Here is a 170,509-nt window from a genome sequence, read left to right on the forward strand (position 1 = left end):
TTTATTTTAATAAAGCATGCTTTCGTACATACTAATTGGATATAACAGCCACCTTCCAAATTAGGAAACGAAGGAGTTAAACATATTGATGGATCTAAAAAAGGAAGAGTATATTAGCAGTTACATAAGCAAGTTGTTAAGAAAAAAATTCGGCAGGGGTCCTCGAAGCTGTCAAACTACCGTATCCCAAAATTATCTTGTCACTTATATAGGTGGATTTTTATCACCGATGGAGGATGTTTTATTACAGCAAGGGCAGAACAAGTACGTCGATTATGCAAGAAATGTAATTATTACCCACCTGCTGGATGAAATAAAAGGAGTAATACAAATAACTTTTGATCTTGAAGTGGAGGAATACTACCATGATTGGAATTTGCCAAATAACTCAGGCATTCTTACTTTTGTTTTAGATAGTGAAGCAGGTCAGAGAATCAAAACCGATATTGATATCCAAAGATTAGAATTGGAAGTGGGAAGGATAAGCTTACTGGTGGAAAAAGTACCAGATAAAATTAATACCTGCCCAATTTCGCCCTCCATCTTCGTCATTGAAAGAAGAGGTATTCTTATTCAAATAGAAAAAGCATTAATTGATAAAGGTTTTGAAAACGAACTTAGATTCACAAAAGATGAATTGGAGAAAAGTTACTTTCACCGATATGGCAGGTTTGAAGAGATTTTTCATAGATCTGTCAGAGATATTTTTATAGACTGGAACTTTAAGGAAGATAAATCGTTAATGGTTTTCATCTTAAATCCTTAGGCAGCCTCCTGTCCGTTAATGATCATATAAAAGGGAGTCTTTCATTAAGAAAGACTCCCTAAGATTTAAAATGGACATTTACCGATTATTAAAGTAGACAGACAAGGCATTTGATACTTCATCGTCTTGATGATCGACGGTAATCGTATAATGGTCACCGTCAACGGAAGAGGTGAAATCACTGAATCCTTGATTTCGCAAAAAGTCGTCAATATCTGATAGATCTTCTCCTTGGGTTTTAAGTGTTTTGCGCCCAACAAAACTCCCATTCACATATACCTCGTATTGATCTTCATTTAATTTCACATCACTGTTTGAATCAAAATCTACACTAATAAAGGGTAACATATTATTACCATTATTATTTCTATCAATCATTTAAGAGCCTCCTTCTGTTTAATAATGTTACTATTTCCTTAAACTGGTTGGGGTATGAGCATTTCTGTTTAATAAATGAAAGCTGTCCAAATTTAATGGACAGCTTTTTTGTGCGAAAAAATAAGTTATAATCTTCTTTCTTTAATTTTATTCTGTAAAGTATTCAGCTGCTTCATCAACTGCTCATAGTCTTCAAGCTCTATCTGACAGGATTGAATAACCTTTGCTACCTTACTGGTGATGGTTAACTTTTCTGTACGAGCTTTCTCTTCTAAATAGATAAATACCTTTCTTTCATCTGCTTTAGAACGTTCTTTCCTAAGCCAGCCATTTACTTCCATTCGTGCAGCCATAGGAGTTAATGTACCAGTGCCTAAATTCAATTTCTCTCCTAGTTCCTTTACCGTTACTCCGTCCTCTTCCCATAAAGCCAATAAGACTAAATATTGCGGATAGGTTAAACCAAAGGGCTGAAGAACACTAGAATATAACTTATTAAATTCTCCAGCGGTTTCATAGATTGCGAAGCATAGTTGTTTCTTTAACGTCATAAAGTCTTCCATATAGACCGCCTAACTAAGAAAGTAACTTTTCTAAGTCATCTTCCATTTTCAGTGGTTCAGTGGTTGGTGCATAGCGTTCTACAACCTGTCCGTTCTGGTCGACGAGAAATTTAGTGAAGTTCCATTTAATATTTTTGGAAAGAATCCCTTTTTTCTGCTCCTTTAAAAAAGAAAATAAAGGGTCACTGTTTTCGCCATTTACATCGATCTTCGCGAAAATCGGAAAGGTAACACCGTAATTTAATTGGCAAAACTGGGTGGTTTCATCAATATTATCAAATTCTTGATTATTGAACTGATCACAGGGGAATCCTAAAATTTCTAAACCTTGGTCTTTGTATTTTTCATATAACTCTTGTAGACCTTTAAATTGAGGAGTCAATCCACATTTGCTGGCGGTATTAACGATTAGTAAGGGTTTGCCTTCGTATTCCTTTAGTGATTTTTCCTGGCCATTCGTCATTTTTACAGTAAAATCATATACAGTAGTCATTGTAATTTCCTCCTAAAATAGGGTGGTAGAAATAATGTTTTTAACTAAATCGTGTACGATTAAATCTTACACGATTTAGTTAAAATTAGCAATAAAACAAAAAACAGTATCCCATTTATGCTGGGATACTGCTTTAGTATCATTTAGCGAATACCTTTCATTAGGCCCTGAATTTTCGGAGCTAATGCAAATAGAATCATACTTAGTACGATAGCTGCACCGCCGATAAAGCCAAAGTACGCCATTTCATTCTCAGGTGAGTAGAATTTAACGACTTGTGCATTAAGGGCTTGAGCTGCAGCGCTTGCTAAGAACCATAAACTCATAGTTTGTGCTGAGAATGCAGCAGGAGCTAATTTTGTTGTTGCGGATAAACCAACTGGCGATATACATAATTCACCAAATACAACAATTAAATAGCTAAGAACAAGCCACATTGGGCTAACCAATGTATCAGTACCGCCAAGGTAAGCTGGCAAAAGGATAACAAGGAATGATAATCCAGCAAATAATAGCGCTAATGAGAACTTTTGAGGTATTGTTGGCTGACGTTTTCCTAATTTAACCCATAGGCCGGCAAAAATTGGTGCAAAGATGATTATGAATAAAGGATTTAAAGATTGGAACCATGCTGGAGAAATGTCAATCCCCATCCAATCTAATTGAGTGCGTTTGTCTGCATAACTCGCAAGAATTGTTGAGCCTTGTTCTTGAATCGACCAGAACATAACAGCTGCAATAAATAATGGAATGTAAGCAATAATTCTTGAACGTTCCACAGTTGTTGTTTTAGGGCTGCGGTACATAACAAAAAAGTAAAGAGTAGGAATTAAGATACCTAAGAATGTAACGATATTAATAAAACTTGAGAACGTTAATATTCCTATTGGAATTAAAACAGCACATAATACAGCAAGAACCACTACACCTAATCCGATGAAAGTAAAAGTCTTTTTCTTTTCAGCTTTTGAAAGCGGGTTTGGAACAGTTGTACCTGCGAGACCAAGATTTTTCTTTTTAGTCAAAACAAACATTACAAGACCAAGGAACATACCAACGGCTGCAATACCAAAGCCTAAATGGAAGCTATAATCCATAACACTTCCGACGATAAGTGGTGCTAAGAATGCACCGGCGTTAATTCCCATATAGAAGATTGTGAAACCAGCGTCACGACGATCGTCTGTTTCGCTGTACATTTCACCAACTACAGTAGAAACATTCGGTTTTAACATACCTGTACCCAGAACGATCAACACCATGGAAACAAAGAACATGGTAACGCTGCCAGGAACCGCGAGAACAATATGGCCGAGCATAATCAATACTCCACCGTAGAATACCGCTTTAGATGTTCCAAAGATCCGGTCAGCTAACCAGCCGCCAATGATACCAGACATATAAACCAGTGATCCGTAAATGGACATAATGGAAAGAGCTAAGTTTTCATCGAGTCCTAATCCGCCTTTTGAAACCTCGTAGTACATATAGTAGACTAGGATAGCTCTCATACCGTAGTAAGAAAAGCGCTCCCAGAATTCTGTGAAGAACAAAGTGAATAATCCTTTTGGGTGTCCGAAGAAACCTTTCTGAGGGACACTATCCACAATTTTCTGCCTATTATAATTCGACATATTTCTACCTCCCTTTATTATATTATAATACTTTCGATTGTTTTCAATTGTCAAAAACTATTTTTAGAGAATAAAATACGAATTGATATAAACGTTGTTATAACAGGGATTGTAGCGGTAATTAAGGAAGTAAAAAGTTTTTTTAAAATAGTATTTATATTTGGATAAAACAAATTATTATGAAAACGCTTTACTGATGATTGAGATAAATATTTTAAAAAGATGTTATCGCTTTCACTTGTATTTTACCGGTTTAATGGTATGATAGTATTAATAGCAAATATTGATCACATGTTACTGATACTGTTCAGGCATGGTGGTAAATAAAAAGGCGTTTCTGCCCTTTTATTGTACCCCCATGCCTTTTTTTATTTATTCTTTCTGTAACGGGGGTATTTCGATGGTATTTAATATTTTTAAAAAGGAAAGGTTATTAATATATGCACCAGTGAATGGAGCCATTGTTCCACTTGAGGAAGTACCGGATCCTGTATTTGGTGAAAAGATGATGGGGGAAGGGATTGCGGTAAATCCTAGTGAAGGAAATATTCATTCACCAGTCAGCGGAACGATTATACTCACTGCAGCTACAAAGCACGCTGTTGGCATTCGAGCAAAGGATGGAACAGAAATTCTTATCCATGTTGGGTTAGAAACTGTTGCTTTAAATGGAAAAGGTTTTACATTAGCAGTTAATGAAGGGGAAAAGGTTTCAGTTGGGCAGCTGCTAATGGAGGTGGACTGGGAATATATTAAGGCCCATGCAAAAAGCATCGTAACACCCATTGTCATTACAAATAGCCAGGATGGGAAAAAACATTATTCTCTCACAGACGAAAAGAGTGCTGTTCAGGGGAAAACAGTTATCATCTCTGGTACCTAAAATTAATCTTCTATAAAGGGGGTGGTTGACTTCCAACAGTGAATGATTAGCATTAATAAGAGTTTTGGCCACTGAAGTACTCAATTTTGCTTGAAAAGGTCCAATTATTAAAAATTCCATGCTAAAGAACTTATTATTCATTTTTTTCATCAATCTAAGATGGAATGAAAATCATTGAAACTTGTTAAAGTTTGTTGAGTTAACCGGGGCAGTAAAGCTTTGTTCACTTTTTATAAAAAAGATAGGGGGAATAAAAAGATGATGAAATATCTTCAAAGACTAGGCCGTTCCTTAATGCTTCCAGTAGCAGTATTACCTGCAGCAGCAATACTGATGGGTATCGGGTACTGGATTGACCCTACAGGCTGGGGTGCTGGAAATCCAGTAGCGGCTTTCTTAATTAAAGCAGGCGGTTCGATTATTGATAACATGGCAATCCTCTTTGCTGTTGGTGTAGCACTGGGAATGTCAAAAGACAAAGATGGTTCAGCGGCACTAAGCGGTCTAGTGGCTTATCTCGTTATTACAACTGTGTTATCCACAAATTCAGTGGCTTTGCTGCAAGGGGTCGACCCAGAAGCGGTAAACGCGGCCTTTGGAAAAATTGGAACACAATTTACAGGGATTCTTTCAGGTATTATTGCCGCTATTATGTATAATCGTTTCAGTCATGTAAAGCTTCCAGATGCGTTGTCCTTCTTTAGTGGAAAACGACTCGTTCCGATTATGACATCGGTAGCGATGTTAGCTGTATCATTAGTGATGTTTTTTGTTTGGCCAGTCGTTTTCTCCGGACTAGTTTCTTTTGGTAAAGGAATTAGTGATTTAGGTGCGATTGGTGCGGGTATATACGGTTTCTTCAACAGACTATTGATTCCAATCGGACTACACCATGCCTTAAACTCTGTATTCTGGTTTGATGTTGCAGGAATTAACGATATCGGTAATTTCTGGTCAAGTAAGGGTGAACAGGGCGTCACTGGTATGTATCAGGCTGGTTTCTTCCCAGTTATGATGTTTGGTTTACCGGCAGCAGCTTTAGCAATGTACCACACAGCTAAATCTTCAAAGAAAAAAACAGTTGCGGCCTTAATGATGGCAGCTGGTGTAGCTTCATTCTTCACAGGTGTTACGGAACCTCTTGAATTTGCATTTATGTTTGTTGCACCCGTATTATATTTTGTTCATGCTATTTTGACTGGTATTTCATTAGCTGTTGCTGCTGCATTCCATTGGACAGCAGGATTTGGCTTTAGTGCAGGATTAGTTGACTTTGTGTTAAGTTTAAAAATTCCAATCGCCAATCAACCATATATGTTACTCGTACAAGGTCTTGTGTTTGCGGTGATCTACTATTTCTTATTCCGTTTTATCATTACAAAATTCAACTTAATGACTCCTGGTCGTGAAGATGATATTGATGAAAGTTCGGATGAAGGTGTTGCAGCAGGAAATAAATTTGCTGTAATGGCTGCTAATATTTATGAAGGTTTAGGCGGGGACGCCAATGTAACATCTGTGGACAATTGTGTAACACGTTTACGCTTAGAAGTTAAGGATATGGAAGCCGTTGACCAAAAGAAAATTAAATCGACGGGTGTTCCGGGTATTAATGTTGTTGGTAAAAACAGCATTCAAGTCATTGTAGGAACAAATGTACAATTCGTAGCTGATGAGATCGCGAAAATCCGTAAGCAAAAATAATTTGTTAATGAAAAACCGCCTGGATACCAATGGTCCAAGCGGTTTTTATCGTTTAACGGTTTCTGATTCTTTCAATGTGAATGGTTATATAACCGAGTTCTTGTTCAGGAAGTTTGATACCATGGTTTTTCGCGAGAAGCTTGGCTACCTTCTGTGAAATTTTGTAGGAAGCAGTGAATTTTTTCTTAAGCATGTTCAGCATTTCATCATCCATGATTGGCTGCGATTCATCTTGGAGTCTGGATAGAGTAAACCGAAGATGGGTCATTAACCGCTGGTAAGAAAGATCATCTTCCTCTATCGATATTTGAAGTGAATCTTTAATGGTTTGAATCATTTCACCAATGATGGCGGTTTGCCTTAATGTTTGTTTCATGTCGCCGCTTTGAGGCTTTGAGGTATGGATATGCAAAGCAATATAGGCAGCTTCATCTACAGGCATTCTAACCTGCGACTTTTTTTCAATATGTCTGATTGCCCACATACCGATATCAAATTCTTTTTTGTATAGGATTTTTATTTCATCAAAAAGCTTATTTTTAAGGTGAATTCCTTGTGTAGCTCTTTCGATGGCAAAAGACAAGTGATCGGTAAGACCAATATGGATATGCTCATTTAATTTTAAACCCAGACATTCTTCTGCATAAGAGATGATTTCTTCTGAGATGGAAAAGTGTTCTACGGGTATTTGCTGCAAGAGCTGCTGGAATTTTTCATTTTCTTTCATAACAAATAGCTTTTCAATTTTACCTGGATTAATAACGTCATTCTTCCGTTTTTGAAAGGCAATGCCAGCGCCAATTGCTATTTTTTCTTCATTGTTGTCTGAAACCACAACAGCATTGTTATTGAGGATTTTTTTGATTTTCACAAAACGCCAACTCCTTGTAAAAGCCCTTACTTCCATCTTACATTTTAAAACAAATTGGGTCTACCTTTTAAAAAACAAAGCTATACAAAACGGCATAAAGAAGGTAAACTGAAATAATAACCAATAACTCCGATAAGAAAGGTGGGTTTTATTTGTCTGATAAAGTACGTTCTGTACCAAGACCACTTGTGAAAACAAACCAATGGGTGATTGTCATTAGTGCCGTATTAACCCTGGTTTTCGCTGAAGGATGGTTTTTAATAGTCCCATTACTTGCAGGAATATCAGGAATTGTCTTTAAATATAATCCCGTAATGAATATTGCAAGGCTTTTTCTAAAGAAAAAGCCAGAAGAGTATATCCCGGAGGACTGGGAACAGCAGCAATTCAATCAAAAAATAGCTGTATTTTGTTTGGCAGCTGGGTTCATAGGTTTTCTGCTTGGCTGGAACACGGTGGGGTATGTTTTCACAATTATGGTTGCGACCGCGGCATTTGTAGCAATCCTCGGATTTTGCATTGGCTGTTTTATTCATTATCAGTGGAAAATGTTTCAATATAAAAGAGCAAATTAAACATAAGAAAGGACTGATGCGATCATGCCGCATCAGTCCTTTCTTTACTATACAACTGCTTTAGTTTTAAGTGAACGTTTTTGCCAAGTAAAGGTAATAAATAAGGTAATGATTAATAAAACAAATCCTAAGATAAATGGATAGGTAATTTTGACATCATATAGCAATCCTGCAAGTGTTGGCCCAAGTACGTTGCCAATACTCATATAAGCATTATTCATCCCCATCGCAAAGCCCTGTTCGTTTCCTGCAAGTTTAGAAATCAACGTATTCAACACCGGGCGGAGAATAGAGGTTGATAGGAAAATGAAAAGTGAGATGACAAAGAATAGAGAGTAGCTGGAAGCGAATAGCGAAAATAAAAATCCAGCTGCAGCTACAGCAATAAATACATTCAACACAGATCTTTCACCGTACCGATTTACAATTTTATCAACAACAAAGAGCTGAACAATAACACTGACAACTCCAGTTGCCGTAACCATTATCGCGATATCTTTCGCAGATGATTGAAATTGATTATCAAGATATAAACCAATAACCGATTCGTAGGCAATTAATCCAAAACTCATTACGAGTGTAATAATAAGCGGAATAAAATAAGGCATATTTACTGAGCGAGCTATTTTGCGTACCATGGACTCATCGGGGACCATTTCTGCCGAATCTCCAGCAGGAGCTGTTTGACTCTCTTTTAAAAGAAAAATGGAAAACAATACAGAGACTAGAGATACAAGTGCTGAAACTAAAATAGGGAATTTCAAGCCGAACCCTGCTAAGAATCCACCAATTCCAGGTCCTACAACAATACCAAGAGACATCGCTGCCGATACTAAGCTATTCCCTTTCGCCCGTTGATCCATCGTCGTAATGTCTGCGATATAAGCGAAAATGGCTGGTACCAGCATAGCACAGCCAATGCCGCCAACCGCACGAGAGGCGTAAAGTAGCCAGATTGAATTAGAAAAGTAAAAAATGAACATCGACAGAGTAAGACCTGCTAGTCCGTATATAATCATCTTTCGGCGGCCATATTGATCGGTCCATTTACCTGCAATCGGAGAAAAGATGAACTGTGCTCCAGCAAAGATAGCAATGAACAGTCCTGCGGCAGTTCCGCCTTGATTAATCGACTCTAAATAGGCTGGTAATATGGGAATGATGATACCAAAACTCCCTATTGCTATAAACATGTTGATCATCAACATGATGATTTTTTTTCGTTGATCTCCGGTCATATAAAGCCACCTTTCTCATAAAGATTACACACTCAAATATAGTGTTAACCTTTTGCACTGCTTACTATCATATATAGGCATACAGGCTTTTGTCAAAGAGAAAGTTTATTTTGAAAAGATATGGATTGTGACTTGTTAGGAAATTGTTATAGATTAGTGATTTTTAGGGTGAGATTCTGTGATATGTTCTAAGTAGAAACACATTTGGGGAGTAGATCTATCTTGTTAAAGGGGGTTTACGTTCAATGATTAGGCAATTAAATACGGGTCTAAACATTCAGAAGGAAAAAGAAATGGTTACCAAGATGATTGAGTTGTATTGTCGGAGAAAGCATCAACATCGGGATGAACTATGTAAGGAATGTCAGAATTTAAAAACCTATGCACATATGAGACTTTCACTATGTAGATTTGGAGAAGAAAAAAGTGCCTGCTCTAATTGTTCTGTGCACTGTTACAAACCAAAATATCGGCTAAAAATGAAATCGGTCATGCGTTATTCAGGACCATGGATGCTGTTGTACCATCCGGTTTACTCCGTAAAGCATTTGCTCAATAAATCCAAGAAACAAATGAAAAGTGTGGAATAGCATGTTCCACGCTTTTACTTTTTGACAAATCTGTACAAAATAATGTTAGGATTTGGTATTATTTTACTAAGGGTTTCTTAATAAGGGAGGGAGTAAAATGACGGGGACAATCGCAGTTATTATGGTATTCTCGATTCCGATCATTGCTATTTTAACGACCCATTTTCAAAAGCAGAATAAATTAAAATACAAAATGATTCAAGGGGAACTTGAACTAGAAAAACTAAAACATCAGAATTATTTAATTGAAACAGAAAGAATGAGACTCGAACTTGAGCAGATGAAGCTAGAAGAGCCGAAGGATAAAATAAATATTAGCTAAAAAAATAGTGTGGAATCATCGGTATACGGTGATAACACACTATTTTAAGTTAAACACGATTGAGGCTAAATGAGACTTTTGCATTCAAGGCCTAACCTCCAATCTTTGTTCTATTGGGCTTTAAATGGGTGATCAAACCGTCATAGTCGGTGAAATACAAGTCAATATCAGGCTTTTCGTCAAGATAATGCCCTTGCAAAAGCTGATAGTAGTTTACCCGATGAAGGGAATCATATGGTTTAATCGGAAAACGATTGTTGACTTTATAGTATAAATGAACAGCTTTTTGGACTTTGTCGATGAGAGGAGCCAGCGTTTTTTCTTTTTCTTCAAATAACTCGTACGTTTCTTTAGACATATAGTAGGGCTTATCAGGGATACCGCCGATATAAGGAGCCAGCTGTTCAAAATCGATACTGTAGTCCTCCTTAATAAGGATGGTTCTATTAATGCCATTTGGCAAATCCTTTGCAAAGCAGGTGATGGCTTCGTGAACATCATTGATAGTTACCTTAATTGCAGGCCACTCGACGGAATCGCCTTGTTTTTTCACTTTTGAGATCAATTTTGGTTTATCCAGTGACTTCTTAGCATGGCTTCCAAAGAAGTTATAAATCATGACGTATCCGATTAACCCGCCAATGGCAATCCCAAAAAGGACGCCAATCACAGTAAAGGCGGGAGCAATGTTAGTAACGGAGTCTAACCATTCCCCCAGCTTAACGCCGCCAAAAATGGACATACCAAGGGCAACCCCAATCATTAGGTGTAGAGACAAGGTTGTGACTAAGAAGCTAAGAAACTCCTGGAAATGTGATTGGGCAGTACGTGTTTCCTGGCTAAGATGCTTTCTTACTTCTTCCTGCATTTCTGCTGAAACATTGTATTCATTAAAGAACTTTTCAATAAATTCATTCGTAGAGTCAGGGGTATTTATTAAAATGTAACTGGATTTTTCAAAATTCCCCCTGTGATAATGGATGTAAATCCATTTTTCTTCATTGTCCAAAATAAACCTTTCCACCATTTTTCCATGCTCTTTAATAAATTCTTTCTTCATGATGCACCACGCTCCCTCATTCTCCTAATATCTTCATAGGCCTGAGAACGAATGACCAAGGCATCTTTTCTAGCTTCTTTCACAATAGACGAGGCTTCTTGCCGGGCCTGTAAAATAAGTTCCTTTGCCTCACGTTTTGCCTTTTCAGTCATTTCGCGCTGCTCCATTAAAAGCCGATCACATTCTTGTTTTTGGGCTTCTGCGAGCTTAAGCTTATGATCAATCGAATCCCTCCGATTCTCCAATGCACAAAGAACCTTACCGAGAAGTTTTCGCTTTAGGATGAAAATAAGAACCGTAAATAAAATAGCTTGATAGATCATGGTGCCGAGTGAAATTTGCATCCCAAAGATTTCAATATCCCCCATTTTTTACACCTCATTCTACGCCTTTAAGCGGCTTCTTTTACTCTTATGCCGATATAGACCATAAAAAGTGTCACAAAAATGTATGCCTGGATACCACCGATGAATAAGCAAAATGCCTGCCAAATTATGACTGGCGCTGCTGCGAGCAATCCGGCCCCAATACCAGTGAATAGACCAAAATCAAACCCTTTTAAGACGGCTCCCATAAGAATAACGAGCATTACCTCTCCCGCATAAATATTACCGAACAACCGGAGACCAAGGGTAAGGGTTGTTGCAATCTGCTCTAGAATGTTAATAACGACAAGTGGTTTAAAGGGCTTAAAGAAACTTAAAATAAACTTTTTAAATCCATGGGTGCGGATGGCAATAAAATGTGTGTAAACAATTAACATAATCGCCATTGTCATCGTAACATGGGCATCAGCAGTCGGCGATTTCCACCAAACGGCATGGTTTTCACCGGCGATAATGGAAAAAGGAATCCCCATTATATTAGCGATGAATAAATAAAGCATAAGCCCTATGCCTGCTGAGAGAATGAAGAAGTTTTTTTGGCTTCCCATTGAATTATCCATGATAGCTTGTACGAATTCCATGAGCCATTCGATCATATTTTGAAGTTTACCCGGCTTTTTTTCGGTAATGTTTCTGGTACATACAAACACGATGAGAAGGACAGCAATTGCTGCAATTGTGCTGGTTAGGATAATAGATAGATCAAATGTCAATCCAAATAACTGTACGAGAGGACGGGTGGAGTGCATATGGTTTAACCTCCTTTCTGTTATAGGATATGTACAGAAAGCGGCGGGGAAGAAGTGGATGAATATGTAACTTACACTTCTATTATACAATAATATTTTTAAAAAATGGGACTATTTGACTAAAAACGCAAAAAATTCAGAAATTATTTAATAAATCCCTAAAAAAAGGTTCTATCCATTAGATAGGACCTATTCTTATTTAGAGGGCTTGGATTCAGGATCTATCTTCAAAAGAGTCTCTTTATCGCATATAACAAAAAGCTGGGCATCCTCCGGAATTGGTTCATCGAGTTTTTGATTGATATGCAGGTTCCCGCGGTCAGCTACGAGTGTTGCTCCCTTATTGAGCAAATCCCTAAAGGCATCTCGGTACGTTTTCCATTCGGATTGTTTCGATATTTCATACATGGATTCTTCATACTGACTGCTCATTAGCTCCGAATACATATTTGTGACTCCATGAGAAAACAGTGACCGAACGGCTGCGTGAGAAATCATTTCCTGTGTCGGAATAAATTCATCCACCTTTACCTGTTGGAATAACCGGATATGCTTTTGGTATACAACCTCTGCTGTTACATGAATAGGGGTATTTAGTTTTCCTTCAATCGATGTAATGGCTGTTGCAATTAGTAAGGTTTTTCCATCAACGAGAAGAGGGTCTTTTGCGCCAATGTTGTCTTGAGTTTTCTGATCAGCAAAGATAATAACACCTTTGGCTTCAGGTAAATTTGCTTTGTATAGTGTTTCTTCATCGGTTGCATCACCACGAACATAATACAATTGTTTCTCGACCATTGGTGCTTTCTCTAATTCGTCAATGATGACGATATCAATGGATTTATCTGATTTTAGGATTTCTTGGATGGCAAGCTGTGATTTGTCGCTCCAGCCAATCAGAATGATATGATTTTTGCCTGTATATTTCATTTCCCCACCAACTTTAAGTTTATCGAACAGATAGACTATTTTTAACACTTTTCCAATAAAGACACTGACAAGTCCAATACCCGTAATATACATAACAATTGTAAATGCCTGACCTAGCTGCGTGACGGGAGCATAGTCTCCAAATCCAACCGTGGCAAGGGTGGTCAGCACCCAGTAGATAGCAGTGAGGTAGGTTCCAAATGTCTCAGGCTCAATATATAGAACAATATAGGCTGCAAATAAAACGTACAAAATGAATAGTGGGAAAAAGATTCTGTTACGCAGCTTTGTTAGGTAGTACAGTAATTTTTTAAAAGGCATTCCCATAGTATCTCCTAGCTTTCGTGTCATTGAATAAACTTATTTTCCCAATTAACCCTAAAAAATAACCATGATTGGTTTTATGGATTAGAAAGCTTATAATGGTATCAATATTATTTGCCTGTGGGAGATGAAAACCGTTGTCATTAAGAGAAAAGAATATTGTCTTTATTGGGTTTATGGGTGCTGGGAAAACGACGATTGGGAAGCTGGTTGCAAAAAAACTTTATCGAGATTTTATTGATATTGATGAAGAAATTGAAAAAGAGTATAACATGCCAATTCCGAAAATTTTTGCTGAAATTGGTGAGAAAGCCTTTAGAGAAAAGGAAAAAGAATTCATTCAGAATCTATGTCACTATAAACTAAAGATTATTTCTGTGGGCGGCGGAGCATTCCTTCAGGAAGAAATTCGAAAGGTATGCCTTAATTCTAGTATCGTATTTTATTTAGATATTACCTGGGATGCTTGGAAGAATCGATTAAGTTTGATTATTGACAGCCGTCCAGTCCTGCAAGGCAAGTCTATGGATGAAATAGAAGAGTTATTTTATAAAAGAAAAGAAATCTATGAAAATAACTATCACTCAACGATTGAAATAAGCAATCAAAATATGGATGAATTAGCTGATAGCATTGTAAAAACCCTGAAATTATCTTGGGAGCTGCATGAAACCAGGTAAAAAAGGTTTGAGCGGAGTGGAGGAGAAGATGAAAAGAAGTGTTACCGTTAAGGGGATAAGTATTGGAGAAGGAGCACCTAAAATTTGCGTTCCTATGGTGGGAAGAACGATTGAGGAATTAACAGGGGAAGCAGAGTTTCTTACTACAGTAGATTTGGACATAGTAGAATGGCGTGTCGATTTTTTTGAGCATGTAGAGGATTTGGAGAAGGTTAGAGAAGCACTGAGTGAAATTCGTTCCATCCTAAATGATACACCACTAGTTTTCACATTCCGCAGTGCAAAAGAAGGCGGAGAAAAGGAAGTTAGCACGGAGTACTACTTTGAATTAAATAAGGTTATGGCCGAAAGTGGTCAGATTGATATCGTTGATGTCGAGTTGTTTAATGATGCCGAAGAGGTCAAAAGGCTCGTTGCCACTGCACATGGATACAATGTGTTTGTTATTATTTCTAATCATGATTTTGATAAAACACCGGAAAAGGAAGAAATTGTGTCTCGATTATGTAAAGCACAAGAATTAGGCGGCGACTTACCTAAAATTGCCGTCATGCCAAAAAGTGCAGCGGATGTTTTAACCCTTTTAGATGCCACCAATACTATGAATGAGCAATACGCGGACAGACCGATTATTACAATGTCAATGGCAGGTAATGGGGTTATCAGCCGGATAGCAGGTGAAATATTTGGTTCTGCTCTGACATTCGGTGCTGCCAAAAAAGCTTCTGCACCTGGCCAGGTGCCTGTCACCGAATTAAGAAGAATTCTTTCGCTGATAAATTCTAGTTTATCATTGTAGTTTTTAGGAAAGTACCTGCTATCGGTATTTTCCTTTTTTAGGTAAAGTAGAATTAGAAGAGGATACAGATTCATTATTAGAACAACAGCATCCTAAAAAAAGGAGGAAAAATGTTTGCCTCATAGACTCTGGATTGCAGTAAATAGTATTTTAATTGTATTTTCGTTTATTTATATCTGGTTTTTCCGACCGCATGACAGTAATTTGGTGATACTAGCTCAGTTTCTGGCACAAATAGCGATGATTCTGTTTTTAGTTAATATCAATATGTATTTCATCTTTTTAGTCATACGAAAATCTTCGGTAAGGCAGATAAAGATACGTCTTGCGAAATTTTCAAGAGCCATGATGAAGTGGCATATTAAGATAGCGATTACCGCTACAACGATTATTGTCGGTCATGCTGCTATCAATTTATATGAAATTGCACCTGCAGTCGGCTATGGAAACTTAAAACTAGTCAGCGGCTATCTAGCTCTTGCTGTACTATCAATTACATTATCTGCAGGCTATCTGCGTCATAAAAAGTCTTCTGGGTTTAGACGCAAATTCCATCTATTTACTGCAATGGCCTTTTTCCTCGCTTTCCTCATACATATGATCTTACCAATCTAGGAGATGGAAGGTATAAACTAAATCAACATAAATGGGACCAAACTTTCCATTAGGGTAATGAAAAGCTGGTCCCATTTAATGTATGTTATGATAATTCATCCTTTTGCTTCCATATATAGAGCTTGGATGAATTTTTTTATATTGATGCGGCTGTGATAATTGTCGTCGCGTTTTTTACCTTCTAGTTCTAGCATTTTGATTCGGATTTGGCTGTAATCAAAGAAACGCGATGAGTAGTTTTCAAACTTTGGGTTGGTATAATCTGTAAGTCCAAGGGAGGCAACATGTTCTATTGCTTGATGGATCGCTCGGCGGATACGCTGCTCAGCTGCTTTTATTTCCTTTTTGATAACTTCTGGAGAAGCAGACGCTCCATACCTTTTTTCGATAACCTTTTCATACAATTCCTTTAATGGAGGGATTTCACGGATCCCATCTTTTTCAAACTGATCCAAAATCGTTAAAATATCAAGTAAGTCTTTATTTCCACTCTCGCCAATAATTCCAAGCTCAAAGAGGGTATTTTTTCCGGAACTGACAATTACATTTTGGTGAGTGGAAAAAAGCTTTTTAGGTTCTTGCATTTGCCTTTGATTACTTAAAAAGTTTAATGATCTTTGAATGTCATTAAGCGATTTCTCCATTCTTAGATGATTGGAAACTTTTTTAAGGATACTTACCACTTCAAGACGATTTATTGGCTTTGTTATATAATGGTCAACTCCAAGTGCATAAGCTTCACCAATCATATCCTTTGTTTCCACCTGAGAAATCATAATAATCTTCCCCTGGAAGGAGGGGGAGATTTCCCTGACAGTTTCAATTCCATCACGATTTGGCATGAGTAGGTCAATAAGTAGAATATCGATACCCTGATTGGCTAGAATATCAGAGTAGACCTCGGAACCATCCCCCACCTCTCCAACGATTGTACCTAGACCTTCTTCTTCAATGATATTTGAAAGCATCACTCTAATTGTAGCGGAATCATCGACTATTAAAAATTTCAAAGCCCTCATCCTCTTTCTGTTAAGCATGCTTCTGGCAGTTGAATGCCAAAAGTGGTTTCCCCAGTTGTGTCTAGCAACTCCATTTCACCACCAATGGTTTCAATCACATTTTTTATATGTGAAAGACCAATTCCGTTGGATGGGTTACCGGTTTCATCAAATTTTGTGGTAAAACCAGGTTCAAATATAAATTGTTTATTTTTATTGGAGATTCCCGAACCGTTATCACTAACAATAATTTCGATTGTATCTCCAGTTTTTGTGACGGAAAGCTTAATCTGTCCTTGTTTAAGGATAGCTTCAACTGAATTTGCTATAAGATTATTGACTAGCGAAAAAAGTATAAAGGTGTTGTAATGTTGGTGATTACCCGATATATGTACCTGATATTCAATCGACTTTTCCAACATTTCTCCATAGCTTTTATTGGCTGAAATGATAATAGAAACAATATCATCTATATGCATAAATTCATTCAAGTTCTCTTTAACCATTAACTTTGAGAGACCGGCATAAATACGCTGATGGTCCTTTTTAATTTCATGCATTTGCCCAGCAACCTTAAGGACCGCTTTTGCTTCTTTATTAATCTGGGCCGCCTTTAAATCCCGATAAAGTCCGTAACAAGTACTAGTCAATTCTTCTGCATTCTTCGCTGATTTCTTAAGCTGAATCATTTCTACATATAAATTTGAAATCAATAATAATATTTCTTCATTTCTTTGTCTCTGTTGCCCTTTAGCAAGTATTGTTTCCCTTAAGATAAGAATATTGAAAAAGCCGAGGACGAAGAAACTACGGATAAATGCAATTCCACCAATCATTAAAAAGGTAGTTACAGTAATAGGAACATGAGAAGTAAAGGTGCGAATGGTGATTTCAACCATACTTGCAATTACTTCCGTCACTACACCCATCAAACCTATAAAGAAGGGCTTTTCATAAAATGTATAGATTTTAAAAAAATAGAATAATGATGCGTATACAAAATAATAGAAGAAAACTGGGATATTGAGGAAAAACCCATCTGCCAGCTGGAGGAAATCAGTTTGAATGCAATACAGCAACATACGAAAAAAGACAACGGCTAATCCTGCTGCAAATCCCGCAGGTATAGGATGAATCTTTCGTAACCATAATAAGGTAAAGAAAAAAAGTGGCGTACCTAAACTAACTCTAATATCACCATCAATTGGATAGAACTTTAATTCTCCTGCAATTGGTACAGCGATAATTATGAATAAATAGGCCAATAGTTTTTCACGCAAGGTATCACTTCCAATAAGTCTATTTGGTCACATACATCTTAAACGTTTTTTAAGAGATATTACTCTGTTAAAAGTGTCAATTTTATTAAGGTTTTTCCTGCATGTGTAGTCTTTAGTAGTTTTTAGTAGGCCTGACATTATGCTCAATTTAAGCAGAGGAAGTAAGGATGATATTACTTTTCCAGCTAGCTTGGCAATTATATTCTATTTTAGAACACGCACCTTAGACGGGTTTCACAAGAAGAAGGATGTATGTGAAGTATTTCACAATTACTCTGGTATAAAGGCGGGTGAGAGATTTCATAGTTAAATTTTAAAAATTTTTGAGAAAAATCAATTTACCGTATGGAGGTAATCACGAATGTTTTGGATTCAATTTGCGATAGTACTAGCATGTATTTTCATTGGGGCCCGGTTGGGCGGGGTTGGACTTGGTGTAATGGGAGGAGTGGGTTTAGCCATTCTCGTTTTCGTATTTGGATTACAGCCAACATCCGCTCCTATTGATGTTATGTTAATGATTTTAGCGGTTGTAACTGCAGCAGGTGCATTGCAGGCTTCTGGTGGTATGGAGTATCTTGTCTTTCTTGCTGAAAAGGCGTTAAGAAAAAATCCGAAGTGGATCACATTTATTGCCCCAATGGTAACATATGTCTTCACATTTTGTGCAGGTACTGGACACGTTGCATATTCCGTTTTGCCAGTAATTGCCGAGGTATCACGTGAGTCAGGTATTCGGCCTGAAAGGCCAATGTCAATTGCGGTTATTGCTTCACAGCAGGCGATTACAGCAAGCCCTATTTCGGCAGCAACGGTAGCCCTTCTTGCCTTGTTGGCAGACTTTAAGATAGATTTACTTGATATTTTAATGATTTGTATTCCGTCTACTTTTATTGCCTGTATGATTGCAGCATTCGTATCAAGCAAAATGGGTAAGGAACTTAATAATGACCCTGAATACTTGAAGCGTTTGGAAGCAGGATTAGCACCAATTAGAAAGGACAAAAAGGAATACCAAGCTAATACAGGTTCAAAGCTTTCAGTAGTGTTCTTCTTATTAGCAGCTGTTCTCGTTGTATTATTGGGATCCTTTGAGGAATTACGTCCAGCATGGACGATTGATGGAGTGCTTACCCGGATGACTATGCCGGCAGCCATTGAAATAGTAATGCTCACGATTGCAGCCTTGATTATCATTTTCTGTAAGCCAAATGTTGATGAAATCGTATCTGGCAGTGTGTTTAAAGCAGGTGCCGCAGCGGTTGTTGCCATTTTTGGTATTGCTTGGATGGGAGATACGTTCTTCCAAGGAAACATGGCATTAATATCAGGTTCAATCTCAGATTTAGTTACGGCAGCTCCTTGGTTGTTTGCTGTTGCTCTTTTCGCACTTTCTATCCTGCTTTATAGCCAGGCAGCAACAGTTCGTACCTTAATGCCTCTTGGTATAACACTAGGAATTAACCCGGTATTACTTATCGCAATGTTTCCGGCGGTTAACGGATACTTCTTCATTCCGAACTATCCTACAGTGGTCGCAGCAATAAACTTTGACCGCACTGGTACTACTAGAATAGGTAAGTATATTTTAAACCATAGTTTTATGGTTCCAGGTTTAGTTGCTACAGTTGGTGCAGTTGCAATTGGTATCCTGCTTAGCACAATTATTCTTTAATTGATATCAAAAAATGAATTTTGGAGATGACAAGAATGAGTTGTTCAGATAATTTCCGTATTGAAAAAGACTTCCTTGGTGAAAAAAGGGTTCCAATTAATGCATATTATGGTGTCCAGACGATGAGAGCGGTCGAGAACTTTCCAATCACTGGATATCAAATTGATGAGGCCTTGGTCCGAGCTATGGCAATGGTCAAGAAAGCATCAGCATATGCGAATGCGGAAATAGGGCAATTGGACAAAAATGTAGCAAATGCAATTATGGCTGCAGCCGATGAAGTAATGGAAGGAAAGCTGCATGACCAATTTATTGTTGATCCTATTCAAGGTGGTGCAGGTACCTCTATTAACATGAACACAAATGAAGTTCTAGCGAATCGTGCTCTTGAGATAATTGGGGAGATAAAAGGAAATTATAAAGTGATTAGCCCCAATTCTCATGTAAATATGGCGCAATCAACTAATGACGCCTTTCCAACTGCTATTCATTTGTCAACTTTAATGACATTGGAAACATTAATCAAGGTCATGGAAGAGCTTCACAACGAATTTATGAAAAAGGCAAATGAATTTGATGGCATTATCAAAATGGGCAGAACACACTTACAGGATGCTGTTCCAATTCTATTGAGCCAGGAATTTGAAGCTTACGCAAGGGTATTAAGAAGAGATATCAAAAGGATTAAAGCAACACGTGATAATTTATATGAAGTAAATATGGGAGCAACAGCTGTTGGTACCGGTTTAAATGCAGAACCTGATTATATTGAAAAAACAGTTAAGTTCTTAGCGGAATTAACCGGTTATCCAATAAAAGGATCAGAAGACCTTGTGGACGGAACTCAGAATACAGATGCTTACATTGAGGTATCAGGTGCACTTAAAATCTGTATGCTAAATATGTCTAAGATAGCGAACGACTTGCGAATGATGACCTCTGGTCCTCGTTGTGGATTAGGCGAAATCAATCTTCCTGCTCGTCAGCCTGGATCCTCTATAATGCCAGGAAAGGTAAATCCTGTAATGGCAGAAGTATTAAATCAAAGTGCCTTCCAAGTAGTCGGAAACGACTTGACAATTAGTATGGCATCTGAGGCAGGACAATTTGAATTAAACGTAATGGAACCAGTAATTGTTTTTAACCTCTTGCAATCTATTAAGATTATGAAAAATGTTTTTACGGTATTCCGTGAACATTGTATAAGCGGAATTACAGCTAATAAAGAAAGAATGGAAGCTTACGTAAATAATAGTGTTGGAGTCATAACAGCAATTAATCCGCATGTTGGCTATGAAACAGCCGCTAGTATTGCAAAAGAAGCCATTGATTCTAACCGGCCAGTCAGAGAAATTGTTCTAGAAAGAGAAGTTTTAACAGCAAGTGAATTGGATATTATATTACATCCATTTGAAATGACCAATCCAGGTATAGCTGGTAAGGAGTTACTTAATAAAAAGCGTAATCAAACAGAAGCCAAGGAACTTGTTTTAGTATAGTTATCATTTGCTGGGTGCCAAGCATACCTGCTAGGCACCCAATCTAAAAAAAGCATCACTGGGAGGTTTACAAAAATATGGAGCGTGGAAATCATCAGCATTTTTACCGAAAGCTGCATTCTCTTTCTGGGATTATTCCTGTTGGGGTGTTTATGACAGTTCATTTATTCGTCAACTATACCGCTACATGGGGAATCGATTCCTATAACAAAGCAGCTGGATTTATGGTGAATTTGCCTTTTAAATATTTTCTTGAGCTATTTATCATCTTTATTCCTCTATTATTCCATGGGGTATATGGTCTCTTTATTGCCCGTCAATCCAAAAACAACGTAAACAGATATGGGAATTTACGAAATTGGAAGTTTTTCTTACAAAGAATCACCGGTTTAATCGCATTTGTTTTTATCATTTGGCATGTTTGGGAAACAAAGGTACAAGTCGAGTTTAGCGGAGTAGAAGCAGATTATCATTTAATGGCTGGAATTGTTGATAATGGCATCTCGTTATCACTTTATATCATAGGAATTCTATCCTGTATCTATCACTTCGTAAATGGTATTTGGACCTTCTTGATTACATGGGGAATCACGGTATCTCCGCAATCACAAAAAGTTACACAATACATTTCTTTTGGATTATTTATAGCATTATCATTTATCGGGATCCGTGCAATCCTTGCATTTGCTTAAGTACTAGATAGGGAGGACAGACAGATGGGCAAAGGTAATATTGTAATTGTAGGAGGCGGCTTAGCCGGATTAATGGCTGCTATTAAAATAGCAGAAAATGGTACAAAGGTAGATTTATTTTCAGTTGTACCTGTTAAACGATCCCATTCAGTTTGTGCACAAGGCGGCATTAATGGAGCGGTTAATACAAAAGGAGAAAACGATTCTCCTTGGGAACACTTTGATGATTCGGTATATGGCGGGGATTTCCTGGCTAACCAGCCTCAAGTAAAAGCTATGTGTGAAACAGCACCGAAAATTATCCATATGTTTGACCGTATGGGGGTTATGTTTAACCGAACCCCGGAAGGATTATTAGACTTCCGCCGTTTTGGGGGAACACAGTACCATCGGACAGCATATGCCGGGGCAACAACTGGACAGCAGCTCCTTTATGCACTTGATGAACAAGTCCGCAGCTTTGAAGTACAAGGGTTAGTGACAAAGTATGAAGGCTGGGAATTCGTTTCTTCAATCATAGATGATGAAGGTGTTTGCCGTGGAATTACTTCTCAAAATTTGCGGACGATGGAAATAAAGGCATTTTCAGCTGATGCGGTGATTATGGCGAGCGGCGGGTTAGGAATTATTTTTGGAAAATCGACAAATTCGACAATAAATACTGGTTACGCAGCGGCTAGACTCTATCAACAAGGTGCTTTATATGCAAACGGTGAATTCATTCAAATTCACCCTACTGCGATTCCAGGAGATGATAAGAACCGCCTTATGAGTGAGTCAGCTCGCGGGGAAGGAGGCAGGGTTTGGACATATAGGGATGGGAAACCATGGTATTTTTTGGAGGAAAAGTATCCCGCATATGGAAACCTCGTTCCGCGTGACATTGCAACCCGTGAGATATTCGATGTATGTGTGAATCAGAAGCTTGGTATTGATGGGGAAAACAAGGTATATCTTGATCTCTCCCATATTGACGCAAAACAATTGGATATAAAACTCGGCGGAATAATGGAAATCTATGAGAAATTCATGGGTGATGACCCACGGAAGGTGCCGATGAAAATTTTCCCTGGGGTGCACTATTCGATGGGTGGTTTATGGGTTGATATTGACCAGAAAACCAATATTCCTGGACTATTTGCTGCCGGTGAATGTGATTACTCCCAGCATGGTGCAAACCGGCTTGGGGCAAATTCATTATTATCTGCAGTATATGGCGGGATGGTAGCGGGTCCCAAGGCTCTAGAATATATAAACGGACTCCAAAAATCTACTGATCAAGTTTCTAGCTCAATTTTTGAAAAACAAGTTAGAGAAGACGGTGGAAAATACGAATCTATTTTATCGATGAATGGAACGGAAAACGCATACCTGCTCCATAAGGAGTTAGGTGAGTTAATGACAGCGAACGTTACCGTTGTGCGAGAAAATAAGAAACTAAAATATACGTATGAAAAACTTCAGGAATTTACTGAGCGTTATAAAAATATTAACATTGAAGACACTGCAAAATGGAGCAACACAAGTACGTCGTTTGTCCGCCAGCTAGAAGGAATGATTAATTTAGCACATGTCATCACAAAAGGAGCATATAACCGGAATGAAAGCCGTGGTGCTCACTACAAACCGGAATTTACAGACCGTAATGATGAGGAATGGTTAAAAACAACAATGGCTAAATATAATCCGGTATCAAATTTACCAGAGCTTTATTATGAGGATGTTGATATTTCCCTAATTAAACCACGGAAGCGAGATTATACTAAAGCAAAGAAAGGAGCTAAATAAGATGGCCGGAACAGATAAGAAAATTCATATCATCATTACTAGACAAGTAGATTCTCAGTCCGCTCCCTATACTGAAGAATTTATGGTTCCCTATCGTGCGAATATGAATGTCATCTCAGCCTTAATGGAAATTCAGAAAAATCCAGTGAATGCCAAAGGAGAACAAACCACTCCGGTCATCTGGGAATCGGTATGTTTAGAGGAGGTCTGTGGTGCCTGTTCTATGGTTATTAATGGAAAACCTCGCCAAGCTTGTTCGTCATTGATTGCTCAGCTTGAACATCCTATTCGGTTATCACCACTTTCAACGTTTCCAATCATCCGTGACTTAGCGGTTGACCGCTCACGGATGTTTGACGCCCTAAAAAAAGTAAAGGCATGGGTTCCAATTGATGGTACGTATGATTTAGGACCAGGGCCTCGAATGCCAGAAAAAACCCGGCAATGGGCCTATGAATTATCGAAATGTATGACATGTGGGTGCTGCCTTGACGCTTGTCCAAATGTAAATGAAAATTCACGATTCATCGGACCGGCGCCATTGTCACAGGTTCGCTTATTTAACGCTCATCCAACAGGCGAAATGCATAAGGAAGAGAGGCTGGCAGCACTGATGGGAGAAGGGGGAATCACCTCCTGTGGGAACTCGCAAAACTGCGTAGTGGTATGTCCCAAGGGAATTCCACTCACCACATCAATTGCAGCCTTAAACCGTCAAGTCACTCTTCAATCATTCAAAAACTTCTTTGGATAATTGCGTGTCCTGTCACAGAAAGACTATGTACGAATAATTATCTAAAATAAGATGAAACAATAAAGAGCAGCCCGGAAAAATTATTCCCGGCTGCCTTTTTATTTTGGTAAGATTAGGTAGAGGTGATCCTTATGAAGCCAACTGAAAGTAATATACGTATTGATATACTCGATTATTTACGAGGCTTTGCGCTCCTGGGAATAATCCTTGTAAATATCCTGCCTCTCTTGGCGGTTAAAGTACCTGACCCTGGCACGGCGGATGCTTCCTACCAGCAGTTTCTATTTTTATTTGTTGAGGGCAGGTTTTATACACTATTCTCGTTTTTGTTCGGTGTTGGCTTTTATCTATTTATTTCAAGAGCGAACTCGAAGGGGAAAAATGGCTATGTTTTGTTTTTAAGAAGAATCGCAGCGTTATTTATCTTAGGCTGGTTCCATGTAAAATTCCATCCTGGTGAAGCGTTAACGGTTTATGCGGTTACTGGGCTCCTATTACTACCATTTTATAAAGTGAAAAAAGAAATTAACCTTGGTATTGCTCTTATTCTGCTGATTGCCTTGAGTTTAATGGCATTTAAACTGTTTATGGTGGTACCGTTAATGCTGCTTGGGATTACGGCTGGTCAATATCGAGTGTTTGAAGGAATCGCAGAGAATATAAAAAAGGTATCAATATTTACCGCTATTTTTCTACTAGTGGGCATAGCTGGGCTAATTTATCAGTATCAATATGCCCCTTCAAATCCATTTGGTTTTTATACAGGGGTAGATGAAGCGACTTACACGTTCTTAAGTATCGGAATTATGATTGGTCCGCTTATTTCAGCTTTATACGTTGGAGTACTGATCCTGCTTTTGCAACACCCGTTTGTTCAAAAGCTGTTATCCCCCTTGAAAAGCTATGGGCGGATGGCGTTAACAAACTATATATTTCAAACTGTCTTTATCTACTTGGCTGGTTATCTATTCAACTTGTTTGAGTCATTAACCTATCTCCAATCTCTAATTCTTTGTCTAACGATTTATGTTATCCAGCTTTTCTTTAGTGTTATCTGGCTTCGTTTTTTCCAATATGGTCCTCTAGAATGGATTTGGCGTATTGTCACGTACTTAGAGGTACCGCCAATGAGGAAAATAGTAAAAGAAGTACATTAAATGAGAAGGACCTGCATGACACTCATGCAGGTCCTATACTCATTCTTCTGTTTGTTCTTTGCGGATATAATCCGAGTACTGCATGATGGATAAGGTATTATCAATACTTTTTTGAAGGCCATTCGTATTCTTTGTTTTCTTCATTGTTTTTCGATCATAGATTGATGCAGGAAGTTTTGCACTTGGTGCTGTGTAAAAGGTTTTATCGCTGATAAACGAACCCCCAGGCAGGTAATAACGCATTCCTAACAGATTCTTTTTATAGTGAAAAAGATTGTGCCCAATCATTTGTGAATCATATTCAATGCCCAGCAAGTTTAATAGAGTCGGCATCAGGTCAATTTGACCCCCAAGATGGGAATAGGTTTCACCTGTAAAGAGACCAGGTACCGTGAATAAAACCGGTACAACAAAGCGATCCTGCATATTGTACTCATGTCCTAGTACTTCTTTTAACAGAACTTTATCGTTATCGGTAACGGGTGCACCGTGCAGGCCAGAGTGATCACCGTAAATCAGAATAACCGACTCTTCGTAAATACCAAGCTTCTTTAACTGTTTAATGAATAACCCGATTTGTTCATCACTATAGCGAACAGATTGGAAGTAGTTGCCGACGTAGGTATCCTTATAGTTGTCAGGCAAGTCTAGAAACTCATATTCCTCTGGCATATCAAACGGTGTATGACTTGTGAGCGTAATGATATTGGAATACATCCTGTCGTGTGACTTCAACTGTTTTGGCAGCTGTTCCTCTACATAGTTAAACAACACTTCATCTGCTGGACCAAAGCCAATTTCCTTTTCGGCAGGAATCTCATTACTCGTGTAGATATAGTCAAATCCCAGTGCTGGATATAATTTATCGCGGCTCCAATAGGTAATATCATCAGCATGGTAGGTTGCAGCACCATAGCCGTTCTTCTTTAGCGTCCAAGCAAGTGATGGAATCTCTGTACTTTCAAGGGTATTAACCGTTGGATCCATGCCTTCTGGATATAAGGAAGTATGCATAAGCCATTCTGCATCTGATGTGTTACCAGCTCCAATTTGCTGATACACGTTATCGAAATAAGCACTTTCCTTTAAAAGAGCATTTAAATTTGGCGTGATTTCCTGTCCATTAATCCTTTGATTGATGGTGAATTCCTGCAAGGACTCCACTTGGATAATAAAAACATGACGATTTTTTGCAAGTCCAAAGCTGTCGTGTTTATCGGCAGGAACAAAGGTATTGCCTTTTAGCTTTTCGAGCTCCCTTTCAGACAGGTGCTCTTGACTGGCAAAAGCTGTTCCAAGGCTGTTTTCATAGGCTTGAACGAATTGTGATTGGATATAGCCATGCTTCTTTGCAAAATAAGAAACATCAATCAATGGATAGCGAAAAGCGATAATCGTCATAATGAGTCCAATACAGCCAAAGCCAATGGCAAATCTTTTTGCAGAATCAAAGGATGATGCGTTTTTCTTGAAGTACCAAATTAGTGGAAGTACTAAGACAACATCTAAGAAGAATAAAAAGTCATATGGACTTCCGAGCAGGGCAAGTGTTCCCCCAACGGAGTTTGATTGATAGATTTGTTTGACGTCGTAATAAGAAGGAACGGTTGAGAAATAGCGAGTATAATAAACGACGACAATAAACAGAACCGATAAGAAAAAGTTATAAAGCCAAATAGCGAACCAGGTCCGTTTTTTAAAAAAGATCATAAGGGCTGATAATATAAGAGCCCACATGGGAAACTCAACAAGTAAAACATGGAAAAACGATGTGTTTTCAAAAACCACAACCTGAAAGGCATAAATTTTTATAAACAAAACAACCAATAGAAATACAATTGGATGATGAAAATTAGCAACAGAAATCTTATTCATAAAAAACACCTCTAAATGATACTCTTCTCTTTTAAACTTATCAAAACAACTACCATTCTATCAACTAATAAAGGGGAAAATATTAATTTCCAGTAAACTTGGTTTTGAAGCTGAAAAAATTTTTTCGATATGATATGATTATGCAACATTTTGGCAAAAATAACTTTATAACGTTCGAAAGGGGAAATAGAATGGAAGTTTACAATAATGAGGGAGCAGCGTCTGTTCCAGCAGGGAAGCCTTCAAGAAATATATTTGCAAATCGAATTGTATTGGCGATTATGTCTTCGAATTTTTTACTTCAGTTAGGTATTTGGATTAGGAATTTTGCGATTTTACTGTACGTGACAGATATTACGAATAACAATCCGGTCTATGTTTCCTTAATTTCTGTAGTTGAATTTGCACCAATTTTTATCTTTTCTTTTATTGGCGGGACATTTGCAGACCGTTGGAAGCCTAAACTAACGATGGTTTGGTGCGATATGTTATCTGCGGTATCCATTGGGCTGGTGTTGTTAGCCCTTCTATACGGATCGTGGCAGGCAATCTTCTTAGCTACACTCGTTTCAGCCATTCTATCACAGTTTTCCATGCCTTCGGCAATGAAGCTATTAAAGCAGCATGTTCCTGGTGAGCAATTACAATCTGTTATGGCCATGTTCCAATCGTTGATGGCTATATTTATGGTTATTGGACCTGTTATTGGAACACTTGTTTATCAAAACTATGGAATTTACGTATCTATCGGCGTCATGGGAGCAATGTTTTTACTTTCTGGGCTTGTATTAATGTTCCTTCCCCGTGATATAGAGAAGGAAACATCAGCGGTCGAGAATAATTTTAAGAAAGAATTGGCAGACGGATTTCGTTATGTGATGTCAAAGAAAATACTGAAATCAATGGGTGGTATTTTTGCGGTATGTGGTCTTGCCGTTGGGCTTATTTCGCCGTTGGCGATCTTTGTAGCCATTGAAAAACTTGAGGTGCCAAAAGAATTTATCCAGTGGTTATTAATGGCAAATGGTGTTGGAATGTTAATTGGCGGCGGAATCGTTATGGCTTTTTCAAAGAAAATTTCACCACAAAAGCTGCTTGCCCTCGGGATTTTCGCTAGTATGGTTTTTACAGTTGGTGTAGGTTGGTCTACAAGTGTTGTGCTAACTCTTGTATTCCAGGTATTAAACGGAATTTTCTTCCCGTGCATCCATATTGGGATAAATACGATTATTCTTAAGTACTCAGAGGAAGCATTTATCGGACGTGTAAATGGTGTGCTAAGTCCTCTGTTTATGGGAATGATGGTTATTGGAATGTCAGTTTCAGGTGTTGTGAAAATTCCGCTGACGTTATCTGGTGTTTATACCGTCTCAGGTATATTATTTCTGATTGGATCGTTACTGGTAGTACCGCTTTTCAAAGTAAAAGAGGAGGGGGCAAATCTCTCAATGACAGAGAAGCAGCCTCAGGTTTAGGATAAGAAAGGTGCATTAAGCTCAGCTTAATGCACCTTTCTTAGTATTTTCTTGACTCGTTAATTGTTGTTCTGCGAATTCACGGTATAAATCATGGGATTGTGTTAATTCGTGATGGGTGCCGATTCCAGTTACACGTCCTTTTTCGATAAAAATGATCTTATCTGCATCCACTATGGTTGATAAGCGATGAGCAATGACAAAGGTAGTACGGCCTTCCATTAATCGGGATAAAGCCTGCTGAACAATTCCTTCTGATTGGCTGTCTAAGCTTGCCGTTGCTTCGTCCATCATTAAAATCTTAGGGTCGCGTAAAAAGGCCCGTGCGATGGCAATGCGCTGTCTCTGTCCTCCAGAAAGTTTTACCCCGCGTTCACCAACCTCTGTGTCTAAGGCTTCCGAAAAGGATTTAATAAATTCACTTGCATACGCCATCTCTGCAACTTCCCAGAGCCGGTCGTCAGAAATAGATTCATCATCAGGCAGCCCGTAACATAAATTTTCGCGGATGGTTCCCGCCATCATAGCGCTTTCCTGTGAAACATAACCAATTTGATTGCGCCAGCTTGCAGCCGATAAATCAGTGATTGGAGTATCGCCCACCATAATTTTGCCGGAGGTCGGCTCGTAAAAGCGCTCAAGTAAGCCGAACATGGTGGTTTTTCCGCCGCCGCTTGGGCCAGCAAATGCAATCATTTCCCCAGGCTGTGCCTCAAAGGACACATCTTCAAGGACAGGTTCATCTTCACTATAGGAAAAAGAAACATTCCTGACCTGTATAGGTTTATTACCGATGTCTAATTCCATTCCTTTTTGGCCTTCTTCTAAAGGGAGGTTTAAAATATCAATAATTCGCTCGGTAGCTCCTTTTGCTTTTTGTAACTGTGTAAAGAACATGGCGAAACTTGTAATGGGGAAAATAATTTGAAATAGATATAGTAAGAAAGCAACAAGTGAACCGGTGGACATCGTTCCATTTGCCACCCGCATGCCCCCGTATCCAATGATCATCACGATTACAATCATGACAACAAGGTACATGATGGGAGCGATTAAAGCGGTAATTCGTGCTTCTTTTAAACCAAACCCCAGTAATTTATCGATTCCAGATAAACCCTTTGTCTCTTCATGCTTTTCTGCCGTTGATGCTTTCATTAATCGAATTTCGCTCAATGTTTGTTGGATGTTACCGGTAAAGGCTGCCGTTTCATCCTGTAAACCACGAGAGATCTTTGCCATCCTCCTGCCAAGCGGCATCATAATAATGAAGGTGAGGGGAACAGATATTAACATTAATAAGGTCATTTTCCAATCCATAATAAGGAGGATAACAATGGCGCCGATGATGGAAATAATACCTGTAATGAATTGTGGAAAGTGGTTTGAAATTAAATCACGGACAATACTTGTATCGCTGATGACACGGCTGACGGTTTCACCACTCGATTGTTTATCAAAATAACTTACAGGTAACCGGATTAATTTGACCCACATCCGTTCACGGAGCCGGGCGACAATCTTTTGACCAACAAAACTTAGCAGGTAAATGGAAACGCCGCTGATGATTGCTTGAATAATAAAAGCCGCCCCAATTCCAATCATAAGCGGAACACTTAGGGAGGACACGGAGAAGCCATCTACTAAGTTTTTCGTTAGGACAGGAACAAGGAGACCGGCAAGTGTTGTGATAAGACTTGCTGTCAATCCAATACCTAATGCAAGCTTTGGGATTTTGGCAGATAAAATAAGTGAAATAAATGGTTTTAAACCATCTCGTTTAGGGTTCATTTGTACGACTCCATTCCAAAAAATCACTTCAATAAGCATGATACTTTCATATGAAGTGATATGCAAATGATATTTTGATAAGATGGAGCAAGGAAAAGAAAGAGAGGAATTATAGGTACGATGAATGAAACAAAAGTGATAACAAATTCAAATCCAGCGAGTGAATCCAAAGCATGGTTGTATGTTATTCTTGCGGGATTTCTTGAAGTGGTCTGGGCAAGCGGGTTTAAATATGAAGAAGTTCCTTCCCTCGTTGTTCTTATAGCCATTTTAGTAAGTTTTGATTTAATTATTAGAGCTACAAAGGTTATTCCGGTTGGGACGGTATACGCTGTATTTGCCGGGATTGGTACCATTGGAACTGTCATTGTCGAGGTTATCTTTGAAAATGGCTCTGTCAGTCCATTTAGAATACTCCTTATTTTATTACTGTTGGCTTGTATTATTGGCTTGAAATTAACAAATAAGGATGGTGAGGTTTAATGGATTGGCTGATGCTTATTTTTGGAGGATGTTTTGAAGTTGTTGGGGTTATCGGTTTAAAAAGAACGGCCGATAAAGGTAACATTGTGAATTATCTCATTCTAATTGGAGGATTTATTATGAGTTTCCAGCTGCTCGTTCAGGCAATGGAAACGATACCTTTATCAACTGCCTATGCCGTTTGGACAGGGATTGGTACGGTAGGAGCAGCAATTGTTGGAATGGTGTTCTTTAAAGAATCGAAGAGCTGGCTTCGGATTGCATGTATTCTAGGTATTATTTTTTCAGTCGTTGGTTTAAAGCTCGTTCATTAGTTATATCCAAGGAGGACAAAAGGGGGTTCTGAAAAAAGTATTTGATAGGATGGTTGTAATTGGGCCAAGGTTAAATGGCTGGTCATATGCACATTTCCAGATAGTAGCACACTTAAAAGACAATCCTTCATAATATAAACATATAGAGAAAAAGACAAAAATAAAAGGAGGATTGTGGGTAATTGCTGACTAGCATGCAAGATATACGTAAAATTCCTCGGGGGATTCCGGTCTTACTTTTTCTAAAAAGTAATGGCCGCGGTGTAAACGGAATTTTTAGTACTAAGTTTTTATTGCTAAACCAATTTGATGATGATAAAAAATGTGTTACGGCAAGAGAATTAAAAAAATGTAAGGTTTGTCGGGACGAATTTGTTCTTGTACCTACTGATGTATGCATTACATTTGAAATTGGTTGTATTTTTGGCTTCCAGGTATTCCCTGATACCTGTGTTAGAAACTGCAAACATCCCCCGATTGAGTTTGAAGATAGTATCTGTGGGAATTTTGCAATAACGCGGGGGTTTCAAGAAGCGGTCATTTGGCAATCCAACATTAGAGGTCATCAAATTAGTCGAATTTGTATAACAGTTGAAAAAGGGGAAATGATTGGTTTGGAATTAAGAGCGTACAATAAATTCACAGATATGTTCGAATCATATCCTTTATTTGAAGCACCTTCCAACCCATTTGATTTAACCAATTGTTCTTCCTTAGCGATCTTTAAATCAAATTTAGACACTGAAGTCAGTGGTCAATACAAAATTGATATAATTAGTGAAATTGAAATAAATTAGGACTTGGTTATTACTGTATGTATGGTAGAAAATTACCAATATAGTAATATCTAAGTTTTTTTAATAGAGCCATACTTTAAAAAAACATGATTCACTGCCGTATAAAAACGATTAAATCCAGCAATGAAACTACTCCATAAAACAGGTTCTAAAGGAAATAAATCCTCCTTTGGACCTGTTTTTTTTATTTATCCCTCATTAATTTAATGACAAATTGAATTTGAGTCATTAAAAGCCTGACCAATATGAGCAAAATGCCGTTTCACAACATGTCCCTTATTAATATTCTAAAACATAACTTTAATTTTTTTTAAAATAGGAGATGAAAGATTTGAAAAAATGTCGAAAGAAAAACTGGCATGATGATGATTCTTGTTCTCACAAAAAGAAAAAAAAGGACAAAGGTCTAGAGCTAATCAAGGATTGCATATGTGTTGAATGGACTGTGCCGAATGGGGAAACACAAACTGTGTTTCAGACAGCAAATTTTGATCCATTTTTCGCATCTGGTTTCGTCAGTTTTGACTGTGGTAGTCCTGATTTTGTCAGAGTAAGATTCTTCTTAGGAAATGATCTGGTTGGAGAGGTAGTCAGAGTTTTTGAAGATAGCAGTGTAGCATTTACCCTTACTGAATTTGACCGTATCACAGTGGAAAGCCCTTCATTTACCGGAACACCTGACCCAGATTGCCCAACTGCATCTGAAGGTGAAATTTGTATTACAGCAAGATTCCCTGTCAATAGAAATGATTAATTAACACTAGTTTATTAGACCGTTTTTTTTAGGTCACCCGATTTAATAAAAATTTTTTGATTTGAAATTGATGTAAACGCCGTTGCCAAGTATCTAAAGTTTAATATTTTGTAGGTATATAAGAAATGAGGTGGAAGTTCTTGTCTTGTAAGAAATGTAATGGGCATGACGATGGTTGTGAATGTCATGATCATCATTGTGATTGTAAAGGTGACGATTGTTTAAGAAGAAAGAGAAACAATAAAGTTAAGCGAGGAGCAACAGGAGCAACAGGAGCGACAGGAGCGACAGGAGCGACAGGAGCAACAGGAGCGACGGGAGCAACGGGAGCAACGGGAGCAACAGGAGCGACGGGAGCAACGGGAGCAACAGGAGCAACGGGAGCCACAGGAGCAACGGGAGCGACGGGAGCAACGGGAGCAACGGGAGCCACAGGAGCAAGGGGAGCAACGGGAGCAACGGGAGCAACGGGAGCAACGGGAGCAACAGGAGCAACGGGAGCAACAGGAGCAACAGGAGCAAGGGGAGCGACAGGAGCGACAGGAGCAACGGGAGCGACAGGAGCAACGGGAGCAACAGGAGCAACAGGAGCAAGGGGAGCAACGGGAGCAACAGGAGCAACAGGAGCAACGGGAGCGACAGGAGCAACGGGAGCAACGGGAGCGACAGGAGCAACAGGAGCAACAGGAGCGACAGGAGCGACAGGAGCAACGGGAGCAACAGGAGCAACGGGGGCAACAGGAGCAACAGGAGCAACAGGGGCAACGGGAGCGACAGGAGCATCATCCAATTCGCCATTTGCATATGTTCGACGTAACTCAGATCAAGTTATACCAGACGAAGGTTATGTAAGTTGGGAATCTATCACAACTCCTGGAGGCATATCCATTGGTGTAGATACAACAGTAATTACCATTACAACTCCTGGTTTCTATTTAATTCATGCTTTTACAAATTATAATGGTACAGGTGCGTTTGTTTTGGAAGTTAACGGTGTTGAGATTACACCATCAACACTTTATTCACAAAATGATGGTACAACGATGACGCTTATTATCAGTATTCCGCAAAATGCAAGCTTGAGATTGAAAGCAAAGGATTCAGAAACAATTCTTTCGGACCCAATCGATGGTAACAATTCAATTTCAGCGGCAATAACCATCTTCAGAATAGGAGATAATTAAGCAGCTGTTATTTGTTAGTAAGGGGGATGTGTACATGAGTATACATCTCTTTTTTTATGAATGCTTATCCTTTTTAGTCATTATAATGCTATTACTATTTTGGGATGACAAAATACTCACACCCTCTCTTTCGAAACATAAGATGTGAATAAATCAAAAACCTTATTGAATTTGTTAGTCACCTATTAGACATGCTTTTTTCTACCTAAAGTGAAATCAAAGGTAATCAATGAAAATAAATCCTTCAACCCGGAACTAAAAGAACTAAAGCATCAAGGAGTGGTCTTTTTGCATCTCATCTTATTATCTGGTGGATCAGGCAAACGTCTTTGGCCGTTATCAAATGATTCACGTTCTAAACAATTTCTAAAATTATTGCCATCTAATCAAAAGTTGAATAAACCAATCTCCATGCTTCAACGGATTTGGCAGCAACTTCAAAAAGCCAATCTTGCGGATTGTGCAATAATATCTACAAGAAAATCACAGATTGACATGATTCATAGCCAATTAGGTCCTAATATACCATTAGTTATAGAGCCTAGTAGGCGTGATACCTATCCAGCTATTACATTATCATCTATTTATTTATATTCAGTTAAAGCTATTCAGCAGGATGAAGTAGTCGTGGTTATGCCAGTTGATTCATATGTTGAGGACGAATTCTTTCATAATGTAAAGATTTTGGAAAAGGTTATACAATCATCAGATGCTGACCTTGCGTTAATTGGAATAAATCCTACATTTCCTTCAGAGAAATACGGATATATTGTTCCTGATATTTCACCAAAAACGATTTCTGATGAAGCCTATTGGCCAGTCTGTTATTTCAAAGAAAAGCCTAATACTGAAATTGCAAATCAATTACTTAGTGAAGGTGGGCTTTGGAATAGTGGCATTTTTGCGTTTAAATTGGATTTTTTACTAAAGAATCTGAAGTTGAGGGACCTTCCCTTAAACTATGATGAAATGGTGAAAAAGTATAACGAACTGCCAAAGAACAGTTTTGATTATGAAGTGGTTGAAAAAACAAATAGTATCGTTGTCGTACCCTATAACGGGGAATGGAAAGACCTTGGTACATGGAATACACTTACGGAAGAAATGGTAACTCCTTTAACTGGCAAGGGTAGTATGAGTGCTGATTGTAAAAACGTCCATATCATCAATGAACTGGATATTCCTGTTTCTGTTCTAGGTTTATCTGATTTAATTGTAGCCGTTAGTCCAGATGGCATCCTTGTTTCGGACAAAAAGGAAAGTCCGCGAGTAAAGGAAATTGCTACTCAGTTTGAAAATAGACCGATGTACGAAGAACGTCGTTGGGGAAGGTATCGTGTATTAGATTACGTCAAAATAAATGACGAAAATGAAGTCCTTACAAAACGAATTAGTGTAACAGCCGGAAAAAATCTCAGCTATCAAAAACATCTTCAACGGCGAGAGGTTTGGGCCATTATTAGTGGAACGGGTTTATTTGTACTTAACGATAAAATGTGGGCAGTCAAGCCAGGTGATGTACTCAAAATTCCTCTCGGTGCCTTACATGGTGTTAAAGCCATTACGGACTTAGAATTTATCGAGGTACAGTCTGGTACTGAACTTATTGAGGAAGATATTGTCCGGATTTTTTTGACATGGGATGAAGTTGAAGCCCATTGTGAACAGGTTACAAATGATGAATACTAATTTTTTTCCTTTAAATAATTAACAGAAATTCTTATTCTATCAGTCAGTTACAATTAAAGAACAATTTACTGAGACCAAAGTAGTGAACGAACATAGAATAAAATGATGTTTAAACAGAAGGGATGTAAATTGATGAAACAAACTGACATGGTTACCATTGCCATTCTGGCAAAAGATAAAGCCCATGTTCTGCCTTTATATCTTCAACTAATTGAAAATCAAACGTACCCTGCTTCCAAAATCAAGCTTTATATACGGACGAATAATAATAATGATAATACCGCAGAGATACTCGAACAGTGGATAGAAAAAGTCAAGGATTGGTATTCGGAGATCTATTATGATTCAAGTGATGTGGCGGAGCGCGTACAAGAATATAGTCCACACGAGTGGAATTTTATCAGGTTTAAAGTGGTAGGCCGTTTACGTCAAGAATCAGTAGATTGGGCGAAAGAAAAAGGTACACACTATTTTGTCGTTGATTGTGATAACTTTGTCGTGCCTGAAACCATTGAAACGCTTGTAAAAACTGGATTACCTGTAGTAGCTCCTCTGTTGCGGAATGGTGATCTGCCATGGCATCCCTATTCCAATTACCATTTTATTGCGGATGAAAATGGTTATTACAAAGAAGTAAGCCTCTATCACGATATTTTGCACCACAAAGTTAAGGGTTTGATTGAGGTGGAGGTAGTCCATTGTACGTATTTTATCAGACAAGAAGTGTTGGAATATGTCAACTATGATGATGGCAGCGGAAGATTTGAATATGTCATTTTTAGCGACGTTTTGAGAAAGTGGGGGATTCCCCAATATCTCGATAATCGTCGCATTTATGGAAAACTCACTTTTGCTGATACGGAAGAAGACTTTAAAGCTAAAAATATTAACGTAGATAACCTGGCTTATTAGTGGAGGGAGAATATGTGCAAACTATAAGTCTTTGTATGATCGTAAAAAATGAAGAGGAAGTTTTAGAGCAATGTTTGAGCAGTGTAAAAGAAGCCTGTGATGAAATTATCATTGTCGATACAGGCTCAACCGATAAAACGAAAGAAATAGCTTCTAAATTTACAGATCGGATTATTGATTTCAAATGGGTTGATGATTTTTCTGCCGCTCGGAATTTTGCATTTAGTCATGCAACAATGGATTTTATTTTGTGGTTAGATGCAGATGATACCTTAAAAAAAGAGGATCTTGACAAATTAAAAGCTTTGAAGAGTAACCTTGATCCAGCTATTGATGCGGTTTCCATGTTCTATCATTATGGATTTGATGAAAAGGGAAATCCCAATTTCATCTTTAGAAGAAATCGACTGGTTAAACGTTTAAATCAATTTAAATGGCATGGACCTATACATGAATATTTGGAGGTATCGGGAAATATCGTTCAATCAGATATAGCGGTCACCCATAATCGGGATATGAAACAAAATATCCCTTCACACAGGAACATTACCATTTATGAGAATCGATTGAAAAAAGGAGAAGTGTTCACACCAAGAGATTTGTATTATTACTCAAATGAATTGAGGGATCATCAAAAATATAGGAAAGCAATTAGATATTATGATAAATTTCTTGGCACCAAGAAAGGCTGGGTCGAAGACGAAATAAAAGCCTGTTATAGTAAAGCGGAATGCTATCAAGCACTAGGAGAGAAGGATAATGAATTGAATTCATTACTTCAAAGCTTAAAATTTGATTGGCCTAGACCTGAATTTTGTTGCAAAATGGGTGATTTTTTCATGGAGAAGAGGGAGTTTGAAACCGCAGCTAAGTGGTTTCACTCTGCCTTGGAGAATCAAAAAACAGACACAGGGGGATTTCAAAATCCTGATTACACAACCTGGTATCCTCATTTGCAATTATGCGTTTGTTATTGGGAAATAAGGGATCTTGAAAAGTCTTGTGAACATAATGAGAAGGCAGGAGAATTTCGTCCAGATCATCCAAGTGTATTATCTAATCGTACTTTATTTCATTAATTCTTCTACAAATTCCCCATAGATAAAAAATATTTACTTATTTGAAATAAAGTATAAAGGATGATTTCAATGTTAGACTATCAAATTGTCTGGAGAGGACCGGTAATGGATGCTACCGGTTATGGTGGAGCTAGCAGGGGATATGCTTTGGCATTAGACCGCTTAGGTTTCGATGTAAAAATAGAGACGTATACATGGAATGTGCCGTATAAAGATATGGATAGCAATGAAAAAATAAGGCTAGAGCAGTTAATAGAGAAAAATTATGATGATTCAAAAAAGAAAATATTAATTTATCATGCACCTCCTAGTATTGTTCGGTTAGAGGAAGAGGTAAAATTCGAACGACGCATTTTGAATACGGTTTGGGAGACTGAAACATTACCTTCATATTGGACGTCCATTATCAATAATTTTGACGCTGTGTGTGTTCCATGCTCTTTAAATGTCAGGGCAATGGAAAATAGTGGTGTAGAGATTCCAATCTTTCTAGCTGCACACGGGGTAAATACAGAAAAATTCAATCCGGAAAACAAAAAATTTTCAATAAGGGGAACCGAAGGTAAATTTGTGTTCATCTCGGTATTTGATTTCCAGCATCGGAAAAATCCTGAAACTTTATTAGAGGCTTATTGGAAGGAATTTAATAAATCAGATCAAGTAGCTTTAGTCATTAAAACCTATTCAGATAGTCAAAGTCTGGTATTGGAAAAAATTTCTGGATTAAAAAGGAAATTAGGAATTGGAGATGAAACAGCACCACTATACGTTATGACAGGAACTCTCGAGGAAATGCACTATCTAGGCCTTTATACTCTTAGTAATGCATACGTTCTCCCTACGAGAGCAGAAGGAGTCGGAATGCCATTCATGGAAGCTCTTTCAAGCGGAATTCCCGTAATTACTACGGGTTGGGGAGGACAAATGGATTATCTAAACGAAAACAATTCATTTTTTGTCGATTATGAATTAACACATCCTAGGAATAGTACTGTTAGCCATAAAATGATTGCACACTTTTATTACAACTTATTTCTAGAGGATACACAAATATGGGCTGATGCAGATGTAAAGGATTTAATGAAAAAGATGAGATATGCATTTGAAAATCCAGATATTTGTAAACAAAAAGGACATCAGGGAAGAGAGGATATGTTTCAATTTTCTTGGGACCATGCAGGTTTGGCACTATTACAAGCAATTGAGAAGACTATTGGATAAAGCTGCGTGCATTAACGGTATAATTGTTTTAAACCACGGATAAACTCTGTGGTTTATTTTTAAATAATGAAAGGATGAGCAAAAAATGCATAAGGTAAAAAAAGCAATTATCCCGGCAGCTGGACTCGGAACAAGATTTTTACCAGCTACAAAAGCTATGCCAAAAGAAATGTTGCCGATTGTAGATAAACCAATGATTCAATATATAGTTGAAGAAGCAATCGAATCTGGAATCGAAGACATTCTTATCGTTACCGGAAAAGGGAAACGTGCCATTGAAGACCATTTTGATTCTGCCTTCGAATTAGAACAAACCCTATTAAAGAAAGAGAAGTTCGACCTATTAGAAAAAGTTAAGGAACCATCAAGAATGGTTGATATACATTATATAAGACAAAAGGAACCAAAAGGGCTGGGGCATGCAGTGTGGTGTGCACGAAAATTTATCGGTAATGAACCATTTGCCGTTTTGCTAGGTGATGATATTGTTCAAGCAGAAACCCCTTGTTTAAAACAATTAATCAATGAATATAATCGTACACATTCCTCTGTTATTGGTGTGAAAAAAGTTCCGGCCAACCTGACACATAGGTATGGGATTATAGAGCCCTTTGAACAGATAGGCCAATCTTTTCAAGTAAACAATTTTGTTGAAAAACCAAAATTAGGTACCGCTCCATCAAATTTAGCGATTATTGGCAGGTATGTTTTTACACCAGAAATTTTTATGTTTTTGGAAAACCAAGAAATTGGTGCCGGTGGGGAAATTCAACTTACAGATGCGATTCAAAAATTGAATAAAATACAACGGGTATTTGCTTATGAATTTGAAGGGGAAAGATTTGACGTCGGAGAAAAACTTGGGTACATTCAAACAATTATTGAATTTGCACTTAGGAAAGAAGAATTAATGGAAGATTTATTAAAATTTATGAAGGATAAAATAAATAGTAAATAATAGAAAACATCTCTCGAATTCAAATCGGGAGATGTTTCGCTTAAGTTAATTAGTTAATTTTTCAAGTTCAGAGAAAACAGCTTCATAATCTTCTTTCTTGTCTGCTTTAAAGGAGGTGTTTATATAGGTAATGATACCATCTTTATCGACAACAAAGACCGAGCGGATGGCGACTTCACCTTTTTCATTAAACACCTTATAGTCTTTGATGGTCTGCCTGCGCCAATCGGATGCTAAAGGATAAGGCAATGTCCCCATACTGGCGGCAAAAACTCGGTGCGAGTGAATATGATCGGCACTGATTCCAATTACTTCTGCACCTAACTGTTCAAATCTTTTGTAGTCCTCTTTCCAAGAGGCGATTTCTTTAATTCAGCCTGGAGTAAAATCCATTCCATAAAAAGCAACGACCAGATTCTGTTTTCCTCTATAATCTGAGAGTGCAAGCGGGTCCTTTGTTGTTGCAGGCAGTGAAAAATCAGGGGCTGTATCCCCAACCTTTAAGGTTGCTTCCAAGAAAACTCCTCCTCTTTTTGAAACATTACATCTTCGGTAGGGTTTCCATTTTTAGCATGAATTAGACAAAAAAAGATGTCTTTTTATGACATCTTTCATATAGGATATAGCCTGGCTTCCAAATTGGGCCCAGCTAGTTACAAAGTCTTGAAAATCCGCTTACTTTGTAATCACAAAACTTCATCCCATTGAGATTTACGAGGTTAACACCATATTTATGTCACAAATTATTCAGAAATCAGTGAAAATAGTTCTCACTAACCTGTTGACTTGAAAATTTTAACTGTTTATAATCAAAACATTGATAATGATTTTCAGTCTCATTTATTTTTGTTTTCGAGTGATAATTATTCTCAATTAGAATGAGAATGAGAGAATAATAGAAATGTTGGGGACTGCCATGATGAAGAAAAGATATTTACTACTAGGATTAATACTCTTATCTGCTGTTTCCTTGTTTGTTGGGGTTAGCAGTATATCACCATTGGACTTGTTAGATGTCCAATCTGAGGAGACCCAGATTTTCCTTATCAGCCGATTGCCAAGGCTAGTAGCAATCCTGCTTGCAGGAGCTGGAATGAGTATTGCAGGTTTGATCATGCAGCAGCTTAGCCGAAACAAATTTGTCTCACCGACGACAGCGGGAACGCTAGACGCAACTCGTCTTGGTATCCTTGTTTCCATGCTGTTGTTTGCAAATGCAACCATGCTGGAAAAAATGGCAGTAGCCTTTGCTTTCGCACTTGTTGGTACATTTTTGTTTATGCAGATTCTTGACCGAATTAAGTTTAAGGATGCTATTTTCATCCCGCTTGTTGGGTTGATGTTTGGGAATATTTTGTCCTCTGTAACAACCTTTTTCGCGTATCGTGCTGACGTCATTCAAAATATGTCTGCTTGGCTTCAGGGGGATTTTTCGATGATTATGAAGGGCAGATATGAACTCCTTTACATAAGTCTTCCAATCTTAATCATTGCTTATTTCTATGCTAATCGCTTCACTGTTGCTGGTATGGGTGAGGATTTTTCAAAAAATCTTGGGCTTGCCTATCGCCGGATTGTAAATATCGGTCTGATACTGGTTGCACTGGTGACCACTACGGTTGTTTTGACAGTGGGGATTATTCCGTTTTTAGGCTTGATTATTCCGAATATCATATCGATTTTTAAAGGCGACCATTTGCAAAAAACATTGCCGCATACGGCACTCCTAGGAGCTATTTTCCTTCTGATTTGCGATATATTGGGCCGGGTGCTCATTTATCCATATGAGATTTCGATCAGTCTCATGGTTGGTGTAATCGGAAGCGCAATTTTCTTATACTTACTGTTCCGGAGGAAGGCCTATGCGTAACTCAATAAAATTGGCTATACTCGCATTGATCGCTGCGGGAGCTTGTGCCATCTATTTATTTCATGATTTAAATGGCAGCTTTGGATACGCCCTGCCAAAACGAACGATAAAAGTGCTGGCAATGGTTTTAACAGGTGTCACGATTGCCTATGCAACAGTTGTTTTTCAAACCATTACCCATAATAAAATCTTAACACCGAGCATAATGGGGCTAGATTCACTTTATATGCTGTTACAAACATTGATTATCTTCTTTTTAGGCTCCGGCCACATGATGATTGTTAATAAGCAAGTGAATTTTTTACTCTCTGTTGCTGTAATGATTGTATTTGCACTCATTTTATATAAGTTTCTATTTAAAAAGGGCAATCAGCCAATCTACTTTTTATTACTAGTGGGAATCATTGTCGGGACATTTTTCTCAAGTATTTCTACCTTTTTTCAGGTATTAATCGACCCAAATGAATTTCAGATTGTTCAAGACAAAATGTTTGCGAGTTTTAATAATATCAATTCAGACTTAGTCTGGCTGGCCATTGCAATTGTCTGTCTTGTAATGATCTATGCATGGCGCTTTTTAACGTATTTAGACGTATTATCCTTAGGTCGTGATACTGCCATTAATTTAGGAGTTCCTTATGATTCAATTGTCAAAAAAATGCTAGTGATTGTGTCAGTTTTTATATCAATCTCGACTGGATTAGTAGGACCGATTACTTTTTTTGGCTTAATTGTTGCCAATTTGTCCTATCAATTTTTCAAAACCTACAAACACACGGTACTAATAACGGGTGCGATTCTCATGAGCATCATCGCCCTTGTTGGCGGGCAATGGGTGGTTGAAAGAGTCTTTACTTTTTCGACAACGTTAAGTGTCATTATTAACTTTATCGGTGGAGTGTACTTCATCTATTTACTGTTAAAGGAGAGGAAAGCTGCATGATACAAGTCCGAGCTTTGTCAAAGTTATATGGTAAAAAGTCGGTTGTTGAGGATGTAACCGTTGATATTCAGCCGCGAAAAATTACGAGTTTTATTGGTCCCAATGGAGCAGGTAAATCGACGTTACTATCAATGGTAAGCCGTCTTCTTGATTCAGATACAGGTGAAGTGCTTATCGACAAAGCTGATGTGAAAAAGATGAAATCTAATGATTTTGCTAAGAAGGTATCCATTTTAAAACAGTCAAATTACATGAATGTTCGCTTGACGATTCGTGAACTAGTATCCTTCGGACGCTTTCCTTATTCGAAGGGTCGGTTGACGGATGAAGACGAACGGATGGTTGATCAATCGCTTGAATATATGCACCTAACCGAAATGCAGGACAGTTTTTTAGATGAATTATCTGGAGGTCAAAGGCAGCGCGCGTTTATCGCGATGGTTATTGCACAGGATACGGAGTACATTCTGCTTGATGAACCATTGAACAATTTAGATATGAAGCATTCCGTTCAAATTATGAAAATACTGCGCCGTCTGGTTGATGAGCTTGGTAAAACCGTTGTCATCGTGCTTCATGATATCAACTTTGCGTCTGTTTACTCCGATCGTATTGTCGCGATGAAGGATGGTAAGGTTGTGAAAGATGGACCTACAGAAGAAATTATTGACTCAGCCGCATTAAAAGAGATTTACGATATGGATATTCCCATTCAGAAAATGGATGGCTGCAGAATTTGTGTTTATTTTAGCGCTTAATTAAAGGAGAGATTTAGGAATGAAAAAGTGGAGTTTTTTAGCATTAATGGTTTCAATGATATTATTATTAGCAGCATGTGGGTCTAAGGAAGAAAGCAAAACAGAAACAGCCGATGCAAAACAAGCTGCGACTGAGAAAATGACGATTGAACATAAGTATGGTGAAGTAGAAATTGACAAAAATCCAGAAAAAGTAGTTGTATTTGACTTTGGAATTTTAGACACTTTGGATGAATTAGGTGTCGAAGTAACTGGAGTTCCACAAGCATCTGTCCCTGCATACTTAGAAAAATACGCTGGTGAAGGATATACGAACGTTGGCAGCTTAAAAGAGCCTGATTTTGAAGCAATTCATACGATTCAGCCGGATGTTATTTTCATCACTACTCGCCAAGCTGAGTTATACGAACAGTTCGCAGAAATTGCTCCAACTGTTTATGTGGAATTAGATTATACAAAATACTTGGAGTCATTTGAGAAAAACATGAACCTTGTCGGTGAAATTTTTGACAAGAAGGATGAAGTAGCAAACTCTGTAGAAGAGATCAAAGCAAGCGTTAAAGAGGTAAATAAAAAAGCTTCTGCACTTGATAAAAAAGGATTAATTGTTTTAGCAAATGAAGGAAAAGTTAGTGCTTATGGACCAAGCTCACGTTTTGGTGTCATTCATGACGTGTTTGGTTTTGGAGCAGCAGATGAGAAAATTGAAGTATCCACCCATGGCCAAAGCATTACAATGGAATACATTATGGAGACAAATCCAGACGTATTGTTTGTCATCGACCGTAACACAGCAGTAGGCGGCGAAGCTGGTGCCGAAAAAGTAATCGAAAATGAACTTGTTAAAAAGACAACAGCCTTCCAAGAAGATAAAATCATTTACCTAGATCCAGACGCTTGGTATTTAAGCGGCGGCGGATTACAATCTGTAAAACTTATGGCTGAAGAAATCGAAGCTGCATTATAAGATTACAAGCCAGGTTTCCTGCCTGGCTTTATTTATAGGGAGGGATCGTTTATGTTTTATCAAGTTAGAAGAATTGTTGTAAAAGAAGGATTTAGTGAGCAGGTAGTCGAGAACTTTGCAAATCGGGGCGGTCTGATGGCTCAGCGACCTGGATACATTGGAAAACAGATTTTAGTGAAAAAGGTTCGCCGCGGCGAAGAGGAAGTTATGGTTATGGTTCAATGGGAATCTGAAGAGGATTGGAAAAATTGGGAGAAGAGTCCAGAGCATATCGCCGCTCATAAGTCGAAGCCAAAGGCAGAGAAGCCTGAGTATCTTGTTGAATCCAGTCATGATCTTTATTATGTAAAAGGATAAGTTTAATAGAGAGAGGCTGACGCGAATGATCACTTGGTGTGATCTCAACGTGTCAGCCTCTATTATTTATTCCTTTTCAATTTCTACGTTATGCTCTATTGCCAGTTCATCTAGCTGATCATTGTAGTCTTCGATTTGCAGGCGTCCTTCTTCTAGAAGTTGATTGGCTTCATCAATCAAATTTGAATCTTGTTTCTCGAGTGCTTCAATAATTTTCTCAAAGGCACTTAATTGAAGCTTAGCTCCGGAAAGGTAAAGGTCATGAATCTCTTTAAGTTCATCTGTTTCAATTGGTACATCCTCAAGTTCAGTAATTAATTTAGTATAGTTGGGAATGACCACGTTTACTACGGCATCATACATGGTTTGATCATCCTTATAATTGACCCCGGCAACACCCTCATAAGCAGAAACAGCCTTATCCTCCAGTTCCTGTGCCGTCTTCATCTCCTCATTTATATAATTCAAAATGTCATCCTGAACAGGACCGCCGCAACCAGCCAAAACAAGAAAGAAACTAAATACCAACACAGCCAACACTCGCTTTTTTAGCATAACCCCACCCCCATCGACCATTATATGAACAAATGGAAGTCCACTATGTATGAACAAAATCGGAATAATTTTTAAAAACAATTGAATGCCTAACAATCTTTATGCAAGTCCATCATTAGATAAAGAAACAAGAATAATTATGGAGTGGGATGAATGAAATGGCAAAGAGAAACAGAGGAAAGACAATAAACTACCTGCCATCGAGAGGCCGAGGGACATGTCCTTTGTGTGGAAGGACAAGAATAAAGCTGTTATATCCACATAAAACAGAAACAAACCAAACCATCAAAGTATGCAAAAACTGCCTTATTAAATAACTAGAGTCAATGATGGTGATACAATAATGGTGACAGGCACCGCCCGTGGACACTGTCCACCTCAGGCGGACACCTAACTCAAAAAAAGGATTGGGTCCAAATCTGGCGCCCAATCCTTTTTATTATTGAGAGTTTTTAGCTGCTTTTCTTGATACTCTTACTACGTTAAAGAGGCTGGCTGCTAAACCGCCCCAGAGTATGACCATACCGACAATCATCATTGTGAGTGCACTTGCTGACATGTTAAGCACCCTCCTTTTCAAGTTCTGACTTTGTAGTGGTTTTCCAGCCTTTTAGTGAGAGGAGGATTCCTCCAACAATACTAATCACTACTACTAGTAACCCTGCATACATGATTAGGTCTGTAGGATAGCCTTCATAATTTTCCTTAAGGTTCTGACGGATGTTGTCAAACATCATATACCCAAGAACGATTGGTGTTACGACGCTTAAGCAAATCTTCCACCATGCTCCTACGCGTAAGTCAGAAATGGCATTTGCATGAGATTGCAAGCCGCCAAGCCCTTTGAAGAACCAAGCAATTAAAACTACCTCTACCAATCCTGCAGTAACAACCCCGAAGTTATTGATGAAATAATCTACAACATCTAGGAAGTATAATCCGCCGTTTGTTGCAAATAGTAAAGAAATTATTGTTGCTGCTAGGCCGCTTGTTAAAACTGCTTTTGTACGAGAAACATTGAATTTCTCTTGAATACCCGCCACAAACGTTTCTACAATTGAAATCAACGATGTCATTCCAGCAAATACAAGAGATAAGAAGAACAATACTCCAAAGAATCCATTCATTCCTGGGAATTCGTTAATGATACTTGGGAAGACAACAAACGCCAGTCCAATTCCACTGCTTACTACTTCGTCGACTGCCACTCCTTGTTGATTAGCCATAAAGCCAAGAGCAGCGAATACCCCAATACCAGCAAGTAATTCAAATCCTGAATTGGCAAAAGCGGTAATGAATGCATTATTATTAATATCTGATTTTTTTGGCAGGTAACTAGAATAGGTAATCATGATGGCAAATCCAATGGATAATGAGAAGAAGATTTGTCCGTAAGCTGCAATCCATACCTTACCATTAAAAATCATATCCCAGTTTGGTTTAAAAAAGGCGTCTAAACCTTGAACTGCGCCTTCTAGTGTTAAAGCGCGAACAACGATGATTAAAAACATAACGATTAAAGTAGGAAGGAATATTTTATTAAGCTTTTCAATTCCTTTTGAAACCCCACGATATAGGACAAAAATTGTAACTGCCCAAATGAATAGCAATGGAATCACTACGCCTGGAACTAAACCACCGATTTGACCAGGTTTTTCAGCAAGTTTCAATACATCACCGAATAAGAAACTGCCAGGGTCGGAGCCCCATTGAGTACCAAAGGAAAAAATTGTATATTTAACTGCCCAAGCAACGATGACAGCATAATACGTACAGATTACAAAAGAGATTAACAGCTGCCACCATCCAAGCCATTCTGCTTTTTTATTTAAGCGGAAGAGTGAGAGAGGTGCTGAACCTCTATATTTATGACCAAGAGTGAATTCGAGTATTAAGATGGGAATTCCGGCTGTTAAGATTGCGAATAAATATGGTAGAAAAAATGCTCCCCCGCCATTTTCATATGCTACTGCTGGAAACCTCCAGATATTCCCTAAACCAACTGCGGAACCTACTGCTGCCATAATAAAACCGTATCTTGAACCCCATTGCTGACGTTTTTCCATTTTATAAACCCCCAAGGTTAAATCTATCTATTCTATGTTTTGTAAAAATTCAGATAACTATTTTGTTATATTAATATACCTATTATTTTTCGGAATGTCAAATAATTTATTAAAAATTTTGTCGAAAAGAGTATTTAAAGGATAATTTTAATAGCATCTAACCATAATAAATACATTTCATTTATTTGGAGGGAATTGACTTATGAAACTGTTGGCTAAGGGGATTTTTACATTGGCAATCAGTTTATCTATTATGTTGACAAGTACTAGAGGAAACTGTGAAGCCACTGTGAATGATGGGAATGGGAATATTAAAAATATTATTTTTCTAATTGGTGATGGCATGGGGGTTTCCTTCACTTCAGGGTATCGTTACTTAAAGGATAATCCGGCCACCATAGAACTTGAATCAACAGAGTTTGGCCAGTACCTTGTTGGTCAACAGACGACCTTTCCAAATGACCCAAGGCATAATGTGACGGATTCTGCTGCTTCGGCAACAGCGATGGCAACTGGTATAAAGACCTATAACGGGGCAATTGGAATTGGAAATGATCACTCGAAATTAAAATCAGTTCTTGAAGCAGCTAAGGAAAAAGGGAAAGGAACAGGACTCGTTGCCACTGCCCAAATTACCCACGGCACGCCTGCAGCTTTTGGGGCACATGTTACTCAGCGGAAAAACATGAGTGCGATAGCTGATGATTATTTTCAAGATCGAGTAAACGGTGATCATAAAATAGATGTTTTATTGGGCGGAGGGGCTGATTGGTTTATCCGCAGCGATAGAAACTTAGTTGATGAGTTTGTTAAAGACGGCTACAGCTATGTATCTAACCTTAATGAGATGAAAGAGGACCATAGTACTCAGGTGTTAGGGTTGTTTGCCAAAGGCGGGCTTCCAAAAATGATAGATCGACCTAACGACGTTCCTTCCCTAGCAAATATGACTGCCTCGGCACTCGAACGGCTAAATAAAATCGATAACGGCTTTTTTCTGATGGTGGAAGGAAGTCAGATTGATTGGGCTGCACATGACAATGATATCGTGGGAGTAATGAGTGAGATGGAAGACTTCGAGAAGGCGTTTAGGGTTGCCATTGACTTTGCGAAAAAGGATGGACATACATTGGTGATTGCAACAGCAGACCATTCAACAGGGGGATACACGATAGGTGCCGGGGGACAATATAATTGGTTTAGTTCAGTGGTAAAAGCAGTGAAGCGGACACCAGATTATATAGCTATGAAAATAGCTAAGGGTGCAAATGTGAAAGATACGTTAACGAAATATATCGACTTTCCTTTAACAACTAAAGAAATTAATTCAATTCAGACTGCGGCCAGAACCCACAAAATTAGAACCATCGACAATGCAATAGAAGAAATTATCAATACCCGTTCCAACACAGGCTGGACAACGAAAGGACACACAGGCGAAGACGTAAACGTCTATGCCTACGGACCAGGAAGTGAACGCTTCAAAGGGCAAATCGACAACACCGACCACGCCAAAATCATCTTTGACATTCTTAAATGAAGTATTTTTGGTGCCTGTCACCGAGCGATTTTACTCGGTGACAGGCACCGTCCGTGGACAGTGTCTACCCTAGGTGAACACTTCCCGCCTAGGAGGACAAAAGGGGATAATTCGTTATGCTTTTGTGTGTTTGATTGAATAGGCTGCGAGTTGTACACGGTTTTCTAGTTCTAGTTTTTCTAGTAGTTTTTTTATATGGTTTTTTACTGTGTTTTCTGCAATAAAAAGGTGTTGCCCGATTTGTTTGTTGGTCAAGCCTTCCGAAATTAAAAGCAGGATTTCCTTTTCTCTAGGTGTTAATGCTTTTAAAGTTTGAGAATGCTGCAGGTCTTTTTCTCTAAACTGATAGAGCAGTTTTCCTGCCATTCCCCGAGTTGTTTCGATGGAACCGTCGACTACCGAGTGAAGATATTGGAGCCATTCATCTGGATCCATATTTTTGAGCAGATACCCTTGTGCGCCATATTGAATAGCGGTAAATAAATCAGCAACATTATCTGAGACACTTAACATAATGACTTTTATGAAAGGGGAGGTCTCTTTAATAATTTTTGTAGCCTCTAACCCATTTAAAATCGGCATTTCAATATCCATTAAAATAATATCAGGAATCAATCGCTGACTTAGTTCGATTACTTCTCTTCCATTTTTTGCCTGACCGACGATTTTGAAATAGGGGTCATCCTCAAGCATTTCACTAATGGCTAGACGTGCGTGGGGATGGTCATCCGCAATTAAGATACGAAATGGATTTGTCACCTTACTTTTCTCCTTTCAAAATTATTTTTGTTCCAAGTTTCTCTTCTGAAGTGATTTCTAAAGAAGCCTCTAATCGCTCTGACCGTTCCTTTACCATGGAAATTCCATATTTATTTGACTGTAGTTCGGTAATATTGAATCCCTTCCCATTATCTTCTATTATCATTTCCCAATGTGAATCACTTGTTTGCAAAGTGAAATTCACCCTAAATGCCTCTGAATGCTTTCGAATGTTTGTAAATGCCTCTTGGATAATTCCAAATAATTGCACTTCGTCAGCAGGAGTGAAGAGAGAATCCTTAATAGAAATATCAGTGAGTATATCAATCCCTGACACAATACTCCAATCTTCAAGCCAATTCTGAATCCGCTTTGAAAAAGAAACATGTTCGCTTGGACTGATACGTAAATTGAAAATTGCTTGACGTAAATGCGTGTCAATCGAATTAACAAGTGCTCCAGCTTCGTCTATTTTTCCTTTTTTTAAATGTACCTTAAGTAAAAAAAGGGTTTGGGCAATGCTATCATGTAATTCCTTTGCCAGTCTTTCTCTCTCTTCATAAATAGCGTGCATTTCTCGTTCCTTTGTAATCCGTTGGTTTTTCAAGTCAATCGTGCGAAACATCCAAGTGGAAAAGATATAAGAAATGATAAGGGTTAGGATGGTAATCACAAAGTTACCTGCCGTCATTGAAAGATTATGAAGCAGTACACTATGCCGAAAAAACTCAAATCCACCAATTAATACAGTTGGAATAAAAATGCTAAAAAACTTTAATGTACGATAGGACATGATTATTGCTCCCTTTTCACTTGTTCAGTCTTTACAATAGGCTGTTTTCGTAAAGAGTCTTACAAAAAATCCAAGATTGCTCTTGGATTTTTGACAGTAGTTCGTTCTTATTGCTGTTTACGATACAAGTGTAACAAATCAACCATGAATTTATTAGTGTTAATATGGTCATTTTTTAGCATTGTGACCAATTTCCCGTCTTCCATAAATAAAACACGGTCCGCCACCTCTGAGGCAACATCCATCATATGAGTTGAAAAAATAATGGTTGAGCCGCTATTTTTAATATCTTTTAGAAGCGTAATAAAAACATCAATCCAATAAGGGTCTAGACCATTAGTTGGTTCATCGAGAATCAAAACAGCGGGTGTCGCTGCCCATGCCTGTCCAAACAGCAGCCTCTGCCGCATCCCTTTGGATAAGTGCTTGACCATTTCGTGTTTTTTTTCTTCCAGCCCAAGAATTCGAATCACTTCCATTATACGGGTTTGCGGAATATTTCTGAAAGACCCATAAAAACATAAAAACTCCTGTACGGTCAGGGTCTCTTGGGCATAAAATTCATCTGGCATATACCCAATTAGGGATACATATCTTTTTCTATTTTTAAGCAAATCTACATCTTCGATGATGACTGTGCCCTCACCTGGAGAAGAAATGCCGGCAAGGATATGGAGTAATGTGCTTTTCCCAGCGCCATTTCCTCCACAAAGGGCAATGCATTCCCCGGCTGCTACTTTCAATGAGAAGGGGTGAAGGGCAATTTTCTTTTTAAAAACCTTTGAAGCACTTTTAATTTCTAGGCGATTAGTCATTGCACCAGTCTCCTTCTCAAAATGAAGAATGATAGTGTTAATAATAAGATAAGGTAACAAAGTAGATAAACCAAAAGAATGAACCAGCTGGCATTAGATTGAATGAGTTGAACAATAGAATCATAGGATTGACCAAATATCGCCCCGCTGTCCCACTTAATGATTAGAAAAATACGTAGAAACTCAGAAGGATTTAAGACCATCGCAGGCTTCATTAACGCATCAATCATCGTGTAAGGGACCAAACCTAACACCGCAATAAGTGCTGTGGGCCAAATCATTATTAGAAAAAACCAGATGGCTACCGTTAACGTTAATGCTTTCCATCTTGTTCGAGCTAAGGTACCGAGAAAGATGCCTAGAAGGAGAAAAGTAAAGATGAGAAGCAGTGAAAATAGATGGATGCCAAGCAGCCACTTTATTGATAGCTCGATTCCTGCCGCCAAACCAATTGCCATACTGATTCCATAACTAAGTGTGAACACAACTGTTTGTGCAGTAAACAAGCCAATAAATTTTCCGAATAAATAAGTAGGAATACTAATAGGATAGGTACATAATAAAGCCCATTGTCCGTTTTCAAATTCATTTGTAATGGAAAAAGAGCTGATAATCATCATAAATAGGGGGAGTAAATATAAAATAATATTTACAATGGTCCCTGTAATATTGGTAAAGCCAGAAATACTATCATTTGTCCCTTCTAGCAAAAAGAGGAGTGAAAATACTGAACACCAAAGGAGTAAAAAAGAATAATAAGAGCGTTGCCGTGTCATTGTTTTCCATTCAGAGAACCATAAATTTCGCATAGGTTGACTTCCTTTCAAGTAAAAAGACAATCTTGATTGACTGCCTTTTTGACTTCATCTTCTTGATGCCTTTGGGTAGACTCTTAGTGAGCACTAGCTTTCGTATCTTCCTTTTCACTATGGCCATCCATTTTCATTTTTTTCATTTCTTCCATCATTTCTTTATTTTTTTCCCATGAATGCTTCTCTAAGTCGGTATAGGTTAATAGGCTGCCTTCATTTTCAACAATGAAATTTTGCGCATCATCTTTGGTTGTAAAAGAGATTATATTGTAGGCCATTGGGGTTTTGATGGCTTTACCATACACATAAGTGGCATTTTCCATTTCAATCCACTCACTTGTGGAATAATCTCTTACAAACTTGGCATCAACTTTTTCATTCTCGTTTTCCTTCATCCATTGATTCATACAACCAATATCATCAAAGACGATTGCTTTCCCGTTTTTAAGGATAATTTCAGTAGCAAATTGGTTATCTTTTACCTGCATATTGCAAATTTCACATTTAGCCGTTTCTTCATGAATAGCCACAGGGTTTATTTCTTTTTTTCCACAGCCGGTGATCATCAATAATGCAAGGATTGTAATTAGAATTATTTTTAAGATATAGCGGTTCATATTTTTTTCCTCCCTAAATAGATAAATAGTAGACTACTAATAATCATGAACATACTGATCATCCATGCGATAGAACGGCTAGTTTCCTGTTTGATATCAAAATGGATATTGTTCTTCATTAAAGGGCTATTATCCTCTACAAGGACACTTTCCGGACTCTTTAACATTTTTTGCAGCAATAACATTCCAGGGTGTTGAAAAAATAGTTGATAAGCCGGAACATCCTTTGATAGATTAAGAAAATATGGATCGGCCCGGTATGGAAGGTTACTTAACCTATCCCCATCAGTATCAAGCTTCAAAGCTGCATCCCAGTAGTTATTTTCGATGATATTATGGGTCTCTTCTTTTGCTTGTATCTCATTTACATTGCTAGAAAAGGAATTGTTTGTGATTCGATTATTTTCAATTTTGGTTATTTGGGCTCCGACAAAGTTGGCAGTAAAATTGTTGCTGACGATTTCATTGTTGTTTGAATCCTCCATATACATTCCAACTCGATTCGTTGATATGGAATTTTTGCGAATGGCAGATTCATGAATATCATAGAGTAGAAGTCCCTGTGCATTCACATTCTGGTTATTATCCGTTAATTTATTTGCCTCAATGAGGGAACCTTTGGTGCCCATAATCATTGCACCTGTAAAATTTTTCCTAGAAATGTTATCTCTAATAGTTATATAATTTGAAAACATAATGTGAAATCCGTATCTTGAATTCTGAACCGTATTTTCTATAAAGGTGTTGTGGTGGCTATTTTCCATATAGAATCCGTCTTCGACATGTTTCATTTGAATACGTTCAAATCTATTAGAATTTGATTGCCACAAGTCAACCCCATTTTCACTGCCTTGCCCCGAGATCGTTATATTTCGCACCATCGATTTTTTTGTATTATCGAACTGGATTCCTCGTATTGGAGTTACGATTGTTAAATCCTCAAGTAAATGATTTTGACCGCTGACTAAGATAGCTGCGGGGCTTTCGTCTTTAGGACAGCTCACTATTGCAATCCCTATAAGGCTTACGTCTTGACCAGTTACAGTAATCATTGGCTTGGTGGAACAGGATTGGAAAGTGGCTCCCTTTTCGCCAACTAGTACAATGGGCTTATCTAGAACGATCGGTTCGTGGTAAACTCCCTTTTTCAAATAAAGAGTACCGCCTTCCATAGTTGAATCAATTCTTGATTGAAGTGTCTGATCAGCAAAAACCTCCCTGCTATTTAGTAAAGACATCAAACCAAAAATAATAAAAAACGACATAATAACCTTCATAATAAAAAAATTCCTTCCTGAGAAAGACCTTTATACTACTAAATTAGTTAAAATCACCATTATTTCATATGACCCTTTGGGGCTATAATTCCTATGAATATGAACTTTTTTTGAACAAAAAAATATCAGAAATTGTTTGCTAATTTCTTCACATTCGGGTGCTCTTTTTTATTAAAACCAATTTTATAATGGTGATAAGATAAATAAACCAGAGGAGCACTCTAATATGAAAAGAAGGATAGTGAAGGGCGCAGTTTTTACTTTATTAATATGTATTGGATTGTCGGCATGTGGAGAGAAGGAGAAGGTAAAGGCTCCGACAAATCTTCAATCAGAGAACCAGGAGGCAGCACAAAACAGTGAGGTTACTCCAAGGGAGCTTCTAGACAGCCTTCGTAATCATACGACACTTGTACCTATAGGAGATATACCGATTCCTGAGGAAAATCCAATGAAGCCGGAAGTGCTTGAACTTGGTCGAGCGTTATTTTTTGATCCGAGACTTTCAGGGAATAATCAGGTTAGCTGTGCTACTTGTCATGACCCAAATTTGGGTTATGGCGACGCAAAACCGACTTTTGATAAATATACAGGTGGTAATGGTGAAAGGAACAGCCCAACTGTCATTAATTCCGGTTATTACACGTCCAACTTTTGGGATGGCCGAGCGGCTTCTCTAGAGGAGCAAGCACTGGGACCGATTCAAAATCCTGATGAAATGAACCAGCCGATTGATGAACTTATTAAAGAATTATCAGCCATAAAAGGCTATCGAGAACGTTTCCAAGCGGCATTTAATGAAGGAGTAACAGAACAAAATATTGCAAAAGCCCTTGCTGCTTTCCAAAGGCAAATTGTTGTAAACGATACTCCTTACGACAGGTTCCTGGAAGGGGAAACAGAGGCATTAACGAAACAAGAGATCAGAGGACTCCGATTGTTCACAGGAAAAGCCTTTTGTGTGACCTGCCACAATGGCCCCAACCTATCTGATAACAATTTTTACAATATCGGACTCAATACTGAAGACGAAGGCCGAAAAGCGGTTACAGAGCAGGAAGGGGATTTAGGCCGAATTCGTACGCCTGGATTATATGGAATAACTCATACTGCTCCATACATGCGGGATGGCAGTCTTACTACACTTGAAGAAGTAATTGATTACTATGACCGTGGCGGCGATGACCACCCTAATAAGAGCTTTTTTATCCAAAAATTTATGAGTCCTATTGGCTTAACAGACCAAGAGAAAGCAGATTTATTGGCTTTTCTAAAAACCTTAGGTGGAGAGCCGCCGATATATGCAAAACCAGAGCTTCCGTAAAGTAATAAATGCCTGAGCCCCTATAAGCTAGGGGCTCAGGCATTTATTTTATGGATGTTTCCAACTTTTTAATGACCTTTTTATAGTGTTTAATAGAGGTTAGTTTGCCAGTATAGGAAACTTGGTTTTTATCATCTAAAGATATGAACGTGATTGCAAGCTTCGGAAAAAATTTCTTGGACCGAAAACGAAGGTCTTTCCAGTAAATAAAATAGCCGTTTTTTCTTTTTTGAACAAAAGGGTAGGCAAAATGGGTGCTCCTAAGGAAGCTGTCAACCTGCTGATCCATGCTGCTGTTTAAAACCAAACCAGGGTAGTCTATTTTCTTTAAAAAGGTATGCTCTATCCATAAGCCTCCCTTCGAGTAAGACCCGAATAAAAAGTCTTGACTGGTTTCAATCATAATATTCCAGTGGAAAGCAGCTGTTTTAGGAATCATTTTTATCTGAAGTGCATTTTGAAAATGCTGTTTAAGCTTCCATTTCGTATAGTGAGTAGATATCATCCGAATGAAAAGGTAAAGGACAATTCCTAAATAAACGAAAGAAAAGACTCTCCCTGTATCAAAAAAAGGAAGCAAACTAAATCCAAGGACATGGAGCATAATGATATATGGATCAACTAATGGGAGGAAATCTAAGGATAGCCATTTTGTAGAAAATGGGCGTAATGCCTGTGTACCATTTACATTAAACAAATCTAAAAGAACATGTAAAATAACGGCAAGCAGGACCCATAAGAATAAGTGTGAAATAGAGCTGACTTGGAGGAATGGCAAAATGGCTGAAGTAGTAAGCATGCTCCATATAGGGATGGCTGGCAGTGAGTGTGACCACCCCCGATGATTTTTTAAATAACTGCTTTTCCCCTTCAATCGATACATAAAGTCAAAATCAGGTGCGTTAGAACCGACTACAGTTCCGATGAGGACGGCGGTCGATAAGGCACTATTGTTTGAAACCACAGGGTCAATTTGAGCAAGAGCGCCAAGGCCGAAGCCAATAATAATGTGAGAAAATGTATCCATTACCCTTCCTCCTTAGCTTCAAGCATATATTTTTTTTGCGGTTTCATTGATAACACTAGAATATTGGTGTATAACGTCTTCAAAAATCTGATCCCATTTTTGTGTAAGTGCATACTTCCTAGCATTGCCCGCCATTTGAACACGTAAAGATTCATTGTCTAACAAGTGAATGATATTAATGATAAAATCCTCTGCATTCCCCGGTTCGCACAAGTATCCAGTAACGCCTGTCGAAATAATATTTTTCACTCCGCCCGCATTCGCCCCAATTACAGGTGTCCCGCTTGCAAGAGCTTCAAGAACAACATTTCCAAAGGTTTCAGTGGGAGAGGGGAAAACAAATAAGTCTGTTGCTGAATAGGCCTCGGCTAATTCAACGCCTTTCAAATAGCCGGTAAAGGTCATATTTGGAACATCAGACATTTTGAGCTCGTCGAGAAGCGGGCCATCCCCTGCAATGAGCCAATGTACTTGATCATTTATTTCAGGAGGTAAAGAACCAGCGACTTTCATGAGCGTTTTTAAATCCTTTTCTGGCGCCAGTCTGCCAACATAAGTAAGGATGAATTTTTCAGAAATGGCATATCGATTGCGAATAATCTCTTTCTCATAAAATGGATGGTAGAATTGGCAATCTACACCTCTTGGCCAGATTTCTAGATTCCTGAAACCTCGGTTATTTAGTTTTTCAAAACTATCCATTGAAGGTACAAAGAGTTTTTCAAAAGAACGATGAAACCATTTCATATATTTCCAAAGAGGTTTAGCTAGGAATTGCAGGTCATAAAAGTGTAAATAGTCATTGAAGTCGGTATGATAGGAGCCGACAAGGGGAATATTTAATTTCTTAGCAAAATATACACCGGAAAGACCAACAGTGAAAGGAGTTGCGACATGAATCAGATCTGGAGAAAATTGCTCAATCTCTGCCTTAAGCTGCAGGATGTTAGGAAAAGCTAATCTACATTCAGGATAAAGGAAAAAGGGCAGGCTTTTTAATCGGTGAATATGGTCTGAAATATATTCATTTGAAACGGAAATAGGAGCAAAAACCTTATAGGAAATATCTTGAGTTTCAAGATAGTCAGTAAATTTTTTGAGTGTATTTGCAACCCCGTTTACTTCCGGATAAAAGGTATCTGTGAAAATAGCAATTTTCATATTAGCCCCTCCTGTTGTTAAATCGAATCATTTCTAATATATGAAATAAAAACAGAGACTTCCGAAGCACGCTCCTAGAATCCCCCCTGCAATAACGTCCGAAGGATAATGAAGCCCTAAATAGATTCTCGAAATCCCTACAGATAGCCCTAAAGGAAAGAGAATAGCAGCTAATGAGGGTATTTGAATCATAAAGGGAACAATAACCGAGAAAACAGCTGTTGTATGACCTGATGGAAAAGAATGATCTTTCAAAGGATTAGGTAAGATTTTTGTTGTTTCGATTTGTAGATAGGGCCTTTTTCGCGGGAAAAGCTTTTTAACCAGTTGAACAGGTATATGACTTAGAGCTAAGGCGGCAGCACTTGAAATGGCTGTAAGTCTAGTTTGATTTGATGAAAAGATGACGAGTAACAATGTTGTTACACTGATAAAGAGAGCACCGCCAATTTGAGTTATCGTACGGAAAAAGAGATTCATGATCCTTTTATCAAAATGGCTATTAATCTGTTGAAAAACTTTGCATTCAAATTGATATAAGGTTTGAATTTTTCTCATCATGACTGTGTCTCCCTTTAATTAATGTAGTGGGGTAGAATTTACATTTACAATAGTTGGTCTGCCAATCGAGACGTAGGTAATCGGGTACCGCTCTATATCTTTAAGGGAATAGCAATTTCGGCCATCGAAAACAATCGGTTCCTTCATATAGGAAGCGTAAGCATCCAATGGAAGGTGCTTTATTTGGTCCCATTCTGTTGCAATGACAGCAAAGTCGGCATCTTTAAGTGCTTGCCGAATATTCGTAGTGTATTTAATTGAATCTCCTATAAGCTTATGTGCTTTGGGAATTGCCATCGGGTCATAAGCAGTAATCATTGTGCCTTCATCGAGTAATTCCTTAATAATTGTTAAGGAAACAGCTTCTCGGATATCGTCAGTTTCTGGTTTAAAAGCAAGACCAAGCAAGGCTGCCTTTTTCCCTTTTAGTGATCCGACTATTTCTTTTGCCTTCGACACTAGAAGGGAGTGCTGATACTGATTGACCTTAATGACGGACTGCAGCAATTCAAAGGGATGATGGACATTGCCTGCCAGCTGAACGAGCGCTTTCGTGTCCTTTGGAAAACATGAACCACCATAGCCAATTCCGGCCTGAAGATTGGAATTCCCAATTCGTTTATCCATTCCCATTCCGTAAGAAACTTCCTCAATATTTGCCCCCACTTTTTCGCAAAGATTGGCAATTTCATTAATAAAGCTTATCTTTGTTGCAAGAAAGGCATTGGAAGCATATTTAATCATCTCTGCACTCCGAATATCTGTGAAAAGTATCGGAATCTTTGATGGAAGGTAGAGCTGTTCCATGATTGATGCTGCTTCAGGATTATCAGCGCCAATTACGATTCGATCCCCTAAAAAGAAATCCATTACCGCTGAACCCTCGCGAAGAAATTCAGGATTGGATACAACATCAACCATGAGGTGACGAGGCTTGCGCTGTTTAAAAATTTGCTTGATCATATCGTTTGTTCCAACGGGGACGGTGCTTTTAGTACATACAATTACGTCTTTCTTTATTGAGTTAGCAATGGTATAAACAGCCCCGTAAATATAAGATAAATCAACTGCACCATCTCTCTTTTCAGGAGTACCAACTGCAATAAAAATGATATCGGCCTCTGCGTATGCTTGGTTTTGGTTCGTAGTAAAACAGAGTTGACCGTTCGAGAGGTTCTTTTCTAATAAAGGTTCCAGTCCAGGTTCAAAGAAAGGGATGTGTCCTTTTTCGAGCATTTCTATTTTCTCTTTTTGAGTGTCTAAACAGGTTACTTGATGTCCAGATTCAGCAAAACAAACTGCTGTAACTAACCCGACATTTCCTGCTCCTGCAACTGTAATCTTCATCATATCCCTCCAAATAGTAGTGGTTTGTTCTATTTTATCTGAAAAATTTGAATTCTTTCTTAACCTAGTGTTAAGAGAGTGTAAAGACTTTGTATAGTATGAAGGGACCTAGCGCTTGTTTGCGTGAATAAAGTAAAGACCTGAGCCCTGGTGCGTTTTTTAGTGAACGCAACATGGCTCAGGTCCCTATTTTGTGTACCGATTGGCGTAACTTGAGGCTACGAAGGCATTGGGTTTAATTTTCGGTTCAACCCCCATAGATTCCATCCGTGCTACCATTTCTTTCACAAATTCCCTTGTTTTATTGCGTTTTCCGGCGCCAATATCAATATGGCCTTCCATGGTAAAGGTTGCTCCCTGGTAGACAAAGGGAAGGACGATATTGATTAATCGAGTTTTTCTTTCGTCGGTAAACAATGCGACAATGTCCTCAGTTAAGGAGAGCTCAAAAGAAATTCTTTCATGCAGCTGCGTCATCTTTCTTGGGATTATAATCTTTCTAATACAAGCCCAAGCACCTTTACCCTGATTTTGAATAACAATTCCCGTAATAAAAATGGTATGTCTTTTATGGACCTGTGAATCCGTTCCGACCATTAACCGATAATTCCCGCTTGGCGCTATGTTCATGAACTTTACAATGTTTTCGAATACCTCTTCAAACGACATACTTTTCTCACGAAGATTCTGAAACGAATAATCAAAAACCTGATAATTTTTCATTTAAAACACCACATCTTTCCTTTCTGGAAGTAATTACACTTACAATTCTTAATATTATTTTATGGAATAAGAATTATTCTTGTGCAACAGGAAATGGACAGACAGCAAACAAAGTTGTCCAAACACAAAATCACTATATCCAACAGGTTTTGAAACCAATATGGAAGGACGTTAAATTTTTGTAAATGAGAGAAAACTGTAATTAATAATCCAGCAAACTATTAAACAACTGTCCGCCTGGGGTGGACAATGTCTTTCTGTGGTGCCTGTCACCGAGCAGTGTCACCGAGCAGGTGAGAGGTGTCACCCTAGATGGAAGGATAATACATTGCCTGGATTTTGAGTTTTTGTTAAATTAGAGCTTTAAGTATAGAAAGAAGTACGTTATGAGGAGGGATTTTAGGATGAAGTTAATAGAGAGTTTTATGAATGGAGCTAATACGCTGCTTTGGTCTTATGTGCTTATTGTTATGTTGGTAGGATTAGGGCTTTATTTTACTTTCCGAACTAAATTTGTTCAGTTCCGGATGATTGGGGAAATGTTTCGGTTAATGGGTGAAGGCAAGACGAAGGGCCAAAAGGGTATATCGTCATTCCAAGCCTTTTGCATTAGTACAGCTTCACGTGTCGGTACTGGGAACCTTGCGGGGGTAGCAATTGCGATTACTACCGGTGGTCCGGGTGCGGTTTTCTGGATGTGGCTCATTGCCCTTATTGGTTCAGCATCGGCTTTTGTAGAAAGTACACTGGCACAAATTTATAAAGTAAAAGATGGTGACACCTTCCGGGGCGGACCTGCTTACTATATGGAAAAAGCGTTAAAAGCACGTTGGATGGGGATTACGTTTGCAGTCTTAATCTCAATTACTTTTGGACTAGCATTTAATTCTGTTCAAGCAAACACCATTACTAGTTCTTTAAACAATTCTTTTGGAATGGATAAATCCGTTATTGCTTTAGTTTTAACACTTATTACAGCCGTGATTATTTTTGGCGGGCTAAAAAGGATTGCTAAGGTTGCTGAGTGGATGGTTCCAATCATGGCAGGGGCTTATATTTTAATTGCCTTATATATTATGGTTACGAATTTTTCAGAAATTCCTGCTGTTTTTGCATTGATATTTAAGAGTGCTTTCGGGCTTGAAGAAGTGGCAGGCGGAGCGATTGGCGCTGCGATGATGAACGGAATTAAGCGCGGATTGTTCTCAAACGAAGCGGGTATGGGGAGTGCACCGAATGCAGCTGCGACAGCTGATGTCAGCCATCCCGTTAAACAAGGTCTAATTCAGTCCCTTGGTGTATTTGTAGACACACTTGTTATCTGCAGCTCTACGGCATTCATCATTCTATTATCTGGTCTATATACGTCTAATGAGGCAGATGGAATCATCTTAACTCAAAATGCTCTCGAGGGCTCATTAGGATCTTGGGCAGGTATTTTCCTTGCCATCATCGTATTTTTATTTGCCTTTAGTTCGATTGTTGGGAATTACTATTATGCACAATCGAACATTGAGTTTATTAAGAATAACAAACTGTTGCTAAATGGATTCCGTCTGCTTGTAGTTTTCATGGTTGCGTTTGGTTCATTAGCTGATTTAAAGTTTGTATGGAGCTTAGCTGATTTATTTATGGCACTCATGGCAATCATCAATTTAATCGCCATTACTCTCCTTGGAAAAATTGCTTTTGCGGCATTAGCTGACTATAAAAAGCAAAAAGCAAGCGGAAAAGATCCAGTCTTCTATGCATCTAATATTGAAGGACTAAAAGATTTAGATGCTTGGGAAGATGCGCCGCTGAATATCAAATCCAAGAAAAAAATAGGTTAATCATTTGGGTGACAGGCACCACTGCGGTGCCTGTCACCTTTTTAAAAACCTTGTAAGAACAAGTTCTTTTGATGTAATATGACTTTATTAGTTTTTTGTGGATAGGAGTGCGTAAAGTTGGCGGAAAATTTCGAAAGACAGATTTTGACATGGTTTGAACATTTCCATGCTCACCCCGAGGTTAGCTGGAAAGAGGTTAAAACAACACAAACGATTGCTGATATTTTAGATAATCTTGGCATAGAATACCGTCGTTTTTCCGATGTAACCGGACTTATAGCGGAAATCGGCGAGGGAGAAGAAGTGATAGCTGTCCGTGCGGAAATAGACGCTTTATGGCAAGAGGTGGACGGAGTTTGGCAGGGGAATCACTCCTGTGGTCACGACGCCATTATCTCAATGGTGCTTGGTGCACTTCTTTACTTGAAGGATCAGCGTCTCACTAAAAAGCTGCGTTTTATTTTTCAGCCGGCAGAGGAAAAAGGAAATGGTTCACTTGCGATGATTGAAAGGGGAGCTATCGAAAACGTCAGCCACTTATTCGGTATCCACCTTCGTCCAATAGAAGAGCTTCCTATCGGACGAGTTTCAGCCTCTATTCATCATGGAGCGGCTATCTTTCTAGAAGGTAAAGTCCTCGGTGAAGACGCACATGGTGCCAGGCCGCACCAAGGTAAAAACGCTCTTGACGTAATTGTTGGACTGCATCAGTGCGTCAAATCTATTTATCTATCACCGTTCGAAGCCTATTCTGCGAAACTTACAAAAGTTATCGCTGGCGGAGAAAGCTTAAACATTATCCCAGGTTCAGCGGAATTTGCCATTGATGTCCGAGCGCAAAAAAATGAAGTTTTAGAAAAACTGAAAGACCAAATAGACCACGGAATGAACAGCCTAAAAGACCTTTATGGGGTCGAAATCGAATGGAAATGGAGCGATTTTACGCCTGGTGCTGAGGTTTCTCCTGAAGCCGCAGCGATCGCCGAAGAAGCTATTCTGAGTGTTGCGGGCCATGAGGCGCTTTCACCGCCAGTAATCACTTCCGGCAGTGACGATTTCCACTTTTATACCATTAAAAATCCGGAATTAAAAGCTACGATGATTGGTGTTGGAGCTGACCTTCAACCAGGTTTACATCATCCCAAAATGAACTTTAATACCTCGGAACTAGACCTTGGTGCACGGATACTTGCTGAAACACTGCTTAGGGCATAAAAATAGGATTGCGATGCATATCATGCATCGCAATTTTTTTGTCTAAATTATGAAAAATTTTGATTGACGAAAAATTAACCTATGTATAAAATGTAATTACCGACTATTTAACGACAATTACCAATTTTCTAACAAGTAAGCGCTAACAATATTTACTATCTAATTTGGGCGGGGGAATGTGTATGAAAAAAGAGATGAGTTTTAAAATGGCTATGCTACCACTTTTAGTCATGATCGTGGTAATGGGGATTACGATTATCGTCCTTGAACAAGGACCACATATTCCATTAATAATCGGAACATCAATTGCGGCCATCGTTGCTTGGCGCTGCGGTTATAAATGGTCAGAAATTGAGGAAATGATGTATAAGGGGATTCGCTTGGCGCTGCCTGCAATCGTTATCATCATTCTCGTTGGCTTAACAATCGGTGCCTGGATTGGCGGCGGAATTGTAGCAACCATGATTTATTATGGATTAAAGATCATTACCCCTTCACTATTTCTTGTTTCCATTACAGTCATCTGTATGATTGTATCCTTGGCAATTGGCAGCTCATGGTCAACAATGGGAACAATCGGTGTAGCGGGTATGGGAATTGGCTTAAGTATGGGAATTCCAGCACCAATGATTGCGGGTGCTATTATTTCTGGATCTTATTTTGGCGATAAAATGTCCCCATTATCTGATACTACTAATCTTGCATCCGGTTTAACGGGAACAGATTTATTTGTGCATATACGTCATATGCTTTATACTACCATTCCTGGTATCGTCATCACTTTGGTGATATATGGATTTATGGGCAGGAAGTTTGGTAATGAAGGAATGGATTCTGCTAGTATTGATAAAACATTAGGCGTTCTCCAAGACAGCTTTGTCATTTCACCATTTTTATTAATCGTTCCATTATTGGTTATTATTTTAGTCGCGAAGAAGGTTCCGGCCATTCCAGCACTGATTATAGGTATTACACTTGGATTTCTCTCGCAGGTAGTTATTCAGGGCGGAAACGTTTCATCTGCAGTCGCAGCTCTGCAAAGCGGCTTTGTCATTGATACCGGAAATGAAATGGTGGACAACCTCTTTAACCGTGGCGGCCTTGATTCGATGATGTACACGGTCTCTATGACAATCGTTGCGATGACCTTTGGGGGGATTTTAGAGAATTCTGGTATGCTGCAAGCAATAGTGAATCAGATATTAAAATTAGCAAAGTCAGCTAGAGGTGTTGTTGCTTCAACAGTCGTTTCCTGTTTCGCAACAAATGCAACATGCTCTGAACAATATATTTCGATTGTTATTCCTTCACGGATGTATGCAAAGGCTTATCGTGATAAAGGCCTTCATTCAAAAAATTTATCGCGGGCACTTGAAGATGGCGGGACACTTACCTCTGTGTTTATCCCTTGGAATACCTGTGGTGTGTTTATCTTTGGTACCTTGGGTGTTCATGCGTTAGACTACGGTCCATATGCGATTTTTAATTTCATCGTGCCAATCATATCGGTGATTTATGCTCTGACTGGAATTACGATTACAAAATTGACTGATGAAGAAATGCTTCAGATTAAAAAAGAAGACGAAACCGTCTCCGCTTAAAAAAATAAGGAAAGTTCACCATAAAGGGAACTTTCCTTATTTTTTATTAATAGGCTGGCATGTTAAGTTCATAAATTGCCCTTGGGCGCCCTTGGTGGTACACCATTTCTTCGCCGACAACCTTTACATAACCGTTATCAGCGAGCTTTTTTACAATTCTTTCGGTGGAACGGCGGGTCACCTGAAGATAGTCGGCCAGGTCAGCAGTTGTAAATTGTAAGGATTGCCTTGATTTACTGAACTCAATAATTTTAGAAAGATTGCCAGGACTTAGTTTTGTTTCCTTTGCAATGTTTAAAAGCTCGGGATGGTCATTTTTTAAACTATGTTGTTTATGCTCATATGGGAAGGGTCCAACTAATTCCTTGTCTTCGGTTAGAATATAACCACATTTTGAGGACAATTCTTTTTCTGCAAAACGCAGGGCAATTTTAGCATGTTGATCTGCTTCTTTCAACGTTAATCCGTAACCAAAACCGACTAGAAGAGGACCTTTCCATTTTTCTAAAAAATCAATGACGCGATTTCTATCTATTTCCCCCCGAGTACTATATAGGGCAAATAGGGTTCCGTTTAATGGTTGAACATATGCGTTAAGCAGGTGAGCAAGGGTATTAATTTGGTCCTGCTGATGGTTTTGGAGTGAAAGGTAACCAACAGCGACTTGAGCAGCTTTACTCTTAATAAGCTCCCCTTGAGCTTTTGCTGATTGCAAACCGCGAATCAAGGAAACCTGCGGATCAGCCATTCGAATAGCAGGAACACCAAGAGAGTGGAGTCGATCATAAACCGCATGTACACTTGTTAATGCAATTTTCGTTATGCCTTGCTCCCAAAGATTGTAGTGAAATTGGACAATACTATCTAAATTGAAACAGTCTTCAAGCATTTGTTGTTTAAAATCCATAATCTTTAGGGATTCCATCCTAATTTCACTTTCAGAAAGAACATTATTAATAATAGAAGCATCATACAAATCAATAGATATTCTCTCAAGTGGTACATTCCTGTTTTGTGTGATAGCTAATAAAGAAGCAGCAATTGTTATTTCATCCTGAGTTAGAATAAGGGTTGGATAGGGCAGGTTGTCGAGGTGCTTTTTTGAAAAGTAGTAAGGGAGAGCCCCTGAGAAAAAAACAACATCACAAGCCTTTAATTTTCTAATAAGCTCGGCGGCTTCCTGTGGATGTTGATATATATAAGGATCAATTATAATATCAGTCATTTGACTGGAGGCGCTTACAATTTTATGTAAAAATTCACTCGAGCCGAAGACCGCAATTTTCGTAGCCATGTTTGAACACATCCTAATTAACGTCTGTATAACGACAACTATATCATATTATTGTTTGGAAAGGAATGATTATTATGAAAATTACGTCAATTCAACTTTTTGCTATCCACTTACCGTTAAAAGAACCGTTTATCGTTAGTTATCAAACCTATAACTATATGCCTTCCATTATCGTAAAAGTAACTACCGATGATGGATTTGTAGGCTATGGAGAAGGGGTACCGGACGAACATGTGACAGGAGAGACTTTTGAAGGGACATTTGAAATAATAAAGAATACTCTGGGTCCTGCTATAATTGGGAAAAATCCAATGGAGATTGAAAGGATTCACGAAGTGATGAACAAGACAATATATGGAGCACCAACGGCAAAGGCAGCTATTGATATTGCTTGTTTTGATATAATGGGGAAAAAGCTGCAACAGCCAGTTTATCAGCTTATTGGCGGGCGTTATCACGAAGAATTTCCGATTACCCATGTCCTTAGTATCGCCGAACCTGAAGAAATGGCTGCTGAAGCTGCTTTAATGATGGAAAAAGGCTATCAATCTTTTAAAATGAAGGTAGGAACAAAAGTCAGCAAGGATGTTGAACGTATTAAAGCGGTTCGTTCGCAAGTAGGTGAGGACATTGCCATCCGTGTTGATGTGAATCAAGGCTGGGTAAATAGCGCCACCACCATTACTGCAGTGGAGCAGTTGAAGAGCCTTGGGCTTGATTGGCTGGAACAGCCGGTTGCAGCAGATGACATCGATGGAATGGTCGAAGTAAAGTCAAAGACGACTATTCCCCTTATGATTGATGAGGGTATAAAGGGAAAACGAGACATGAGGGAGATTATACAAAAGCGTGCCGCGGATAAAGTGAACATTAAACTGATGAAATGCGGGGGGATTTATCCGGCTGTAAAGCTTGCACACCAGGCGGAGTTAGCGGGAATGGAATGCCAGATTGGTTCGATGGTCGAATCCTCAGTCGGTTCGGCGGCAGGGTTCCATGTTGCTTTTTCAAAAAAAATCATTACAAGCGTCGAGCTGACCGGGCCATTAAAATTTTCTAGAGATGTTGGCAATTTGGAATATGATGTACCGTTTATCCGGTTAACGGAGAAGCCAGGGTTAGGGGTAGAAGTTAACGAGGAAACGCTGAAAGAGCTAACCGTTTTTCAAGGTTTTGTTCAATGAAGGAGGGACCGTTCTTGATGTGGATATATGAAGGAAAACTTAGAAATGGGAATTTGCCCTTTAAGGTCCGAAAATTGGGTGTTGAAGACTTGGAAGAGATTTTAGAGGTGCAGAAGCAAGTTGTACAAGCAATGCAGGGTCCAGGAATACTTCAGCCCCTGACGAATGATGAGTATCAGTATATCTTAGAGGGGAAGGGCTTGATGATTGGTGCATTTACAGGGAATGAAATGATTGCCTTTCGAGCTCTCCTCATTCCGCCAATCGATGAAGGACACTTAGGATGGGATATTGGTTTGCAAGAAAATGAGCTGCCAAAGGTTCTCTATCAGGAGATTTCAAATGTAATGCCTGCATTCCGTGGAAATCATCTGCAAAAAATACTGGCCGGTGTAATTATGGAAGAGCTAAGTAAGGAGAATTACCGCTGCCGCTACATTTGCTGCACTGTTGCACCATTTAATATTCCAAGTTTAAAGGATAAGTTTTCTCAAGGAATGGAAATCGCAGCACTTAAAGAAAAATACGGCGGCAGCTTACGCTATATTTTTGTAAAAGACCTAGAAGAAAACAAAGAGAAAGCAACTTTAATCCAGGAAAGCACCCGAATAAAAATGGGGGATACAGAAGGTCAAAAAAGGTTAATCCTTCACGGCTGGCGCGGTGTAAGGATGGAGGAAGAAGAAGGAGAACATTGGGTGGTTTATGTGCATGATGGTGACAGACAATAATGGTGACAGGCACCACTAATGTACAATTGTCCGCCTGAGGTGGACAGTGAAAAAGAGCTGACAATCGTCAGCTCTTTTCGTTTTATAATTGGGATTTAATCTCTTTGATTTGTTCGATATGCCGTTTTTCGTGGAGGTAGATTAATTCGACCCATTGGTCTAGCGGCGTGTAACCAAAGAGTGGGTGCTTGGCAGACTTTTCTGCTAGCAGGGACTTATTTTCTAGTTGATTATAGAATTCCAAAAATTGGTTTCTTGAATGATTTAAGAGTTCTTTAATCTGCCCGGAATCCAACGGATCATCGTCAGGTGCTACTATATCTGGTGCTTGAGCCTTCTGGGTGCGGTCAACTGCCAGCTGAACAGGCTTCGTCTCTGCCTTTTTTCCATTGACTTTATTAAGTCCGTAAATTATTGCTTGTGTAGAGGCACTTTCTGTTAAGTACAAATGATGGCATACCTGGGCAACACTCCATGTAACCTCATCAGGCTTTTTATTCAGCCTTTCATAGCTTAAACCAGAAATCTCATTTAACAACCTATTCCTTGTTGCAATTAGTTCCTCCACTACATCGATACTCATGGCATATCCCTCCTCAAATAGACATTCAATATTGTTTATATTCACCTTTATAAAAAATATTCCTTCTATCTAACAATAGAAAAATATTACTGATTTTTAATTGTTGTGTGAACAACAATAATGTATGATACATAGTATAAAGTATAGTGTATGACGTACAGCATGATCAAAGGAGTTGGGATGGATGAGTACCTTATTAAATTCATTAACTACAGAGCTAAGGAGAGGGACATTGACATTGGCGGTGTTAAGTCAGCTGCGTACACCTCAATATGGATATTCCCTTGTCCAATTATTAGAACAATGCGGGATTTCAATCGAACAGAGTACACTATATCCATTGCTGCGCAGACTGGAAAAACAAGAGTTAGTCACAAGCAGCTGGGATACAACTGAAAACAGACCACGAAGGTATTATGTGTTAACACCATTTGGAATCGATATCTATCAACAATTAAAGCAAGAATGGGAAAAGACCGCGCAAGAACTTTCCCTACTATTAAAAGGAGAGGATAACGGATGAGAATAATTGACCTTTATATTCAAGAGGTTACTCGCAGGCTCCCAGAAAAAAGTCGAGAGGATATTGCACTTGAACTTCGCTCAACGATTGAGGATATGCTTCCAGTTGATTACACGGAGGAAGATGTTAAGACTGTTCTTGAAAAAATGGGAAATCCGTCAATCCTGGCGAGCGGATACCTAGATCGTCCCATGCATTTAATAGGGCCGCGTTACTTTGATGTCTATATCAATTTATTAAAAATCATTCTGCCGATAGCTGCAGTGATTTCCCTTATTTCATTGATCGCTACGACGATTGTTTCCTATTCTGGTGAAAAAGCGGTACTAAACGTTATTTTAGACTTGGCAGGTCACGGAATTTTGGGGATACTGAGCACTGGAATTCAATTGTTTTTCTGGTTAACCGTGGTGTTCGCCATCATAGAACGAACAGATCATAGGCAGGGTCAGACGCCATTAACAGCATCTTTTAAAGAGTGGACGCCAGATGATTTATATAATATTCCTTACATTCCAAAGGAAAAATCCATTTCAAAGGTGGAAGTGTTTCTAGGCTTGCTATGGACGGCTATCTGGGCAAGTGTCTATTTCAATGCAGCCAGCCTTTTAGGAATCTATGAAAAAGGAAGTAATGGTCTCGAATTTGTAACGCCGACATTCAATCAAGAAGTCCTGTTTTCCTATTGGCCACTGGTGATTATTGTAATTGGGCTTGAGATTGCTGTAGCAGCATATAAGTTGCTCAAAGGACAATGGACTAGGAAGATTGCTGCTCTCAACACTGTCATGCACGGTGTTTCCTCGATTGTATTTATCATCATCATCAGTAACCATCAGCTAATTAATCCAGCCTTTATCTCGTATTTGACAGACTTATTTAGTATCAATGGTGATATTGATAACGAGTTATTCTGGGGAGCGGTATTTACATTCCTTTTATTCGCATCAATAGATATTTACCAAGGCTTTCGAAAAGCTAGTATAAAGAAATAACAAAAGGCATCATCCATTTTGGATGGTGCCTTCACCTTTAATTCTCCTGTTGTACCGTACGGAGTTGATTGTTTTTTAAATAGAATATGATAGTGATAAGAATAGTTAGCCCGCCATATAAGACGCACATTAGCTGTAAACCGATAAAATCCAGAAAGAATCCAGTTAAAAGCAGCACGATTTGGAAGCCAATCCGGTCAAGCATATTACGGAACGAGAAAAATCTTCCGTGGAAATCCTTTGGTACTTTTGTTTGAAATACGGTGGATGCTGTGGGATAGAAGCAGCCAACTGAAAAACCAAAAACTAGAAATGCTGCAATCGTTACAACCGTAACATCTGCAAAATAGAGCAGAAGCTGGGACAGACCGACGAGGATTGAGCTGGTAAATAAAATGGTGTAAGAAGATAGTTTGTCACTTATTTTTTTAATGAAGAAAGCTCCAATCATAAAGGAAACTCCTTCGGCAGTATAAATCCAGCCTTTGATCGCAGAACTATCCTGCAGTTCACTAATGTTAATGACCAAAAGGTTGAATCCGCCTAGAAATAAAAGTGGAACCAGTGTCATCAATAGGGTCATGAAGACAATCGGCAGACCCTTTATCACAGGTAATACATCTTTAAAATTAGTTTTTTCATTGGTATTCTTCGTTGTTGAAGAACTATTATTATTTTCCTCAAAGTTAAGGAACCAAGTTAGGATGAGTAATCCAAGGTAGGCTACTAGTGAACCGATATAGAGCATGGATAAGGGAAGAAGTACCAAGAGAATCCCTGCAACTGCCGTACCGATGATCCGTGAAAGGGTGGCTACGTTCATATGAACTCCATTGAGCTGGAGTAAATCCTTATCGTTAACAATAAGAGGAATCGCTGCTTGTAGTGCTGGAAAATAGAAGGCAGCAGAAATTTGAATCGTAACGAAAAAGACAAGCATCCACCAAACAGATCCTGTAGCTATCGCAATCAGCATAAAGACGACACTTATCGTACGCAATAACCCTGACCATAGCATCACTGTTTTTTTACTTTTTTGGTCCGTAATTTTGCCTGCATAAGGGCCAACGACTATACCTGCTACCAGCCCGGCAGCCATAAGAAGTGATTTTAAGAAATCTGAGGGTATTTTTTCTTGCATGAACTCTAAATTTCCAATAATCCCAAGCCATAACCCAAGACCAGCGATAAATTCCCCTGTTAAAATAATCCAAACATTTCTGTTGTTCCACATAAGCTGGCCTCTCAATCATTTAAATTATTTTTTATCCAAACACTATCATAATCTAATTGTTAATAGATTAGTATAACTACTTTTACATTTGTAGAAAGGAAAATTCTATCAAAAAAAATATATTAACTGTCCTCCTTTCACCAAGTTTTCACCATTGTCCTCTAAACTTCAAACTATCAAGAACGAAAGGAGGAAAAATAGCAATGAATACTAGAGTTAAACTAGCCATTTTCTGGGGTGTGATGATTACTGCTGCACTGGTTGTAATTAATTTCTTCCTGCATCTTTTAGGAGGACATCAAACCAATGTGGTGTTCCGAAATGGGTTTCGACCTGAAGAGCGGGGGCACCATGGCGGAAGGGGACCCCGCCAGTTTATGAATGGTCCTCATCATGGAGAAGAATTTTCTTGGCTTGGACTTTTATTCTTTCTTATTATTGGACTAGCCATTCTGATTCTAATCGTGAGATGGGTTAGAAGGAAAGCAAGAAATTCTGCTATGCAGCAGTTCATTGATACACCCGTAGTAGGTTCACATAGTCCAATTATCAATCAAAATGCAAGCATGTTAGACAAGTGGGAAAAAAATATAACAAAAAAAGGAGAATAGCGAAAATGGGTATTTTTAAAAGAGTAAAAACGATTACGAAAGCTGAAATTAATGGATTATTAGATGGGATGGAAGACCCAATTGCGATGTTGAATGAATATTCCCGCGAATTGGAGCAGGAAATACTGAAAGGTCAAAAAGCATTATCACAGCAATACCTGGTTGAGAAAAAACAAGCTGCTTTACTGCTAGAAACAGAAGAATTGATCGCAAAAAGAACGCGTCAGGCTAAGCTGGCAATTGAACAAGAAGAGGATACAATTGCAAAATTAGCCGTTCAGGAAAAGCTGCTTCATGAAAAACAGTTTACCCTTTATCAGCAGCAATTGGAGGCAATCAAAGAGCAGACCCAAATCTTAGTAGAAAAATTGAATCAGTTGAAGGAAACCTATAATGAATTGCAGCATAAGAAAATTTTATTAGCTTCCCGGGCAAATGTGGCTCAAACTATTAAACAAATTCAAAAAGCGACAGTCTCCTTCCAAACAGATAACATTGCAAGAGGTGTTGCACGTGCGGAGGAACGAATTATGTTGATGGAGGCACAGGTACAAGCTGGCAGTCAGTTTTCCAGTCCTTTAGCGCAGCATGATGCTGTTTTCCAAAACTATGTAAGAGAAGAAGAACTTGAAAAGGAACTTGAAAAACTAAAACGTGAAAAAGTGGCGTTATTAGGATAAAGAGAGGAAGGAAGCACACTTTGCAGGATTGGTGCTTCTTTTTCTTTATGGCTATGTTAATGACAGATGTTGACTTTTCTCACGGAAATCCTTATGAAGGACTAATCTCACTGAGTAATCTTCTGATTTGTCTTTCATCATGCTTATGAAGGACTAATCTCACTGGAAACTCACCTGATTTGTCTTTCATCACGCTTATGAAGGACTAATCTCATTGGGAATTCTTCAGATTTGTCTTTCATCGACCTTTTATCGTTGTACTAATAATCAAAAATGAAATTTAACAAAGCTTTCTTTATAAAAATGAAAAGGAGAATTCATCGTGAGTACTACAAGCCTCATACTGATCTATTTGGCCGCAGCACTGGCTATTAGCAGGCTTCCTATGTTTAGAGTTTATTTTTCCCTATGTAATACATTAATTGAGAAGATCATTCATGTTTTAGCAGTTGTGGTTACGAGAGAAGGAAAATCAAATAAGATTAAATTGTACAAAAACGGCTCAGGCGAGACAACAAGCATTGTCAATTCGAAAATTCAAAAGGTAATGATCGTTTATATTGGATATACGGGTACATTGTTACTAGCAATGGGTTTATTTTATTTACTATCATTTAATCAGTTTCATTTCGTTATTTATTTCTTTATCGGTCTAATGGTAATCTCTATTTTACTTTGGATTCGCAACCTTTTTGGGGTTTTGTGGGCACTATCATTTGTCGTGATATTAGCTTTACCACTGTATTTCAGAAATGATTTAGCAATCATGCATATTAGTATCTTTTTATCCTCATTTATTCTCATTCAAGCTATCATAAATGCCTTCCAAGTAATAAGACAAAGTTTTAGGACTGGAGGAAAACTGGGCGCTCTAGCAAAAATCTCAAGGGCACCAGCTATTATTTGTGGAATCGCTTTACTTGGCCAGTCGCTCTATGCAGCTTATTTTATTTTCAATGAAGTTCTAAATTACAAGGCAGCTATGATAAGATTTGAATTGTTAGAGATCATCCAGATAATGGAGAAGTTAATCACCTGATTAAAGGGGTTCTAAATCATGAAAATCTTATTAGCAGAAGATGATTCACAGCTAGGTGAATTAATTGTATATATGCTAACGAAAACCGGATACAAGGTAGAGTGGGTGATGGAAGGGGAGGATGCGTATTATTACGCTTCCAATGCACACAATGATGTCTTAATCCTGGATTGGATGATGCCAAACGGTGATGGAGTCGATGTCTGCCGCCGGTTACGGAAGCAAGGATATTCAGGTGCCATCCTGATGTTGACGGCAAAGGACACTGTAGAAGACCGGATTGAGGGATTAGATTCTGGGGCGGATGATTACCTTGTAAAGCCTTTTGAAATAGGAGAATTGCAGGCGCGGCTGCGAGCTCTCTCACGGCGTAATTATGCACCAATTTTAGAAGAGGAAATTATGGTACAAGGTTTGGTTCTGAATCGGAATAGTCATGTGGTACGTATGGGGATTGTGGAAATCCAGTTAAGCCCACGGGAATACCAGCTATTAGATTTATTAGTCCAAAATAGGGGACAAGTTATCCCTCGTGAGGTCATTTTGGAGCGGATTTGGGGTCTTGATTCGGATGTAGCCCTTAAGACAATAGATGCAACCGTTAAACTTATTAGGAAAAAGTTGGACATAGTCGGAAAACAGGAGTTGATCCAAAGTATAAGAGGGGTAGGGTATAAGCTTGAAAACTAACATTCTTTCTTTCTTCAGCTTATTAACAAACCTTGGTGAGAAGGATGTTTTTAAAAGTACCCAGGGTCGCCTTACTCGTATTTATAGCGGATTGCTGATTTTATTTCTCATCCTCTTTATTATGATTGTTTATTCAGTACTTTATTTTAGTATTTTAAAGAATCAGGAGACCGAACTTGAAACATTAGTGAATCAGGAAGCGGGATTTTTAGAGGATTATTTAACGACAAATGAAAAAAGTGATTTCCGCGGGATTCAGAATCAAGAGGTAGTGTTTGCTGGAGTCAATCAACTATTTTATTATGTTGTGAATTCAAATGGAGAATTGATTATGGGAAATGAAGCAGATCAGCGAACCAGATCTGCTATATTAGGGATTTTGAATAGGAAGGTTTTGGACAATGGAGAAATTATTAAGGAAACCCTACATCTAGAAGGAAGCGAGAAAGGCAGAGGAAAACCTGGCGGATTTTTTCAGCGTGAGCCCGAGAGAGATATCCGCCTAATGATTGCCAGCCAGTCGATATACGATAAAGGTCGTTTTGTAGGTAAATTGTTTATTGGTAAGGATATTACCTTTGCCTATCAACTTTTCCATTGGTTATTAATTATCCTTTTAGTAATTGGAATTGTGTTTGTAGGTCTGGCTCTGCTAATTAGTACTGCCATGTCTAAAAAAGCAATGATTCCGATTAGCAAGGCTTTTGCTAGACAGCGGGAGTTTGTGGCAGATGCATCCCACGAGCTGCGAACGCCCTTAAGTGTGTTGTTATCTTCTTTAGACGCAATAGACATGACGATTGATACGAAGGATGAGGAATTCGCCGGTAAGCTGCTATCCAATATGAGGCAGGAAGTGAAACGGATGACAAGCTTGGTGAGTGATTTATTGACACTAGCGCGTTCCGATTCAACTATCATCGAACGGAGAACAGAGACGTTTGACTTTCTTCCTCATACTGAAAAAGCAATTGAATCTGTCCAGCCACTAGCAGACTCAAAGCAAATAAGGCTCCATTTTGAGGCTCCGGATTCACTGATGGCAACGGGAGATTCGGAGAGATTATCTCAACTGCTATATATACTTTTAGACAACTCTATTAAATACACACCAAATAATGGTGAGGTATGGCTCTTCCTTTCAAGGGAAGGGAATGAATTGTGTATGAGAGTAAAGGATACGGGGATCGGAATCAAAAAAGAGGATTACCATCGCATTTTTGAACGATTTTATCGAGCTGACAAATCTCGTTCGCGACAAATGGGAGGGCATGGATTGGGATTGTCCATAGCAAAATGGATTGTAGAAACACATAAAGGAACAATTAACATTTCAAGTGAATTAGGAAAAGGAACTATATTTACAATTCGAATCCCACTTAATCAGTAATAAAATTGGTTCCCAAATTGGTGCCTGTCACCGCTCGTGGACACTTTCCACCTGAGGCGGACAGTACCCAGCCCCAAAATGCCTGATCCTTCATCGAGGGTCAGGTATTTTTGGATAGACCACTTGAAAGGTGTTTCCCCATGGAGACGGTTAATTTCAATAAGATAACTGATAAAATTACATAATACCAAGGATCCCACCAGACCTGGCTGTGAAGGATTCCTGCTTTTTGCAAGAGAACGTTCACTGTATACATCAAAAGGGGAGTTAACACATATTTCAACCATTTTAACTTCCAATGTTGTTTGGCTATCCATACGTAGAAAAGACAGGCGCCTACATAGAAGATGGCACTGAAGGCAGTGGTATCTTGGGAGTGACTTTCATACCAGCCGAGCTCATAATATCTATTGGACAAAAACATAATAGGCATAATGTGCAAAGAACCAGAGAAGGGACCAACAATTAAAAAAAGGAATATTGTATGCAAAAATCCTTTTAACGGATTCGATAACAGTTGATGGAACACTTTTGCTAATGGAAAGTAAACAAGTAATCCCAGAGATGTGTAACCAATCTTCCACCAATTGTGGGAATAGATATTTAGCTTTAGAAATGTCCATTCAATCCCTGCAATCAGGATAACTAAAACGATAATCCATATCCAATTTTTTCTGAGAATAGCAATGAAAGTTGCTATAGCTGGTAAGGTTAGAGCATTCGAGGCAATGGCACCCAAATTACTATCATAGAACGAATCGTGCTTAATAAGTTTGGGATAATACTGATAGCTATGAGCAAAGTTATAAATCACTGCTTCTATGAGATACCCTAGACCGACCATGGTGACAAAAAGCAATAAACTCCTGCTGTTTCTTGTTTTTATATATACATAAATTAACAGAAGAATACTTAAGATACCTAATCCCAGATACATGTAGGAATTAAACTCCATTTTTATATCTCCTTCTGTTTTTATTGTTAGCAGGTAGTTTTTATCAAAGTGGAGAATTTATGCAAATTGTTTGAAAAAAAAATATACTATTCCGACTTGACTGATAGGAATATGTATATTAGTATTTTCATAGACTAATTTACGCAAGACAAAATATATATTAATAAAAGGGGGAATTAAGATGAATGCAATTCTTATCATTGTGAATGTTGCAGTATTGCTGTTACTCATGGTTGGTTTGCGCATCATGGCAAAGAAACATGTATCATTCTCAAAACGTGTATTCGCTGGTTTAGGTTTAGGACTTATCTTTGGTTTTATTATTCATTTAATTTACGGTACAGAATCTGAGGTTACAACGGAATCAATCGCATGGTTTAATATTGTAGGATCAGGTTACGTTAAGTTACTACAAATGGTGGTTATGCCGCTTGTATTCATTTCAATCGTAGGAGCTTTTACAAAATTAAAATTAACGAAGAATATCGGAAAAATCAGCATCCTTGTAATTGGAATTTTACTTGGAACAACTGCTATTTCTGCAGCAATTGGAATTGGTACATCATTAGGATTTGGTCTTGATGGTATCGAACTGACTGAAGGTGAAGCAGAAGCGGCTCGAAATGCTGCGTTAGAGGAAAGAGTTGTTACGGTTGAAGCAATGACCATTCCTCAACAAATCCTTGAGTTATTCCCAGCAAATCCGTTTGCAGATTTAACAGGTGCACGTGCAACTTCAACGATTGCTGTGGTTATCTTTGCGGCTTTTATCGGGATAGCTTACCTTGGAGTAAAACGTAAAGAGCCAGAACATGCTGAACTTTTTGCGAAAATTATTGATTCTCTATATTCAGTAACGATGAGAGTTGTTACGTTAATCCTTCGTTTAACGCCATATGGTATTTTGGCAATTATTACAAAGGTTGCAGCAACAAGTAACTATGACGCAATTGTAAAATTAGGGAAGTTTGTCATCGCATCATATGTAGCACTTATTCTTGTGTTTATCGTTCATTTATTATTATTGTCAATCGCAAAAATCAACCCAGTTAATTATGTGAAAAAGGCATTACCAACCTTAACATTTGCCTTCACTTCACGTTCAAGTGCAGGAACATTACCTTTAACGATTAAAACGCAAACGAAAGACTTAGGTGTTTCTGAAGGGATTGCAAACTTTGCAGGTTCATTTGGACTAACAATCGGTCAAAACGGATGTGCAGGTGTGTATCCAGCGATGTTAGCGGTTATGGTTGCACCAGCAGCCGGTATTGACCCGCTTAGCCCAGGATTTATTATCTCACTAATTCTTGTCGTTGCCATTAGCTCATTCGGTGTAGCAGGAGTTGGCGGCGGTGCGACATTCGCAGCACTAATCGTATTATCTGTTATGAACCTTCCAATTGCAATTGTGGGTCTCCTAATCTCAGTAGAACCACTAATTGACATGGGACGTACAGCCCTAAACGTAAGTGGAGCCATGACATCCGGAGTACTAACAAGCAAAGCAACAGGTGAATTCGAACAAGAAGTATACCAACAGCCCAATATTGTAGAAGCATAGGGTGAACACCTTTTAGGTGTCACCTTGGTGACAGGCACCACTCGTGGACATTGTCCGTGTGGTATGGACACTTTGGGATTTACTGGATAGTCGTGAGGACTATCCAGTTTTTTTGTGGATAAAAAACTAATTAAACGTTTGATTAAAACGGATGGTAAACTAATCAAACGATTGATTAAAAGGCTATAAACCGTTGGTACTATTGGGTTTGTAAATTGTCGTAATATAGGTTATTAATGTAATTGTTTACCATTAATTTTGCTGTTATGATTGAAGTAGTTATAGAGAAATGGAGGTTTTCCACATGAAGTATCGCAGATTAAGATTCCAAATTTTGAACCGTTAACTAAATAACGTTCAAGCTCTGCCATGCGTGCGGAGTAAATGGGATGGGTCTGCCTTATTTTTAAGGAAACCTTTATTTTACGGTAGGTAAAAAAAGATTGCTGTCTTTAAAAATAATAATGAATACGAATAATACCAATATTTAAACAGTGCAGGTATTTTCAAGCAGGAGTCCATACAAAACCAGATAAGCAATTATCGGGTATTTTTTGTATTGTCTTTTCCATTTACGAAAGCACAGGCAGCAGTCTGTGTTTTTTACTTTTCCAAAAGGAATGGAGGAAGAAAAGATGAGAGAAAAGGCTATTTTAATAGGAGTGAATGTAAATCATCAACCTGACTTTCATTATTCAATGCAAGAATTGAAGAACTTAGCCGCTGCCTGTCATATAGAAGTTGTTGGGGAACTGACTCAAAGTTTAAGTCGATTCAATAAGACTCATTATATCGGTACAGGGAAAATAACCGAAGCCATTCAGCTCCTTGAGAAGCTGGATGCAGATGCTGTCATCTTTAACGATGAATTAACAGGTTCGCAAATTCGTAATTTGGAGAAAGAACTCAACAGAAAAGTAATCGATCGGACAATGTTGATTTTGGATATATTTGCGCAGCGTGCCAAAACAAGAGAGGCACAGCTTCAGGTCGAAATGGCAAATCTTCAATACATGCTTCCTCGTATCGCTGGTCAACGTGAATCCCTAGGCCGGCAAGGTGGTGGAGTTGGCTTAATAAATAGAGGATCTGGTGAAACAAAATTAGAGCTCGACCGGAGGAAAATCGAAGAAAAGATTACTGCTTTAAAGAAGGAATTAGAAGGAATTGTTACAAAAAGGGAAACGTTGCGAAATCAGCGTAAGAAAAGTGGTATCCCGCTCGTTTCCTTAGTTGGCTACACAAATGCAGGCAAGTCAACCATCTTAAATGCTTTGTTAAAAAAATCTAATCATTCCTTTCATAAACAGGTATTTGAGAAAGACATGTTATTTGCAACCCTTGATACATCAGTGAGAAAAATAAAACTATCTAATCATCAGCCCTTCTTACTATCTGATACTGTAGGGTTTGTAGATAAGCTTCCACATCATCTTGTTAAAGCCTTTCGTTCAACCTTGGAAGAAGCAGCAACTGCCGACGTACTGATACATGTTGTCGATTGTTCGAGTCCGAATCATCAAAAACAGATAGAGGTAACCAATCAAACGCTAAGAGAAATGGGAATTGAGAATATCCCAACCATCTATGCATTTAATAAGGCTGATTTGGCAGGAGAGGAATTTCCATCAGTCAAGGGGAATAGGGTCTATCTTTCTGCCAAACAAAACATTGGATTGGATGAATTAGTTGAAAGGATTAACCAGCAGATTTTTAAAAATCCGATTCATTGTGAAATGCTTATTCCTTTTGATGATGGGCGATTAATCTCCTATCTTAATGAGAATGCCAATGTGCTCTCCACAAAATATGAATATAACGGCACTTTATTATCGCTAGAATGTAACAGCAATGATTTTGAAAAATACCACCAATATGTCATCTAAAAAGGAAACCCCTTCAATGACGGATTCATTGAAGGGGTTTTAGAAATCTTAAAAAGCTATTCCTTTTTTCCAAGACCATGCATGATAAATTGGATGGTCCGTTCAATTTCAAGCTCATCATCCCAGTCCAAATGAGGAAATAGGATATAACGGGAAAACAAGAAGCCGAGAATATTGGTGATCGTTAACCTCGCTATACTTTCTGGAGGCATATCAATGAGCTGCCCTTTTTCTTGATAGCCGACGATTACTTTTTCAACCCGGACGAATATATTTTCTACAACGAGATGAAAAAATTGTTCACGCAATTCCGGTTGAAAAGGAATTTCTTGCAACATGATTTTCACGACTGGGAGCATTCGGATAAGGAGATCTCTTCTATTTTCAATGGTTGCTCTCAAAAAATCCTCGACTGTTTCAAATTCCCGTTCAAGCACTTTATTAAAGTCCTTTACCACTAAAGGGGCAATGAATTTTGTCATCAAGGGGGCAACAATGGAAACCAACAATTCCTTTTTGGTTTTATAATGCCGAAAGATGGTTCCTTCGGCTACACCCGCCTTTTTGGCAATCTCACTCGTCGAGGAAGCAGCATATCCTTTTTCAGAAAAGGTTTCAATAGCGGCGACAATGATTTTCTTTTGCTTATCCGTTAATTTATCTTCATCAAATAACTGTTGGAGCATTAATTCTTCTTCAGTCATTGTTAACTCCTTTTTTAATACCAAAATCAAAAATTATATCTTCCTATATTTCTTCAATGCTACTACATTTAAAACAAGGAAGACAAGGGCGAAGCCCAATAGCACCAAAAGTTCGTCCGTGATTGCACGTAATCCTAACCCTTTATACATGACGTCCACTAAGGCACTGCCGCCATAATACATCGGCATACATTTAGCAAGAACCTGCATCCAGCCTGCCATAGACTCAAAAGGGAAGATACCTGCAAAAAAGACCTGTGGAATGATCGCAATCGGAATAAATTGCATCATCTGAAACTCTGAGTTCGCGAATGCAGATAGAAGTATACCGAGTGACAACGCCACTAAAGCTAGAGTTAAATTAATGATCACTACATTCCAGAACGAACCTACAAGCGTTATATCTAATACTTTTACGGCATAGGTAACAACAATAATCGTTTGCACCACCGCGAATAAACCGTATCCTGATAGATATCCAAAAACAATATCTCTTCTAAGAATAGGTGTTGCAAGTAATCGTTCAAGTGTACCTGTGGTCCGTTCCCGCAGCAAAGCAATCCCTGAAATTAAGAACACGAAGAAAAAGACAAAGAATCCAACTAGGATCGGGCTTAACTGATCAAAAAAGATTGTATCTTTATTTCCGTATATATAAGAAGTATTTATTTCAGGGGCTTTTACCTGCTCCATCTTAACTGGAACTCCTGGAAGCTGACTCTTAATACTTTCCATAAAGGTGGTTAAATTTGTGGCTTGTTCTTTAGTCTTTTCAGCTGAAATGGCTTGTTGAACTTTGACTTGTAATGCTTTTGCTGCAGTAGGCTGGTCATTTGTAAGGGTCAACGAAATTTCTTCTCCAGCAATTTCAAGGATTCCATCTAAGTCTTTATCGAATAAGAGGTCTTCTGTATTTTCTTCTACCAGCAGGACTGTGATGTCCGTATCTTTTAATCTCTCGACTAGCTTGTCATCGGTATTGATCACACCAAGTCTGGGATTGACAGTATTCCCGGCAAGGAGATAATCAAGGAGGGTAAGAACCAATAATGGCGCCACCATCATTAAGGCTAATGCCCGTTTATCACGTAACATTTGGTGGAATATCCTTTTAATCAAAGCTATTATACTCATAGCTGTTTACCCCCAGCCTGCAAAAATACCTCTTCTAAACTTGTAATCCCATACTGTTCTTTCAATTCTGCAGGAGAACCGCTTGTGATGATTTCACCATCTCGTACCATAGCCAGCCGGTCACATTTCTCTGCTTCATCCATTACATGGGTAGTCACCAAAATGGTTTTTCCTTCGTTTTTTAAGCGATATAACTCAGCCCAAATCGACAGTCTTAACTCGGGGTCTATTCCAACCGTCGGCTCATCCAAAATAAGGATTTCTGGGTCCTGTATCAAGGCAACTGCCAGAGATAACCGTCGCTTCATACCTCCAGAATAGTTTTCGACCTTCTTTTTCAAATCAGCTCTAAGATTCACTAAATCAGCTGCATAAGCAATCCGTTCTTTTTGGGCATCCTTTTTAAGTTTAAAAAGGGAGGCAAAGAATGCAAGATTTTCCTCACCTGTTAAATCGGAGTATAAGGCATCCGCTTGGGCCATATAGCCGATTCTCTGTAAAAGCTTCAAATTAGGAACAGCAGTATTCAATACTTGGACATCACCTTGGCTCGGCGAATCCATGCCCACGATAATCTTTACCAAGGTTGTTTTGCCTGAACCTGAAGGACCGATTAATCCAAAAATTTCTCCTGGTTCCACCGTTAAGTTGATCTGATGGAGGACTAACTTTTTTCCAAAGCTTTTGCTCACTTCATTTATAACTACCGTTGATGCCATTCTTAATCAACCCTCTCTAAAATGAGTGATTACTCACTCTGATTATATCAAATCATCTAATCTGGTCAATAGAAATCACAAAGTACATTTCTAAAAGTTTTTCGTCAATATGTTATACTATCTTCACATAGTATTCGGGGGTGATAAGATGGCACGGGAACGTAAATTCAATACAGTGGATTTATTTCATGAAGCAAAACGGCTGCTTCTAGAGCATGGATATGACGGTTTCACCTTCAGCCTGTTAGCGGATCGAATGGAAGTATCTAGAGCAGCATTATATAAATACTACGAAAATAAAGAAGAACTAATTACTGATTTTATGATTTACGAAATGGAACAATATCTTCATGAACTAAAAGAAATAGAAAAACTCAGCGGGTTTGAAAAGCAATTCGACTTTCTAATGGATTTTATTTTTACAAAAACAGAAATACATCATCTAATTAAAGCAGCATTGCATGTAATAGCAAAATTAGAACAATCAAACATAAACAAAGAAAAGCTGATAAAGCTTCCTTTAGAAATGTACAGGTATTTAAATAGTTTTATCCTTAATGGCAAGGAAGAGGGGAAACTGAAATCCCATATTCCGGATAGTCTTTTTATAGGATTTATCCTTCAGAGTGTTGCCATTCCCAATCATTTTGGAATTCCCCATCAAGAATGGCTAAAATCAATAAAAGAAATCATTCGTCAGGGAATGTTCAATAACTGATAATTGACACAAGTGTCACTTTGAAAGATAATGAAGTTGTCATTGTGTCAATTATTTTTTATTTAAAGTTACATTGGTGTCACTATGCTACGATGAAGGAGCTCAAAAGTATGAATTCATTCTTACAATCGGTAACCGATCGTGTTACCTCAAAAAGGGGAATGTGGATAACACTTGGAATCTGGCTTTTAGTAACCATACTGCTTTCAGTCCTTGCCCCAAGTGCGAAGGAATACGAGGTATCGAGTATTGACAGTATTCCAGCAGATGCAAAATCTATTATCGCCCAAAATAAAGTAGACACCTATTTTAAAAATAATGAAGGAATACCAGCGATATTAGTTTTTCAATCGGACGACAATAAAGTGGAGTTAGCCGATTTGAACCCGCTATTTGAAAATATTGACCAAGTAGAAGGAATAAAGGAGTATGTTCCGTTAACTGGTATGCAGCCTCAGGCGACTGCAAATTTCTTCTCAAAAGATCAAAGTACGCTGATTCTTCCGATAACGTTCGAATCTTCTTTAGAGTCAAAGGAAATAAGGACGGCGCTTGAGCAAATTGAAGAAATTGTTAAGAATAATACAGAATTAACATTATATTCAACCGGTCCTGCAGGCATTGCGGTGGATTCCCTCAATCTCTTTTCCCGTGCTGATTTAGTTTTGTTATTTTCAACTGTAGGATTAATCTTAATCTTATTGATTGTGATTTACCGTTCTCCATTATTAGCTTTGATACCGCTGTTTGCAGCAGCATTTGTTTACCAGGTAGTGAATCAGATACTAGGGTTGATGGGGAAGGCAGGATTGCTGATTAGTAGTCAAACATTTTCAATTATGACCATCCTTTTGTTTGCAGCGGTCATAGATTATTCATTATTCGTCTTCTCACGTTACCGTGAGGAATTGAAAAAATTCGAAAGCAAATTCGATGCGATGAAACATGCGATGAGAGAAACAGGGACGCCAGTTTTCTTCTCAGGAGGAACCGTTTTAGCGGCAATGCTGGTCCTGTTCTTCGCTAAATTTGGGGATTATCGTAATTTTGCACCTGTTTTCGCAGCAGCAATGCTTGTGATTATGCTAGCCTCAATTACCCTTGTACCTGCCTTGTTTACGTTGTTTGGAAGAAAATCCTTCTGGCCTAAGATTCCAAGAGTGGGTGAGGAAAGTGTTAAATCTAGTTCAATATGGAGCAGGATTGGCAAATTTGTCGTAAAAAAACCAGTACTATCCGCTTCCGTTATCGGTATCATCCTTCTAGCTTCTGCCCTTAACATGTTTAATTTAAAGTATGAATTCGATACGATGAAGTCTTTTCCGAAGGATATGCCTTCAAGACAGGGCTATGAAATATTAGAAGAAAAGTTTGAAAAAGGTGATCTAGCTGCAACTACTGTATTGTTTGAAGCGAAAGAAGAGATAACGCCTGAACAGCAAGGTGCATTGCTTGAAACTCTTGCAGATCAAGAGCTAGTCAGTAACGTCCGGCCGAATGGTGTTACAGCAGATCAAAAGGTAGTCCAATATAGTCTCACGTTTAAGGAAAGTCCTTATGCGGTAGAAACCATGGATGCGTTGAAAAAGATGAGAGACAATGCTGATAAGCTGTTAGCAGAAAATAATCTTGAAGGTGAACTTCATTTTGCAGGAGAAACAGCTAAGAAAGTAGATGATCGTGCAACAAACGATAGGGATCTAATCGTGATTGTTTTACTAGAATCACTGTTAATCTTCGCCATGCTAATTGTGTTAACTAAATCATTTAAAATGCCAATCTATATGATGGGAACGATATTAATTTCATTCTTAGCTGCCGTTGGTTTAGGAATGTTCTTAAGCAGTTTGTTTTTTGATATCGACACCATCAGTAATCGTGTTCCGCTATACTCGTTTGTCTTTTTAGTGGCACTTGGGATTGATTACAATATCATTTTAATTTCAAGATTTATGGAAGAAAGAAAAAAGCATTCTGTTAAAAAGGCAGTTGAAATTGCTGTATCAACTACTGGCGGTGTTATTTCTTCAGCAGGAATTATACTTGCAGCTACCTTTGCTGTATTGATGACCCAGCCTATCCAATTATTGTTCGTATTTGGTTTTATCGTTGCAGTCGGTATTTTATTAGATACGTTCCTAATTCGAGGAATCTTATTACCAGCCTTAATCATATTCTTTGAAAAAGATAATCCAGCTGCAGCGAAGGATCTTCAATAAAAACGGAGTACCAAGGAGCCCTATCCTTGGTACCTCTTTTTTGGTTATAACTCCCAAATAAATAAAGATTTTACTTATGGTAATAGACAATATTCTGGTTTATTATATAGAAAGAAAAGTATGATTTTTTGGGTGGGAGTTCATTGTTTTTATTAGATTATATTGTAAATCTCTCAATTTTTTCACTATTGGTTAGTACACCTCTAGTTGTCCGCTCGTTTTTTAATTATAGGCCCATTAAACATGCTCGTCTTTGGATAGGTGTCTACGGAGGTATTGTTTCAGTCATTCTCATCATGCTATCAATTCATGAGCAGGGCTATTCTTATGATATACGATATGCACCAGTTATTCTGATTTTTGCCTTCATGGGGCCGATTGCCGGAATTATTACCGGATCATTTGGGCTAATTGCAAGATTGTTCTCAAGCGGTCACTGGGACACGGCTATTAGCGGCTGGGCTGCTTTAATGATTGGGTTTTCCATCATCTATTATTATGTTAAAAGATTTACACCATTAATGAAATCTATCATTTTATCTAGTGCTTATATCCTCATTTATGTTATTACAGTACCATTAATTTTCAATGTATTTAGAGATAAACCATTTTTTCATTTCCAATATATTCTGTTTGTGATATTAGGAGTTATTTTAGGCTTCTTATTGATAGAATCGTATGTTAAGCTGCATAGACTTAACAATAGATTGTCCGACATGTATAGGTTGGTAGAAGCGAGTGAATCCAAATACAGGCTAATCGCAGAAAATACATCAGACCTTATTATGGTGATGGATAAAGAACATTCCCTTACTTACTTTTCTCCTTCGCATGAAGTTGTTTTAGGATATAACTGCTGTGAACTGGAAGATGTAAAATTATGCAGGTTTATCCATCCTGATGATGTTGAATTTTTTAAAGGTACGTTAGACAGGATGTTTGAATGCAAAGAATCGAAATTAATTGAATTTCGTCTCCACCACAATAATGGACATTGGATTGAATTTGAGTCTCGATGTGTGCCAGTAAAGGGGGATTATGATGATATTGAGCATATTGTTATCATCAGCCGAGATATTTCTGAGCGTAAAAAGGCAGAAGAAATTCTCTTGCAATCTGAGAAACTATCGATTGTCGGTGAGTTAGCTGCCGGAGTTGCGCATGAAATTCGTAATCCCCTTACCACCATTAAGGGATTTATTCAGCTTAATAAATGGGAAAATGGTGCCAGTGAAATAAATGACTTGCTCTTAAGTGAACTTGGACGTATTGAAACGATAACAAGTGAAATGCTTACCCTTGGAAAACCACAGGCTGTTCAGCTGCATCGGACGAATTTAAGAGATCTTGTAGAGAATACCCTTGAACTTCTTTCACCGCAAGCACATTTGGAAAATATTCAGTTCAAACTGTGTGTCGAGGAGTCTCCATTTTTTATTACTGGAGAGAAAAATCAGTTAAAGCAGGTATTCCTTAATGTTCTAAAGAATGCAATAGAGGCAATGCCTGAAGGAGGAAACATTCACATTCATCTCCAGAAAGGCGAAGGGGGTGTATGTGTCCTTACGGTTCAGGATGAAGGCTGTGGGATACCGGAAGAGCTTCTGCCCCGTTTAGGTGAACCTTTTTATAGTTTAAAAGAAAAAGGAACCGGACTTGGTTTAATGATTTGTAATAAAATTATTAAACAGCACCATGGAAGTATTACCTATCAAAGTAAAGCACAACAAGGTACCTTGGTAGAAATAAAATTACCTTTAGTAAGTTAAAAATAGAGGGCACTTTCCTGCATGGAGAGTACCCTCTATTTTTATATACTTGGCACGAATCTTGCAAATTAATAATGTGTGAGCAATAAACTCACCTATTTTTCAGGAGGTGCTGTTACGTGAATAAAATTATTTCCTTGGATGAAGTTACTTCGTTTTTTAAAGATGGCATGAGTATTATGGCAGGTGGCTTTATGGGGGTTGGTACACCAGAGGATCTTGTATCCGCCTTGCTTGAAGCAAACGTTAAAGATATTACATTGATTGCAAATGACACCGCTTTCATAGACAGCGGTGTGGGACCTTTAATTGTAAACCATAGAGTTAAGAAGGTTATTGCTTCACATATCGGGACCAACCCAGAAACGGGCAGGCAAATGATTGCCGGTGAAATGGAAGTAGAATTAGTTCCCCAAGGAACACTTGCAGAACGCGTTCGTGCAGGAGGAGCTGGCCTGGGTGGGATTTTAACTCCAACAGGTGTGGGAACCGTTGTCGAGGAAGGCAAAGAAAAGCTGACTGTTGATGGACGTGAATATCTCCTAGAAAAACCTCTTCGGGCTGAAGTGGCCCTTCTTAAAGCATATAAAGCCGACAAATCGGGAAATTTGGTTTATCATCGCTCAGCTCGCAACTTTAATCCATTCATGGCATTGGCGGCTGATCATGTAATTGTACAAGTAGAAAAGTTGGTTGAAGTTGGCGAAATTGATCCCGATGAGGTAATGACTCCAGGAATCCTCATAGATAAAATTTATGTCCAGGGAGGAAGTAAATAATGTTGCAAACATTAGTGAATCCAAAACAAATTATCGCTGCTCGAGTGGCAAAGGAACTGAAAGACGGAGATGTAGTAAACCTTGGAATCGGCTTACCAACGATGGTGCCGAATTACCTCCCAGACAGCGTAAATGTCATTCTTCAATCAGAAAATGGTTATGTCGGACTTGGTCCTCTAGACGGAGATATTGATCCAGATTTGGTCAATGCAGGCGGACAGCCTTCAGGAATTCTTCCAGGCGGTGCATTTTTTGACAGCGTATTCTCATTTGAATTAATCCGCGGCGGACATGTAGATGTAACCGTCCTTGGAGGGCTTGAAGCAGACGTGAAGGGAAACCTTGCGAACTGGATGGTTCCCGGAAAAATGGTTCCTGGAATGGGTGGTGCGATGGATTTGGTGACAGGTGCAAAGAAAGTCATTGTCGCTATGGAGCATACAGCGAAGAATGGCTCCTCTAAAATCCTAGAAGAATGCAGATTACCGCTGACAGGAAAAGGTGTCATAGATTTGATTGTGACAGAGCTAGCTGTCTTTCGTGTGACGGAAGAAGGACTTGTTTTAGAGGAACTTCAAGAGGGAGTAAACCTTGAAACAGTAAAGAAAAAAACAGAGGCTTCATTTATAATTGGACCGAGCGTATCAGTAGACTTAGTTTCCTAAGTCTATTAAGTGTTAGGATGTTAATGGTGGAACAGTAGATTCCGAAAATGCGGAAAAATTCCGGAATGGCGGAACTAACAAGCATCGATATTCCGTATTTCCGGAAAAACCATCCAGGAATGTTTCCTAATTATATAAAAGTAATCTAATAGATAGTGATGTTTAATTAGTATAATAATAGAGAATATTACTATTATTTAGAAAAATCACGTACATTTGGCATAGAACTTGCATTAATTTTAATGTAGGCATTGAATGGAAACGCTTACTAAGGGGTATTTTGTTTGAAGCTTGCAAAATAAAAATATAGGGGGATTGAAATGGATTTAATTGTTATTCTTCTGGCGCTCGGACTGCTTATGTTCGCCGCCTACCGTGGTTTTTCAGTAATATTATTTGCACCATTATGTGCCATTTTAGCTGTTTTATTTATTGATCCAAGTCAGGTTTTACCATTCTTCTCTGGGGTATTTATGGAGAAAATGGTTGGATTCATTAAATCCTACTTCCCAGTCTTCTTACTAGGAGCAATCTTCGGGAAGGTCGTTGAAATGTCAGGGATTGCGGAATCCATTGCGAAGACCATCGTACGTATATTAGGTGCAAAACGCGCCATGTTAACGATTGTTTTACTAGGGGCAATCTTAACCTATAGCGGCGTTAGCTTATTCGTAGCCGTATTCGCTATCTATCCGTTTGCTGCTCAAATGTTTAGAGAAGCAAATATTCCTAAACGACTTATTCCGGGTACAATTGCACTTGGTGCTTTCACATTCACGATGGATGCCTTACCAGGAACGCCGCAAATTCAAAACGTTATTCCAATTGCTTTCTTTAAAACAGACATTTATGCAGCACCAATCCTTGGGATCATAGGCGCCATTTTTGTCTTAACGATTGGCTTATTATACCTGGAAATGAGAAGGAAAAAGGCAGAAAGCGCTGGAGAAGGCTATTATGGCTTCGGTGCTGAGAATGCTGCTGCCTTAGCTAAAGACTTAATTGAAGAAAAAGAAGAACCAACACCTAATTTGACTTCAAATCAATCGGTTTTAAGGCAAATTTTAGCGTTTGTTCCGCTTATTCTTGTTGGTGTTACCAATAAACTTTTTATTACGTTTATCCCAAATTGGTACCCAAATGGATTTGATTTTAAAGCGATCGGTTTACCATACATAATCGACGTAACAGCGAATCAAGCAATCTGGGCTATTGAAATGGCATTAGTTGTCGGTATTATTTCTTCTCTTTTATATGATTGGAAACGAGTATCTAATAAATTTAAAGAGGGAATCAACCAAAGTATTAGCGGTTCATTACTAGCAACGATGAATACTGGTGCTGAATATGGTTTTGGCGGTGTTATTGCTGCACTTCCCGGCTTCGCAAAAATTAGTGATGGCATTTCTACTACATTCACAAATCCGCTTGTAAATGGTGCGGTTACAACTAGTACTCTTGCAGGTGTTACAGGTTCGGCATCAGGTGGTATGGGAATTGCGTTAGGAGCTATGGCTGATCAATACAATAAGGCGATTACAGCAGCGAATATTCCGCCTGAAGTTATGCACCGAGTCGTTGCGATGGCATCAGGCGGTATGGATACACTTCCACACAATGGTGCGGTTATTACCCTTTTAGCGGTAACAGGCTTGACGCATAAGCAATCTTATCGTGACATTTTTGCGATTACGATCATTAAAACAATCGCTGTATTCTTCATTATTGCTGTCTATACTTTCTTGGGACTTGTATAAAATCAAGGAACCTTACATAGATTTGTAATTAGATATTTTAGGAGGGGTCGGTATGTTAATAGGAAAAGTAGCGTTTATTACTGGATCTGCAAGTGGAATAGGTTTAGAAATCGCTAAAACTTTTGCACAAGAGGGAGCAAAAGTGGTCATTTCTGATCTAAATAAAGAAAAGAGTGACATGGTTGCAGAAGAACTGCAAGGACAAGGATATGAAGCATTTTCTGCTCCTTGTGATGTAACGGATGAGGAAGCATTCAAGAATGCTTTAGGTTCTGCACATAGCAGGTTTGGAAGAATCGATATTTTAGTAAATAATGCTGGACTTCAGTATGTTTCTCCCATCGAAGAATTCCCAACCGAAAAGTTTGAGTTCCTAGTAAAAGTAATGCTGACAGCTCCGTTTATTGGGATTAAACATGTATTCCCGATCATGAAAGAACAGGGATTTGGAAGAGTCATCAATATGGCATCGATTAACGGTGTGATTGGTTTTGCGGGGAAGGCTGCCTATAATAGCGCGAAGCACGGAGTGATTGGTTTAACAAAGGTTGCTGCGTTAGAGGGAGCAGAGCATGGAATCACGGTTAATGCACTATGCCCAGGTTATGTGGATACACCATTAGTTAGAAACCAGCTTAAAGACTTGGCCAGCACAAGAAATGTCAGTCTTGAACGTGTAATCGATGACGTACTCCTTACACTGGTACCTCAAAAAAGGCTGTTAGCCGTATCCGAAATTGCTGATTATGCTGCGTTCTTGGCGAGTGATAAAGCACGAGGAGTTACCGGTCAAGCCGTTATTTTAGATGGCGGTTATACAGTCCAATAACCAAAAGAAATCCTGCTCGGTATTCCCGAACAGGATTCTTTTAATGGAAAACTCTTGTTATAATTAACTTAAACAAATCTACTAGGGTGAATAGCTATGAAACTAGGAACGGAAAAAATCCCATATCATTGGATTGAAGAAATTATTAATCTTGCAGGTGAACGGATTGTTGTGGTTGATCGAGAGGGCGTTATTCTTTATATCAATGCAGCTTATTGTGAATTTCTAGGCACCACGGTTGAAAAAGCTGTAGGAAAGCCTGTTCAAGATGTAATTGAGAACTCAAGGATGCATATCGTCGCCAAAACCGGACAAAAAGAGCTGGCCGCCCTTCAGCCTATCAACGGCAGTGATATGATTGCAAACCGTTATCCTCTAATTATTGACGGTGAATTAGTAGGTGCTGTTGGAACGGTTATGTTTCGTAATCCCGAAGATTGGTTAGTATACAAGAATAAAATTCAGCATCTCGTTGAAGAAGTGAACTATTATAAAACAAAAGCTGAAAAAAAGGTTAAAAGCAAATATTACTTTAGGCACTTAATAGGCAATAGTCCTTCTTTTACTGCCGTCAAAAAATTAGCAGAAAGAGTTTCTAACAGCCAATCTGCTGTCTTACTACTAGGAGAATCAGGTACGGGTAAGGAATTGTTTGCTTCTGCCATTCACAATAACAGCACGCGTGTATCTTTTCCTTATGTTCCAATAAACTGTGCCTCCATTCCAGAACATTTACTTGAATCTGAATTATTTGGATATGATGATGGTGCTTTTACCGGCGCCAAAAAGGGCGGAAAGAAAGGGCAATTTCAGATTGCTAATCTTGGAACTATTTTTCTTGATGAAATCGGTGATATGCCGCTTTCCATGCAAAGTAAGCTTTTAAGAGTATTGCAGGAGCGGGAGATCTTTCCTGTCGGCGGTCAAAAGTCAATACCTGTAGATGTTCGCATCATTGCCGCTACACATCGAAATTTAGAGAAAATGGTAGAGGAAGGAACATTCCGTCAAGATTTATATTACCGGTTAAATGTGATCAAAATTGAAATTCCCCCACTAAGAGAGCGTAAAGGCGATATCGCGTTACTATCCATTAATCTACTAGAAAAGCTAGAAAGAAAATTCTATCGGAAAGGAATCAAGCTTTCTGCTGAAGTAGTAGAGAGACTCAATCAGCATAAGTGGCAAGGGAATATTCGAGAACTCGAGAATGTTCTAGAAAGGTCTATCAATGTGTTAGACGGGGACACAATAGAAATTGCGCACCTGCCATTATATTTACGAGATTATGAAGAAGTAAGTGTTCCTAAAATATCAAACGTGAACGAATCAGTAAACGTTGCAGACATGCCTGTTCAGTCATTAAAGGATACACTTGCACAAGTGGAAAAGCAGGCAATTTTAAATGCTCTTTCCATTGCAAATGGTAATAAACTAGAAGCGGCCAGGTTACTTGAAGTAGGGAAAACTAAATTCTATGAGAAATGTAAAATTTATTCTATTCATTAAAGAGAAGGGTATCTTCCTATACGGAGGATGCCCTTCTTTGTGGAATTAAGGCTTTTTCCTAATTTAGGAAGGATCTAATGATATTTCAGATAGTTGGTTTCTTTACTGAATGTTCCCAACATATTGTTTTCGAAATTGACTGGGTGTTAGTTTTTCTAGTTTTTTAAAGACTCTGCTAAAATATGCCGACTGGGTGAAGCCGCAAACCTCTGAAATTCTATCTGTACTCCAATCTGTTGAAAGCAGCAGAATCTTTGCTTGGTCTATACGTATTTTATTAATATATTCAATCGGCGTGCAGCCAAAGGCCTGGATCATGCATCTTGCAATATGATTAGGATGGAACCTGAGGGCATGGCCAAGATCCTCGTAAGTGACCTTTTGGGCATAGTTTTTCCTCAAATAGACAGCAGCTTTTTCCGCTACTGCAAATGCAGGCATAGAGTTTGCTAGTTTCATATGCGTTGAAAGCTCCTGAAGTAATTGTTGAAAGAGAATTTGACGCTGCCATTCCCCCGTATAGATTGACTCATGGTCAGAAGAAATAATTTGTGTGCACAGGTGTTCGACTGTTTCTAGATTAGATAATTTACAATACTGTGGCAGTGTAATTCCAAAAGGACTTTCAACAAAAGGATTTCTCGACTCTCCAGTTGCATTCTCATCGTTTTGGAAGGGTTTAGATATCGTTAGGTCCTGCCAGCCTTTGGAAGCGGTGAAATGAATCCAAAAAAAGTGAGTAATTTGGTCGCACGGTGATATAGAAAAATGGTGCCGATCGGGGTAAAGGATGAGCGTCTCCCCTCTCTTAACCTGGAATTGATGGTTATCTTCACCCATATGCAATTGTCCTTCTGTGACAACTAACAAATCAAAAACACCGATATTCTTACGATTTATATGTGATTGTCCAATATCAAATGTAATTTGACCAGCAGCAAGCAAAGTCGGCAGGGGAGGGGCAAATAATTGAAGCATTTTCCAACTCCTTCAATGTTAGGATTGTGCAAATTATTGTTATGATTTTGCATTTTATTCTTTCATTATAACCATATAATAGGTTCATAAATGTTTTATTTTTGTTACTAGGGTTTAAGAATGAAAGTTAAATATAAATACATATAAAGGGAGTTACGATAATAATATGTATTTATGTTTAAGCATCGGGGAGGGATGAAGTGGATGATGCAAAGCATGCGCTGGGTATGGGGGTATATTAGGAATTTTAAAATAAGGCTATTTTGCGGTCTTTTTCTAGCGTTAGTGGTTTCTGTATTAAATATGCTTAACCCCTATTTCGCTGGGAAAATAGTTGATAAGGTTATTTATGGCCAAGAGAATGAGCTGTTATGGATTTTTTTAAGTTCAATGATTGGTATAACAATTATTAAGACAGTCGTTCGCTATAATTATCAGTTAATGTTCGAGCGAGTTTCCCAAAGTGTTATCTTCACCATACGAGAAAAATTATATGAGCGGATTAACCTTTTAGATTTTAGGTTTTTCGATCAGACAAGAACAGGAGATATCATGGCTCGAATGACGGGGGATATGGAGGCTGTCAGGCATTTTACTGCGTGGACCATTTATATGATATTTGAGAATATTACGATCCTGCTATTTGCCATTGGGTTTATGTTCTATATCCATCCGCCGTTAGCTTTAGCCATGCTTGCGGTTACACCGATTATCGGATTCTTTGCGATGCGTTTATCTTTTACTGTCAAACCAACTTTTTCAGCCATTAGGGGACAGTTTGCTAGGTTAAATTCAGTTGTGCAGGAGAATATTAGCGGCAATCGAGTCGTAAAGGCCTTTGCGAAGGAAGGGTACGAAATTGAAAAGTTTTCAAAAGAAAATGAAGCCTTCAAGGAGAAGAATCTTGACTCCTCAAGAGTCTGGGAAAAGTATTTGCCTATTCTCGATTCCCTTGCAGGAGTATTAACAGTGGTAATGATCGTAGTTGGAGGATACATGGTCATTAATAATTCTCTGACTATGGGTGAGTTAGTCACGTTTAATTCATTAATATGGGCATTAAATAATCCAATGCGAATGGCTGGGTGGTTACTTAATGATGTCCAAAGGTTTGTGGCCTCGGCTGAAAAGGTAGAAGAATTATTAAATACACAACCAGAAATAAAGAATGAATCAAAAAGGTACAATGTTAAACATTTCAAAGGTGTTGTGGAATTTGACCAAGTTTCCTTTAGTTACGGGGACGAACAAGTGTTGAATGATATAAGCTTCAAGATTAGGCAGGGACAAACGGTGGGCATTATTGGACCTACAGGGGCAGGTAAATCAACATTAGTCAATCTCCTAAGCCGGTTTTATGACGCTGTCAAAGGGGAAGTAAGATTGGATGGGCTTAATGTTAAAGACTGGGATATTCATAAATTGAGAAATAGTATGGCTACCGTTATGCAGGATATATTTCTTTTTTCAGATACGATTGAAGGAAATATAGCTTATGGAAACCCAAATGCTTCCTTCCATGCCGTTCAAGTTGCGGCCAAAATGGCAGAAGCAGATGATTTTATTTCTAAGCTGCCAGAGGGGTACGATACCATTATTGGAGAACGGGGAGTAGGGCTTTCCGGAGGACAGCGGCAGCGGATTGCTTTAGCGCGGGCGATATTAAAAAATCCATCCATCTTGATATTGGACGATACAACATCAGCGTTGGATATGGAAACAGAGCTGCGTATCCAAAGAACATTAAAGTCATTTCTAATGGAAAAAACCTGTTTTATTATTGCTCATCGTATTTCTTCTGTAAAAGATGCAGATTTAATTCTTGTAATGGAAAATGGCACAATCATTGAAAGAGGGAATCATAAAGAATTGCTTGCGAAACAAGGAAGTTACTATAAAGTGTTTAAAAATCAAGTTGGAAACTTTGATGGTGTGCATGTTGAGGAGGTGAATTATCTCAATGGCTCGCAATAAATTTGATGTGGATGAAGAGTTGGAATCTCCATTTAGTTTTACACAGCTTAAGCGGTTGATGGTTTATTTAAAGCCGTACAAAAAAAAGATCCTATTTACTGTTTTTATCATGTTGATTGCCAGTGGAGCGAATCTAATTGGACCATATTTAATTAGTAAAGCCATCGACGAGGAAATTCCAGGCAAGGATATAGGCGGCTTAATGGTTCTTGCAGGTATTTACTTAATTGCCATAATCATTACTGGGATATGTATGAAATATAAAATTAGAATGATGTCCCAGATTGGGCAAAGTGTCATCGTCCAGATAAGGAAGGACTTGTTTACTCATTTACAAAAGCTATCCTTTACCTTCTATGACAGCAGACCGCATGGGAAGATTTTGGTGAGGGTGGTAAACTACGTAAACTCCTTAAGTGATTTACTATCGAATGGATTAATTAATTTGATTACTGACCTGTTCAGTCTTCTCGTGATTCTAGGTTTTATGTTAGCAATCGATGTAAAATTAACCCTTATGGCGATGATTGGGTTTCCAATTCTTGCGGCGGTTATCCTGCTTATTAAAAATGCCCAGCGGAAGGCATGGCAAATGTTAAGTAACAAACAATCCAACATGAATGCTTATATTCATGAAAGTATTAATGGCATTAAAGTGACTCAGGCTTTTACAAGGGAAGAAGAAAACAAACGGATTTTCAGTGAAGTATCCGACAGTTATAGAAGCTCGTGGATGAGGGCTGTGAGGATTCAGTTCCTGCTATGGCCATCGATTGAAAACATTTCCGTACTTACGACCTCACTCATTTATGTTGTCGGGATCTCTCTCATTGGTGACGGAGTAACAGTTGGAGCATTGGTTGCTTTTGTGGGGTACATAGGGATGTTTTGGGCACCGATCGCGAATATAGGGAACTTCTATAATGCAATCATTAATGCTACGGCATATTTAGAGAGAATATTTGAAATGATAGATGAAAAACCGACCGTTAAAGATCTTCCGATTGCTTCAGAGCTTCCTTTGATAAAGGGTAAAGTGGAGTTTAAAGATGTTAGTTTTGGCTATGAAGAAGGGGAAAAGATTCTTAAAAGTATTCATCTAAATGTGAATCCTGGCGAAAGTATTGCTCTAGTTGGGGCTACAGGGTCAGGAAAGACAACGATCGTTAGTTTGCTCAGTCGTTTTTATGATGTAAGCAGCGGCACAATTGAAATAGACGGAGTTGATATTCATTCGGCAACCATTGCTTCTCTAAGAAAGCAGATGGGTGTCATGCTACAGGATCCTTTTATTTTCTCAGGTACGATTATGGATAATATCCGTTATGGACGGCTTGATGCTACAGATGAAGAAGTGATGGAAGCAGCGAAAGCTGTGCAGGCACATCCATTTATTAGTGGATTGTCTGAGGGCTATAAAACGGAGGTAAACGAAAGAGGAACAAGGCTTTCTACTGGACAAAGACAGCTGATTTCGTTTGCAAGAGCGCTTTTAGCTGATCCCAAGATTTTAATTCTTGATGAGGCGACATCATCCATAGACACAGAAACGGAGCTTGCCTTACAAAAAGGACTAGAAACACTGCTAGCAGGGAGAACATCCTTTATTATTGCACATCGTCTTTCTACCATTCAAAATGCAAACCGGATTCTTGTTATTGATAAAGGTAGAATCATAGAGGAAGGTTCACATAAAGAATTGATAAGTCAAAAAAGTTACTATTGGAAGCTGCATCAATCACAGTATCAATCATTAGACGTGGGATGAATCAATAGAGTAAGCGTGTAAAGTAAGTGACCCAATAGGGATTTTCCTATTGGGTCACTTTCGTTTAATAGCTCGGAAAAAGACACCCCGCCAATAGTCAATACACTCAGTCCTCCCCAAATGGGAGAAAGTATATTAGAATGGGAATAACAAATTTTTTCACCATCTGGAGGGATCGAGATTGACAGTTGGGGAACGTGGAAGAGTACTTATTGTTGATGATGAACAATTAATTAGACAAGGAATTAAGCATTATTTAAATTGGGAACAGGAAGGGTTCGAAATTGTTGGAGAAGCGCCCAACGGTATAGAAGCACTCGAATTGATTGAGAGGAAACATCCTCATATCATAATCACAGATATTGTAATGCCGATTATGGATGGTGAAGAATTAACTAGAATTGTCAAGGATCGCTATCCAGAAATTGAAGTTATTATCTTAAGTAGTTTTGGAGAGTTTGATTATGTCCGTTCAACTTTTCAAAGTGGAGTAGTTGATTATATTCTAAAGCCGAAACTCGAGTCGAAGGGGCTCCTGAAAGCGTTGAAGGCAGCTGCTGAGCGAATTCCATCTCTTCAAATGATGGACAAGCAAGTTTCAGCGGATCTCTCCGTCGGGCAAATTATTAAGAAATTGATAGCGGGATATGAAGTTAATTTTGATGTTGAGAAGATTTCTGAAGTGTTTCCTTATCGTAATTTTTGTTTATTGGGTGTTGTACTACAAACTGGGGAAACAGAACTGCCCAATCCTATAAAGGGAAAGTTTGAAGATGAGTTGGGGCTAGAAGATTATTCCTTTCATTTCGATCAAACTAGCGTCCTTGTAAACGGAGATGATTTTTCTAAGTTGATTGAATGCGTTAGGCAACTTGGGGAGTCAATGGAGGGCTATGGTTTTGCTCTTAGTGAAACATTCACCGACCTCTCGCAGTTAGCACTTATATACAAAGAAAGCCTTGAAAAACTTTTGAATTATCGTTTTTATTTTTCTGAGCAGAACCTTTTAATGAAAGAGGATTTACCTTATCCAGAGCCTCAACGTGACAGTTTCAATTTGGATTGGTTTACAGGTGAATTTAAGCGGAAGAATTTTGAAGGTGCTTTTAAGTATCTTCAGGAACATGTATCAGCTCTATCTAACTGTTATACGTTGGATGTGTACGATTACAAGTCTTTTATCGGCAACATTGTCTTTAATATTACGGTGCTCCTCGGGAACATGGAGTACAACGCAAAGGAATTGGATCATGCCAAGTATTCCTATTTTAAGTCGATTGAAGAAGCACAAACTGCAACAGAGGCAAAAAATCAATTGAACAAATTTATTACGGAAGCAAAGCAATGTATTTCTTCTTCTCAAAATCATCTTGACAACCAGAATATGAAAAAGCTGTTGGAATTCATTAAGGACCATTATACGGAGCCGTTAACCCTTACAGATGTTGCGAAGCATTTTCATTTTAATCCTTCCTATTTATCAAGTTATTTTTCAACGCATAATAGTGAAGGTTTTATTGAATATTTAAATCGGATTCGGATTGAAGAAGCTTCAAAGCTTCTTGTTGAGGGAAAGGTAACGATTTCCGAAATCAGTGGAATGGTTGGTTATTCCGATCACAGTTATTTTTGTAAAGTGTTTAAAAAGGTAACGGGTCTTTCGCCAAGCCAATATAGAAGAAAACAAAACACGAGATAAGAGATGGTATCAAGATGAGATTAATTCCTGAACGGTTTAAACATAACAACCTATTTATCACCATGTTTCTGATTAGTGTTATCATCATTATCACTGTTTCTGTCACCATAACGTGGACAACGATTCGGATGTCAGAAGACTTCTTTTTTGAAAAGTTCAGTATTACAAACGCGAAGGTAATGGATCAGGTGAAAGACAGTTTTGAAACCTATAACTATTCGGTCGTCGTCGCTTCTAACAATTTATTGCAGAGCGGCACCATTAAGAGAATTCTTACAGAAAAGGGGACCAATGTTCAGCGCTTGAATGCTTATTATACGCTGGGTCAGCAGATGAACCGAATTGAATCTAGTGTAGATACTTACGAAACAAGTATCATCGTCACGGGTACAAATGGAATCATATACGCGACTGATCGGACCTATTGGCCTATTACTGATGAAGAGTTGAAGACGGGTGACATTACCATGAATACGCTTAAAGAACCTAAGCGGATGATGTACCAGTACGACGAGCGTCCAGATAAGGAGGATGGACGTTACATTGTCACTTCGAAAGCGTTAATGGAACGAACTTCTGGAAATGTCTATGGTACGATGTATTTCGCTATTAAAGAAAATGAATTTAGAGAGTTTTATTCAAGCTACACTAGTCCTGGTAATCATGTTTTCTTAGTAAACAAATCTGGGGTTATTATGTCGAGCAATCAATCAGAGCTAATCGGCAACAAGTCGGAGGAGCTGCTTCAATACGCCAATGAGATAGTTTCTGAACCAAAAGATTACATGATTAAAAACTTTTTGGGAAAAGAACAAATAATCTTGATGGAGTATCTTCCATCTTTTGAAATGTATATGTTTAATATCATCGATAAAGAAACAGCCTTCGGCACTCTAATCGATAAGAAGCAGATCGTGCTTATTTCGATGGGTATTGTTTTTGTTGCACTGATTATTGTGTTCTTCGCATCAAGAAGAATGACCAACTCGTTATCAAAGCTGGTAAAGCAAATTGGGAGTACTTCTAAGCATGAGTTTGACAAGTATGTTACCGTTTCGGGTACTTATGAAACAAGGCAAATCGGGTATGCATTTAACTCGATGCTCGATGAGCTTCATGAGTATGTGGACCAGCTTGTTATCTCACAAAAAAACCAACGAAACGCTGAACTAGCTGCCCTGCAACAGCAAATTAACCCGCATTTTTTATACAATACACTTACATCCATTAAATTTATGGTTCAGCAGGGCGGAAAAGAAGAGACGGAAGCGACGATTAATGCATTTATTTCTTTGTTGCAGAACACGATTGGCAATGTCAATGAAACCATTACGGTTAACCAGGAACTAGATAATCTAAAGAATTATGTATTAATTAATCAAAAAAGGTATGGTAATCGGATTAAGGTAAACTATTTTGTTACGCCTGATTGCATGGATTTTCAAATACCGAAACTGATTCTTCAGCCTTTTATGGAAAACTCCTTTTTCCATGGATTTATCCGTAAGTCTGCAGGATTTATCAATGTCCTTATCTGGCAGGATGGGGATACCTTGATTTGTGAAGTTATCGATAATGGTGACGGAATGGAAGTTTCAGAGGATAACACTCTTCCAAACACGAAGCGTAAACAGCAGCATTTCTCCGGCATTGGTGTAAGAAATGTACATGAGCGCATTCAATTAATTTATGGAGAAGAATACGGAGTCACCATCTCAAGCAACCTTGGAGAAGGGACAAAGGTCCGGATAACATTGCCGATTCAAAAATAATACAAGAATCTAAAAAAAACACAAATTTGAAAATGTAAACGTGACCAATTATCTGAAAATAGTACAAAATATTAAAAATATCGTCCTAACAGTTAACCCCAAGCTGGTGCTAACATAGGAAGTGTAAGGCAGATAGCGCTTACAATACAAATAAAAATATCACTTGGGGGAATATCAATGAAGAAAGTACTTGCTCTATTTTTAGTAAGCCTACTGTTATTGACTGCCTGTTCTTCGGGGTCAAAAACAAAAGATACTTCCGGAGAGGCAAAAGATACAAATAAAGTAACCGTATGGGCATGGGATCCAAATTTTAATATTAAAGCTATGGAATTAGCAAAAGAAGCTTATGCAACTGAAAATAAAGATGTAGAGATTGAGATTATTGAAAATGCTCAAGATGACATTATTCAAAAGCTAAACACAAGCTTGAGCTCAGGTACTAATAAAGGGCTTCCAAATGTTGTTTTAATTGAAGATTATCGAGCACAAAGTTTCCTTCAAGCATATCCTGACATGTTCCATGAAATGACTGGATCATTTAAAGCAGAAGACTTTGCAGATTATAAAATTGCTCCAACAAGCTTCGAAGGTAAAAACTATGGTCTTCCATTTGATACTGGTGTAACAGGATTATATGTAAGAACAGATTATTTAGAGCAAGCTGGTTATACAGTTGAAGATCTACAAAATATCGACTGGGACAAGTACATTGAAATTGGTAAAAAGGTCAAAGAAACAACTGGCAAACAAATGTTAACACAAGACCCAAATGACCTCGGCTTGATTCGTATGATGATCCAAACTGCTGGTTCGTGGTACTTAGAAGAAGATGGTGTAACACCTAACTTGGCAGACAATGAAGCACTAATAGTTGCTTTTGAAACGTATAAAAAGCTTTTAGACGCGGATTTAGTGAAACCAGTATCTGACTGGAGTCAATTCTTAGCTGGCTTTAATAGCGGGGAAGTTGCAACTGTCCCAACAGGTAACTGGATCACTCCTTCCATTAAAGCAGAAGCTTCACAATCTGGTAAATGGGCGGTTGTACCTTTCCCTACACTTCCTGGCGTAGCGGATTCTGTTAACGCTTCAAACTTAGGCGGAAGCTCATGGTATGTTCTGAATGTACCAGGGAAAGAAAAAGCAGCAGATTTCCTAGCAAAAACCTTTGGATCAAATGTTGAGTTCTATCAAACAATCAATAAAGAAATTGGAGCAATTGGTACGTATAAGCCAGCTTCTGAAGGTGAAGCCTACCAAGCTGCAGACGAGTTCTTTGGCGGACAGAAAATCATTGCTGATTTCGCAAACTGGACTGCTGAAATTCCACAAGTAAACTTCGGTTTACACACATATGCAATCGAGGACATTCTAGCTGTTGAAGCACAAAACTTTATTAAAGGTAAAGACCTTGATAAGGCGTTAGAAGACGCTCAAGGCCAAGCTGAAACACAGGTGAAATAATTTTATAATAGTGTAAGCTTCGGGTACTCGCCGGCTTCTCCCCTTCGGTTTAGTGGAGCGAACAGTGTCAGGCGAGTTTCCCGGGGCTTTTATTTTAAAAAATTTCAAACGAGAAGAAATATAAATAGGTAAGGAGCTGACTAGATGTGATACCTGCAAAAGCCAACCCACCCATGCAGAAAGTAAAATCCACTCGGGGGCTCCGAGTGAAAAACACAGCTATAGGCTGGTCGTTTGTTGCTGTAGCTGCTGTGATGATTTGTTTATTTTACTTTTACCCGATGATTCAAGCTTTCATGATGTCATTACAATCCGGCAGGGGAACAAACTTAACATTTGTCGGCCTTGAAAATTATGCACGATTATTAAAAGACCCGGTATTTCTGACTACGGTAAAGAATACAGTCGTTTATTTAATCATTCAAGTACCAATTATGATTATTCTAGCATTATTTATTTCTGTTTTACTGAATGATAAAGCATTGAAATTTAAAGGATTTTTCCGTACAGCCATCTTTTTACCATGTGTAACCTCACTAGTTGCTTATTCTGTTACGTTCAAATATTTATTTGGGCAGGATGGCATCGTGAACATTATGTTAATGAAGATGTCACTGATTGCAGAACCGATTCAATGGTTAACTGATCCGTTCTGGGCAAAAATCACGATTATTGCTGCAATCACATGGCGGTGGACCGGATATAATATGATTTTCTATCTATCTGCGCTGCAAAATGTTGATCAATCTATTTATGAAGCGGCGAAAATAGACGGAGCTTCATCTATTCAAACTTTTTTCAAGATTACCATTCCAATGTTAAAACCAATTATTTTGTTTACTTCGATTACTTCCACCATTGGTACGCTTCAATTGTTCGATGAGGTTATGAATATTACGGCGGGTGGACCTGGGAATGCTACGATGACCATCTCCCAGTATATTTACAATCTATCCTTTAAATATACTCCGGACTTTGGTTATGCGGCTACTGTTTCATATGCGATTGTCATACTGATTGTTATCTTCTCTATTATTCAGTTTAAAGTGGCAGGTGATAAAAATGCTTAAAAAAGTCTTCGGTTATGGGTTTCTTACAGTCGCTGCTATTATTTCTATTTTTCCATTTTTATGGATGATTGTCAGTTCAACGAACAAATCAGTCGATGTTACAAAAGGCAGGTTATTGCCAGGCAGTCATTTTATGGAGAACTTAAACAATCTCTTGCTAACAGTTGATCTCGTTCCTGCATTAATGAATTCAGCAAAAATCTCGATTATTACAACCTTGGTTGGGATGCTTATTGCCTCTTTGGCGGGTTACGGATTTGAAATTTACCAGAGCAAAGCAAAGGATTATGTGTTTAACTTCCTATTGCTTTCTATGATGATTCCCTTTGCAGCATTAATGGTGCCGTTATTCCGTATGTTTGGAACGATTTCACAAACTGCACCATTGATTGGAATTGATACCATCTCGGCTGTTATACTACCGACGGTTACCACTGCCTTTCTGATCTTTTTCTTCAGACAAAGCACGAAGATGTTTCCAAAGGACATCCTTGAAGCAGGAAGGATTGACGGTTTAACGGAGTTAGGTGTGTTTTTCAGAATTTATATTCCAACTATGAAAACAACCTATGCAGCTGCTGCAATCATTACGTTCATGGCAAGTTGGAACAGCTACCTATGGCCGCTTGTTGTGCTTCAGTCACCGGAAAATCAGACGATTCCATTGCTGATTTCTAACCTAGGTTCAAGTTATTCTCCTGATTTTGGTGTTATTATGACAGCCATCGTCATTGCAACCCTGCCAGCAGCACTCATTTTCTTTATTATGCAAAAGCATTTTGTTGCCGGAATGATGGGTTCTGTAAAATAATGAATTTCAGATAATTGTAGATAGGAAGTGTGATAGATATGAAGATCACCCCAAGTTTAAGTTGGCTTACAGATGTGAATGTATTTGCAGTGAATCGTATTCCTGCCCATTCAGACCATGTCTATTATGAAACATTGTCGGAGGCAAAAAGTGCTTCCCAAATGAAAATGCGTCATGAATTAAACGGAGACTGGAAGTTTTATTACAGTATTAATCCAGACCATAGACCAGTGAACTTTTTTGAAAAAGAATATCCATGTGCTGGCTGGGGAGATATTACGATCCCCGGACATATACAACTTCAAGGCTACGGGCAGCCACAATATGTCAACACGATGTATCCATGGGATGGGCATCATGAACTTCGTCCGCCGGAAATTCCCACCGACCATAATCCAGTTGGGAGTTATGTGAAATATTTCGACGTTCCTGCAAATATGCAGGGACATCCGATTTATATTTCCTTTCAAGGTGTTGAATCAGCTTTTTATGTTTGGTTAAATGGTGAATTCGTTGGCTACAGTGAGGACTCCTTTACACCGGCTGAGTTTGACCTTACCCCTTATTTAGTAGATGGAGAGAATAAGCTGGCAGTAGAGGTTTATCAGCGTAGTACCGGCAGCTGGCTGGAAGATCAGGATTTTTGGAGATTTTCAGGAATCTTCCGTGATGTCTATCTTTATACAGTTCCGGAAATTCATGTTTCTGACCTGCATGTTCGTCCTGAACTAGATTCAACTTTTACAAAAGGGGCACTTTCAGCCGATTTAAAGCTTCAAGGGTCGGCTGCTTCAAAAATAACGGCAGAATTAGTGGATGCCAAGGGTATTCTTGTTAAAACGGGCGAAGCTGAAAATATCGATGGCAAGTGGTCGATTAACCTTGCTGTTGAGCAGCCTGCACTATGGAGTGCGGAAAATTCATATTTATACAAATTATTTATACAAATCTATAACGAGTCTGGTAGTTTAGTTGAAGTGGTTCCACAAAAGGTAGGATTTAGAAGATTTGAACTCGTGAATAAAATTATGCACCTTAATGGAGAACGAATTGTATTCAAGGGTGTGAACCGTCATGAATTCAACCCCCGTCACGGCCGGGCGATTACAAGAGAAGACATGCTTTGGGATATTAAAACACTGAAACGTCATAACATTAATGCAGTCCGTACCTCACATTATCCAAATCAAACCTATTGGTATGAATTATGTGATGAATATGGTGTTTATGTCATTGATGAGATGAATCTTGAGACGCATGGGTCATGGCAAAAGATGGGGGCGGTAGAGCCTTCTTGGAATATTCCAGGTAATAAGCCGGAATGGGAAGCTATTGTCATGGACCGTGCAATCTCCATGGTTGAACGGGATAAAAATCACCCATCGATCTTGATTTGGTCCTGTGGTAATGAATCGTACGCTGGTGAAGTCATTTTGAATGTCTCGAAATATTTCAAAAAGGTTGACCCTAGCAGACTCGTACACTACGAAGGAGTATTCCATAATCGTGATTATAACGCTACGAGTGATATGGAAAGCCGTATGTATGCGAAACCAGCTGATATTGAAAAATATTTAAGTGAGAACCCCGAGAAGCCTTACATCAGCTGTGAGTATATGCATGCAATGGGCAATTCACTTGGCGGTATGTACAAATATACCGATTTAGAGCAGAAGTATCCAATGTACCAGGGCGGGTTTATTTGGGATTATATTGATCAATCACTTTATAAAAAAGACCGTTTCGGTAATGAATACCTTGCCTATGGCGGTGATTTTGGCGACCGTCCGACAGACTACGGCTTCTGTACAAACGGAATTGTCTATGCGAATCGAGAGCTTTCTCCTAAAATGCAGGAAGTGAAATTTTTATATCAAGATTTCAAACTAGTAGCAAATGGGACAGGTGTAACCGTCAAAAATGAAAGTTTGTTTTCCACTACGGCAGACTATGAGTTGGAATATGTTCTATTCCGTGAAGGAAAAGAATTATACCGTAATAAGTTGATTGCTAGTGTCGAACCGCAGAGTGAGGGGCATTTTGGGTTTGATATCCCTGGAGAGTTCAATGCAGAACCAGGTGAGTATTGCATTCAAACATCACTTGTGTTGAGGGAAAGTACCCTATGGGCAGAAGAAGGGTATGAAATTGCATTCGGTCAGTTTGTTTATCAAGTGGGTACAAGGGAGATATACCAGCCTAGCGGTGATTTGCGAGTTGCACATGGTGATGTCAATATTGGTGTTCATGGCCGCGACTTTACCGTTATGTTCTCAAAGGGGGCGGGAACGTTAGTGTCACTGAACTATGCTGGCAATGAGATGATTTCATTGCCGCCGGCACCATTGTTCTGGAGAGCGACGACGGACAATGACCGTGGATATTCTCAAGGTTTCCATTCCGGGCTTTGGTTTGCCGCGAGCTTAGCGAGAAATTGTGTAAAAATTGAGGCAGAAGAAAACGGCAATAATGTTTGTGTTGCTTTTACCTATAAGTTCTCGATTAATCCAGATATTGAGGTTAAGACAGAATACACGGTTTATCCAGATGGAAGTGTTCGCGTAAAGTCTGGGTATAAGGGTGCCGAGACTTTGCCGCAGCTGCCAATTTTTGCAGTGTCGTTCAAGGTTCCTGCTGATTATGATCAATTAGAATGGTATGCAATGGGACCAGAAGAGAATTATTCTGACCGGGCAATGGGAGCAAAGCTCACTACCTTTAAGAATCAGGTTTCAGATAGCTTATCAGGATATGTGATGCCACAGGAATCTGGCAACAGAACAGGGGTCCGCCGTGTCAGCGTGACAAACCGAAACGGTCAGGGAATAAGAATTTCTTCGGTCACTGAACCGTTGGATTGTAACGTAAGTCTATATACTGCTTTCGAGCTTGAAAATGCCCAGCATATCTATGAACTTCCACCTGTCCATTATACCGTCGTCACAGTTGCCGGTAAGCAGATGGGTGTTGGCGGGGATGACAGCTGGGGAGCACCTGTTCATGACGAACACCTTATCAAGGCAAATCAAGATTTGGAATTTGAATTTTTAATTCAAAGGGTTTGATTTCTCGTATAGAAATTCATTGAAAAACTAAGTGAAAGCTTGGAAGAGCCTGAATGCTCAGGCTCTTTATTTTATATACAAGGAGCAGATTATGCACATACATGTAGATCAAGTGAACCGACAATTTCATTTAACAAATGGTCAAGTGAGTTATATTTTCCACGTGATGAAAAATGGCCAGTTAGGCCACCTTTATTATGGAAAGGCATTGCGTCATAGAGACGACTTTTCCCATTTACAAGTTTATGATGTTCCAACTGGTGCCAGTTGCCATGTGTATGCAGATGATCCAGCTTTTGTCTTAGAAACACTAAGACAGGAGTATCCTGCTTACGGAAATTCGGATTTCCGGGAACCAGCCATTTCTGTCCGGAAAGAAAACGATTCACATGTTCCAACTTTTGTATATGACTCCTATAGCGTGTTAGAAGGAAAGCCGCGTCTTTTGGGACTTCCAGCAACGTACGGCAACGAAGCAAGTACACTACTGATTCTACTAAAGGATGAATTCCTTCAAGCTGAATTAAGATTAAACTATACGATTTTTCCGGATAAGCCTGTGATTACAAGAAGTGCCTCTTTGACAAACGATGGTCCAGAGAAACTTGTGATTGAACGATTGATGGGGGCAGCACTTGAACTGCCGGATAAGGATTTTATTTTTACTCATTTAGCAGGGGCTTGGGCTCGTGAAAGGCATGTGAAGGAGCGGAAGCTTGAAAGTGGAATTCAATCGATTTCTAGTTTAAGGGGTGCCAGCTCTCACCACCATAATCCGTTCTTAGCTTTAAGAAGGCCAGATACTACGGAGCATAGCGGTGAAGTGTACGGCTTTAACTTTGTTTATAGCAGTAATTTCCTCATGCAGGTTGAAGTAGACCACTACGACATGGCAAGGGTAATGGTGGGGATACATCCCTTTGGTTTTAATTGGGGTCTTCAACCAAAAGAAACGTTTCAAACACCTGAAGTAGTCATGGTTTATTCGGATAAAGGCTTAAATGGGATGAGTCAAGCCCTCCACCAGCTTTACCGTGAAAACCTGATTCCAGAACAATGGAAAAGAGAAGATCGTCCGATATTAATCAATAACTGGGAAGCCACCTACTTTGATTTTAATGAGGAAAAGCTAGTGAAAATTGCCAAGTCTGCCAGTGAATTAGGGATTGAGATGTTAGTCCTTGATGATGGCTGGTTTGGAAAAAGGAATGATGACACTTCTTCTCTAGGAGATTGGCATGTTGACTTTAATAAACTTCCGAATGGGTTAGAAAGTTTGGCAAAAAAGATTAATGATGTCGGAATAAAATTTGGCCTCTGGTTTGAACCGGAGATGATTAGTCCAAACAGCGAGTTGTTTAAAGAGCACCCTGATTGGGCTGTAGGAATGCCAGACCAGTATCGTACATTAGGGCGTAATCAACTGGTACTCGACTTCTCCAGACCTGAAATTGTTGATTATTTTTACGAAAAAATGTCGGGAATTATTAAACAAACAAATCTGTCTTATATCAAGTGGGATATGAACCGTAACATAACGGAGCCGTTCTCACAAAAATTAGCAGCCAATCAGCAAGGCGAGTTTTTCCATCGCTATATTTTAGGTGTGTATTCTCTGTATGAAAGGTTAACAAGTGAGTTCCCTCATGTCTTGTTTGAATCCTGTGCTGGCGGCGGCGGGCGCTTTGACCCTGGTATGCTGTATTATGCACCGCAGACCTGGACAAGTGATAATACTGACGCGGTCGAAAGGTTAAAGATTCAATATGGCACATCCTTTGCCTATCCATTGTATAGTATGGGATCCCACGTATCAGATGTTCCGAATCATCAAACATTTAGAGAGACACCGCTGTCTACACGGGCAAATACGGCTTACTTTGGAACGTTTGGCTATGAACTAGATCCACACTCCTTAACGGAGGAAGAAAGAGAGGAGATTAAAGAGCAGGTAGCTTTTTATAAAGAGCAGCGCCGCTTGATTCGGGATGGCCATTTTTATCGGTTATTAAGTCCTTTCTCTGGTAATGAGACAGCTTGGATGGTGGTTAGTCCAGACCAATCGGAAGCCCTAGTCGGCTATTATAAGGTATTGGCTACAGCAAATTCCCGAAAACAGCAAACATTACGACTTTGTGGACTATCAGAAGATAGATTATATGAAGTGGATGGGCGAACCTATTATGGTGATGAGCTTATGCAAGTTGGTCTTCTACTTCCTACGGAGTTTAACGGCGTAAACTTGGGATCATCGAAACGAAGAGGCGACTTCCAATCATATATATTTTATTTAAAATGTACGGATGAACAGGTGGATTAGACTATTAAAAAGGCAGTGTATATAGATATACACTGCCTTTTGTTTTTAGTAAAATTTTTAGTAAAAACAATAGATTTCTTTAACTAAATGGATTAAACTAAACACATAGCATATATAGTTGGAGGGACGACAATGAACATCACAAAATTAACGACAACATTCAGAGAAATATTTGACGCCCAGCCGGAGCAAGCATTTTTTGCTCCGGGGAGAATTAATTTAATCGGTGAACATACGGATTACAACGGCGGCCATGTATTTCCTTGTGCAATTACTTATGGAACGTATGCCGTGGCAAAAAAGAGAGATGACAATCTTGTCCGACTTTACTCCGTAAACTTTCCGGACAAAGAGATCATTGAATTTGATTTAACACAATTAGCTTATGATAAGCAGCATAATTGGGCGAATTATCCGAAGGGGATGATTCATTATATAAAGGAAGCGGGGTACGATATTTCACAAGGCTTTGAGTGTGTAATTGAAGGGAATATCCCTAATGGAGCAGGACTTTCATCTTCTGCATCCATTGAGTTATTGACAGGAGTGCTTCTTGACGGGTTATTTGACTTAGGAATTCCGCGTCTGGATATGATTCTTCTTGGTAAAAAAGTCGAAAATGAGTTTATCGGTGTCAACAGCGGCATTATGGACCAATTTGCAATTGGTATGGGTAAAAAAGATGCAGGAATTTTACTTGATTGCCAGACATTGAACTTTCAGTACGCTCCAATTAAGCTTGAAGGTTACAAGATTTTAATCATGAATACAAACAAGCGCAGAGAGCTGGCAGATTCCAAATACAATGAACGTCGTGGAGAGTGTGAACAAGCATTGTCACAGCTGCAGCAAAAACTTTCAATAGGAGCACTTGGACAGCTGACAGAAGCAGAATTTGATGAGAATCAAACCTTAATACCTGATGAAAAAGTTCGTAAGCGAGCGAAACATGCCGTGTATGAGAATGTAAGAACGCTAAAGGCTCTTGAAGAATTAAAGGCTGGGAATCTAGAGGCATTTGGACAGTTAATGAATCAATCGCATATTTCACTGCGAGATGATTATGAAGTGACTGGAATTGAACTTGACAGTTTGGTAGAAGCAGCATGGAAACAGCCAGGTGTAATGGGCGCCCGCATGACGGGAGCTGGATTCGGGGGCTGTGCAATTGCAATCGTTGAAAATGAACAGGTTGATAGCTTTATTGCTAATGTTGGTGCAGCTTATCAGGACAAAATTGGATATCCTGCAGATTTCTATGTAGCAAGTATTGGCGATGGGGCAAAAGAAATTCAGATGGGGGAATTTGAATGAGTATTCTTGTTTTAGGCGGGGCCGGGTATGTTGGTTCTCATGCTGTTTACCAGTTAATTGACCAGGGATCAGATGTGGTGGTTATCGATAATTTACAAACTGGCCATCGTGATGCCATTCATCCAAAGGCACATTTCTATGAAGGGGATATTCGCAGCCGAGAGTTTATGCGTTCTGTTTTTGAAAAAGAAAACATTGAAGCTATCCTGCATTTTGCCGCCAACTCTCTTGTTGGCGAATCGATGATCGAGCCTTTAAAATACTATGACAACAATGTATTCGGTACACAAATTGTCCTCGAAATGATGATAGAATTTAACGTGAGGTCTATCATCTTTTCGTCGACAGCCGCGGTTTATGGTGAACAGAAGGTTGTGCCTATTACGGAAGAGGCTCGGACAAAACCAACGAACACCTATGGTGAAACAAAACTTACGATGGAAAAAATGATTGCTTGGTGTGAAAAGGCATTTGATCTTAAATATGTTTCACTCCGATATTTTAACGTTGCTTCGGCAAGAAGCGGCGGGGAGATTGGAGAGGATCATAACCCTGAAACACATTTGATTCCCGTCGTATTAGAGGCTGCTTTAGGAAAAAGGCCGGCAGTAACGGTCTTTGGACAAGATTATGATACAGCAGACGGGACCTGCGTCCGTGATTACATTCATGTTGAAGACTTAATTGCTGCGCATCTTCTTGCACTAAAATATTTGCAAAATGGCGGGGAAAGTAATGTATTTAATCTGGGCAGCAGCCAAGGATTTTCGGTAAAAGAAATTATCGAAACAGCAAAAGAAGTAACGGGTATTGATATTCCTGTTCAATTCGGTGAACGCCGTTCTGGCGACCCTAGTACGTTAATTGCCTCATCTGAAAAAGCCAGAAGCGTCCTTGGGTGGAATCCAACAAGAACCTCGATACACCAAATCATCAGCGATGCGTGGAACTGGCACCAACATCATCCAAATGGATATGAGGGGTGAATGGTATGATTTATCAAAGAATCCAACAATTAATCAATCAATCCATTGCTGCTCAATTAATCGAGCCTGAGGATGAAATCTATGCTCGCAATCAAATTCTTTCACTTTTGCATTTAGTAGAGTTTAAGGAAGGTGCCGAAGAGTCAAATTTAGAGACTCCAGATTTACTTGAGCAAATTGCAGCGTACGCCTGTGAACAAGGGATTATTGAGGATATTTTTGATGAAAAAGAGATTTTTGCAAGTAAAGTAATGAACTGCTTTATGGCACGTCCATCAACGGTTAATCAAATATTTAACGAAAAATATAAAAAAAATCCGCAAGTCGCGACAGATTTTTTTTATGAATTAAGTAAAAATAGTAACTATATTCAGATGAAGCGGATTCGCAATAATATTGAGTACAAGGTAGACACTGAATATGGTGAATTGGACATTACGATAAATCTATCGAAACCAGAAAAGGACCCTAGAAGTATTGAACGCGAACGGGCCGCAAAAAAGAATAACTATCCAAAATGTCTGCTTTGTGTTGAAAATGAAGGGTATGCAGGAAGAATTGGTCACCCGGCGCGCTCTAATCACCGCATGATCAGGTTAAATCTTTTAGAAGAGAATTGGTTTCTACAGTATTCTCCATATGTATACTATAATGAACATTGTATTGTCCTGTCAGAGGAACATAGGGATATGAAGATTACTGCGGATGCCTTCAAGCGTCTTTTAAGTTTTGTCGAGCAGTTTCCTCATTATTTTGTTGGATCCAATGCTGACCTGCCGATCGTCGGCGGTTCCATTTTGTCTCATGATCATTATCAGGGGGGGCATTATGAATTTGCGATGGCAAAAGCAGAGGATGATTGGAACTTTGAGTTAAATAGGTTCCCGAATGTTCATGGTTCCGTTGTTAAATGGCCTATGTCAGTTATCCGATTGCGCTCTGAGGAAATTGGACCGCTAGTGGAAGCCGGCGAGCATATTTTATCAGAATGGAGAAATTACAGCGACGAAACAGTTGGTATCCATGCCAAAACAGGTGATACTCCGCACAATACCATTACACCTATTGCACGAAAGAAACAAGATTTATACGAATTAGATTTAGTTTTACGGAACAATCGGAGTAGTGAGGAACATCCGCTTGGAATTTTTCACCCTCATCAGGATGTTCATCATATTAAGAAGGAAAACATTGGGCTAATCGAAGTAATGGGGCTGGCTGTTTTACCAGCACGCTTAAAGGCTGAACTTCTAGAAGTTGAAAGTTTCATTCTAGGAAAAACCGATATCGTTGCTGAATACCATATGGATTGGGCAAAAGGTTTAAAAGAAGAGTATCAAGCTGTGGCAACACCATCAAATGTAGAAGCAATCGTGAGAGAAGAGACTGGTAAGAAGTTTTTAAAAGTATTAGAAGATGCTGGTGTTTATAAGAGAAATGAAGAGGGCAAAGCCGGGTTCAAGCGCTTTATCATGACTTTATCATAGGTTAATCAGCTTACAGCATGGGATTGGCAAAACGTCTCATATTTTTATAAGTGAATTAATGGAGTGGAGAAAGAATGAAAATAATAGATAAAGTATTCGGTAGTTATCATGATGAGCCAGTAATGGAGTATACCCTTGTCAACGATTCAGGAATGTCTGTTTCCTGCCTGAATTATGGCTGTATCATTACAAAAATAATGGTCCCTGACCGCAATGGCAACACTGAAAATGTCGTGCTTGGGTTTGATAACTTAGAGGATTATATTGATTTGTCCCCGTATTTTGGCTCGGTTGTCGGCCGGGTAGCTGGAAGAATCAGCAACTCCCAGTTTGAATTAGACGGGGAAGTTTACCGGCTGACCCCTAATGAGGATCCTAACCATCTACATGGCGGTAAGAAGGGCTTTCATGCCGTTATTTGGAAAACGGAAAGCATTAAAATGGAAAATGCAGTCGGGTTGAAATTTTCCTATCGAAGCTTGGATGGTGAAGAAGGCTATCCTGGAAATTTGGATACGACCATACTCTGCCTTTTAAATAATCAAAATGAGCTGAGCATTTCCTATGAAGCGGTGACAGATAAAAAAACAATCGTTAATTTAACGAATCATTCTTATTTTAACTTAAGCGGAAATGTAAAGCGGGATTGCTCCGAGCACATACTACAATTAGAAAGTAATCGCTTTTTAGAGCTTGGGTCAGATTTAATGCCTACTGGAAGAATGATGGAATCAAGTAATACCCCTTTTGACTTTAAGCATGGCCGTTTATTGAAGTCGGGGATGAAATCCTCCCATCCACAAAATGTGCTTGCCGGCAACGGTTATGACCACCCGCTTCTTTTTACAAAAAAGGGAGAAAATACGGTGGTTTTAAGTGAAAAAGAGAGTGGCAGGACATTGTTAGTTACAACAGATCAGCACTGTGTGGTCCTTTATACAGCGAATCAACTGGAAGGTCCTTATTCAATATCTGGTGTGCGGGCAAGGAACTACTTAGGCGTGTGTTTAGAAACACAAGGGCTGCCAGATGCTATTAATCAGCCCGATTTTCCAACGATTGTTTTAAACCCAGAGGAAGTATATAAAGCCACAACAAAATATCGCTTTTTTTCTAATACAATAGGAGTTTGATAAATGGCTACAATCAAGGATATTGCAGAATTAGCAGGAGTTTCAATCGCAACGGTATCCCGAGTATTAAATTATGATAGTTCTTTATCTGTTGGTGATGAAACAAAAAAGAGGATCTTTGAGGTTGCGGAGCAGCTTTCCTATAAAAAGAAACCAGCTAGAAAACTAGAGACCGGGAAAATCGCACTTTTACAGTGGTATACAGAAAAAGAGGAATTAGAAGATTTATACTATATGTCGATTCGTTTGGGTGTCGAAAATCAATCCAGACAATTGGGCTTTTCTGTAGCTAAGTACTTTCAAGACAACTATGGAAATTTAAAACAGGATGAGATTCAAGGTCTTATCGCAATCGGAAAATTTAGTCATAAACAAATAAAGGATTTGGAATCCATCACTAGTAATATTGTTTTTGTGGACACCTCACCTGATGAAGAACAGTTCGATTCGATCGTGATTGATTTTGAAAAGGCGACGAAAAAGGTCATTGACCATTATTTGAAGAACGGTCATGAGACGATTGGTTATATTGGCGGAAGAGAAGTATTCAAAGATAAGACATCGACCATCGAAGACCCGAGAGAAGTGACCTTCAAAACCTATTTGGCAGAACAAGGGGTGTTGAATGAAGCGTTTATGTACGTGGGTTCATTCTCCGTTAACGACGGTCATTCACTCATGAAAAAAGCCATTCATGAGCATGGGGAAAACCTGCCCACCGCTTTCTTTGCAGCGAATGATTCACTGGCAGTTGGAGCACTCAGAGCGCTATTGGAAGAAGGAATCCCTGTTCCTGGCCGAGTGAACATCATCGGCGTCAACGACATCAGCATCTCCAAATATGTCTTTCCTTCATTAAGCACCGTGAAAGTCTATACCGAATTAATGGGAGAAACAGCCGTCAACACCCTGGCAGAAAGAATCGAAGGCCGAAAAATAGCCAAAAAAATAACCATCTCCACCCAGCTAATCATCCGAGACAGCAGCTCCTAAAAATCAATAACCAAACACAAATGTCCACCTCAGGTGGACATTTGTGTTTTAGTGGTGACAGGCACCGAATTAGAATGGTTCTAATATGGTGTTGTCACCTTTTGGCATTGTCGATTTTTGGTATTTTCCGTATAATGTTTTTTATCTAGACTGGTGATGTATGGGAGTTGTTTTATGAGCAGGTTGACTAAGGCGGCGTATGGTGTTGGAGTTTTGTTTTTTCTTCTGAGCTGTGCATTTTCTGTATTTTATGGATATAAGGTTGTTAGCCATGATTTGCCTGCTGAGGGTACAACGGTAGAAAAGTATCATTATCATTTTGTGCTTGTTCCTGAGGAGCTTGACAATGACTATTGGCGGCTTGTTGAAGAAGGGGCACAGAAGGCTGCTATGGAACATGGTGTTTTATTGGAGTATGCCGGGCCGAAGCAGGCGAATATCGAGGAACATTTAAAAACGATTGAAATGTCAATGGCGTCTAAAGTGGATGGTATTATTACGCAAGGCTTAAGTGATGAGCAATTTACGCCATTAATTAATAGAGTCGTAGAAAAACTCCCTGTTATAACCATAGATACAGATGCGGCCAATAGTAACCGAATGGCTTATATTGGAACAGACAATTATTATTCTGGTTTTTTGGCAGGTAAAGCTTTAATTAAAGATACAAATGGTCAGGCGAACGTGGCCATAATAACGGGGAATTTTTATGCGAACCATCAGCAGCAGCGTGTTCAGGGCTTTCGAGACGCTGTGGAATCTGAAGAGGGAATAACGATCTTAACTGTGGAAGAATCTGAAATTAGTCGAGTTCGAGCGGCTGAAAAGGCTTACCAAATAGTAACGGATTACCCCGAAGTCAATGCGTTCTATGGGACGAGTGCACTAGATGCGATTGGAATTGCCCAAGTAGTAGAAAAGTTCATGGAACATGATCAAGTTTATATTATTGGATTCGATACACTGCCCGAAACACTTAAGTACATTACGAAAGGCACGATTAAAGCGACCGTGGTCCAAGAGCCTTTTGAAATGGGCTACGAAGCAGTAGTAATGATGATAGATCTAATAGAAGGCAAGAAGGTTCCTCCTGTTAATCATACGAATACTCGGATTATGAGAGAAGAAGATTTACCTGAGATTCATCGGGTCATAAGGGAGGAATACTGATATGTTATTTCGTATTCGATCGAAATTATTACTCTATTTCATTGTCCTTGTCGTTCTGTTAACCTCTGTTGGCGTCCTTTTTTATCAAAGCAGCGAAAACCTAATAAATGAATATGATGATAGTTTTAAACGGTTTCTGATGTTAAATGATATCTCACAAAGAACCAACATAATTACGGAAAACCTGCAAGGGTATTTGTTAGATAAGGAAAGCTCCTATTTAAAAGACTATAACCTGGAAAAATCGAAGCTGCTGAATGACCAATGGCTTTTCAATAAAGAAATGAAATCGAATGATATGGGTGTTATTAACTACCAAAATATGATAAACAGCTTTCTAGAAGAAAGTGACGCAACGATAGAAGCTTTTCATAAAGACAATATTAACGATTATTCAAATCACTTAAATGAAGCAATAAAAATAGCAGGGTTCCTCCAAGAAAGTACGCTTGCGCTCCTGAATAACAAGCTGACAGACTATCAAATTTTCTATGATCAAATGGAAAGGCAAAATCATTATTATAAATTATTGTCTTTTTCCCTTTTCTCTGCTGCCTTTTTTCTTAGTACATTGATTGCTCTTTGGATTTCGGGCGGTATTACAAAACCAATTACGCTATTATCCGAGGCAGCCCGGCAAATTTCAAAAGGTAATCTATCTGGTGAAGATATTAAAATCACTACCAAGGATGAACTAAAGCCATTAACACAAACCTTTAACCAAATGCGTTCAAATCTAAGACAATTAGTAACTGAAATTAAGCAGAAATCGGAGCTTGATAAGCTCCTAAAAGAATTAGAGCTAAGAAGTCTTCAAAACCAAATCAATCCACATTTTCTATTCAATACTTTGAATACGGTTTCAAAGATGGCTTACCTAGAGGATGCGGAACATACTTCAAGATTAATAGAATCTGTTGCGGCATTACTGCGCTATAACCTAGGCGGAGATTTGAATAAAGCTGCCACTCTAAGGGACGAAGTATCTATTGTAAAAGAGTACTTTTTTATTCAACAAACAAGATTTGGAGACCGGATTCAATTCATCACGGAAATTGAAGAGGATTGTTTGGATATAGAAATTCCTAGTTTGACACTGCAGCCATTAATCGAAAACGCCTTCATACATGGTGTTGAATCGTATGAGGAAAATGCAGAAATCCGACTTCATATCTATAAAGAAAATGACAGAATTAATGTGGAAATAGTCGATAATGGGGATGGAATGGATGAAAGCACTCAAAATAGATTGCTTAAACTTGTAAGCGGAACCGAATTGGAAGAAGTATATGAAAAAGATAGATCAAAAGGCCATTCAACTGGTATAGGAGTAAAAAATGTAATTCGCAGGCTTCAGCTTTTTTACAATCAAACAGACATTATTGAAATACAATCAGAGTTACGTAAAGGGACAAAGTTTACACTGACCATTCCAAACGTTGTAAAAGGAGGAAGAGAGCTTGTTGAAAGTTCTAATTGTGGATGATGAGGTTTTGGAGCGAAAGGCATTAACGAAGATCATAAACAGCTCTTCTGAGGACGTAATGGTAATTGGTGAGGCGCCTAACGGAAGAAAGGCTATTGAAATGGCTGGAGAACTTAAGCCTGATATCATCTTTATGGATATAAAAATGCCCGGAATAGATGGTGTTCAAGCTGTTAAGGAAATCAAAAGCACTGATCAATACATTCGATTTATCATGGTTTCAGCCTTTAATACGTTTGAATATGCCAAGGAAGTCATGCAGCAGGGTGTAAAAGAATATATCTTAAAACCTAGTAGAAAACAGGATATTCTCGAGAGTTTACAGCGGGTTTCTGGTGAGATTTTTGAAGAGCGCAAGTCTATGAAGGAAAAGCAAAGCTTGATGGAGAACCTGGACCGTGCCGTTTCCATAGCCCAGAAAGAGTGGGTGTCTTCACTAATCCTAAACCAAGTCCAAGATATTTCGTTTGATGAATGGAGTCAACTGTTAGGGGTAGAAATTACTTCTGGTTATATTATGCTGTTTTCCCTCCTGCCTAGGGAGGAAGGAGAACGTGATGTACATCTAAAGCAAAACTTTTATTTATGGCTTAAGGATGTCTTGAAAACAGTTGTGAAAAAGGAAGATGTCATGATAGGACCAATGACAGATTCTCAAGTACCTGTTTTATTTCTATGTAAAGAACTTCCAGAAAAGGTGCATTTTAAAACAAATGCACAGCATACCATTGAGAGTCTATTTAGTTCCTTTCAAAAAAGCCAAATAAATGCGGATTTAAGAATAGGGATAGGACTCCCATATAGTCATGGCCATGAGCTTAATAAATCCTATCATGAAGCGGTAGTTGCTTTACACCAACTATTAAAAACTTCAAACCGAAAATATTTATTTAGTAATAAACAAGGGGCTGGTGAGCTGCCTTCCGTTTCTGATGTGCTGGAAATAGAGAAAAAATTGCTGGATGGTGTACGACAAGGTGATCTAAATCAAGTTATGTTTATTTTTGATTCGTTTGTAACCAAGCTGACCAGTAACAAAGGATTAAAGGCTGCAGTTGTGAAAAAGTCCCTTGATGAATTGTTTATTCTCCTTTCACGAATGATGCATGACTTAGGGATACACTTTGAAGGTTCCTTGACGATCGACGAGGCAGCAGATAGTAACCTAATTCTAGAAAAAGGAAAAGCTAATTTACTAGCAGTCGTCAAGCATGTTCAGCTGTGGAGGAACAATCATGCCAAGGGAATGCTTCATAGGGCGAAGGAATATATTGAAAGTCATTATGCCGATTCCATTACGTTGGAACACGTAGCAGAATATGTGGAGCTAAGTCCCTTTTATTTAAGTAAATTATTTAAAGATCGGTTTGGGATGACCTTTATCGATTACGTAACCGAAGTAAGAATAAAACAGGCAAAGCTGCAAATGGTTGATGCTACTAAGAGTTTAAAAGAAATATGCTATTCTGTCGGCTATAAGGACCCGAATTATTTTAGCCGTGTGTTTAAAAAACAGACAGGCTTATCCCCAACCGAATTTCGTAAGGAAACGGTAAGTTAATAGAACGATAGTTACAAAGACTGATTCGTAAATGAATTAGTCCTTTTTGCATGAACAAAATAGTCTAGGAAATCGCAAATTTGTGCTATAGGTAGGAACTATTGAACGAAAACCTCCGATGTTAACATATGTGTAAGGGCTTTCAATGAGGTGGAGGTAAGCGGAGTTTACCAGAGCCTTTACTAACTAGCAAAAGGAGAAGGATGACATGTTTAAAAAGAAAAAAGGGTTAATTCTATCATTAACAGTTGCGTCTAGTATTCTATTAGCAACTGGCTGCGGTGGGACAGAAAAAAGTTCAACGGATTCTGGAAAAGGCAAGGACGGCGACCTTCCAGCAGTAGGTGCAACCATCTATAAATTCGATGACAACTTCATGTCTTATGTTCGTCGTGCAATGGAAACTGCAGCAGACGGAAAAGTTAACTTAATGCTGAATGACTCTCAAAATGACCAAGCCAAGCAGGTTGAACAAGTAGACACACTTATTGCAAAAGGGGCAAAATCACTGGCAATCAACCTTGTAGACCCTAAGGCAGCGCAAACGATCATTGACAAAGCAAAAGTAAAGGATATTCCTGTTATCTTCTTTAACAAAGAGCCAGATGCAAGTGTATTAAAAGGATACGAAAAAGCTTACTATGTCGGAACAACGTCATCTGAATCAGGTGTGCTTCAAGGTGAACTAATCGCTAAGGCTTGGGAAGCGAATAAGGAAAAATGGGATAAAAATGGTGATGGCAAGCTTCAGTACGTTTTATTAAAAGGTGAACCAGGTCACCCAGATGCAGAAGCGCGTACTAAATTTGTTGTGGATACCTTGAAGGAAAAAGGAATTGCGGTAGATGAACTAGCTCTTGATACAGGTATGTGGGATGCAATGAAAGCAACAGAAAAAATGGATGCTTGGATTGCAAAATACAACGAAAATATCGAATTTGTTATTGCAAACAACGATGGTATGGCATTGGGTGCCATTGCTTCTCTTGAAAAAGCAGGGTACTTCTCAGGTGATAAGTTTATGCCAGTTGTAGGTGTAGACGCGATTCCAGAAGCACTTGAAATGATTGAAAAAGGGAAAATGGTAGGATCTATCTTAAATGATGCGAAAAACCAAGGTGCAGCCACAGTTCAACTAGCTGCAAATGCTGCAAACGGTAAGGATGTATTAGAAGGAACTGAGTGGAAGCTAGACGACGCTAAAGCGGTTCGTGTACCTTACATCGAGGTTACAAAAGAAAATATCCAAATCGGTAAAGATGCTTATAAATAGAAAAGCGGAAGCGCCTAGTCCGAGGATAGCCTCTATGGCGCTCCTCGAACAAAGGAAAAGGATACATTATTCTTTTCCTTCGTTCGGGGCAATGTTTCAAGATAATTATTTGAAACAGGACTGATGAAATCAAATTTTATTTTTATAAAAAATGCATGTTAAATGGTTAGGCAAGGAGGTTTAAGCATGTCAGAGGCAAGTTCAGCCAATTTACTTGAAATGATTAATTTAACAAAAAGATTTCCTGGCGTCATTGCTCTTAACAACGTTTCCCTAAAAGTGAAGGCAGGGTCAGTGCATGCCTTAATGGGTGAGAATGGTGCTGGAAAATCAACCTTAATGAAGTGCTTATTCGGTATCTATTCTATGGATGAAGGAAAAATCCTGCTGGACGGAAAAGAGGTTTTATTTGCGAATTCTAAGCAAGCCCTTGAAAACGGAGTTTCAATGGTCCACCAGGAACTGAACCAAGTCCGTCAGCAAAATGTAATGGATAATATTTGGCTGGGAAGGTATCCGAAAAAAGGGATCTTTATTGATGAAAAAAAGATGTATGAGGATACCGCAGCCATTTTTAAAAGTTTGGACATCAATATTGACCCGAGAAGCAAAGTAGGAAGCTTGTCAGTCTCAGAGATGCAGATGGTGGAAATTGCAAAAGCTGTTTCTTATCATTCAAAGCTCATTGTGATGGATGAACCCACTTCCTCTCTTACTGAAAAGGAAGTAAATCATTTATTTACCATTATTAGAAAGCTGCAAAGTGATAACGTAGCGATTATCTATATTTCACACAAAATGGAGGAAATTTTAAAAATCTCCGATGAAGTGACAATCATGCGTGACGGTCAGTATATTGCAACGAAAAGTGCGAAGGAATTAACAACGGACGAAATCATTAAGCTCATGGTTGGCCGTGACCTATCACAGCGGTTCCCAGAAAAGATCAATCAACCTGGAGATGTAACCTTAAAAGTTAAGGATTTAACAGCTGAAACGGAAGGATCCTTTACCAATATCAATTTTGGGTTAAGAAAAGGAGAAATCCTAGGGGTTGCCGGTTTAGTAGGCTCCAAACGTACAGAGGTTATGGAGGCGCTATTCGGTATCAGAGGTATAAAGTCAGGAAGTATTGAATTAAATGGAAAGGTTGTCCAAAATCACACGCCGCAGCATGCAATCAAAAATGGCTTTGCACTAGTGACGGAAGAAAGACGGACAACAGGCATTTACCCAGAGCTGAGTATTAGCTTTAACTCGATTATTGCCAACCTGCCTCAGTATCGAAAAGGGTTGTTTCTATCAGAAAGCAAAGTTCATGATGATACAAAATGGGTAATCGATTCAATGAAGGTAAAGACGCCATCACAAAAAACGCCAATCGGAAGCCTTTCGGGTGGTAACCAGCAGAAGGTAATCATTGGCCGCTGGCTGCTAACAAAACCGGAAGTACTATTGTTGGATGAACCAACAAGGGGGATTGACGTTGGGGCAAAATTTGAAATTTACCAGCTAATTAACGAATTAGCAGCTGAAGGAAAAGGAATTATCATGATTTCTTCAGAAATGCCTGAACTTCTTGGGGTTACAGACAGAATCTTAGTAATGAGTAATGGAAGAGCAGCCGGAATCGTAGAAACAAAGACAACCACGCAAGAAGAAATTATGCGACTGGCAGCGTTGTATTAGGAGGAGAAGCAAAATGAATACTCAGGCCGTAAAAAAGTCTAATGTTGTAAAATGGCTGTTTGATAATGTTATATATGTATTTTTAATTCTACTAGTAATTGGGATTGTCATTGCATCTCCTGACTTTTTATCCATGACCAACTTGGTTAATATCCTAAGTCAGTCATCTTCAAGGATTATTATTGCACTTGGGATAGCAGGTATCCTGATTTTAGGCGGGACAGACTTATCTGCCGGGCGGATGGTCGGACTTGCAGCAGTAGTCTCCGCTTCGCTGCTTCAAGCAGGTGATTATGCTTATAAAATGTATCCAAACCTTCCAGAATTGCCTTTGTTTATTCCAATCTTAATTGCAATGGCTGTAACAGGACTATTTGGAACTTTAAATGGTTTTATCGTCTCAAAGTTTCACGTACCGCCATTTATTGCCACACTAGGTATGATGATTGGTGTTTATGGCGTCACTTCCATTTACTTTGACCGTCCGCCATATGGTGCGCAGCCAATTGGGGGATTAAGTGAGAGCTTTACAACCTTTGCGCAAAAGGGAATTAAAATAGGTCAATATGAATTTCCATACCTGATCCTATATGCAATTGCCTTTTCCATCATTATTTGGGTGGTTTGGAATAAAACACAGCTTGGTAAAAATATGTACGCAATCGGCGGAAATGCTGAAGCAGCAAAGGTTTCTGGTGTTAACGTTGCAAAAAATATCATTATCATTTATATGATTGCCGGTCTGCTGTATGGATTCTCAGGTACATTAGAGGCTGGGCGTGTTGGAAGTGCAACCAACAACACCGGTAATATGTACGAGTTAGATGCCATCGCAGCCTGCGTGGTCGGCGGAGTATCACTTTCAGGAGGGATTGGTACCGTTCCAGGAGTAATAACAGGAGTACTAATCTTCCAGGTAATCAACTATGGTTTAGCTTTCCTTGGTGTAAGTCCATACATTCAATTTATCGTTAAGGGAGCTATTATCATCGTTGCCGTAGCTTTTGATATGCGGAAGCATGCGAAGAAAAAATAAGGGTAAAGGGCATTCCTTCAGTGGGGATGCCCTTTTGTGTTGGTTTTTCCATATTTTTAACCTCCACTTTATAAACACAGCGGAGTCGTTACGCTCCACTTCCTGATCACGCCGACTTTTCGCTGTATTTTCTTACATACACAGCTTATTGTATGAAACGCGTTTCAGGTCAAGCGATTATGGAGGTTTTTTTAAAATCTAAACTGTTTGCCGCTCGATTAATCTAACCAAGACCTCATCTTGAGAATTTTTTGTGTTATCAAGTGCTTGAAGAAACAGCCTTTTTCCCACTTCAATTAATGGAATCTCAAGTGTAGTAATGTTCATTATTTTTGCTATTGGTTGATTATCGAAACCAATAATGGCAAGCTCTTCAGGTACGGCAATGTTTTGTTCCTTACAGCAGATTAATATTCCAGCCGCAACTTGGTCACTGGTTACCAATAGAGCAGAAGGTGGATTCTCCATGTTTATTAAACGTTGTACTACCCGTTCACCATCTTCGAAATGATAGCAATCATAGAATATATAATTCGGTTCATATAGTTTATTGTTTTTCATAAGAAAATCTTTGTAAGCCAAATCTCTTTGCTGACTATTAGAACCAGAATTTCTCCCAATACAATAACCAATATTATGATGACCTTTAGCTTGTAAATACTCCAAGGCTTTAAAAAAGGTTTTATAATGGTCAATATAGGTGGATGAAACTTGTTTACCACGTGTGTCTTCACATAAAATAATTGGGCCAAAGGAGTTAAACTCATCTAACAGGTCCCAACCGCAAATTCTTGAACATATTATTAATCCATCTATCTGTTTATGTTTTAACATCATTAATGCTTCGAGCTCTCTTTGTAACTCGTAATTAGTTTGGATTAGAACTAAATTATAATTATTTTTTACGGCTTCATTAGCGATTCCTTCTACTAATAAGGCAAAATAGGGATGATTTGTAAACGGGACTACAACCCCTATAAGGAATGTTCTACCTTTACTTAAATGAACAGCATTAATATTTTGCTGATAGTTACTTTTCTCGATGGCATTCTTAACTGCATTCTTTTTTTCCTCACTAACATATGGGTGATTATTTAATACACGAGAGACTGTTGTTACTGAAACACCAGCCATCTTTGCTATATCCTTAATATTGGCCATAATCTCACCTCACTAAAAATAGTAGCATATTGTTCTTAACAATTGCCAAGGCTTCATTCTACAACGGGAATAAGATAAACTAGAAGAAACTGTCGTTTAAAGGATTGTGATTGTCAATGTGTTTAATCTTGTTTGCTTATAAGGTTCATCCAAAATACAAGCTAATGGTTTCGGCTAATCGAGATGAGTTTTACCAAAGACCAACAGCTCCGGTCCATTTTTGGGACGACGATCCTGAAATCCTTGCTGGACGGGATTTAGAAAAAATGGGAACTTGGATGGGTATGACCAAATCGGGGCGGTTTGCAGCGTTGACCAATTATCGAAATCCAAAGGAGATTACGGAGGGAAAACGCTCGAGAGGAGAATTAGTGGCAAATGCCCTGCAGTACAAAGGCGATATAAAGGAGTATATGGAGAGTCTAGTTAGAAATAATGACTCTTATCCTGGATATAACCTGTTAGCTGGGGAGGGTGATGAGCTATACTATTATTCCAATGTTGGACAGAAGTTAATAAAAGTGGCTCCGGGGATTTATGGTGTTAGCAATCATTTACTTAATACAGAATGGCCAAAAGTACAAGCAGGGAAAGAAGGGTTAGCCGCTATTTTGAATAGTAATCAAGAGGATTATGTTGAGCCTCTTTTAACGCTTCTTCAAAAAGCAGACCAGGCGCCAGATGAAAAACTGCCTCAAACGGGGGTTTCATTAGAATTTGAAAGAATGCTTTCACCGATGTTTATCAAGAGTGAAGGATATGGTACAAGGAGTTCAACTGTTTTATTAATGGATGAAAAAGAGATTCACTATGTGGAACGAGTTTTCACTTTTAACGAGGTTAATACTCAAAAATATACAATTAAATTGAAATAAAAAACTAATCAAACGTTTGATTAGATCGGTTGCTAAACTAATCAAACGTTTGATTAATAGAATTCATGCAGGAAAACTATCGCTAGGATTCAGTAGTTTCTTTATCGGGAGCAGCCTTATCGGACTCCACTTTTTTAGTTCCTTTGCTGACATAAGGTTTAGCATTTTTAGCCTTTTTAGCACCAACCTGCCAACGATTCCAGCCTTTCTTACCTGTTCCTCTGCCTATTCCACTTTTCGCTTTTGCTTTTGGCATCTAACCACTCCATCATAATTGAAAACAGGCTTTTTCTGAGAAAGGTTATTGAGTTTTGTTCTCAAAAAAACCTAACGCAAATTTAATGCCCTCTTCAATTTCATTTGTATCATAACCTTGTAAATCTTCATGAGTAATTTCCAGGGTTGTTCTTGATAATGAATAGCCGCTGTCTAAATTAATATCAAGAAGGACCTCAAACCCATTTGCGGTATTCTTAATATCAATAATATCATAATCAAGTATCGGTGCTCCCGTTTGGTACTCTATTGGTTCTAACTCTGACATTATCATACCTCCATGTTTACTTCTAGTATATATTCGAACATAGGTTATACAGAAAGGGGAACATTTATTTATCCTTCGTCACAAACGATAAAACAAAGATGGGAAAGTAATTGATATTTTGTCTAATGACATAATGTTTTCAATAGGTATAATTAATATTAACTGAATATTTACATAACTATAATAAAAGAGACTCCAAGTTTAACACCAATTAAAAGGAGTGATTTACATGCAGCGGCAAAAGCTATTAATTAATGGAGAGAGATTAAAGAATGAGCTTGAACGGTTTGCTAACTTTGGCAGGACGGAAAACAATGGTGTAACCCGGCTGTCGTTATCTGAGGAAGATCGGGCAGCTAGAGACTTTTTTCGAGCATGCTGTGAGGAAATTGGCTTAACTGTTAAGGTTGATGACATGGGCTGTGTGTATGCAACATTAGAGGGTGCTGAGAATAAACCTCCTATACTAATTGGCTCCCATTTGGATTCGGTTAAAAAAGGCGGAAGATTTGATGGTGTGCTTGGGGTATTAGCTGGATTAGAAGTAGTTAGAACACTCGTAGAAAATAAGATTAAGCCTCGCGTCCCAATTACGATTGTTAACTTTACAAATGAAGAGGGTGCAAGGTTCGAGCCTTCGATGATGGCATCTGGAGTACTTTCAGGTAAATTTGATAAGAATGTAATGTTGAAAAAGAAAGACTCGGCGGGAATTACTTTTGAAGAAGCATTGAAAGGAATTGGATATGAAGGCGCGATTGAAAATCGTCTAAAAGAGGGTTCTGCGTTTTTAGAATTGCATATTGAACAAGGACCGATTCTTGAAAAAGAAGCCCTTTCAATTGGTGTCGTGGAATGTGTGGTAGGCATGGCATGCTTTGATATTGAAATAACTGGTGAATCCGATCATGCCGGAACGACACCGATGAGTATGAGAAAAGATGCGCTTTTTGCTGCCAATAATCTAATTAATGAGATTCGCAGGGTATTAGGAGCGCTAAATGAAGAATTAGTATTTACCATTGGCAGGGTGAATGTGTATCCGAGTATTCATACCGTCATTCCAAACAAGGTCGTATTTTCACTAGAGGCCAGACATAAAAATCCGGAGATTGTTCGTACTTTTAAAAATTTTGTTGAAAATCTTCCTAACTTAGGTTTAAACGAGGGCTGTGAGGTACAGACTACGAAGCTGTGGGAGCGGGATACCGTTTGGTTTAATACAGATATTGTAAACCAATTAGAAAAATCGGCACAGTCACTAGGTTATAGCAATAAAAGAATGGTCAGCGGTGCGGGACACGATGCCCAATTTATTGCCAGCTATGTTCCTTCAGCAATGCTGTTTGTTCCGAGTTTTAATGGGAAAAGTCATTGTGAAGAAGAATTAACTACATGGGAAGAGTGTGAAAAAGGCGTAAATGTTCTGTTAGATACCGTACTAGCATTGCTATCCAAATAAATAGGAGGAGACACCAGAATTCATTCGGTGTCTCTTTTTGTTGGAAAGGGTGTTTTCTAATAGTATCTAAATGGGGCAAGGAGGATTCGCCTTTAATTGGTGGTCTTGAGGACAAATCGCGCGGTCCGTCGGTAAGATAAGTCCTTAATAAAGGGTCTTGAGGACAAATCCGCGAGGGCCATCAGAAGGATTAGTCCTTAATACAGGGTCTTGAGGACAAATCCGCGCGGGCCGTCGGAAGGATTAGTCCTTAATACAGGGTCTTGAGGACAAATCCGCGCGGGCCGTCGGAAGGATTAGTCCTTAATATAGGGTCTTGAGGACAAATCCGCGCAGGCTGTCAGAAGGATTAGTCCTTAATATGAAGAGGAATACCTTTATTAGAATAGTTTATTTTCTATCATATTTGGCTACAAAAAATTTGTATCTGCGTTCCTAATTAAATTGAACAACTATTTTAAAAATTCTTTGCAGTTTTGAGTAGAATTTTGTATATTGATATAGGGAATATTGTAGAAATAAACTTATTGTAACAACGTTTATTTTAAAAAAACAATATATTATTAATAATTTTTGTAAAATTTGGACTATCACTTCCTTTTTATACAATTATTGGAGGACTTTCATGGAACGAAAATTACCATTAAAAGAAATTATTGCCTTAGGCTTTTTTATGTTCGCCTTATTTTTAGGTGCTGGAAATATTATTTTCCCGCCATTACTTGGACAGCAAGCTGGTGAATCTCTTTTGTCAGCTATGATTGGATTTTTAGTGACGGGTGTTGGATTGCCGCTTTTGGCTGTCTTTACAATTGCGAGATCAGGCGGGGATCTAAATGACTTATCTAATAGAGTACATCCGGCATTCGCTAAGGTCTTTCCGGTTATTATTTATTTAACAATTGGGCCATTTTTCGGAATACCTCGAACCGGTACCGTAACCTATGAGATAGGTGTTGCACCATTCCTATCAAATGAAAGCAGCATGGGATTATTTATTTCAACCTTTGTATTTTTCGTTATCACCTTTTGGCTGGCACTTAACCCGGCAAAGCTAGTAGATCGTGTGGGGAAAATTCTTACTCCGGTACTTTTACTATTAATCGTAGTGATCTCAATAAGAGGATTTTCTTCACCGATTGGTTCCATTGGTGAGGCGGTAGGAAAATACAGAGATGGAGCGTTTTTTGGCGGGTTTGTTGAAGGCTATTTAACAATGGACGCAATTGCTGCTCTTGTTTTTGGCGTTGTGGTGATTAATCGAGTCCAAGAAATGGGAATAAAGACAGCATCCGTTATTCGTTCTTATACGATTAAGGCAGGGATCATTGCAGGGATTGGGTTATCGTTTGTCTATATTTCCTTATCATATATTGGTGCCACCAGTGTTGAGGGTGTTGGGATACAGGAAAATGGCGGGGATATTCTTTCTTCTGTTACATCACTGTTATTTGGTCCTTTCGGCTCCATCATTCTTGCGTTGGTTATTACCGGAGCGTGTTTAACCACTTCAGTAGGTCTGGTTGCTGCATGTAGTGAATATCTAAGTCAACGATTTACTAGATTTTCCTATCCTGTTGTCGTGACCATACTTTGTTTATTTAGTTTCACAATGGCAAATCTAGGATTAAGTCAATTAATTTCTGTGTCAATACCACTCCTAATCAGTATTTATCCGATTGCGATTGTCCTAGTGGTATTATCCTTACTACACTCCTATATACCGGTCTCGAGGGCTGTTTATATAGGTGCAATAGTAGGTGCTGGAATTATTAGCATTTACGATGGTTTTACCACTGCAGGTATTGAAGTAGCACCCATTTCGACAGCACTCACCTTCATTCCACTTTACACGAATGGATTAGGATGGCTGCTCCCAAGTATATTGGGCGGACTGCTAGGTGGGACCAGGGGGACGGTTCTTTTGGCCTTTTCTGGAAGGAAAAGTTAAGGGACTAGGGGGACGGTTCTATCGGTCTTTTTTGATGGAAAAGTGAATCGAAAAAACCATAAGACCCGTCCTAACGGGTTCCATTATAGTAAATTTGAATATAAAAAGGCAGCCGTACTGGCTGTCTTTTTTGCATAATGCCTTAATTGCTTGTTAAAACGAAATAATACAGGTATCGTTCATCATTCCTTCTCAATTCCTTTTTGAGGGAAGTGTTGTAAAATAATAGAAAAAGGTGTAAAATTACACTAAATACATATGAAAATTTTTAAGGAGGGGTTTTAATGGGGAAAAATTTGCTTCCAATGTTTTTGTATTTTGGTGTAGTTCCACTTCTTATTTCATTCATCACATTAACGATTACCACAGACAATTTTTTGATTACGACGATTCTGCCGCTTATCATTGGCGGTTTGATTGCTGGATGGATTGCCAGTAGAAATCTGATTAAATCTGATGATAAAAAGGGACTTACGCTCATGTTCCTCTTACCGCTTGCTTATACTGCAGTAGCATGGGCAGTTTTTATGCTGATTAACGGCGGATTTTACGGGGCAGATTCATGGTTAGTTTATGCTATTTTACATATAGCCATGGCGCCTATCTTTTTTATGACGATGCTAATGGGCGAGGGAAGATTGTTTCTATGGGCGCCATTAACCTATGAAGCAGCATTTGTATCTGGTGTTTTCTTATCACTCCTCATCAAAAGGGTCCGCCCCGCTTTTAACAAGAGGCAAATGATGACGGTATTAACCGTATTCGTCCTGGCGATTGGTACAGGGGCTGGTGTTCAGTGGCAGCGGAGTAAGACAGTTCTGCCATCCTACGGATTTGAGTATGGCGGCGGCTATTCTTCTACAGATTTAACACCCTATGACGTAACAAATCCAGCTAATATCCTGCCTGAATTAGAATCTCCTACTACTTTTACGATAAAGAATTCTAGTGAAATGCCTATATTAGACGGAGCAGAAGCCGCATATCCTGTCTATTCTGCTTTTGCTAACACAGTTTATGAAAACATTAGTAATGTGGATAATGTAATGGACATTGTGAGCTTCACAAATACAATTTACTCCTATGAACGACTCTTGTCTGGTGAAGTGGACATCTACTTTGGTGCAGAACCTTCGAAAGAACAGCAGGAAATGGCTGAAAGGCAGGGAAAGGAACTGGTCATGACGCCCATTGGCAAGGAGGCATTTGTCTTTTTTGTTAATCCAGATAATAAAATAGATAGTTTAGACGTCTCCGAGATTCAGAGCATTTATTCTGGGAAAATTAAAAACTGGTCAGAGCTTGGTGGAAAGAATGAAAGAATAGTAGCTTTTCAACGTCCAAAAAACTCTGGCAGTCAAACGCTGCTGGAAAAGATTATGGGTGATACGCCAATCATGGAGCCTTTGAAGGAAGATGTTCCAGAAGGAATGGGCGGGATTATTGAACAAGTTGCCGACTACCGAAATTACGATAATTCAATTGGATTCTCATTCCGTTTTTTTGCAACAGGAATGAGAGATAGTAAAAATATTAAACTACTTGCAATCGATGGTGTCGAACCAACACCTGAGAATATTTCGAGCGGAAAATATCCTTTTACTGCTAACCTTTATGCTATAACATTAAAGGACAACGCTAACACCACAATTGAACCCTTTTTGGAGTGGATGAAGGGGCCACAAGGCCAAGAGATTATTGGGAAAATTGGTTATATAAAAAATTAAAACTTTAGTGGAGGATGAGTATATGAAAAAGGTAAGATGGGGAATTTTAAGCACCGCTAAAATAGCTCAAAAATCATTAATTCCCGCATTTGGACGTGCGCAAAATGCTGTGGTCACAGGCATTGCCTCTAGCAGTGGAAGAGCTGAAGAGGTTGCGGCGCAATTTAATATAGCAAAGTCATACAGCAGCTATGAAGAAATGCTGCAAGATCCAGAAATAGACGCAGTCTATATCCCGCTGCCAAACCATTTACATAAAAAGTGGACGATTGAAGCGGCCAAACATGGAAAGCATATTTTATGTGAAAAGCCAGCTTCCTTAACAGCAGAGGAAACGAAAGAAATGGTTGAGTTCTGCCGAGAGAAAAATGTTAAATTTATGGAAGCTTTTATGTATCAATTTCATCCACAGCATGAAAGAGTGAGAGAAATCATCAAAAGCGGTGAGATTGGTGAAGTTAAATTCATGCGCGCTAGCTTTTCATTTTTCCTTGCCCAGCCAGAAGGCAATGTTAGAATGGACTCAGATAAAGGAGGAGGAAGTCTTTATGATGTTGGCTGTTATGCCATTCATTCAATTCGGAAAATATTAGGTGCTGAGCCGATAGAAGTGGATGTTCACGCCAATATCGATTCGGACTATCAAGTAGATACCTCTGCCTTTGGTTATATGAAAATGGAAAATGGCGTTCATGCTCATTTTGATTGCAGCTTTGATATGGTGTTTAGAGCAGAATATGAAGTAATAGGGACTGAGGGTCAGATAAAGGTTCCAAGAGCATTCCGTCCAGATAATAATGGTGGAGAAGGGTTAGTCATTGTACAAAAAGAAGGAGTAACAAGAGAAGAGAAAATAGTTGCTGATATTTATAAAGAAGAGGTTGAGCATATCTCAAGAGTGATCTTAGAGGATGGCGAACCTTCTTATACAGGAGAAAATGCTATTCAAAATATGCGTGTCATTGAGGCCTGTTATCAATCGATTAAAACAGGAAATATTATTAAATTAGTATAATAATAAAGCAGCATAATTCCTATGAATTCTAAGGGGTTGTGCTGTTTTTCTATGTATTAATTTCCAATACAAACATAGTGTTTTACCACTTTAGCAAGAAATAGTATTATAGGTAGAGGCAGAATTTTCGAAAGATTAAAGAAAGGGGGAACTGAGCGTGGCAACACTTTTAGAAATGAAAAATATTACGATCGAATTTCCGGGTGTAAAAGCGTTAAACGAAGTATCTTTTTCGACAGAGACAGGGACTACTCATGCTCTTATTGGTGCCAACGGAGCTGGTAAATCAACACTCATGAAGGTTCTCTCAGGAGCTTATCATCATTATACTGGTGAAATATATATGGATGGAAAACAAGTTACGATTCAATCGCCGAAGGATGCCCAAAAACTTGGTATTCAAATTGTTTACCAAGAAGTCGATACGGTACTTGTTCCATATTTAACGGTTGGAGAAAACATCATGCTGAATGAAACCGTTAATGATATGGGTAAAAAGCAATTTGTCAGCTGGAAGCATATACACGAAAAAGCTTCGAGCATCCTAGCCAGCATTCATGTGAATATCTCATCAAAGACATTGGTAAGTGAATTAACATTAGCTGAAAAACAGATGGTGATTATTGCAAGGTCCTTGGTCAAGCAATGTAAATTTCTGATTTTGGATGAGCCGACTGCGCCGTTAAGTCACTCAGAAACGAATGAATTGTTTCGGATTGTTAGGGATTTAAAAAGCAGAAATGTCGGAATTATTTTTATTTCACATCGTCTTCCCGAGTTATTTGAGATTTGTGATGAGATCACGGTCATGAAAAATGGTGAATTTGTCAGTAAGGAAAAGATTGCCGAAACTTCTCAAAATAGAGTAGTAGAGTATATGCTCGGAGAAAAGTTAGAGGAACAATTTCCTAAATCTAAAGTGGAAATCGGAAATAATGTCCTAGAGGTAAAAGGACTTTATGATACCGGGATGATTAAGAATTTTACTATGCACGTCAATGCAGGTGAAATTGTCGGAATTGCCGGACTTGTAGGTGCAGGGAAATCCGAGCTTTGTAAGGCGTTATTTGGTGCTTCAAAAGTTACCGCAGGTGAATTGAAAATTAAGGGGAAAAAGGTACGTATTAAAGACCCGAATCAGGCAGTAAAACACGGTTTGGCCTTTGTACCAGAGGAAAGAAGAAAAGAAGGAATATTGGTTATTGAGACTGTAGCTACTAATCTCACTGCTGCCAGCTTGGGGAAGTTTTCTAAGTTTTTGAGCCTCCTTGACTTCAAGGGTGAAAAGAAAATTTCGAGTCAGATGATCACTAGTCTAGGAATCAAGACACCATCAGTAGAAACAAGGGTTCAAAACCTATCAGGAGGAAATCAACAAAAAGTCGCGATTGGAAAATGGCTGATTGCAGACGCAGAGGTTTACATATTTGATGAACCCACTAAGGGTGTAGATGTCGGGGCGAAGAAGGATATCTTTGAACTTATATCTGAATTAGCAAAACGCGGCAAATCTATTATTTATGCATCATGTGAATTCTCGGAAATTTTAGGAATTACTGACCGTGTTTATGTTGTTTATGATGGACAAGTGGCCAAAGAGCTAGCAACAAATACAACGAATGAAGAGGAACTATTGTTCTTGTCAACAGGAGGGAAGTAGCATGAGCGAAACAAATCTAGTTCAGAAAAAGGCACCTTCAAAAAAGGGTTTTGAATTATTTGATTTTTTATACAAATACGGTACTATTATTACAATCCTAGCGTTAATGGTGGTTTTTTCGATTACGAGTCCAGCCTTTATGGATGGCGCAAATATTATTAATATTCTAAGGTCCATTTCGATTGTAACCATTATTGCGGTTGGGATTACCATTTCCTTATCGGTTGATGGATTTGACTTATCTGTAGGTTCTACTGTTTCACTGACAAATGCAGTTGTGATTTCGATGTTTGTATGGTTTTCGCAAAACATCATCGTGGCACTATTAGCAGCGATTGGAGCCGCACTTGTAGTGGGTGCATTTAACTCGTTTATGATCGTAAAGGTACGAATTCCTGATATGCTAATGACCTTGGCAACAATGTTTATCATTCAAGGGATTGCATTAACTTATACAAAAGGGGCAACCGTATCGCAAAACATGGTGATGCCGGATGGAACATTCTCAACGGGTACGATTCCAGAAGCCTTTTCAAAAATCGGACAGGTACCATGGATTATTATCATCATGATTGTCGTGGTTCTTATTGTCCATATTTTTCTGAATTATACAAAACATGGACGATACATGTATGTGATTGGCGGAAACAAAGAAGCAGCTAGATTATCTGGAATTCCAGTTAACAAATATAAAATTGCAGCGTATCTCATGTCTGCCACATTTGCAGCCATAGGCGGTATTGTACTTGCATCGCGTGTCATGACAGCGGAAATTAACTCAGGTGCGCCATATTTAATGGATGCAGTAGCAGCTGCTTTTATTGGGTCATCCGTTTTAGGTGCAGGCAAACCAAATGCTTTTGGTACCTTCGTTGGAGCTGTATTAATTGGGATTCTGCAAAATGGTCTAGTGATGATGTCTGTTCCGTATTACGCAATGGATATCGTTAAGGGGACGGTTCTAGCTCTCGCACTTGCATTAACATACTATAAAAAGAAATAATTTGGAGGGGTTTGTAATGAAGGATTTCACAGTTGAATATTTCACCATGACGGAACAAGACGCGAGTGAATATGCAAAAGCAATTAAACTTTTTCCAGAAGAAGCGGAATTGACTTGTAAAGAAATTGGTGATGGTAACTTAAACTATGTTTTTAAAATAGAAGATGTAAAAAACAATCAGTCTATCATTATTAAACAAGCGGGACCAGTGGCCCGGATCTCTGACGAATTTAAGCTTTCACCAGATCGGAATCGGATTGAAAGTGAAATTCTAGGACTCCAATACAAACTAGCACCTGGTTTTGTACCAAAAGTATACAACTATGATCCAATTATGAACTGCACGGTAATGGATGATTTATCTGATCACGAGATTATGAGAACGGCTCTATTAAAACATAAGAAATTCCCTTTGTTTGCTGACCATATTTCTACTTTTCTAGTAAATACTTTATTATTAACATCTGATGTAGTGGTGGGACATAAAGAAAAGAAAGAGCTGGTTAAGCAATTCATCAACCCAGAGCTTTGTGAAATAACGGAGGATTTGGTTTATACAGAACCGTTTTATGATTGCCCTCGAAATGAAATCTTTGAAGGATCGAAGGAGTTTGTAAAAGAAAACATTTGGAATGATAAGAAATTAGTACTTGAAAGTGCAAAATTAAAATTTGAGTTTCTGACAAATGCACAGTCATTACTGCATGGCGACCTTCACACGGGATCTATTTTTATAAAAGAAGATTCTACCAAGGTAATTGATCCTGAATTCGCTTTTTATGGACCAGCCGGCTATGATATCGGAAATGTTATTGCCAATCTCATTTTTGCCTATGCGAATGGAAAGTTTACCATTGATGATGAAGAGGCTAGAGATGAGTATTTAAATTATCTTGTCACAACCATTAAAGATGTTGTAAATTTATTTACAGATAAATTCAACAAAGCTTGGGACGAGAATGCAACAGAACGAGTGGCAGGGTATGATGGATTTAAGGAATATTATTTGGATACTATTTTAAGAGATACTGCAGCTGTAACGGGACTCGAACTTCTGCGTAGAATTATCGGGCTTGCAAAGGTGAAGGATATCACTTCCATTGAGGACACTGAAGCTAGAGTGCTGGCAGAAACCATTTGTATAACCGTTGGAAAAACATTTATTTTGAATCGAGAGTCGATTAAAACAGGTGCAGATTTTATTAGTGTACTTCAATCTGCCGAACTTACATCTGTGAAAGGGGTATAAGCTTTATGCAAAACCCAGTTACTGTGATACAATCCGTACGATTAGATGATGAGAATGATACATTAGTATTATTAGATCAAACAGTATTACCAAATGAAACGAATTTCCTAGAATTAAAGGAAATGGTAGATATATGGGATGCGATTTATCAATTAAAGGTTCGTGGAGCACCCGCAATCGGGATCGCTGCAGCATATGGTGCTTATTTAGGTACAAAGAAATCAACAGCAGAAACCTATGAAGCTCTTTTTGAAGACTTCAAGAAGGTGAAGAATTACTTGGCTACTTCACGTCCAACAGCTGTAAACCTATTCTGGGCATTAAATCGGATGGAGACTCGATTTAAGCAAGAAGCAGGGAAAAGTGCAGCTGAAGTGAAGGCTGCGCTTAAAGAGGAATCTGAAAACATTCGTGCGGAGGATGAAAAAATCTGTGAAGCGATTGGAGAACATGCACTATCCTTGCTTGAGCCAGGCTGGGGATTACTCACTCATTGTAATGCGGGAACCATCGCAACAGCCAAATACGGCACGGCATTAGCTCCGATTTATTTAGGACAGGAAAAAGGCTATGACTTCAAAGTTTATGCAGATGAAACGAGGCCGTTGCTTCAAGGAGCACGTCTGACTGCATGGGAGCTGCAGCAGGCTGGAGTAGATGTCACATTAATTTGTGATAATATGGCTTCCATCGTGATGAAGGAAGGAAAAATTCAGGCTGTGCTAGTCGGCTGTGACCGTGTTGCGGCGAATGGAGATGCAGCAAATAAAATTGGAACCTCTGGTGTGGCGATTCTCGCAAAGCACTACAACATTCCATTCTATGTGTGTGCGCCACTTTCCACGGTTGATTTAGAATGTCAAACAGGGGATGACATTCACATTGAATTGCGCCCTTCTGAGGAAATTACAGGTAAGTGGTATGAAAAATCCATGGCACCAGAGGGTGTGCAAACCTATAATCCTGCTTTTGATGTTACCGACCATTCATTAATCACAGGGATCGTTACAGAAAATGGAATTGCTTATGCACCATATACAGAAAGCCTTCCGAAAATGTTTAAAAAATAAACGATAAAAAGGTACATCACTAAGATTAGTGGTGTACCTTTTTATTTTGATAAGACCTCTAAATGAATCTTTAAAACAACAAACAACTTACTGTGTTTTTCAAGTGCTCATCGTTCTACCATCTGAGGAGGTTCTTCCATCCATCCGTTCTTAATCATGATCTTTGCACCTTCATGGGCATATTCGAAAATATCTTTCGTAAAAGCGGCATTTTTTGCAGCCAAGTCGTTTCGTAAACTAAAAGCAGTTCCTACGGCATTACCTCCCATAGAAAAACTACAAAACATACTGGTACAATACATCATAAGCTTATCGGAAAACGGAGGAACTGTTGAACGCGTCGCATTTCCGCCAGAAGGAGAGGGTGTTTGGATACTATCTTCGAGAAATGTTTCAGTCATTTCTTTAATAATACTTTTGGAGAGTTCAGCGCCTTTTGTAAAAAACTTTTTCACTTCTGATTTATTGGCACATTGAGCAAAACCAGTAATCATTTGTAATCCAGTCGCATTTGATTCAATACCATGAAAAATATAAGCAACCTCTACCGTATTTAAGGTTCTCTTGTTACCAATTTTAGTAAATGGATTAAGTCCACCCAAATATTTTGTTTCTTTAACAAATTCAACCGAGGTAGGCATAGAAACATATGGAGGCCTAGCCAGCATCCCTTTTTCAATCAAATATTGTGTACAAGAATTGTAATATGTTTGGGTAATGGCGGTAAGCTCCTTAAAAAGCATGACAATATCTTCACGATATACCATGTTTATATTTAGCGTATGCAACCCCATGCTAATCTCTTGTAGTAACCGTACAAACATGATGTCAAAACCATTATCATATAGCTTAGGCACATCTTTGTTAACATCTTCAGAAGTAAACCCAACAGGGATTACAGCCCCTTCACTTTTGAAAATATTTGTTATTTTGCCAACGTAAGGATCAATTTCATTGTATAAATCAGTCATGATTGTTTTGGCTTTTTCATCGTCAGCTTTTTCAATAAAGTATTCCAGCATTCGCAAAATCATCGTTTTCTCTTGGTATGTAAGCCATAGAACTCCAAGTTCGGATGAAGTTATTGCAGGTTTCTCAGGCATACTGCATTCCTCCTAGATTTATTCTTCTTTATTGTGCCCTGCCAATGATACAATACCCTAAAAAAATTTACTTACTTTGATATTGTGCTTGGCTTTTTTAGTGAATTCCAATAAGAACCTCATATCTCTTGGAGAATTGGTAAATAATATCCAAGAGGTGACAGGATGGAAAAGGATAAATTAAAACTCACATCTTCAGAAATAGGAACTTTGTGGGCAGAGTATGTAAACGGAACAGCGGTTGATACTGTAAATAGATATATGTACTCAATAATTGAGGATGAGTCAATAAAAGCCATTTTTGAGGATGCTCTCAAAACTTTCGAAAAGCAAAAGAAACAAATCGTTACTTTTTTGGAGAACGAGAAATTTTCAGTTCCAATTGGATTTAATGAATTTGACCTCTTTAAAGGTAAACCGAGATTGTTCACGGATATATTTTGCCTGAATTATTTACATATCATGACATTACATGGTTTGCTAGGTCACTCTACTTCGTTGGCTGTTTCTGTTAGAGAAGATTTACGGTATTTTTACGACTCCTGTGATAATGATGGGAAAAGGATGTATCATCAAACAATTGATTTATTGCTTGAGAAAGGAAGTTTTCAGAGAGACCCTTTATTTTATCCAACTAAAAACCCTGAATATGTTTCCAGTCAAGATTTCATAGATGGATTTTTCGGAAAGGGTAGAACGTTAGCTGCAACAGAGATCATAAGTATTTCTTTAAACCTTAAAAAGAGTATAATGACAAAAACTCTGTCAATCGCATTCAGTCAAGTTGCTCAAACAAAAGAAGTAAGGAAATTTTTAGAGGATTCCCAGAATACGGCTGATGGACAAATAAAATTATTTTCAAAAATAATGCAATCGGATAATTTACCAGTCCCTAAGTCCTGGGAAACAGAAGTGACAACTTCTACGGACTCTCCTTTTTCCGATAAGTTAATGCTATATCATATTGGTTTCTTATTCCAAGCTGCACAAAACTATCATGGGGCAGGTTTAGCATCAGCCATGCGAATAGACCTTGTAACGGCTTATGAAAGCGTCATTCTAAAAAATCTAATGGTAACAAAGAAGTGGTTCAATATTATGGTACAAAATAAATGGTTAGAACAACCACCACTTGCTCCTAATAGAAAAGAAATTGCAAAAAAAGTGTAGCAAAACAATGACTAGGGTATATTTGAGTGAATAAGAGTCCAATTGAAAAACTAATGTGGAGCATCGCCCTTCCTGGGTTTGGGCAGTTTTTAAACGGAAAATATTTTAAAGGCACCGTTTTATTGATACTTGAATTTCTGATTAATTTACAAGCCAATTTTAATCAAATTATACTAATGAGTTTTCACGGGGAAATTGCACATGCAATAAAACATGCTGATTATCAATGGTTGATGTTTTATCCTTGTTTGTACTTTTTCTCTATGTGGGATGCTGTGAAAGATGCAGGCGGAGGGAGAGCCCCTTATTCTTTTATTCCTTATGTGTTTGCCGCATTTTTTGTAACTGTTGGATTGATTTTTTCCTCAAACTTAAAGATATTTGGAGTGTTATGGGGTCCTGTTTGGCTCCCAATGTTGTTTGTTTTTCCCGGAATAATAATAGGATTAATTGTTGGTAAAATCTTAAATAAAATATTCTAAAAACCATCACTTCAATATTAAGTGGATGGTTTTTTTGCTGAATATAACAAATTTAAATACCAAATTGACTAATCATCGATAAAATAAGAATATTGGTAGTAGGTAAATAATAAAGGAGCATTATTGTATGAAGAAGGATAAGCAAACGTACTATTCCGATCAGGTAGCAAAGGAAATGATCTGTGAAATCGGAAGAAGAGTATACAACAGAAATTATGTAGCAGCGAATGATGGGAATATATCGGTGAAAGTGGGACCTAATGAAATTTGGACAACACCTACCGGAGTAAGTAAAGGCTTTATGACGCCTGACATGATGGTGAAGATGGACCTTTCTGGTAAAGTCATTTCGGGAAATTTGAAACCTTCATCCGAGGTGAAGATGCACTTAAGGGTCTACAATGAAAATCCTGAAGTGAATGCCGTTGTTCATGCCCATCCTCCGGTTGGTACATCATTTGCAATAGCCGGAATTAGTTTAGATAAACCAGTATTACCAGAGGCCATCGTTCTTTTAGGTAATGTACCGGTTGCCCCCTATGCTTTACCGGGGACTCAAGAAGTACCAGACTCGATTGCTCCATATTGTAATACACATAATGCTGTTCTTTTGGCTAATCATGGAGCTCTGACATGGGGAAGGGATTTGATGGAGGCTTATTTTCGAATGGAATCCCTCGAACATTACGCGACTATTCTTATGTACTCCAATAATATTTTGAAAAAGGCGAATGAATTAAATCGTTCGCAAATCTCAGACTTAATAAAGATTCGAGAATCAATGGGAATCAAAGCAGGCGGCGTACCGATAAGTGAAGTAGATAGAAAGGCTGAAGAAGAGTAGCTCAATATGTGCAGATAATCGCAATTTTGGAAAAGAAATGAGCGGCCTCTCGCTTTATGATTAAGGTGAGGGGGAAAGAAGATGAACTTATTAAAGAAAAAGGATCCGTATCAGGTTTACATTTATACCTGTTTCTTATCGCAATTGTTTTTTACCTTTGTATTTACCTTAAACTTGCTATATCAGGTAGAAATGGTTCAACTTGATCCATTGCAGTTAGTTTTAGTGGGGACCGTTTTGGAGGCGACCGTTTTCATTTTTGAAATCCCAACAGGAATCCTCTCCGATTTAAAAAGCAGAAAGCTCTCTGTCATTATCGGCTTTTTCTTAATTGGGATAGGTTTTATTATTGAAGGGATGTTTCCGATTTTTACAGCTGTGATTCTATCTCAAGTCATTTGGGGGATTGGCTATACCTTTACGAGTGGTTCTCATCAAGCCTGGATTGCAGATGAGATTGGGGAAGAACGGGCTTCTTCAGCATTTGTTAAAGGTGCTAAGGCAGGTAATCTTGGAAAAGTCCTTGCCATTCCATTAAGTATACTGGCAGGGTATTATGTACTCAATTTACCGATTGTTTTAGGCGGCATTGGGCTGGTAGTGCTATCCATCCTTTTAGTTTTCTTTATGAAAGAAGAGAAGTTTAAACCAGCTGAAAAGGGTGAGAGAGTAAGGGTCTGGAAGAATATCAGGGAAAATATGAGTCAAATATTTTATTATTCTAGAGTAAATTATCTCATGAGAATACTTTTTCTGATTGCGTTGTTTTTTGGCTTTTACAGTGAGGGCTTTGACCGCCTGTGGATTCCTCACATTATTGAGCAATCAGGATTTTCAAATTTATCGGACAGTCAGTTAGTTTTGCTGATGGGCGGTGTTCAATTCATTGTTGTCCTTTTGACGTTTGCTGCGCTCCATTATATTGATAATAGTTCCATCCACCAGCATCTTAACCAGATTTACGTGGCTCTTTTTATAGGGAGTATTCTAATTATCAGTTCATTAATTGGTTTTGCTTTTACCACATTCGCTGTTGGTTTGTTAATCTTCTTTATCATCATCCAAATTTCAAGGAGCATTATGTATCCATTGGAAACGGTTTGGCTGAATAAAATCATCCCGGATTCATCCACACGGGCTACCTTTTTTTCAGTCAAAGGGCAGGTTGATGCGATTGGGCAAATTGGAGGTGGTCCCGTAATTGGTGTGATTGCTTCAATCTTTACTATTAAAATAGCGATTATGGTTAGTGCGATTATTTTATTGCCTGTTCTTTTCTTATATAACCACATCATGAGAAAAACTAGAGGGTAAATACTTAATGGTAAACTTGCCTGTATAATGAAAGGAAATTACATTTAAAAAAGTCTACATTATTGTAGGCTTTTTTTCATACATTAATTTGGGAGGTGATGAAATGCCTAGAGTAAGAGCTAGAAGTACTGATGTAGATGAAATGGCAAGAATGATGAGAGCAGAAGCAGAAGGCGAAGGAAAGCAAGGAATGTTATATGTTGGAAATGTAATAATAAATCGTGTTGTAGCACAATGCTTAGATTTCAAAGATGTAAACAATATTCATGATGTAATATTTCAAGTGCAAGGAGGAAACTATTCTTTTGAAGCAGTGCAAAAAGGGAATGTATTTTATCAAAGATCAAGAACTTCTGAAAGAAGATTAGCCCAACAAAATATTGATAGTTGGAGAGATCATCCAGCGAAATATGCTCTTTGGTATTTTAATCCAACGGCGCCAGGGTGTCCTCCTACATGGTACGATCAACCTCAATCTGGTCAATTTAAAGAACATTGTTTTTATGAACCAATAGCTGGAACATGTGATAGTGTTTATATGGGTTAAAAAGAATGCAATAATAAAAGGTACTTGGATGTGGTAATTCATAGTAGAAAATGGACAGAAACTGGGAATGAAAAAAATAGGTCTGCACGTTTTTGGTCATACAAAGCCAGCAAGAGGAGGTTATCAGACTACAAATGTTTTGATGGAAAAAGAAATTTAATACTATCTATTTTTCAACTATGGGGAAGTTTAGTTTAAATAGCTACGAAATAAATACGGATGAATAGCTTAGTCCATATGGTCTGGGCTATTTTTTTGCATAGCACAAGCACCGCAAAAAGCGGTGTGAATTCATATGCATTTTGCTTGACATTTTAGTTGTAAATTCAGTTTTGGCGATAGGAAACGGAACTCGTTAAAGTATTCACTCTCTTTCTTTGATTGGAATGTGAATCTCCATATAGACTTTGTCGTAATCCCAGTAATGGCAATGTTCATCATAGTATTCAAAGTCATATGCCTCTTCATCCATTTTATAAGAAGATTGTGGAAACCAGTCCTCTACTATATAATTCCATGTTCCTTTGATCGCTGAAGCAAACATCTCAACCTCAACCAACGGAGTTCTGAACACAGCGTAAGTAGCTGCTGGTATTTGTAATGATGTCAGCCCATCTGGAATTGAAGTATCTTTGTTCAAATCTACAGCAAATAAATAGATAAACTTATCTTCTATGGCTGAAGGACTTAAATTTATACAGTACTCCCCATGTTTTTTAGGGGATAGTGTTTGATATAGAAATCTTTCGATAGAACCGTCTGCCAGCCCTTCTTGCTCCCAAATCGCAGGTGCATCCCTTGTATAAGATACATTTCCCATATTTATCGAGAATGTTTTACCAGCAACCGTGAAGGACGGCCTATTCACGATCATAGGCTGCATTACGATGCCGCCCGTGTTCTTTTGATGAATGCTGTTCAAATCTAATTTTTGCGGCAGTGATTTGGGACAATGAATCTTATATAGACTAGGAGGGCTTCCAAAGCATTTTTTAAAGGCTTTAGTAAAACCAGCATGGGTTTCAAATCCGTATTCCAACGCAATTTGGATAATTTTTTTCCCATTTACTAATTCGTGTAATGCGTATTGAAGCTTTCTTTTTACTACATAGTCCATCAGTGTATAACCTGTTTGCTTCTGAAAAACTCGATAAAAATGGTATGGGGAATATCCCGCCATTTTTGCTAAGTTTTCTGGGTCTATTTCGTCCTTAATATGTTCTTCAATATAATCGATTACCCGCTGCAGCAAAAGTAACTGTTGAATTAGGATCACCTCGATATTTACCAAATCAAATAAATTATAATTTATATTTGAATTTGTGTGTCAGTATTCTTTCTGTTGAAATTCTGCTGGCTGTCCGTCATTATAAAGATATAGACATTTGTATAAGTATATTTTTACAAAGGAAGTAGATTATGACGGAAGAAAATATAACCAGAATTGATTTGGATGGAAAAGAAATTATATTAATTGGGACGGCGCATGTTTCCAAACTAAGCGTAGAGCAGGTAAAAGAGGTCATTGACCGAGAACGTCCTGATTCTGTTTGTATCGAATTGGATGACCAACGCTACAAGTCGATTATGGACGGCAACAAATGGAGAGAAATGGATATCTTCAAGGTTATAAAAGAAAAGAAGGCTACATTATTAATCATGAATCTTGCCATTTCATCTTTTCAAAACCGCTTAGCCAAGCAATTTGATACTAAACCGGGGCAAGAAATGATTCAAGGGATTGAATCGGCAAAGGAAATAGGGGCTGAGCTTGTTTTAGCCGACCGTAACATCCAAATTACCTTCTCTCGTATTTGGGGGAATGTTGGTGTCTGGGGAAAAGCCCAGCTGCTCACGTCAATTATCTATAGTATTTTCAATAAAGAAACCATTTCAGAAGAAGAGCTTGAGAAAATGAAGACTCAAGATACATTGAATGCTTCGCTTGCTGAAATTTCAGAGGCGTTTCCTAAATTAAAGAAGCCTTTAATTGATGAACGAGATCAATACTTAGCTCAAAAAATTAAAGAAGCACCTGGGAAAAAAGTGGTGGCAGTTCTAGGAGCGGCACACGTTCCAGGAATCACAAAAGAGATTCACAATGACCAGGACTTACAAGCTCTCACAAAAACAAAACCAAAATCAAAAACGCCGCAAATTATCGGCTGGGCAATCCCGGTGTTAATTGTTGCAATTATGGCGTTTACCTTTTTTCTCAATCCATCAGCAGGTATGGATCAAGCGATTAGCTGGATACTTTGGACTGGAATTACGGCTGCACTTGGTGCAACTGCTGCATTCGGACACCCACTGGCTATTTTAGCAGCCTTTTTAGCAGCACCTATTACTACCTTACATCCCTTACTTGCCGCAGGCTGGGTTTCGGGGATTGTACAAGCCTACATCAAACGGCCAAGTGTGGCAGACTTTGAAACATTATCGGAAGATGTTTTTTCGCTTAAAGGCTTTTGGCGTAATAAATTTACAAGGGTCCTGCTGGTGATCATCCTAACCAACATTGGAGGTTCATTTGGAACCTTTATTGGGGGAGCCGACGTAATCCGTACGTTCTTCAATAATTTATAAAGGGGTACCTTCCTAACGGAGGGTGCCTTTTTTTGCATATGTAGAAGGTTGTCGAACGTTTACAAGGCAATGGGGCTGTTAGCTGAAGTAGAATAGAGGTAGTAGAAAGTAGAAGGGGCTGGGAATGGTTGAATATTTATCTCATCCGACATGGTGAAGCAGAGCATAATGTGGACAAAACAGTGATGGCACATACTCATGATTCACAGCATAGTTTAACAGAGCTCGGGCACAAACAAGCACAGGTAACGGCTGAATTTTTCAAAACTATCGTCACCCCAAAGACGGTATTGTACAGTTCTCCTTATTTACGTACATTACAAACGGCTCAAGCGATTCATTCCGCACTGCCAGAAAGTGTTCCGTTTTTCGAAAATCCATTAATAAGAGAGTGGGAGCTTGGCAATCTATATGATTTTACCGATCGCACTCCTGAAAAGAAGAAAGAATTCAAGGCGGCAGGTCAATTTTATTTTCGTTTCCAAAACGGGGAGTCATTAGCAGATGTGTACTTACGAGCAACGATGTTCATGAATACGGTGGTAGAGCGGGTGAAACAGCAGCAACGGTATGAAAATGTTGTCATTGTCTCACATGCTGCCTTTATTCATATGCTTCTAACCTTTTTGATGAATTGGCCTATTGAGGACTTAAAAAGGTTTAAACCAGTAGAAAATGCCTCTGTTATTAGAATAAATGAAGTAGATTTAGATTATCAGTATGAGAAAATTTTTGTTCCGATCGTCAATTAATTCCAAAAGGACGCCCTCAATCATTTGGTTGGGGGCGTCTTTTTGTTTGATTATTACTGTAGAATAATTCAACTATTTTCTAGAATAGTAAAATGTATATTTTTAAGGTAACAAACAGCATGAAAACGGTTACTTGAAAATTTCCAATTATTTAAATTGACTGAAAAGTATAATTATATTATTATTCTAGTATCAACTTTAATCCTTCGTAAGACAAGGGATTACAAATACATCCAAGAAAGAAGGAACTCATATGTCGCAGATGTTAGCTTTAGTCATTCTAATGGCCATTTTATTTATCGGAGATTTAGTAGCAGTAAGAACAAAGGCATGGGTACCTTCTATATTCGTTTGTGCGGTACTGTTCCTTTTAGGATATTGGACTTTCTTCCCGCAGGACATCGTTGCATTAGCAGGTGTACCGCCCGTTGTAGCGGTAATGATGATGTATTTATTAATTACGAATATGGGAACTTTATTATCACTTCAGGAATTGAAAAATCAGTGGAAAACGATCGTAATTGCTCTATCAGGTATTTTAGGAATTATCGCTGTTCTATTTGGAGTTGGAACATTCATATTTGGTTTTGAGACAATTGTCGTCGCTATTCCTCCTTTGGTTGGCGGTGTCGTATCGGCCTTGATTATGTCAGAGGCAGCGAAGGAAGCGGGTCTTGCTACTTTATCTGTTTTTGCTATCGTCATTTATGTTATGCAAGGTTTTGCTGGATACCCGATCACTTCCATCGTTTTGAAAAAGGAAGGAAAGAGACTTCTGAAACAATATCGCAGCGGACAGCTTGCAGCAGAAGCACAGGGTGAGGCTGCAGCGGAAGTCGCGGCAACAGCAGCAATCAAGCCTGAATTAAAGCTTTTTAAAAATTTGCCAGAGAAATATAATACAGACTTCTTTAAGTTTTTAAGATTATCATTGGTTGCATACCTTGCCTATCTAACTTCAACGCTATTAGCACCTGTTGTTACAGTTAGCCCGTTTGTTCTTTGCTTATTGTTCGGGGTAATCGCAACAAGTGTTGGATTCCTAGAAAAGCAGGTTTTACAAAAAGCAAATGGTTTTGGATTTGCCCTTGTAGCACTCATGCTCTTTATTTTTGACGGATTAAAACAAGCAACACCAAGCATGATGCTTGAGATTATTTACCCACTTATCGGCACTATCGTATTAGGGGTAATCGGGATGTACATCTTCTCCTTCATAGTAGGGAAGATTCTAAAAGTTAGTAAAGATATGGCATTCGCTGTTTCACTGACTGCATTATATGGATTTCCAGCCGATTACATTATCACAAACGAGGTTATTAAATCCTTAACAGAAGATGAAAAGGAAAGAGAAATACTGACTAGCCATATGCTCCCTCCTATGTTAGTTGGAGGCTTCATAACGGTAACCATGGTGTCAGTCGTACTAGCAGGTATCTTTGTAGGATTCTTGTAAGAAAGGAATTGTAGTAAATGGAAACAAGAGTTGATATTAATCTTGAACTTGTGCAGAGCAGAGTAGAAAGCCATATAGATACATTGAGTACCTTTACCGCAACACCGGGTAAAGGTACTACCCGCCTTACCTATAGTCCTGAGGATTTGCAGGCACGCCAATATATAAAAGCAAAAATGAAGGAATACGGTCTAAGTATTCGTGAAGATGGGTTTGGTAATATTTTTGGAAAGCTTGAGGGAACATTAAAGGATGCTCCAAGTGTTCTGATTGGTTCCCATTTTGATTCCGTTCCAAATGGCGGCTCCTATGATGGTCCAGCGGGAGTGGTAGCGGGACTTGAAGTAGCAGCTCTTTTTGCTGAGCATCAATTAACACCAAAATATCCGTTAGAGATCATTGCCCTTGTGGAAGAAGAAGGTTCAAGATTTGGCGGAGGATTGATGGGGTCGCGTGGAATTGTAGGCTTACTAAATGAGGAAGATTTTAATTGTTTAAAAGATAAAGATGGCATCTACGCAGTTGAGGCGATGAGGGAAATTGGGCTTGATCCTGATCTTCCGAAAAAAAGAGACCCCAAGACCATGAAAGCATACTTAGAATTGCATATTGAGCAAGGTCCTATCCTTGAAGAAAAAGGTATTCCGATTGGTGTGGTTGAAGCGATTGTTGGTTTAACACAATTGGAAGTAACGGTAAAAGGGAAGGCGGGGCATGCGGGTACTACACCGATGGACCGGAGAGCGGATGCGTTAGTTACCGCTGCCAAGATGATTACACAGTTCCCCGAACTTGCAGATTCGGAGGGAGAAGGTACAGTTGTTACAACCGGCCGATTAAATGTCTTTCCAAATGGGGCGAATGTTATTCCAGATGAAGTAGTTTTTACTGTAGACATTCGCTCTGGTAAGGAAGAACACGTATTGAATGTGATTCAAAATGTAAAAAGCTTGGCAGATTTGTATTGTGATAAGGGTATTGAGGTAAGTGTGGAGCAGCTTTTATATATTCAACCTAAACAGATGAACAAGGATATTGTCTCTTTGTTAAAGAAAAAGAGCAGTGAACTTGATATACCTAAGTGTTCAATTAACAGTGGTGCAGGTCATGATGCGATGGTCTTTTCTGATTTTACAAATGTAGGCATGCTTTTTATTCCGAGTAAGGAGGGTCTAAGTCATTGTCCGGAGGAATGGTCCGATTCACGCCATCTAGCAAATGCAGTCCATATTCTATATGAGGCAGCCAAAAGGTTAACGGAGGCGAAATAGAAATGATTCATGAAAAAATGAAGGAAGCGATTCAAACATATAGTGAAGAACTAACACAATTACGTCGGAAGCTTCATAGTGAGCCAGAGGTATCCTGGGAGGAATTCAAGACTACTCAATTTGTCTGTGAGTATCTTGATGATTTAGGAATCTCATACAGAAAGACTGAGCCAACTGGTGTTATTGCGGAAATTCAAGGGGGGAGACCTGGAAAAACGGTTGCGTTAAGAGGCGATATGGATGCCTTGCAGGTTGAGGAACTGAACAAGGATCTGCCGTATGCTTCAAAAGTAGATGGAAAAATGCATGCATGTGGACACGACTCACACACAGCAATGCTAATGATTGCAGCAAAAGCGTTAAATGAAATAAAAGAAGAATTACCAGGTAATGTACGTTTATTGTTCCAGCCGGCTGAAGAAGTAGCAGAAGGAGCGAAAGTAATGGTAGAACAGGGAGCAATGGCGGGAGTAGACAACGTTTTTGGCATCCACATTTGGTCACAGATGCCGACGCATAAAGTATCCTGCACACCAGGACCGTCTTTTGCTTCCGCAGATTTATTTAAAGTGACATTCAAAGGCAGAGGCGGGCATGGTGCAATGCCTCATGCATGTATTGATACTGCTATTGTAGCTTCATCTTTTGTTATGAATGTACAAACCGTTGTTTCTAGAACGATTGATGCCCAGCATCCTGCTGTTTTGACAATTGGGAAAATGGTTGTCGGAACAAGGTTTAATGTCATTGCAGAAAATGCTGTAATCGAAGGAACAGTCCGCTGCTTCCACCCTGAAACGAGAGATCATATTGAAACGCAGCTCCAGCATTACGCAGACCAGGTTGCTGCACTATACGGTGCAACTGCTAAAGTGGAATACATCCGTGGGACGCAAGCAGTAATAAACGATGAATACAGTGCAACACTAGTTCAAAAGGTTGCCGCAGAAGCATTTGGGGAAGATGTGGTGTATAACGAAAAACCAACTATGGGCGGGGAAGATTTCAGTGAATATCTCACCCGTGCACCAGGCAGCTTCGCCCTCGTCGGCAGTGGAAATCCAGAAAAAGACACAGAATGGGCCCATCATCACGGCAAATTCAACATTGACGAAGACGCCCTCACCACGGGCGCCGAACTCTACGCGCAATATGCCTGGGTTTATCTAAATCAGGAACGTTAAGAGTAAGAGTAAGCTAGTAACCAAAAAAAGGATACCGCCGCTGGCGGTATCCTTTTTTTGGTTAACTGTCCGCCTGAGGTGGACAGTGTCCACGGACGGTGCCTGTCACCAGGGTGACAGGCACTGTTTATTTCTTTCTAACAAATTCTCGTTCTTCTCCATAGGCTAGTGAAATTACTTCTGTCTTTTTATAATCCTTTAGAAGTTCTTTTACCTCGTGGTCCCTGTCGATCATAAATTCGATTACAGGGAAGGCCTGCAGTAATTGGGCTAATGATTCTGGGGATGCAGCTGTTTCGTTTGTTGGGAAGGTGTGGCTTGGGATTACATATTTAACGTTTAATAGATACCTAACCGCGTATGCTGCTTCTTTCGGGCCCATGGTAAAGTGTCCGGATGAAGAGAGGATGGCGATTTCAGGCTGATAAACATCCTGAATGAGCTTCATGTCTGCCATTATGGCAGTGTCGCCTGAATGATAGAGAGTATAATCATCCTTAAAGTCAAAAATATATCCCGCAGACTCCCCGGCATATACCGGAGTACCTGTTGTTTCCCCGTACGAGGAAGAGTGTCTTGCCTGAACCATTGTTACGGTTACATCGTCAAACGATACCGATCCACCGAAATTAATAGGAAGGACATTTTTAATCCCTTGTTGAAGAAGAATTAATGCAAGTTCATATTGGGCGATAATCATAATCTCTGGTTTGTGTTCTAGTATTTTCAGCAAACCACTCGTATGATCAAAATGACCATGTGTTAGAAAAACACAGTCAATAGAATGATAGAAGCTTGCATTGTTTAATTCTTCAGGAAAACCGGGATTCAAATCAAAAAAAGGATCAATTAAATAATTTTTTCCTTCCTTACTTTTCAAAACATACATTGCATGTCCAAGACGTTGAATCTTCATGAAAACATCCCCTTTAACTATTCAAATAGAAGTCCTAAACTATTCTATTTACGAGGATAGTGAATCAGACCACAACTTTAATCTGCTTTGTAAACATTCAATAAATATAATCTTTGATATTAAATTAACGGATGAATTATATAACGTGAAAATATGAAAGCTTGTTTTAGGTCAAGTCTTTTCTTAACCATCTGAATTAAAGTGAAGACATAATAACAAACCAAGGAGGAAATAAAAAATGGCAAAAGCATTATTTCAATTAGAAACTTTAACTTGTCCGTCCTGTATCAAGAAAATCGAAACAACTCTTACTAAAACAGCGGGTATTGAATCTGCTAAAGTGATATTCAACTCAAGTAAGGTGAAAACAGAATTTAATGAAGTTCTAGTTAATGCGAGTCAAATAGAGGAGAAGATCAAAAAATTAGGCTACGAGGTTTTGACCTCTAAAATTTCCTAATCCTTATTATTGAAGTATCTTAAGAACAAATAGGTGGGGATAGAATGATTTATACAATTAACAAATATAAAAACTATATTACCTTACTTTCATTTCTATTAATCGTAACGGGGTTTATATCGGGTCTACTAAACAACGATGACATAAAGAATCTTTTTCTATTAATCGCAACTATTTTTGCTAGTGTTCCAATATTTATTAAAGCATACCAAGCACTGCGAATGAAGGTCTTCAGTATAGACCTATTAGTGAGTATTGCAGTCATAGGAGCTTTTTATTTACAGGAGTATACCGAATCGAGTGTGGTTACTTTCTTATTCTTATTTGGTGACTATTTGGAAGCTCGAACATTAGAAAAAACACGGTCATCTCTAAAAGAATTAATTGATATGGCACCCCAAGAGGCAATTGTTAATCGTGGAGGTAAAACCATATCCATTTCAGTTGAAGAAGTCGTCGCAGGAGATCGTATTATTATTCGTTCCGGCGGAAAGGTCCCAGCTGATGGAAGAATTGTATCTGGACAAGCCTACTTGAATGAAGCCGCTGTAACCGGTGAATCCATTCCAGCAGCAAAGAATATAGAAGATAAAGTTTTTAGTGGTACCATTGTCGACAATGGTTATATCGAAATGATTGCAGAAAAAGTCGGGGATGATACCACTTTTGCGAAAATTATTGAGCTTGTAGAGGAAGCACAAGAATCAAAATCGAAGACAGAGAAATTTCTTGATAAGTTTGCCAGTATTTATACACCTGCAGTAGTACTGTTATCGGTTTTGGTATATGTAATAACCCAAGATTTGCATTTATCGATCACCTTCTTAGTCATCGCCTGCCCTGGCGCTTTAGTTATTGGTGCTCCAGTTTCAAGTGTCGCAGGCATCGGAAATGGTGCGAAAAAAGGTGTGCTTATTAAAGGTGGAGAGGTAATGGACAGCCTTTCCAAAGTAGATACCATTGTTTTTGATAAAACGGGAACTCTCACAAAGGGAAAACCTGAAGTAACAAATATTAAGGTGTTTAATAATCTAGATACGAACGACCTGCTCCGATTGGCTGCACAGGCTGAAACCATTTCAGAACATCATTTAGGTCAAACCATTGTAAATGAAGCAAAGGCAAGAAGTTTAAAAATAGGAACTGTGGAAAATGGAGAAGTGATTAAAGGAAATGGAATCCGGGCAATGGTTGAAGGGCATACCATGTCTGTTGGTAACCGTAAATTAATGAAAACGGATAAAATCACCATCATCAAGGAAGTATCCGATTATGCATTAGCTCAGGAAAAGGAAGGATATACCGCTATTTTTGTTGCAGTGGATGGAGAAATTTGCGGTATCATCTCGATTGCTGACCAAATCCGTGAGGACGCTGTACAGGCATTAACTGAATTAAGAAACAGCGGTATAAAGAAAATGATTATTTTGACTGGCGACAATCAACATACGGCTGAGATAGTAGCCAATAGGCTCGGCATTGATGAATACCATGCAGAACTATTGCCAGAAGACAAAGTAAAATACGTGAAGGAATTAAAAGAAAGGGGGCATATTGTTGCGATGGCTGGAGATGGTATTAATGATGCACCTGCTATTGCAACAGCTGATATTGGGTTAGCCATGGGTAAAGGCGGTACAGATATATCAATGGAAACGGCAGACGTTGTATTAATGGCTGATAAATTGATGCAATTTTCCCATGCTTACGCCTTATCAAAAGCAACGGTGCGGAATATGAGACAAAATACTTTCCTCGCAATACTGATTGTATTTGTTTTATTAGTTGGCGTTTTATTTGGTTCCGTTCATTTGGCAGTCGGTATGTTCATTCATGAGGCTAGTGTATTGATTGTTATTTTAAATGCGATGAGATTATTAAGATTTAATTATATCAAAAAGAGTGTTTTTGTAGAGCTCAATGCTGTCAATGCTGCATAGTAACGTTCGTTTAAGGAGTGTAAAAGATGAATTCTAAGGATTGTCATTCTGAAGTCCATAACCAAAATCATTGCAAAGGAAATTACAATTCGTGTGTCTCATTGGTTCCAATATTCAATCACTTACGAGAGGAACAAATGGATGAAATCATGAAGACGGCCAAATCTGTTACGTATAAAAGAGGAGAAATAATTTATCAGGCAGGCAGCCAATCCGACTCTCTTTATATTGTAAATAAAGGAAAAATTAGAATTTATCGCCTGTCTGATTCTGGTAAAGAGCAGTTGGTACGTATTCTGAATCCAGGTGATTTCACCGGTGAACTTGCATTGTTTAACGAGGCACTCCACGAATCATTTGCAGAAGCTATGGTAGAAACGCAAGTTTGTATGATCAAACGTTCTGAATTACAAGAGTTTCTACTGAAATACCCTTCCATATCGTTAAAAATCCTAGCAGAGTTTTCGAAAAGATTAGAGCAGTCAGAAAAACAAACAACACGGTTTGCGACCGAGAAGGTTGAAACCCGGCTTGCACTTTTCTTGGCAGAATGCTTAGATTCCGGAGCGCAGACCATGGAGATTGTATTACCTATGAGTAAAAAGGATTTAGCTTCCTATCTAGGGACTACTCCTGAAACCATTAGTCGGAAGTTAACCGATCTAGAAGAATGTGGTTATATCAAACAAAAGTCGAATAAGAATATTGAAATTATCGATTTAGATGAACTACTCCTTGTTTAAAAAAAGAGTATGAAAAACTATCAAGAAGGTTTCTTGGTAGTTTTTTTTATTTGAAAAAACAATTTTAAAACTTGACCAAGATCAATTAGTAATGATAATCATTATCACTATAATGGGGCTATAGATAGTTAGTGTCATAGTTTTATTTAAATGCCTTTAGGGGTAAAGGAGTTGGCGTGTTTGAAGATTAAGGGAAATCCTTCAATAAAAAGGGAAACGAGTGCAGATAACATTGAGGTTTGGGAGGATCTCGTAAATATTAGAAGCCTGGTTCTATCCTTACTTATTTGCAGTACCACCGCACTTGGCGGATATTTCATTGCCCCCAATGAACCTCCTAAACCATTATTTTATGGCTTAATAGGGGCCTTCATCGGTTTCATTATATCCAGTTTGTTAATAAAACCAAAGAGAATCATTCAAGAGGTACAAAGGGAGGAATAAGGAATTGGATTCAACATTAATTTTGCAAATGGTGGCTGCCGCATTGTTGGCTGCAGCAGCTTACACGGTCATTGGTATTGCGCCAGGAACGGATGAAACGGCAACGATCGCACCAGTCATTTTAGTCTTAGTTCTATCGGGGTTCCATCCTGCAATTGTGTTGACCTTCTTTATATCAGCGATTGTTGCCTGCAAACTAACCGATTCGATTCCAGTTGCAGTTGCAGGAATCCCTGGAGGAGTAATGGCAACCCCAATGGTCGAACACGCAATGATTTTAAAAAAACATGGAATGTCGGATGTCAGTATTCGCAAAATGGCTTCAGGTTCCGTGATCGGAACCTTGGTGGCAGTACCAGTAAGTTTACTTCTAGCCAATGCATTAATACCGATTGCTGATGTTATTAAAGAATATGCAAATCCGTTATTTTTCATAGGTGCCGTATTCTTAGCACTTATGTGTAAGAACAGATGGCTGGCACTTGCCACGATTATTCCATTTGCATTATTGATACAAGGTCTTCGCCATCTATATTGGGGAGTGGGAGCAGTACCAGAAGGAACCAATGTATTTGTTTCTTACTTCCTAGGAATTACAATCGGGCCAGTTATTTTGACATTATTTGAACTGTTAAATAAAGAGAAAAGAAATAGTCTAGAGCGGTTTGATAAAAAAACAATCTTATTAAATAAATCGAATGACACAAAAGGTTTTCCAAATCCATTCAAAATTTTAACGAAAAAAGAGTTAGGAATGAGTACACTTTCTTCTCTAATAGGGTCCCTTACGTTCATTATGAGTCCGGTTGGGATAACCATTTTTTTAGGAGAGGTAATCTCAAGTCGAACGAAAGATCCGGTGAAGAAAGCATCCCTTGCTATTGTCAGTATGGAAGCTTTAGCAAATGCAACCTATATCGCCGGAACGCTTATTCCTTTAATCGCATTAGGTATTCCGCTATCACCAATGGCTATCGGTCCAGCAAATGCCTTATTTAATGCTCCGCCGGTTTTCACGCTAGAGCATAATATGCACCATATCTTATCCTATTCTGCTTTTGTTTGGGCTACGATCATTGGGGCTGTGACAGCATTAGGGATCACCTACTTTGTTACGATAAAGTACTCTCAGCAAATTTGCGCTTTTGTTTTTAGAAAAATCCCGCATGAAGCATTATTAGGCTTGTTTATTAGCTTGGTGTTATTACTGGCATACATGGACGCAGGCTGGATTAATATTGGCGGAGTTCTCCTAATAGCGCTGGTGGCTGGAATGCTTCATCGCTGGGGTATAAATTATGGTGTTCAATTTATGGTGCTGTACTCAGCTCCCTGGATTATCACTAAAATAGTTGGTTAATTGGAGATGTATAAAGATGATTCAGACAGCTCAAAAATACGCAATTGGCAATGCACACGGTAAATTAATTTTAGTTGGTGAACATTCTGTTGTTTATGGGATGCCCGCGATTGCACTTCCTTTTCCATTGTTAGAGGTGGCATCAGCAGTTGAAGGAAGTTATGAACAAATTATGTTTATTAGTGAGTACTATGAAGGCCCACTTAGTGGGATACCGAAAAAATTACAAGGAATCGCTACGTGTATTTACGAGACATTAGAATACTTAAATCAACCAGCAAAAGGGCTATTGATCCGACTTCATTCCTCCATCCCAATTGGTCGAGGCTTAGGATCGAGTGCTGCAATAGCCATTGCGATTGTAAAAAGCTTGTTTGCTTATTATGGGCAAAAAGCCAAACCTAAAGAGTTAATGTCCCTTGTTCACACTGCTGAGAAGTTCGCTCATGGAAACCCTAGCGGGATTGACATGGCAGCAGCTTTTAGTCAATTTCCAATTTGGTTTCAAAAAGGAAAGACAGAATCATTACAAATTGGTGGTCCCCTTTTTCTGGTAGTAGCAGATACTGGGAATTTTTCTGATACACATGGTGCAGTATCAAGTGTAAGGGACAAGGTATTAGCTGAACCGGAAATGACGCAAAAGGCATTGAACATGCTTGGTGCGATTACACTTGAGGCAAGAGAAGCACTTTATGATGGGGACATGAAGTTATTAGGGGAGTTATTTAATTCAGCACAATCTGGACTTATAGACCTTGGCGTCAGTAATGGAGATATTAATAGACTTATAGATGTCGCACGAAAAGCAGGAGCACTTGGTGCAAAATTAACGGGTGCAGGTCGGGGCGGCTGTATTATAGCTCTTGCGCATAATCTGGCGAATGCAAAGGCAATTGCCAAGTCATTGATGAAGGCGGGGGCATTAAACACCTGGTATTTTTCTGTTGAAAGTTAGGTATAGAGTGGCCATTCCTTTGGAAACTCAGAAAATAAAAACATAGAAGGCGGGAGTTAAAAATTGAGAGCAACAGCACGAGCTTTTACAAATATTGCATTAATAAAATATTGGGGAAAACGTGATGAGGAACTTTTCCTGCCAATGAACAGCAGCCTTTCCATTACACTGGATAAGTTCAATACAACGACAACCGTTGAATTTTGTTCATGTCTCACTGTTGACGTGTTTGTTATCAATAATCAACTTGCAAGTGATTCGGAAATAAGCAAGGTTTCTCGTTTTCTTGACCGAATTAGGGCAATCTCTGGGAAGGATTTTAAAGCGGTCGTGACCACTACAAACAATGTACCAATGGCGGCTGGATTTGCTTCCTCTGCCTCAGGCTATGCTTCATTAACGGCGGCTGCAACAAAAGCTCTTGGTTTAGAGTTAGATGGGAAGGAATTATCAAAATTAGCCCGTCAAGGCTCGGGATCTGCCTGCAGGTCAATTTATGGCGGTTACGTGGAATGGGAAAAAGGTGAAAAAGCTGATGGAACGGATTCCTTCGCCAAGCCTATTAAAAGTGAAGAAACTTGGGATCTAAGTATTCTTTCAGTGCAATTAAACACTGAACCCAAATTGGTAAGTAGTAGAGAGGGGATGAAACGAACGGTGGAAACATCACCCTTTTACTCTGGCTGGTTAGAAGGTGTTGAACAAGATTTTCTTAACGCTAAAGTAGCGATAAGAAAGCAGGATTTTAAAATTTTGGGAGAGATTATAGAGGCAAATGCATTAAAAATGCATGCAACAACACTAGGAGCTAACCCGCCTTTCATGTATTGGAACGGAGCAACTCTAGGTGTAATCCAAGAGGTTCAATTCCTCCGTACAATAGGTATACAGGCATATATCACCATTGATGCCGGTCCAAATGTTAAGGTTCTTTGCCAGCCAAAGGATGAACTGCTTGTATATGATGCGTTGATCAATTTATCCGATGTACAGGATATACATGTTTGCCATCCAGGTCCAGGAGTAATGTATTTATAATTAAAAGTCGATAAGGTTTTGAAAAGACATTTTATGAGGGGATGAATAATAATGGCCTATACAAGCTATCGTGTAAAAGTACCGGGGAAACTGTTAATTGCTGGTGAGTATGCTGTTCTTGAGCCTAATCAGCAGGCGATTGTTGTCGCTGTCGACCGTTTTATTACCGCTTATATTGAACCTAGCATTCAGAATCAGCTCTCCATTCCTAAATACGGATTAGAGCCTATTACATGGGACATGGGGAACAAATTTATTCATTCAGACCAACGTTTAAGATTTATCCAAAATTCAATAAATGTAGTTAATCAATATTTACAAGAAAAATCGGTGACATTACGTCCGTTTCATCTAACCATTAAAAGTGAACTTGACGACCATGCTACTGGAAAAAAATATGGGCTTGGCTCAAGTGCGGCTGTTGTTGTAGCTGTTATTTCAGCCATTTTAACCCTGCATAATGAAGGGAAAATAGAGCCGCAGCTTACTCATATTTTCAAACTTGCTGCCATAGCTCATTTAAAAACCCAAAAAAGTGGATCAGGGGTGGATATCGCTGCGTCCACATTTGGAGGGTGGCTGGCTTATTCTTCTTTTAACCCTCAATGGGTCGGAAATGAGTTAAGCAGAAGGAAAAGTCTATGCAAACTCGTGGAAAAGCCATGGCCGAATTTGTCTATCACAGCATTAAACCCACCACCAAAGCTCAAGTTATCGGTTGGCTGGACAAAAGAAAGTGCACGAACTGCACCTATGATCAGTAAGGTCAAAAAGTATCGTGAACAAAATCAAGATTCATACACACATTTTTTGGAGAAAAGTTCATTTGCAGTTAACCAGATGATTAAAAGTTTTGAGAAAAAGGATTGTGACGCAGCCATCTTAAGTCTTACCCAAAATCGCAAGGCACTGCAAATCCTCAATGAAGAGGCGGAAATTACCATTGAAACTGAAAAGTTAGAATCATTATGCAATTGTGCTGAGAAGTTTGGAAGTGGAAAATCATCAGGTGCCGGTGGCGGCGATTGTGGGATTGCCTTTACGACGGGCGACGAGCAATTGGAAGAACTCCATAAAGCTTGGCAAAAGGAAGGGATTGTTCCCCTAAGGTTAAGTGTTTCAAAACTGGGAGTCTTTGTAACAGAATATAACTGTGAAATGCCTTTGGTTGATTATGTAATGAGTGTTTAACGCGTGAAAAATTGATGGATTGTTACAATCCCTTTGTGAAATCTTACACAATGAAGAATAAAGTAAATGAGAGTCAAAGACCAGGGCGCTCACTAGTCTTTGACTCTCATTTACTAAATTGCATGATTATAAAGTTGTGTGGATTAGTTGTTGCTGTTTTCGTTTATACACTACCTTAGATAATATAACACTGCACTCATATAGAAAGATAAGTGGGATGATAACTAAAATATCAGATAGTAAATCCGGTGGTGTAATTAAAACGGCCGTCACGATGAGAACGAAATAAGAGTATTTTCTAATCTTTTGCAATCGGTAGGGATTTAATACTCCAAGACTTGTCAGGAACATAATCACGACAGGAAGTTCAAACAAGAAGCCAAATGGCAATGTCATATGAAGCAGGAACTGAAAATATTTTTCTGTGGTAAAAAAGGTCATAAACATATCCTCCGATAAGGAGAGAAGGAATTGAAAGACAATCGGGAAAATCACAAAATATCCAAAGGCTATTCCAATTATGAATAAAAGAAATAAAGCAGGAACATAAGCTAGTGTGACTTTTTGCTCTGAATCTTTTAATGCTGGACGAACAAACAACCAAACTTGATAGGCGGCTATAGGGATAGTCCCTGCAATGGCAATGACACAGGATAGCATTAAATACACCCATAAAATATCGCTAGGGCCTAAAATGGCCAATTTAACCTCTAAATCTTGTACAAGCCATTGATAGATATCTTGAACATAGAGAAAGGCTAAAATGAGCAAAACTATAAATGTGCCAAGTGTGATAATAAGCCGTTTGCGTAATTCTTCGAAATGACCAATTAGATCCATATCCTGTGGTTTAGACAACGGTTTCCCTCCTTAAAAAAAGATGCAAGCACAAACCTGCTGCTCGCATCTTCCTTAGATAACATTTAAATCGTTTTTTCTTCTTTTTTGGACTGTACTTTATCTGTGGAATCATCCGAAACTAATTCACGTGTCGATTTTTTAAATTCCTTTAGGGTAGAACCAACAGCTCGGCCTAATTCCGGCAATTTTGAAGGTCCAAAAATGATTAATGCAATGACTAGGACGAGAATTAACCCTGGGATTCCTATGTTCTGAAGCATGGAATGTTTCCTCCTTAGATAACTTTTTGGTTTGTTCTTCTATAATGTGCAAAATGAAATAGTTTATATTTGGCACTGTTCTTACAAAGATGACAGCGGAAAGTAACATTTTCCTCTTCTGAGATTACTTTAATGTGAGGAACAAACATTAAGCTTAATGCATCCTTGACGTGGTTCGAACAAACAAACATGGTGAGAATGGCTCCTTCCATAGTTTTACTTAAAGCTGCCACCTTGGACAGCAATCAAACAAGAGCGGCCAAACGTTTGACCCGGGTATGGATTCCATGTGCTTGGATGCTGTACATCTAAGAATAAGGTTGTTTCATCGGGAGTTAACCACGGACCTGTTACTTCACAGCCTTTTGGACCTGAAGCAAATTGGAATGGTTCTCCGTAATTCTTCCCATCAGTTGGAATCATGAATACACCACAGTTTTTATAGGCAGCATATTGATTCGTTTCAGATGCGCTGTAGTCTTCGACAACCCAAAGATTTCCCTTGCTGTCAAAGTGAAGGTTATCTGGGCAAGTTATTCCGCTTTGCTGACCGCCGGCAACAAACACTTCAAACGTGAATGCTTCACTAGCATGGTCACCATTTGCTGGAGCAAATCGGACAATTTGTCCATGAAAATTACCGTGTCCTGTGTTGTTTGTTAACGATAAGAAAACTGTTCCATCCTTAGGATGGATTTCCACGTCTTCTGGACGATCTAAAAGCGTACCGCCAACGGCTTTTCCTGCTGCACGTGCATTCGTTAAAACGTCAGCTTGATCCGCAAATTGCCCCTGGAGCTTAGAATTGGCTGCATGGTCAAGGGCAATCCACTTTTGCTCTTTCATGCTGGCTACATATAAAGTCCCGCTTTCTAAAATATCGAAATTGGCTTCACGATTTGCAGGATTGAATTTCTTGCTGCTAATGAACTTGTAGAAGCATGCATCACTTTTATCATCGCCCATATAAACTACGACTCTGCCATCATTGGTTAAGCCCATTGCTGTATTTTCATGTGCAAAGCGGCCAAGGGCAGTATGCTTACGTACAGTTCTTTTTGGATCAAACGGATCAACTTCGACTACCCAGCCGTAATGTTCATCGGTAAAATTAGGCCAGCCATAATCATCGCCATATTCTGTGTTTTCTTCACAGGATAATACTGTATTCCAAAGTGTACGTCCGCCGCTGCAGTTTCCTAGTGAACCAACTACAGTCTTGGCGCCGCCAACATACTTGCTCCCGCGGGCAGGACCAGTTAATTCAATAAGAGTATTACCATCGACACGGCGATTATATGTATCATCTACAACAAGCTTCCATCCATCTTTTTCTTTTTTTACGTGGATGACAGAACCGCCGACAGCTTCTTTTTCCAATTTAAGAAGCTCAGGATAGTCTGCGAGGTTTCCTGTAAAAGTAGATTCATTGATTCCTAATAATTTCATATAGTTTTCGGGCTCAGGGAACTCGTGATTTACCCAAATTAAACCTTCTTCGGAATTGTTTCCACCTTTTAAACTATCAATTGGAAAATAGACTGTAAGGTCAGCTGCATCCCCAAATTTTTCTCCCGCTGAGTTAATCACATCACCATATGAAGCTATAATGGAGTAGTTATATCCTTTAGGAAGGACCATCTCATTTTCCCATGTACGACTAACTGGTGTAAATGGTGTCGTCAGCGGCTTACCTTTTCCAGAAGGCTGTCCATTTATTAAATGGTCTCCAGTCATTGCGCTTCCTGTTAAGGCTCCAATCCCAGAAGATGCGGCAACTAAAGCAGCAGTACTGCTTCCTACATATGTTAAAAATAAACGGCGATCCATATAAATATTCTCCCCTTTGGTTGAATTAGTAACTTTCTCCTATGATTATAGGTAGTCTCATTGCTAATGTTAATTAAGGGAGTGTAAAGATTTGTTAAGAAAAAATTAACTACTTTAATAATCTGTAAATTTCGTGAAGGCTGTCAAAAGGGCAAAACTTTTTACGTATATTATAGGTTGGAAAACTAAATAGACTTTGGGCTGAATTTATTTTCTGAGGTAAATGAATAATAATGAGAAAAGTGAATGGGGGTAATTAAGGTTATGGAAGGTTTTCATCAAAGTCCAAATATTTATGTCGGCGAAGTCAATATTAAAGTAAAGAATTTAGATAATGCTTTAACTTTTTACCAAAGCATTATGGGTTTCAAGGTGCTAGATAAAACAGACCGGAAAGCTGCTTTAACCACCGATGGGAAAACCGCGTTAGTGACTCTTGAACAGCCGGAAAATGTAATACCGAAAGAAGGAAGGATGTCAGGGCTATATCACTTCGCTATTTTACTGCCAAGCCGTGCGGACTTATCTGTCTTTCTGCGTCATTTCCTTGGTACGGGGTACCCGTTGGGTGCAGCCGATCATTATGTTAGTGAAGCACTCTATATTACTGATCCTGATGGGAACGGGATAGAGGTATACAGAGATCGCCCTTCTAAGGAATGGACCTGGAAAAATGGTTTGGTAGATATGGCGACAGAAGAACTGGATGGGAATGGTATCCTGGCTGAAGGTAATGCTGAATGGAATGGGTTGCCTGAGGGGACAGTCATGGGACATATTCACCTTCATGTAGGAGATTTGCAGAAGGCGGAAGAATTTTACACAAAAGGGCTGGGATTCGAGGTTGTCAGCCATTATCCACAAGCGGTCTTTTTGTCAACAGGACGATACCATCATCATATTGCCGTTAATACTTGGCAGGGAGTGGGGGCGCCTATTCCACCTCAAAATAGTGTAGGTCTAAACTGGTACACGCTCGTTTTTCCTGATGAAGAAGCCCGGGAAACAGCACTTCAACAACTACAACAGTTAGGGGCGTCAGTGCAAAAAGAAACAGATTATTTTGTAGTAAGCGACCCATCTGGAAATCAGATTAGGATGGTTGTATAAAATCTATATCTAAGCCTGTTCCCTGTGAAACCACAGAGGAATTGGGCTTTTTTTATTGGGTTAAATTGTAAAAACGACCAATATTAACTGTCATTATTTTGATTAATGTGATATAGTACATTACAACAGTAATGTACTATATCAGGAAGGAGGAAAAGGGTTGATTATTAATATGGAAGGAAGCACACCGATTTATTTGCAAATCGCAGAATGGCTGGAGAGAGAGATTTTGAACGGGAATTTTGGCAGTGACCAAAAAATTTACTCACAATATCAGCTCGCAGAATTGTTTACAATCAATCCGGCAACCGCAGCGAAGGGATTAACGCTTCTGACAGAGGAAAACATTCTGTATAAAAAACGTGGACTTGGAATGTTTGTTTCGCCAAACGCAAAAGAAATTATCATCAACAAACGGAAAAGCCAAACCTTAAAGAAATTAGTTATTGATATTGTTATGGAAGCTGAACGGTTAGATGTAAGCAAAGAGGCACTAATTCAAATGATAAAGGATGTAAATACGGGGGAGGCAGGGGAATGAATGTTATTGAGTGCAGAGGCTTAACCAAAGTTTATGGTAGAACAAAGGCATTGAATAATCTATCTTTTACAATTGAAGAAAATAAGATTACGGGTTTAATAGGTCGTAATGGTACGGGTAAAACGACGCTCCTAAAAATCATTGCCGGTTTCTTGCGAGAGACTTCAGGTGAAATAAAGGTATTTTCAGAAATGCCATTTAATAATTTAATGGTTTCCGCCAATGTCATCTATATAAATGACCAAATGAATTTCCCGACAGCATTAACATTGAAGGAAATCCTAAATGTATCAGCAACTTTTTATGAAAAATGGAATCATGAGCTCGCCAGTCGTCTTTTTGACTATTTTTCTCTCCAATCAACCCACTATTACAACGACCTTTCTAAGGGGATGAAAAGTACATTTAATATGATAGTAGGATTATCGGCTCGATGTGCTTTAACGATGTTTGATGAACCAACTACCGGTATGGATGCGGCCGTACGCAAAGACTTTTATCGTGCCTTGCTTAAGGATTATATTGCTTATCCCCGCACCATTTTACTATCAAGTCATCACTTAAATGAAATTGAAGACATATTAGAAGATATTCTGCTCATTAAAGAGGGAAGAGAGCATCTGCATATGCCGATAAGTGAATTAAAAGAATGGGCCATTGGCATTCAAGGATTGACAGAGAACGTGATGGAATGGACACAAGATAAAGAGGTTATTTATTCGAAGAATATCGGATTAGATCGCACGTATGCGGTTGTAAGAAATAACCTTTCTGATAATGAATATCAACAAGCCAATGCATCGGGTCTTTCCCTGACGTCAGTATCCGCTAGTGATGTGTGTGTATACGTAACGAGTAAAACAAAAGGGGGAATAGATGATGTCTTTATCAAAGACTAGTTTGCTGGGTATTATTAAAAAGCAATATACTTATAAATTCAAGGCGTATAAACAAGTATTTACATCGCTCATTTTAATCCAGTTATTAGCAGTATTTTTCTCTTTTAATGGTGTTGGAATGATGGGCTCGAGCAGTGAAAGTATTGAAATTGATATTCAGTTCTATTCTGCTGATATGGTTATTATTTTCACTATAATCTGGGCTTTTATTACAGCGATTCTGATCACAACAGCCGCATATAAAAATGATGATTTTACGTTTGTAACCAATCGATTAAGCAGTAATCTTTCAAACCTGCTATTTTTACTAACAGGAAGTATCATTGGTGGAATTACGGCAATGCTATCAACCTCATTAATGAAAATTATCATGTACTTCTTTGGCGGCCATGGGTATATTTCCGCCAATCCTTCACTTTTAGAAGTAATAATGGGATACAGTTCAACCATTCTCTACATCTTACTCTTTTCCGGGCTCGGGTACTTTTTTGGAACACTCGTACAAATAAGCAAAATATTTGTGGTATTGATCCCTGGAGTTTTTATTGGAGCGGGAATTCTCGGAGCGGGAAGATTGGGCTTTGAATGGGTGAATAGTTTATATCAATTTATATTTACCGAACCGTCCATTTTAGTATTTGTTCTGAAGGTGCTGGTAGTTGTTGTTTTGCTATTTTCTGGTTCGATTGCATTATCAAATAGAATGGAGGTGCGGTAATGACTTTTCTTTTACCTTTTCTTATAATCTTAATTATTATCTTAGGTATTGTTAGAATTTTGAGAAGTGGCAGGATGAAAAAAGTCCTCCAGGGAAGTCGTTTACGCTGGATGCTAGGCGGATATGTTGTTATACTCCTAATTTGTACAGGTGTGAGCCCCTTACTTCCTTATAAGGAAGTAAACTACAAAATCATAAATAATAGCCAAGACATAGATAAAGAAAGCACAGAGTTATATGAAGCAGCGGTTAAGGGAAATATCGATAAGATAGATAATAAATTCGTCAGCAAGGTGTGGAGTCTTGGTTATGAGGAGCGAGAACTTAACATTACAACCGAAAACGATGAACTTATTAGTACAGCAGTAATTGTTGAGAGAAAAACGGCGAATGATGGTAAAATTGAAGCACTTCACTTCAAAACACGTTCAGGCGTAAATAACATGGAAATTACTGAACTAGAAAAACCGATCACCGTAGAACTAAATGGAAAAACATTAACAATAATGAATCCAGAAAAAGTTAAACTCAAATTCTCCCAATTCCAACAGGCATTCACAGTCAACCAATTCACAGGAGAAAAACCCTTCAGGCACTCAACCAGGTTTTATGGAGGAACAAGCATCCTTTACCTAAAAATACCTAAGGACCTTAAACTAGTTGATAACTCCAATATAAATTATCAATTTATAGAATAGGTAGAGGATGGTGCAGAGGATGGTGCCTGTCACCGCTCGTGGACACTGTCCACCTGAGGCGGACAGTTGCATTTAACAATCGAGCATTATTATTACATTGGGATTTTCTCAGAGAGGAGCTGTTCATTTGAATATACAAATCCACCAAAAACGTATTAAAGAAATGTGCGGAACAGTCTCCTTTAAACGAGGAGATTCTTTTTATAGAGCAGGTAAAGTGTTTTTTGATTATTATAGTCCTGAGCGTTGTGAGGCAAGTGTTAAAGGGACAGAAGATTTCTATGTCACTGTAGATATAGAAGAAAGCGGTGATTTGCGAACATCATGCAGTTGTCCTACCCTCGCATCCGTAAGAACCGATTGCCAGCATATCGCAGCTGTTTTACTAGCTATATATGAACACCAACAGCAAGGAACAATTCCTATTGTGCAAAGTGATGAACATGTTGATTCTTCAACTAAAAAGACGCTGACCACTGGATTACTTACTCTTTTCCGTGATCAGCCTAAACGAAAAAGCGGCCATCAGCTTCATTTTGAGAATAGACAAGTCCTTGAAGTGAATTTTCTATGTAAACCGGTGAAGGTTGGAAAGGGACGGAATCTGTTAGGAATAGAAATGGAGATCGGACACGTTAAAGTGGAGAATATCCGCCAGTTTTTAGCTAATATAACAGAAGGGAAGCAAAGCGTTCTTTCCAAAACTTTCACCTTTAACTCAAACCATCATTGCTTTCAAAAAGAGAGTGATGATGTAATTCAACACCTAGCCCATGTGCTGCGGGATGAAAAAATGTATGTAAGTACGATGACTGACGATTTTGATGATTTGTTCAGTCCTGACCAGTTACTCATACCGCCATCCTCTTGGGAAGTGCTCTTGTCGTTATTAGTAAAGACACCATTAGTGAAAATGGCGAATAAGGGGGAAGTATTTGAAGGTCTGGTTCTAACGGAAAAAATTCTGCCCCTAAAGTTTACTTTTGGACCCTCAGCAGGCAGGGGTTATCATTTGAGGATTAAAGGGTTAGATCATTTAACCGTACTAGATTCTTATCACTTTGTTCTATATAAGGGCAAGTTTATTAGGCTTGAAGAAACAGATTGCAAACGATTAGCGGACCTTAAAGAAATGCTAGAGGATCCGAAAATAAATCAAATAGAGATCCCGCTTGAGCAAATCGATTATTTTATAGAAAGTGTGGTTCCTGGTTTAAAGAAACTCGGCGAGGTTGAATTACCTCAAAATTTATCGAACTCCTATAGGACAGTGCCTTTAGTTGCTAAACTGTATTTGGATCGTTTGAAAAATCGTCTGTTAGCGGGTTTAGAGTTTCAATACGAAAATATCGTGATTAACCCGCTGGAGAACAAAGAATTACAGAAGGGTCCATTATTAATAAGGGACGTTGAAAAGGAAAATCAAATACTCCAACTGATGGAAGAAAGCTCATTTGCCAGTACGGACAGTGGTTATTTCTTGCATAACGAAGAGCTGGAGTATGAGTTTTTATATCATGTTGTTCCGAAGCTGCAAAAGCTTGTACAAATTTATGCGACAACGGCAGTCAGGAACCGGATTTTTAAAGAAAATGCAATTCCAAAGATTAGAATAAAGGTAAAAAAAGAGCGGACGAATTGGCTTGAATTTAAATTTGATATGGATAGTATTCCGCAGAAACAGATAAAAGAGCTTTTATCTGCACTTGAGGAAAAAAGGAAATATTATCGATTGCGGAACGGTGCGCTCCTCTCATTGGAAACGCGAGAATTTGAAGAAATCCAACGCTTTCTACAGGCAGCACCTGTACAGGCGGAGGACCTTGAAGCAGGTTTGAATGTACCAATCGTTCGGGGATTAAAGCTGCTTGACTCAGTTGAAGACCACTCAACATTTACACTTGAGGAATCGTTCCGTCAGTTTTTAGATACCATCCATAATCCAAGTAGTATGAAGTTCGGGGTACCGGAATTAGTGGAACCAATTTTAAGAGACTATCAAGTCCAGGGATACAAATGGTTGAAAACTCTTGCCGGTTATGGATTTGGAGGAATTCTTGCAGATGATATGGGACTGGGAAAAACACTTCAAAGTATTACTTATATACTATCGGTGCTTCCGCTCCTTCGTAAAAATAAGCATCCGATTCTAATTGTCTGCCCAGCGTCATTAACTTATAACTGGCTTAGTGAAATCAAGAAATTTGCGCCTGGAATGCAAGCTGTCATCATAGATGGAAGCAAATCCGAGCGGGCGGCACAACAAAAACAAGCCTCTGATTCAGATGTTGTAATTACCTCATATCCGTTGTTGCGTAAGGATATAATGTGGTACGAGAAGCAAACCTATCATACTGTGTTTTTTGACGAAGCCCAGGCTTTTAAAAATCCGATTACGCAAACTGCTAGAGCGGTGAAGAGAATACAGGCGGATTACCGTTTTGCGCTAACGGGTACTCCAGTGGAAAATTCTTTGGAAGAGTTATGGTCCATTTTTCATGTGGTATTTCCAGACCTATTCCAAGGGCTGAAGGAATATAGCCGCTTAACGAGAAAACAGATTGCAAGAAGAGTCCGTCCATTTTTACTTAGAAGGTTGAAGGAAGATGTTTTAGCAGAGCTGCCTGAAAAAATTGAATCTGTTGACTTCGTAGAATTACTGCCTGAACAGAAGAAACTCTATGGGGCTTATTTAGCGAAACTAAGGCATGACACGCTAAAGCATTTGGATAAAGACACTCTTCGGAAAAATAAAATAAAAATCCTCGCCGGGCTGACGAGGCTGCGGCAAATCTGTTGTCATCCAGGTTTATTTGTAGACGGATACAAGGGAAGTTCTGCAAAGTTTGCGCAATTACTGCGGATTATGGAAGAATCAAAGCTTGCGGGAAGAAGAGTGTTGATTTTTTCGCAATTTACAAAAATGCTCCAGCTTATCGGAAGAGAAATGGCGATTCAAGGGCTGCCTTTCTTCTATCTAGATGGACATACCCCATCAGAAGAGCGTCTTGAACTTACAAATCGCTTTAATGAAGGAGAACGTGACCTATTTCTTATTTCCTTGAAGGCTGGAGGAACGGGTCTTAATTTAACGGGGGCAGACACGGTTATCCTTTATGATCTATGGTGGAATCCGGCGGTAGAAGAACAAGCAGCAGACCGGGCACACCGGATAGGGCAAACAAATATAGTGCAAGTTATCAAATTGGTCGCGAAAGGCACAATTGAGGAAAAAATGAATGAACTGCAGGAAAAAAAGAGAGAATTAATAGATGAAATTATTGATTCAAAAGATAAAGGCACTTCTTCTCTTACTGAAGAAGATATTCGAGAGATATTGATGATATAAGAGAAACTCTCCTTGATTATTGATATGAGGACTAATCAAACGTTTGATTAAATAAAAGCAGAAACTTTTATAAAAAAATTAATCAAACGTTTGTTAAACCTGCAAACCTGTGTTTATACTTAAAATTAAATTGCAAAAAAGGTATTGACTCTTCCTTGTTATGATAGTAATATAGTAATTCCCGAGAGGGACAAACAATAATAAGATGTTAGTCAAATGAAAGATTTTTAAAAAAAGGTTGACTCTATTATTGAAATAAAGTAAAATAATTTTTGTTGTCGATTACGAAGAAAGATATTTTTTAAAAAAGTGATTGACACGAATCAACAGAAAATGTTATACTAACATCCTGTTGTTAAGACATTGCTCTTTGAAAACTAAACAAACAAGAACGTCAACAAACAATTTTTTAGCTTTTTATAAAAGCTAAGCCAACGTAACAAAATGAGCTATATCAACTTTCTTGGAGAGTTTGATCCTGGCTCAGGACGAACGCTGGCGGCGTGCCTAATACATGCAAGTCGAGCGAACACAAGAGGAGCTTGCTCCTCTTGGTTAGCGGCGGACGGGTGAGTAACACGTGGGCAACCTGCCTGTAAGATTGGGATAACTTCGGGAAACCGGAGCTAATACCGGATAATCCTTTTCCTCTCATGAGGAAAAGCTGAAAGTCGGTTTACGCTGACACTTACAGATGGGCCC

154 protein-coding genes, 1 rRNA gene and 1 pseudogene are annotated in these 170,509 nt (G+C 38.7%); 110 read left to right on the forward strand and 46 right to left on the reverse strand.

Features of this window, described 5'->3' with window-relative positions; genetic code table 11:
- Positions 1-88: 88 nt before the first annotated feature.
- Entirely contained in the window at positions 89-766 is a 678-nt protein-coding gene (locus MLOOGBEN_RS16625) for a Na-translocating system protein MpsC family protein (protein ID WP_179159533.1), read from the forward strand.
- A gap of 78 nt (positions 767-844) precedes the next feature.
- On the opposite strand, the gene MLOOGBEN_RS16630 is transcribed toward MLOOGBEN_RS16625, so the two are convergent.
- The 4 genes from MLOOGBEN_RS16630 to MLOOGBEN_RS16645 form a co-directional block, all read right to left on the reverse strand.
- The gene (locus MLOOGBEN_RS16630) at positions 845-1,144 is read right to left on the reverse strand and encodes a hypothetical protein (RefSeq protein ID WP_256989133.1); all 300 of its coding nucleotides are present in this window, start codon (positions 1,142-1,144) and stop codon (positions 845-847) included.
- Positions 1,145-1,269: 125 nt separating this feature from the next.
- The gene (locus tag MLOOGBEN_RS16635) at positions 1,270-1,707 is read right to left on the reverse strand and encodes a MarR family winged helix-turn-helix transcriptional regulator (RefSeq protein ID WP_179159390.1); all 438 of its coding nucleotides are present in this window, start codon (positions 1,705-1,707) and stop codon (positions 1,270-1,272) included.
- A gap of 13 nt (positions 1,708-1,720) precedes the next feature.
- Entirely contained in the window at positions 1,721-2,200 is a 480-nt protein-coding gene (locus tag MLOOGBEN_RS16640) for a glutathione peroxidase (protein ID WP_179159391.1), read from the reverse strand.
- A gap of 143 nt (positions 2,201-2,343) precedes the next feature.
- Entirely contained in the window at positions 2,344-3,834 is a 1,491-nt protein-coding gene (locus MLOOGBEN_RS16645) for a peptide MFS transporter (protein WP_179159392.1), read from the reverse strand.
- Positions 3,835-4,234: 400 nt separating this feature from the next.
- Here MLOOGBEN_RS16645 and MLOOGBEN_RS16650 point away from each other — a divergent pair, with 400 nt between their 5' ends.
- Positions 4,235-4,717: a PTS sugar transporter subunit IIA gene (locus MLOOGBEN_RS16650; RefSeq protein WP_179159393.1), complete on the forward strand. Its 483-nt coding sequence runs from the start codon at positions 4,235-4,237 to the stop codon at positions 4,715-4,717.
- 258 nt (positions 4,718-4,975) lie between these two features.
- Positions 4,976-6,421, forward strand: a complete 1,446-nt coding sequence (gene nagE, locus MLOOGBEN_RS16655) for an N-acetylglucosamine-specific PTS transporter subunit IIBC (protein WP_179159394.1) — start codon at positions 4,976-4,978, stop codon at positions 6,419-6,421.
- Positions 6,422-6,473: 52 nt separating this feature from the next.
- Here the strand turns inward: nagE and MLOOGBEN_RS16660 are convergent, their stop codons facing one another.
- A complete protein-coding gene (locus tag MLOOGBEN_RS16660) occupies positions 6,474-7,292 on the reverse strand; it encodes a PRD domain-containing protein (protein WP_179159395.1) in 819 nt (272 codons plus the stop codon).
- Between the two features lie 152 nt (positions 7,293-7,444).
- On the opposite strand from MLOOGBEN_RS16660, the gene MLOOGBEN_RS16665 reads away from it, so the two are divergent.
- Positions 7,445-7,867 (forward strand): DUF4395 domain-containing protein, encoded by a 423-nt coding sequence (locus MLOOGBEN_RS16665; RefSeq protein ID WP_179159396.1) that lies wholly within the window; start codon positions 7,445-7,447, stop codon positions 7,865-7,867.
- Positions 7,868-7,914: 47 nt separating this feature from the next.
- Here MLOOGBEN_RS16665 and MLOOGBEN_RS16670 read toward each other — a convergent pair whose 3' ends face one another.
- Positions 7,915-9,105 carry an MFS transporter gene (locus tag MLOOGBEN_RS16670; protein WP_179159397.1) on the reverse strand — a complete coding sequence of 397 codons (1,191 nt, stop codon included), beginning with the start codon at positions 9,103-9,105 and terminating at the stop codon, positions 7,915-7,917.
- Positions 9,106-9,350: 245 nt separating this feature from the next.
- Here MLOOGBEN_RS16670 and MLOOGBEN_RS16675 point away from each other — a divergent pair, with 245 nt between their 5' ends.
- Both MLOOGBEN_RS16675 and MLOOGBEN_RS16680 read left to right on the forward strand, forming a co-directional pair.
- On the forward strand, positions 9,351-9,695 hold the full coding sequence (locus MLOOGBEN_RS16675) for a nitrous oxide-stimulated promoter family protein (RefSeq protein WP_179159398.1): 345 nt from the start codon (positions 9,351-9,353) through the stop codon (positions 9,693-9,695).
- A gap of 97 nt (positions 9,696-9,792) precedes the next feature.
- Complete coding sequence (locus tag MLOOGBEN_RS16680; RefSeq protein ID WP_179159399.1) at positions 9,793-10,017, forward strand: hypothetical protein; 225 nt, start codon at positions 9,793-9,795, stop codon at positions 10,015-10,017.
- Positions 10,018-10,108: 91 nt separating this feature from the next.
- Here the strand turns inward: MLOOGBEN_RS16680 and MLOOGBEN_RS16685 are convergent, their stop codons facing one another.
- The 4 genes from MLOOGBEN_RS16685 to MLOOGBEN_RS16700 all read right to left on the reverse strand — a co-directional run bounded on the left by MLOOGBEN_RS16685 (position 10,109) and on the right by MLOOGBEN_RS16700 (position 13,463).
- Positions 10,109-11,077 carry an AtpZ/AtpI family protein gene (locus MLOOGBEN_RS16685; RefSeq protein ID WP_179159400.1) on the reverse strand — a complete coding sequence of 323 codons (969 nt, stop codon included), beginning with the start codon at positions 11,075-11,077 and terminating at the stop codon, positions 10,109-10,111.
- Positions 11,074-11,445 (reverse strand): F0F1 ATP synthase subunit B, encoded by a 372-nt coding sequence (locus MLOOGBEN_RS16690; RefSeq protein ID WP_179159401.1) that lies wholly within the window; start codon positions 11,443-11,445, stop codon positions 11,074-11,076. The genes MLOOGBEN_RS16685 and MLOOGBEN_RS16690 overlap by 4 nt, the downstream gene beginning before the upstream one ends.
- A gap of 23 nt (positions 11,446-11,468) precedes the next feature.
- Complete coding sequence (gene atpB / locus MLOOGBEN_RS16695) at positions 11,469-12,212, reverse strand: F0F1 ATP synthase subunit A (protein ID WP_179159402.1); 744 nt, start codon at positions 12,210-12,212, stop codon at positions 11,469-11,471.
- Positions 12,213-12,407: 195 nt separating this feature from the next.
- A complete protein-coding gene (locus MLOOGBEN_RS16700; protein ID WP_179159403.1) occupies positions 12,408-13,463 on the reverse strand; it encodes a potassium channel family protein in 1,056 nt (351 codons plus the stop codon).
- Positions 13,464-13,642: 179 nt separating this feature from the next.
- On the opposite strand from MLOOGBEN_RS16700, the gene MLOOGBEN_RS16705 reads away from it, so the two are divergent.
- From MLOOGBEN_RS16705 to MLOOGBEN_RS16715, 3 genes are all read left to right on the forward strand, one after another.
- Positions 13,643-14,146, forward strand: a complete 504-nt coding sequence (locus tag MLOOGBEN_RS16705) for a shikimate kinase (RefSeq protein ID WP_179159535.1) — start codon at positions 13,643-13,645, stop codon at positions 14,144-14,146.
- A 28-nt stretch (positions 14,147-14,174) separates the two neighbouring features.
- A complete protein-coding gene (aroD, locus tag MLOOGBEN_RS16710) occupies positions 14,175-14,945 on the forward strand; it encodes a type I 3-dehydroquinate dehydratase (RefSeq protein ID WP_179159404.1) in 771 nt (256 codons plus the stop codon).
- Positions 14,946-15,059: 114 nt separating this feature from the next.
- Entirely contained in the window at positions 15,060-15,560 is a 501-nt protein-coding gene (locus tag MLOOGBEN_RS16715) for a hypothetical protein (RefSeq protein WP_179159405.1), read from the forward strand.
- 95 nt (positions 15,561-15,655) lie between these two features.
- Here the strand turns inward: MLOOGBEN_RS16715 and MLOOGBEN_RS16720 are convergent, their stop codons facing one another.
- Together MLOOGBEN_RS16720 and MLOOGBEN_RS16725 are read right to left on the reverse strand one after the other, a co-directional pair.
- Entirely contained in the window at positions 15,656-16,570 is a 915-nt protein-coding gene (locus MLOOGBEN_RS16720) for a response regulator (protein ID WP_179159406.1), read from the reverse strand.
- A gap of 5 nt (positions 16,571-16,575) precedes the next feature.
- Complete coding sequence (locus tag MLOOGBEN_RS16725) at positions 16,576-17,838, reverse strand: sensor histidine kinase (protein WP_179159407.1); 1,263 nt, start codon at positions 17,836-17,838, stop codon at positions 16,576-16,578.
- 361 nt (positions 17,839-18,199) lie between these two features.
- On the opposite strand from MLOOGBEN_RS16725, the gene MLOOGBEN_RS16730 reads away from it, so the two are divergent.
- The 6 genes from MLOOGBEN_RS16730 to MLOOGBEN_RS16755 all read left to right on the forward strand — a co-directional run bounded on the left by MLOOGBEN_RS16730 (position 18,200) and on the right by MLOOGBEN_RS16755 (position 25,403).
- Entirely contained in the window at positions 18,200-19,513 is a 1,314-nt protein-coding gene (locus MLOOGBEN_RS16730; RefSeq protein ID WP_179159408.1) for an anaerobic C4-dicarboxylate transporter family protein, read from the forward strand.
- A gap of 35 nt (positions 19,514-19,548) precedes the next feature.
- Positions 19,549-21,012, forward strand: coding sequence for an aspartate ammonia-lyase (aspA, locus tag MLOOGBEN_RS16735; RefSeq protein WP_179159409.1), 1,464 nt, complete (start codon positions 19,549-19,551; stop codon positions 21,010-21,012).
- 77 nt (positions 21,013-21,089) lie between these two features.
- The gene (locus MLOOGBEN_RS16740) at positions 21,090-21,704 is read left to right on the forward strand and encodes a succinate dehydrogenase cytochrome b558 subunit (RefSeq protein WP_179159410.1); all 615 of its coding nucleotides are present in this window, start codon (positions 21,090-21,092) and stop codon (positions 21,702-21,704) included.
- A gap of 24 nt (positions 21,705-21,728) precedes the next feature.
- On the forward strand, positions 21,729-23,492 hold the full coding sequence (gene sdhA / locus MLOOGBEN_RS16745; RefSeq protein ID WP_179159411.1) for a succinate dehydrogenase flavoprotein subunit: 1,764 nt from the start codon (positions 21,729-21,731) through the stop codon (positions 23,490-23,492).
- 1 nt (position 23,493) lies between these two features.
- The gene (gene sdhB, locus MLOOGBEN_RS16750) at positions 23,494-24,246 is read left to right on the forward strand and encodes a succinate dehydrogenase iron-sulfur subunit (protein WP_179159412.1); all 753 of its coding nucleotides are present in this window, start codon (positions 23,494-23,496) and stop codon (positions 24,244-24,246) included.
- Between the two features lie 131 nt (positions 24,247-24,377).
- Complete coding sequence (locus MLOOGBEN_RS16755; RefSeq protein WP_179159413.1) at positions 24,378-25,403, forward strand: DUF418 domain-containing protein; 1,026 nt, start codon at positions 24,378-24,380, stop codon at positions 25,401-25,403.
- Positions 25,404-25,442: 39 nt separating this feature from the next.
- Here the strand turns inward: MLOOGBEN_RS16755 and MLOOGBEN_RS16760 are convergent, their stop codons facing one another.
- A complete protein-coding gene (locus MLOOGBEN_RS16760; RefSeq protein WP_179159414.1) occupies positions 25,443-27,278 on the reverse strand; it encodes an LTA synthase family protein in 1,836 nt (611 codons plus the stop codon).
- Between the two features lie 191 nt (positions 27,279-27,469).
- Here MLOOGBEN_RS16760 and MLOOGBEN_RS16765 point away from each other — a divergent pair, with 191 nt between their 5' ends.
- Positions 27,470-28,753: an MFS transporter gene (locus MLOOGBEN_RS16765; protein ID WP_179159415.1), complete on the forward strand. Its 1,284-nt coding sequence runs from the start codon at positions 27,470-27,472 to the stop codon at positions 28,751-28,753.
- Between the two features lie 21 nt (positions 28,754-28,774).
- Here the strand turns inward: MLOOGBEN_RS16765 and MLOOGBEN_RS16770 are convergent, their stop codons facing one another.
- Positions 28,775-30,541, reverse strand: coding sequence for an ABC transporter ATP-binding protein (locus MLOOGBEN_RS16770; RefSeq protein WP_179159416.1), 1,767 nt, complete (start codon positions 30,539-30,541; stop codon positions 28,775-28,777).
- 120 nt (positions 30,542-30,661) lie between these two features.
- Between MLOOGBEN_RS16770 and MLOOGBEN_RS16775 the strand changes: the two genes are divergently transcribed.
- The 10 genes from MLOOGBEN_RS16775 (at position 30,662) to galU (ending at position 39,932) form a co-directional block, all read left to right on the forward strand.
- On the forward strand, positions 30,662-31,024 hold the full coding sequence (locus tag MLOOGBEN_RS16775; RefSeq protein WP_179159417.1) for a DMT family transporter: 363 nt from the start codon (positions 30,662-30,664) through the stop codon (positions 31,022-31,024).
- Complete coding sequence (locus MLOOGBEN_RS16780) at positions 31,024-31,338, forward strand: DMT family transporter (RefSeq protein ID WP_179159418.1); 315 nt, start codon at positions 31,024-31,026, stop codon at positions 31,336-31,338. Before MLOOGBEN_RS16775 ends, MLOOGBEN_RS16780 begins: the two co-directional genes overlap by 1 nt.
- A gap of 182 nt (positions 31,339-31,520) precedes the next feature.
- Positions 31,521-32,135 carry a hypothetical protein gene (locus MLOOGBEN_RS16785; RefSeq protein ID WP_179159419.1) on the forward strand — a complete coding sequence of 205 codons (615 nt, stop codon included), beginning with the start codon at positions 31,521-31,523 and terminating at the stop codon, positions 32,133-32,135.
- Between the two features lie 331 nt (positions 32,136-32,466).
- Positions 32,467-32,889 carry an S-Ena type endospore appendage gene (locus tag MLOOGBEN_RS16790; protein WP_179159420.1) on the forward strand — a complete coding sequence of 141 codons (423 nt, stop codon included), beginning with the start codon at positions 32,467-32,469 and terminating at the stop codon, positions 32,887-32,889.
- Between the two features lie 140 nt (positions 32,890-33,029).
- Positions 33,030-34,073: a hypothetical protein gene (locus tag MLOOGBEN_RS29620; RefSeq protein ID WP_306430751.1), complete on the forward strand. Its 1,044-nt coding sequence runs from the start codon at positions 33,030-33,032 to the stop codon at positions 34,071-34,073.
- Positions 34,074-34,361: 288 nt separating this feature from the next.
- A complete protein-coding gene (locus MLOOGBEN_RS16800; protein WP_179159421.1) occupies positions 34,362-35,762 on the forward strand; it encodes a sugar phosphate nucleotidyltransferase in 1,401 nt (466 codons plus the stop codon).
- A 132-nt stretch (positions 35,763-35,894) separates the two neighbouring features.
- A complete protein-coding gene (locus tag MLOOGBEN_RS16805; RefSeq protein ID WP_179159422.1) occupies positions 35,895-36,674 on the forward strand; it encodes a glycosyltransferase family 2 protein in 780 nt (259 codons plus the stop codon).
- A gap of 14 nt (positions 36,675-36,688) precedes the next feature.
- Positions 36,689-37,753, forward strand: coding sequence for a glycosyltransferase (locus MLOOGBEN_RS16810; protein WP_179159423.1), 1,065 nt, complete (start codon positions 36,689-36,691; stop codon positions 37,751-37,753).
- A gap of 69 nt (positions 37,754-37,822) precedes the next feature.
- Positions 37,823-38,974 (forward strand): glycosyltransferase family 4 protein, encoded by a 1,152-nt coding sequence (locus MLOOGBEN_RS16815; RefSeq protein WP_179159424.1) that lies wholly within the window; start codon positions 37,823-37,825, stop codon positions 38,972-38,974.
- An 85-nt stretch (positions 38,975-39,059) separates the two neighbouring features.
- Positions 39,060-39,932, forward strand: coding sequence for a UTP--glucose-1-phosphate uridylyltransferase GalU (gene galU, locus MLOOGBEN_RS16820; RefSeq protein WP_179159425.1), 873 nt, complete (start codon positions 39,060-39,062; stop codon positions 39,930-39,932).
- 45 nt (positions 39,933-39,977) lie between these two features.
- On the opposite strand, the gene MLOOGBEN_RS16825 is transcribed toward galU, so the two are convergent.
- A complete protein-coding gene (locus MLOOGBEN_RS16825) occupies positions 39,978-40,448 on the reverse strand; it encodes a redoxin domain-containing protein (RefSeq protein WP_256989134.1) in 471 nt (156 codons plus the stop codon).
- 403 nt (positions 40,449-40,851) lie between these two features.
- Between MLOOGBEN_RS16825 and MLOOGBEN_RS16835 the strand changes: the two genes are divergently transcribed.
- The 5 genes from MLOOGBEN_RS16835 to MLOOGBEN_RS16855 are packed head-to-tail and all read left to right on the forward strand — an operon-like array spanning position 40,852 to position 44,827.
- Complete coding sequence (locus tag MLOOGBEN_RS16835; RefSeq protein ID WP_179159427.1) at positions 40,852-41,802, forward strand: ABC transporter permease; 951 nt, start codon at positions 40,852-40,854, stop codon at positions 41,800-41,802.
- Positions 41,795-42,745, forward strand: coding sequence for an iron chelate uptake ABC transporter family permease subunit (locus MLOOGBEN_RS16840; protein WP_179159428.1), 951 nt, complete (start codon positions 41,795-41,797; stop codon positions 42,743-42,745). Before MLOOGBEN_RS16835 ends, MLOOGBEN_RS16840 begins: the two co-directional genes overlap by 8 nt.
- On the forward strand, positions 42,742-43,503 hold the full coding sequence (locus MLOOGBEN_RS16845) for an iron ABC transporter ATP-binding protein (protein ID WP_179159429.1): 762 nt from the start codon (positions 42,742-42,744) through the stop codon (positions 43,501-43,503). Before MLOOGBEN_RS16840 ends, MLOOGBEN_RS16845 begins: the two co-directional genes overlap by 4 nt.
- Before the next feature lie 19 nt (positions 43,504-43,522).
- Positions 43,523-44,470 carry a siderophore ABC transporter substrate-binding protein gene (locus tag MLOOGBEN_RS16850; protein ID WP_179159430.1) on the forward strand — a complete coding sequence of 316 codons (948 nt, stop codon included), beginning with the start codon at positions 43,523-43,525 and terminating at the stop codon, positions 44,468-44,470.
- A 51-nt stretch (positions 44,471-44,521) separates the two neighbouring features.
- Positions 44,522-44,827, forward strand: a complete 306-nt coding sequence (locus MLOOGBEN_RS16855; RefSeq protein WP_179159431.1) for an antibiotic biosynthesis monooxygenase family protein — start codon at positions 44,522-44,524, stop codon at positions 44,825-44,827.
- A gap of 66 nt (positions 44,828-44,893) precedes the next feature.
- On the opposite strand, the gene MLOOGBEN_RS16860 is transcribed toward MLOOGBEN_RS16855, so the two are convergent.
- The 3 genes from MLOOGBEN_RS16860 to MLOOGBEN_RS16870 form a co-directional block, all read right to left on the reverse strand.
- Positions 44,894-45,382, reverse strand: coding sequence for a hypothetical protein (locus MLOOGBEN_RS16860; RefSeq protein WP_179159432.1), 489 nt, complete (start codon positions 45,380-45,382; stop codon positions 44,894-44,896).
- A gap of 439 nt (positions 45,383-45,821) precedes the next feature.
- Positions 45,822-45,941 carry a methionine/alanine import family NSS transporter small subunit gene (locus MLOOGBEN_RS16865; protein WP_179159433.1) on the reverse strand — a complete coding sequence of 40 codons (120 nt, stop codon included), beginning with the start codon at positions 45,939-45,941 and terminating at the stop codon, positions 45,822-45,824.
- A gap of 1 nt (position 45,942) precedes the next feature.
- Complete coding sequence (locus MLOOGBEN_RS16870) at positions 45,943-47,448, reverse strand: sodium-dependent transporter (protein WP_179159434.1); 1,506 nt, start codon at positions 47,446-47,448, stop codon at positions 45,943-45,945.
- A 202-nt stretch (positions 47,449-47,650) separates the two neighbouring features.
- On the opposite strand from MLOOGBEN_RS16870, the gene MLOOGBEN_RS16875 reads away from it, so the two are divergent.
- Positions 47,651-48,988 (forward strand): alkaline phosphatase, encoded by a 1,338-nt coding sequence (locus MLOOGBEN_RS16875; RefSeq protein ID WP_179159435.1) that lies wholly within the window; start codon positions 47,651-47,653, stop codon positions 48,986-48,988.
- 114 nt (positions 48,989-49,102) lie between these two features.
- Here the strand turns inward: MLOOGBEN_RS16875 and MLOOGBEN_RS16880 are convergent, their stop codons facing one another.
- From MLOOGBEN_RS16880 to MLOOGBEN_RS16905, 6 genes are all read right to left on the reverse strand, one after another.
- Positions 49,103-49,747, reverse strand: a complete 645-nt coding sequence (locus tag MLOOGBEN_RS16880; RefSeq protein WP_179159436.1) for a response regulator — start codon at positions 49,745-49,747, stop codon at positions 49,103-49,105.
- Between the two features lies 1 nt (position 49,748).
- Complete coding sequence (locus MLOOGBEN_RS16885; RefSeq protein WP_179159437.1) at positions 49,749-50,540, reverse strand: sensor histidine kinase; 792 nt, start codon at positions 50,538-50,540, stop codon at positions 49,749-49,751.
- A gap of 107 nt (positions 50,541-50,647) precedes the next feature.
- Entirely contained in the window at positions 50,648-51,355 is a 708-nt protein-coding gene (locus MLOOGBEN_RS16890; RefSeq protein ID WP_179159438.1) for an ABC transporter ATP-binding protein, read from the reverse strand.
- Positions 51,352-52,164 carry an ABC transporter permease gene (locus tag MLOOGBEN_RS16895; RefSeq protein ID WP_179159439.1) on the reverse strand — a complete coding sequence of 271 codons (813 nt, stop codon included), beginning with the start codon at positions 52,162-52,164 and terminating at the stop codon, positions 51,352-51,354. The genes MLOOGBEN_RS16890 and MLOOGBEN_RS16895 overlap by 4 nt, the downstream gene beginning before the upstream one ends.
- 83 nt (positions 52,165-52,247) lie before the next feature.
- Positions 52,248-52,784, reverse strand: coding sequence for a nitrous oxide reductase accessory protein NosL (locus MLOOGBEN_RS16900; RefSeq protein ID WP_179159440.1), 537 nt, complete (start codon positions 52,782-52,784; stop codon positions 52,248-52,250).
- Positions 52,781-54,049: a right-handed parallel beta-helix repeat-containing protein gene (locus tag MLOOGBEN_RS16905; RefSeq protein ID WP_218781220.1), complete on the reverse strand. Its 1,269-nt coding sequence runs from the start codon at positions 54,047-54,049 to the stop codon at positions 52,781-52,783. The genes MLOOGBEN_RS16900 and MLOOGBEN_RS16905 overlap by 4 nt, the downstream gene beginning before the upstream one ends.
- 238 nt (positions 54,050-54,287) lie before the next feature.
- Between MLOOGBEN_RS16905 and MLOOGBEN_RS16910 the strand changes: the two genes are divergently transcribed.
- Complete coding sequence (locus MLOOGBEN_RS16910) at positions 54,288-55,385, forward strand: cytochrome-c peroxidase (protein WP_179159442.1); 1,098 nt, start codon at positions 54,288-54,290, stop codon at positions 55,383-55,385.
- A gap of 43 nt (positions 55,386-55,428) precedes the next feature.
- On the opposite strand, the gene MLOOGBEN_RS16915 is transcribed toward MLOOGBEN_RS16910, so the two are convergent.
- The 5 genes from MLOOGBEN_RS16915 to MLOOGBEN_RS16935 all read right to left on the reverse strand — a co-directional run bounded on the left by MLOOGBEN_RS16915 (position 55,429) and on the right by MLOOGBEN_RS16935 (position 60,204).
- A complete protein-coding gene (locus MLOOGBEN_RS16915) occupies positions 55,429-56,412 on the reverse strand; it encodes a metal-dependent hydrolase (RefSeq protein ID WP_179159443.1) in 984 nt (327 codons plus the stop codon).
- 18 nt (positions 56,413-56,430) lie between these two features.
- Positions 56,431-57,573 (reverse strand): glycosyltransferase family 4 protein, encoded by a 1,143-nt coding sequence (locus MLOOGBEN_RS16920; protein ID WP_179159444.1) that lies wholly within the window; start codon positions 57,571-57,573, stop codon positions 56,431-56,433.
- Between the two features lie 33 nt (positions 57,574-57,606).
- Positions 57,607-58,134, reverse strand: coding sequence for a phosphatase PAP2 family protein (locus MLOOGBEN_RS16925; RefSeq protein ID WP_179159445.1), 528 nt, complete (start codon positions 58,132-58,134; stop codon positions 57,607-57,609).
- 18 nt (positions 58,135-58,152) lie between these two features.
- On the reverse strand, positions 58,153-59,481 hold the full coding sequence (locus MLOOGBEN_RS16930) for a UDP-glucose dehydrogenase family protein (RefSeq protein WP_179159446.1): 1,329 nt from the start codon (positions 59,479-59,481) through the stop codon (positions 58,153-58,155).
- Between the two features lie 186 nt (positions 59,482-59,667).
- On the reverse strand, positions 59,668-60,204 hold the full coding sequence (locus tag MLOOGBEN_RS16935) for a ribonuclease H-like YkuK family protein (protein ID WP_179159447.1): 537 nt from the start codon (positions 60,202-60,204) through the stop codon (positions 59,668-59,670).
- Positions 60,205-60,608: 404 nt separating this feature from the next.
- On the opposite strand from MLOOGBEN_RS16935, the gene MLOOGBEN_RS16940 reads away from it, so the two are divergent.
- The 3 genes from MLOOGBEN_RS16940 to nhaC all read left to right on the forward strand — a co-directional run bounded on the left by MLOOGBEN_RS16940 (position 60,609) and on the right by nhaC (position 64,852).
- Positions 60,609-62,036 (forward strand): alanine/glycine:cation symporter family protein, encoded by a 1,428-nt coding sequence (locus tag MLOOGBEN_RS16940; protein ID WP_179159448.1) that lies wholly within the window; start codon positions 60,609-60,611, stop codon positions 62,034-62,036.
- A 117-nt stretch (positions 62,037-62,153) separates the two neighbouring features.
- Positions 62,154-63,251 (forward strand): amidohydrolase, encoded by a 1,098-nt coding sequence (locus MLOOGBEN_RS16945; protein ID WP_179159449.1) that lies wholly within the window; start codon positions 62,154-62,156, stop codon positions 63,249-63,251.
- A gap of 182 nt (positions 63,252-63,433) precedes the next feature.
- Entirely contained in the window at positions 63,434-64,852 is a 1,419-nt protein-coding gene (nhaC, locus tag MLOOGBEN_RS16950; RefSeq protein WP_179159450.1) for a Na+/H+ antiporter NhaC, read from the forward strand.
- Positions 64,853-64,898: 46 nt separating this feature from the next.
- Here nhaC and MLOOGBEN_RS16955 read toward each other — a convergent pair whose 3' ends face one another.
- Positions 64,899-66,146 (reverse strand): helix-turn-helix domain-containing protein, encoded by a 1,248-nt coding sequence (locus MLOOGBEN_RS16955; RefSeq protein ID WP_179159451.1) that lies wholly within the window; start codon positions 66,144-66,146, stop codon positions 64,899-64,901.
- A gap of 74 nt (positions 66,147-66,220) precedes the next feature.
- Between MLOOGBEN_RS16955 and MLOOGBEN_RS16960 the strand changes: the two genes are divergently transcribed.
- Both MLOOGBEN_RS16960 and MLOOGBEN_RS16965 read left to right on the forward strand, forming a co-directional pair.
- On the forward strand, positions 66,221-67,330 hold the full coding sequence (locus tag MLOOGBEN_RS16960; RefSeq protein WP_179159452.1) for a mandelate racemase/muconate lactonizing enzyme family protein: 1,110 nt from the start codon (positions 66,221-66,223) through the stop codon (positions 67,328-67,330).
- A 14-nt stretch (positions 67,331-67,344) separates the two neighbouring features.
- Positions 67,345-68,061: a GNAT family N-acetyltransferase gene (locus MLOOGBEN_RS16965; protein WP_179159453.1), complete on the forward strand. Its 717-nt coding sequence runs from the start codon at positions 67,345-67,347 to the stop codon at positions 68,059-68,061.
- An 82-nt stretch (positions 68,062-68,143) separates the two neighbouring features.
- Here the strand turns inward: MLOOGBEN_RS16965 and MLOOGBEN_RS16970 are convergent, their stop codons facing one another.
- Positions 68,144-68,644 (reverse strand): DinB family protein, encoded by a 501-nt coding sequence (locus MLOOGBEN_RS16970; RefSeq protein WP_179159454.1) that lies wholly within the window; start codon positions 68,642-68,644, stop codon positions 68,144-68,146.
- A 184-nt stretch (positions 68,645-68,828) separates the two neighbouring features.
- Between MLOOGBEN_RS16970 and MLOOGBEN_RS16975 the strand changes: the two genes are divergently transcribed.
- Positions 68,829-69,167: a PadR family transcriptional regulator gene (locus MLOOGBEN_RS16975; RefSeq protein WP_179159455.1), complete on the forward strand. Its 339-nt coding sequence runs from the start codon at positions 68,829-68,831 to the stop codon at positions 69,165-69,167.
- Entirely contained in the window at positions 69,164-70,162 is a 999-nt protein-coding gene (locus MLOOGBEN_RS16980; protein WP_179159456.1) for an HAAS signaling domain-containing protein, read from the forward strand. Before MLOOGBEN_RS16975 ends, MLOOGBEN_RS16980 begins: the two co-directional genes overlap by 4 nt.
- A gap of 37 nt (positions 70,163-70,199) precedes the next feature.
- Here MLOOGBEN_RS16980 and MLOOGBEN_RS16985 read toward each other — a convergent pair whose 3' ends face one another.
- Positions 70,200-71,396 (reverse strand): MFS transporter, encoded by a 1,197-nt coding sequence (locus MLOOGBEN_RS16985; RefSeq protein ID WP_179159457.1) that lies wholly within the window; start codon positions 71,394-71,396, stop codon positions 70,200-70,202.
- A 203-nt stretch (positions 71,397-71,599) separates the two neighbouring features.
- On the opposite strand from MLOOGBEN_RS16985, the gene MLOOGBEN_RS16990 reads away from it, so the two are divergent.
- The 5 genes from MLOOGBEN_RS16990 (at position 71,600) to MLOOGBEN_RS17010 (ending at position 75,806) form a co-directional block, all read left to right on the forward strand.
- Complete coding sequence (locus MLOOGBEN_RS16990) at positions 71,600-72,007, forward strand: hypothetical protein (RefSeq protein WP_179159458.1); 408 nt, start codon at positions 71,600-71,602, stop codon at positions 72,005-72,007.
- A gap of 5 nt (positions 72,008-72,012) precedes the next feature.
- Positions 72,013-72,687, forward strand: a complete 675-nt coding sequence (locus MLOOGBEN_RS16995; RefSeq protein WP_179159459.1) for a PspA/IM30 family protein — start codon at positions 72,013-72,015, stop codon at positions 72,685-72,687.
- A 322-nt stretch (positions 72,688-73,009) separates the two neighbouring features.
- The gene (locus tag MLOOGBEN_RS17000) at positions 73,010-73,726 is read left to right on the forward strand and encodes a M50 family metallopeptidase (RefSeq protein WP_179159460.1); all 717 of its coding nucleotides are present in this window, start codon (positions 73,010-73,012) and stop codon (positions 73,724-73,726) included.
- An 18-nt stretch (positions 73,727-73,744) separates the two neighbouring features.
- Positions 73,745-74,416 carry a response regulator transcription factor gene (locus tag MLOOGBEN_RS17005; RefSeq protein ID WP_179159461.1) on the forward strand — a complete coding sequence of 224 codons (672 nt, stop codon included), beginning with the start codon at positions 73,745-73,747 and terminating at the stop codon, positions 74,414-74,416.
- Positions 74,406-75,806: a sensor histidine kinase gene (locus MLOOGBEN_RS17010; protein WP_256989135.1), complete on the forward strand. Its 1,401-nt coding sequence runs from the start codon at positions 74,406-74,408 to the stop codon at positions 75,804-75,806. Before MLOOGBEN_RS17005 ends, MLOOGBEN_RS17010 begins: the two co-directional genes overlap by 11 nt.
- A 100-nt stretch (positions 75,807-75,906) precedes the next feature.
- On the opposite strand, the gene MLOOGBEN_RS17015 is transcribed toward MLOOGBEN_RS17010, so the two are convergent.
- Positions 75,907-76,761: a hypothetical protein gene (locus tag MLOOGBEN_RS17015; protein ID WP_179159462.1), complete on the reverse strand. Its 855-nt coding sequence runs from the start codon at positions 76,759-76,761 to the stop codon at positions 75,907-75,909.
- Positions 76,762-76,942: 181 nt separating this feature from the next.
- Between MLOOGBEN_RS17015 and MLOOGBEN_RS17020 the strand changes: the two genes are divergently transcribed.
- Entirely contained in the window at positions 76,943-78,325 is a 1,383-nt protein-coding gene (locus tag MLOOGBEN_RS17020; RefSeq protein ID WP_179159463.1) for an L-cystine transporter, read from the forward strand.
- 620 nt (positions 78,326-78,945) lie between these two features.
- Complete coding sequence (hflX, locus tag MLOOGBEN_RS17025; RefSeq protein WP_179159538.1) at positions 78,946-80,211, forward strand: GTPase HflX; 1,266 nt, start codon at positions 78,946-78,948, stop codon at positions 80,209-80,211.
- A gap of 56 nt (positions 80,212-80,267) precedes the next feature.
- Here hflX and MLOOGBEN_RS17030 read toward each other — a convergent pair whose 3' ends face one another.
- From MLOOGBEN_RS17030 to MLOOGBEN_RS17040, 3 genes are read right to left on the reverse strand one after another with little or no spacing between them, the layout of a single operon-like run.
- Positions 80,268-80,915 carry a TetR/AcrR family transcriptional regulator gene (locus tag MLOOGBEN_RS17030; RefSeq protein WP_179159464.1) on the reverse strand — a complete coding sequence of 216 codons (648 nt, stop codon included), beginning with the start codon at positions 80,913-80,915 and terminating at the stop codon, positions 80,268-80,270.
- Positions 80,916-80,948: 33 nt separating this feature from the next.
- Positions 80,949-82,049: an ABC transporter permease gene (locus tag MLOOGBEN_RS17035; protein ID WP_179159465.1), complete on the reverse strand. Its 1,101-nt coding sequence runs from the start codon at positions 82,047-82,049 to the stop codon at positions 80,949-80,951.
- Positions 82,046-82,768: an ABC transporter ATP-binding protein gene (locus MLOOGBEN_RS17040; protein ID WP_179159466.1), complete on the reverse strand. Its 723-nt coding sequence runs from the start codon at positions 82,766-82,768 to the stop codon at positions 82,046-82,048. The genes MLOOGBEN_RS17035 and MLOOGBEN_RS17040 overlap by 4 nt, the downstream gene beginning before the upstream one ends.
- A gap of 148 nt (positions 82,769-82,916) precedes the next feature.
- Between MLOOGBEN_RS17040 and MLOOGBEN_RS17045 the strand changes: the two genes are divergently transcribed.
- The 8 genes from MLOOGBEN_RS17045 (at position 82,917) to MLOOGBEN_RS17080 (ending at position 93,013) form a co-directional block, all read left to right on the forward strand.
- Complete coding sequence (locus tag MLOOGBEN_RS17045) at positions 82,917-83,486, forward strand: TetR/AcrR family transcriptional regulator (RefSeq protein ID WP_179159467.1); 570 nt, start codon at positions 82,917-82,919, stop codon at positions 83,484-83,486.
- Between the two features lie 110 nt (positions 83,487-83,596).
- Entirely contained in the window at positions 83,597-85,705 is a 2,109-nt protein-coding gene (locus MLOOGBEN_RS17050) for an MMPL family transporter (protein ID WP_179159468.1), read from the forward strand.
- Positions 85,706-86,001: 296 nt separating this feature from the next.
- Positions 86,002-87,474 (forward strand): ATP-binding protein, encoded by a 1,473-nt coding sequence (locus tag MLOOGBEN_RS17055; RefSeq protein ID WP_256989137.1) that lies wholly within the window; start codon positions 86,002-86,004, stop codon positions 87,472-87,474.
- 119 nt (positions 87,475-87,593) lie between these two features.
- Positions 87,594-88,253 carry an acetate CoA-transferase subunit alpha gene (gene atoD / locus MLOOGBEN_RS17060; protein WP_179159470.1) on the forward strand — a complete coding sequence of 220 codons (660 nt, stop codon included), beginning with the start codon at positions 87,594-87,596 and terminating at the stop codon, positions 88,251-88,253.
- Complete coding sequence (locus MLOOGBEN_RS17065; RefSeq protein WP_218781221.1) at positions 88,253-88,918, forward strand: 3-oxoacid CoA-transferase subunit B; 666 nt, start codon at positions 88,253-88,255, stop codon at positions 88,916-88,918. The genes atoD and MLOOGBEN_RS17065 overlap by 1 nt, the downstream gene beginning before the upstream one ends.
- Before the next feature lie 320 nt (positions 88,919-89,238).
- Positions 89,239-90,675: a GntP family permease gene (locus MLOOGBEN_RS17070; protein ID WP_179159471.1), complete on the forward strand. Its 1,437-nt coding sequence runs from the start codon at positions 89,239-89,241 to the stop codon at positions 90,673-90,675.
- Positions 90,676-90,727: 52 nt separating this feature from the next.
- On the forward strand, positions 90,728-91,504 hold the full coding sequence (locus tag MLOOGBEN_RS17075; protein WP_179159472.1) for a 3-hydroxybutyrate dehydrogenase: 777 nt from the start codon (positions 90,728-90,730) through the stop codon (positions 91,502-91,504).
- Positions 91,505-91,600: 96 nt separating this feature from the next.
- Positions 91,601-93,013, forward strand: a complete 1,413-nt coding sequence (locus MLOOGBEN_RS17080; protein WP_179159473.1) for a sigma-54 interaction domain-containing protein — start codon at positions 91,601-91,603, stop codon at positions 93,011-93,013.
- 102 nt (positions 93,014-93,115) lie between these two features.
- Here MLOOGBEN_RS17080 and MLOOGBEN_RS17085 read toward each other — a convergent pair whose 3' ends face one another.
- Positions 93,116-93,991, reverse strand: coding sequence for a helix-turn-helix transcriptional regulator (locus MLOOGBEN_RS17085; RefSeq protein WP_179159474.1), 876 nt, complete (start codon positions 93,989-93,991; stop codon positions 93,116-93,118).
- Between the two features lie 207 nt (positions 93,992-94,198).
- On the opposite strand from MLOOGBEN_RS17085, the gene MLOOGBEN_RS17090 reads away from it, so the two are divergent.
- The 20 genes from MLOOGBEN_RS17090 (at position 94,199) to mglC (ending at position 124,065) form a co-directional block, all read left to right on the forward strand.
- Complete coding sequence (locus MLOOGBEN_RS17090) at positions 94,199-95,965, forward strand: ABC transporter ATP-binding protein (RefSeq protein ID WP_179159540.1); 1,767 nt, start codon at positions 94,199-94,201, stop codon at positions 95,963-95,965.
- Positions 95,952-97,733, forward strand: a complete 1,782-nt coding sequence (locus tag MLOOGBEN_RS17095) for an ABC transporter ATP-binding protein (RefSeq protein WP_179159475.1) — start codon at positions 95,952-95,954, stop codon at positions 97,731-97,733. Before MLOOGBEN_RS17090 ends, MLOOGBEN_RS17095 begins: the two co-directional genes overlap by 14 nt.
- Before the next feature lie 181 nt (positions 97,734-97,914).
- On the forward strand, positions 97,915-99,432 hold the full coding sequence (locus tag MLOOGBEN_RS17100) for a response regulator transcription factor (RefSeq protein ID WP_179159476.1): 1,518 nt from the start codon (positions 97,915-97,917) through the stop codon (positions 99,430-99,432).
- 14 nt (positions 99,433-99,446) lie between these two features.
- Entirely contained in the window at positions 99,447-101,204 is a 1,758-nt protein-coding gene (locus MLOOGBEN_RS17105; RefSeq protein ID WP_179159477.1) for a sensor histidine kinase, read from the forward strand.
- A gap of 177 nt (positions 101,205-101,381) precedes the next feature.
- Positions 101,382-102,671: an ABC transporter substrate-binding protein gene (locus tag MLOOGBEN_RS17110; protein ID WP_179159478.1), complete on the forward strand. Its 1,290-nt coding sequence runs from the start codon at positions 101,382-101,384 to the stop codon at positions 102,669-102,671.
- 173 nt (positions 102,672-102,844) lie between these two features.
- Positions 102,845-103,741 (forward strand): carbohydrate ABC transporter permease, encoded by an 897-nt coding sequence (locus MLOOGBEN_RS17115; RefSeq protein WP_179159542.1) that lies wholly within the window; start codon positions 102,845-102,847, stop codon positions 103,739-103,741.
- Positions 103,734-104,552: a carbohydrate ABC transporter permease gene (locus MLOOGBEN_RS17120; RefSeq protein WP_218781222.1), complete on the forward strand. Its 819-nt coding sequence runs from the start codon at positions 103,734-103,736 to the stop codon at positions 104,550-104,552. Before MLOOGBEN_RS17115 ends, MLOOGBEN_RS17120 begins: the two co-directional genes overlap by 8 nt.
- Positions 104,553-104,590: 38 nt before the next feature.
- Positions 104,591-107,617, forward strand: coding sequence for a beta-galactosidase, LacZ type (gene lacZ, locus MLOOGBEN_RS17125; RefSeq protein WP_179159479.1), 3,027 nt, complete (start codon positions 104,591-104,593; stop codon positions 107,615-107,617).
- A gap of 91 nt (positions 107,618-107,708) precedes the next feature.
- Positions 107,709-109,937, forward strand: a complete 2,229-nt coding sequence (locus tag MLOOGBEN_RS17130) for an alpha-galactosidase (RefSeq protein WP_179159480.1) — start codon at positions 107,709-107,711, stop codon at positions 109,935-109,937.
- A 132-nt stretch (positions 109,938-110,069) separates the two neighbouring features.
- Positions 110,070-111,251, forward strand: a complete 1,182-nt coding sequence (locus tag MLOOGBEN_RS17135; protein ID WP_179159481.1) for a galactokinase — start codon at positions 110,070-110,072, stop codon at positions 111,249-111,251.
- On the forward strand, positions 111,248-112,237 hold the full coding sequence (gene galE / locus MLOOGBEN_RS17140; RefSeq protein ID WP_179159482.1) for a UDP-glucose 4-epimerase GalE: 990 nt from the start codon (positions 111,248-111,250) through the stop codon (positions 112,235-112,237). The genes MLOOGBEN_RS17135 and galE overlap by 4 nt, the downstream gene beginning before the upstream one ends.
- A 5-nt stretch (positions 112,238-112,242) precedes the next feature.
- On the forward strand, positions 112,243-113,724 hold the full coding sequence (galT, locus tag MLOOGBEN_RS17145; protein WP_179159483.1) for a UDP-glucose--hexose-1-phosphate uridylyltransferase: 1,482 nt from the start codon (positions 112,243-112,245) through the stop codon (positions 113,722-113,724).
- A gap of 74 nt (positions 113,725-113,798) precedes the next feature.
- Positions 113,799-114,857, forward strand: coding sequence for an aldose epimerase family protein (locus tag MLOOGBEN_RS17150; RefSeq protein ID WP_179159484.1), 1,059 nt, complete (start codon positions 113,799-113,801; stop codon positions 114,855-114,857).
- Between the two features lie 3 nt (positions 114,858-114,860).
- Positions 114,861-115,850: a LacI family DNA-binding transcriptional regulator gene (locus MLOOGBEN_RS17155; RefSeq protein WP_179159485.1), complete on the forward strand. Its 990-nt coding sequence runs from the start codon at positions 114,861-114,863 to the stop codon at positions 115,848-115,850.
- Between the two features lie 174 nt (positions 115,851-116,024).
- A complete protein-coding gene (locus MLOOGBEN_RS17160; protein WP_179159486.1) occupies positions 116,025-117,020 on the forward strand; it encodes a sugar-binding protein in 996 nt (331 codons plus the stop codon).
- A 1-nt stretch (position 117,021) separates the two neighbouring features.
- Complete coding sequence (locus MLOOGBEN_RS17165) at positions 117,022-118,506, forward strand: sensor histidine kinase (RefSeq protein WP_179159487.1); 1,485 nt, start codon at positions 117,022-117,024, stop codon at positions 118,504-118,506.
- Entirely contained in the window at positions 118,481-120,067 is a 1,587-nt protein-coding gene (locus tag MLOOGBEN_RS17170) for a response regulator (protein ID WP_179159488.1), read from the forward strand. Before MLOOGBEN_RS17165 ends, MLOOGBEN_RS17170 begins: the two co-directional genes overlap by 26 nt.
- A gap of 208 nt (positions 120,068-120,275) precedes the next feature.
- On the forward strand, positions 120,276-121,340 hold the full coding sequence (mglB, locus tag MLOOGBEN_RS17175; protein ID WP_179159489.1) for a galactose/glucose ABC transporter substrate-binding protein MglB: 1,065 nt from the start codon (positions 120,276-120,278) through the stop codon (positions 121,338-121,340).
- 186 nt (positions 121,341-121,526) lie between these two features.
- Entirely contained in the window at positions 121,527-123,029 is a 1,503-nt protein-coding gene (gene mglA, locus MLOOGBEN_RS17180) for a galactose/methyl galactoside ABC transporter ATP-binding protein MglA (RefSeq protein ID WP_179159490.1), read from the forward strand.
- Positions 123,030-123,042: 13 nt separating this feature from the next.
- Positions 123,043-124,065: a galactose/methyl galactoside ABC transporter permease MglC gene (gene mglC / locus MLOOGBEN_RS17185; protein ID WP_179159491.1), complete on the forward strand. Its 1,023-nt coding sequence runs from the start codon at positions 123,043-123,045 to the stop codon at positions 124,063-124,065.
- 198 nt (positions 124,066-124,263) lie between these two features.
- Here mglC and MLOOGBEN_RS17190 read toward each other — a convergent pair whose 3' ends face one another.
- Positions 124,264-125,226 (reverse strand): LacI family DNA-binding transcriptional regulator, encoded by a 963-nt coding sequence (locus MLOOGBEN_RS17190; protein ID WP_179159492.1) that lies wholly within the window; start codon positions 125,224-125,226, stop codon positions 124,264-124,266.
- A 116-nt stretch (positions 125,227-125,342) separates the two neighbouring features.
- Between MLOOGBEN_RS17190 and MLOOGBEN_RS17195 the strand changes: the two genes are divergently transcribed.
- The gene (locus MLOOGBEN_RS17195) at positions 125,343-126,101 is read left to right on the forward strand and encodes an NRDE family protein (protein ID WP_179159493.1); all 759 of its coding nucleotides are present in this window, start codon (positions 125,343-125,345) and stop codon (positions 126,099-126,101) included.
- 82 nt (positions 126,102-126,183) lie between these two features.
- Here the strand turns inward: MLOOGBEN_RS17195 and MLOOGBEN_RS17200 are convergent, their stop codons facing one another.
- Positions 126,184-126,357 carry a DUF3934 domain-containing protein gene (locus MLOOGBEN_RS17200; RefSeq protein ID WP_179159494.1) on the reverse strand — a complete coding sequence of 58 codons (174 nt, stop codon included), beginning with the start codon at positions 126,355-126,357 and terminating at the stop codon, positions 126,184-126,186.
- Between the two features lie 45 nt (positions 126,358-126,402).
- A complete protein-coding gene (locus MLOOGBEN_RS17205) occupies positions 126,403-126,645 on the reverse strand; it encodes a hypothetical protein (protein WP_095247872.1) in 243 nt (80 codons plus the stop codon).
- Between the two features lie 229 nt (positions 126,646-126,874).
- Here MLOOGBEN_RS17205 and MLOOGBEN_RS17210 point away from each other — a divergent pair, with 229 nt between their 5' ends.
- The 8 genes from MLOOGBEN_RS17210 (at position 126,875) to mtnA (ending at position 137,782) form a co-directional block, all read left to right on the forward strand.
- Positions 126,875-128,107, forward strand: a complete 1,233-nt coding sequence (locus MLOOGBEN_RS17210; protein WP_179159495.1) for a Zn-dependent hydrolase — start codon at positions 126,875-126,877, stop codon at positions 128,105-128,107.
- 625 nt (positions 128,108-128,732) lie between these two features.
- The gene (brnQ, locus tag MLOOGBEN_RS17215; RefSeq protein WP_179159496.1) at positions 128,733-130,058 is read left to right on the forward strand and encodes a branched-chain amino acid transport system II carrier protein; all 1,326 of its coding nucleotides are present in this window, start codon (positions 128,733-128,735) and stop codon (positions 130,056-130,058) included.
- A gap of 284 nt (positions 130,059-130,342) precedes the next feature.
- Positions 130,343-131,785 carry a PstS family phosphate ABC transporter substrate-binding protein gene (locus tag MLOOGBEN_RS17220; protein WP_179159497.1) on the forward strand — a complete coding sequence of 481 codons (1,443 nt, stop codon included), beginning with the start codon at positions 130,343-130,345 and terminating at the stop codon, positions 131,783-131,785.
- Positions 131,786-131,807: 22 nt separating this feature from the next.
- The gene (locus MLOOGBEN_RS17225) at positions 131,808-132,800 is read left to right on the forward strand and encodes a Gfo/Idh/MocA family protein (RefSeq protein WP_179159498.1); all 993 of its coding nucleotides are present in this window, start codon (positions 131,808-131,810) and stop codon (positions 132,798-132,800) included.
- Positions 132,801-132,975: 175 nt separating this feature from the next.
- A complete protein-coding gene (locus MLOOGBEN_RS17230) occupies positions 132,976-134,460 on the forward strand; it encodes a sugar ABC transporter ATP-binding protein (RefSeq protein ID WP_179159543.1) in 1,485 nt (494 codons plus the stop codon).
- 1 nt (position 134,461) lies between these two features.
- Positions 134,462-135,463 carry an ABC transporter permease gene (locus MLOOGBEN_RS17235; RefSeq protein ID WP_179159499.1) on the forward strand — a complete coding sequence of 334 codons (1,002 nt, stop codon included), beginning with the start codon at positions 134,462-134,464 and terminating at the stop codon, positions 135,461-135,463.
- 16 nt (positions 135,464-135,479) lie between these two features.
- The gene (mtnK, locus tag MLOOGBEN_RS17240; protein WP_179159500.1) at positions 135,480-136,712 is read left to right on the forward strand and encodes an S-methyl-5-thioribose kinase; all 1,233 of its coding nucleotides are present in this window, start codon (positions 135,480-135,482) and stop codon (positions 136,710-136,712) included.
- Between the two features lie 5 nt (positions 136,713-136,717).
- Complete coding sequence (mtnA, locus tag MLOOGBEN_RS17245; protein WP_179159501.1) at positions 136,718-137,782, forward strand: S-methyl-5-thioribose-1-phosphate isomerase; 1,065 nt, start codon at positions 136,718-136,720, stop codon at positions 137,780-137,782.
- A gap of 107 nt (positions 137,783-137,889) precedes the next feature.
- On the opposite strand, the gene MLOOGBEN_RS17250 is transcribed toward mtnA, so the two are convergent.
- Complete coding sequence (locus MLOOGBEN_RS17250; RefSeq protein ID WP_179159502.1) at positions 137,890-138,885, reverse strand: DUF3231 family protein; 996 nt, start codon at positions 138,883-138,885, stop codon at positions 137,890-137,892.
- A 165-nt stretch (positions 138,886-139,050) separates the two neighbouring features.
- Between MLOOGBEN_RS17250 and MLOOGBEN_RS17255 the strand changes: the two genes are divergently transcribed.
- From MLOOGBEN_RS17255 to MLOOGBEN_RS29300, 6 genes and pseudogenes are all read left to right on the forward strand, one after another.
- Positions 139,051-140,055 carry a DUF3231 family protein gene (locus MLOOGBEN_RS17255; RefSeq protein WP_179159503.1) on the forward strand — a complete coding sequence of 335 codons (1,005 nt, stop codon included), beginning with the start codon at positions 139,051-139,053 and terminating at the stop codon, positions 140,053-140,055.
- A 53-nt stretch (positions 140,056-140,108) separates the two neighbouring features.
- Positions 140,109-140,537 carry a hypothetical protein gene (locus tag MLOOGBEN_RS17260; protein ID WP_218781230.1) on the forward strand — a complete coding sequence of 143 codons (429 nt, stop codon included), beginning with the start codon at positions 140,109-140,111 and terminating at the stop codon, positions 140,535-140,537.
- Between the two features lie 127 nt (positions 140,538-140,664).
- Positions 140,665-141,381, forward strand: a complete 717-nt coding sequence (locus MLOOGBEN_RS17265; protein ID WP_179159505.1) for a class II aldolase/adducin family protein — start codon at positions 140,665-140,667, stop codon at positions 141,379-141,381.
- 81 nt (positions 141,382-141,462) lie between these two features.
- Complete coding sequence (locus MLOOGBEN_RS17270; protein ID WP_179159506.1) at positions 141,463-142,695, forward strand: MFS transporter; 1,233 nt, start codon at positions 141,463-141,465, stop codon at positions 142,693-142,695.
- A gap of 103 nt (positions 142,696-142,798) precedes the next feature.
- The gene (locus MLOOGBEN_RS17275) at positions 142,799-143,242 is read left to right on the forward strand and encodes a cell wall hydrolase (RefSeq protein ID WP_179159507.1); all 444 of its coding nucleotides are present in this window, start codon (positions 142,799-142,801) and stop codon (positions 143,240-143,242) included.
- A 55-nt stretch (positions 143,243-143,297) separates the two neighbouring features.
- Positions 143,298-143,402 (forward strand): annotated as a pseudogene (locus tag MLOOGBEN_RS29300) (GNAT family N-acetyltransferase); the annotation flags it as partial.
- 204 nt (positions 143,403-143,606) lie between these two features.
- Here MLOOGBEN_RS29300 and MLOOGBEN_RS17280 read toward each other — a convergent pair.
- The gene (locus MLOOGBEN_RS17280; protein WP_256989138.1) at positions 143,607-144,533 is read right to left on the reverse strand and encodes an AraC family transcriptional regulator; all 927 of its coding nucleotides are present in this window, start codon (positions 144,531-144,533) and stop codon (positions 143,607-143,609) included.
- 128 nt (positions 144,534-144,661) lie between these two features.
- On the opposite strand from MLOOGBEN_RS17280, the gene MLOOGBEN_RS17285 reads away from it, so the two are divergent.
- From MLOOGBEN_RS17285 to MLOOGBEN_RS17305, 5 genes are all read left to right on the forward strand, one after another.
- Complete coding sequence (locus tag MLOOGBEN_RS17285) at positions 144,662-145,828, forward strand: TraB/GumN family protein (RefSeq protein WP_179159508.1); 1,167 nt, start codon at positions 144,662-144,664, stop codon at positions 145,826-145,828.
- Between the two features lie 128 nt (positions 145,829-145,956).
- Positions 145,957-146,580 (forward strand): histidine phosphatase family protein, encoded by a 624-nt coding sequence (locus MLOOGBEN_RS17290; RefSeq protein WP_179159509.1) that lies wholly within the window; start codon positions 145,957-145,959, stop codon positions 146,578-146,580.
- 253 nt (positions 146,581-146,833) lie between these two features.
- Positions 146,834-148,036 (forward strand): hypothetical protein, encoded by a 1,203-nt coding sequence (locus tag MLOOGBEN_RS17295; protein ID WP_179159510.1) that lies wholly within the window; start codon positions 146,834-146,836, stop codon positions 148,034-148,036.
- 17 nt (positions 148,037-148,053) lie between these two features.
- Positions 148,054-149,307, forward strand: coding sequence for a Zn-dependent hydrolase (locus MLOOGBEN_RS17300; protein ID WP_179159511.1), 1,254 nt, complete (start codon positions 148,054-148,056; stop codon positions 149,305-149,307).
- 2 nt (positions 149,308-149,309) lie between these two features.
- Positions 149,310-150,491 (forward strand): amidohydrolase, encoded by a 1,182-nt coding sequence (locus tag MLOOGBEN_RS17305; RefSeq protein WP_179159512.1) that lies wholly within the window; start codon positions 149,310-149,312, stop codon positions 150,489-150,491.
- A gap of 127 nt (positions 150,492-150,618) precedes the next feature.
- Here MLOOGBEN_RS17305 and MLOOGBEN_RS17310 read toward each other — a convergent pair whose 3' ends face one another.
- Positions 150,619-151,407, reverse strand: coding sequence for a metal-dependent hydrolase (locus MLOOGBEN_RS17310; protein WP_179159513.1), 789 nt, complete (start codon positions 151,405-151,407; stop codon positions 150,619-150,621).
- Between the two features lie 238 nt (positions 151,408-151,645).
- Between MLOOGBEN_RS17310 and MLOOGBEN_RS17315 the strand changes: the two genes are divergently transcribed.
- The 8 genes from MLOOGBEN_RS17315 (at position 151,646) to MLOOGBEN_RS17350 (ending at position 159,541) form a co-directional block, all read left to right on the forward strand.
- Positions 151,646-151,867 (forward strand): heavy-metal-associated domain-containing protein, encoded by a 222-nt coding sequence (locus MLOOGBEN_RS17315; RefSeq protein WP_179159514.1) that lies wholly within the window; start codon positions 151,646-151,648, stop codon positions 151,865-151,867.
- Positions 151,868-151,911: 44 nt separating this feature from the next.
- The gene (locus tag MLOOGBEN_RS17320; protein WP_179159515.1) at positions 151,912-153,807 is read left to right on the forward strand and encodes a heavy metal translocating P-type ATPase; all 1,896 of its coding nucleotides are present in this window, start codon (positions 151,912-151,914) and stop codon (positions 153,805-153,807) included.
- A gap of 26 nt (positions 153,808-153,833) precedes the next feature.
- Positions 153,834-154,550, forward strand: coding sequence for a Crp/Fnr family transcriptional regulator (locus MLOOGBEN_RS17325; protein ID WP_179159516.1), 717 nt, complete (start codon positions 153,834-153,836; stop codon positions 154,548-154,550).
- A gap of 180 nt (positions 154,551-154,730) precedes the next feature.
- Positions 154,731-154,994, forward strand: coding sequence for a hypothetical protein (locus MLOOGBEN_RS17330; protein ID WP_218781223.1), 264 nt, complete (start codon positions 154,731-154,733; stop codon positions 154,992-154,994).
- A 4-nt stretch (positions 154,995-154,998) separates the two neighbouring features.
- Positions 154,999-156,354: a tripartite tricarboxylate transporter permease gene (locus tag MLOOGBEN_RS17335; protein ID WP_179159517.1), complete on the forward strand. Its 1,356-nt coding sequence runs from the start codon at positions 154,999-155,001 to the stop codon at positions 156,352-156,354.
- 16 nt (positions 156,355-156,370) lie between these two features.
- A complete protein-coding gene (gene mvk, locus MLOOGBEN_RS17340) occupies positions 156,371-157,312 on the forward strand; it encodes a mevalonate kinase (protein ID WP_179159518.1) in 942 nt (313 codons plus the stop codon).
- Between the two features lie 63 nt (positions 157,313-157,375).
- Positions 157,376-158,350: a diphosphomevalonate decarboxylase gene (gene mvaD / locus MLOOGBEN_RS17345; protein WP_179159519.1), complete on the forward strand. Its 975-nt coding sequence runs from the start codon at positions 157,376-157,378 to the stop codon at positions 158,348-158,350.
- Positions 158,351-158,401: 51 nt separating this feature from the next.
- Positions 158,402-159,541 carry a phosphomevalonate kinase gene (locus MLOOGBEN_RS17350; RefSeq protein ID WP_179159520.1) on the forward strand — a complete coding sequence of 380 codons (1,140 nt, stop codon included), beginning with the start codon at positions 158,402-158,404 and terminating at the stop codon, positions 159,539-159,541.
- 126 nt (positions 159,542-159,667) lie between these two features.
- On the opposite strand, the gene tatC is transcribed toward MLOOGBEN_RS17350, so the two are convergent.
- The 3 genes from tatC to MLOOGBEN_RS17365 all read right to left on the reverse strand — a co-directional run bounded on the left by tatC (position 159,668) and on the right by MLOOGBEN_RS17365 (position 162,492).
- Positions 159,668-160,381, reverse strand: a complete 714-nt coding sequence (gene tatC / locus MLOOGBEN_RS17355) for a twin-arginine translocase subunit TatC (protein ID WP_179159546.1) — start codon at positions 160,379-160,381, stop codon at positions 159,668-159,670.
- A gap of 83 nt (positions 160,382-160,464) precedes the next feature.
- Positions 160,465-160,662: a twin-arginine translocase TatA/TatE family subunit gene (locus MLOOGBEN_RS17360; protein ID WP_179159521.1), complete on the reverse strand. Its 198-nt coding sequence runs from the start codon at positions 160,660-160,662 to the stop codon at positions 160,465-160,467.
- 216 nt (positions 160,663-160,878) lie between these two features.
- Positions 160,879-162,492, reverse strand: coding sequence for a PhoX family protein (locus MLOOGBEN_RS17365; protein WP_179159522.1), 1,614 nt, complete (start codon positions 162,490-162,492; stop codon positions 160,879-160,881).
- 246 nt (positions 162,493-162,738) lie between these two features.
- Between MLOOGBEN_RS17365 and MLOOGBEN_RS17370 the strand changes: the two genes are divergently transcribed.
- From MLOOGBEN_RS17370 to MLOOGBEN_RS17400, 7 genes are all read left to right on the forward strand, one after another.
- Positions 162,739-163,602 carry a VOC family protein gene (locus tag MLOOGBEN_RS17370; protein WP_256989139.1) on the forward strand — a complete coding sequence of 288 codons (864 nt, stop codon included), beginning with the start codon at positions 162,739-162,741 and terminating at the stop codon, positions 163,600-163,602.
- 160 nt (positions 163,603-163,762) lie between these two features.
- Positions 163,763-164,143, forward strand: a complete 381-nt coding sequence (locus tag MLOOGBEN_RS17375) for a GntR family transcriptional regulator (RefSeq protein ID WP_179159523.1) — start codon at positions 163,763-163,765, stop codon at positions 164,141-164,143.
- A complete protein-coding gene (locus MLOOGBEN_RS17380; RefSeq protein ID WP_179159524.1) occupies positions 164,140-165,042 on the forward strand; it encodes an ABC transporter ATP-binding protein in 903 nt (300 codons plus the stop codon). Before MLOOGBEN_RS17375 ends, MLOOGBEN_RS17380 begins: the two co-directional genes overlap by 4 nt.
- Positions 165,023-165,760, forward strand: coding sequence for a hypothetical protein (locus MLOOGBEN_RS17385; RefSeq protein WP_179159525.1), 738 nt, complete (start codon positions 165,023-165,025; stop codon positions 165,758-165,760). The genes MLOOGBEN_RS17380 and MLOOGBEN_RS17385 overlap by 20 nt, the downstream gene beginning before the upstream one ends.
- Complete coding sequence (locus tag MLOOGBEN_RS17390) at positions 165,760-166,458, forward strand: hypothetical protein (RefSeq protein ID WP_179159526.1); 699 nt, start codon at positions 165,760-165,762, stop codon at positions 166,456-166,458. Before MLOOGBEN_RS17385 ends, MLOOGBEN_RS17390 begins: the two co-directional genes overlap by 1 nt.
- A gap of 127 nt (positions 166,459-166,585) precedes the next feature.
- A complete protein-coding gene (locus MLOOGBEN_RS17395; RefSeq protein ID WP_179159527.1) occupies positions 166,586-169,807 on the forward strand; it encodes a DEAD/DEAH box helicase in 3,222 nt (1,073 codons plus the stop codon).
- A 460-nt stretch (positions 169,808-170,267) separates the two neighbouring features.
- Positions 170,268-170,509: ribosomal RNA gene (locus MLOOGBEN_RS17400) — 16S ribosomal RNA — on the forward strand; the annotation flags it as partial.

This window comes from Bacillus sp. EB106-08-02-XG196 (assembly GCF_013396335.1).
Taxonomy (GTDB): Bacteria; Bacillota; Bacilli; order Bacillales; family Cytobacillaceae; genus Neobacillus.

Coding starts and splice junctions, on each gene's coding strand:
- MLOOGBEN_RS16625 (WP_179159533.1), top strand. CDS start 89: ATGGATCTAAAAAAGGAAGAGTATATTAGCAGTTACATAAGCAAGTTG.
- MLOOGBEN_RS16630 (WP_256989133.1), bottom strand. CDS start 1,144: ATGATTGATAGAAATAATAATGGTAATAATATGTTACCCTTTATTAGT.
- MLOOGBEN_RS16635 (WP_179159390.1), bottom strand. CDS start 1,707: ATGGAAGACTTTATGACGTTAAAGAAACAACTATGCTTCGCAATCTAT.
- MLOOGBEN_RS16640 (WP_179159391.1), bottom strand. CDS start 2,200: ATGACTACTGTATATGATTTTACTGTAAAAATGACGAATGGCCAGGAA.
- MLOOGBEN_RS16645 (WP_179159392.1), bottom strand. CDS start 3,834: ATGTCGAATTATAATAGGCAGAAAATTGTGGATAGTGTCCCTCAGAAA.
- MLOOGBEN_RS16650 (WP_179159393.1), top strand. CDS start 4,235: ATGGTATTTAATATTTTTAAAAAGGAAAGGTTATTAATATATGCACCA.
- nagE (WP_179159394.1), top strand. CDS start 4,976: ATGATGAAATATCTTCAAAGACTAGGCCGTTCCTTAATGCTTCCAGTA.
- MLOOGBEN_RS16670 (WP_179159397.1), bottom strand. CDS start 9,105: ATGACCGGAGATCAACGAAAAAAAATCATCATGTTGATGATCAACATG.
- MLOOGBEN_RS16675 (WP_179159398.1), top strand. CDS start 9,351: ATGATTAGGCAATTAAATACGGGTCTAAACATTCAGAAGGAAAAAGAA.
- MLOOGBEN_RS16680 (WP_179159399.1), top strand. CDS start 9,793: ATGACGGGGACAATCGCAGTTATTATGGTATTCTCGATTCCGATCATT.
- MLOOGBEN_RS16685 (WP_179159400.1), bottom strand. CDS start 11,077: ATGAAGAAAGAATTTATTAAAGAGCATGGAAAAATGGTGGAAAGGTTT.
- MLOOGBEN_RS16690 (WP_179159401.1), bottom strand. CDS start 11,445: ATGGGGGATATTGAAATCTTTGGGATGCAAATTTCACTCGGCACCATG.
- atpB (WP_179159402.1), bottom strand. CDS start 12,212: ATGCACTCCACCCGTCCTCTCGTACAGTTATTTGGATTGACATTTGAT.
- MLOOGBEN_RS16700 (WP_179159403.1), bottom strand. CDS start 13,463: ATGCCTTTTAAAAAATTACTGTACTACCTAACAAAGCTGCGTAACAGA.
- MLOOGBEN_RS16705 (WP_179159535.1), top strand. CDS start 13,643: ATGGGTGCTGGGAAAACGACGATTGGGAAGCTGGTTGCAAAAAAACTT.
- aroD (WP_179159404.1), top strand. CDS start 14,175: ATGAAAAGAAGTGTTACCGTTAAGGGGATAAGTATTGGAGAAGGAGCA.
- MLOOGBEN_RS16730 (WP_179159408.1), top strand. CDS start 18,200: ATGTTTTGGATTCAATTTGCGATAGTACTAGCATGTATTTTCATTGGG.
- aspA (WP_179159409.1), top strand. CDS start 19,549: ATGAGTTGTTCAGATAATTTCCGTATTGAAAAAGACTTCCTTGGTGAA.
- MLOOGBEN_RS16740 (WP_179159410.1), top strand. CDS start 21,090: ATGGAGCGTGGAAATCATCAGCATTTTTACCGAAAGCTGCATTCTCTT.
- sdhA (WP_179159411.1), top strand. CDS start 21,729: ATGGGCAAAGGTAATATTGTAATTGTAGGAGGCGGCTTAGCCGGATTA.
- sdhB (WP_179159412.1), top strand. CDS start 23,494: ATGGCCGGAACAGATAAGAAAATTCATATCATCATTACTAGACAAGTA.
- MLOOGBEN_RS16755 (WP_179159413.1), top strand. CDS start 24,378: ATGAAGCCAACTGAAAGTAATATACGTATTGATATACTCGATTATTTA.
- MLOOGBEN_RS16760 (WP_179159414.1), bottom strand. CDS start 27,278: ATGAATAAGATTTCTGTTGCTAATTTTCATCATCCAATTGTATTTCTA.
- MLOOGBEN_RS16765 (WP_179159415.1), top strand. CDS start 27,470: ATGGAAGTTTACAATAATGAGGGAGCAGCGTCTGTTCCAGCAGGGAAG.
- MLOOGBEN_RS16770 (WP_179159416.1), bottom strand. CDS start 30,541: ATGAACCCTAAACGAGATGGTTTAAAACCATTTATTTCACTTATTTTA.
- MLOOGBEN_RS16775 (WP_179159417.1), top strand. CDS start 30,662: ATGAATGAAACAAAAGTGATAACAAATTCAAATCCAGCGAGTGAATCC.
- MLOOGBEN_RS16780 (WP_179159418.1), top strand. CDS start 31,024: ATGGATTGGCTGATGCTTATTTTTGGAGGATGTTTTGAAGTTGTTGGG.
- MLOOGBEN_RS16805 (WP_179159422.1), top strand. CDS start 35,895: ATGAAACAAACTGACATGGTTACCATTGCCATTCTGGCAAAAGATAAA.
- MLOOGBEN_RS16815 (WP_179159424.1), top strand. CDS start 37,823: ATGTTAGACTATCAAATTGTCTGGAGAGGACCGGTAATGGATGCTACC.
- galU (WP_179159425.1), top strand. CDS start 39,060: ATGCATAAGGTAAAAAAAGCAATTATCCCGGCAGCTGGACTCGGAACA.
- MLOOGBEN_RS16835 (WP_179159427.1), top strand. CDS start 40,852: ATGAAGAAAAGATATTTACTACTAGGATTAATACTCTTATCTGCTGTT.
- MLOOGBEN_RS16840 (WP_179159428.1), top strand. CDS start 41,795: ATGCGTAACTCAATAAAATTGGCTATACTCGCATTGATCGCTGCGGGA.
- MLOOGBEN_RS16845 (WP_179159429.1), top strand. CDS start 42,742: ATGATACAAGTCCGAGCTTTGTCAAAGTTATATGGTAAAAAGTCGGTT.
- MLOOGBEN_RS16850 (WP_179159430.1), top strand. CDS start 43,523: ATGAAAAAGTGGAGTTTTTTAGCATTAATGGTTTCAATGATATTATTA.
- MLOOGBEN_RS16855 (WP_179159431.1), top strand. CDS start 44,522: ATGTTTTATCAAGTTAGAAGAATTGTTGTAAAAGAAGGATTTAGTGAG.
- MLOOGBEN_RS16860 (WP_179159432.1), bottom strand. CDS start 45,382: ATGCTAAAAAAGCGAGTGTTGGCTGTGTTGGTATTTAGTTTCTTTCTT.
- MLOOGBEN_RS16865 (WP_179159433.1), bottom strand. CDS start 45,941: ATGTCAGCAAGTGCACTCACAATGATGATTGTCGGTATGGTCATACTC.
- MLOOGBEN_RS16870 (WP_179159434.1), bottom strand. CDS start 47,448: ATGGAAAAACGTCAGCAATGGGGTTCAAGATACGGTTTTATTATGGCA.
- MLOOGBEN_RS16875 (WP_179159435.1), top strand. CDS start 47,651: ATGAAACTGTTGGCTAAGGGGATTTTTACATTGGCAATCAGTTTATCT.
- MLOOGBEN_RS16885 (WP_179159437.1), bottom strand. CDS start 50,540: ATGTCCTATCGTACATTAAAGTTTTTTAGCATTTTTATTCCAACTGTA.
- MLOOGBEN_RS16890 (WP_179159438.1), bottom strand. CDS start 51,355: ATGACTAATCGCCTAGAAATTAAAAGTGCTTCAAAGGTTTTTAAAAAG.
- MLOOGBEN_RS16895 (WP_179159439.1), bottom strand. CDS start 52,164: ATGCGAAATTTATGGTTCTCTGAATGGAAAACAATGACACGGCAACGC.
- MLOOGBEN_RS16900 (WP_179159440.1), bottom strand. CDS start 52,784: ATGAACCGCTATATCTTAAAAATAATTCTAATTACAATCCTTGCATTA.
- MLOOGBEN_RS16905 (WP_218781220.1), bottom strand. CDS start 54,049: ATGTCGTTTTTTATTATTTTTGGTTTGATGTCTTTACTAAATAGCAGG.
- MLOOGBEN_RS16910 (WP_179159442.1), top strand. CDS start 54,288: ATGAAAAGAAGGATAGTGAAGGGCGCAGTTTTTACTTTATTAATATGT.
- MLOOGBEN_RS16915 (WP_179159443.1), bottom strand. CDS start 56,412: ATGGATACATTTTCTCACATTATTATTGGCTTCGGCCTTGGCGCTCTT.
- MLOOGBEN_RS16920 (WP_179159444.1), bottom strand. CDS start 57,573: ATGAAAATTGCTATTTTCACAGATACCTTTTATCCGGAAGTAAACGGG.
- MLOOGBEN_RS16925 (WP_179159445.1), bottom strand. CDS start 58,134: ATGATGAGAAAAATTCAAACCTTATATCAATTTGAATGCAAAGTTTTT.
- MLOOGBEN_RS16930 (WP_179159446.1), bottom strand. CDS start 59,481: ATGAAGATTACAGTTGCAGGAGCAGGAAATGTCGGGTTAGTTACAGCA.
- MLOOGBEN_RS16935 (WP_179159447.1), bottom strand. CDS start 60,204: ATGAAAAATTATCAGGTTTTTGATTATTCGTTTCAGAATCTTCGTGAG.
- MLOOGBEN_RS16940 (WP_179159448.1), top strand. CDS start 60,609: ATGAAGTTAATAGAGAGTTTTATGAATGGAGCTAATACGCTGCTTTGG.
- nhaC (WP_179159450.1), top strand. CDS start 63,434: ATGAAAAAAGAGATGAGTTTTAAAATGGCTATGCTACCACTTTTAGTC.
- MLOOGBEN_RS16955 (WP_179159451.1), bottom strand. CDS start 66,146: ATGGCTACGAAAATTGCGGTCTTCGGCTCGAGTGAATTTTTACATAAA.
- MLOOGBEN_RS16960 (WP_179159452.1), top strand. CDS start 66,221: ATGAAAATTACGTCAATTCAACTTTTTGCTATCCACTTACCGTTAAAA.
- MLOOGBEN_RS16970 (WP_179159454.1), bottom strand. CDS start 68,644: ATGAGTATCGATGTAGTGGAGGAACTAATTGCAACAAGGAATAGGTTG.
- MLOOGBEN_RS16975 (WP_179159455.1), top strand. CDS start 68,829: ATGAGTACCTTATTAAATTCATTAACTACAGAGCTAAGGAGAGGGACA.
- MLOOGBEN_RS16980 (WP_179159456.1), top strand. CDS start 69,164: ATGAGAATAATTGACCTTTATATTCAAGAGGTTACTCGCAGGCTCCCA.
- MLOOGBEN_RS16985 (WP_179159457.1), bottom strand. CDS start 71,396: ATGTGGAACAACAGAAATGTTTGGATTATTTTAACAGGGGAATTTATC.
- MLOOGBEN_RS16990 (WP_179159458.1), top strand. CDS start 71,600: ATGAATACTAGAGTTAAACTAGCCATTTTCTGGGGTGTGATGATTACT.
- MLOOGBEN_RS16995 (WP_179159459.1), top strand. CDS start 72,013: ATGGGTATTTTTAAAAGAGTAAAAACGATTACGAAAGCTGAAATTAAT.
- MLOOGBEN_RS17005 (WP_179159461.1), top strand. CDS start 73,745: ATGAAAATCTTATTAGCAGAAGATGATTCACAGCTAGGTGAATTAATT.
- MLOOGBEN_RS17015 (WP_179159462.1), bottom strand. CDS start 76,761: ATGGAGTTTAATTCCTACATGTATCTGGGATTAGGTATCTTAAGTATT.
- MLOOGBEN_RS17020 (WP_179159463.1), top strand. CDS start 76,943: ATGAATGCAATTCTTATCATTGTGAATGTTGCAGTATTGCTGTTACTC.
- hflX (WP_179159538.1), top strand. CDS start 78,946: ATGGAGGAAGAAAAGATGAGAGAAAAGGCTATTTTAATAGGAGTGAAT.
- MLOOGBEN_RS17030 (WP_179159464.1), bottom strand. CDS start 80,915: ATGACTGAAGAAGAATTAATGCTCCAACAGTTATTTGATGAAGATAAA.
- MLOOGBEN_RS17035 (WP_179159465.1), bottom strand. CDS start 82,049: ATGAGTATAATAGCTTTGATTAAAAGGATATTCCACCAAATGTTACGT.
- MLOOGBEN_RS17040 (WP_179159466.1), bottom strand. CDS start 82,768: ATGGCATCAACGGTAGTTATAAATGAAGTGAGCAAAAGCTTTGGAAAA.
- MLOOGBEN_RS17045 (WP_179159467.1), top strand. CDS start 82,917: ATGGCACGGGAACGTAAATTCAATACAGTGGATTTATTTCATGAAGCA.
- MLOOGBEN_RS17050 (WP_179159468.1), top strand. CDS start 83,597: ATGAATTCATTCTTACAATCGGTAACCGATCGTGTTACCTCAAAAAGG.
- MLOOGBEN_RS17055 (WP_256989137.1), top strand. CDS start 86,002: ATGCTATCAATTCATGAGCAGGGCTATTCTTATGATATACGATATGCA.
- MLOOGBEN_RS17065 (WP_218781221.1), top strand. CDS start 88,253: ATGTTGCAAACATTAGTGAATCCAAAACAAATTATCGCTGCTCGAGTG.
- MLOOGBEN_RS17070 (WP_179159471.1), top strand. CDS start 89,239: ATGGATTTAATTGTTATTCTTCTGGCGCTCGGACTGCTTATGTTCGCC.
- MLOOGBEN_RS17075 (WP_179159472.1), top strand. CDS start 90,728: ATGTTAATAGGAAAAGTAGCGTTTATTACTGGATCTGCAAGTGGAATA.
- MLOOGBEN_RS17080 (WP_179159473.1), top strand. CDS start 91,601: ATGAAACTAGGAACGGAAAAAATCCCATATCATTGGATTGAAGAAATT.
- MLOOGBEN_RS17085 (WP_179159474.1), bottom strand. CDS start 93,991: ATGCTTCAATTATTTGCCCCTCCCCTGCCGACTTTGCTTGCTGCTGGT.
- MLOOGBEN_RS17090 (WP_179159540.1), top strand. CDS start 94,199: ATGCAAAGCATGCGCTGGGTATGGGGGTATATTAGGAATTTTAAAATA.
- MLOOGBEN_RS17095 (WP_179159475.1), top strand. CDS start 95,952: ATGGCTCGCAATAAATTTGATGTGGATGAAGAGTTGGAATCTCCATTT.
- MLOOGBEN_RS17105 (WP_179159477.1), top strand. CDS start 99,447: ATGAGATTAATTCCTGAACGGTTTAAACATAACAACCTATTTATCACC.
- MLOOGBEN_RS17110 (WP_179159478.1), top strand. CDS start 101,382: ATGAAGAAAGTACTTGCTCTATTTTTAGTAAGCCTACTGTTATTGACT.
- MLOOGBEN_RS17115 (WP_179159542.1), top strand. CDS start 102,845: ATGCAGAAAGTAAAATCCACTCGGGGGCTCCGAGTGAAAAACACAGCT.
- MLOOGBEN_RS17120 (WP_218781222.1), top strand. CDS start 103,734: ATGCTTAAAAAAGTCTTCGGTTATGGGTTTCTTACAGTCGCTGCTATT.
- lacZ (WP_179159479.1), top strand. CDS start 104,591: ATGAAGATCACCCCAAGTTTAAGTTGGCTTACAGATGTGAATGTATTT.
- MLOOGBEN_RS17130 (WP_179159480.1), top strand. CDS start 107,709: ATGCACATACATGTAGATCAAGTGAACCGACAATTTCATTTAACAAAT.
- MLOOGBEN_RS17135 (WP_179159481.1), top strand. CDS start 110,070: ATGAACATCACAAAATTAACGACAACATTCAGAGAAATATTTGACGCC.
- galE (WP_179159482.1), top strand. CDS start 111,248: ATGAGTATTCTTGTTTTAGGCGGGGCCGGGTATGTTGGTTCTCATGCT.
- galT (WP_179159483.1), top strand. CDS start 112,243: ATGATTTATCAAAGAATCCAACAATTAATCAATCAATCCATTGCTGCT.
- MLOOGBEN_RS17150 (WP_179159484.1), top strand. CDS start 113,799: ATGAAAATAATAGATAAAGTATTCGGTAGTTATCATGATGAGCCAGTA.
- MLOOGBEN_RS17155 (WP_179159485.1), top strand. CDS start 114,861: ATGGCTACAATCAAGGATATTGCAGAATTAGCAGGAGTTTCAATCGCA.
- MLOOGBEN_RS17160 (WP_179159486.1), top strand. CDS start 116,025: ATGAGCAGGTTGACTAAGGCGGCGTATGGTGTTGGAGTTTTGTTTTTT.
- MLOOGBEN_RS17165 (WP_179159487.1), top strand. CDS start 117,022: ATGTTATTTCGTATTCGATCGAAATTATTACTCTATTTCATTGTCCTT.
- mglB (WP_179159489.1), top strand. CDS start 120,276: ATGTTTAAAAAGAAAAAAGGGTTAATTCTATCATTAACAGTTGCGTCT.
- mglA (WP_179159490.1), top strand. CDS start 121,527: ATGTCAGAGGCAAGTTCAGCCAATTTACTTGAAATGATTAATTTAACA.
- mglC (WP_179159491.1), top strand. CDS start 123,043: ATGAATACTCAGGCCGTAAAAAAGTCTAATGTTGTAAAATGGCTGTTT.
- MLOOGBEN_RS17190 (WP_179159492.1), bottom strand. CDS start 125,226: ATGGCCAATATTAAGGATATAGCAAAGATGGCTGGTGTTTCAGTAACA.
- MLOOGBEN_RS17195 (WP_179159493.1), top strand. CDS start 125,343: ATGTGTTTAATCTTGTTTGCTTATAAGGTTCATCCAAAATACAAGCTA.
- MLOOGBEN_RS17200 (WP_179159494.1), bottom strand. CDS start 126,357: ATGCCAAAAGCAAAAGCGAAAAGTGGAATAGGCAGAGGAACAGGTAAG.
- MLOOGBEN_RS17205 (WP_095247872.1), bottom strand. CDS start 126,645: ATGTCAGAGTTAGAACCAATAGAGTACCAAACGGGAGCACCGATACTT.
- MLOOGBEN_RS17210 (WP_179159495.1), top strand. CDS start 126,875: ATGCAGCGGCAAAAGCTATTAATTAATGGAGAGAGATTAAAGAATGAG.
- brnQ (WP_179159496.1), top strand. CDS start 128,733: ATGGAACGAAAATTACCATTAAAAGAAATTATTGCCTTAGGCTTTTTT.
- MLOOGBEN_RS17220 (WP_179159497.1), top strand. CDS start 130,343: ATGGGGAAAAATTTGCTTCCAATGTTTTTGTATTTTGGTGTAGTTCCA.
- MLOOGBEN_RS17225 (WP_179159498.1), top strand. CDS start 131,808: ATGAAAAAGGTAAGATGGGGAATTTTAAGCACCGCTAAAATAGCTCAA.
- MLOOGBEN_RS17230 (WP_179159543.1), top strand. CDS start 132,976: ATGAAAAATATTACGATCGAATTTCCGGGTGTAAAAGCGTTAAACGAA.
- MLOOGBEN_RS17235 (WP_179159499.1), top strand. CDS start 134,462: ATGAGCGAAACAAATCTAGTTCAGAAAAAGGCACCTTCAAAAAAGGGT.
- mtnK (WP_179159500.1), top strand. CDS start 135,480: ATGAAGGATTTCACAGTTGAATATTTCACCATGACGGAACAAGACGCG.
- mtnA (WP_179159501.1), top strand. CDS start 136,718: ATGCAAAACCCAGTTACTGTGATACAATCCGTACGATTAGATGATGAG.
- MLOOGBEN_RS17250 (WP_179159502.1), bottom strand. CDS start 138,885: ATGCCTGAGAAACCTGCAATAACTTCATCCGAACTTGGAGTTCTATGG.
- MLOOGBEN_RS17255 (WP_179159503.1), top strand. CDS start 139,051: ATGGAAAAGGATAAATTAAAACTCACATCTTCAGAAATAGGAACTTTG.
- MLOOGBEN_RS17260 (WP_218781230.1), top strand. CDS start 140,109: ATGTGGAGCATCGCCCTTCCTGGGTTTGGGCAGTTTTTAAACGGAAAA.
- MLOOGBEN_RS17265 (WP_179159505.1), top strand. CDS start 140,665: ATGAAGAAGGATAAGCAAACGTACTATTCCGATCAGGTAGCAAAGGAA.
- MLOOGBEN_RS17270 (WP_179159506.1), top strand. CDS start 141,463: ATGAACTTATTAAAGAAAAAGGATCCGTATCAGGTTTACATTTATACC.
- MLOOGBEN_RS17275 (WP_179159507.1), top strand. CDS start 142,799: ATGCCTAGAGTAAGAGCTAGAAGTACTGATGTAGATGAAATGGCAAGA.
- MLOOGBEN_RS17285 (WP_179159508.1), top strand. CDS start 144,662: ATGACGGAAGAAAATATAACCAGAATTGATTTGGATGGAAAAGAAATT.
- MLOOGBEN_RS17295 (WP_179159510.1), top strand. CDS start 146,834: ATGTCGCAGATGTTAGCTTTAGTCATTCTAATGGCCATTTTATTTATC.
- MLOOGBEN_RS17300 (WP_179159511.1), top strand. CDS start 148,054: ATGGAAACAAGAGTTGATATTAATCTTGAACTTGTGCAGAGCAGAGTA.
- MLOOGBEN_RS17305 (WP_179159512.1), top strand. CDS start 149,310: ATGATTCATGAAAAAATGAAGGAAGCGATTCAAACATATAGTGAAGAA.
- MLOOGBEN_RS17310 (WP_179159513.1), bottom strand. CDS start 151,407: ATGAAGATTCAACGTCTTGGACATGCAATGTATGTTTTGAAAAGTAAG.
- MLOOGBEN_RS17315 (WP_179159514.1), top strand. CDS start 151,646: ATGGCAAAAGCATTATTTCAATTAGAAACTTTAACTTGTCCGTCCTGT.
- MLOOGBEN_RS17320 (WP_179159515.1), top strand. CDS start 151,912: ATGATTTATACAATTAACAAATATAAAAACTATATTACCTTACTTTCA.
- MLOOGBEN_RS17325 (WP_179159516.1), top strand. CDS start 153,834: ATGAATTCTAAGGATTGTCATTCTGAAGTCCATAACCAAAATCATTGC.
- mvk (WP_179159518.1), top strand. CDS start 156,371: ATGATTCAGACAGCTCAAAAATACGCAATTGGCAATGCACACGGTAAA.
- MLOOGBEN_RS17350 (WP_179159520.1), top strand. CDS start 158,402: ATGGCCTATACAAGCTATCGTGTAAAAGTACCGGGGAAACTGTTAATT.
- tatC (WP_179159546.1), bottom strand. CDS start 160,381: ATGGATCTAATTGGTCATTTCGAAGAATTACGCAAACGGCTTATTATC.
- MLOOGBEN_RS17360 (WP_179159521.1), bottom strand. CDS start 160,662: ATGCTTCAGAACATAGGAATCCCAGGGTTAATTCTCGTCCTAGTCATT.
- MLOOGBEN_RS17365 (WP_179159522.1), bottom strand. CDS start 162,492: ATGGATCGCCGTTTATTTTTAACATATGTAGGAAGCAGTACTGCTGCT.
- MLOOGBEN_RS17370 (WP_256989139.1), top strand. CDS start 162,739: ATGGGGGTAATTAAGGTTATGGAAGGTTTTCATCAAAGTCCAAATATT.
- MLOOGBEN_RS17380 (WP_179159524.1), top strand. CDS start 164,140: ATGAATGTTATTGAGTGCAGAGGCTTAACCAAAGTTTATGGTAGAACA.
- MLOOGBEN_RS17385 (WP_179159525.1), top strand. CDS start 165,023: ATGTCTTTATCAAAGACTAGTTTGCTGGGTATTATTAAAAAGCAATAT.
- MLOOGBEN_RS17390 (WP_179159526.1), top strand. CDS start 165,760: ATGACTTTTCTTTTACCTTTTCTTATAATCTTAATTATTATCTTAGGT.